The organism is Mycobacterium neumannii (assembly GCF_048452905.1).
GTDB lineage: Bacteria > Actinomycetota > Actinomycetes > Mycobacteriales > Mycobacteriaceae > Mycobacterium > Mycobacterium neumannii_B.
Genome location: NZ_JBCGVF010000001.1, coordinates 461,374 through 684,551 on the forward strand (window position 1 = coordinate 461,374; position 223,178 = coordinate 684,551).

At 67.4% G+C, this 223,178-nt stretch carries 219 protein-coding genes, 5 tRNA genes, 1 other RNA gene and 2 pseudogenes (2 of these 227 only partly in view); 105 read left to right on the top strand and 122 right to left on the bottom strand.

From position 1 onward, the window contains the following. Positions 1 to 559, bottom strand: the 5' portion of a protein-coding gene (locus AAHH99_RS02200) for a HemK2/MTQ2 family protein methyltransferase (RefSeq protein WP_418767197.1). Its footprint begins 137 nt before the window's first position; the window shows 559 of its 696 coding nt (coding positions 1–559); its start codon is at positions 557 to 559; the stop codon falls past the left edge of the window. 124 nt (positions 560 to 683) lie between these two features. On the opposite strand from AAHH99_RS02200, the gene AAHH99_RS02205 reads away from it, so the two are divergent. Beyond that, on the top strand, positions 684 to 1,355 hold the full coding sequence (locus AAHH99_RS02205; protein WP_418767198.1) for a phosphodiesterase: 672 nt from the start codon (positions 684 to 686) through the stop codon (positions 1,353 to 1,355). Here AAHH99_RS02205 and AAHH99_RS02210 read toward each other — a convergent pair whose 3' ends face one another. From AAHH99_RS02210 to AAHH99_RS02220, 3 genes are read right to left on the bottom strand one after another with little or no spacing between them, the layout of a single operon-like run. Then, positions 1,356 to 1,517: a hypothetical protein gene (locus AAHH99_RS02210; protein ID WP_418767199.1), complete on the bottom strand. Its 162-nt coding sequence runs from the start codon at positions 1,515 to 1,517 to the stop codon at positions 1,356 to 1,358. 13 nt (positions 1,518 to 1,530) lie between these two features. Then, positions 1,531 to 2,517 carry an LLM class F420-dependent oxidoreductase gene (locus AAHH99_RS02215; protein ID WP_418767200.1) on the bottom strand — a complete coding sequence of 329 codons (987 nt, stop codon included), beginning with the start codon at positions 2,515 to 2,517 and terminating at the stop codon, positions 1,531 to 1,533. Positions 2,518 to 2,566: 49 nt separating this feature from the next. After that, positions 2,567 to 3,031 carry a GatB/YqeY domain-containing protein gene (locus AAHH99_RS02220; RefSeq protein WP_418767201.1) on the bottom strand — a complete coding sequence of 155 codons (465 nt, stop codon included), beginning with the start codon at positions 3,029 to 3,031 and terminating at the stop codon, positions 2,567 to 2,569. An 82-nt stretch (positions 3,032 to 3,113) separates the two neighbouring features. Between AAHH99_RS02220 and AAHH99_RS02225 the strand changes: the two genes are divergently transcribed. The 5 genes from AAHH99_RS02225 to AAHH99_RS02245 are packed head-to-tail and all read left to right on the top strand — an operon-like array spanning position 3,114 to position 8,373. After that, positions 3,114 to 4,292, top strand: coding sequence for a hypothetical protein (locus tag AAHH99_RS02225; RefSeq protein WP_418767573.1), 1,179 nt, complete (start codon positions 3,114 to 3,116; stop codon positions 4,290 to 4,292). 1 nt (position 4,293) lies between these two features. Further along, positions 4,294 to 4,947: a DUF4129 domain-containing protein gene (locus tag AAHH99_RS02230; protein ID WP_418767202.1), complete on the top strand. Its 654-nt coding sequence runs from the start codon at positions 4,294 to 4,296 to the stop codon at positions 4,945 to 4,947. After that, on the top strand, positions 4,944 to 6,092 hold the full coding sequence (locus AAHH99_RS02235; RefSeq protein ID WP_418767203.1) for a DUF4350 domain-containing protein: 1,149 nt from the start codon (positions 4,944 to 4,946) through the stop codon (positions 6,090 to 6,092). Before AAHH99_RS02230 ends, AAHH99_RS02235 begins: the two co-directional genes overlap by 4 nt. Then, entirely contained in the window at positions 6,089 to 7,051 is a 963-nt protein-coding gene (locus AAHH99_RS02240; protein WP_418767204.1) for an AAA family ATPase, read from the top strand. Before AAHH99_RS02235 ends, AAHH99_RS02240 begins: the two co-directional genes overlap by 4 nt. Beyond that, positions 7,051 to 8,373, top strand: a complete 1,323-nt coding sequence (locus tag AAHH99_RS02245) for a DUF58 domain-containing protein (RefSeq protein ID WP_418767205.1) — start codon at positions 7,051 to 7,053, stop codon at positions 8,371 to 8,373. Before AAHH99_RS02240 ends, AAHH99_RS02245 begins: the two co-directional genes overlap by 1 nt. Here AAHH99_RS02245 and AAHH99_RS02250 read toward each other — a convergent pair. Continuing rightward, positions 8,370 to 9,362, bottom strand: a complete 993-nt coding sequence (locus AAHH99_RS02250; protein ID WP_418767206.1) for a stage II sporulation protein M — start codon at positions 9,360 to 9,362, stop codon at positions 8,370 to 8,372. The two genes, AAHH99_RS02245 and AAHH99_RS02250, sit on opposite strands and share 4 nt — an antisense overlap. 28 nt (positions 9,363 to 9,390) lie before the next feature. Between AAHH99_RS02250 and AAHH99_RS02255 the strand changes: the two genes are divergently transcribed. Next, on the top strand, positions 9,391 to 10,254 hold the full coding sequence (locus AAHH99_RS02255; protein ID WP_418767207.1) for an RDD family protein: 864 nt from the start codon (positions 9,391 to 9,393) through the stop codon (positions 10,252 to 10,254). A gap of 15 nt (positions 10,255 to 10,269) precedes the next feature. Here the strand turns inward: AAHH99_RS02255 and AAHH99_RS02260 are convergent, their stop codons facing one another. Further along, the gene (locus AAHH99_RS02260) at positions 10,270 to 11,607 is read right to left on the bottom strand and encodes a carotenoid oxygenase family protein (protein WP_418767208.1); all 1,338 of its coding nucleotides are present in this window, start codon (positions 11,605 to 11,607) and stop codon (positions 10,270 to 10,272) included. Positions 11,608 to 11,686: 79 nt separating this feature from the next. Between AAHH99_RS02260 and AAHH99_RS02265 the strand changes: the two genes are divergently transcribed. Continuing rightward, positions 11,687 to 12,211: a PadR family transcriptional regulator gene (locus AAHH99_RS02265; protein ID WP_418767209.1), complete on the top strand. Its 525-nt coding sequence runs from the start codon at positions 11,687 to 11,689 to the stop codon at positions 12,209 to 12,211. Between the two features lie 64 nt (positions 12,212 to 12,275). After that, on the top strand, positions 12,276 to 13,154 hold the full coding sequence (locus tag AAHH99_RS02270) for an oxidoreductase (RefSeq protein WP_418767210.1): 879 nt from the start codon (positions 12,276 to 12,278) through the stop codon (positions 13,152 to 13,154). Here AAHH99_RS02270 and glpK read toward each other — a convergent pair. After that, entirely contained in the window at positions 13,151 to 14,677 is a 1,527-nt protein-coding gene (gene glpK, locus AAHH99_RS02275; protein WP_418767211.1) for a glycerol kinase GlpK, read from the bottom strand. The two genes, AAHH99_RS02270 and glpK, sit on opposite strands and share 4 nt — an antisense overlap. Positions 14,678 to 14,713: 36 nt before the next feature. On the opposite strand from glpK, the gene AAHH99_RS02280 reads away from it, so the two are divergent. Beyond that, positions 14,714 to 15,550 carry a class I SAM-dependent methyltransferase gene (locus AAHH99_RS02280; RefSeq protein WP_418767212.1) on the top strand — a complete coding sequence of 279 codons (837 nt, stop codon included), beginning with the start codon at positions 14,714 to 14,716 and terminating at the stop codon, positions 15,548 to 15,550. A gap of 124 nt (positions 15,551 to 15,674) precedes the next feature. Here the strand turns inward: AAHH99_RS02280 and AAHH99_RS02285 are convergent, their stop codons facing one another. Continuing rightward, positions 15,675 to 16,817, bottom strand: coding sequence for an acyltransferase family protein (locus AAHH99_RS02285; RefSeq protein WP_418767213.1), 1,143 nt, complete (start codon positions 16,815 to 16,817; stop codon positions 15,675 to 15,677). Between the two features lie 10 nt (positions 16,818 to 16,827). Further along, entirely contained in the window at positions 16,828 to 17,628 is an 801-nt protein-coding gene (locus AAHH99_RS02290) for an MBL fold metallo-hydrolase (protein WP_418767574.1), read from the bottom strand. Positions 17,629 to 17,676: 48 nt separating this feature from the next. Between AAHH99_RS02290 and AAHH99_RS02295 the strand changes: the two genes are divergently transcribed. Next, complete coding sequence (locus tag AAHH99_RS02295; protein ID WP_418767214.1) at positions 17,677 to 19,161, top strand: glutamate--cysteine ligase; 1,485 nt, start codon at positions 17,677 to 17,679, stop codon at positions 19,159 to 19,161. Positions 19,162 to 19,163: 2 nt separating this feature from the next. Continuing rightward, positions 19,164 to 19,520 (top strand): hypothetical protein, encoded by a 357-nt coding sequence (locus tag AAHH99_RS02300; RefSeq protein WP_418767215.1) that lies wholly within the window; start codon positions 19,164 to 19,166, stop codon positions 19,518 to 19,520. Here the strand turns inward: AAHH99_RS02300 and egtE are convergent. From egtE to AAHH99_RS02340, 8 genes are all read right to left on the bottom strand, one after another. After that, positions 19,452 to 20,567 (bottom strand): ergothioneine biosynthesis PLP-dependent enzyme EgtE, encoded by a 1,116-nt coding sequence (gene egtE / locus AAHH99_RS02305; protein WP_418767216.1) that lies wholly within the window; start codon positions 20,565 to 20,567, stop codon positions 19,452 to 19,454. The two genes, AAHH99_RS02300 and egtE, sit on opposite strands and share 69 nt — an antisense overlap. After that, positions 20,564 to 21,553: an L-histidine N(alpha)-methyltransferase gene (gene egtD / locus AAHH99_RS02310; RefSeq protein ID WP_418767217.1), complete on the bottom strand. Its 990-nt coding sequence runs from the start codon at positions 21,551 to 21,553 to the stop codon at positions 20,564 to 20,566. The genes egtE and egtD overlap by 4 nt, the downstream gene beginning before the upstream one ends. Then, the gene (egtC, locus tag AAHH99_RS02315) at positions 21,553 to 22,242 is read right to left on the bottom strand and encodes an ergothioneine biosynthesis protein EgtC (RefSeq protein ID WP_418767218.1); all 690 of its coding nucleotides are present in this window, start codon (positions 22,240 to 22,242) and stop codon (positions 21,553 to 21,555) included. Before egtC ends, egtD begins: the two co-directional genes overlap by 1 nt. After that, positions 22,242 to 23,549, bottom strand: a complete 1,308-nt coding sequence (gene egtB / locus AAHH99_RS02320; RefSeq protein WP_418767219.1) for an ergothioneine biosynthesis protein EgtB — start codon at positions 23,547 to 23,549, stop codon at positions 22,242 to 22,244. The genes egtC and egtB overlap by 1 nt, the downstream gene beginning before the upstream one ends. Then, entirely contained in the window at positions 23,546 to 24,838 is a 1,293-nt protein-coding gene (gene egtA / locus AAHH99_RS02325; protein ID WP_418767220.1) for an ergothioneine biosynthesis glutamate--cysteine ligase EgtA, read from the bottom strand. The genes egtB and egtA overlap by 4 nt, the downstream gene beginning before the upstream one ends. A 121-nt stretch (positions 24,839 to 24,959) precedes the next feature. Continuing rightward, the gene (locus AAHH99_RS02330; RefSeq protein ID WP_418767575.1) at positions 24,960 to 25,559 is read right to left on the bottom strand and encodes a sensor domain-containing protein; all 600 of its coding nucleotides are present in this window, start codon (positions 25,557 to 25,559) and stop codon (positions 24,960 to 24,962) included. Between the two features lie 54 nt (positions 25,560 to 25,613). Continuing rightward, positions 25,614 to 26,042, bottom strand: coding sequence for an organic hydroperoxide resistance protein (locus tag AAHH99_RS02335; protein ID WP_418767221.1), 429 nt, complete (start codon positions 26,040 to 26,042; stop codon positions 25,614 to 25,616). Between the two features lie 233 nt (positions 26,043 to 26,275). Next, entirely contained in the window at positions 26,276 to 26,674 is a 399-nt protein-coding gene (locus tag AAHH99_RS02340) for a hypothetical protein (RefSeq protein WP_418767222.1), read from the bottom strand. Between the two features lie 143 nt (positions 26,675 to 26,817). Between AAHH99_RS02340 and AAHH99_RS02345 the strand changes: the two genes are divergently transcribed. Then, entirely contained in the window at positions 26,818 to 28,035 is a 1,218-nt protein-coding gene (locus AAHH99_RS02345) for an oxygenase MpaB family protein (protein ID WP_418767223.1), read from the top strand. Positions 28,036 to 28,128: 93 nt separating this feature from the next. Here the strand turns inward: AAHH99_RS02345 and AAHH99_RS02350 are convergent, their stop codons facing one another. From AAHH99_RS02350 to AAHH99_RS02370, 5 genes are all read right to left on the bottom strand, one after another. After that, positions 28,129 to 29,226 carry a DUF4185 domain-containing protein gene (locus AAHH99_RS02350; protein ID WP_418767224.1) on the bottom strand — a complete coding sequence of 366 codons (1,098 nt, stop codon included), beginning with the start codon at positions 29,224 to 29,226 and terminating at the stop codon, positions 28,129 to 28,131. A gap of 50 nt (positions 29,227 to 29,276) precedes the next feature. After that, entirely contained in the window at positions 29,277 to 30,329 is a 1,053-nt protein-coding gene (locus AAHH99_RS02355; protein ID WP_418767225.1) for an aspartate-semialdehyde dehydrogenase, read from the bottom strand. Beyond that, a complete protein-coding gene (locus AAHH99_RS02360; RefSeq protein WP_418767226.1) occupies positions 30,330 to 31,595 on the bottom strand; it encodes an aspartate kinase in 1,266 nt (421 codons plus the stop codon). 102 nt (positions 31,596 to 31,697) lie between these two features. Continuing rightward, the gene (locus tag AAHH99_RS02365) at positions 31,698 to 32,681 is read right to left on the bottom strand and encodes a linear amide C-N hydrolase (protein ID WP_418767227.1); all 984 of its coding nucleotides are present in this window, start codon (positions 32,679 to 32,681) and stop codon (positions 31,698 to 31,700) included. Positions 32,682 to 32,702: 21 nt separating this feature from the next. Then, entirely contained in the window at positions 32,703 to 33,152 is a 450-nt protein-coding gene (locus AAHH99_RS02370) for a hypothetical protein (RefSeq protein ID WP_418767576.1), read from the bottom strand. 176 nt (positions 33,153 to 33,328) lie between these two features. Here AAHH99_RS02370 and leuA point away from each other — a divergent pair, with 176 nt between their 5' ends. Continuing rightward, positions 33,329 to 35,188 (top strand): 2-isopropylmalate synthase, encoded by a 1,860-nt coding sequence (gene leuA / locus AAHH99_RS02375; protein ID WP_418767228.1) that lies wholly within the window; start codon positions 33,329 to 33,331, stop codon positions 35,186 to 35,188. An 80-nt stretch (positions 35,189 to 35,268) separates the two neighbouring features. Here leuA and AAHH99_RS02380 read toward each other — a convergent pair whose 3' ends face one another. Further along, a complete protein-coding gene (locus AAHH99_RS02380) occupies positions 35,269 to 35,574 on the bottom strand; it encodes a hypothetical protein (protein WP_418767229.1) in 306 nt (101 codons plus the stop codon). Beyond that, on the bottom strand, positions 35,575 to 36,615 hold the full coding sequence (locus AAHH99_RS02385; RefSeq protein ID WP_418767230.1) for a DEDDh family exonuclease: 1,041 nt from the start codon (positions 36,613 to 36,615) through the stop codon (positions 35,575 to 35,577). A gap of 82 nt (positions 36,616 to 36,697) precedes the next feature. Between AAHH99_RS02385 and AAHH99_RS02390 the strand changes: the two genes are divergently transcribed. Both AAHH99_RS02390 and AAHH99_RS02395 read left to right on the top strand, forming a co-directional pair. Beyond that, entirely contained in the window at positions 36,698 to 37,969 is a 1,272-nt protein-coding gene (locus AAHH99_RS02390; protein ID WP_418767231.1) for a MurT ligase domain-containing protein, read from the top strand. After that, positions 37,962 to 38,678: a type 1 glutamine amidotransferase gene (locus tag AAHH99_RS02395; protein ID WP_418767232.1), complete on the top strand. Its 717-nt coding sequence runs from the start codon at positions 37,962 to 37,964 to the stop codon at positions 38,676 to 38,678. The genes AAHH99_RS02390 and AAHH99_RS02395 overlap by 8 nt, the downstream gene beginning before the upstream one ends. Before the next feature lie 100 nt (positions 38,679 to 38,778). Here the strand turns inward: AAHH99_RS02395 and AAHH99_RS02400 are convergent, their stop codons facing one another. From AAHH99_RS02400 to AAHH99_RS02410, 3 genes are read right to left on the bottom strand one after another with little or no spacing between them, the layout of a single operon-like run. Continuing rightward, complete coding sequence (locus AAHH99_RS02400; RefSeq protein ID WP_418767233.1) at positions 38,779 to 39,174, bottom strand: hypothetical protein; 396 nt, start codon at positions 39,172 to 39,174, stop codon at positions 38,779 to 38,781. A gap of 16 nt (positions 39,175 to 39,190) precedes the next feature. After that, the gene (gene recR / locus AAHH99_RS02405; RefSeq protein ID WP_064397861.1) at positions 39,191 to 39,802 is read right to left on the bottom strand and encodes a recombination mediator RecR; all 612 of its coding nucleotides are present in this window, start codon (positions 39,800 to 39,802) and stop codon (positions 39,191 to 39,193) included. After that, positions 39,803 to 40,135 carry a YbaB/EbfC family nucleoid-associated protein gene (locus AAHH99_RS02410; RefSeq protein WP_064419215.1) on the bottom strand — a complete coding sequence of 111 codons (333 nt, stop codon included), beginning with the start codon at positions 40,133 to 40,135 and terminating at the stop codon, positions 39,803 to 39,805. A 111-nt stretch (positions 40,136 to 40,246) separates the two neighbouring features. Here AAHH99_RS02410 and AAHH99_RS02415 point away from each other — a divergent pair, with 111 nt between their 5' ends. Beyond that, positions 40,247 to 41,020 (top strand): Rv3717 family N-acetylmuramoyl-L-alanine amidase, encoded by a 774-nt coding sequence (locus AAHH99_RS02415; protein WP_418767234.1) that lies wholly within the window; start codon positions 40,247 to 40,249, stop codon positions 41,018 to 41,020. A gap of 65 nt (positions 41,021 to 41,085) precedes the next feature. Here AAHH99_RS02415 and AAHH99_RS02420 read toward each other — a convergent pair whose 3' ends face one another. Then, entirely contained in the window at positions 41,086 to 41,523 is a 438-nt protein-coding gene (locus tag AAHH99_RS02420) for an SRPBCC family protein (RefSeq protein ID WP_418767235.1), read from the bottom strand. Positions 41,524 to 41,592: 69 nt separating this feature from the next. On the opposite strand from AAHH99_RS02420, the gene AAHH99_RS02425 reads away from it, so the two are divergent. After that, entirely contained in the window at positions 41,593 to 42,990 is a 1,398-nt protein-coding gene (locus AAHH99_RS02425) for an FAD-binding oxidoreductase (protein WP_418767236.1), read from the top strand. Then, a complete protein-coding gene (locus AAHH99_RS02430; protein WP_418767237.1) occupies positions 42,987 to 44,300 on the top strand; it encodes a class I SAM-dependent methyltransferase in 1,314 nt (437 codons plus the stop codon). The genes AAHH99_RS02425 and AAHH99_RS02430 overlap by 4 nt, the downstream gene beginning before the upstream one ends. 14 nt (positions 44,301 to 44,314) lie before the next feature. Here the strand turns inward: AAHH99_RS02430 and AAHH99_RS02435 are convergent, their stop codons facing one another. Next, entirely contained in the window at positions 44,315 to 46,186 is a 1,872-nt protein-coding gene (locus AAHH99_RS02435) for a DNA polymerase III subunits gamma/tau (protein ID WP_418767577.1), read from the bottom strand. Positions 46,187 to 46,365: 179 nt separating this feature from the next. Here AAHH99_RS02435 and AAHH99_RS02440 point away from each other — a divergent pair. Continuing rightward, a pseudogene (locus AAHH99_RS02440) lies at positions 46,366 to 47,234 on the top strand (hypothetical protein). Positions 47,235 to 47,295: 61 nt separating this feature from the next. Here AAHH99_RS02440 and AAHH99_RS02445 read toward each other — a convergent pair. Further along, entirely contained in the window at positions 47,296 to 48,576 is a 1,281-nt protein-coding gene (locus tag AAHH99_RS02445) for an aminotransferase class I/II-fold pyridoxal phosphate-dependent enzyme (RefSeq protein WP_418767238.1), read from the bottom strand. Positions 48,577 to 48,603: 27 nt separating this feature from the next. Further along, positions 48,604 to 48,698: signal recognition particle sRNA small type (gene ffs / locus AAHH99_RS02450), an RNA gene on the bottom strand. Positions 48,699 to 48,766: 68 nt separating this feature from the next. Between ffs and AAHH99_RS02455 the strand changes: the two genes are divergently transcribed. From AAHH99_RS02455 to AAHH99_RS02465, 3 genes are all read left to right on the top strand, one after another. Further along, positions 48,767 to 48,852, top strand: a tRNA-Ser gene (locus AAHH99_RS02455). Positions 48,853 to 48,937: 85 nt separating this feature from the next. Continuing rightward, the gene (locus tag AAHH99_RS02460) at positions 48,938 to 49,648 is read left to right on the top strand and encodes a hypothetical protein (protein WP_418767239.1); all 711 of its coding nucleotides are present in this window, start codon (positions 48,938 to 48,940) and stop codon (positions 49,646 to 49,648) included. A gap of 28 nt (positions 49,649 to 49,676) precedes the next feature. Then, positions 49,677 to 50,693, top strand: a complete 1,017-nt coding sequence (locus AAHH99_RS02465; RefSeq protein WP_418767240.1) for a S1C family serine protease — start codon at positions 49,677 to 49,679, stop codon at positions 50,691 to 50,693. Here the strand turns inward: AAHH99_RS02465 and AAHH99_RS02470 are convergent. Further along, on the bottom strand, positions 50,690 to 51,343 hold the full coding sequence (locus AAHH99_RS02470) for a TetR/AcrR family transcriptional regulator (protein ID WP_418767241.1): 654 nt from the start codon (positions 51,341 to 51,343) through the stop codon (positions 50,690 to 50,692). The genes AAHH99_RS02465 and AAHH99_RS02470 overlap by 4 nt on opposite strands. An 88-nt stretch (positions 51,344 to 51,431) precedes the next feature. Here AAHH99_RS02470 and AAHH99_RS02475 point away from each other — a divergent pair, with 88 nt between their 5' ends. After that, entirely contained in the window at positions 51,432 to 52,499 is a 1,068-nt protein-coding gene (locus AAHH99_RS02475) for a dihydrodipicolinate reductase (RefSeq protein WP_418767242.1), read from the top strand. Between the two features lie 4 nt (positions 52,500 to 52,503). Here AAHH99_RS02475 and AAHH99_RS02480 read toward each other — a convergent pair whose 3' ends face one another. The 5 genes from AAHH99_RS02480 to AAHH99_RS02500 form a co-directional block, all read right to left on the bottom strand. Next, complete coding sequence (locus AAHH99_RS02480; protein WP_418767243.1) at positions 52,504 to 52,959, bottom strand: hypothetical protein; 456 nt, start codon at positions 52,957 to 52,959, stop codon at positions 52,504 to 52,506. Positions 52,960 to 53,021: 62 nt separating this feature from the next. After that, positions 53,022 to 53,780, bottom strand: coding sequence for a superoxide dismutase family protein (locus tag AAHH99_RS02485; RefSeq protein WP_418767244.1), 759 nt, complete (start codon positions 53,778 to 53,780; stop codon positions 53,022 to 53,024). Between the two features lie 42 nt (positions 53,781 to 53,822). Continuing rightward, positions 53,823 to 54,872 (bottom strand): non-homologous end-joining DNA ligase, encoded by a 1,050-nt coding sequence (gene ligD / locus AAHH99_RS02490; RefSeq protein ID WP_418767245.1) that lies wholly within the window; start codon positions 54,870 to 54,872, stop codon positions 53,823 to 53,825. A 1-nt stretch (position 54,873) separates the two neighbouring features. After that, positions 54,874 to 55,926: an ATP-dependent DNA ligase gene (locus tag AAHH99_RS02495; protein WP_418767578.1), complete on the bottom strand. Its 1,053-nt coding sequence runs from the start codon at positions 55,924 to 55,926 to the stop codon at positions 54,874 to 54,876. 37 nt (positions 55,927 to 55,963) lie between these two features. Continuing rightward, on the bottom strand, positions 55,964 to 56,746 hold the full coding sequence (locus tag AAHH99_RS02500; protein WP_418767246.1) for a DUF899 domain-containing protein: 783 nt from the start codon (positions 56,744 to 56,746) through the stop codon (positions 55,964 to 55,966). Between the two features lie 43 nt (positions 56,747 to 56,789). Here AAHH99_RS02500 and AAHH99_RS02505 point away from each other — a divergent pair, with 43 nt between their 5' ends. Next, on the top strand, positions 56,790 to 57,854 hold the full coding sequence (locus tag AAHH99_RS02505; RefSeq protein WP_418767247.1) for an ATP-dependent DNA ligase: 1,065 nt from the start codon (positions 56,790 to 56,792) through the stop codon (positions 57,852 to 57,854). Between the two features lie 57 nt (positions 57,855 to 57,911). Beyond that, on the top strand, positions 57,912 to 58,337 hold the full coding sequence (locus AAHH99_RS02510) for a hypothetical protein (protein ID WP_418767248.1): 426 nt from the start codon (positions 57,912 to 57,914) through the stop codon (positions 58,335 to 58,337). Between the two features lie 12 nt (positions 58,338 to 58,349). Here the strand turns inward: AAHH99_RS02510 and AAHH99_RS02515 are convergent, their stop codons facing one another. The 3 genes from AAHH99_RS02515 to AAHH99_RS02525 are packed head-to-tail and all read right to left on the bottom strand — an operon-like array spanning position 58,350 to position 61,302. Then, positions 58,350 to 58,868, bottom strand: a complete 519-nt coding sequence (locus AAHH99_RS02515; RefSeq protein WP_418767249.1) for a DUF3830 family protein — start codon at positions 58,866 to 58,868, stop codon at positions 58,350 to 58,352. Further along, a complete protein-coding gene (locus tag AAHH99_RS02520; protein ID WP_418767250.1) occupies positions 58,865 to 60,268 on the bottom strand; it encodes an amidase in 1,404 nt (467 codons plus the stop codon). The genes AAHH99_RS02515 and AAHH99_RS02520 overlap by 4 nt, the downstream gene beginning before the upstream one ends. Next, positions 60,265 to 61,302: a D-2-hydroxyacid dehydrogenase gene (locus AAHH99_RS02525; RefSeq protein WP_418767579.1), complete on the bottom strand. Its 1,038-nt coding sequence runs from the start codon at positions 61,300 to 61,302 to the stop codon at positions 60,265 to 60,267. The genes AAHH99_RS02520 and AAHH99_RS02525 overlap by 4 nt, the downstream gene beginning before the upstream one ends. A 98-nt stretch (positions 61,303 to 61,400) precedes the next feature. On the opposite strand from AAHH99_RS02525, the gene AAHH99_RS02530 reads away from it, so the two are divergent. Genes AAHH99_RS02530 through AAHH99_RS02540 form a run of 3 tightly spaced genes read left to right on the top strand, consistent with a single transcriptional unit; the run spans position 61,401 to position 63,568 of the window. Further along, the gene (locus AAHH99_RS02530; protein ID WP_418767251.1) at positions 61,401 to 62,138 is read left to right on the top strand and encodes an Asp/Glu racemase; all 738 of its coding nucleotides are present in this window, start codon (positions 61,401 to 61,403) and stop codon (positions 62,136 to 62,138) included. A gap of 54 nt (positions 62,139 to 62,192) precedes the next feature. Continuing rightward, a complete protein-coding gene (locus tag AAHH99_RS02535; RefSeq protein ID WP_418767252.1) occupies positions 62,193 to 62,912 on the top strand; it encodes a maleate cis-trans isomerase in 720 nt (239 codons plus the stop codon). Beyond that, positions 62,909 to 63,568 (top strand): GntR family transcriptional regulator, encoded by a 660-nt coding sequence (locus AAHH99_RS02540; protein ID WP_418767253.1) that lies wholly within the window; start codon positions 62,909 to 62,911, stop codon positions 63,566 to 63,568. Before AAHH99_RS02535 ends, AAHH99_RS02540 begins: the two co-directional genes overlap by 4 nt. 3 nt (positions 63,569 to 63,571) lie before the next feature. Here the strand turns inward: AAHH99_RS02540 and AAHH99_RS02545 are convergent, their stop codons facing one another. After that, positions 63,572 to 65,032 carry an NAD-dependent succinate-semialdehyde dehydrogenase gene (locus AAHH99_RS02545; RefSeq protein WP_418767254.1) on the bottom strand — a complete coding sequence of 487 codons (1,461 nt, stop codon included), beginning with the start codon at positions 65,030 to 65,032 and terminating at the stop codon, positions 63,572 to 63,574. A gap of 57 nt (positions 65,033 to 65,089) precedes the next feature. On the opposite strand from AAHH99_RS02545, the gene AAHH99_RS02550 reads away from it, so the two are divergent. Next, the gene (locus AAHH99_RS02550; protein ID WP_418767255.1) at positions 65,090 to 66,370 is read left to right on the top strand and encodes an aspartate aminotransferase family protein; all 1,281 of its coding nucleotides are present in this window, start codon (positions 65,090 to 65,092) and stop codon (positions 66,368 to 66,370) included. Between the two features lies 1 nt (position 66,371). Here the strand turns inward: AAHH99_RS02550 and AAHH99_RS02555 are convergent, their stop codons facing one another. Then, a complete protein-coding gene (locus tag AAHH99_RS02555; RefSeq protein WP_418767256.1) occupies positions 66,372 to 67,769 on the bottom strand; it encodes an MFS transporter in 1,398 nt (465 codons plus the stop codon). 222 nt (positions 67,770 to 67,991) lie between these two features. Between AAHH99_RS02555 and AAHH99_RS02560 the strand changes: the two genes are divergently transcribed. Further along, positions 67,992 to 68,360, top strand: a complete 369-nt coding sequence (locus AAHH99_RS02560; protein WP_064416048.1) for a hypothetical protein — start codon at positions 67,992 to 67,994, stop codon at positions 68,358 to 68,360. A 24-nt stretch (positions 68,361 to 68,384) separates the two neighbouring features. Continuing rightward, the gene (gene gluQRS / locus AAHH99_RS02565; protein WP_418767257.1) at positions 68,385 to 69,254 is read left to right on the top strand and encodes a tRNA glutamyl-Q(34) synthetase GluQRS; all 870 of its coding nucleotides are present in this window, start codon (positions 68,385 to 68,387) and stop codon (positions 69,252 to 69,254) included. Positions 69,255 to 69,335: 81 nt separating this feature from the next. Here gluQRS and AAHH99_RS02570 read toward each other — a convergent pair whose 3' ends face one another. From AAHH99_RS02570 to tgt, 3 genes are all read right to left on the bottom strand, one after another. Beyond that, positions 69,336 to 70,652 carry an acetyl-CoA hydrolase/transferase family protein gene (locus AAHH99_RS02570; RefSeq protein ID WP_418767258.1) on the bottom strand — a complete coding sequence of 439 codons (1,317 nt, stop codon included), beginning with the start codon at positions 70,650 to 70,652 and terminating at the stop codon, positions 69,336 to 69,338. 78 nt (positions 70,653 to 70,730) lie between these two features. Beyond that, positions 70,731 to 71,936 (bottom strand): saccharopine dehydrogenase family protein, encoded by a 1,206-nt coding sequence (locus AAHH99_RS02575; protein ID WP_418767259.1) that lies wholly within the window; start codon positions 71,934 to 71,936, stop codon positions 70,731 to 70,733. An 88-nt stretch (positions 71,937 to 72,024) separates the two neighbouring features. After that, positions 72,025 to 73,302, bottom strand: coding sequence for a tRNA guanosine(34) transglycosylase Tgt (tgt, locus tag AAHH99_RS02580; RefSeq protein ID WP_418767260.1), 1,278 nt, complete (start codon positions 73,300 to 73,302; stop codon positions 72,025 to 72,027). Positions 73,303 to 73,319: 17 nt separating this feature from the next. Between tgt and AAHH99_RS02585 the strand changes: the two genes are divergently transcribed. Together AAHH99_RS02585 and AAHH99_RS02590 are read left to right on the top strand one after the other, a co-directional pair. Then, positions 73,320 to 73,781 carry a lipoprotein LpqH gene (locus tag AAHH99_RS02585; RefSeq protein WP_418767261.1) on the top strand — a complete coding sequence of 154 codons (462 nt, stop codon included), beginning with the start codon at positions 73,320 to 73,322 and terminating at the stop codon, positions 73,779 to 73,781. Between the two features lie 118 nt (positions 73,782 to 73,899). Beyond that, the gene (locus AAHH99_RS02590) at positions 73,900 to 74,364 is read left to right on the top strand and encodes a lipoprotein LpqH (RefSeq protein WP_418767262.1); all 465 of its coding nucleotides are present in this window, start codon (positions 73,900 to 73,902) and stop codon (positions 74,362 to 74,364) included. A 54-nt stretch (positions 74,365 to 74,418) separates the two neighbouring features. Here the strand turns inward: AAHH99_RS02590 and AAHH99_RS02595 are convergent, their stop codons facing one another. Continuing rightward, positions 74,419 to 74,757 (bottom strand): DUF732 domain-containing protein, encoded by a 339-nt coding sequence (locus AAHH99_RS02595; protein ID WP_064394833.1) that lies wholly within the window; start codon positions 74,755 to 74,757, stop codon positions 74,419 to 74,421. A 57-nt stretch (positions 74,758 to 74,814) separates the two neighbouring features. On the opposite strand from AAHH99_RS02595, the gene AAHH99_RS02600 reads away from it, so the two are divergent. Both AAHH99_RS02600 and AAHH99_RS02605 read left to right on the top strand, forming a co-directional pair. Then, complete coding sequence (locus AAHH99_RS02600; protein WP_418767263.1) at positions 74,815 to 75,186, top strand: hypothetical protein; 372 nt, start codon at positions 74,815 to 74,817, stop codon at positions 75,184 to 75,186. A gap of 132 nt (positions 75,187 to 75,318) precedes the next feature. Continuing rightward, on the top strand, positions 75,319 to 75,768 hold the full coding sequence (locus tag AAHH99_RS02605; RefSeq protein WP_418767264.1) for an ATP-binding protein: 450 nt from the start codon (positions 75,319 to 75,321) through the stop codon (positions 75,766 to 75,768). On the opposite strand, the gene AAHH99_RS02610 is transcribed toward AAHH99_RS02605, so the two are convergent. The 6 genes from AAHH99_RS02610 to AAHH99_RS02635 all read right to left on the bottom strand — a co-directional run bounded on the left by AAHH99_RS02610 (position 75,741) and on the right by AAHH99_RS02635 (position 80,151). After that, a complete protein-coding gene (locus AAHH99_RS02610) occupies positions 75,741 to 76,181 on the bottom strand; it encodes a response regulator (protein WP_064394836.1) in 441 nt (146 codons plus the stop codon). The genes AAHH99_RS02605 and AAHH99_RS02610 overlap by 28 nt on opposite strands. Next, entirely contained in the window at positions 76,178 to 77,749 is a 1,572-nt protein-coding gene (locus AAHH99_RS02615) for a sensor histidine kinase (protein ID WP_418767265.1), read from the bottom strand. Before AAHH99_RS02615 ends, AAHH99_RS02610 begins: the two co-directional genes overlap by 4 nt. Continuing rightward, positions 77,746 to 78,957, bottom strand: coding sequence for a PP2C family protein-serine/threonine phosphatase (locus tag AAHH99_RS02620; RefSeq protein WP_418767266.1), 1,212 nt, complete (start codon positions 78,955 to 78,957; stop codon positions 77,746 to 77,748). Before AAHH99_RS02620 ends, AAHH99_RS02615 begins: the two co-directional genes overlap by 4 nt. 84 nt (positions 78,958 to 79,041) lie before the next feature. Next, a tRNA-Ser gene (locus AAHH99_RS02625) sits at positions 79,042 to 79,132 on the bottom strand. A 29-nt stretch (positions 79,133 to 79,161) separates the two neighbouring features. After that, entirely contained in the window at positions 79,162 to 79,629 is a 468-nt protein-coding gene (locus AAHH99_RS02630; RefSeq protein WP_418767267.1) for a nucleoside deaminase, read from the bottom strand. After that, positions 79,630 to 80,151 carry a tRNA adenosine deaminase-associated protein gene (locus tag AAHH99_RS02635; protein WP_418767268.1) on the bottom strand — a complete coding sequence of 174 codons (522 nt, stop codon included), beginning with the start codon at positions 80,149 to 80,151 and terminating at the stop codon, positions 79,630 to 79,632. It lies immediately after the preceding gene. A gap of 124 nt (positions 80,152 to 80,275) precedes the next feature. Here AAHH99_RS02635 and AAHH99_RS02640 point away from each other — a divergent pair, with 124 nt between their 5' ends. Further along, positions 80,276 to 81,235: a prephenate dehydrogenase gene (locus AAHH99_RS02640; RefSeq protein WP_418767269.1), complete on the top strand. Its 960-nt coding sequence runs from the start codon at positions 80,276 to 80,278 to the stop codon at positions 81,233 to 81,235. Here AAHH99_RS02640 and AAHH99_RS02645 read toward each other — a convergent pair. Genes AAHH99_RS02645 through AAHH99_RS02665 form a run of 5 tightly spaced genes read right to left on the bottom strand, consistent with a single transcriptional unit; the run spans position 81,198 to position 85,337 of the window. Then, positions 81,198 to 81,788, bottom strand: coding sequence for a putative glycolipid-binding domain-containing protein (locus AAHH99_RS02645; RefSeq protein WP_418767270.1), 591 nt, complete (start codon positions 81,786 to 81,788; stop codon positions 81,198 to 81,200). The genes AAHH99_RS02640 and AAHH99_RS02645 overlap by 38 nt on opposite strands. Positions 81,789 to 81,790: 2 nt before the next feature. After that, complete coding sequence (locus AAHH99_RS02650; RefSeq protein ID WP_418767580.1) at positions 81,791 to 82,591, bottom strand: ABC transporter permease; 801 nt, start codon at positions 82,589 to 82,591, stop codon at positions 81,791 to 81,793. A gap of 8 nt (positions 82,592 to 82,599) precedes the next feature. Continuing rightward, positions 82,600 to 83,274: an ABC transporter permease gene (locus tag AAHH99_RS02655; RefSeq protein WP_418767271.1), complete on the bottom strand. Its 675-nt coding sequence runs from the start codon at positions 83,272 to 83,274 to the stop codon at positions 82,600 to 82,602. A 3-nt stretch (positions 83,275 to 83,277) separates the two neighbouring features. Continuing rightward, a complete protein-coding gene (locus AAHH99_RS02660) occupies positions 83,278 to 84,387 on the bottom strand; it encodes an ABC transporter ATP-binding protein (protein ID WP_418767272.1) in 1,110 nt (369 codons plus the stop codon). Further along, entirely contained in the window at positions 84,384 to 85,337 is a 954-nt protein-coding gene (locus AAHH99_RS02665) for an ABC transporter substrate-binding protein (protein ID WP_418767273.1), read from the bottom strand. Before AAHH99_RS02665 ends, AAHH99_RS02660 begins: the two co-directional genes overlap by 4 nt. 112 nt (positions 85,338 to 85,449) lie before the next feature. On the opposite strand from AAHH99_RS02665, the gene AAHH99_RS02670 reads away from it, so the two are divergent. Beyond that, positions 85,450 to 85,839 (top strand): LapA family protein, encoded by a 390-nt coding sequence (locus AAHH99_RS02670; RefSeq protein WP_418767274.1) that lies wholly within the window; start codon positions 85,450 to 85,452, stop codon positions 85,837 to 85,839. On the opposite strand, the gene AAHH99_RS02675 is transcribed toward AAHH99_RS02670, so the two are convergent. Beyond that, a complete protein-coding gene (locus tag AAHH99_RS02675; RefSeq protein WP_418767275.1) occupies positions 85,840 to 86,889 on the bottom strand; it encodes a phosphotransferase family protein in 1,050 nt (349 codons plus the stop codon). Positions 86,890 to 86,899: 10 nt separating this feature from the next. Further along, entirely contained in the window at positions 86,900 to 87,502 is a 603-nt protein-coding gene (locus tag AAHH99_RS02680) for a histidine phosphatase family protein (RefSeq protein ID WP_418767276.1), read from the bottom strand. Positions 87,503 to 87,519: 17 nt separating this feature from the next. Between AAHH99_RS02680 and AAHH99_RS02685 the strand changes: the two genes are divergently transcribed. Then, entirely contained in the window at positions 87,520 to 88,293 is a 774-nt protein-coding gene (locus AAHH99_RS02685; protein WP_418767277.1) for an SDR family NAD(P)-dependent oxidoreductase, read from the top strand. 81 nt (positions 88,294 to 88,374) lie between these two features. On the opposite strand, the gene AAHH99_RS02690 is transcribed toward AAHH99_RS02685, so the two are convergent. After that, positions 88,375 to 90,252: an alkyl/aryl-sulfatase gene (locus tag AAHH99_RS02690; RefSeq protein WP_418767278.1), complete on the bottom strand. Its 1,878-nt coding sequence runs from the start codon at positions 90,250 to 90,252 to the stop codon at positions 88,375 to 88,377. Between the two features lie 188 nt (positions 90,253 to 90,440). Between AAHH99_RS02690 and AAHH99_RS02695 the strand changes: the two genes are divergently transcribed. Then, on the top strand, positions 90,441 to 90,851 hold the full coding sequence (locus AAHH99_RS02695; RefSeq protein ID WP_418767279.1) for a cupin domain-containing protein: 411 nt from the start codon (positions 90,441 to 90,443) through the stop codon (positions 90,849 to 90,851). Positions 90,852 to 90,857: 6 nt separating this feature from the next. Here the strand turns inward: AAHH99_RS02695 and AAHH99_RS02700 are convergent, their stop codons facing one another. From AAHH99_RS02700 to AAHH99_RS02715, 4 genes are all read right to left on the bottom strand, one after another. Next, on the bottom strand, positions 90,858 to 91,271 hold the full coding sequence (locus AAHH99_RS02700; RefSeq protein WP_418767280.1) for an MmcQ/YjbR family DNA-binding protein: 414 nt from the start codon (positions 91,269 to 91,271) through the stop codon (positions 90,858 to 90,860). Further along, positions 91,264 to 91,767 (bottom strand): metallophosphoesterase family protein, encoded by a 504-nt coding sequence (locus tag AAHH99_RS02705; RefSeq protein WP_418767281.1) that lies wholly within the window; start codon positions 91,765 to 91,767, stop codon positions 91,264 to 91,266. The genes AAHH99_RS02700 and AAHH99_RS02705 overlap by 8 nt, the downstream gene beginning before the upstream one ends. A 105-nt stretch (positions 91,768 to 91,872) precedes the next feature. Continuing rightward, positions 91,873 to 91,945 (bottom strand) — tRNA-Arg (locus AAHH99_RS02710). A 38-nt stretch (positions 91,946 to 91,983) separates the two neighbouring features. Then, a tRNA-Ser gene (locus AAHH99_RS02715) sits at positions 91,984 to 92,075 on the bottom strand. Between the two features lie 83 nt (positions 92,076 to 92,158). Between AAHH99_RS02715 and AAHH99_RS02720 the strand changes: the two genes are divergently transcribed. After that, positions 92,159 to 93,214, top strand: coding sequence for a pyridoxal phosphate-dependent aminotransferase (locus AAHH99_RS02720; protein WP_418767282.1), 1,056 nt, complete (start codon positions 92,159 to 92,161; stop codon positions 93,212 to 93,214). Next, a complete protein-coding gene (locus tag AAHH99_RS02725) occupies positions 93,211 to 93,684 on the top strand; it encodes a DUF4334 domain-containing protein (protein WP_418767283.1) in 474 nt (157 codons plus the stop codon). The genes AAHH99_RS02720 and AAHH99_RS02725 overlap by 4 nt, the downstream gene beginning before the upstream one ends. Positions 93,685 to 93,756: 72 nt before the next feature. Here the strand turns inward: AAHH99_RS02725 and AAHH99_RS02730 are convergent, their stop codons facing one another. Further along, a complete protein-coding gene (locus tag AAHH99_RS02730; RefSeq protein WP_418767284.1) occupies positions 93,757 to 94,335 on the bottom strand; it encodes a TIGR03086 family metal-binding protein in 579 nt (192 codons plus the stop codon). 40 nt (positions 94,336 to 94,375) lie between these two features. Between AAHH99_RS02730 and AAHH99_RS02735 the strand changes: the two genes are divergently transcribed. The 4 genes from AAHH99_RS02735 (at position 94,376) to AAHH99_RS02750 (ending at position 97,424) form a co-directional block, all read left to right on the top strand. After that, positions 94,376 to 94,810, top strand: coding sequence for a hypothetical protein (locus AAHH99_RS02735; protein WP_064394903.1), 435 nt, complete (start codon positions 94,376 to 94,378; stop codon positions 94,808 to 94,810). 31 nt (positions 94,811 to 94,841) lie between these two features. After that, on the top strand, positions 94,842 to 95,657 hold the full coding sequence (locus AAHH99_RS02740; protein ID WP_418767285.1) for a crotonase/enoyl-CoA hydratase family protein: 816 nt from the start codon (positions 94,842 to 94,844) through the stop codon (positions 95,655 to 95,657). Between the two features lie 153 nt (positions 95,658 to 95,810). Beyond that, entirely contained in the window at positions 95,811 to 96,911 is a 1,101-nt protein-coding gene (locus tag AAHH99_RS02745; RefSeq protein ID WP_418767286.1) for a type III polyketide synthase, read from the top strand. Between the two features lie 9 nt (positions 96,912 to 96,920). Further along, complete coding sequence (locus tag AAHH99_RS02750) at positions 96,921 to 97,424, top strand: isoprenylcysteine carboxyl methyltransferase family protein (RefSeq protein WP_418767287.1); 504 nt, start codon at positions 96,921 to 96,923, stop codon at positions 97,422 to 97,424. Positions 97,425 to 97,439: 15 nt separating this feature from the next. On the opposite strand, the gene AAHH99_RS02755 is transcribed toward AAHH99_RS02750, so the two are convergent. Both AAHH99_RS02755 and AAHH99_RS02760 read right to left on the bottom strand, forming a co-directional pair. Continuing rightward, positions 97,440 to 98,351, bottom strand: a complete 912-nt coding sequence (locus tag AAHH99_RS02755; RefSeq protein WP_418767288.1) for an NAD-dependent epimerase/dehydratase family protein — start codon at positions 98,349 to 98,351, stop codon at positions 97,440 to 97,442. Then, positions 98,351 to 98,761, bottom strand: coding sequence for a hypothetical protein (locus AAHH99_RS02760; RefSeq protein WP_418767289.1), 411 nt, complete (start codon positions 98,759 to 98,761; stop codon positions 98,351 to 98,353). Before AAHH99_RS02760 ends, AAHH99_RS02755 begins: the two co-directional genes overlap by 1 nt. 43 nt (positions 98,762 to 98,804) lie before the next feature. Between AAHH99_RS02760 and AAHH99_RS02765 the strand changes: the two genes are divergently transcribed. Beyond that, positions 98,805 to 100,202, top strand: a complete 1,398-nt coding sequence (locus tag AAHH99_RS02765; protein ID WP_418767290.1) for a PLP-dependent aminotransferase family protein — start codon at positions 98,805 to 98,807, stop codon at positions 100,200 to 100,202. Position 100,203: 1 nt separating this feature from the next. On the opposite strand, the gene AAHH99_RS02770 is transcribed toward AAHH99_RS02765, so the two are convergent. Further along, a tRNA-Ser gene (locus tag AAHH99_RS02770) sits at positions 100,204 to 100,290 on the bottom strand. 48 nt (positions 100,291 to 100,338) lie between these two features. Then, on the bottom strand, positions 100,339 to 100,851 hold the full coding sequence (locus AAHH99_RS02775) for a MarR family winged helix-turn-helix transcriptional regulator (RefSeq protein ID WP_418767291.1): 513 nt from the start codon (positions 100,849 to 100,851) through the stop codon (positions 100,339 to 100,341). Between the two features lie 78 nt (positions 100,852 to 100,929). Here AAHH99_RS02775 and AAHH99_RS02780 point away from each other — a divergent pair, with 78 nt between their 5' ends. Next, positions 100,930 to 101,904 (top strand): NAD(P)H-quinone oxidoreductase, encoded by a 975-nt coding sequence (locus AAHH99_RS02780; RefSeq protein WP_418767292.1) that lies wholly within the window; start codon positions 100,930 to 100,932, stop codon positions 101,902 to 101,904. 8 nt (positions 101,905 to 101,912) lie between these two features. Here the strand turns inward: AAHH99_RS02780 and AAHH99_RS02785 are convergent, their stop codons facing one another. Beyond that, positions 101,913 to 103,109 (bottom strand): cysteine desulfurase-like protein, encoded by a 1,197-nt coding sequence (locus tag AAHH99_RS02785; RefSeq protein ID WP_418767293.1) that lies wholly within the window; start codon positions 103,107 to 103,109, stop codon positions 101,913 to 101,915. Positions 103,110 to 103,523: 414 nt separating this feature from the next. Here AAHH99_RS02785 and AAHH99_RS02790 point away from each other — a divergent pair, with 414 nt between their 5' ends. The 5 genes from AAHH99_RS02790 to AAHH99_RS02810 are packed head-to-tail and all read left to right on the top strand — an operon-like array spanning position 103,524 to position 106,979. Next, on the top strand, positions 103,524 to 104,030 hold the full coding sequence (locus AAHH99_RS02790) for a bacterial proteasome activator family protein (protein ID WP_418767294.1): 507 nt from the start codon (positions 103,524 to 103,526) through the stop codon (positions 104,028 to 104,030). A 6-nt stretch (positions 104,031 to 104,036) separates the two neighbouring features. Then, entirely contained in the window at positions 104,037 to 104,831 is a 795-nt protein-coding gene (locus tag AAHH99_RS02795; RefSeq protein ID WP_418767295.1) for an ABC transporter ATP-binding protein, read from the top strand. Continuing rightward, a complete protein-coding gene (locus AAHH99_RS02800) occupies positions 104,828 to 105,787 on the top strand; it encodes a glycosyltransferase (protein WP_418767296.1) in 960 nt (319 codons plus the stop codon). The genes AAHH99_RS02795 and AAHH99_RS02800 overlap by 4 nt, the downstream gene beginning before the upstream one ends. Next, positions 105,784 to 106,614 carry an ABC transporter permease gene (locus tag AAHH99_RS02805; protein ID WP_418767297.1) on the top strand — a complete coding sequence of 277 codons (831 nt, stop codon included), beginning with the start codon at positions 105,784 to 105,786 and terminating at the stop codon, positions 106,612 to 106,614. The genes AAHH99_RS02800 and AAHH99_RS02805 overlap by 4 nt, the downstream gene beginning before the upstream one ends. A 47-nt stretch (positions 106,615 to 106,661) precedes the next feature. Further along, the gene (locus AAHH99_RS02810) at positions 106,662 to 106,979 is read left to right on the top strand and encodes a zf-TFIIB domain-containing protein (RefSeq protein WP_064394864.1); all 318 of its coding nucleotides are present in this window, start codon (positions 106,662 to 106,664) and stop codon (positions 106,977 to 106,979) included. Here AAHH99_RS02810 and AAHH99_RS02815 read toward each other — a convergent pair. Continuing rightward, positions 106,976 to 107,722 (bottom strand): phosphotransferase family protein, encoded by a 747-nt coding sequence (locus tag AAHH99_RS02815; protein ID WP_418767298.1) that lies wholly within the window; start codon positions 107,720 to 107,722, stop codon positions 106,976 to 106,978. The two genes, AAHH99_RS02810 and AAHH99_RS02815, sit on opposite strands and share 4 nt — an antisense overlap. Before the next feature lie 65 nt (positions 107,723 to 107,787). Between AAHH99_RS02815 and AAHH99_RS02820 the strand changes: the two genes are divergently transcribed. From AAHH99_RS02820 to AAHH99_RS02840, 5 genes are all read left to right on the top strand, one after another. After that, complete coding sequence (locus tag AAHH99_RS02820; RefSeq protein ID WP_066847148.1) at positions 107,788 to 108,183, top strand: GtrA family protein; 396 nt, start codon at positions 107,788 to 107,790, stop codon at positions 108,181 to 108,183. 72 nt (positions 108,184 to 108,255) lie between these two features. Next, positions 108,256 to 109,656 carry an FAD-binding protein gene (locus AAHH99_RS02825; RefSeq protein WP_418767299.1) on the top strand — a complete coding sequence of 467 codons (1,401 nt, stop codon included), beginning with the start codon at positions 108,256 to 108,258 and terminating at the stop codon, positions 109,654 to 109,656. Further along, on the top strand, positions 109,657 to 110,439 hold the full coding sequence (locus AAHH99_RS02830; RefSeq protein WP_418767300.1) for a decaprenylphospho-beta-D-erythro-pentofuranosid-2-ulose 2-reductase: 783 nt from the start codon (positions 109,657 to 109,659) through the stop codon (positions 110,437 to 110,439). Then, on the top strand, positions 110,439 to 112,334 hold the full coding sequence (locus AAHH99_RS02835; RefSeq protein WP_418767301.1) for a galactan 5-O-arabinofuranosyltransferase: 1,896 nt from the start codon (positions 110,439 to 110,441) through the stop codon (positions 112,332 to 112,334). The genes AAHH99_RS02830 and AAHH99_RS02835 overlap by 1 nt, the downstream gene beginning before the upstream one ends. A gap of 11 nt (positions 112,335 to 112,345) precedes the next feature. Beyond that, on the top strand, positions 112,346 to 115,579 hold the full coding sequence (locus tag AAHH99_RS02840) for an arabinosyltransferase domain-containing protein (protein ID WP_418767302.1): 3,234 nt from the start codon (positions 112,346 to 112,348) through the stop codon (positions 115,577 to 115,579). Positions 115,580 to 115,625: 46 nt separating this feature from the next. On the opposite strand, the gene AAHH99_RS02845 is transcribed toward AAHH99_RS02840, so the two are convergent. The 3 genes from AAHH99_RS02845 to AAHH99_RS02855 form a co-directional block, all read right to left on the bottom strand. Next, a complete protein-coding gene (locus AAHH99_RS02845) occupies positions 115,626 to 116,588 on the bottom strand; it encodes a hypothetical protein (RefSeq protein WP_418767303.1) in 963 nt (320 codons plus the stop codon). A gap of 133 nt (positions 116,589 to 116,721) precedes the next feature. Continuing rightward, positions 116,722 to 118,083 carry a permease prefix domain 1-containing protein gene (locus AAHH99_RS02850; protein ID WP_418767304.1) on the bottom strand — a complete coding sequence of 454 codons (1,362 nt, stop codon included), beginning with the start codon at positions 118,081 to 118,083 and terminating at the stop codon, positions 116,722 to 116,724. Further along, positions 118,083 to 118,439: a PadR family transcriptional regulator gene (locus tag AAHH99_RS02855; protein WP_418767581.1), complete on the bottom strand. Its 357-nt coding sequence runs from the start codon at positions 118,437 to 118,439 to the stop codon at positions 118,083 to 118,085. Before AAHH99_RS02855 ends, AAHH99_RS02850 begins: the two co-directional genes overlap by 1 nt. A gap of 56 nt (positions 118,440 to 118,495) precedes the next feature. Here AAHH99_RS02855 and AAHH99_RS02860 point away from each other — a divergent pair, with 56 nt between their 5' ends. The 6 genes from AAHH99_RS02860 to AAHH99_RS02885 all read left to right on the top strand — a co-directional run bounded on the left by AAHH99_RS02860 (position 118,496) and on the right by AAHH99_RS02885 (position 129,543). Then, entirely contained in the window at positions 118,496 to 121,837 is a 3,342-nt protein-coding gene (locus tag AAHH99_RS02860) for an arabinosyltransferase domain-containing protein (RefSeq protein WP_418767305.1), read from the top strand. Continuing rightward, positions 121,834 to 125,043: an arabinosyltransferase domain-containing protein gene (locus AAHH99_RS02865; protein ID WP_418767306.1), complete on the top strand. Its 3,210-nt coding sequence runs from the start codon at positions 121,834 to 121,836 to the stop codon at positions 125,041 to 125,043. The genes AAHH99_RS02860 and AAHH99_RS02865 overlap by 4 nt, the downstream gene beginning before the upstream one ends. A 198-nt stretch (positions 125,044 to 125,241) precedes the next feature. Next, entirely contained in the window at positions 125,242 to 126,387 is a 1,146-nt protein-coding gene (locus AAHH99_RS02870) for a transporter substrate-binding domain-containing protein (RefSeq protein ID WP_418767307.1), read from the top strand. Positions 126,388 to 126,692: 305 nt separating this feature from the next. After that, on the top strand, positions 126,693 to 127,316 hold the full coding sequence (gene folE, locus AAHH99_RS02875) for a GTP cyclohydrolase I FolE (RefSeq protein ID WP_418767308.1): 624 nt from the start codon (positions 126,693 to 126,695) through the stop codon (positions 127,314 to 127,316). Positions 127,317 to 127,321: 5 nt separating this feature from the next. Beyond that, the gene (locus AAHH99_RS02880; protein ID WP_418767309.1) at positions 127,322 to 128,791 is read left to right on the top strand and encodes a DHA2 family efflux MFS transporter permease subunit; all 1,470 of its coding nucleotides are present in this window, start codon (positions 127,322 to 127,324) and stop codon (positions 128,789 to 128,791) included. Next, positions 128,788 to 129,543, top strand: a complete 756-nt coding sequence (locus AAHH99_RS02885; protein ID WP_418767310.1) for a dihydrofolate reductase family protein — start codon at positions 128,788 to 128,790, stop codon at positions 129,541 to 129,543. The genes AAHH99_RS02880 and AAHH99_RS02885 overlap by 4 nt, the downstream gene beginning before the upstream one ends. A 92-nt stretch (positions 129,544 to 129,635) precedes the next feature. Here AAHH99_RS02885 and AAHH99_RS02890 read toward each other — a convergent pair whose 3' ends face one another. The 13 genes from AAHH99_RS02890 to glf form a co-directional block, all read right to left on the bottom strand. Continuing rightward, positions 129,636 to 131,186, bottom strand: a complete 1,551-nt coding sequence (locus AAHH99_RS02890) for an acyl-CoA carboxylase subunit beta (RefSeq protein ID WP_094288866.1) — start codon at positions 131,184 to 131,186, stop codon at positions 129,636 to 129,638. A 20-nt stretch (positions 131,187 to 131,206) separates the two neighbouring features. Then, positions 131,207 to 136,675 (bottom strand): polyketide synthase Pks13, encoded by a 5,469-nt coding sequence (pks13, locus tag AAHH99_RS02895; RefSeq protein WP_418767582.1) that lies wholly within the window; start codon positions 136,673 to 136,675, stop codon positions 131,207 to 131,209. A 50-nt stretch (positions 136,676 to 136,725) separates the two neighbouring features. Beyond that, positions 136,726 to 138,615 (bottom strand): long-chain-fatty-acid--AMP ligase FadD32, encoded by a 1,890-nt coding sequence (fadD32, locus tag AAHH99_RS02900; protein ID WP_418767311.1) that lies wholly within the window; start codon positions 138,613 to 138,615, stop codon positions 136,726 to 136,728. Positions 138,616 to 138,794: 179 nt separating this feature from the next. Next, on the bottom strand, positions 138,795 to 139,799 hold the full coding sequence (locus AAHH99_RS02905) for a cutinase family protein (protein ID WP_418767312.1): 1,005 nt from the start codon (positions 139,797 to 139,799) through the stop codon (positions 138,795 to 138,797). Positions 139,800 to 139,817: 18 nt separating this feature from the next. Then, positions 139,818 to 140,273: a DUF732 domain-containing protein gene (locus tag AAHH99_RS02910; RefSeq protein WP_418767313.1), complete on the bottom strand. Its 456-nt coding sequence runs from the start codon at positions 140,271 to 140,273 to the stop codon at positions 139,818 to 139,820. 58 nt (positions 140,274 to 140,331) lie between these two features. After that, complete coding sequence (locus AAHH99_RS02915; RefSeq protein WP_418767583.1) at positions 140,332 to 141,219, bottom strand: alpha/beta hydrolase-fold protein; 888 nt, start codon at positions 141,217 to 141,219, stop codon at positions 140,332 to 140,334. A gap of 167 nt (positions 141,220 to 141,386) precedes the next feature. Beyond that, positions 141,387 to 142,436 carry an esterase family protein gene (locus tag AAHH99_RS02920; protein WP_066846682.1) on the bottom strand — a complete coding sequence of 350 codons (1,050 nt, stop codon included), beginning with the start codon at positions 142,434 to 142,436 and terminating at the stop codon, positions 141,387 to 141,389. Between the two features lie 120 nt (positions 142,437 to 142,556). Further along, positions 142,557 to 143,555 (bottom strand): alpha/beta hydrolase, encoded by a 999-nt coding sequence (locus tag AAHH99_RS02925; protein WP_418767314.1) that lies wholly within the window; start codon positions 143,553 to 143,555, stop codon positions 142,557 to 142,559. A 69-nt stretch (positions 143,556 to 143,624) separates the two neighbouring features. Next, a complete protein-coding gene (gene zomB, locus AAHH99_RS02930; RefSeq protein ID WP_418767315.1) occupies positions 143,625 to 145,700 on the bottom strand; it encodes a flagellar motor control protein ZomB in 2,076 nt (691 codons plus the stop codon). Continuing rightward, positions 145,678 to 146,592 carry a decaprenyl-phosphate phosphoribosyltransferase gene (locus AAHH99_RS02935; RefSeq protein ID WP_418767316.1) on the bottom strand — a complete coding sequence of 305 codons (915 nt, stop codon included), beginning with the start codon at positions 146,590 to 146,592 and terminating at the stop codon, positions 145,678 to 145,680. Before AAHH99_RS02935 ends, zomB begins: the two co-directional genes overlap by 23 nt. Before the next feature lie 38 nt (positions 146,593 to 146,630). Continuing rightward, positions 146,631 to 147,203: a phosphatase PAP2 family protein gene (locus tag AAHH99_RS02940; protein WP_418767317.1), complete on the bottom strand. Its 573-nt coding sequence runs from the start codon at positions 147,201 to 147,203 to the stop codon at positions 146,631 to 146,633. Further along, positions 147,196 to 149,133: a glycosyltransferase gene (locus tag AAHH99_RS02945; protein ID WP_418767318.1), complete on the bottom strand. Its 1,938-nt coding sequence runs from the start codon at positions 149,131 to 149,133 to the stop codon at positions 147,196 to 147,198. The genes AAHH99_RS02940 and AAHH99_RS02945 overlap by 8 nt, the downstream gene beginning before the upstream one ends. Beyond that, positions 149,130 to 150,368 (bottom strand): UDP-galactopyranose mutase, encoded by a 1,239-nt coding sequence (gene glf, locus AAHH99_RS02950; RefSeq protein WP_418767319.1) that lies wholly within the window; start codon positions 150,366 to 150,368, stop codon positions 149,130 to 149,132. Before glf ends, AAHH99_RS02945 begins: the two co-directional genes overlap by 4 nt. A gap of 233 nt (positions 150,369 to 150,601) precedes the next feature. On the opposite strand from glf, the gene AAHH99_RS02955 reads away from it, so the two are divergent. Further along, entirely contained in the window at positions 150,602 to 151,501 is a 900-nt protein-coding gene (locus AAHH99_RS02955; protein WP_064394884.1) for a hypothetical protein, read from the top strand. 132 nt (positions 151,502 to 151,633) lie between these two features. Next, complete coding sequence (locus AAHH99_RS02960; RefSeq protein WP_418767320.1) at positions 151,634 to 153,253, top strand: N-acetylmuramoyl-L-alanine amidase; 1,620 nt, start codon at positions 151,634 to 151,636, stop codon at positions 153,251 to 153,253. 3 nt (positions 153,254 to 153,256) lie between these two features. Here the strand turns inward: AAHH99_RS02960 and AAHH99_RS02965 are convergent, their stop codons facing one another. The 3 genes from AAHH99_RS02965 to AAHH99_RS02975 are packed head-to-tail and all read right to left on the bottom strand — an operon-like array spanning position 153,257 to position 155,659. After that, positions 153,257 to 154,072, bottom strand: a complete 816-nt coding sequence (locus AAHH99_RS02965) for an HAD family hydrolase (protein ID WP_418767321.1) — start codon at positions 154,070 to 154,072, stop codon at positions 153,257 to 153,259. A 43-nt stretch (positions 154,073 to 154,115) separates the two neighbouring features. Beyond that, positions 154,116 to 154,877: a lysophospholipid acyltransferase family protein gene (locus AAHH99_RS02970; RefSeq protein ID WP_418767322.1), complete on the bottom strand. Its 762-nt coding sequence runs from the start codon at positions 154,875 to 154,877 to the stop codon at positions 154,116 to 154,118. A 5-nt stretch (positions 154,878 to 154,882) separates the two neighbouring features. Beyond that, entirely contained in the window at positions 154,883 to 155,659 is a 777-nt protein-coding gene (locus AAHH99_RS02975) for a lysophospholipid acyltransferase family protein (RefSeq protein ID WP_418767323.1), read from the bottom strand. 170 nt (positions 155,660 to 155,829) lie between these two features. Between AAHH99_RS02975 and AAHH99_RS02980 the strand changes: the two genes are divergently transcribed. Both AAHH99_RS02980 and AAHH99_RS02985 read left to right on the top strand, forming a co-directional pair. Then, positions 155,830 to 157,380, top strand: coding sequence for a Rieske 2Fe-2S domain-containing protein (locus AAHH99_RS02980; RefSeq protein ID WP_418767324.1), 1,551 nt, complete (start codon positions 155,830 to 155,832; stop codon positions 157,378 to 157,380). Further along, positions 157,377 to 157,709 (top strand): hypothetical protein, encoded by a 333-nt coding sequence (locus AAHH99_RS02985; protein ID WP_418767325.1) that lies wholly within the window; start codon positions 157,377 to 157,379, stop codon positions 157,707 to 157,709. The genes AAHH99_RS02980 and AAHH99_RS02985 overlap by 4 nt, the downstream gene beginning before the upstream one ends. Here the strand turns inward: AAHH99_RS02985 and AAHH99_RS02990 are convergent. The 3 genes and pseudogenes from AAHH99_RS02990 to serS form a co-directional block, all read right to left on the bottom strand. Continuing rightward, positions 157,706 to 158,269 (bottom strand): hypothetical protein, encoded by a 564-nt coding sequence (locus AAHH99_RS02990; RefSeq protein ID WP_418767326.1) that lies wholly within the window; start codon positions 158,267 to 158,269, stop codon positions 157,706 to 157,708. The genes AAHH99_RS02985 and AAHH99_RS02990 overlap by 4 nt on opposite strands. Before the next feature lie 11 nt (positions 158,270 to 158,280). Then, a pseudogene (locus AAHH99_RS02995) lies at positions 158,281 to 159,436 on the bottom strand (zinc-dependent alcohol dehydrogenase). A gap of 86 nt (positions 159,437 to 159,522) precedes the next feature. Beyond that, complete coding sequence (gene serS / locus AAHH99_RS03000; RefSeq protein ID WP_418767327.1) at positions 159,523 to 160,782, bottom strand: serine--tRNA ligase; 1,260 nt, start codon at positions 160,780 to 160,782, stop codon at positions 159,523 to 159,525. A 93-nt stretch (positions 160,783 to 160,875) separates the two neighbouring features. Between serS and AAHH99_RS03005 the strand changes: the two genes are divergently transcribed. The 3 genes from AAHH99_RS03005 to AAHH99_RS03015 are packed head-to-tail and all read left to right on the top strand — an operon-like array spanning position 160,876 to position 162,936. Further along, positions 160,876 to 162,330, top strand: a complete 1,455-nt coding sequence (locus tag AAHH99_RS03005) for a septum formation family protein (RefSeq protein WP_418767328.1) — start codon at positions 160,876 to 160,878, stop codon at positions 162,328 to 162,330. A 16-nt stretch (positions 162,331 to 162,346) separates the two neighbouring features. Continuing rightward, on the top strand, positions 162,347 to 162,685 hold the full coding sequence (locus tag AAHH99_RS03010; RefSeq protein WP_418767329.1) for a metallopeptidase family protein: 339 nt from the start codon (positions 162,347 to 162,349) through the stop codon (positions 162,683 to 162,685). 59 nt (positions 162,686 to 162,744) lie between these two features. Then, on the top strand, positions 162,745 to 162,936 hold the full coding sequence (locus tag AAHH99_RS03015) for a hypothetical protein (protein ID WP_418767330.1): 192 nt from the start codon (positions 162,745 to 162,747) through the stop codon (positions 162,934 to 162,936). On the opposite strand, the gene AAHH99_RS03020 is transcribed toward AAHH99_RS03015, so the two are convergent. Beyond that, entirely contained in the window at positions 162,916 to 163,602 is a 687-nt protein-coding gene (locus AAHH99_RS03020) for a histidine phosphatase family protein (RefSeq protein WP_418767331.1), read from the bottom strand. The genes AAHH99_RS03015 and AAHH99_RS03020 overlap by 21 nt on opposite strands. Then, positions 163,599 to 164,525 carry a prephenate dehydratase gene (gene pheA, locus AAHH99_RS03025; protein WP_418767332.1) on the bottom strand — a complete coding sequence of 309 codons (927 nt, stop codon included), beginning with the start codon at positions 164,523 to 164,525 and terminating at the stop codon, positions 163,599 to 163,601. Before pheA ends, AAHH99_RS03020 begins: the two co-directional genes overlap by 4 nt. 111 nt (positions 164,526 to 164,636) lie before the next feature. Here pheA and AAHH99_RS03030 point away from each other — a divergent pair, with 111 nt between their 5' ends. The 4 genes from AAHH99_RS03030 to AAHH99_RS03045 all read left to right on the top strand — a co-directional run bounded on the left by AAHH99_RS03030 (position 164,637) and on the right by AAHH99_RS03045 (position 168,216). Next, positions 164,637 to 165,434, top strand: coding sequence for a DUF2470 domain-containing protein (locus AAHH99_RS03030; protein WP_418767333.1), 798 nt, complete (start codon positions 164,637 to 164,639; stop codon positions 165,432 to 165,434). Positions 165,435 to 165,453: 19 nt separating this feature from the next. Next, a complete protein-coding gene (locus AAHH99_RS03035; RefSeq protein ID WP_418767334.1) occupies positions 165,454 to 166,221 on the top strand; it encodes a CPBP family intramembrane glutamic endopeptidase in 768 nt (255 codons plus the stop codon). A gap of 31 nt (positions 166,222 to 166,252) precedes the next feature. Beyond that, a complete protein-coding gene (locus tag AAHH99_RS03040; RefSeq protein WP_418767335.1) occupies positions 166,253 to 167,539 on the top strand; it encodes an LCP family protein in 1,287 nt (428 codons plus the stop codon). 131 nt (positions 167,540 to 167,670) lie between these two features. Continuing rightward, the gene (locus AAHH99_RS03045; RefSeq protein WP_418767336.1) at positions 167,671 to 168,216 is read left to right on the top strand and encodes a ferritin; all 546 of its coding nucleotides are present in this window, start codon (positions 167,671 to 167,673) and stop codon (positions 168,214 to 168,216) included. Positions 168,217 to 168,239: 23 nt separating this feature from the next. On the opposite strand, the gene AAHH99_RS03050 is transcribed toward AAHH99_RS03045, so the two are convergent. The 3 genes from AAHH99_RS03050 to AAHH99_RS03060 all read right to left on the bottom strand — a co-directional run bounded on the left by AAHH99_RS03050 (position 168,240) and on the right by AAHH99_RS03060 (position 170,539). Continuing rightward, positions 168,240 to 169,094 (bottom strand): glycerophosphodiester phosphodiesterase, encoded by an 855-nt coding sequence (locus tag AAHH99_RS03050; protein WP_418767337.1) that lies wholly within the window; start codon positions 169,092 to 169,094, stop codon positions 168,240 to 168,242. Positions 169,095 to 169,099: 5 nt separating this feature from the next. After that, a complete protein-coding gene (locus tag AAHH99_RS03055; RefSeq protein ID WP_418767338.1) occupies positions 169,100 to 170,128 on the bottom strand; it encodes a DUF4328 domain-containing protein in 1,029 nt (342 codons plus the stop codon). A gap of 69 nt (positions 170,129 to 170,197) precedes the next feature. Beyond that, on the bottom strand, positions 170,198 to 170,539 hold the full coding sequence (locus tag AAHH99_RS03060; protein WP_418767339.1) for a rhodanese-like domain-containing protein: 342 nt from the start codon (positions 170,537 to 170,539) through the stop codon (positions 170,198 to 170,200). A 369-nt stretch (positions 170,540 to 170,908) separates the two neighbouring features. Between AAHH99_RS03060 and AAHH99_RS03065 the strand changes: the two genes are divergently transcribed. Then, positions 170,909 to 171,067, top strand: a complete 159-nt coding sequence (locus AAHH99_RS03065; RefSeq protein WP_418767340.1) for a hypothetical protein — start codon at positions 170,909 to 170,911, stop codon at positions 171,065 to 171,067. Positions 171,068 to 171,160: 93 nt separating this feature from the next. Here AAHH99_RS03065 and sodN read toward each other — a convergent pair whose 3' ends face one another. Continuing rightward, a complete protein-coding gene (gene sodN, locus AAHH99_RS03070; RefSeq protein WP_064395071.1) occupies positions 171,161 to 171,583 on the bottom strand; it encodes a superoxide dismutase, Ni in 423 nt (140 codons plus the stop codon). Between sodN and AAHH99_RS03075 the strand changes: the two genes are divergently transcribed. The 4 genes from AAHH99_RS03075 to AAHH99_RS03090 all read left to right on the top strand — a co-directional run bounded on the left by AAHH99_RS03075 (position 171,582) and on the right by AAHH99_RS03090 (position 174,327). Then, positions 171,582 to 171,947, top strand: coding sequence for a S26 family signal peptidase (locus tag AAHH99_RS03075; RefSeq protein ID WP_418767341.1), 366 nt, complete (start codon positions 171,582 to 171,584; stop codon positions 171,945 to 171,947). The genes sodN and AAHH99_RS03075 overlap by 2 nt on opposite strands. A gap of 122 nt (positions 171,948 to 172,069) precedes the next feature. Beyond that, the gene (locus AAHH99_RS03080; RefSeq protein ID WP_064395070.1) at positions 172,070 to 172,603 is read left to right on the top strand and encodes a hypothetical protein; all 534 of its coding nucleotides are present in this window, start codon (positions 172,070 to 172,072) and stop codon (positions 172,601 to 172,603) included. A 261-nt stretch (positions 172,604 to 172,864) separates the two neighbouring features. Beyond that, positions 172,865 to 173,551, top strand: coding sequence for a TMEM165/GDT1 family protein (locus AAHH99_RS03085; RefSeq protein WP_418767342.1), 687 nt, complete (start codon positions 172,865 to 172,867; stop codon positions 173,549 to 173,551). Positions 173,552 to 173,928: 377 nt separating this feature from the next. Further along, on the top strand, positions 173,929 to 174,327 hold the full coding sequence (locus AAHH99_RS03090; protein WP_064348517.1) for a helix-turn-helix domain-containing protein: 399 nt from the start codon (positions 173,929 to 173,931) through the stop codon (positions 174,325 to 174,327). A gap of 51 nt (positions 174,328 to 174,378) precedes the next feature. Here the strand turns inward: AAHH99_RS03090 and AAHH99_RS03095 are convergent, their stop codons facing one another. Further along, the gene (locus AAHH99_RS03095) at positions 174,379 to 175,542 is read right to left on the bottom strand and encodes a hypothetical protein (protein ID WP_418767343.1); all 1,164 of its coding nucleotides are present in this window, start codon (positions 175,540 to 175,542) and stop codon (positions 174,379 to 174,381) included. Beyond that, complete coding sequence (locus AAHH99_RS03100; protein WP_064418186.1) at positions 175,539 to 176,030, bottom strand: ImmA/IrrE family metallo-endopeptidase; 492 nt, start codon at positions 176,028 to 176,030, stop codon at positions 175,539 to 175,541. Before AAHH99_RS03100 ends, AAHH99_RS03095 begins: the two co-directional genes overlap by 4 nt. A 250-nt stretch (positions 176,031 to 176,280) precedes the next feature. On the opposite strand from AAHH99_RS03100, the gene AAHH99_RS03105 reads away from it, so the two are divergent. The 7 genes from AAHH99_RS03105 (at position 176,281) to rraA (ending at position 180,842) form a co-directional block, all read left to right on the top strand. Further along, positions 176,281 to 176,937 (top strand): DUF6474 family protein, encoded by a 657-nt coding sequence (locus AAHH99_RS03105; protein WP_094295033.1) that lies wholly within the window; start codon positions 176,281 to 176,283, stop codon positions 176,935 to 176,937. Positions 176,938 to 176,980: 43 nt separating this feature from the next. After that, the gene (locus AAHH99_RS03110; RefSeq protein WP_418767344.1) at positions 176,981 to 177,460 is read left to right on the top strand and encodes a hypothetical protein; all 480 of its coding nucleotides are present in this window, start codon (positions 176,981 to 176,983) and stop codon (positions 177,458 to 177,460) included. Positions 177,461 to 177,494: 34 nt separating this feature from the next. Then, positions 177,495 to 178,040 (top strand): copper resistance CopC family protein, encoded by a 546-nt coding sequence (locus tag AAHH99_RS03115; protein WP_418767345.1) that lies wholly within the window; start codon positions 177,495 to 177,497, stop codon positions 178,038 to 178,040. Beyond that, complete coding sequence (locus tag AAHH99_RS03120; RefSeq protein WP_418767346.1) at positions 178,037 to 178,960, top strand: CopD family protein; 924 nt, start codon at positions 178,037 to 178,039, stop codon at positions 178,958 to 178,960. The genes AAHH99_RS03115 and AAHH99_RS03120 overlap by 4 nt, the downstream gene beginning before the upstream one ends. 90 nt (positions 178,961 to 179,050) lie before the next feature. Further along, complete coding sequence (locus AAHH99_RS03125) at positions 179,051 to 179,569, top strand: hypothetical protein (RefSeq protein WP_418767347.1); 519 nt, start codon at positions 179,051 to 179,053, stop codon at positions 179,567 to 179,569. Between the two features lie 47 nt (positions 179,570 to 179,616). After that, positions 179,617 to 180,366 carry a MerR family transcriptional regulator gene (locus AAHH99_RS03130; RefSeq protein WP_418767348.1) on the top strand — a complete coding sequence of 250 codons (750 nt, stop codon included), beginning with the start codon at positions 179,617 to 179,619 and terminating at the stop codon, positions 180,364 to 180,366. Continuing rightward, positions 180,363 to 180,842 (top strand): ribonuclease E activity regulator RraA, encoded by a 480-nt coding sequence (gene rraA / locus AAHH99_RS03135; RefSeq protein WP_418767349.1) that lies wholly within the window; start codon positions 180,363 to 180,365, stop codon positions 180,840 to 180,842. Before AAHH99_RS03130 ends, rraA begins: the two co-directional genes overlap by 4 nt. Positions 180,843 to 180,854: 12 nt before the next feature. On the opposite strand, the gene AAHH99_RS03140 is transcribed toward rraA, so the two are convergent. Next, on the bottom strand, positions 180,855 to 182,330 hold the full coding sequence (locus tag AAHH99_RS03140) for a flavin-containing monooxygenase (protein WP_418767350.1): 1,476 nt from the start codon (positions 182,328 to 182,330) through the stop codon (positions 180,855 to 180,857). Positions 182,331 to 182,409: 79 nt separating this feature from the next. Between AAHH99_RS03140 and AAHH99_RS03145 the strand changes: the two genes are divergently transcribed. Together AAHH99_RS03145 and dinB are read left to right on the top strand one after the other, a co-directional pair. After that, the gene (locus AAHH99_RS03145) at positions 182,410 to 183,057 is read left to right on the top strand and encodes a TetR/AcrR family transcriptional regulator (protein WP_418767351.1); all 648 of its coding nucleotides are present in this window, start codon (positions 182,410 to 182,412) and stop codon (positions 183,055 to 183,057) included. A gap of 20 nt (positions 183,058 to 183,077) precedes the next feature. Then, complete coding sequence (dinB, locus tag AAHH99_RS03150; protein WP_418767352.1) at positions 183,078 to 184,319, top strand: DNA polymerase IV; 1,242 nt, start codon at positions 183,078 to 183,080, stop codon at positions 184,317 to 184,319. On the opposite strand, the gene AAHH99_RS03155 is transcribed toward dinB, so the two are convergent. Together AAHH99_RS03155 and AAHH99_RS03160 are read right to left on the bottom strand one after the other, a co-directional pair. After that, the gene (locus tag AAHH99_RS03155; RefSeq protein WP_418767353.1) at positions 184,308 to 184,820 is read right to left on the bottom strand and encodes a hypothetical protein; all 513 of its coding nucleotides are present in this window, start codon (positions 184,818 to 184,820) and stop codon (positions 184,308 to 184,310) included. The genes dinB and AAHH99_RS03155 overlap by 12 nt on opposite strands. A gap of 44 nt (positions 184,821 to 184,864) precedes the next feature. Continuing rightward, positions 184,865 to 185,869: a PHP domain-containing protein gene (locus tag AAHH99_RS03160; protein ID WP_418767354.1), complete on the bottom strand. Its 1,005-nt coding sequence runs from the start codon at positions 185,867 to 185,869 to the stop codon at positions 184,865 to 184,867. A gap of 87 nt (positions 185,870 to 185,956) precedes the next feature. Between AAHH99_RS03160 and AAHH99_RS03165 the strand changes: the two genes are divergently transcribed. After that, positions 185,957 to 186,334, top strand: a complete 378-nt coding sequence (locus tag AAHH99_RS03165) for an ArsR/SmtB family transcription factor (RefSeq protein ID WP_418767355.1) — start codon at positions 185,957 to 185,959, stop codon at positions 186,332 to 186,334. Beyond that, on the top strand, positions 186,331 to 187,959 hold the full coding sequence (locus AAHH99_RS03170) for a SulP family inorganic anion transporter (protein WP_418767356.1): 1,629 nt from the start codon (positions 186,331 to 186,333) through the stop codon (positions 187,957 to 187,959). Before AAHH99_RS03165 ends, AAHH99_RS03170 begins: the two co-directional genes overlap by 4 nt. On the opposite strand, the gene AAHH99_RS03175 is transcribed toward AAHH99_RS03170, so the two are convergent. Continuing rightward, on the bottom strand, positions 187,940 to 188,632 hold the full coding sequence (locus tag AAHH99_RS03175) for a potassium channel family protein (protein ID WP_418767584.1): 693 nt from the start codon (positions 188,630 to 188,632) through the stop codon (positions 187,940 to 187,942). The two genes, AAHH99_RS03170 and AAHH99_RS03175, sit on opposite strands and share 20 nt — an antisense overlap. A gap of 184 nt (positions 188,633 to 188,816) precedes the next feature. On the opposite strand from AAHH99_RS03175, the gene AAHH99_RS03180 reads away from it, so the two are divergent. Together AAHH99_RS03180 and AAHH99_RS03185 are read left to right on the top strand one after the other, a co-directional pair. Further along, a complete protein-coding gene (locus AAHH99_RS03180) occupies positions 188,817 to 190,313 on the top strand; it encodes a potassium/proton antiporter (RefSeq protein WP_418767357.1) in 1,497 nt (498 codons plus the stop codon). A gap of 59 nt (positions 190,314 to 190,372) precedes the next feature. Next, positions 190,373 to 191,221 carry an LLM class F420-dependent oxidoreductase gene (locus AAHH99_RS03185; RefSeq protein ID WP_418767358.1) on the top strand — a complete coding sequence of 283 codons (849 nt, stop codon included), beginning with the start codon at positions 190,373 to 190,375 and terminating at the stop codon, positions 191,219 to 191,221. Positions 191,222 to 191,645: 424 nt separating this feature from the next. Here the strand turns inward: AAHH99_RS03185 and AAHH99_RS03190 are convergent, their stop codons facing one another. From AAHH99_RS03190 to AAHH99_RS03205, 4 genes are all read right to left on the bottom strand, one after another. Further along, a complete protein-coding gene (locus AAHH99_RS03190) occupies positions 191,646 to 192,479 on the bottom strand; it encodes a polysaccharide deacetylase family protein (protein ID WP_418767359.1) in 834 nt (277 codons plus the stop codon). Between the two features lie 73 nt (positions 192,480 to 192,552). Next, positions 192,553 to 194,019: a glutamate synthase subunit beta gene (locus AAHH99_RS03195; protein WP_418767360.1), complete on the bottom strand. Its 1,467-nt coding sequence runs from the start codon at positions 194,017 to 194,019 to the stop codon at positions 192,553 to 192,555. Then, the gene (gene gltB / locus AAHH99_RS03200; protein ID WP_418767361.1) at positions 194,012 to 198,604 is read right to left on the bottom strand and encodes a glutamate synthase large subunit; all 4,593 of its coding nucleotides are present in this window, start codon (positions 198,602 to 198,604) and stop codon (positions 194,012 to 194,014) included. Before gltB ends, AAHH99_RS03195 begins: the two co-directional genes overlap by 8 nt. Before the next feature lie 413 nt (positions 198,605 to 199,017). Continuing rightward, positions 199,018 to 201,105, bottom strand: coding sequence for a heavy metal translocating P-type ATPase (locus AAHH99_RS03205; RefSeq protein ID WP_418767362.1), 2,088 nt, complete (start codon positions 201,103 to 201,105; stop codon positions 199,018 to 199,020). 54 nt (positions 201,106 to 201,159) lie between these two features. Here AAHH99_RS03205 and AAHH99_RS03210 point away from each other — a divergent pair, with 54 nt between their 5' ends. Continuing rightward, positions 201,160 to 201,975, top strand: coding sequence for a PaaI family thioesterase (locus AAHH99_RS03210; protein WP_418767363.1), 816 nt, complete (start codon positions 201,160 to 201,162; stop codon positions 201,973 to 201,975). Between the two features lie 12 nt (positions 201,976 to 201,987). After that, positions 201,988 to 203,412 (top strand): chloride channel protein, encoded by a 1,425-nt coding sequence (locus tag AAHH99_RS03215; RefSeq protein ID WP_418767364.1) that lies wholly within the window; start codon positions 201,988 to 201,990, stop codon positions 203,410 to 203,412. Here the strand turns inward: AAHH99_RS03215 and AAHH99_RS03220 are convergent. The 3 genes from AAHH99_RS03220 to AAHH99_RS03230 form a co-directional block, all read right to left on the bottom strand. Beyond that, on the bottom strand, positions 203,405 to 203,968 hold the full coding sequence (locus AAHH99_RS03220; RefSeq protein ID WP_064418170.1) for a Dps family protein: 564 nt from the start codon (positions 203,966 to 203,968) through the stop codon (positions 203,405 to 203,407). The two genes, AAHH99_RS03215 and AAHH99_RS03220, sit on opposite strands and share 8 nt — an antisense overlap. 81 nt (positions 203,969 to 204,049) lie before the next feature. After that, the gene (locus AAHH99_RS03225) at positions 204,050 to 204,961 is read right to left on the bottom strand and encodes a DNA-3-methyladenine glycosylase family protein (protein WP_418767365.1); all 912 of its coding nucleotides are present in this window, start codon (positions 204,959 to 204,961) and stop codon (positions 204,050 to 204,052) included. A 27-nt stretch (positions 204,962 to 204,988) separates the two neighbouring features. Continuing rightward, positions 204,989 to 205,369 carry a DUF427 domain-containing protein gene (locus AAHH99_RS03230; protein WP_067080193.1) on the bottom strand — a complete coding sequence of 127 codons (381 nt, stop codon included), beginning with the start codon at positions 205,367 to 205,369 and terminating at the stop codon, positions 204,989 to 204,991. Here AAHH99_RS03230 and AAHH99_RS03235 point away from each other — a divergent pair. Together AAHH99_RS03235 and AAHH99_RS03240 are read left to right on the top strand one after the other, a co-directional pair. Next, the gene (locus tag AAHH99_RS03235; RefSeq protein ID WP_231983289.1) at positions 205,368 to 206,867 is read left to right on the top strand and encodes an HNH endonuclease signature motif containing protein; all 1,500 of its coding nucleotides are present in this window, start codon (positions 205,368 to 205,370) and stop codon (positions 206,865 to 206,867) included. The two genes, AAHH99_RS03230 and AAHH99_RS03235, sit on opposite strands and share 2 nt — an antisense overlap. Before the next feature lie 124 nt (positions 206,868 to 206,991). Beyond that, on the top strand, positions 206,992 to 207,648 hold the full coding sequence (locus tag AAHH99_RS03240; RefSeq protein ID WP_067080196.1) for an enoyl-CoA hydratase-related protein: 657 nt from the start codon (positions 206,992 to 206,994) through the stop codon (positions 207,646 to 207,648). Positions 207,649 to 207,723: 75 nt separating this feature from the next. On the opposite strand, the gene AAHH99_RS03245 is transcribed toward AAHH99_RS03240, so the two are convergent. Genes AAHH99_RS03245 through AAHH99_RS03260 form a run of 4 tightly spaced genes read right to left on the bottom strand, consistent with a single transcriptional unit; the run spans position 207,724 to position 210,503 of the window. Next, positions 207,724 to 208,542 carry a class I SAM-dependent methyltransferase gene (locus AAHH99_RS03245; RefSeq protein ID WP_067080199.1) on the bottom strand — a complete coding sequence of 273 codons (819 nt, stop codon included), beginning with the start codon at positions 208,540 to 208,542 and terminating at the stop codon, positions 207,724 to 207,726. 13 nt (positions 208,543 to 208,555) lie between these two features. Further along, a complete protein-coding gene (locus AAHH99_RS03250) occupies positions 208,556 to 209,560 on the bottom strand; it encodes an NAD-dependent epimerase/dehydratase family protein (RefSeq protein ID WP_067080202.1) in 1,005 nt (334 codons plus the stop codon). After that, positions 209,557 to 210,066, bottom strand: a complete 510-nt coding sequence (locus AAHH99_RS03255; protein WP_067080205.1) for a nuclear transport factor 2 family protein — start codon at positions 210,064 to 210,066, stop codon at positions 209,557 to 209,559. Before AAHH99_RS03255 ends, AAHH99_RS03250 begins: the two co-directional genes overlap by 4 nt. Before the next feature lie 38 nt (positions 210,067 to 210,104). After that, a complete protein-coding gene (locus tag AAHH99_RS03260) occupies positions 210,105 to 210,503 on the bottom strand; it encodes a hypothetical protein (protein WP_067080208.1) in 399 nt (132 codons plus the stop codon). A gap of 59 nt (positions 210,504 to 210,562) precedes the next feature. Between AAHH99_RS03260 and msrB the strand changes: the two genes are divergently transcribed. Together msrB and msrA are read left to right on the top strand one after the other, a co-directional pair. Next, entirely contained in the window at positions 210,563 to 211,024 is a 462-nt protein-coding gene (gene msrB, locus AAHH99_RS03265) for a peptide-methionine (R)-S-oxide reductase MsrB (protein WP_067080211.1), read from the top strand. Further along, positions 211,021 to 211,536, top strand: a complete 516-nt coding sequence (msrA, locus tag AAHH99_RS03270) for a peptide-methionine (S)-S-oxide reductase MsrA (protein ID WP_067080214.1) — start codon at positions 211,021 to 211,023, stop codon at positions 211,534 to 211,536. Before msrB ends, msrA begins: the two co-directional genes overlap by 4 nt. Before the next feature lie 18 nt (positions 211,537 to 211,554). On the opposite strand, the gene AAHH99_RS03275 is transcribed toward msrA, so the two are convergent. Both AAHH99_RS03275 and AAHH99_RS03280 read right to left on the bottom strand, forming a co-directional pair. After that, a complete protein-coding gene (locus AAHH99_RS03275; protein ID WP_067080430.1) occupies positions 211,555 to 212,886 on the bottom strand; it encodes a cytochrome P450 in 1,332 nt (443 codons plus the stop codon). A gap of 8 nt (positions 212,887 to 212,894) precedes the next feature. Next, entirely contained in the window at positions 212,895 to 214,262 is a 1,368-nt protein-coding gene (locus tag AAHH99_RS03280; RefSeq protein WP_418767366.1) for a cytochrome P450, read from the bottom strand. A gap of 99 nt (positions 214,263 to 214,361) precedes the next feature. On the opposite strand from AAHH99_RS03280, the gene AAHH99_RS03285 reads away from it, so the two are divergent. Further along, positions 214,362 to 214,967 carry a TetR/AcrR family transcriptional regulator gene (locus AAHH99_RS03285; RefSeq protein ID WP_418767367.1) on the top strand — a complete coding sequence of 202 codons (606 nt, stop codon included), beginning with the start codon at positions 214,362 to 214,364 and terminating at the stop codon, positions 214,965 to 214,967. Positions 214,968 to 214,970: 3 nt separating this feature from the next. On the opposite strand, the gene AAHH99_RS03290 is transcribed toward AAHH99_RS03285, so the two are convergent. Beyond that, positions 214,971 to 215,540 carry a TetR family transcriptional regulator gene (locus AAHH99_RS03290; protein WP_418767368.1) on the bottom strand — a complete coding sequence of 190 codons (570 nt, stop codon included), beginning with the start codon at positions 215,538 to 215,540 and terminating at the stop codon, positions 214,971 to 214,973. Between the two features lie 66 nt (positions 215,541 to 215,606). Here AAHH99_RS03290 and AAHH99_RS03295 point away from each other — a divergent pair, with 66 nt between their 5' ends. Further along, positions 215,607 to 216,257, top strand: coding sequence for a class I SAM-dependent methyltransferase (locus AAHH99_RS03295; protein ID WP_418767369.1), 651 nt, complete (start codon positions 215,607 to 215,609; stop codon positions 216,255 to 216,257). On the opposite strand, the gene AAHH99_RS03300 is transcribed toward AAHH99_RS03295, so the two are convergent. Genes AAHH99_RS03300 through AAHH99_RS03310 form a run of 3 tightly spaced genes read right to left on the bottom strand, consistent with a single transcriptional unit; the run spans position 216,254 to position 219,280 of the window. Continuing rightward, the gene (locus AAHH99_RS03300; protein WP_418767370.1) at positions 216,254 to 217,333 is read right to left on the bottom strand and encodes a prenyltransferase; all 1,080 of its coding nucleotides are present in this window, start codon (positions 217,331 to 217,333) and stop codon (positions 216,254 to 216,256) included. The genes AAHH99_RS03295 and AAHH99_RS03300 overlap by 4 nt on opposite strands. Continuing rightward, positions 217,320 to 218,051 (bottom strand): class I SAM-dependent methyltransferase, encoded by a 732-nt coding sequence (locus AAHH99_RS03305; protein ID WP_067080230.1) that lies wholly within the window; start codon positions 218,049 to 218,051, stop codon positions 217,320 to 217,322. Before AAHH99_RS03305 ends, AAHH99_RS03300 begins: the two co-directional genes overlap by 14 nt. Then, the gene (locus AAHH99_RS03310; protein WP_418767585.1) at positions 218,045 to 219,280 is read right to left on the bottom strand and encodes a glycosyltransferase family 4 protein; all 1,236 of its coding nucleotides are present in this window, start codon (positions 219,278 to 219,280) and stop codon (positions 218,045 to 218,047) included. Before AAHH99_RS03310 ends, AAHH99_RS03305 begins: the two co-directional genes overlap by 7 nt. Before the next feature lie 222 nt (positions 219,281 to 219,502). Between AAHH99_RS03310 and AAHH99_RS03315 the strand changes: the two genes are divergently transcribed. The 4 genes from AAHH99_RS03315 to AAHH99_RS03330 all read left to right on the top strand — a co-directional run. Next, positions 219,503 to 219,904: a DUF3224 domain-containing protein gene (locus AAHH99_RS03315; RefSeq protein ID WP_418767371.1), complete on the top strand. Its 402-nt coding sequence runs from the start codon at positions 219,503 to 219,505 to the stop codon at positions 219,902 to 219,904. A 248-nt stretch (positions 219,905 to 220,152) separates the two neighbouring features. Next, positions 220,153 to 221,484: a type VII secretion-associated serine protease mycosin gene (gene mycP, locus AAHH99_RS03320; protein WP_418767586.1), complete on the top strand. Its 1,332-nt coding sequence runs from the start codon at positions 220,153 to 220,155 to the stop codon at positions 221,482 to 221,484. After that, positions 221,481 to 222,878, top strand: a complete 1,398-nt coding sequence (eccE, locus tag AAHH99_RS03325) for a type VII secretion protein EccE (protein ID WP_418767372.1) — start codon at positions 221,481 to 221,483, stop codon at positions 222,876 to 222,878. The genes mycP and eccE overlap by 4 nt, the downstream gene beginning before the upstream one ends. A gap of 26 nt (positions 222,879 to 222,904) precedes the next feature. Further along, positions 222,905 to 223,178, top strand: the 5' portion of a protein-coding gene (locus AAHH99_RS03330) for a PPE domain-containing protein (RefSeq protein WP_418767373.1). The gene runs 1,262 nt beyond the window's last position; 274 of the gene's 1,536 nt are visible here — the first part of the coding sequence; it begins with the start codon at positions 222,905 to 222,907; the stop codon falls past the right edge of the window.

Here is a 223,178-nt window from a genome sequence, read left to right on the forward strand (position 1 = left end):
CGTCGAGACCGGCGCAAGCGAGTGCGCCGAGCGTCTGTCGCGGATCAGCGAACTCCGACTGCACGAGCAGCAGGCTGCCTCCGTGGTCGAGAAGATCGGGCACCGTCGCGCACAACGGGTCGAGCACGAGCCGGCCGTCGCATCCGGCGTCCCACGCCCGAGGGGGGCCCACGTACGCCGGGAGGGGCTCGCATTCGGCGCTCGGATCATGCGGTACATACGGCGGATTGCAGACGACCAGGTCGAACGGTCCGAATTCGACTGCCCGCGCCCATGATCCGAGGTGCACATCGACGTCGACTCCGGAGGCGACCGCGTTTGCCCGCGCACATCGCACCGCGCGCTGGCAGATGTCGAAGGCGGTCACCGATGCGGCACCCTGTTCAGCGGCCCCGATTGCGACGACGCCGCTTCCGGTACACAAGTCGACCACGTGCCGGCCGCGTGCCAGCGCCATTTCGTCCATTACCTCGATGAGCAGCTGCGAATCTTCCTGCGGCGCGTAGACGCCCTCATCCGCGACCAGGGGCCCACGGACGTCGGTGTATGCGGTTGTCACAACGGCCTTTCGACAGGTTCCTCTGCTGCGCAATGCAGCATTGCCCGGAATTAATGCCCGATATCGGGGGTGTTAAAACGTGGGTGCTCGTTTCGCTGCGACGCCGCGGGGGCACACCTCTACCGTGCAAGCCTCCGATATCGCCTCGCTTCCCATCCGCTTCGGCGCCGCCTTTCGGGACCGGCGGCTGTTTCATCCCTCAGGGGTGATGGCCGAGGGGATCCTCGAACGCGTCGCACCCGATGACGAGGGGCTTCCGATGAACTCCTGCGACGTCATTGCACGCGTCTCCAAGGGTGTCGGCCTGCCCGGGGCCACTCCTGACGTCGCCGGTCTGGCATTCCGGATTCCGCCGCCGCCCGATCTGCGGGCTTGTGGCCCGTGGGACGTGCTGTTGGCGTCGACGCTCTCCGGGACGCGCGTCGGCCTAGCCCCCGTCCTGTCGTGGTCCGGGGCGACCTTCTCCAGCCTGATGCCGCTGCGGTATCACGACGCTCTGTGGTGGGTGCGCGCCCGGCTGGCCACCCGGGTCGACGCGCGGGGGCTCTCACTCGACGCCGTCGAAAAACAGATCGACGCGACCGGGCTGACGTTCAACATCGACCAGGCGCCGGTCAAAGGCGGGTTCCGCCCGCTGGCCCGGTTGACCCTTCGCCACGTCGACCCGAGCTGTGACGACATCGCGTTCGACCCGGCCCTGCACAGCGATCCCGAGGTCGAGTTGGCCCCGCGCTGGCTCGGCGACTTCCGACGTTTTGCGTACAAGCGCAGCAGGCAGGGCCGCGACGCCGAGTGATCAGGCCGTAGGCTCCCCGCCGGATTCCGCGACATCCGGGGCGTTCTCACGGGTCGCCATGCCGCCGTCGCCGCCCTCGTCCTTCGGCCCTGTGCGCTGCGCCTTGCGCTTGTCGCGCTCGTCGGCGGCGTCGTCGTCGTAGATGCCTTTCCCGGTCGGCATAATCGGTCCCTTCTTAATTCGCTGCGGTCCGCAGCTTGTCCAGCAGCGGCGCTGCCGCTTCCTTGAGGAACTGCTCTTGGCTCTCGTCGCCGATCTGCACGAGCGCGATGTCGGTGAAGCCGGCCGCCCAGTACTTGCTGACCGCTTCGACGATCGCATCGAGATCGGGCCCGCAGGGGATGGACTCGGCCACGTCCTCCGGGCGCACGTATTGCGTCGCACCGTCGAAGCCGGCGGTCGTCGGAAGGTCGGAGTTGACGGCCCACCCGCCGCTGAACCACCTGAATTGGTCGTGCGCCCGGCGCACCGCGGCGTCCTTGTCGGTGTCCCAGCAGACGGGGATCTGCCCGACGACGCGTACGTCACCGGGCAGGCCGGTGGCGCGCCTGGCATCGTGCCACGCATCGACGAGATCCTTGTTCGGTTCGACCGCGATCAAATGATCGGACAGTGGCGCGAACGTCTCGACCGACCGCTCACCCGAGACCGCCGTGGCGATCTGGACGGGTGTGTCAGGCAGGTCCCACAGGCGCGCGGAGTCGACCTCGAAGTACTCGCCCTTCCAGTCGACGAGGTCACCGGTGAACAGCTCGCGGATGATCTGGATCGCTTCGCGCAGCATCTCCTGGCGGCGCGCCACCGTCGGCCAGCGCTTGCCGACGACGTGCTCGTTGAGGTTCTCACCGCTGCCCAGCCCCAGCGTGAAACGGCCGTCGGCGAGGATCTGCAGCGTCGCGGCCTTCTGCGCGACGACCGCCGGGTGGTAGCGCATCGTGGGGCAGGTGACGTAGGTGAACAGCTCGACACGCTCGGTGGCGTGGGCGACCGCGCCCAGCACCGACCAGGCGTACGGCGCATGTCCCTGTGCTGACAGCCACGGGAAGTAGTGGTCGGAGGACACCTCAAAGTCGAAGCCCGCCTGTTCGGCCGAAACCGCGTAGCGGACAAGTTCTTTTGGCCCGCTCTGCTCTGTAAACAGGGTGTATCCGAACCGCGTCATGGGTCTGGGGTACCCGAGCCCCAGCCGGCGAAAACGAGTGCCTCGCTGGCTACAGCCTGGCCTTCACCGCCGCCGAGAGCCGCGCACCGTCGGCCTTATCGCCCGCGATGGCGGTCGCGGCCTTCATCACCAGCCCCATCTGCTTGATGCCGGGCCGCTCACCGATCTCCTCGGCGACCTGTGCGATCGCGGTGTCGGCGACGTCGGCCAGTTCGGCCTCGGTCAACGGCGTCGGCAGGTACTCGTCGATGACCTGCGCTTCGGCGTGTTCGTTGGCCGCGAGCTCACCGCGCCCGTTCTGCGTGTAGATCTGGGCCGACTCACCACGTTTCTTGGATTCCCTGGCAAGCACCTTGAGCACCTCGGCGTCGGACAGCTCGCGCGACTGTTTGCCTGCGACCTCTTCTGTGGTGATGGCTGCGAGCAGCATCCGCAGCGTCGCGGTGCGCAGCTTGTCCTGCGATTTCATCGCCGCCGTCAGGTCGTTTCGCAACCGTTCCTTGAGTTCGCCCATGAGCCAAAGCTACGCCGCGCTCGACCAGCACGACCGCACGACAGCGTTGTCAATTCGCACCGTCCTCGACAGGATGGTGGCCATGAGCACCGACGCCGGCGGGTCCGGTTTTGCAGGCCCACCGCCACCGGGCTATCCACCTGCGGGCTATCCGCCACCGGGCTATCCACCTCCGGGTTATCCGCCGCCCGGTTATGCGCCACCTCCGGGGTACGGCCCGCCGGGTTACGGCCCCGGCTATGGCCAACCGGGTTACGGGCCGCCCCCGGGTTACGGGCCGCCCGCACTCAAGCCGGGTGTCATCCCCCTTCGCCCACTGACCCTGTCGGACATCTTCAACGGTGCGGTCGCTTACATCCGGGCGAATCCGAAAGCGACGCTGGGCTTGACGACCATCGTGGTGGTCGCCACCCAGCTGATTGCGCTGATCCTGTCCGTCGGCCCGCTCGCCGTCGGCGGGCAACTGGTCCCCACGCTCAGCGGTGAGGAGGAGGTGTCGGCGGGCGTACTGGTGAGCACCATGCTGTCGAGCCTCGCCGGATCGGTCGCGACCGGGTTGGCCGCGATCCTGCTGAGTGGTCTGCTCACCGTCGTCGTGGGCAGGGCCGTCTTCGGCTCACCGATCACCATCGGGCAAGCGTGGCAACGGCTTCGGGGCCGGCTCTGGGCGCTGATCGGCTTCTCCGTTCTGGAGGTCCTCGGCGCGATGCTGTTGATCGCCGCAGTGGTCGGCATCGTCTTCGGAATCGGGGCCGCTGCGGGTGGCGCGGCCGCGGTGCTCATCGGAATCCCTTTGGTACTGGCGTTGATTGGGGCGTTGGTGTACCTGGGGACGATGCTCACGTTCACTCCGGTCATCATCGTTCTCGAGCGGCTCGGCATCGTCGAGGCGGTCAAGCGGTCGTTCGCCTTGATCAAACGAGACTTCTGGCGGGTGTTGGGGATTCGCCTGCTCGCCGTGATCGTCGCGCAACTCGTCGCCGGGGCTGTCGCGTTCCCGTTCAGCCTCGGCGGACAGATAATCCTGATGGCGGCCACGACCACGACGGCCGCGCTGTTCGCCTTGGTCCTGGTGTCCGTCGGAGGCGCGATCGGCCAGATCATCACCGCACCTTTCAGCGCGGGTGTGGTGGCGCTGCAGTACACCGATGGCCGCATCCGCAGAGAGGCCTTCGATCTGGTGTTGCAGACCGGCGCCGGGTACGGTCCCACCGCCCCGTCCGACTCCACCGACCACCTGTGGCTGACCCGCCAGAACTGACGTGCCGACGATAGACATCGACAGCGATGCCGCGCACGAGGCGGCGCAGCGCGAGCTGGCAAAACCGATCTACCCCAAGCCTTCCCTGACCGACCGGATCAGCGAATGGGTCGACGACCTGATCTACCGGCTGGCCGCGGAGGGCTCATCGATACCGGGCGGCTGGGTGACGATCACCGTCCTGCTGATCCTGGTGGCCGTCGGGGTGGTTCTGGCGATCCGGATCGGGCGACGGGCCATGCGAACGGGCCGCGGGCACGCCGAGGCGTTGTTCGGCGAGCACGATATGACGGCAGCACAGCATCGGGCGACCGCCGAACAGTGCGCAACGGCAGCGGACTGGGCCGCGGCGATCCGGCACCGGCTGCGGGCCGTCGCCCGACAATTGGAGGAGATCGGTGTGCTCGACCCGGTCCCCGGCCGCACCGCCACCGAGCTCGCTCGTGACGCGGGCCGCAGGCTTCCGCATCTGGGCGACGAACTATCCACCGCGGCATCGGTATTCAATGACGTCACCTATGGCGAGATGCCGGGCACCGAGAAGGCTTATCGGCTGGTCGCCGATCTCGACGACCATGTGAGGTCGCGGGCTTCGGTGGCAGCCTCGACCACTGTCACCCCCGCCGCGTCTGACGGGTGGGCCGAGATCCGATGACCACCGACACCGCCGTGGAGCCGACGCTGCGCACACGATGGCGCGGAGCGCGCTGGATCGTGCTGGGGTTGGCCGTCATCGTCGCATTCGCCGTTCTCAGCGCCTATCTGACCGCACCTCGTCCCGGGGGATGGATGGACCCGAACTCCACCGGGCCGGACGGGGCGCGGGCCGTGATGACGTTGCTGGCCGAAAACGGGGTCGACGTCGTCGAAGCGCCCGACGCGGCCGCGGTGGAGGCGGCTGCGCGGCCCGACACCCTGCTGGTCGTGGTACAGACCTATCACCTCGTCGACCAGGGAGTGCTCCAGCGTCTTGCGGCTCTACCGGGTGATCGCCTGCTGGTGCAGCCCAATTCACGCACTCGCGAGGCACTGGCGCCCGAGGTGAAGCTGAGCGGAGCCACCACGTTCGGCGGCGGCGAGCGCCCTGACTGCGACCTTCGTGAGGCCACCCGCGCCGGGGCCGTGCAGTTCAGCGTGAGCGACGCCTACGAGGCCGCCGGCGAGGGCATTGACCTGACGCGCTGTTACGAAGGCGCGCTGGTCCGCTACACCGCCGACGGCCGGGACATCACGCTGGTCGGCGATTCCGGGTTCATGACGAACCGCGGCCTGCCCAAGGCGGGCAACGCGGCACTCGCGATGAACCTCGCAGGCACAAATCCGCGGATGATCTGGTATGCGCCACAGTTCACCGAGGGCGAATCCGACGGCGCTGCAAGCCTGTTCGACCTCGCACCCGAACACGTGGGCTGGATCCTGTGGCAACTGGTCGCAGTGGTAGTGCTGCTCGCGCTCTGGAAGGGCCGCCGCATCGGTCCGCTGGTCGCCGAACGCCTGCCCGTGGTCGTGCGAGCCTCCGAGACCGTGGAGGGGCGCGGCCGCCTCTACCGCTCGCGTCGTGCCCGCGACAGTGCGGCAGACGCGTTGCGCACGGCCGCGCTGCAGCGCATGCAGCCCCGCCTCGGCCTTGGCATCAATCCCGATCCGGCCGCGGTGGTCCAAGCGGTGGCCGCACACAGCGGTGTCCATCCCCAGGCGGTCGCGCACACCTTGTTCGGCACGCCGCCCGGCGACGACGTCGAACTGGTCAACCTCGCACGCGAACTCGACAACATCGAAAGGCAGGCCGCACGCTCGTGACTCAGTCAGGCGGAAACGATTCCGCGCGAACCGCATTGCTGGCGCTGCGCGCCGAGATAGCCAAGGCGGTCGTCGGACAGGACGCCGTCGTCAGCGGACTGGTGATCGCGCTGCTGTGCCGCGGTCACGTTCTCCTCGAGGGGGTTCCCGGTGTGGCCAAGACGCTGCTGGTGCGCACACTGGCCTCGGCGCTGCAGCTGGACTTCAAACGCCTGCAGTTCACGCCCGATCTGATGCCCGGTGATGTCACCGGCTCACTGGTCTACGACGCGCGCACCGCGGAGTTCGAGTTCCGGTCCGGTCCCGTGTTCACCAACCTGCTGCTGGCCGACGAGATCAACCGGACACCACCCAAGACGCAGGCCGCGCTGCTGGAGGCCATGGAAGAACGCCAAGTCAGCGTGGAGGGCGAAGCCCGTCCCCTGCCGGATCCGTTCATCGTTGCCGCCACCCAGAACCCGATCGAGTACGAGGGCACCTACCAACTGCCCGAGGCACAGCTGGACCGCTTCCTGCTCAAGCTCAACGTGCCGCTGCCGACGCGCGAGCAGGAGGTCGCGATCCTGAATCGACACGCGCACGGCTTCGACCCTAGGGACCTGTCCCACGTTCGGCCCGTCGCCGGAGCGGTGGAGCTGGCGGCTGGGCGGGCCGCCGTGCGCGAAGTGCTGGTCGCCGACGAGGTGCTCGGCTACATCGTCGACATCTGCACCGCGACAAGGCATTCTCCGTCGCTGCAGTTGGGGGTGTCACCGCGCGGGGCGACCGCTCTGTTGGCGACGGCCAGGTCGTGGGCGTGGCTGTCGGGTCGCAACTACGTCACCCCCGACGACGTGAAGGCGATGGCCCGTTCCACCCTGCGTCACCGCATCCAACTGCGGCCGGAAGCGGAGTTGGAGGGCGTCACACCCGACGGCGTGCTCGACGGGACCCTCGCGGCAGTACCGGTGCCGCGCTAGTGATCCTCACCGGACGCTCCGCGCTGGTCGCACTGGTGTGCGTCCTGCCGATCGCGGTCTCTCCCCGGCCCGCGTCCACGTTCGCCATCCTGCTCGGTGCGCTCGTCGTACTGATCGCGTTCGACGCCGCGCTGGCGGGCGACACCCGCCGCGTGCGGTTCACCCGGTCCGGCGACACCACCGCCCGGCTTGGCCAAGACGTCACGGCCGTTCTGCACACCCATAACTCCGGCAGACGGCGCATCAAGGGCGTCGTGCGCGACGCGTGGCCGCCGAGCGCGCGGGCCCACCCCCGTCTCTATCCGGTGAACCTGGCTGCGGGTCAACAACTTCGATTCGAAACGACGCTGCGGCCGGTGCGCCGAGGCGACCAGGAATCGTCGTTGGTCACGGTCCGCGCGACCGGGCCGCTCGGGCTGGCCGGACGGCAGAGCTCGCACCGGGCGCTGTGGCGGATCCGGATTCTGCCGCCGTTCCTGTCGCGCAAGCACCTACCCTCACGGCTGGCCAAACTCCGTGAGCTGGAAGGCAATACACCGGTCCTGATTCGCGGGCAGGGCACCGAGTTCGACTCGCTGCGCGAATACGTGATCGGCGACGACGTCAGGTCGATCGACTGGCGCGCCTCCGCCCGCCGCGCCGACGTGGTGGTCAGAACGTGGCGCCCGGAACGGGACCAGCGCGTGGTGATCGTGCTCGACACCTCTCGCACGTCGGCGGGCCGCGTCGGCGTCGATCCCACCTCGAACGATCCGTCGGGGTGGCCGCGGCTGGACTGGTCGATGGACGCCGCGCTGCTGCTGGCCGCGCTGGCCTCGCGGGCAGGCGACCACGTCGACTTCCTGGCCCACGACCGGGTCACCAGGGCCGCGGTGTTCAACGCCTCGCGTACCGAGCTGCTCGCTCAGCTGGTCGCGGCGATGGCCCCGATCGAGCCGGCGCTGATCGAATCCGATGCGGGCGCGATGGTCGCCGCAGTGCTGCGCCGCGTCCGCAGGCACGCGCTGGTGGTGCTGCTGACCGACCTCAACGCGTCAGCGCTCGACGAGGGCCTGATGACCGTACTGCCGCAGCTGACGGCCAAGCACGCGGTGCTCGTCGCCGCGGTGGCCGACCCCCGGGTCGAGGCGCTTGCCGCAGGCCGCGCCGACGCCCCGCAGGTGTATGACGCCGCAGCGGCCGAACGGGCGCGCAACGAGCGGCGTGCCATCGCGTCTCGGCTGCGACGCCGTGGCGTCGATGTGGTCGACGCCGCACCCGAGGAGCTGGCGCCCGCCTTGGCCGACCATTACCTGGCTCTGAAGGCCACCGGCCGGCTCTAGCCCACCGGGACGACGTCGGGAGCGTCCTCGACGTCTCCGGTCTCACCGGCCCGCTCGGCCTTGCGCCCGAAGTAGAAGATGTAGGCCAGGAAAGCGATCTCGGCGGCCACGCCGATGGCGATGCGCGCGGCCGTGGGCAACGGCGACGGCGTTACGAGTGCCTCGATGAGGCCCGAGATCAGCAGGACCGCCACCAGCCCGCCTGCCACCGCGCCGATCGCACGCCCCTGCTCGGCGAGCACCTGTCCGCGCGGCCGGTTACCCGGTGAGATCACATTCCAGCCCAGCCGCATACCCGCCCCGGCAGCCAGGAACACCGCGGTCAGTTCGAGCAGTCCGTGCGGCGTGATCAGGCCGAGGAAGATGTCGCCTTTGCCCGCACCGAACATCAGTCCCGCCGCCACACCGAGGTTGGCGGCGTTCTGGAACACCACGTAGGGAATCGGAATGCCGAGCAGGATCGCAAAACCCAGGCATTGCAACGCAATCCACGCGTTGTTCACCCAAACCTGCAATGCGAACGAGCCTGCCGGGTGCTCGCTGTAATACGCCGCGAAGTCGTTGTTGACCATCTGGTCGATCTCGTCTGCCGTTCCGATCATGGCCCGCACTTCGGGACTGCCCGAAACCCACACCGCGATCAGGGCGGCCACCGCGAAGAACGCGAAGGCCGTGCTGAGCCACCACCACCGCGACCGATAGGCGACGACGGGAAACGACACGGTCCAGAACCGCAGGAACTCACGCCACAGCGGGGCGTGGGCGCCCGTCACCGCGGCCCGCGCCTGCGCGACTAGCCCCGAAAGCCGGCCGACGATCACCGGGTCCGCATTCGCGGTGCGCACGATCGACAGATGCGTCGACACGCGCTGGTAGAGATCGACCAGCTCGTCGACCTCGGGACCGGTGAGCTCTCGACGCCGCTTGATCAGGCGCTCGAGCCGGTCCCATGTCGGACGGTGCGCGAGCACGAACGCGTCGACATCCACGCGGTGAATCCTAGTAGCGTTGACGCTTATGGTCTGGCAGCAGGAACCCGTCGTAACCGGCGACGCGGTGGTCCTCGACGTCCAGATCGCCCAGCTCCCGGTGCGTGCCGTCGCCGCACTGATCGACATCACCGTGGTGTTCCTGCTCTACCTGATCGGCATCCTGCTCTTCAGCCTGACACTGACCCAGTTGGACCCCGCGCTGTCGGCGGCCGTGCTGATCATCTTCACCGTGCTCGCCCTGCTCGGATATCCGCTCGTGTTCGAGACCGCGACCCGGGGGCGTTCGCTGGGCAAGATGGCGATGGGCCTTCGAGTGGTGTCCGAAGACGGCGGTCCAGAACGGTTCCGCCAGGCGTTCTTCCGCGCGCTGTCCGGCGTGATCGAGATCTGGATGCTGGCCGGTGGTCCGGCGGTGATCAGCAGCCTGTTGTCGGCCAAAGGAAAGCGGCTCGGTGATATCTTCGCGGGCACCATCGTCATCAGTGAGCGCGCACCGCGGATGTCGCCTCCCCCGCCGATGCCGCCGCAGTTGGCGTGGTGGGCATCGTCGTTGCAGCTTTCCGGGTTGCAGTCGGAACAGGCCGAGCTGGCGCGCCAGTTCCTCGGCCGCGCAGCGCAATTGCATCCGACGGTGCGAGACCAGATGGCGTATCGCATCGCCGCAGGCGTCGTCGCACAGATCTCCCCGCCCCCGCCTCCGGGGACACCGCCGCACCTGGTGCTCGCCGCGGTACTGGCCGAACGTCACCGCCGCGAGCTGGCTCGCCTGCAGGTGATGCCTGCGCCGCCGCCATGGCCGGGACCCCCACCGTCGCCGGGCGGGTATTCATCACCGCCTCAGCGGTATTCGGCGCCATCCGACCCCGGCGGCTTCGCACCACCGGGCTGAGGGAGTCCGTGCGAGTCAGCCGGCGATCCAGTTACCGTGGAAGCCGTAGGGAACACGTTGCGGTAGCGCGATTCTCGCGACCGGCGGACCGGCGAAGTCGGCGGCGTCGATGATGACGAGATCGCTGCCGTCGCGCGCAGCATCGTATACATATCCGAGGTACCAGCCGCTGCTCTCGTCGGCGGCACCCGATGACGACGGAACGAACACCGCCTCACCCGGACCGCCGCGCGCACCGGCGGCCCCGAATGCGTGCTCGACTGCGTCGCCCGTGGTCAGGTCATAGCGCAGCAGACAACCGTCGCCGACGACCACCGTGTAGCGCGCGGGCAGTGTCGCCAGACGGTCGTCGATGCGCGGGAACTCGACCGCGCGGTCGTCGAGTTGGCGCTCGGTGACGGTGCCGGTCGACAGGTCGATCGTCCATGTCCACAACACAGCGTCAGCCTCGAAACCATCGGTGCCACGCCACAACTCGGGATATCGTGCCGCTTGCAGCACAATGGAGTTCCCATCGTCGTAGGCGTTGGCGACGTGGAAGACGTAGCACGGGTCGATGTCGAACCACCGCACCTCGCCGAAGGGGTCGTCGCGGCGCAGGACCCCGACGCGGGCGCCGTAGTCGTCGTTCCAGCGGTAGGGCATCTCGTCGTTGCCCTTCATCGCGATGTCGAAGTCGAACACGATCGGCAGATCCATGAACACCACGTGAGAAGCGGTCAGGGCGAAGTCGTGCATCATCGTCAGGGCCGGCACCTCGAGCGGCCGGTTGACGGTCAGTTCGCCGTCGGCATCGGCGCGGTGGTAGGTGACGTGCGGGGCAAAGATGTTGCCGTATCCGAAGAAGTGCAGTTCGCCGGTCCGCGGGCAGATCTTGGGGTGAGCGGTCATGGAGTCCAGCAGCTTGCCGCCGAAATCGTACGCTCCGACCGTCTCCAAATCGTTGGTGATCTCGTAGGGCAGCGACGATTCCACGAGCGCCAGCGTTCTGCCCGCGTGGTTGACGACGTGGGTGTTGGCCACGCTCGAGCGCAGATTGCGGGTGCCGTCGGCGTTGTAAAGTCCGAAGTCCTCGATGAAGCTGTCGGTGCGCACCCAGCGGTTGCGGTACCACTTGGCGCGGCCGTCCTCGATGCGGACGCCGTGGATCATGCCGTCGCCGGTGAACCAGTGCGCGGCGGCTTGGCGCGGGTTGGGCCCGTTGCGCAGATACCAGCCGTCGAGTTCGACCGGGATGGCGCCCTCCACGGGCAGGTCGTACTCGGTCAGTTCGTCCGCGATGGGCGCATAGTTGCCGCGCCTGAAGAATTCGCCCCCGCCGCCGAAGAGCGCGGATTCCGTCGTCTCGGTCATGGGATCTCCTTACGTGCTGCGATAGGGCCACACTGACATGTCGATAATGACATGTCAATAGTGGATGTACGATTGCGCGGTGAGTCTGCGAATCGCCGCGCTGGGACTGCTCGCCGAGAAGCCGGGCAGCGGATACGACCTGCTGAAGCTCTTCGAGGAATCGCTGGCCAATGTCTGGCCCGCCACCCAGAGCCAGCTCTACGGCGAGCTGAACAAGCTCGCCGATGCCGGGTTGATCGAGGTCTCCGCGATCGGCCCGCGGGGACGCAAGGAATACCAGATCACCGACGCGGGGCGAGCCGAACTGCTGCGGTGGATCAGCAACCCGCAGGACGATCCGCCGTTTCGCAGCACGAGCCTTTTGCGGGTGTTCCTGCTCGGCGAAGTCCCCCGCGAGCAGGCGCGTGCGCAACTGACGGAGATGGCCGAGCGTGCCGACGCCGAGGTCAAGCGGCTCGAAGCGTTGCGCGACTCGATCGACTGGAGCGTCGGTGAGGGGCCGGACTTCGGGCTGGCGGCCCTGGACTACGGGCTGCGATTGCACACGATGCACGCGGAGTGGGCCCGTTCGGTGATCGGGCAGATCGACGAACACACCCGCTAGAACGACTGGTCCGAAGAGTCGCCTTGCCGGAATAAGCCCGGCGGGGAGGGTGTACGGATGGTGTATGCAAACCTTCCCGTTGGGCTCAAGCCACGTCGGACGCGTCGGCTTCGGCGCGATGCAACTGCCGGGTCCGGGTGTCTTCGGTCCTCCGCACGATCGTGAGCAGGCCCTGGCCGTGCTGCGGCGGGTGGTCGAGCTCGGCATCAACCACATCGACACCGCGCAGATCTACGGTCCGAACGTCGCGAACGAACTGATCCGCGAGGCGCTGCACCCTTACCCCGCCGACCTGGCCCTGGTCAGCAAGGTCGGCGGCGTACGCGGGCCCAACGGCGAGTGGCTGCCGGCCCAGGACCCCGACGACCTCCGCAGGCAACTCGAGGAGAACCTCACCACGCTCGACACCGACCGCCTGGCCGCGGTGAACCTGCGCGTCTTCGCCGACGACGGCATCAGCACGCCGGTCCGTGTCGAAAACTCAGAACTGTTCGACCGTCAGCTCACCGCGATGATCAATGCCCGCGACGAGGGACTGATCGGCGGCATCGGGCTGAGCAGCATCAGTGCCGAGCATTTGCAGGTCGCGCTGGACCGCACCGAGATCGTCTGCGTGCAGAACGCCTACAACCTCATTGACCGCAGTTCGCAGCCGGTGCTCGACGCGTGTATCGAGCGCGGCATCGCGTTCGTGCCGTTTTTCCCGCTGGGCTCGGGCTTCGTCGCCGACAACCCGGTGCTCGGGCATCCCGCGGTCAAGCGGGAGGCCGAAAAGCTCGGGCGCACACCGGCGCAGATCGTTCTGGCGTGGACGCTGTCGGTGGCTCCGAACGTGCTGCTGATCCCCGGCACGTCGTCGGTGGCCCATCTCGAGGAGAACACGGCGGTCGCCGGCATCGAACTCCACGGCGAAACCAAACGCGACCTCGATGCGGCCGGCTAATCGACGTCGACCCAGTCCAGCGTGCGCTGAACCGCCTTCTGCCAACCGGCATAACCGGATTCGCGCTGCTCGTCGCTCCATGACGGCGTCCAGCGCTTGCCTTCCTGCCAGTTGGCGCGCAGGTCGTCCGCGTTCTCCCAGAACCCGACCGCCAGCCCGGCGGCATAGGCCGCGCCCAACGCTGTGGTCTCGGCGACGACGGGCTTGACCACGTCGACACCGAGCACGTCGGCCTGGATCTGCATGCACAGGTCGTTGGCCGTGATACCGCCGTCGACCTTGAGAAGCTCCATGTGCACACCGGAATCGGCTTCCATCGCGTCGACGACGTCACGGCTCTGGTAGCAGATCGCCTCCAGCGTCGCGCGCGCCAGGTGCGCGTTCGTGTTGTACCGCGACAGCCCGACGATCGCACCGCGGGCATCCGAACGCCAGTACGGCGCAAAGAGTCCGGAGAACGCCGGAACGAAGTAGACGCCCCCGTTGTCGTCGACCTGGCGCGCTAGAGACTCGCTCTGCGCCGCGCCGCTGATGATGCCGAGCTGATCACGCAGCCACTGCACAGCCGAACCGGTGACCGCGATCGAACCCTCCAGGGCGTAAACGGGTTTCGCGTCGCCGAACTGGTAGCACACCGTGGTCAACAGCCCGTTCTCCGACCGGAAGATCTTCTCGCCGGTGTTGAGAAGCAGGAAATTGCCTGTGCCGTAGGTGTTCTTGGCCTCCCCCGCACTCAGGCACACCTGCCCGACCATGGCCGCCTGCTGGTCACCGAGCGCTCCGGTCAGCGGCACCTGGCCGGCAAGGGGCCCGTCGTCGCGGGTGATGCCGTAGGACTCCGGGCAGGACGACGGCTTGATCTCGGGCAGCATCTGTCGCGGTATGTCGAAGAACGACAACAACTCGTCGTCCCAGTCGAGCGTTTCCAGGTTCATCAGCATGGTGCGGCTGGCGTTGGTGACGTCGGTGACGTGCACCCCGCCGCGGGTCCCTCCGGTCAGGTTCCACAACACCCACGAGTCCGGAGTCCCGAACAGCGCGTCGCCGTTCTCGGCGTCGCGCCGTACGCCATCGACGTTCTCCAGAATCCATTGGACCTTGCCGGCCGAGAAGTAGGTCGCGGGCGGCAGGCCGGCCTTGCGGCGGATCACGTCACCGCGACCGTCGCGGTCCAGTGCCGAGGCGATGCGGTCGGTGCGGGTGTCCTGCCACACGATCGCGTTGTAATACGGTCTGCCGGTCCGCTTGTTCCACACCAGCGCCGTCTCGCGCTGGTTGGTGATGCCGAGCGCGGCAAGGTCGGTCGCCGACAGTTTCGTCTTGTTGAGCGCGGACATGATGACGGCCGCGGTGCGCTCCCAGATCTCGACGGGATTGTGCTCGACCCACCCGGCTTTCGGCAGGATCTGATCGTGCTCGAGCTGATGGCGACCGATCTCGACGCCGCCGTGGTCGAAGATGATGCATCTGGTACTTGTGGTGCCCTGATCGATCGCGGCAATGAACTCGGCGTTTCCGGCCAACTCGCACTCCCCTCTTGCTGCGGTCCGTCGTCCATCATGGACTACATGGCCGAAAAGCCCGCCGGGATTGAAGCTGGAACGCTGAGCGCATCCAAGATCGACCGCATGCCGCGCGGTGGGCCCGACGCATCATGCCTGGACCGCCTGTTACAGACCGATCGGCTCGAGTATCTGGACCGCGACTCCGACGTGCCGGTCGATGCCGCGCGCAAGCGTAGCGTCATCCGCGCGCTCGAGTGGACCGGAGGATGGTTCGGCAGCACCGAGCGGTTCGCCGAGATCGCGCTCGCGGAGGTCGAGAACGTCGCGGACCCGAAGATCCTCGAACTCGGCGCGGGCCACGGCGCGCTGTCGCGCACGCTGCTCGACTGGCACCCCTCGGCCCGATTGACCGTCACCGACGTGGACGCGGCGAACGTGGCGGCGATGGCGGCCTGCGACCTCGGGGAGAACCCCCGCGTGACCGTTCATGAAATGGATGCCACGGCGATCGACGCCCCCGACGCCTCGTTCGACCTCGCGGTATTCGCGCTGTCGTTTCATCACCTGCCGCCTGCTGCGGCCGCGCGGGCGATCTCGGAAGGCACCCGGGTGGCAGGCAAGCTGGTCGTCATCGACCTGCCGCGACCGCCGTCGCCGCTGCATCTGGTCCGCCTGGCGACCATGCTGCCTTTCGTTCCATTGCTGCCGTTCGTACACGACGGCGTGATCAGCTCGCTGCGCTCCTACAGTCCGTCGGCCCTGCGGGCATTGGCCGCGTATGCCGACCCCGCGATCGCGGTCGAGCTACGCGGCGGATTGTTGAGCCCACAGGTTGTGGTGGCTCAACGCGGCGCCCCGGATCCGTTGCGACCGAACGGCCAACGCTGGTAGCCGAGCTCGATGAAGGCATCGAGCACGTCGTAAAGACCCGGATGGCGCGCCAGCAGCGACCCAATCATCCTCACGCCGAGGGTGATACCCGTCTTTTCACTTGTCAAACGTCGATCGTTGCAGGTCAGGTTCGCGGGCGGGTGAGCCGATGTAGAAGCCACGCAACCGGAATCGTCAGTATCAGCGTCACGACGAACAGCACCACTACCGAACCGGTGTACACCCGCCACTGCAGCACCGACACCATCGCGATCTCCATCACGATCACGTGCAGAAGGAAGATCTCGTAGGAGATTTCACCGAGCCACACCATCGGCCTGCTGCTGAGTAACCCTGCGTACCAGCCGGTGTCGCCGAGGGCTAGCGGCGCGACAACCAGCGTCGCGATCGCCGCGTAGAACATCACCTTGGCGATGTCCTGTCCGAGATCGAGCGCAGGAGCGTCGATACGACCGGCGATCGGCGTCGACACCACCAGGTACGCCACCACCGCCAGCGGCAGCGCGACCACGGCATAACACCGAAACCCCGTGCGGGCCAGCACGCTGAGGGTCATACCGCCCACAAACCAGACGAGGTAGTGCGGAAGCCACAGCCCCGCGCCGTTGGGCAGCCAGTCCGTCGTGTGGATGACCAAGAGCCACAGCGGACTCAGCGCACCCAGCACCGCCAGCGCGGCCAGCAGAACACCGGGGCGCCACTGTCGCCGGCACAACACCACCAGCAGAAGGTAGGCCAGCACCGGCAGTGTGGCGTAGAACGCCACTTCGACCGCGAGACTCCACATCTGGGTCAACCCCTGATGCATGTAGGCCGTGATGTATTCGCGGCTGTAGATCTGCGTGAGTGTGAGGTTTCGGACCAGGCCGTGCCAGGTGTGGCCGGGATTGGGCTCGATGGGCCGGAACTCGTACAGCGCGAACGCCAGCAACACCGTCACCACATAGGCCGGCATGATGCGCCGCACCCGGTTTCGGGCGTACCGGCGCGTCGGTGGCGGCGCGGCGCCGGTCGCCGTCGCGCGCACCCAACCGTTGAACAGTAGAAATCCCGACAACACGAAGAAGATCGCGACGCCGATCTCCATGCGCGCGAACATCAGCCCGACGTATCCGCGGTTGTAGGCGCCGGTGCCGTACGCGGCGTGGGTGGCCATCACGAGCAGTGCGGCGACCGCCCGGATTCCCGCCAGCGACGCGACCCGGTCGACTCTCGAGACCTGTTCGAGTCCGCCTTGGTCCAGCTCGCCCGGCCATTGTGCTGACACTGCGTAAGTATCAAACGGTGACCGAGGAGCCACGCTCCAATTCGATGATCCGGTCGGACAGGCCGCGGCGCTTCATCTCGTCGACGAAGTCGGACAGCGGAGATGCGAACACCCCGTAGTCGTCGAAATGCACCGGGATCATCTTGGGAAGGTTCAGCAGTTCGACGACGTCGGCGCCCTGTTGTCCATCCATCGTCACGGTCAGCCCGAACGGCAGGTGTCTGCCGAACGGCAGCCGAGTACCGCCCAGGTGCAGCACGCCGACGTCGATGGATTCGAATCGCACTGGTATCTCCCGTAATTCGTCGACGAACAGGGTGTCGCCGGAGACGTAGAGCCTGCGGCGTGCAGCGCCGTCGGAGAACTCGATCATGCTGCCCATCACCGGCGGCAGGAAGCGGTCGACCGGCGTGGGCGCGTGCCGACCCGGCAGCGAGGTGACGGTGGCGCTCACCGTCCCCTTGGTGATCGTGTGGTGCTGCCAGGTGTCGAGCGCCAGCGACCGACCGAACCCGCGGTGGGTCAGCCGTTTGGCGGCGTGCGGGGTGGTCAGGATTGGAAGATCGTGGTCGAGGCGGCTCTGCGTCACCCGGTCCCAGTGGTCGCCGTGCATATGCGACAGCACCACCGCGTCGAGGGCCGGCAACTGTTCGATGTCCAGCGCCGGTCCTTTGAGCCGCTTGGACAGCAGCCCGTATCCGAGGTACGCGTGCTGACCCTGGTGCAGGAAGTTCGGGTCGGTCAACAGGGTGATGCCACCGCCGGAGATCAGCGTGGTGGCGGTGCCGATGAAGGTGACGGTGACGTCCATCTGCCTCACCTACCCACCACGGCCGGGTTTATGCCGAACAATGGCGGTGTGGGCGAGGAAGTGAAGGGCACCGGCTACAGCGGCGCACACCGCCGGGAGTACCGCCGCAAGGTGCAGCAGTGCCTCGACGTCTTCGAGACCATGCTCGCCCAGTCGAGCTTCGACTTCGAGCGGCCGCTGACCGGGATGGAGATCGAGTGCAACCTCGTCGACTCGGCCTATCAGCCCGCGATGAGCAACGCCGAGGTCCTGCGCGCGATCGCCGATCCGGCGTATCAGACCGAATTGGGCGCCTACAACATCGAATTCAACGTGCCGCCGCGGCGGTTGCCCGGGCGTTCCGCGCTCGACCTGGAGACCGATGTCCGGGCGAGCCTCAATGCGGCCGAGACGAAGGCCAACCGGCACGACGCGCACATCGTGATGATCGGGATTTTGCCGACGTTGCTGCCCGAGCACCTGGCGGGCCGCTGGATGAGCGAGTCGACGCGGTACCAGGCGCTCAACGACTCGATCTTCACCGCCCGCGGCGAGGACATCCTGATCGACATCGTCGGGCCGGAGCGGCTGAGCCTGCAGACCGCCACCATCGCACCCGAGTCGGCGTGTACGAGCATGCAACTGCACCTTCAGGTGTCGCCCGCCGACTTCGCGCAGAACTGGAACGCCGCTCAGGTGCTGGCCAGTCCGCAGGTGGCGCTGGGCGCCAACTCCCCGTACTTCTTCGGCCACGAACTGTGGGCCGAGACCCGCATCGAGCTGTTCGCCCAGGCCACCGACACCCGGCCCGACGAGCTCAAGGCCCAAGGCGTCCGGCCGCGGGTGTGGTTCGGCGAACGCTGGATCACGTCGATCTTCGACCTGTTTGAGGAGAACGTGCGCTACTTCCCGTCGCTGCTGCCCGAGCTGTCCGATGAGGACCCGGTCCGTGAGCTCGCCGAGGGCCGCACTCCACGGCTGTCCGAGTTGCGGCTGCACAACGGCACCATCTACCGGTGGAACCGGCCGGTGTACGACGTCGTGAACGGGCGCCCGCATCTGCGCGTGGAAAACCGGGTGCTGCCCGCGGGCCCGACCGTCGTCGACATGATGGCCAACGCCGCTTTCTATTACGGCACGTTGCGTGCGCTGTCCGAGGAGGAGCGCCCGCTGTGGACGAAGATGAGTTTCGCTGCGGCACAACACAACTTCGTCGCCGCGGCCCAGCACGGTATGGATGCCCGGCTGTACTGGCCGGGCTACGGCGAGGTGACCGCCGACGAGTTGATACTGCGCGAACTGCTGCCCATGGCCGACGAGGGCTTGCGCCGCTGGGAGGTCGCGTCCGAGGTGCGCGACCGGTACCTCGGGGTCATCGAGGGACGCGCCAAGACCGGCCGCAACGGCGCCACCTGGCAGGTCGCGACGGTGCGCGCGCTGCAGGAGCGCGGTATGGCGCGCCCCGTCGCGCTCGCGGAGATGCTCCGCCGCTACTGCGAGCGGATGCACAGCAACGAACCCGTCCACACCTGGAACGAGCGATTCGACGAGTGAGAGTGGCCGTACGCGGTTTCTTGTTGCCGTTACTGGTGCTGGTGGCGCTGGCGGCCGGGTGCCACGGCGGTCAGCACGCGCGCGCGGACACCGTCGACGCCGGGCTGGATCGCCCCTTCGTGCTCGCCGGCGGACAGCAAGCCGAGATCGCCGGCGAGCCGCTGCGACTGCGGTTCACCGAGGTACCGGAGGATCCGCGGTGCCCGACCCGTATCCCCGCACCCCCGAGGACGTCCCGCCCCTCTCGGATTACCGGGCGACGCTGCTGGTGCGCCGGCCCGGTTGACGCCTCAGCCGGACGCGGCCAGTGCCGCGGCGAACCCGGCGAGTTCGTCGGCGGTGACGTCGACGTGCGGTGACACCCGCAGCACCGGCGCGGTCATCTCGAACGGAGCACGCTGCACATCGGCGAACGTGGTGACGATGCGGTGTTCGGCGATCAGCCAGTCGCGGACCTTCTGCGGATCGGCGCCGTCGGCGGGGACCAGCGTGGTGATCGCGGTCGGTTCATCGCGCGGCTCGACGACCCGCCATCGGTCGAGACCGGCCAGGGCGTCGCGGCTCATGCGGCCCACCTCTGCCAGCCGGGCCCGCACCGCGGCCGGTCCGTCGGCCAAATGCTCTCCGAGTGCCACCGAGAAACCCACGCGGGCAGAGACATTCGCCTCGCCGTGCTCCAACCGCTGCAGGAGGGACAGGGGCAGGTTCCACTCCGGCGGCGGTAGGCGTGGGCGCAGCCGCTCCGCGAGCTCGCGATGGACGCCAAGGAATCCGACACCGCGCGGCCCGGCGATCCACTTGCGCGACGAACCGTAGATCGCCGCAGGCGTGACCGCGCAGTCCAGATGCCCCAGCGCCTGGGCGGCATCGACGACCAGCGGCACTCCGAGTTCCCGGCACGTGGCGGCCAGCGCCGACAGCGGCTGCGCCAGCCCGCGGTGGCTGGCCAGCGCAGTCAGGTGCACCAGCGCGGGCGGGTCGGCGGCGAGTTGGCGCGCGGCTGCCTGGACGTCGAGTCGCCCGCCGCCGTCGGCGGGCAGCGCGCGGACGGCGAAACCGTTGGCGGCCATGATCGCCAGGTTCGGCCCGTACTCGCCGGGCAGACACGCCAGGGTCCGCTCTCCGGACCACGCGCCGAGCAGCAGGTCCAACGCGTTGTTCGCGCCGGTGGTGAACACGAAGTCGCTGCTCGCCAACCCGGTCAGCGCGGCGAGCGCGGCGCGCCCGGCGTCGAGCACCGGCGCGGCGGCCTCGGCCGCGACGTAACCGCCCACTTCGGCTTCGTGGCGGGCGTGCTGCACGGCCGCGTCGATCGCCGCGACGCTCTGACGCGAACAGGCGGCGCTGTCCAGGTGCACTCCGGCCACCGCCGGCCGGGCCGCGCGCCACCGATCCGCAAGGCTCATTTCGTCGACAGCGACAGGCCGAAGTCGCCGGCGGCGTCGGTCCACCAGTGGGTTATCCGAAGCCCGGCTGCGGCGAGTTCGGCTTCGACGCCCTCGCGCCGGAACTTGCAGGACACCTCGGTCAGCATCGCCTCACCGGCCGCGAACTCGACTGTCAGCTCGAGATCGCGCACGTGCACGCGCTGAGGTTCGGTGGCGCGCAGCCACATTTCGATACGCTCGTCACCGTCGTTCCACACCGCGACGTGTTCGAACTTCTCGAGGTCGAATTCGGCGTCCAACTCACGGTTGACGACGGCGAGCACGTTGCGGTTGAAGCGCGCGGTCACGCCCGCGCTGTCGTCGTATGCGCGTACCAGGCGGTCGGTGTCCTTCACCAGATCGGTGCCCAGCAGCAGGCTGTCACCGGGTTGCAGGGCGTCGGACAGGGCGGCGAGGAATTCGGCGCGCGGTCCTGCGGTGAGGTTGCCGATCGTCGAGCCGAGGAAGGCGACCAGGCGGCGCCCGACGCGGGGGATCTTGTCCAGGTGCTTCTCGAAATCCCCGCAGACGGCCTCGATTTCGAGCTCGGGATACTCGGCCGCAAGAGCCGCGCCCGCGACGGCGAGCACGCTGGCGTCGACGTCGAACGGGATGAACCGGCGCAACGAACCGCGGTCGCGTAGCGCGTCGAGCAGCATGCGGGTCTTCTCCGACGTGCCGCTGCCCAGTTCGACCAGTGTGTCCGCGCCGGAGGCCGCGGCGATGTCGGCCGATCGGCGCCTGAGGATCTCGGCCTCCGCGCGCGTCGGGTAATACTCGGGCAGCTTCGTGATCTGATCGAACAGGTCACTGCCGACCGAATCGTAGAACCATTTGGGCGGCAACGACTTCGGGTTCGACGTGAGGCCGTCGAGCACGTCCCGGCGTAGCGCGTTCGCTGCCGAGTCGGCCGACAGGTGGTTCGCCAACGACAGCGTGTCCGCGTGTTCCGCTCCCCGCGCCATCATGCTCCTTTCAGTGCGACCAGTTGCACGCGTGACGACGTGACCTCGACGAGGTGGCGGTCCGGGATCTCCTCCCAGGCGGGGTCGTCGTCGTAGGGTTCGCTGGCCAGGACGACGCCGTCGTGGCGTCGCAAGACGGACAGCGTGTCGCCCCATGTCGTGGCGACCAGTCGTGATCCGTTGCCCGCCAGAATGTTCAGCCGTGCGTTCGGGTCTGCCGCGGCGACGTCGACGATGGTCTCGCCCAGCGAGTCCAGCCCCCGGTCGAAGATGAGCGCGGCGAGCAGGGCGCTGTCGTTGGTCGACTCGGCGCCGGCCGACAGCGGGAGCACCCCGCGGTCGACCAGCCCGTTGTGGGAGAGCAACCAGTGCCCGTCGGTGAACGGCGCAACCGCCGTCGCCTCGATCGGCATGCCGATGCTCGCAGACCGCACCGCGGCGACGATACAACCGCTGCGCAGCGCGGGCGCGACCGAGGCGAGCGAGGCATCCCCCCACATCGGCGTGGCACTGCGCCAGCGCCGCGGTGTCTCGCCGTCGAAGAAGCCCACACCCCACCCGTCGGCGTTCATCAACCCGTGCTTCTGCCTGCGGGGTGAATACGATTGCACCAGAAGGCCGTTGGCGGGATCGAGGATCAATGACGCCACCGAGGCCGGTTCACCGAGCCACCCGAGATGCCTGCACATCAGGCATTCTCTCTTCGCGCAAGCGGCTCATCGCCGGCGTCCCAGGCCAGCCGGACGCCGGAGAAGATCTGGCGGCGAATCGGGTGGTCCCAATTGCGGAAACTGGGCCGCAGGATGCTGGATGCGACCGCCCAGGATCCCCCGCGCAGCACTCTGTAGTCACCGTCGAAGAAGGGCTGCGAATAGCGTTCGTAGATCATCGGCGTGAATCCCGGCCACGGGCGCAGCGGTGACGTCGTCCACTCCCACACGTCCCCCAACATCTGTTCGGCACCGTAGGCGGAGGCACCGGCCGGGTAGGCGCCGACGGGCGCGGGGCGCAGCGCGTCGCCGCCGAGGTTGGCCAGGGCGGCGGTGGGTTCGGTTGTGCCCCAGGGATAACGGCGACGTACGCCGACCGCCGGGTCCCACGCACAGGCCTTCTCCCATTCCACCTCGGTGGGCAGCCGGGCGCCCGCCCACGCTGCGTAGGCCTCGGCTTCGAAGAACGTGACGTGCTGGACCGGCTCGGCTTCGGGGATCTCCTCGACGTGGCCGAACCGGGTGCGGGTTCCGTCCGGATTCCAGAACTGCGGCGCCGTCAGACCGGCTTCGGTCCGGTGCTTCCAACCGCGCTCTGACCACCACCGGGGCTCTTCGTATCCGCCGTCGTCGATGAACCCGCGCCATTCGCCGTTGGTGACCGGGACGCGTCCGATGCGAAAGGCGGGTACGTCGACGATGTGTGCCGGACGTTCGTTGTCCAGTGAGTACGGTTCGGTGGTCGCGTCGACGCCGAGGACGAACTCGCCTCCGGGCACCGACACCGATGTGCCCGCGACGTCCTGGCGACCTTCGGGAAGCGCAGCTCCGGTGTCGAGCAACGGTGGCCCGCTTCGCAGGTTCAGCGCCTGCAGCATGGTTTCGTCGTGCTGGTTCTCGTGGCTGATCACCAGGCCGAAGGCGAAACCGGGCTCGTCGTCGGGAAGGGCGTCAAGCGTGTCGAGCACCTTGTCGCGCACCGTCGCGCAATACGCCCTGGCGTCCGACGGCGGGAGCAGCGGCAGGTTCACCCGGCTGGCGCGGGAGTTGACGAACGCGTCGTAGAGACGTTCGACGTCGGGGCGCAGCATGCCGGGCCGGTCCGGGTTTCCGTCGCGCAGCAGCCACAGCTCCTCCTGCTGCCCGATGTGCGCGAGGTCCCACACCAACGGGCTCATCAGCGGGTCGTACTGACGGCCCAGCTCCGCGTCGTCGAAGTCGACGAGCCGCAGCGTGCGCTGACGTGCCCTGGTGAGTTCGCGCGCGATGGTTTCGCGAGGTGTCACAGTTCCCCTCGTGCCATTTGCGTGACCGCGGGCGCGATCCCGTGTCGTGCGGCGCGGTCGCGGAAGTCGTCGGCCGGACAGCGTCCCTGTTCGACCGAACGCACCAACCGGTGCATCGATTCCGCGAGCTCGGCAGGCGCGCGTTCCGCGGCCGCCCACACGCACCGCTGCGCGGCCGCCTGCAACCGGGGCTCGGCCAGGCCGATGTGGGCCGCCTGGTCCCAGGCGGTGGCGACGGGTTCGGTGGCTTCGGCGGCGAGCTCGGCGGCCGTCGGGTCGTCGAGCAGGGTGACCAGCGTGAACGCGACCGCAGGCCAGACCGTGTCCGGCACGCCGTCGAGATAGCGGATCTCCAGCCACTGCCGCGGGCGGACCGGGGGGAACAACGTGGTCAGGTGATAGTCGAGGTCGGCGGCGGTGGGACGGCGGCCGCCGAGCGCGACCCGCCCGTCGGCCCAGTCGGCGAACGGCACCCAGTCTCGGACCGGTTCGGCGTCGGCGTCGGCGTGGTTGACGAGCATCACCGGAGCTTTCAGCGCGTACCTGGCCCAGTCGCTGGCCGGGTCTTCGCCGTTCTCGCCGAGGACCGGGCCGCAGCGGGCCGAATCCAGTTGGCTCCACACGCGCTGCCGCGTCGACTGCCAGCCAGGGTTTTCTCCGCTCAGCAGCGGTGAGTTCGCGGTGATCGCGATCATCGTGGGCCCGAGCGCATGCGCGAGCCGCACCCGGTCCGCCCAGCCGTCACGTGGGCCCGCATCAAGGTTGACCTGCACCGAAGCCGTCGAGGTCATCATCGCCGCACCCGCAGCGGGGGTGCCGCTGGCGGCGAAGAACGCTTCCATCGCCCGGTAGCGCGCGCCCGGGTTGACGCGCTGTGGTGGCCGCAGCGGATCGGCGCCCAGCGACACCAACCCGAACCCAGCGCCTGCGAACGCAGCGCATAGCACGGCGCGGTCGGCGACCATCGCGTCGATCGCGGCGAGCGGGCCCGCGAGCGGCGGACCAGACAATTCCACTGCGCCGCCGGGTTCGACGGTGACCCTGCTGCCGCCCGGCAGTGCTGGCAGGCCGGCGATCGTGGCGGTGAGCTCATCCCAGCGAGGTCTGCGCGTGGGATCGATCAGATCGAAGCAGTGCGCCTCGATCTCGAGTCCCACCCGGCCCACCGGGCCGTCACGCAGACAACCGCCGCCGACCTGGCGAACAGCGGCATCGGCGCTGGTCAACTCGGTACAGGTGCTCTGCTGCGGGTGCGCGTCTTCCACGTCGGACGTGATGGTGAAAGTCATTCCAACCATCCCCTTCCGGGAGTGGACCGCTCGCCTCTCCAACCATCTTCCAGATGGGACCGACAAATCCAGCGTTTTTCGGATGACGCCTTCGTTACGAGGACCTTTACCGGTCCCGGGGTTACTGGCCGAGGGTGTTCTGCATCGCCCCGGCCAGCGCATTGACCGCCGGCCCACCGTTGCCGGACTGGCAGACCTTCGCCTGCAGCAGGACGTTCTCGCGCTTGCGAGTGGTGGTGAAACAGCGCCGGTCCGTGCCCGCCTCCTGTTTGATCCAGTCGGCGTCCGTCGCCGTGGTCGGCCCGCCGGTGAAGGTCCACACCTGGGTCGTGAAGTTGTCCAGGTGCATCGCGGTGGTCTGCCCGTTGCAACCGACGCTGCGGTCGACCACGCGACGGAAGGCGCGGTCGGCGGCGTCGGTCGTCGCGAACACACCGACCGCCTGTTTGACCAGATGCGTGGCATCCGTCGGCGACTCCTGGGTCACCGCACCGTTGAACGACGCCAGATCCGGGTCGGCGTAGACGTCGGGCAGGCCGATGTCCGCCCAGTTGTTGCACGCGGGAAGGTCGACCGAGAAGGTCTGTACCGGCTCGGTGAACAACGACTCGAATCGCATTGTGGCGCCGACGATATTGCCCACCGAGCCCTTCGGGAGCACGGCGTAGTTGACCACGCCCGGATCCGAGGGGCGCGCTGCGGCGGGGCCGGCGGGCGCCATGACCGACAGCCCGATGGCCACGCCGATGCCCGCCGCGGCGACCGCCCGCACCGGTCAGACCTTCGCGGTCAACTTGACTTCGATGTTGCCGCGAGTGGCCTTCGAGTACGGGCAGAAGTCGTTTGCCTTCGCCATCAGGTCGTCGGCGACGCTCTGCTCGAGACCCGGCAGGTAACCGATCAGGTGAGCCGTGAGCCCGAAGCCACCCTCCGAGTCCGGTCCGAAGCCGATCTGCGCGGTGATCGAGGTGGCTTCGTCGATGTCGATCTTGTTGTTGCGGGCCTGCAGCCGCAGCGCGCCGAGGAAGCATGCCGCGTAACCCGACGAGAACAGCAGTTCAGGGTTGACGCCCTCGCCGCTGCCGCCGAGCTCCTTGGGCGGGCGGGTGTCGAGATCGATCTTGCCGTCGGAGGACCGGACGTGGCCGTCACGGCCGCCTCCGGACGCGGTGGACTCTGCGGTGTACTTGACCTCAATACTCATGGGCTCGATCATGCCAGTCTGCTCGTATTCGGCAAGACACCCGTCTCAGTTGCCGTCCCCGGCACGGCTCTAACACCGTTGGGGCGCATGCCCGATAGCGTTGTGGGCCAAGCAGTCCCGCTCGCCGTCAAATACTCGGCACTGGTGTGCACTCAGATCGGTAAGACGCCGCTTACCGGCCGGAACGGTGATCTGAGTGCGCACCAGACGCGGTATCCGTCGAGCGGCCGTCGCTACGGGCGCGACGGCGCCGTGGTGGTCGGAGCCTCAGGTGACTGCGGCGGTTCGGGTGGTGCGAAGCGTGGCCCCTGCGAGTTTCCTGGTCCGCCGAACGGCGGGCGGCCGAACGACCCGCCCGGACCCATCGGGGCGCCCGGCGGCGGTCCGCGATGGAAGATCGCGACGTCGCGGTCGTGGCCGCCGTGATGGCCGCCGCCGCGGTGATGGCCTCCCGAGTGCGAACCGAGGATGAAACCGGAGAAGAAGATCACCGCGACGATGAACACGACGCCGGCGGCGATGCCAACCCAGGCGGCGGCGGCGCCGAGCTTGGAGCGTCGCGGGGCGACGTGGTCATGGTGGGGTGTCGCGACCACTGGACTGGTGGCGGGTTCGGATGGTGTTTCGGTCATGGCTGCCATCATGCGAGCTGTTTCGATGAGCCCGTCATGTGGCACCTATGAGCGGGCTGTGAATGCGACGATTGACACCGGTCACCCCGCCGAATAGTTTCGACTACACGCGTTGTCAGCTTGGCTGGAAGGGACCCGAGACCATGCAGCGTCCGATCCCGACGCGACACCCGGAGCGGCCTGGCGCCGTGCCTGCCGGCATCCGCGTTATTGCCAAGGCGCTGGCCATCGGTGAACCCACACCAGCGCAGTGGCGCAGGCTCGGCGAGCGACTGACCGTCGGAGACGAACCGATGGACCGCCTCGTCGAGTGGATGTCAGGCGTCGGCGTGAAGCAGGCGCGGCCGTTGTTCGATCGGGTGCTCACCTACGGCATCGATGCGGTCCCCGACGCCCCGGAACCGTTGCGCGAGTTCTTCACAGCCGTGGAGAGTCTGCCCGACTGGGTGGACCCGGTAAGACTGCGCCGCGGTGCAGAAGCGCTGCGTCGCGGCGGTGCCGACGGCATGTACGTCGCGCGTGACGTATCGCTTCTCGGCGGCTACCAGTTCTCGGGTTTCAACAAGACACTGTTGCGCACCGGCGCCCTGGAGAAGGGTTCGAACAAGCGCTTCGCCGAGACGATGCAGTGGGCGATGGACGTCATCTCCGACGGTGGTCTCGAACAGCTGGGCGTCGGCTACCGGTCCACTCTCCGGGTTCGGCTGATTCACGGACTGGTGCGCAGGCATGTGTCCGCGATGCCCGACTGGCGCGCCGACGACTGGGGTGTCCCGATCAACCAGACCGATATGGCGGCGACGCTGATCGGTGCGCTCGTCGCACCTGCCGTCGGTGTCGTGGGGATGGGAATCGTGCTGCGGCCCAAAGACTACGATGCCGTCGCCCACCTGACCCGCTATGTCGGATGGTTGATGGGTGTGGAGGACGAGTGGCTGCCGCGCGGGTTCCGCGACAGCATCCGGGTGCTCTATCACACCCTGGGCGCGCTCGCCGAGCCCGACGAGTCGTCGAGGCAGCTTGCGGTTCCGATGGCCGACGACCCGATGATCTGGCATTACGACACCATGCCCGCGATCAGGCGTCGTGTCGCACGCGCGCAGCATCTTTCGGTCACCAGTGGCTTCCTGGGCCCCCGCACGATGCGCGCACTGGGCCTACGCCCCCATGTGCCGTGGTACCCGGTGCTGCGGCTACCCGTGAACCTGACGCGCAGCGCGGCTGCGGTCGCCCTGCCCGGCGGTATCGCCAGAGCGATCGCCCGCGGCGACCGCGAGCATCAGGCGTTGATGCGGACGATCGTCGGCGACGCCGGCGCCACCATCGGCGAGTCGGCCGAGCACGTCAGCACAGTCGCCTGAGCCACCTAGGACCCGCAGGCCGGCACATCCGCATGCCTACGTGTCGTACCGTGATGGAAGGCAGTAGCGGCGCTTGCCACGAAATCCCGTTACCTAGGCCTTGAACGGGTTGACCGCGAACTGGATCACCCGGTACGGCGCCCCGCCGCGCGGTCCGGTGTTCCACTGACTGACGAACACCCGCACCTCGTCGAGCGTCGAACCCGGTGAGATATAGCCACCGTATGGCTGGGCCAGCCGGTTGCTCTCCGGAGGGCCGAGATGGTCAGCGGGATCCGGCCATTCGGACGCCACGACGACGGTCGTCACCGGCGCGGCGCCCAGCCCGGTGGGGTCGTTGGCCACCCGCATCTCCATGTTTCCGGTGGTGGCGTTGAAGTACGACAGCACGGTTTTGCCGTCGATCTGGCGGATGCTCATCTCGCCGACCGCGTCTGGCCACAGCGGTGTCGGCGGGTTACCCCAACCGGAATCAGCCGACCAGCCTTGCCAACTCGACCGGTCCTCGAACTCCTGTGGCGTGGCCCGGTACAGCACCAGCGGCGCACTGCGGTCGAAGTTGTTGGCCACGATGTACACCCACCCGGTTTCGGAGTCGGTGCGCGGAATCGGGTCGTAGTAGCCGCTGATCTGCGACTGCCTGCCCTCGGCGTAGGACGCGGGGCGCTCGGAGTCCGGCAGCGTCGGCCAATTCCCCTGTGCCGGGTCGGCTTTCACCAGCCGTGACGTCTCCGGGTCCAGCTCCCGCACAGTGGTGACCATCAGATAGTTCTGCCGGTTGATCTGGACGACGCCCGCAGGCAGTTGGGACATGCCCGCAGGGGTCGGATCGGCCAGCAGCGGGCGGTCGGTTCCGGTCACGCCGTCGTAGCGCACACCGCCCGGGTCGTCGATCGACTCCGTCTCGACGTGCAACGCGATCGGCGAGAACCACCCTCCGTAGCCGACGCCCTGCCCGGCGAAACTGTCGCCGCACACCTGCAGGATGCCGCTGGGAAACTCCATGAACTCGCACAGGTCCGTCGCACCGATACCGTAATCGCGTGTCGGGGTGCCGGTTCCGGCCGTCGGACCGATCCTGATCACCTGGCCGGGCGCCAGCGGAGGCAGCACCGGATCGGGCACCGGGGCGGGCTGCGCGGCGGCCGGCGCTGCGGACAGGACGCCCAGCACCACCGAGATTGCACTCATGCAGACGGTTACTCGCACTTTGTCTGCGTGGTTGCAATCTCGCCGCGGAGTCAGAGTTCGGCGGCCAGCAGTTCGGCGATCTGAATCGTGTTGAGTGCCGCGCCCTTGCGGAGGTTGTCCCCGGACACGAACAGTGCCAGCCCACGCCCGTCGGGCACGCCGGGATCCTGGCGGATGCGGCCGACCAGCGAGTCGTCCGCCCCCGCCGCGGCCAGCGGCGTCGGGACGTCGACGAGCGTCACGCCAGGTGCCGCACCCAACAACTCGGTCGCCCGCTGCACCGAAAGCGGTTGCGAGAATTCGAGGTTCAGCGACAGCGAATGGCCCGTGTACACCGGGACCCGCACGCAGGTACCGCTGACCGCCAGGTCCGGGATGTCCAGGATCTTGCGGGTCTCGTTGCGCAGCTTCTGGTCCTCGTCGGTTTCACCGGAGTCATCGTCGACGTACGACCCGGCCAGCGGAACGACGTTGAACGCGATCGGTGCAACATACTTCGACGGCGCGGGGAAATCGACCGCGGACCCGTCGGCGACCAGGTCCCGGCTGCTGTTCACCACGGCGCTGGCTTGATCAAACAACTCCTCCACACCGGCCACGCCGCTGCCCGACACCGCCTGATACGTCGAGGCGATCATCCGCACCAGACCCGCCTCGTCGTGCAGCGGCTTGAGTACGGGCATCGCGGCCATCGTGGTGCAGTTCGGGTTCGCGATGATGCCCTTCTTGAGGGTGACGCCCCGCACATCGCGCGCGAAGTTCACCTCGCTGACCACCAGTGGGACGTCGAGGTCCTTGCGCCATGCCGAGGAGTTGTCGACCACGATCGCACCGGCTTCGGCGAACCGCGGCGCCTGCACACGCGACATCGTCGCCCCTGCGGAGAACAATGCGATGTCCAGGCCCGCGGGATCGGCGGTCGCGGCGTCCTCGACCTCGATCTCCTGCCCCCGGAAGGAGAGCTTCTTGCCCTGTGACCGCGCTGAGGCGAAGAACCGCACACTGGCGGCCGGAAACGCGCGTTCCTCCAGCAGCGTCCGCATGACCTGGCCGACCTGACCGGTCGCGCCCACAATGCCTATTTGCAAACCGACGCCTGCCATTTAACGACCCGTCCCTGCGTAGACGATGGCGTCCTTGTCGCCGCCGAGGCCGAACGCCTCATGCAGCGCGGCGACCGCCTTGTCCAGGTCGGTGTCCTTGACCAGGACCGAGATCCGGATCTCCGAAGTGGAGATCAAGTCGATGTTGACCCCGACCGAGGCCAACGTCTCACAGAACTTGGCGGTCACTCCGGGGTGGCTCTTCATACCGGCGCCCACCAGCGACACCTTGCCGATGTGGTCGTCGTACAGCACTCCGGTGAAACCGATCTCGCCCTGCAGCGAGGACAGCTTCTGCACCGCGGCCGGCCCGTTGTCTCGCGGGCAGGTGAACGTGATGTCGGTCTTGCCGTCCTCGACCTTGGAGATGTTCTGCAACACCATGTCGATGTTGATGTCGGCGTCGGCGACGGCACGGAACACCTTGGCGGCATAGCCCGGCACGTCCGGGATACCGACCACGGTGACCTTGGCCTCACTGCGGTCGTGTGCGACTCCGGTCAGAATGGCGTCTTCCACGGGAATGTCCTCCATTGATCCGATCACCAGGGTGCCGGGGTTGTCCGAGTATGACGAGCGCACGCGTATCGGCACGTTGTAGCGCCGGGCGTACTCCACACAGCGCAACATCAGCACCTTCGCGCCGCAGGCGGCCATCTCCAGCATCTCCTCGAAGCTGACCTGGTCGAGATGGTGGGCGTTGGGCACGATTCGCGGGTCCGCGGTGAAGATGCCGTCGACGTCGGTGTAGATCTCGCAGACGTCGGCCTTCAGCGCCGCGGCCAACGCCACGGCGGTGGTGTCCGAGCCACCGCGACCCAGTGTGGTGACGTCCTTGCTGTCCTGACTGACGCCCTGGAAGCCGGCGACCAGGACGATGACACCCTCGTCGAGTGCGTCACGCAGCCGGCCGGGGGTGACGTCGATGATCTTCGCGTTGCCGTGGATGCCGGTGGTGATCACGCCGGCCTGCGAACCGGTGAACGAGCGCGCCTGCGCGCCAAGCGAGTGGATGGCCATCGCGACCAGCGCGTTGGAGATGCGCTCACCGGCCGTCAGCAGCATGTCCATCTCGCGCGGCGGCGGCGCGGGGCACACCTGGTTGGCCAGGTCGAGCAGTTCGTCGGTGGTGTCGCCCATTGCGGAGACCACCACGACGACGTCGTTGCCCTGCTTTTTCGTCTCGACGATCCGCTCGGCCACGCGTCGGATCCGCTCGGCGTCGGCAACCGAGGATCCGCCGTACTTCTGCACGACGAGCGCCACTGATCAAGCCTTTCAAGTGCTGGGAAGGATCCCAACAAGGATAAGGGCTGTGCGCGCCGGATTTCTTCCGCCCGTAGTGGGCCGGCCAGGAACCGTCGGCGATCAGGCCACTCCGAGGAACGGGAACGGGTCGGCTTCCTCGAAGTTCGCGCTGGCATCACCGGCGTAGATCGTCGTCTCGCCTTCGCCGAGCGGCAGCCGCAGCGTCGGGGCGCCGGGTGAGAAATCAAGGTTGCCCAACTGGACCCAGAACGTGTTCGGCGAGAGCGCGGACTCGAAGAAGTACCGCAACGCCTTGTGGTCGACGACCGTGCGCCAGCGGGTGGTCGAGATGTTCGGCTCATCGGGCGTGGAGATTCCGTACGGCACCGACGCGTTGCGCACGACGCTGAGCACCGTCGCGGCGGCCAGCAGCGGGTCGTCGGTCTTGGGCACCGCGTCGATGTAGAACGACGCCCGCACGAACCGGTCCGCGGCGCGGTTGGTCCCCGGCAGCATCACAGTGCCGCCGATCTGCTTCCAGTACTCGCTGATCGCGAGTTGCTTGTCGAAGGTCGGCGAATTCGTCATCACCCGGTACTGGCTGCCGTGGTGGATGACCTGCTCACCGTCGATGTACTCGACGATCGCGCTGTCGCCGCCGGCATCCGACATCGCCAGATGCAGCGTCGCCATCCGTTCCTCACCGGGCACCGCAGCGGTCGCCACCCGCAGCGGGGTCGCGCTCAGCGCCTGCACGGCCTCGGCCACCGTCGCGAAGTTGTCGAGCACGTACTGGCCCCACAATGCCAACGAGACCGCGGGACCCGCGGCGGTCTGCGCGGGGTACACCGATTCGGCCAGCCACAGCAGGTTGACCACCAGTCCGGCCTCGTTCACTCCGTCGGTCGTGCTGATGTCGTAGCCCGTCGCGACCACGCTGCCGTACTTCGACGTCCACTCCGCGGAATCAGTGCCGGCCTGACCGGTTCTGTGGACCCCGCGCGGCAGCGCCCACAGATTCGTCTGGATCTCCGACTTCCAGTCCATGGAGCGACCGGTGATGTTGCGGTTGTCGGTTCCGAGGTAGACGACGCGAGTGCACATGCCCCGCATCGTAAGAGATGCTCAGTTGGTGCAGGCTTCGGACAGCTCGGCGAGCTTGCGCCGTAACTGGTTGTCGAGCGCCGACATTTCGTAGTAGATCTGCGGCGCAGGCGCACCGGGCGCCGGGGACTCCGTCTCCGCGCGCGCCTGGGGCATCTTCTGGACGAACAGCCCGGCGAGATCGGCGACTTCCACCGCGGTGAACCGCAGCTCAGGGGTGTCGATCTTGCGCGCGCGCTCGGAGAGCCCGTTGGCCCATTCCCGGTAGGCCAGCTCTTCGGCCGCCGTCGGCGGACCCTCGGCGCCCTCGCTCTTCGAACTGATCAGATCGTTCTGCTGCTTGTTGTATTCGAGGAAATCGAGCACCGGACGGCATTCTTCGGGCGGTTGCTGCAGTTGGCTGTAGACCAGGGCCACGATCGTGATCACCACGACGGCGATCGCCACCCACCATCGCCGATCAAGAGTCATCACCGCCGCAACTCTAGCCAGCGCCGGATTCGTAACACAGGTCCCGCAGGTCTAGCGGATGTGCATTTTGGTGCGCTCGCGGGTGCGGAGTACAGTGTGCGACGTGCAGCGGGTGCTCCTTCTCGGCAGCCGCGACGGGGTCTGATCAGACCGGCTTCCCGTCGCGGGTGTTCGCGATGCGCCGGTCGAGTCCCCCTTCAAACTCCCGGAGCAATACCGTGACCACGTTCTCGAAACCATCACCGGACTCCCCTGACGCGTTCTCGTCGGTCCGCCAGATCACCAAGCCATCCGGCCCGCCCAATCCCGGCCAGCCGCCGTGGAACACCCAGCGCGGTTCGGCGATGCCGGTCAACCGGTATCGCAGCTTCGCCGAAGAGGTCGAGGCGGTCACGCTGGCCGACCGCACCTGGCCGGACAAGGTCATCGACTCCGCGCCGATGTGGTGTGCGGTCGACCTGCGCGACGGCAACCAGGCGCTGATCGACCCGATGAGCCCGCAGCGCAAACGCCGCATGTTCGACCTGCTGGTGCGCATGGGCTACAAGGAGATCGAGGTCGGCTTCCCATCGGCCAGCCAGACCGACTTCGACTTCGTCCGCGAGATCATCACCGAAGGGGTCATCCCGGACGACGTCACCATCCAGGTGCTGACGCAGTGCCGCCCGGAACTGATCGAGCGGACATTCCAGGCCTGCGACGGCGCGCCCCGCGCGATCGTGCACTTCTACAACTCGACGTCGATCCTGCAGCGGCGCGTGGTGTTCCGCGCCGAGCGCGAGGCGGTCAAGGCGATCGCCACCGACGGCGCGCGGATGTGCGTCGAGGAGGCCAAGAAGTATCCGGGCACCCAGTGGCGGTTCGAGTACTCGCCGGAGTCCTACACGGGCACCGAACTGGAGTACGCGGTCGACGTGTCCAACGCCGTCGCCGAGATCATCGCACCGACGCCCGATGCGCCGCTGATCGTCAACCTGCCAGCGACGGTAGAGATGGCGACTCCGAACGTGTACGCCGACTCGATCGAGTGGATGCACCGGCACCTGACCCCCCGAGACAGCATCATCTTGAGCCTGCATCCCCACAACGATCGCGGAACCGCCGTCGCCGCAGCGGAATTGGGCTATCAGGCCGGCGCTGACCGGATCGAGGGGTGCCTGTTCGGCAACGGAGAACGCACCGGGAACGTATGCCTGGTGACACTGGGGCTGAACATGTTCTCGCGCGGCGTCGACCCGCAGATCGATTTCTCGAACATCGACGAGATCCGTCGCACCGTCGAGTACTGCAACCAGCTGCCGGTGCACGAACGCCACCCGTACGGCGGCGATCTGGTCTACACCGCGTTCTCGGGCAGCCACCAGGACGCCATCAACAAGGGCCTGGACCAGATGAAGGTCGACGCCGACGCCGCGGACAAGGACGTCGACGACATCCTCTGGCAGGTGCCGTATCTGCCGATCGACCCGAAGGATGTCGGTCGCACCTACGAAGCCGTCATCCGGGTGAACTCGCAGTCCGGCAAGGGCGGCGTCGCCTACATCATGAAGGCCGATCACGGTCTGGCACTTCCGCGGCGGCTGCAGATCGAGTTCAGCCAGGCGATCCAGAAGATCACCGACGGCGAGGGCGGCGAGGTGTCTCCGAAGGAGATGTGGGACGTCTTCGCCGAGGAGTACCTGGCGCCGATCCGTCCGCTCGAACGCATCCGCCAGAAGGTGACGGCGGCGGAGGTGGACGGTGGCACCGACACCATCGAGGCGGTGGTGATGGTCGACGGCGTCGAGCGTGAAATCATCGGCGCCGGCAACGGTCCGCTGGCCGCGTTCGTTGATGCGTTGGGCGCCATCGGGTTCGACGTGTCGGTGCTCGACTACTCTGAACACGCGCTGTCGGCGGGTGAAGAGGCCCAAGCCGCGGCCTACGTCGAGGCGTCGATCGGTGGAACCACCGTCTGGGGTGTCGGCATCGCGACTTCGATCACCACCGCATCGCTGCGGGCGGTGGTTTCGGCGGTCAACAGGGCCGCCCGCTGACCCCCAGCTGAGGAAGCAATCAGCCTCCTGTTCAACACCGGCACGCCTAACTGTTAACCGGCTTCACGGCGCCTTCTGGGTCACTCGCGTCGAGGTGACTCGACGAGCGACATCCAGAAGATGACCGCGAGAAGACCCAGGATCGCCAGCGCCGACACCAGGTCAAACCACTGGAACGGGATCAGCGAACCGTCGATCGAGAGCACGAGGACCGTCTCGACGACGGCGAAGACCACGAATATGCCGCCGAGCAGCATTCGGGGCTGGGTCCGGTGCAGCTGGGTCCGCCTCAGCTCGACGGTGAGCGTGAGCAGCAGCACGGGCAGCACCTGCGCGAGGGCCGAGGCGGTGGCGACGTCCACCAGGACGATGCGATGGTCTGCCATTCAGAACAGTGCGAACTGGTCGCCGGCGAGGGTGGTGTCGGTGAACTCCTCGATGCCGGTACCGCCGACGACGCTGTCGATCGCGCGCATGAATTCGGCGTCGGAGGCCAGCGGTACACCCAACTCCCTGGCGTGGTAGCCCTTGCCCTGAGCCGATTGGGCGTCGTTGCACAGCACCAGCGAGGTCTCGGTGTCGACGGTGTCGGTGTAGGCCAGCCCGGCGTGCAGGATCCGTTCGATGAGCTCTTCGTGGGTGCGTTGGACCTCGGCCGACAGCGCGATCCGCATGCCCTGCACCAGCGGTCGCCCGGCGATGTACCGGCCGGGGTTGAGATAGGGGCACGGAAGGCGGGACGCAACCGCCTTGAGCGGGCGCAGCTCGTCGTGGGTGACGACGCCGTTGGGCCAGCGTCTGCGGGATACCGGGTGCACCGGCAGCCAGACCTTGCGTTCCCGCGCCCGCACGAGCACCGGTTTGAGGATCTGGGCGAGCACCAGGGCGTCGTCGAGGGCGTCGTGCGGCCGGATCTGGCTGATCCCCCAGTGCGCGGCCAGCGTCTCGAGCCGCAGGTTCTCGGTGCCCAGGTCCAGCCTGCGCGCCAGCTCCACGGTGCACATCACGGTGTCGGTGGGCAACTCGCGGTTGACCAACTCGGCCTCGGCGGCCAGGAACGAGTAGTCGAAGCCGACGTTGTGCGCAACCAGCGTGCGGCCGTCGAGCAGCTCGACGAGGTGGTCGACGATGTCGCCGAAGGTCGGCTGGCCCTCCAACATGTCGGCCGTCAGACCGTGTACATGTGTCGGGCCCGGGTCGACACCCGGGTTGAGCAGGCTGTACAGGCTCTGTTCGACGTTGCCGTCGTCGCCGAGGGCGAGAGCGGCGATGCTGACGATGCGGGCCTGCCCCGGCCGGAACCCGGAGGTCTCCACGTCGACGACCGCCCAGCCTGGTCCGGCGTGTTCCGCCGGCCGGCCCCAGCCCGGCCGATTCTCGGCGTCAGAGCCGCTCGGCCGGTGACCTCCGGCGTCCGTTAGGCCCACGCCGTCAGGATCGCACGATGGTGTGACAAAGCCGGGACCTCGCCGAATCGCCTGCAGCGTGTCGGCTACCTAAACTGCCGGGGTGGTCACGACACGTGGACGGCTCGCCCTCGCGGCCGGCGCGAGCGCCCGCTGGGCGTCGCGAGTCACCGGGCGCGGTGCGGGCGCGATGATCGGCGGGCTGGTCGCGCTGGCGCTCGACAAGTCCCTGCTGCGCCAGCTCGGCCGGGGCCGTCGCACCGTGGTGGTCACCGGGACCAACGGCAAGTCGACGACGACCCGGATGATCGCCGCGGCGCTGCGCACCATCGGGCCCGCCGAGCCGGGGGGCCGGGGACAGTCGAACGTTGCCACCAACGACACCGGCGCGAACATGGACGCCGGCCTGGTGGCCGCGCTGGCCGCTGCTCGGGAAGCACCCCTTGCCGCCCTCGAGGTCGACGAGATGCACGTCCCGCATGTGGCCGAAGCGGTCGACCCGAAGGTGGTCGTCCTGCTGAACCTGTCCCGCGATCAACTGGACCGCGTCGGCGAGATCAACCACATCGAACGAACCCTGCGCGCCGGGCTGGCCCGTCACCCGTCGGCCGTCGTGGTCGCCAACTGTGACGACGTGCTGATGACCTCGGCCGCATACGACAGCCCCAACGTGGTGTGGGTCGCCGCCGGCGGGAGCTGGGCCAACGACTCGGTCAGCTGCCCGCGATCTGGCGAGATCATTCTGCGCGACGGCGGCAAGAGCCGCGACTGGCGTTCCACCGGAACCGATTTCAAACGCCCCAGCCCGCACTGGTGGTTCGACGACACCAACATCTATGGGCCGGACGGGTTTTCGCTGCCGATGACGCTGTCGTTGCCCGGCTCCGTCAATCGCGGCAACGCCACGCAGGCCGTGGCGGCGGCGGTCGCGATGGGCGCCGATCCGGCGGCTGCGGTGGCCGCGGTATCGGAGGTCGACGAGGTCGCCGGGCGCTACCGCACCGTGCGCCTCGGCGAGCACACCGCGCGGGTGCTGTTGGCGAAGAACCCGGCGGGCTGGCAGGAAGCGTTGTCGATGGTCGACAAACACGGTGCGGGCGTGGTGATCTCGGTCAACGGTCAGGTTCCCGACGGTGAGGACCTGTCATGGCTGTGGGACGTCCGCTTCGAGCACTTCGAAGATACCCACGTGGTGGCCGCGGGCGAGCGGGGCACCGACCTCGCTGTGCGATTGGGTTATGCGGGTGTTGAGCACACGCTGGTGCACGACACCCTCGCGGCAATCGCGTCGTGCCCTCCCGGGCACGTCGAGGTGATCGCCAACTACACCGCGTTCCTGCAGTTGAACCGGGCCCTGGAGCGTCGTGGTGGATGAGTCGGCGGTGCGCATCGGGCTGGTGCTGCCCGATGTGATGGGAACCTACGGTGACGGTGGTAATTCCGTCGTGCTGCGACAACGCTTGCGGCTGCGGGGGTTTGACGCAGAGATCGTCGAGATCACGCTGGACGACCCGGTGCCTTCGGAGCTGGACCTGTACACGCTTGGCGGAGCGGAGGACTACGCGCAGCGCCTGGCGACCAAGCACCTGCTGCGGTATCCCGGATTGCAACAGGCGGCCGCGCGGGGCGCGCCGGTGCTGGCGATCTGCGCGGCCATCCAGGTGCTCGGGCACTGGTATGAGACCTCGTCGGGTGAACGCGTCGACGGCGTCGGACTCCTCGATGTCACGACCTCACCGCAGGACACGCGCACGATCGGCGAGGTGGTGTCCGAACCGCTGCTGGCAGGTCTCTCACAGCGGCTGACCGGCTTCGAAAACCACCGCGGCGGAACCGTTCTCGGCGCCGAGGCACGACCGCTCGGCAAGGTCGTCAAGGGTGCGGGCAACCGCGACGGTGACGGTTACGACGGCGCGGTGCAGGGCAGCGTCGTCGCGACGTATATGCACGGTCCGTGCCTGGCCCGCAATCCGGAGCTGGCCGACCACATGCTGAGCAGGGTGGTGGGGGAGCTGGCGCCCCTGAAGATCGACGAAGTCGAACAGCTTCGATGCGAACGACTCTCCGCGCCCCGGCGAGTCTGAGCCGTCAGGCCGCGGCCACCGACAACTTTCCGCGAAATTGCGTTCCAGCAGCGAAATTGCGAGAAGAGGCCCGCAGGAATGCAATTTCGCGGCTCGGGAGTTACAGCCCGAGGTCGCGCAGGAACTCGGGCTTGTACGCCTCGAGGATCACGTAGCCCGGATCCGGGGGTGGCACCTCCGGAGCATCGTCGGGCACCTCCTGCCCGCTGACCGGGTCCACCCACTCCTGGCTCGCGGAGTCCCACCGACTCAGGGTGTACTGCGCGTCGACGCCGTCGTCGGCCACCAACACGCGCACCATGCGCTCGGCCTCCTGTGCGTCGGCCAAGGTCGTGGTGTACAGCTGGATGCGATCGCCGTCGCGGGTGACGGTGACCCGCGATCCGAGCCGCTCGCGCGCATTGTCGTCCAGATCCAGGGTTCTCAACTTGTCCCAGAACGAGAGCTGGTGCTCGGCGCCGAGTTCCACTTCGACCTTGAATTCGTCGTCCGGCATGAACTTCCTTCCTCGGCTATGCCATCGCGCGTCGGCCGGCCAGCGCGCGGCCGAGCGTCAGCTCATCGGCGAACTCCAGGTCACCGCCCATCGGCAGACCGGACGCGATACGCGTTACGGTGAGCCCCGGGATGTCGCGCAGCATGCGCACGAGATACGTCGCCGTCGCCTCACCCTCGGTGTTGGGGTCGGTCGCGATGATCACCTCGGTGACGTCCACCCCATCGACGCGCTCACCGATCCTGTTGAGCAGCTCGCGGATTCGCAGCTGTTCGGGCCCCACCCCGGAGAGCGGATCCAGGGCGCCGCCCAGCACGTGGTAGCGCCCGCGGAACTCCCGGGTGCGCTCGACGGCCTGCACGTCTTTCGGTTCCTCGACCACGCAGACCAGGGATGCGTCGCGCCGGGAATCGCTGCAGATGCGGCAGCGGTCGTCGTCGGAGACGTTGCCGCACACCGCGCAGAACTTCACCCCGTCGCGCACCTTGTTCAGCACGGCGGTCAACCGGTCGATGTCGGGCGGCTCCACCGACAGCAGGTGAAAGGCGATCCGCTGAGCGCTCTTCGGCCCGATGCCGGGCAGCTTCCCGAGCTCGTCGATCAGATCCTGGACGGGTCCCTCGAACAATTACATTCCCGGGATACCGAGGTTGCCCATCCCGCCCGCGAGCGGCCCGAGCCGGTCGTGCGCGAGGATGGTGACCTGCTTGGAGGCGTCGGAGATGGCGCCGACCACGAGATCCTGGAGGGTCTCGATGTCTTCGGGATCCACGACCTTCGGGTCGATCGACACGGCGATCACCTCGCCGCTGCCCCTCATCGTGACCTGCACCAGGCCGCCGCCGGCCTGACCGTGCACCTCGGCGTTGGCCAGCGCCTCCTGCGCCTCCATCAGCTGCTGCTGGACCTGCTGGGCCTGCGCGAGCAGCGCGGACATATCGGGTTGGCCTTGCGGTTGCATGAGTGGTCCCCTTGCGTCTTAGTTGCGGTCCGGTCTCGACTTGGTTTCTGTCCTCGGCTCGCGGCCGTTTGAGCTTTCAGCGTAGTCGTCGTTGCGGTTACGGTGGCGGCCGTGCCTGCCCGCCTGCGTGTCGGCGCCACCGGAGCATTGCGCGGCTGCGCCGCGGTGGCGACCGGACTACTCGTCGCCGCATCGACGCTCGTCAGCCCCGCCTTCGAGGCCGAGGCCGCGCCCGCCAACATCGCGGGCAAGATCGTGTTTCTCGACCCCGGTCACAACGGCGCCAACGACGCCTCGATCAGCAAGCAGGTGCCGACCGGCCGCGGGGGCACCAAGGACTGCCAGGCCAGCGGCACGTCCACCGAGGACGGCTACGCCGAGCACACGTTCGCCTGGGAGACCACGCTGCGGGTCCGGCAAGCCCTGCACGCGCTGGGTGTGCGCACCGCCATGTCGCGCGGCGACGACACCGGGCTGGGTCCGTGCGTCGACGAACGCGCCGCGCTCGCGAACTCGATCAAACCCAACGCGATCGTGAGCATCCACGCCGACGGCGGCCCGCCGACCGGGCGCGGATTCCACGTCTTGTACTCGTCCCCGCCGCTCAACGACGCGCAGGCGGGGCCGTCTCCCCGGTTCGCGGGCATCATGCGCGACCAGTTGCAGGCCTCCGGGTTCGTGCCGTCGACCTACATCGGCTCCAACGGCCTCAACCCGCGCTCGGACATCGCGGGGCTGAACCTGGCCCAGTACCCGTCGATCCTGGTCGAGCTGGGCAACATGAAGAACCCGGTCGACTCGGCGCTGATGAAGACCCCAGAAGGGCGGCAGAAGTACGCCGAAGCCGTCGTACGCGGCATCGCGGGGTTCCTGGGGTCGACCTAGGCCTCCAGAGGCCTCTAACGGGTTGATCGCACGCATCAGGTGCGTGGAATCAACCCGTCAAGGCGTCATCCCTCGAGGTGCTTCTTCAGGTTCTCCAACACCTCGGACTGGATCTTGCGCAGCCCCAGCGGCGCGAACGTCTTCTCGAAGAAGCCGCCGATCCCGCCCGCACCCTGCCAGGACGTCTTGACCGTCACCGAGGACCCCGGACCTGCGGGCGCGACGGTCCAGTTGGTGATCATCGAGGAGTTGGCGTCCTTCTCGATGACCGTGTGACCGGCCACGTCGACCTCGGCCTTGACGTCGCGCACCCGCGACTTGGTCGCCTGCAGCTTCCAGCTGGCCACCGTGCCCGCGCCCTGTCCACCCTCGAGCACCTTGTAGTCGCTGTACTGCGGCGACAGGATCTTCGGACGCACGTTCGCGTAGTCCGCGACGGCCGAGAGCACCGCCTCCGGCGCCGCGTCGATCAAGACGGTGCTCGATGCGCTGACCTGTCCCATCGGGTGCACGCTCCTCGGTAGAAGTTCGATGCGGTCGCATCGCCTGCGACCGCGGACTAGCGTATATCCGTGTCTGTTGCCCGAACCGACGCACGTGCTCATGCCGCGGGCGTGCAGCGGCTACTGAAGAGCTATCGTGCGATTCCGCCCGATGCCACCGTTCGCCTGGCCAAACCCACGTCGAACCTGTTCCGCGCGCGGGCCAAAACCACCTCCAAGGGTTTGGATGTCTCGGGGTTGACCGGCGTCATCGCAGTGGACCCCGATGCGCGCACCGCGGATGTGGCCGGGATGTGCACGTACGAAGATCTGGTCGCAGCGACGCTGCCATACGGCTTGTCGCCGTTGGTGGTACCGCAGCTGAAGACGATCACGCTCGGCGGAGCGGTCACCGGTCTCGGCATCGAGTCCACGTCGTTCCGCGACGGCCTGCCACACGAGTCGGTGCTGGAGATGGACATCCTCACCGGCACCGGCGAAGTCGTCACCGCGTCGCCGGAGCAGAACACCGACCTGTTCCGGGCGTTCCCGAATTCGTATGGCACGTTGGGCTATTCGGTTCGGTTGAAGATCGAGCTGGAATCCGTTCAGCCATTCGTCGCACTGCGCCACCTGCGGTTCAACACCATCGAGGACCTCGTCGCCGCGATGGACCGCATCGTCGAGACGCGCGGCTACGACGGAACTCCCGTCGACTACCTGGACGGCGTGGTGTTCTCCGCCGACGAGGCCTACCTGACACTCGGATTCAAGACCACCACACCCGGACCCGTCAGCGACTACACCGGCCAGCAGATCTACTACCGCTCGATACAACACCAGGGCGACGACGGCGCCGAGAAGCACGATCGTCTGACGGTCCACGATTACCTGTGGCGGTGGGACACCGATTGGTTCTGGTGCTCGCGGGCGTTCGGTGTCCAGGATCCGCGGATCCGCCGGTGGTGGCCCCGTCGGTACCGGCGCAGCAGCTTCTACTGGAAGCTGATAGCGCTCGACCAGCGGTTCGACATCGCCGACCGGATCGAGCAGCGCAACAGCCGCCCACCGCGCGAACGCGTCGTACAAGACGTCGAGGTGCCGATCGGACGGGTCGCGGAGTTCCTGCACTGGTTCCTCGGCAACGTTCCGATCGAACCGATCTGGCTGTGCCCGTTGCGACTTCGCGATGACGGCGGAGCAGACGGTGCGTGGCCGCTGTATCCGCTTCGGCCGAACCACACCTATGTCAACGTGGGATTCTGGTCGTCGGTGCCGGTCGGCCCCGGCGAAGGCCATACCAACAGGTTGATCGAACACAAGGTCAGCGAACTCGACGGTCACAAATCGTTGTACTCGGATTCGTATTACAGCCGCGAAGAGTTCGACGATCTGTACGGCGGTGAAACCTACAAGATCGTGAAGAAGGCATACGATCCAGATTCACGGCTGCTCGATCTTTATGCGAAGGCGGTGCAGAGACGATGACGACTTTCAAGGAACACGCGGCACAGGCGCCGGCTGGAAAGCTCACGCTGGCCGAGATTCTGGAAATCTTCGCGGGTGGAAACCTGCCGCTGCGCTTCAGAGCCTACGACGGAAGCACGGCCGGACCCGAGGACGCCCCGCTCGGCCTGGAGTTGCTGACGCCCCGCGGTACCACGTATCTGGCCACTGCGCCTGGGGATCTGGGGCTGGCCCGGGCTTACGTAGCCGGCGATCTGGCCACGCACGGTGTGCATCCCGGTGATCCCTACGAGTTGCTCAGGGCGCTGGCCGACAAGATGGACTTCAGACGTCCGCCGGCACGGGTCCTCGCCCAGATCGTGCGCGCCATCGGCATCGAGCATCTCAAGCCGATCGCGCCGCCGCCGCAGGAGGCGCTGCCGCGGTGGCGTCGGATCGCGGAAGGTCTGCGCCACAGCAAGACTCGTGATGCCGAGGCGATCCATCACCACTACGACGTCTCCAACACGTTCTACGAGTGGGTGCTCGGCCCGTCGATGACCTACACGTGCGCGTGCTATCCGCACAGCGGGTCGACGCTGGAAGAGGCGCAGGAGAACAAGTACCGGTTGGTGTTCGAGAAGCTGCGCCTCAAGCCGGGTGATCGCCTGCTCGACGTGGGCTGCGGGTGGGGCGGCATGGTGCGCTACGCGGCGCGGCACGGGGTCAAGGCGCTCGGGGTCACGCTGTCGAAGGAGCAGGCGTCCTGGGCACGAGAGGCGATCGCTCTCGACGGGCTCGAGGATCTGGCCGAGGTGCGCCACGGCGACTACCGCGATGTGCGTGAGTCCGATTTCGACGCGGTGTCCTCGATCGGGCTGACCGAGCACATCGGCGTGCACAACTATCCGGCCTATTTCGAGTTCCTCCAGTCGAAGATGCGTCACGGCGCGCTGCTGCTCAACCACTGCATCACCCGACCGGACAACCGAACCGGTTCCACCGCAGGCGGTTTCATCGACCGCTATGTCTTTCCCGACGGGGAGCTCACCGGTTCCGGACGCATCATCACCGAAGCGCAGGACGTCGGCCTGGAGGTGGTCCACGAGGAGAACCTGCGTCACCACTACGCGCTGACGCTTCGCGACTGGTGCCGCAACCTGGTGGAACACTGGGACGAGGCCGTGGCCGAGGTCGGGCTGGCGACGGCCAAGGTGTGGGGTCTGTACATGGCCGGCTCGCGCCTGGGCTTCGAGACGAATGTCGTTCAGCTGCACCAGGTCCTGGCGGTCAAGCTGGATCGCGACGGCTACGACGGCGGGCTGCCGCTGCGGCCGTGGTGGACGCCGTAGTCGAGGCCGTAGCTTCAGCCGTCGATACGCCGGGCGCCCAACTCGTTCTGCAGTAGCTCGAGCGCGGCTTCCTCCGGATCGCGACGCGGTGTGTCCGAGGTGTCGGCGCCGGCCTCGGCCAGCATGGCTTCCTCATCGTCGTCGTTGCGGGGCGGCGGGCCGGCCGGGACCGGTTCCGTCGGCGGTGGCGGGGCGGCCGAACCCGCCTCGCAACGGATCTTCCAGTTCACCCCGAGGGCGTCCTTCAACGCTTCGCGGATGACGTCGGCGTTGCGCTGTTCGGTCAGCCGCTTGGCCAGCGGCGCCGAGTCGTGGCTGAGCACCAGCGTGTCACCCTCGACCGCGCGGACGATCGCACCCGACAACATCACCTCGGTGGTGCGGCTGCGCTCACGCACCTTGTCCCGCACCGTCGACCACATGCTGCGCACGGCTGCGGCGTTCGGCTCCCCCGTCACCGCGGCTGGGGGCGGCGCCGCCACCACCGGATCGGACGGCGGACGCACCGGCGGCGGCGAGGGCGGTTTGCTCTCGGCAGCTTGCGCTGTCGGCGTGGGTTCAGGCTTCGGTTCTGCCTTGGGCTGGGGCTCGGGTTGCGGCTCGCTGCGAGACGGCGGCTCGCTGCGAGGCGGCGGCGGCTCGGCGGGCTGCGCTTCGGCCTTACTCCGGCGGGCGTACTGCCGCGGCGGCCCACCCGCCTGAGCCGACTGACCCTCCCCGGCCGGAATCGACATGTCCAACCGGGTCTCGATCCGCTCGATCCGTTGCAGCAGCGCCGATTCCGTGTCACTCGCGGACGGGAGCAGCAGCCGCGCGCACACCACCTCCAGCAGCAGCCGAGGCGCCGTGGCGCCACGCATCTCGCCGAGGCCGGCGTGCACCACCTCGGCGTAACGGGTCAGCGTCGCGGTGCCGATGCGGGTGGCCTGCTCACGCATCCGGTCGAGCACGTCCTCCGGCCCGTCGACGACTCCACGCGCCGCGGCGTCGGGCACCGACTGCAGGATGATCAGGTCACGGAACCGCTCCAACAGGTCGGTCGCGAACCGGCGCGGGTCGTGACCGGCGTCGATCACCGCCTCGACGACCCCGAAGAGTGCCGCGCCGTCGCCGGCGGCCAGCGCGTCGATCGCGTCGTCGATGAGCGCGACGTCCGTCGCACCCAGCAGTGCCAGCGCGCGCGTGTAGTTGACGTGGTTGCCCTCGGCGCCGGCGAGCAACTGGTCGAGCACCGACAGGGTGTCGCGGGGCGACCCGCCGCCTGCGCGGATCACCAGCGGGTACACCGCGTCGTCGACGGTGACGTTCTCCTGCTCGCAGATGCCTTCCAGCAGCGTGCGCATGGTGCGCGGGGCCAGCAGCCGGAACGGGTAGTGGTGTGTGCGCGAGCGGATGGTCGGCAGCACCTTCTCCGGCTCGGTGGTCGCGAACACGAAGATCAGATGTTCGGGCGGTTCCTCGACGATCTTCAGCAGCGCGTTGAAGCCCGCCGTGGTGACCATGTGCGCTTCGTCGACGATGAAGATCCGGTACCTCGACTGCGCGGGCGCGTAGAACGCGCGGTCACGCAACTCGCGGGTGTCGTCCACACCGCCGTGGCTGGCGGCGTCGAGTTCGACGACGTCGACGCTGCCTGGCCCGTTCGGTGCGAGGGCCACGCACGAATCGCACACTCCGCACGGGGTGGCCGTCGGACCCTGCTCACAGTTCAGCGACCGCGCCAGGATGCGCGCCGACGAGGTTTTGCCGCACCCGCGCGGACCGGAGAACAGGTACGCGTGGTTGATCCGGCCCGACGTCAGCGCTGTCGACAGGGGCTCGGTGACATGTTCCTGGCCGACGACTTCGGCGAAGGTCGCGGGCCGGTACTTGCGGTAGAGCGCCACGGTCAGCAGGCTACCGGCGTGGTGTGACGGCTCGACGGGCCACCACTGTGTCGCTGGATTGTGCATCTGACGACGGTTTGGACGCTCTAAGCGTCGTCAGGTTCACAAACGGTGGCGACCCTGTGGATGATTCGCGACCGCAGCCGTGATCCGTCGGTCCCCGCGTGCACCGTACGAGCATGACCGAGCTGCCGTGGCCCTTCGTCGGGAGCGAAGCGTTGGCGACCGGCGCCATCTCCGAGCGCGCGATGTGCCGCCTGTACGCCCCGATGTATCCGGGTGTCTACGTCCCACGCGACGCCACGGTATCGGCGCGCGATCGGGCGCAAGCAGCCTGGCTGTGGTCGAAGCGGCGCGGAATCGTCGCGGGCCTGTCGGCAGCGGCGGTACTGGGCACCAAGTACATCGACGGGTCGGAGCCCGCTGAACTCATCCACGACAACCGCAGGGCGCCAACCAAACTGGTCGTCAGGACAGAACGCGTACTGCCGAACGAACTGCTGACCATGTCTGCGATGCGTGTGACGACTCCGGCTCGCACGGCGTTCGACCTCGGTCGCCATCTCGAAGGCCGGACCGTCGCGGTGCAGCGTCTCGACGCTCTCGCCAACGCCACCGGCCTCAACACGTCGACGTGGAGGCGGTGATTGCCGCGCATGCAGGCGCCCGCGGCCTTCCTCGGCTGAGGCGCGTGCTCCCGCTGATGGACGCCGGTGTGGAATCCCCACAGGAGACTGTGGCCCTGCTGGCGCTGATCGACGCGGGGCTTCCGCCACCGCAGACGCAGGTTGGCGTATTCGACGAGTACAGGCAGTTCCTCGCCCGGCTCGACATGGCGTATGAGGACTTCAAGGTCGGTGTCGAATACGACGGCCCGCAACACTGGATCGATCCGAAGGTGAGGCAGCGCGACATCGACGAACAGTTCGCCTTGACCGAGCTCGGCTGGTCGGTCATCCGGGTCAGCCGAGACCTGCTGCGCTACCGGCGCACCACCTATGTGGCCAGAGTCGAAAGCGCGTTGTGCTCGCGTGGGTGTCGGTTGTGAATCTGACGACCCTTTTTGGCCAATTTCGTCGTCAGATGCGCAAACGGGCCCGGGAGGCCGACTAAGAGCCGTTCAGCAACGACTCGGTCGCCGAGAGCAGTGCGCAGGTCGCCAGACCGTCGATCGCCGCCCGCAGCTCGGGCTCGGGCGGCATGGTCGGCGCGATGCGGATGTTCTTGTCTTCCGGGTCTTTTCGATACGGGAACGTCGCACCCGCCTCCGTCACCGCGATGCCCGCATCCTTGGCGAGCGCGACGGTGCGCTTGGCCGTCCCCGGCAGGACGTCGAGGCTGATGAAGTATCCGCCCTTGGGTTCAGTCCACGACGCGATCTTCGAATCGCCGAACCGCTCGGACAGGATCTCCAACACCGCGGCGAACTTCGGGGCGAGCAGCTCCTGGTGGCGCTGCATCTGCAGACGCACCCCGTCGGCATCGCGGAAGAATCGCAGATGGCGAAGCTGGTTGACCTTGTCCGGCCCGATCGACTTCTTGGCTGCGTGCTGCAGGTACCAGGTGATGTTGCCCAGCGAGGCGCCCAGAAAGCTGACCCCGGCGCCTGCGAAGGTGATCTTCGACGTCGACGCGAACACCAGCGGGCGGTTCCCGTTGCCCGCGGCCTCGGCCAACCCGAGCACGTCGACGTTGCGGACGAAGTCGTGGGTCAAGGTGTGCACCGCGTAGGCGTTGTCCCACATCAACCGGAAATCGTTTGCCGCCGTTCGCATCTGAACCAGCCGACGCGCCGTCTCCCAGGAGAAGGTCACCCCGGTGGGGTTCGAGTACACCGGCACGCACCACATTCCCTTGATGGCGGGATCGGCTGCGACGAGTTCCTCGATGAGGTCGACGTCGGGTCCGTCCTCGAGCATCGGCACGGTGATCATCTCGATGCCGAGGCTCTCGGTGATCGCGAAGTGCCGGTCGTAGCCGGGCGCCGGGCACAGAAACTTCAGGACTGGTTCCTGGGACCACGGCCGCGCCGAGTCCGGGCCGCCGTGCAGCATCGAGAACACGACGACGTCATGCATCAGCTCGAGGCTGGCGTTGTTACCGGCGATCAGGTTCTGCACCGGGATGCCGAGCAGCTCGCCGAAGATCGCGCGCAGTTCGGGCAGCCCGTGCAGACCGCCGTAGTTGCGAACGTCGGTGCCGTCGCCGTCGCGGAAGTCGTCGGAACCAGGCAGCTCGAGCAGCTTGTTGGACAGGTCCAGCTGTGCCGCGGATGGCTTACCCCGGGTCAGGTCGAGTTTAAGCCCCTTGGCCTGCAGTTCAGCGTAGTTGCGCTTCTGCTGCTCGTGTTCTGCGGCGAGTTCGTCCCGGCCGAGCGACAGAAATGACACCGAACGCCTTTCGACTGAATGCGGGAAAGAAGGGGACCCCGCGCACCCGCCAGAGCCCATTGACCCTTGCTGCCTTCCGGCCCTGGGGGAGTTCACAGGATGGACGCCGCGCGGGGTCCACGGCGAGTCTAATACCCGAGCCGGTCGCATCCGGATCGGCTCTGGTCTGAGGTCGGCTACCATGGCCCGCGGAGGATTCGCCTAGTGGCCTATGGCGCTCGCCTGGAACGCGGGTTGGGTTAATAGCCCTCGCGGGTTCAAATCCCGCATCCTCCGCACTCGGCCCGGGGTGCGGCGTGTCGGCAGTTTCGACGGTCATGCCCGGTCGCACCTCGGGACCAAACAATCGTCTAGGAGGAGTATGAGCCGCACTGTCGCGGTGACCTGGCACGCGTTGTTCAGCGTCGTAGCCGGTGTTCTGTACTTCTTCTTCGTCCTGCCCCGGTGGTATGAGCTCTCCGGTGAGATTCCGCACACTTTCGGCACCGTGATGCGCATCGTGTGCGGCGCACTGATCGGGCTCGCCGCGTTGCCGGTGGTGTTCACCCTGCTGCGGACTCGGCGGCCGGAATTCGGCACGCCCAAGATGGCGCTGAGGCTGCGGACCGTGTCGATCGCGCTTCATGTGCTGGCCGGCGTGTTGATCATCGGCGCGGCCGTCAGCGAGATCTGGCTGTCACTCGACAGCGCAGGTAGGTGGCTGTTCGGCATCTACGGCGCCGCCGCAGCAATCGGCCTGCTCGGCGTTTTCGCGTTCTACCTCGCATCGGTCGCCGAGATGCCGCCGCCGCCACCGAAACCGCTGAAGGTCAAGGAGCCGAAGCAGCGCCGCTCTCGCCGCAAGGGCGCGAAAGGCGAAACAGAGGACCAGGCCGAAGACCAGGTCGAGGCTGTCGACGACGCGGAAGACAACGCCGAGGTGGCCGACGAGTCGACCGAGCAGGACGACGCGGACGACGCCGAGACCACCGAAGAAGCCGAATCCGACGACGGCAAACTGCGCAATCGCAGACCCGAATCCGCACGTCGGCGGCGTCGGCGCCTGCGCGGGGGCGTCGCGCTAGACGATTAGTCGTCTCGGCATCGGGCAATATGGGCCTATGGGCAAAATCCCCCTCCGGCGTCCGTTCACGACGCTGCTGATCGCATTGGCCATGGCGTTGGCCGTGGTGGCGCCGGTGTTTCCGGCGGCGGCCGCCCCCGGCGACCCCGTCGCGGCCGCCGCTCAGGTCGAACCGTCCGTGGTCCGGATCGACACCGAGATCGACTATCAGGGCGCATACGGAAACGGCGCCGGATTCGTGATCGATCCCAACGGCCTGGTTCTGACCAACTTCCACGTCGTGTCCGGCGCGGACCGGATCACCGCGAGCGTCGGAGGCCGGTCCTACCCGGCTGAGCTGCTCGGCTACAACCGCAAGCGGGACATCGCGGTGCTGCAGCTGATCGGCGGGATCGGCTTGCCAGTCGCCCCGATCGGTGATTCCGCGCTCCTGGCGGCCGGTGAGCCCGTCGTCGCGCTCGGCAATGCCAACGGGACGAACGGACCGCTGACCCGAGAGGTCGGCACGGTCACCGCATTCGGCCGGACCGTGAACGCCGAGGACTCGCTGACCGGCAGCAAGGACGAACTCGCGGGCCTCTTCGAGTTCGCGGCACCGGTCGTCGCGGGCGACTCGGGCGGTCCCGTGGTCAACGGCGCCGGACAGGTCGTCGGCATCACCACCGCGGCTTCGGTGAACTTCCGGTTCGGCCCGGGCGGCGAGGGCTTCGCGATTCCGATCAACGACGCGTTGCCGATCGCCAACCAGATCCGGTCTCGCGCACCATCTGCCGACGTGCACATCGGCCCGCCGGTGCTGCTCGGGGTCGGGGTGCGTTCGGCGCAACGCGGTCCGGGCGTGCAGATCGCCGATGTGCTGCGCGGTGGGCCCGCCGACCGGGCGGGACTGGCCCCCGGCGACGTGCTCGTCGTGCTCGACGGCGTCCCGTTGGATTCGGCGACGACGCTGACCTACGTGCTGGACCGCCACTATCCCGGCGACGTGGTCGACCTGACGTGGGTCGATCGCGGCGGGCTGGAACGGACCGCCAAGGCCACCCTGACGCCCCTCTAATCGAGGAGTCGTTCCAGGCCGGCGATGAGGACTTCGAGCTCGAAGTCGAACTGGTGCTCGGCGTCGTGGCGCTGGGATTCGGCCGAGGCGAGCACGGCGCGCAGCGCCGGATACGTGTCTTCCGGTTCCCACTCCAGGGCCGCCGACGTCTCGGCACGGTGCCGGTGCATCCCCGACGGCGTCTGCGCGGCGCTGCTGTGGGCCGCCGACTGCGCGATGTTCGACGCCGCGGTCAACCCGTACCGGGCGGTGTCGGGTGCAAAGCCGGCGGTGAGCAAGGCGTCGAGCACTCGGTCGGCGAGCGCCAACGCCGCGGCCGCGCCGATGCCCCGTAATCGGGTGAAGTCCGTGGCGGCGCCAACCTGGGTCAGCCCGTTGCGAAACGCGACGGTGTAGGCGCGCAGAACCGCCCGCCAGTCGTCGCCGTCGGGCAACTCGACGCTGGTGAGCTCGCGTTCGAACAGATCGGTCACCACCAGCGTCAGCAGGCCCTCCCGGTCGCCGACGTAGTAGTGCAGGGCCTTGCGGCTGACATTGAGCGCATCGGCGACCGCCTGCATCGTCAGGTCCCCGCTCGCCACGTCCCGGGCCGCAGCGACGATCTGGTCGCGGCTGATCCGGGGCGGGCGACCCCTTGTCCGGCCGCTCATCACGATCAGACTAGGGCCTTGCGAGGCAATTTTTCACCGCCCGGTAAAAACACCCGCGCGAAGCGCCGGGCTTTCCTATGCTGTGCGGGTGCCAAACACTCCCTATCGCGTCGTGCAGTGGACCACCGGCAATGTCGGTAAGAGCTCGGTCCAGGCGATCGCCACGAACCCGAACTACGAACTCGTCGGCGTCTACGCGTGGTCGCAGGACAAGACCGGCCGCGACGCCGGAGAGCTCGCCGACATCGCGCCCCTCGGCGTGAAGGCCACCGACGACGTCGACGCCCTGCTCGCCCTGAAGCCCGACGTCGTGGTCTACAACCCGATGTGGATCGACGTCGACGAACTGGTGCGCATTCTCGAGGCAGGCGTCAACGTGGTGTCGTCGGCGTCCTTCATCACCGGGCATAACCTCGGTGAGGGCCGGGACAGGCTCGAAGAGGCGTGCAAGCGCGGCGGTTCGACACTCTTCGGGTCCGGGATCAGCCCCGGCTTCGCGGAACTGCTCGCCATCGTGGCCGCAACGGGCTGCGACCGGGTCGACAAGATCACCATCGCCGAGTCCGCAGACACCACGCTCTACGACTCCCCCGACACCGAGCGGCCCGTCGGGTTCGGCACCGCGATCGACGATCCGCACCTGCAGCCGATGGCCTCGAAAGGCACAGCGGTGTTCGCCGAGGCGGTCCGCCTGGTCGCCGACTCGATCGGTGTGGAGCTCGACGAGATCAAGTGTGTCCCCGAATATGCTCAGACCACAGAGGATCTGGTGATGGCGTCATGGACCATCCCAGCCGGGCATGTGGCGGGCGTGTACGCCAGCTGGCAGGGGATCGTCGACGGCAAGACGGTGGTCGACATCAACGTCCGGTGGAAGAAGGGCACCACGCTCGACCCGGACTGGCAGATGGACGCCGAGGGCTGGAAGATCACGATCGACGGCCGGCCGACGGTCACCATGCAGGTCGGTTTCCTGCCCCCGCAGGACATGATCGAGAACGCCAAGTCCATCGAGGACTTCTTCGTGCTCGGCCACATCATGACCGCCATGCCCCCGATCCATGCGATCCCGGCGGTGGTGGCGGCGCCTCCCGGCATCGCCACCTACAACGACCTACCGCTGCCGCAGGCGCGCGGCGTCGGGCCCCGGCGATAACGGCTCAGCCGTCCACCTGAAGAACGTTGGCCCTGAGTTGGGCCGACGGCGGACCTTCCAGGACGACGTCCTGCAGAATCTGGGCCTGGCCGTTCTCCACGGTGAACTCACCCTTATGCGGTGCGTCGCCGCCGACCACCTCATAGAAGACGGTGAACGGGGTCTTCGGGAGAGGATGCATGCCAATGTATTTCGGCTCGATCGAATACTTGTAGAAGCATCCGGGAGCGCCGGGTGCGCAGTGCTGGTCGGTGACGACGACGTTGATCGTGAACTCGAACGGCGTCGGGACCTTAGGCGGTGGAGCCTGTGTCGCACGCTGCGCTGAGGCAGCTTGTGTCTGCTTGGCCTCCTTGACCGACCCGAGGACCATCACGGCTGCCACTCCGACACCACTGCCCACGAGGGCGAACAGAGCCAGACCCGCCAGCCATCTACGAACGGTCGTCGAAACGCGCATGCGAACAGCAGACCCGGTTCAGAGTCCGATCGGCGGTATTTCGGCGTGCCGAGCGAGTCGTGTCAGCCCCCGGGCGGTGGAGCCACCGTGGTGGTTGTCGGTGAGGGGGTCTCGGTCACGGTGTTCGTCTCGGTCGGCGGGGTCGTGGTGGCCGGAGACTCGGCCGGTGGAGTGGTCGTGGCCGGTGCTTCCGTGGTGGTCGTCGCCGGCGGTGGAGGCGCAACCGCGGTCGTGGTGACGACGGTCGTCTGCGTCTCGACGGAAGTGGTTTCGGCGGTTCCCGGGCTGAGAACACCGCACGCGATACGCCGATCGGCAGCGGCCGGGTCCTCCATGATTGCGCTCTCGTGCAGCACGATCGAGGACCCTTGCGGGGTCGTGAGCTGCTCCTCGGTGAACGCGTCGCTGGTCGCGACCAGCTTGCCCGCGCCGTTGGACCGCACCAGCAGGGGCGGCAGATCGCCACTGGCGGGCATGCCCGTGTGGCCGGGCGCCTGGAAGTGCTCGCCCGCGGATGCGAAGCCGTCGCCGGCCTCGCAGACGCCGATCTGATGGATGTGCATGCTGTGGAAGCCCGGCGACAGGATGCCGTCCTCGACGGTTTCGACGGTCACCGTGGCGTACCCGTCCGAGAAGTCGATGTTGGCATCGGCGACGTGCCTGCCGTCAACCGTGTTGATCTGGGTGGTCAACCCCTGGGCGCTGGCCGAGTCCGTCGTCGTGGTGGTGGTCGTGGTGGTGGCTGAATCGTCGGACGCTTGATTGGAACAGCCGACCGCAACCGCGAGGACACCCAAAGCAACACTGACTTGTTTGATCATGAACACCCCGTACCCGTGTGACGCGCCACACAAACCGCGCACTCAACTATTGACCGGATTGCCGTCTTCGTCCCAGTTGGCCGCGACCATCTTGCTCGGCTGCACCCGCGGCGGTTCCCCGGGCATCTTCGGGTAGCTCGGTGGGTACGGCAGGTCGCCCAGCCCGCGCTCCTCGTCGGCCTTGACCATGTCCAGCAGCTTCTTGACCGACTGCGGCTTGCGATCGATGTCAGCCCACGGATCCGGCCGTCCCGCAACGAACTCGGGCACGGATGAGATCGTGTAGTCGTCGGGGTCGGCGGTGCGAAGCTCGTCCCAGGTCAACGGAGTGGACACGGTGGCGATGGGGGTCTTGCGCGCCGAGTACGGCGAAGCGAAGGTTCGGTCCCTCGCATTCTGGTTGTAGTCGATGAAAATGCGCTTACCTCGCTCTTCCTTCCACCACGAGGTGGTCACCGCGTCGGGCGCCCGGCGTTCGACCTCGCGGGCCAGCGCGATTCCCGCACGACGCACGTCGATGAAGTCCCAATCGGTCTTGATCCGAAGAAAGACATGCACACCGCGCCCGCCCGATGTCTTCGGATAACCGATCAAACCCAACTCGTCGAGCAACGGTTTGAGCACATCGACCGCGACGGAGCTGGCGTCGGCGAACCCCGTTCCCGGCTGCGGGTCCAGGTCGATGCGCAGCTCGTCGGGATGCTCGGTGTCGGGGCACCTCACCTGCCACGGGTGCAGGGTGATCGAGCCCATCTGGGCCGCCCATGCGATCGCCGACGCGTGGGTGACCTTCAGCGCGTCGGCGGTGCGACCGGATGGAAAGGTGACGGTGCAGGTTTCGACGTAGTCGGGATGCTTCTGCGGTACCCGCTTCTGGTAGATCTCCTCGCCGTCGATGCCGTCGGGAAACCGTTGCAGGTGCACCGGCCGGTCGCGCAGCAGCGCCACCATCGGTTCGGCGACCGACAGGTAGTAATCGAAGAGCTTGCCCTTGGTGCCATCCTTGCCCAGCTTCGGGAAGTACACCTTGTCGCGGTTGGTCAGCCGCACCTTCGTGCCGTCGACGTCGACTTCCTCTGCGGCTTTTCCCATCTCAGGACTCCAGTACGTCGTACAGATCGTAGGTGAGCGGAACGTCGAGCTGGTCGAAGGTGCAGCTCTTCGGTTCGCGGTCGGGCCGCCAGCGCCGGAACTTCACCGCGTGCCGGAAGCGTTGGGCGGTACCGCCGTTACCCTCCATCTGGTCGTAGGCGACCTCGCAGACCTTCTCCGGCCGGATGGGGACCCAGCGCTTGTCCGCGGCCGCGTTCCAGCGGCTTGGGTCGCCTTCGCGCATCTCGTCACCCTCACGAAGTGGCTTCAGCTCGGCCAACAGCTTGATCCGGTCCTTGGCCGTGAAAGCCGCTGCGCCACCGACCATCTGCAGTTCTCCGTCGTCGCGGTACAGGCCGAGCAGGATGGAGCCGATACCCTCGCCGCTTTTGTGGATGCGATAACCCATCGCCACACAATCGGCGTCACGGGCGTGTTTGACCTTCACCATCTCCCGCTTGCCCGGTAAATACGGCCCGTCGAGACGTTTGGCGATCACGCCGTCGAGGCCGGCCCCCTCGAACTCCTCGAGCCACTGCACGCCGAGTTCGGGGTCTTCGGTGGTGCGGGTGACGTGACACCACTGCTTCTCGTTCACCGCGTCGCGCAGTGCTTCGCGGCGAACCCGGAAGGGTTGCTTCATCAGCGAGTCACCACCGGCGGCCAGCGCGTCGAAGCCGATGAAGTGGGCGGGCGTCTGCTCCGACAGCATTTTGATGCGGCTGGCGGCGGGGTGGATGCGCTGGCTCAGCGACTCCCAATCGAGGCGGGTGCGGCCACCGAACTCGCGGGGGACGACGATCTCGCCGTCCAGCACACACCGCGGTGCCAGCTCGTCACGGACGGCCTCGACGACGTCGGGGAAATACCGGCCGAGGTCCTTACCGCTACGGGAGAGCAATACGACCTTGTCACCGTCGCGGAAGACCAGGGCACGGAAACCGTCCCACTTCGGCTCGTACGACCACACGCCTGCCTCAGGCGGGACCTTCGCCTGGGCCTTGGCCAGCATCGGCTCCAGCGGCGGCAGCACGGGGAGGTCCACCCGGCCCATTATTGCGTCCACGCCGAGCTCCAAGGGTGTTGGCGGACTAATTGGCGGGCCGCCCCGCTGCTATCCGACCGTAGGCATCGTGGAGGCGCCACCAGTCATACGGGGGACCCTGCGGTCGCCCGGACGGGACATCCTGCCAGTGTTCTTGTCGTCCAAGAGGCGTGATGTCCAGGAACGACCAGACCGGCCCTATCTCCTCGATGCCGCGTCCGTTGACGAAGTACGTGCGGTAAGCACGGTCGCCGTCGCGGATGAAGACGTTGAGGCCGAACATCTCCTCGCCGCCGAAGTCCCGAGAGAATTCGTCTCCGACGAGAGTGAAGAACGAGAGCCGTTGCCAGCCCATCCGCGCTTTGAGCTCGGCGATGCGCTCCGGCGATGCGGCCGTGACAAACACCAGGCTGGTGTCACGCGCGGCGAGGTGCGCCGGGTGCACCACGGTGTCGGCGAACAGTGAGCAGCCCGAGCATGCGCCATCGGGCCAGTTCTCGACATCGGGGGCGTAGAAGAAGCGGTATACGACCAGCTGCCGCCGTCCGGCGAACAAGCCCAAGAGGTCGACTTCGCCGTCGGTTCCCGCGAAGCGGTAGTCCGTGCGCACTTCCGTCATGGGCATCCGCCGGCGCTGCGCGGCGAGCCGGTCCCGCTCCTTCATCAACGCCTTCTCTTCGGCCAGCAGCCCTTGACGGGCCGCCTGCCATTCGTCGTGCGAGACGATGTCGGGCAGCGCGATATCCGACTGCTCCGTCGATGGTGCCGGGATAGCCGGGCCTTCCTGCTTCGCCGTATCGCGGTCCATACCCATGTAGACCGCCCGCATTCGGCAATGTCATCGCCAGGTCACGGCCTGCGACAATGGCCTCATGCAGCTGCCCGTGATGCCGCCGGTGTCGCCGATGCTGGCGAAATCGGTGGTGTCGATCCCGCAGGACGCGTCGTACGAACCGAAGTGGGACGGCTTCCGGTCGATCTGCTTCCGCGACGGCGACGAGGTCGAACTCGGCAGCCGCAACGAGCGGCCGATGACCCGCTACTTTCCCGAACTGGTGAAGGCCGCCACAGCTGAGCTACCCGAACGGTGCGTCGTCGACGGCGAGATCATCGTCGCCTCCGACGGTGGGCTCGACTTCGAAGCGCTGCAGCAGCGCATCCACCCCGCCGACTCACGGGTCCGGATGCTGGCCGAAAAGACGCCTGCGTCCTTCATCGCATTCGACCTGCTCGCACTCGACGACATCGATTACACGCAAAGGCCTTTCAGCGAACGCCGCGCCGCGCTCGTGGGCGCTCTCGCCAATGCCGGTCCGAAATTCCACGTCACGCCGGTGACGACGGATCTCGCGACCGCGCAACGCTGGTTCGACGAGTTCGAGGGTGCCGGCCTCGACGGCGTCATCGCCAAGCCGTTGTCGCTGACCTATCAACCGGACAAGCGCGTGATGTTCAAGATCAAGCATCAACGCACCGCAGACTGCGTCGTCGCCGGGTACCGCCTCCACAAGTCCGGTGACGATGCGATCGGGTCCCTGCTTCTCGGGCTGTACAAGGACGACGGCACGTTGGCGTCCGTCGGTGTGATCGGCGCCTTCCCGATGGCCCGGCGTCGCGAACTCTTCACCGAATTGCAGCCGCTGGTCACCACGTTCGACAACCATCCGTGGAACTGGGCGGCGCACATGATCGGTGAGCGGACCCCGCGCCGCAACGAGGGATCGCGCTGGAACGCCGGCAAGGACCTCTCGTTCGTACCGTTGCGTCCCGAGCGGGTGGTCGAGGTGCGCTACGACCACATGGAGGGGGAGCGCTTTCGCCACACCGCGCAGTTCAACCGGTGGCGCCCCGACCGCGATCCCCGTTCGTGCACGTTCGACCAACTCGAGCAGCCGGTCACCTTCAAGCTGGGCGACATCGTTCCCGGCCTCGGCTGATCGGGAACTTTCGCCAACTCGGCGGTGCCCGTACGCCTGACGTGTGATGCTGCCTAAATGGCGATCACACGCGCGACGGCGGCGGCGGTGATGCTCATCGGAGCCGCAATCGGATCGGCGGGACCGGCATGGGCGGACGGGCGGCTCGAAGGCGAGTACCGGCTCGTCAACGGGGCCACCTCGAACACGTGGTCGATCACCACGCAGTGCAACTCCGAAGGATACTGCGGTGGAACGATTTCGAGCTCAACCGGGCTGATCGCGCAGATCAGTAGGCAGGGCGACGGCCCGTGGACCGTCGAACGCCACGACGTCTACAACGCACGCCCGTGCGCCGACGGCAGCACCGGCCCGGCCGACGTGACCTACGAGTTCGATCCGGCGACCTTGGCGGGCAACCTTCGCTACAGCTGGAAACCCGGGACGTGCAACGACCCCAATCCCGGCCAGAGCGAACACCCGATCAGCCTTCAGCCGCTGTAGCCAGTCGGCGCGTCAATCCTGCGTCGCACGTTGGAAACTCAGCGTTTCACCGCGCACGCCACCCATCCACAGGTCCTGACAGGCCTCGGCCATCTCGTCGAGCCCATCGATGATCGCCCCGAACACATTGCCCGGGACCCAGCCCTGGTCGCCGTTGATCAGCAGGTTGTTGCGGCCGTAGAACAGCGCCAGGTCGACAATCGCGCCGGTGGTGCCGGTGCCGGTGGTGTTCTCGTAGCCGTAGGCGGGGTTGCCCAGTTGATCGGAGTCGAACGAGAACCAGCACAGGTCACCGGGGATCGGCGTCACCGTGGTGTTCTCCCTACCCGGGTCCTCGGCCGCGAATTCCGGTAGCAGCGTGTATATCTCGTTGCGGGCGTACTTGCCGTGGAACACCTGTGACGACAGCACGCGCCCGTCAGATAAGGCGTCCCACACCGCCGCGCAGGTGCGTGGCGCCGCGTCGTCGAGCATGCGGGCAACGCAGCTGACGCCGCGCTTGTCGAGGGACACGGTGATCAGCCTGCTCATCGAACTCCTTGTGTCGTCAACGCCGGCGTGCGCCGGTTCCAGTCGGTGGCCATCTCGTGGGCGCGGCCCACCCGCAACACCAACGCATCCGCGTGCCGGGGGCCGACGATCTGCAACCCGATCGGCAGGCCCGCCGCGGTGAATCCGCACGGAACGCTCAACGCCGGCTGCTGAGTCATGTTGAACGGGTAGGTGTATGGCGTCCAACTCGCCCAGTAGTGAGACCGCCAGCCATCGGGCACGTCGCGACCGACGCTGAACGCAGGCAGCGGAAGCGTCGGCGTGACCAGCACGTCGTAGGTTTCATGGAACCGGCCCATCGTCTGTCCCAGTTGCATGCGCACGGCCGTCGCGTCGAGGTAGTCCGACGCCGAGAACGACGCACCCACCGCAGCTATCCGGCGCAACCCCGCATCCACCCGGTCGTCGACCGCTTCGCCGTACGCCTCCAACACCTTTGCCGCGCCGGCGAACCACAGGACGTGGAAGGCCTCGATCGGGTCACCGAACCCGGGGTCGACCTCCTCGACCCGGGCACCCGCATCGGCCAGCACCGCCACCGCGGCCCGAACGGCGGCTTCGACCTCCGGATCGTTGCGCACGTAGCCGAGCCGCGGTGAGAACGCCACCCGCAGGCCCGCGATGCCGTCGTCGAGCCCGGTCAGGAACGACTCACGTGGCGTCGGCATCGCCGACCAGTCCCGGGCATCGAATCCGGTGATCACGTCCATCAGCGCGGCGGTGTCGACGACCGTCCGCGTCATCGGGCCCGGGTGCGCCAGCGTGCCGAACGGGCTCGGCGGATAGTGGGGTATCAGGCCGTAGGTCGGCTTGAGCGCGACGGTTCCGGTGAACGCCGCCGGAATCCGCACCGATCCCCCCGCGTCAGTGCCGACCGACCACACCCCCATGCCGAGGCCGACCGCCGCAGCGCTGCCGCCGCTCGAACCGCCCGCCGTCTTGGTGGGGTCCCACGGATTGCCGGTCGGACCGAAGCGCGGTGAGTCGGTGACGCCTTTCCACGAATACTCCGGTGTCGTGGTCTTGCCGAGCAGTACGGCTCCGGTCTCCCGAAGCCGCGCCGTGCAGGGCGCGTCCTCGTTCCACGGTCCCGGCTCGTCGATGAGCCAGCTACCCCGAAGCGTCGGCCATCCCCTCGTCCATAGCGCATCCTTGATCGACGTCGGCACGCCGTCCCCGGGCCCGAGCGGCTGCCCGGCGTGCCAGCGCGCCTCCGACGCGCGCGCCGCGGCCAACGCCCCCTCGGGGTCGACGAGCACGAAGGCGTTGACCGCACCGTCGTACGCGTCGATCGCGGCCAGCGCCTCCTGCGTGGCCTCGACCGGAGAGAGGGTCTTGGCGCGGTAGCCCTGGACCAGTTCGGCGGCGGTCGGGATCATCGCGAGCCCCGCCCGGACGTCGCGGGCTCCCCGCCTCCGCCCGGTACGTAGCCGAGTTTCTTGTCCACCACGTTCACCAATGGCCCGCCGGCCAGCCAGCGACCAGCGTTGTCCGCGAATTGCTCGGCAAGGGCTTCGCGCCAGCCCACCACGTCGCCGGCCATGTGTGCGGTGATCGTCACGTTGGGAGCGTCCCACAGCGGATGGTCGGGCGGCAGCGGTTCGGTGTCGAACACGTCCAGCGTCGCACCGCCAATCCGGTTGTCGCGCAATGCAGATAGCAACGCCGACTCGTCCACCAGCGGACCGCGGCCGATGTTGACCAGATGCGCGTCGGGCTTCATCGCCGCCAGCACCGAGGCTTCCACCAGCCCGCGCGTCGAGTTCGTCAGCGGCGCGGCGAGCACCAGGTGGTCGCACCAGCCGACCTCATCGGCCAAGTCCGCGCTGGCCACCACGTCGCCGAAGTCGGGGTCGTCCGTCCTTGCGACACGGCCCGCCCCGCGTACCTGCATGCCCACGGCCCGCAGCAGTCGCGCGATCTCCCGGCCGATGCCGCCCGTGCCGACGACGAGCGCACGGGCCCGGGCGATGGCACGGGTCTCGCGGTGCTGCCACCGGTGCTCACGTTGCAGCACCAAGCTGGTGCGGCTGTCCTTGGCGTGGGCGAGGACCGCGCCCAGCACGTACTCGGCGATCGGGCGGTCGAACACGCCGCGGGCGTTGGTCACCACCACGTCGGAGACGCGCAGTTCGTCGAACAGCAGCGTGTCGACGCCCGCCGCGGTGACGTGGATCCACTCCAACTCGCCGGCGTCCTGCCACACGTCGCGCACCGCGGTCGAGAAGAAGTCCCAGAGCAGCAGCGCGCGGGCGCCGCGAACCGCGTCGGCGAGGTCGTCGGCGGTGCAGTAGCGCAAGTCGACGTCGAGTCCGTCGAGGCCCGGCGGGCGGTCAGTGGGCTTCTTGCACAGGACAGCGACGACTGATCGCGCGGAATCACCTCTGACCTGCGACGACGGCACGTTTTGCACGCTCTCGCGGGGGCCTGGCACGACCCGAGGCTAGGGACACGCCGTAGGATTGTCAACAATCTGTTGCTGGTTTGGTCATCGGGCCTCACACTGTGCAAATGAGGATCGGGGAATTGGTGCCGCCCCCACCATTGCAGCAGGTAGGCATAGGCGTCGTAACACCATATGACTTCGCGCTCGACCGGGAACTCTGGCGTTGGGTACCCGACGACGTCAGCCTGTACGTGACCCGGCTCAGATACGCCCCCCTGCCGGTGACCGTCGACATGGCGGTGCACATATCCGACCCCGAACACGTGATCGCGGGCGCGGCGAACGTGCTGGCGGTCTCCCCGCTCGTCACCGCGTACGCGTGTACCGCTGGCAGCTTCGTCAAGGGGATGGCCGGAGAGGCCGCCCTGGTGGCGGCGATGCGGGCGGCCGGCGCCCCAGCTGCGGTGACCACCAGCGGCTCGATGCTCGAAGCGCTGCGACACCTCGGCGTCGGGCGTGTCGCAACCGTCACCCCGTACACCTCGGACCTGACGATCGGGTTGACGAGCTATCTCATGGAGGCCGGTATCGAGGTCGTGGCCACCTCCGGACTGGGTCTGACCTCGCAGATCTGGTCGGTGCCGTATGCGCGAACCGCCGACTTGGTCCGCACCACCGACGTCGCGGATGCCGAGGCCATCGTCATCAGTTGCACGAACCTGCCCACCTACGATCTGATCGCCGATCTCGAGGCCGAGTTGCAGAAACCGGTGGTCACGGCCAACCAGGTGACCATGTGGGCGGCGCTGCGCGTGGCCGGGCGCAAAGGCGTGGGAGCGGGACAGCGCCTGTTCGAGGCGTAGTCGCCGACGCGCCGGTTGTTAACATTGTCGACAATCTGCCATCGAAAGGGCGTCATGGCGACCGTAGGACTGCTCTATCCGGGGCACAGCGCCGAGGACGACTTCCCCGCGCTCGAGGGCCGGGTCGACGGGGAACTGCACCTGCCCGTGGTCATCACCTCGGTCGGTGAGGATGCGCACCGGGTTGACGCGCTGCTGGACCTCGGGGGTGACGAACGACTGGCCGACGGTGTGCGCCAGCTCGCCGAGGCCCGCCCGCAGGCGGTGATGTGGGCGTGCACGTCGGGCAGCTTCGTATTCGGTCCCCAGGGTGCGCGTAAACAAGCCGCGAAAGTTGCTGCAGCTGCGGGTGTTCCGGCATCGTCCACCTCGATCGCGTTCGTCGACGCGCTGCGCCATCTCGGCATCCGGCGTGTCGCGGTGGCCGCGTCGTACCCGCACGACGTCGCCGAACACTTCGTGCGGTTCCTTGCCGCCGACGGCATCGAGGTGGTGGCGATGGGCAGCCACGGCATCATCACCGCTGCCGAAGTCGGCACCCTGGAGCCGCAGCGGGTGGAGCAGATGGTCACCGCTGCCGATCACCCGGACGCGCAAGCGGTGTTGGTCCCCGACACCGCGATGCACACGCTGGCGATCATCGACCGCCTCGAAGCCGCGGTCGGCAAACCGGTGCTGACCGCCAATCAGGTGACGGTGTGGAAGGGCCTGCAACTCGCCGGAGCGGTGCCCGCGATCGCGGGCCTGGGCAGACTGTTCGAGGAGCGGCTGTGACCGAGTTCCTCGCGCCGGTGGAACAGGAGTCCACGCCGAGCATCGTCGCCGACAAGCTACGACAGGCGATCGCGCACGGCGAGCTGGCCCCGGGCACCCAGCTGATCGAGGCCGACCTGGCCCGCAAGCTCGGCGTCAGCCGCGGACCACTGCGCGAGGGGATGCAGCGGCTGACCCAGGAGGGTCTGCTGATCGCCATCCGCAACCGCGGGGTGTTCGTGATCGACATGACGCCCGAGGTGGCCTCCGACATGTACCTTGCGCGCGAAGCGATCGAGCGCGCCGCAACCCGCCGAATTCTGCAGGGCGACTACGCGTCTGCCGGCGACGAACTGCTGGCGATCGTCGAGGAGATGGCCGCGGCCGCCGACGTCGAGGAGGGCAGCGAGGCCGACATACGGTTCCACGAGCGCCTTGTCGAACTCGCGGGCAGCGAGCGGCTGTCGCGGATGCACCAGACCTATCTCGTGGAGACACGGATGTGCGTGCACGCGCTGGCGGACACCTACGACAACCCCAGCGACCGGATTGCCGAGCACCATGCGTTGGCCAGCGCGATCAGGGCCGGTGACGTGCCGCTGTCCGACAAGCTGCTGATCGCTCACATGGAGGATGCGGTCGACCGGCTGGTCGTGCGGGTCTCGCGCGGCGCCTGAACCTCACGCCAGAGCGATGCCGACGTACTTGGTTTCCAGGAACTCGTCGATGCCCACCGAACCGCCTTCGCGGCCGAGCCCGGACTGCTTGACGCCGCCGAACGGCGCGGCGGGGTTGGACACCACGCCCTGATTCAGGCCGACCATCCCGGTCTCCAACGCCTCGGCGACCCGCAACGCCCGCCGCAGATCATTGGTGAAAACGTAAGCCACCAAGCCGTATTCGGTGTCGTTGGCGGCGGCGACGACGTCGTCCTCGGTCTCGAACGGCGTCAGCGGCGCGACCGGGCCGAAGATCTCCTCACCCGACATCCTCGCGTCGCGGGGGACACCGGTCAGCACGGTCGGTGAGTAGAAGTAGCCGTCACCCGAAACCGCCGCGCCGCCCGTCAACACGCGCGCGCCGCGACCCACCGCGTCGTCGACCAGAGCCTGCACCTTGTGCAGTGCGGCGTCGTCGACCAGCGGCCCGACCTTGACCCCGTCCTCGGTGCCCCGGCCCACGCTCAACGCCGCCATCCGCCCGGCCAACCGGCGCCCGAACTCGTCGATCACCGAGGCGTGCACGAAGATTCGGTTCGCCGCCGTGCACGCCTCTCCCATGTTGCGCATCTTGGCCGCCATCGCCCCGTCGACCGCCTCGTCGAGATCGGCGTCGGCGAACACGATGAACGGTGCGTTGCCACCGAGTTCCATCGAAGTCCGCAACACCTTCTCTGCGCACTGCTCGAGCAGAATCCGGCCCACCCTGGTCGACCCCGTGAACGACAGCTTGCGCGCCAGCCCCGAGCGGATCAGCGGTTCCATCACCGCGTTCGCGTCCACCGCAGTGATGCAATTGACGGCACCGGCAGGCACACCCGCTTCGTCGAGGATGCCCATCAGGGCCAACATCGTGAGCGGGGTCTGGTGTGCCGGCTTGATCACGCTGGTGCAACCGGCGGCGATCGCCGGTCCCAGCTTGCGGGTGCCCATCGCCATCGGGAAGTTCCACGGGGTGATCAGCAGGCAGGGCCCGACGGGCTGACGGGCGATGAGGAAACGGGCACCACCTGCGGGTGCGGTCTGATAACCGCCGTCGATCCGGGTGGCCTCTTCAGCGAAATGCCGGAAAAACTCAGCAGCGTAAGCGATTTCACCTCGGGCCTCGGCGAGGGGTTTGCCCATCTCCAGCGTCATCAACAGCGCCAGGTCGTCGACGCGGGCGTGCAGTAACTGGAATGCGGCCATCAACATGTCGGCGCGGGCCCGCGGCGGTGTCGCCGCGAACTCGCGCTGGGCCGCGACCGCCGCATCGAGTGCCGCGCGGGCGTCGGCGGGCTTGGCATCAGCGACCGCGCACAGCGCCTGCCCCGTGGCCGGGTCCACGACGTCGAAGGTGCGCCCTCCGCTCGCATCGATCCACTTGCCGTCGACGAACAGTCGCTTGTCCACCGCCTCGATCACGTGCCGTTCGCGATCCACCACGCCTCCCTGCGTCGGATTGTTGACAATCTACAGTGCACCGCTGACGATCATGGCATGAACTCGGTCTCCGAAGCCCCGCAACTCTCGTCGATCCTCAAGCAGGCGACCGGCGTCGTCGCCAGCCGCGGCGAAGGGGTGCTGCTCTACGACGAACGGGACCGCCCCTACCTCGACTTCACCGCCGGCATCGGGGTGACCAGTACCGGACACTGTCATCCGCGGGTGGTGGAGGCCGCCCAGCGCCAGGTCGCCACGCTGATCCACGGTCAGTACACGACGGTCATGCACCGGCCGCTGCTCACCCTGGTGGAACGGCTGGGAGAGGTGTTGCCGCCCGGGCTCGACCGGTTGTTCTTCGCCAACTCCGGAAGCGAGGCGGTGGAAGCTGCGCTGCGACTGTCCCGTCAGGCCACCGGCCGGCCGAACGTCATCGTCTTCCATGGTGGGTTTCACGGTCGCACCGTCGCGGCGGCCTCGATGACCACCTCCGGCACCAAGTTCCGCTCCGGCTTCGCGCCGTTGATGGCCGGAGTTCATGTCGCGCCGTTTCCGGACCCCGCCCACTTCGGCTGGCCGGTCGAGCAGGCCACCGATTTCGCTCTGGCACAACTGGACTACCTGCTGCAGACGATCAGCGCACCCGCCGACACCGCGGCGTTCTTCGTCGAACCCGTGCTCGGCGAGGGCGGCTACGTGCCCGCCAATGAGCGCTTCTTCGCCGGGTTGCGCGAGCGCGCCGACGCTCACGGCATCCTGCTGGTCGTCGACGAGGTGCAGACCGGCTTCGGGCGCACCGGCCGGTTCTGGGGCAGTCAACACTTCTTCAGTGATTCTGGCGTTCGCGCGGACATCCTGATCACCGCCAAGGGCCTCGCGTCGGGCTTTCCGCTGTCGGGCATCGCGGCGCCGGCGGCGTTGATGGAGCGGGCATGGCCGGGTTCCCAAGGCGGTACCTACGGCGCCAACGCGGTGGCGTGCGCAGCGGCCGTGGCCACGCTCGACGTGATCGCCGACGAGCGACTGGTCGACAACGCCGCCGAACGCGGGGCGCAGTTGCGCGAGGCGTTGCAGACCGTTGGCGACAAGTTCGACGCGATCACCGACGTGCGCGGTCTCGGGCTGATGCTCGGCACCGAATTCCGTGACGCCGCAGGAAGACCCGACGGGGCGACGGCCCTGGCAGTCCAGCAGGAGGCCGCCCGGCGCGGCCTGCTGCTGTTGACCTGCGGCGCCTGGGGACAGGTCGTCAGGTTCATCCCCGCGCTCGTCGTGACCGCCGGGCAGATCGACGAGGCGGCGGACGTCTGGTCGGACGCGGTTAACGCCGTCCTGTGACTCAGCGACTGGGCTCGAGCTCGTAGTCCAGCTGCGGCGGCGCTTCCTCCGTCCCGGGTATCTCGGTGCCGTTGATTGGACAGCGCGCGGTCTCGGGCACCTTGATCAGTGCGATCGCGCCGATGACGCATGCGGCCATCATGTAGAAGGCGGGCATCAGGTTGTTGCCGGTCTCGACCACCATCCAGTCGTTGAGCGCCGGGGCGGTGCCCCCGAAGAGCGCCGTCGAGACGTTGTAGGCGATCGCGAACCCCGCGTACCGCACCTGAGTGGGGAACATCGCGGGGAAGGTCGCCGAGATGGTGGCCAGCTGCGGGACGTAGAGCAGGCCCAGCACGGCGTAACCGATGACGGCGCCGAGCACGCTCGTCGACATCAACATGAACATCGGCACGACGCCGACGAACAACCCAATCAGCGAGATCCACCACAACGGCTTACGCCCGAACCTGTCGGAGGCCAGGCCGGCGAACGGCAGGAACACCATCATCGAGAGCATGCCGATGATCGGGACGATCAGCGCCGTGTCGGTGGACAGCCCGATCGCGGTCTCCAGATATGTCGGCATGTAACTCAGCAGCGTGTAGTTCACGACGTTGAGCGCGACGACCAGACCGCCCAGCCGCAGGATCGGTCCCCAGTACCGGACGATCAGGTCCTTGAACTCCGCCCAGACGGTCTTCTCCCGCTCGCCCTCCTGCTCGAGGTCCTTGAAGACCGGTGTCTCGTCGAGCCGGGTGCGCAGGTAGAGGCCGATCAGCCCGAGGGGCGCGGCGATGAGGAACGGCAACCGCCAGCCCCAGGTGTTCATCTGGTCGTCGCCCAGCACCAACGAGAACCCCAGCATCATCAGCGCACCGGCAGAGAATCCTGCCAGCGTGCCGAACTCGAGAAAACTGCCCAGCAGTCCGCGTCGGCGCGCCGGCGCGTACTCCGCCATGAACGTGGCCGCACCGCCGTACTCGCCGCCGGTGGAGAAGCCCTGGATCATGCGCAGCACCACCATCAGCACCGGCGCCCACACTCCGATGGTGTCGTAGGAGGGCACCAGCCCGACGCAGAAGGTGGCGCCGGCCATCAGCAGGATCGTGACCGCCAGCACCTGCCGCCGGCCCAGCCGGTCGCCCAGCGGCCCCCACACGAAGCCGCCCAGGGGCCGGACCAGGAACGACACCGCGAACGTCATCAGCGCCAGTAGCGTCGCCGTGGCGCCGTCACCGGGGAAGATCGCCGCCGAGATGTAGGAGACGCCGTAGGCGTACAGACCATAGTCGAACCATTCGGTGGCATTGCCGATGGCCGACGCCGCGATGGCCTTCTTCACCACGCCCGGCGGTTGGTCCTGCTCGACGGAAGAATGATGCTGATCAGCGGAGTGAGCGGGATCTTCGGCGTCCATGGTTCCCTCGTGTCCGTCGACGCGGCTCCCGGTGCAGTTTCATGCGGCAAGCTCAGTGTGTATCGACACCGCAGGGCCTAGCCGTTGTCTTGTTGATGGTCCAATGCTGAACCCTTCCGTTGATACCCGATGTTCGCTCACTTCGCGTCGGAAGTCACCGAACCGTAACGCTGGCATCTGTGCAACAGTTTCACGAGACCGACGGGTGGGCACTTCTCTGCCATGTCCGTAACCGCATTTCAGGATCTACCGCTGGCTGAGCGGGACCGAGACTGGGACGGCGACGCCGCCGAGAAACGGGTCCGCAAGTGGGCCGACGCGCAGGACGAACCGAACGAGAAGTACCGCAATGCGCACGTCTGGTACGACAGCGACAAGAAGGACAACTTCACCGCCTACAAACTGCTGATCGCCGACGTGATCGGCGACAGTCTGAAGGTCGTGCCCCGCGGGGTGATGGCGGCGGGCGCGATCATGGACGGCGCCCGTGGCGGTATCGATCTGCCGAAGGACGACATCGACCGGGTGAAAAGCCACCTCGCCAAGTACTACAGGAAGATGGGCGACGACCCGCCGTGGGAGCGCCAGTAGCTACCCAGTAGCTACATTGCACGGGTGACCGCCGGCAGGTTCGCCCCGAGCCCCTCGGCGGACCTGCACATCGGAAACCTGCGCACCGCAATCCTCGCCTGGTTGTTCGCCCGCTCCACCGGCCGTCGGTTTGTCATGCGCGTCGACGACCTCGACGACCGCACGTTCGCCGATGTCGGGCGGCGCCAACTTTCCGATTTGGCGACGATCGGGGTGACGTGGGACGTCGTGGAGTGGCAGTCCGAACACCGCTCGCGTTACGACGCCGCGATCGCAGGATTGAAAGGCCGTGACCTGCTCTACGAATGTTATTGCAGCCGAAGGGATATCGCGCAGGCTCCGCGCGCACCGCATGCACCGCAGGGGGCCTACCCGGGCACGTGCCGCGACCTCACCGACGACGAGCGCGCCACGCGGCGGGCCAAAACAGGGCGCCCGCCCGCGCTGCGGTTGCGCACCGACGCGATCGTGCACACCGTTCACGATGTGCTGCACGGCGACTACACCGGCATCGTCGACGACTTCGTAGTGCGCCGCGGAGACGGGGTGCCTGCTTACAACCTCGCGGTCGTTGTCGACGACGCGGCACAGGGCGTCGACCAGGTGGTGCGGGGAGACGATCTGCTGCCCTCGTCGCCGCGGCAGGCGTATCTGGCGCGGATGCTCGGATACGCCGAGCCGGTGTACGCCCACGTTGCGCTGGTGCTCAACGCGGACGGCGCCCGGTTGGCCAAACGCGACGGGGCGGTGACGCTGGCCGAGATCGGCGTGCCGCGGGCGCTCGCCCAGATCAGCGAATCGTTGGGCTGGCGGGCTCGGGACGTCGAGGGCATGCTCGCCGAGTTCGATCCGGCCGCGCTTCCGCGGACACCGTGGATCTATCGGCCCGACTAGATCCTGTGCGAGGGACCGCTTATGTACGGCGCTGCGCGGCGTGTCGCGGGCAGACGCGGTCGCTCGCGGGAAGGAAGGACATCAGGCGACGGGCGAGCGTCCCTTCGACACACGTTCGGCCGCCGCGAGAAGGTCGTCGCGGAACTGCGGATGCGCGATCGCGGCGAGCGCCTCACCGCGTTCGCGGACGGTCGCGCCCTCTAGCTCCGCGGCGCCGTACTCGGTGACGATCACGTCGACATGGTGTCGCGGCGTGGTGATCACCGCGCCAGGCCCGAACCACGGCACGATCCGCGAATGCAGTTGTCCGTTCTTCTCATACGTCGACGGCAGACAGATCAGCGAGCGGTCCGACAATTCGAGACCGGTGCCGGCGACGAAATCCTCTGCACCGCCGACACCGCTGAACTGGTTGCCGTCGATGGTGTCGGCGACGACCTGACCGCCGATGTCGATCGCGAGCGCGCCGTTGATGGACACCATCTCGTGGTTGGCGGCGATCACCTCGGGTGCGTTGACGATCTCCACCGGCAGGAACGCGACGTCGTGGTTGCCGTCGAGCCAGGTGTACAGATCCGCCGAGCCGAACGCGAACGTCGTCACGCTCACGCCGTCGTAGATGCCCTTGCCGGTGTTGGTGACCTTGCCCGCACGATGCAGTTGCATACAGCCGTCGGTGAACATCTCGCTGTGCAAACCGTATTCGCCGCCGTCGCCCTCGGCCAGCAACGCCGCGATCTGGCTGGGGATCGAACCGATTCCCGTCTGCAACGTCGCGCCGGGCCGGATGAAGGCGACGGCGTGCCGCGCGATCGCGACATCGGCCTGGGTGGGGGCCGCGCCCGGAAGTGAGAGCGGCGCGTCGGCCGAGTGCACGAGGATGTCGATCTCGTCGACGTGCAACGCGTGCCGGTGCTCGTCGCCGAGCCCGAACGTGCGCGGGTAGGCCGAGGATGTCTCGACGATCAGCATGCGATCGGGATCGGCTCCGGCGCGGTGCAATTCGTTGACCGTGCCACCGGCGTGCAGGGCCAGCGAGCACCAGCCGTCGGCGTCCGGCGGTGTGGCGACGGTCGTCATCACCCGCGGAGACTGGCGTTCGAGCAGCGGGCCGAAGCGGCGAAAGTCCGCCGGCGCGAACTCGACATCGGCGTCTGAGTCCCGCAGGGCCCGTTCGAGCGGACCGTAGAAACCCGACAGATAGCGCACGCCGGGGCGGGCGAACAGTTCGGTGCCGACCGCCAGCAGCGCCCCGTAGACGCGAAGGTTCGTCCAGTCGTCGCGTTCGCCCAGCGCGCGCAGGAACGCCGGCGGTTGGCCCGGACCCAGCGGTATGCCCAATGTGTCGTCGGTCGCGAGTCGCGCGGCGGCCTGCACGGCGGTGAGCTCGATCGGCATGGCGAGAACCTACCGCGCCGAGTGTGGGATCGACACACACTCACCGGCCTCGACGCGTGCGGGTAACCCACGTTCGCGCTACAACTCTTTATGGCCCCACGGCGAGCCGTAGGCCCTCAACAGGTCCAGGAACGGCACCGCATCGAAGGCCTCCGGGCCCAGCACACCGCTGCCGCTCCAGGTGCCGTTGGCCAGAAGCTCAAGTGCGACAACCGGATTGATCGCCGTCTGCCAGACCACGCACTGATGCCCGTATTCGGCCATCGACCATTCGTTGTCGACGACGTGGTACAGGTAGGTCGAGCGGGGGTTGCCGTCCTTGCCGGTTCCCGTCACCCACAGCCCAGCGCAGGTCTTTCCACGCATCTTCGGCCCGAGCGTGGCGGGATTGGGCAGGCATGCCGCCACCACGTCGCGGGGGCTCACCTCGACTCCCCCGACCGTCACCTTCTCGGTGCGGTCGAGCCCGAGCTTGTGCAGGGTCTTGAGCACGTCGATGAATTCGTTTCCGAGCCCGTACTTGAATGTCGCGCGTTTGCATTTGACCCAGCGCGGCATCAGCAGCACCTCTTCGTGCTCGACGTTCACGCACTCGACCGGGCCGATACCGTCGGGAAAGTCGAAAACCTCTGGCTCGCTGAAGGGTTCGGTGGTGAACCAACCCCGGTCGGCCTCCCAGATCACCGGAGGGTTGAGACACTCCTCGATGGTGGTCCAGATCGAGAACGACGGCGCGAAGTCGTAACCGTCGACGGTCAGGTTCGACCCGTCGCGGGTACCGAGCTCATCGATCTCGGCGAACAGGTGGTCGGCGGCGTAGCGCGCGAACACGTCCGACAGCCCAGGCTCGACACCGATGCCCACCAACGCCAGCCGGCCGGCGTCGCGCCAGCGCTCCTCTGCGGCGAACTGCTCGTCGCCCAGCTTGACCCCGGTGAGCGCGTACGGCTGCTCCGGGTGGCGCCGCGACAGGCTCATCGCCAAGTCGAGGTAATCGGCGCCGCCGGCCAGCGCGCCGTCGAAGATCGGCATCACGAATCGCGGATCGACCGCGTTCATCACATGGGTGATCCGGTGGGTGCGAACCAGGTCGGCGACGGCGTCGGCGGAGGTGGCGTCGACCCGCGCGGAGACGAACCGCGCATCGCCCACCGCGTCGGCGGCCTGCCGGGCCCGGTCCTCGTCGTAGTCGGCGACGACGAGCGTGTCGAAGAAGTCGCGTCGCGTCGCGATCGAGCAGAAGGCCGCGCCCACTCCGCCGGCGCCGATCAGCAGAATCCGCATGCGCTAGACGCTATCCCGCCGAGAGTGGCCTTGATGCACGCTCCGACACCCGACAGCGTGCGGGTAACCCACGTTCGCGCCATGAGTGTCAGGGCGTTCGTGTCGCGTAGTACCGGCCCAGCACGTCGGCGCGCAACTCGTCGAACTCACCCGTTTCGATGGCCGCGCGGATGCGGTCGACCAGCCGCACCACGAACCGCTCATTGTGGATGGTGCACAGCGTCGCCGACAGGATCTCCTTGGCCTTGAACAGGTGGTGAATGTAGGCCTTGGTGTAGTGGGCGCAGGTGTAGCAGTCGCAGTCGGCGTCGATCGGGGTGAAGTCCCGACGAAACCGAGCGTTGGTGATGTTGGAGCGACCGGTCGTCGAGTACACCGCGGCGTTGCGGGCGACCCGCGACGGAGACACGCAGTCGAACGTGTCGGCGCCCGCGGCGATCGCGTCGAACAGATCGTCGGGCTCGCTGATGCCCAGCAGGTGGCGGGGCTTGTCGGCGGGCAGTTCGTCGACCACCCATCCGACGATCGTGGCGAGGTTCTGTTTCTCCAGGGCGCCGCCGATGCCGTAACCGTCGAATTCGAGGCCCTCGGCGGGCCCCGCCTGTGCGCCGATCTTGACCAGACCGCGGGCGGCCTGTCTGCGCAGATCCTCGTACTGGGCGCCCTGCACGACACCGAACAACGCCTGCTCGGGCTTGTCCGGCCGCGCCTCTCGCTGCCGCCGGTGCTCGGTCAGACAGCGCACCGCCCAGTCGTGCGTCCGCTGCACCGACCGCTCCTGGTATCCGCGGGTGTTGACCAGAGTGGTCAGCTCGTCGAAAGCGAAGATGATGTCCGCGCCGAGCTGATGTTGGATCCGGATCGACACCTCGGGAGTGAACCGGTGCGTGGACCCGTCCAGATGCGATCGGAACGTCACCCCGTCGTCGTCGACGTTGGCCAGTCGCTCCTTGCCTTCGGCGATGATGTCGTCGGCCTGGACGCGCTCGGCGTCCATCGCCAGCACTTTGCGAAAGCCCGCGCCCAGCGACAACACCTGGAAGCCGCCGCTGTCGGTGAACGTCGGACCCGGCCAGTTCATGAACGCCGACAATCCCCCGGCCTCGTCGACGATGTCCGGGCCGGGTTGCAGGTACAGGTGATAGGCGTTCGCCAGAAGAGCCTGCGCACCAAGTTCTTTCATGGTTTCCGGCAGCACCGCCTTGACGGTCGCCTGCGTGCCGACGGGAATGAACGCCGGGGTTCTGATCTCACCGTGCGGGGTGCGGATGACGCCGGCGCGGCCGGCCCGGCCGGGCAGTTGGGCCGTCACGCTGAAAAACGGGGCCGACGACTCTTTCGGAGCGGGAGATTTCGGCACGGCCACGCCGTAGATTCTGCACTGTGAGAAATCGGTGGGTGCCGACGTGTTGTGCCGCCGCGATCGTGCTGGCGCCGGCCGCATGTTCGAGCAGTCCCGCGGATTACACACCGCCGAAGGGCGAACTGGTCGCGGGCACGGCGCAGGTCACGGTCAACGGCAACGACGAGGGCACGACCGACGCGGTGCAGTGCGACACGACGGGATACCTCACCACCATCACCACGGGCGACGAGAGGTCCGGAGTCACCGCGATGGTCTCGAACCAGGAAGCCCTGACCGTCGAGTCGGTCAGGATCAACAACATCGGCGGATTCACCGGCAGCTACACGGCCGGGGTGGGCGCCACGTCCGATCCGGCGGACATTGCCCAGGTTTCCATGACGGGCCGGACCTACGACATCTCAGGTGAAGCCGACGGCTTCAACACCGATAACCCCAGCTTCCGGGCCAACGGTACTTTCAGCATCCAGGTGTCCTGCTGAGCAGTCACTGGGGCGGATGATCAATTTTTGCCAGAAACGCTGTTGGCCGGTTGCCGCGAACCCATACTGCTTTCGGATGATCCGATCTTGACGGGTCACACACACAAAGGAGAACAGGGTGAAGCGTGGTTTCGTGGTCGCCATCGGCGGCGCGGCGATTGTCATCGCCGGTCTATCCGGCTGTTCCTCGGGTGAGAAGAAGTCCGAAACTTCGGGTGAGACATCGACCGCCGCAGCGGCCGAGGGCAAGACCACCGTCACGATCGACGGTCAAGATCAAGCCGTCCAGGGCACCGTTGTGTGCAGTGACATGGGCGGGAACACGAACATCGCGATCGGCGACGCCACCACCGGCATCGGAGCGGTCGTCAGCTCCGGCGACGAGCCGACCGTGCAGTCGGTCGGACTGGGCAACGTCAACGGCGTGACGCTCGGCTACCAGAGCGGTGCGGGTCAGGGCGAGGCCAAGGCCGAGAAGGACGGTAAGACGTACAAGATCAGCGGTACCGCCACGGGCGTCGACATGGCCAACCCGCTGCAACCGGTCAACAAGCCTTTCGAGATCGAGGTCACCTGCCCGTAGGCAGACCATCGAGCGTGAGAGAAGGCGGCGTCCCGACAGGGACGCCGCCGTTTTTCATCCGGTGTAGCCAGCGGCCGACTGGCGCAACTGCCAGATCTGTGCCGGGCACAGCTCGTTGACCGCCTGGTTGATCAGGTAGGCGCCCTGATACTTGTCGGTCGTGTGGAAGTCGGCGGTCACCTGGTCCACCAGCTGGCCGTAGCTCATCTTGCCCGCCACCCGGTCGCAGATCGTCCTGCCGTAGCCGAGGGCGGCGTCGGCGTTGGGGAAGTTGTATCCCGGACGTACATGCACGTTGACCAGATACGCGACCGCATCGGCATTGGCCGTCGGAGCGGAGATCAACGCAGCCGCGCCCGCGGCGGCGACCAGGGTAACCATCACCGGCTTCATGGCTTAAGAGCCTATTCCGTGTCCATCGTCGATGCGGGGCACTTAGGCTAGCCACCTATGAGGCTCATGGCTGCAGCTGCGCTCGCGTGCGGATTCGTCGCCGCACCGCTGATGACCGCCGCGAATGCGCCGGCGTCCCCCGGCTACTGCGACGGCGCCGACTGTGTTCCGTACGTCGACCGGAGCGCGGTGGAGGGCACGCACTGCGTGCAGAACACCCGCTACAACTTCGGGATCGACGCCTCGGGCAACACGCTGGCGTGCAACTCGCGCAGCACCTGGGTCTCGTCGCCACCGCTGGTCGGCATCCGCACCAACCGTCTGCCGTGCGGGGATGCGACCGGAGTGGCCCAGACCCCCGACGGCATCCCGCTGAGCTGCAAACAGGGTGCGTGGACACCCGACTATCAGGTGATCTTCTACGACTGACGGCCATCGGTACGCGCACCGGGTCGCATTTCGTCGTCCGCGTGTGTGATCTGCGCCTCGCTATTGTTTTGAGACCCAAGCGGATGCGTGCCATACGTGAGGAATCGGGGCAAGCGGGGTACAACCACGGGCGTGGTGATCGATGTGCGTCTGCGGCCGGCAGACCCCCTGAGGATCGAGGTCCCGGCCACCGCGGATCGACTGGCACAGATTCGCCGCAGTTTGGCCGGGTGGATGGAACCGATCGGCGTGCCCGACGACGTGAGCGCCGACATCGTGCTCGCGGTCAACGAGGCCGCTACCAACTGCGTCGAACATGCTTACCAGGACTCCCCCGAAGGGGAGATGGTGGTCGAAGCGGCCGTCGAGGACGGGCGGATAGTGGTCTGTGTCTCCGATCACGGACAGTGGCGAACGCCCAGCACGGAGCCGACGACCCGCGGGCGCGGCCTTCCGATCATCCGCGCGGTCGGCAACGGTGTGGAGGTCAGGAAATCGACCTCGGGCACCACCGTGCGCATCGACTTCGACGTGACCGACGACCAACGCGGCGGTCAGGAGTTGGGCAGCCGAACCACCTGAACGAAGAACTCGTCGATCTGACGGACGGCGTTCATGAACTGATCGAGATCGACAGGCTTGGTGACATACGCGTTGGCGTGCAGTTTGTAGCTGCGCAGGATGTCTTCCTCCGCCGATGAAGTGGTGAGCACCACCACGGGAATGTGGCTGAGTTCGGCGTCGGACTTGATCTGCTCGAGCAACTGCCTGCCGTCGTACTTCGGCAGGTTCAGGTCGAGCAGAATCAGGTCGGGCCGCGGCGCGTCGGCGTACTTGCCTCGGCGGTAAAGGAAGTCGAGCCCCTCCTCGCCGTCGTGCGCGACGTGCAGAGTGTTCTTGATCTTGTTGTGCTCGAATGCTTCTCGGGTGATCAGCTCGTCACCCGGGTCGTCCTCGACGAGCAGCACGTCGATCGCCCGGCCGTCCAGTGTCATGCAGTTGATCCTTCCATTTCGGCCGCTACGGGCTCGTCGACGACGCAGGGAATGGTGAAGCGGAACCTGGTGCCCTCGGTGTGGCCGGTGTCGATCCAGATGTTACCGCCGTGGTGCTCGACGATCTTCTTGCACAGCGCCAGGCCGATACCCGTCCCGGTGTAGATCTCACGGCCGTGCAGGCGCTGGAAGATCACGAATACCTTCTCGGCGAACTCCTCGGGAATGCCGATCCCGTTGTCGGTGACCGTGAAGAGCCACGCGCCCTCGCGGGTCCCCTCGCCGACCGCGCAGTCGATGACGATCCGCGGCGCGGCGTCGGGCCGACGGAACTTCACCGCGTTGCCGATCAGGTTCTGCCACAGCATCGTCAGCAGCGTCGGGTCGCCCTTGACGGTGGGCAGCGGCTCTCCGGTGCGGACCACCTCGGCGCCGGATTCCTCGATCGAGGCGGCCAAGTTGTCGATCGCGTCGGCCAGCACGGCATCGAGGTCGACGTCGGCTTCGGTCGAGCTGAGCCTGCCGACGCGGGAGAAGGTGAGCAGGTCGTTGATCAGCACCTGCATGCGCTTGGCGCCGTCGACCGCGAAGCGGATGTATTCGGCGCCGCGCTCGTCGAGCTTGTCGCCGTAGCGCTTTTCGATCAGCTGGCAGAACGAGGCCACCTTGCGCAGCGGCTCCTGCAGGTCGTGCGAGGCCACGTAGGCGAACTGTTCGAGTTCGGCGTTCGACCGTTGCAGCTCCAGCGCCTGCTCGCCCAGTTGCTCCCTTGCCGACCGCGACGCCGCCAGCTCGTCGACGATGCGCTGCCGCATGTCCTCCACATCCGAGGCGATCATTTGAATGTCTCGTGGGCCGCGCACCGAAATCTTCTCGTCGAAGTTGCCCTCGGTGATCCTGCGGCACGAGGCGGCGAGCCGCTCGAGCGGCCGCGTGACGGCCTTGCGCACCAATACCGCCAGCACGATACCGGCGACGAAGAACGCCACGATGATCGTGATCAGCAGGGTGTCTCGCCAGGTCTGCACCGCGGCGAGCTCGTCGACCGCATCCTGGCGCGCCTTTGACAGGTCGCGGTTCTGGGTGTCGAACAGCGCGCGCAACGCGTCGAACCCCTGTTTGCCCCGTTCGGCGGTGGCGGCGTCCAGAACTTTCGGCGCGCCGGGCGTCACCGAGTCGATCAGCGGCTCGGCGTACGTCGAGCGCCACTCGGCCGCGGCCTTTTCGATCGCTTCCAGGTCGCTGATGAGCTTCTCCCGGTGGCCGATTCCCTCGCGGATCTGCCGCACCGCCTCATTTTCGACCTGCTGGCCCTCGAAGTAGGGATCGAGGAATTGGAGATCGGCGGCGATCGCGTAACCGCGGACTGCCGTCTCCTGATCGCGAAGGGCCGCCTGCAGCTGATACGCCGCCACGCGCGCGGGCTGGATACCGAAGTTCAGCTCGCGCGAGACCTCGTCGGTCCGGTTCAACAGCAGCGCACCCACGATCGCGCCGCCGATGACCACCACGCCCATCAAGGACAGCACGAGGTTCTGCCACCCCTGGACGGTGAGGCGACCTCTCATCCGGTGATCGTCCGCTCCACCCGCACCACCGCGATGTCGTCGCTGATACCGCCGACCGATTGCGCGCGGCGCTCGACGTCGTCGATCAGGGCGGTGACGAACTCGCGGCCAGGCAGGTGCGCATAGCCCCTGGCCACTTCGAGCAGGCCTGCCTCGCCGAGGCGTTCGGTTCCTTGCCCGGAGCGCCCCTCGAACAATCCGTCGGTGAGAAGCACCAGGCCGTGATCGGGCGGCAGATCGAATCTGTTCAGCGGCCACTCACGTCCGTAGAGCCCCAAAGCCGGACCCACCTTCGGCTCCAGCCACTCCACCGTGTTGGGCCCATGGACCAGCATGCCGGGATGGCCGGCCGACACGACATCGAATCCCAAACCGTCTGGGGACATCGCCACGCTGATGACCGTCGCGAAAATGCTCGATCCCGGGCGCTCGGTGCTCAGGATCCGCTCCAGCTGGGTCATCCGGTTGTTTCCGCGCAAACCGGCGAAGGTCAACGCGCGCCAACCGATTCGCAACGCTACGCCGAGCGCGGCCTCGTCGGGTCCATGACCAGCCACGTCGCCGACCATGACGTGCACGGTGCCGTCCTGCGTCTGGATGAAATCGTAGAAGTCACCGCCGAGCAGAGTGTGCTGACGGCTGGGACGATACTCCGCGATGATGTCGACCGTCGGCGGGTCGAGTAGCAACGGCGACGGCAGCAATCCACGCTCCAGGCGGGCGTTCTCCATGGCGCGCATCTCGCTGGCGTGCAGTTCCACCGACGTCAGCTCGGCGCGTTTGCGTTCCACGGCGTAGAGCAGCGCGCGGCGCAGCGTCTCCGGTTCGACGCGGCCCTTGACGAGATAGTCCTGAGCGCCCGCCGCAACGGCGGAAATGCCGAAGTGCTCGTCGTTGAGACCGGTCAACACGACGACCGGCATCGTGATGTCACGTCGGGCGATCCGATCGAGGGCCTTCATGCCGTCGGCGTCCGGAAGGTTCAGGTCGAGCAGCACGCAGTCGGGGCGGGAGACCTCCAGATGCTTTTCGGCATCGTCCATCGACGACGCCCACACGACCCGAATGGTGGAGTCGGCGTCGGCGATCAACTCCTCGACAAGAATCGCGTCGCCGCGGTCGTCCTCGACGAGGAGGACGAAGAACGGGCGCAACGCCGTACCACCACCGGCCGAGGCCCACGGATCCTGGTCATGAAGCGCGCGCATATACCAATTCTCTCGGGTTGGTCACCGCGGTCGCCTCGACCTCTGCTTCAGTGACAGATCCTGACAATAACGCCTGAATCGTTGTGGCGGTGGCGGAGGGATTTGAACCCTCGGACGGGGGTTACCCGTCACACGCTTTCGAGGCGTGCTCCTTAGGCCGCTCGGACACGCCACCGTGTGGCAGCTTACCGGGCGCACACCGGTCTACTCCAATCGCTGCCGGGAGAAGAACGCCTCCAGCGGCGCCGCGCATTCGTCGCCCAGCACGCCGCCGCGCACCTGGGGGCGGTGTGTCAGCCGCCGGTCGCGCACCACATCCCACAGCGATCCGACAGCCCCCGTCTTGGGTTCCCAGACGCCGAACACCACCCGCGCCACCCGCGCCATCACCAGCGCGCCCGCGCACATGGTGCAGGGTTCGACGGTGACCGCCAACGTGGTCCCCTCCAACCGCCAACCGTCGCCGAGCACCGCCGCGGCGGCCCGGATCGCGAGGATCTCGGCGTGCGCGGTCGGGTCGCCGAGCGCTTCGCGCTTATTGGCGGCGCGCGCCAGTTCGGTGCCGTCGGCGGAGACGACGACCGCCCCGATGGGCACGTCGCGCGGACCGGCGGTGCGGGCAGCCGCGAGGGCGGCGCGGATCAGCGCCTCGTCATCGGGCGTCGTGCGCAATCACCGACCCATCCGGTCGAGTACGGCCGACAACTCGTCGGCGAAGCCCATCTCGCGCGCGATCCGGCCGAGCTGTTCGTCGGCGTAGAGGTCGGACTCGTCGAGAATGACGCCGAGCACGGCCTCGGGCAGCCCGATGTCGGAGAGCAGACCCAGGTCGCCCTCCTCGAACGGTTCGGCCTCCTCGAGTTCCTCGGGCTCGATGTCGGCGTCGAGCATCTCCAAGGCTTCGGCGGCGATGTCGTAGTCCAGCGCGGCGGTGGCATCCGACAGGAACAGCCGCGCGCCAGAGGGGGCGGGGCGCACGATGACGAAGAACTCGTCGTCGATGTCCAGCAGCCCGAACACCGCTCCCGCGCTGCGGATTTCGCGTAACTCCCGCTCGGCGTCGGTAAGGCTGGTCAGGGCAGCCCTGCGCATCGGCGCGCATCGCCACTTGCCGTCCTCACGGACGACAGCGACGCCGAAGCCGTCGGGAGTGTCCGTGGACTGCTCCCGCGCTTGTGCACGCTGTGCTCCCATGTCGGCCTACGGTAGTCGCCGACCATGCCCTTTTCCATGTCCTTAACGCGCCCGCACCCCCCTTTTCCAGTATCGACGCCGATCCTGACGTGGTCGACCGCGATCGGTATGCCAACCTTGACGGGTGACCAACACCCCGGTTTGCGTGCTCGGCCTCGGCCTGATCGGTGGGTCGGTCATGCGCGCAGCGACGGCCGCCGGGCGCGAGGTGTTCGGTTACAACCGGTCACTGGAAGGCGTCCAAGCGGCGACCGCCGACGGGTTCGACGCCACCGAGGACCTCGACGCCGCGCTGAAGCGGGCGGCGGCCGATAACGCGCTGATCGTGTTGGCGGTGCCGGTACCCGCCCTGGGCCAGATGCTGGGCCACATTCGCGACACCGCCCCGGACTGTCCGCTGACCGATGTGATAAGCGTGAAAGCCACTGTGCTGCAAGAGGTCCAGACATACGGTCTGCTCGAGCGATTCGTCGGCGGTCACCCGATGGCGGGCACCGCGCACTCGGGTTGGGCGGCGGGCGACGCCCGGTTGTTCGTCGACGCGCCGTGGGTCGTCTGCGTCGACGATCATGTCGACCCGCAGGTGTGGACGCTGGTCATGAACCTGGCGCTGGACTGCGGCGCGGTCGTCGTCCCTGCCCGCTCAGATGAACACGACGCGGCCGCCGCGACGATCTCTCATCTGCCCCACCTGCTGGCCGAGGCGCTCGCAGCCACCGCCGGGGAGGTACCGCTGGCGTTCGCGCTGGCGGCCGGCTCGTTCCGCGACGGCACCCGCGTGGCCGCCACCGCGCCGGACCTGGTGCGGGCGATGTGCGAGGCCAATGCCGACGAACTGCTGCCGGTGTTGGACCGCACGCTGGAACTGCTCACCGACGCCCGCGATGCGCTCGCCGCGCGCAGACCCCTGACCGAGCTCATCGACTCCGGGCACGCCGCCAGGATTCGCTACGACAGCTTCGACAGGCCGGGGATCGTCACGATCGTCGTCGGTGAAGAACAGTGGCGCGAGGAACTGGCCGCGGCGGGCCGCGCCGGCGGGGTGATCAGATCCGCTCTGCCAACCCTGGATAGTCGAGGATGAACCCGTCCGAGTCGACGCTGATTGTGGTGTCGGCGACGGGCGTATGCAGCTTGATGCCGTCTTCGGCGCTGCTGTAGCTGATCACCGCCGTCTCCACCGACAGTTCCGGCAGTCGCACATACACCACCGGGCAGCTGATCGAATCCGACCGCTGGTAGAGGCCCGTACGCCGAATCGGCAGGGCGTTGAAAAACGGGCTGAAGATCACGTCGACGTCCAGCGCGCCGTCGTAGGCGGCGCGGCGCGTCTCCCCGGTGTGCTGCTGAACCAGCCACATGTTCTCTTCGTCGCGGGCGATCGACAGCTGCCGCTCGCGCTCGGCGAGTGTGACGGTCATGGACAGCCGTTTGGTACCGCCGGCCTCATCGGTCACCAAGTCGTAGGAAGCGGAGAACGCCGGGTGAAAGGGCGTCGCGGCGGCGACGATCCTGCCGTAGGCCTTGATGCGGTTGCCCGAGACATGCACCCGGACCGATTCCATTCGCGGGACGTCGTGCGCCCGCCAAGTCAGGATCGCCGGCCATGTCTTCTCGGAGCCGCCTGCTTCACTCACCCCTATACCGTATGCGAAGGGTCCCCTCGTTGGTAACGTGCTGGGCCGTTGCTTTTTCGGCCGCGCTGTGATGTTGCGCGGGGACGGGATTCGAGAACGACTTCGTCGCCGAGAAACGGCTGGGGCATGCGCCGACGGCTTCGCAGTCGCCCGGTTCCCGGCACCGAGGCCCACACCGCGAACGCGAGCGCGGCGTCGAGCAGCAACGCCAGCGCCGTCACCATTAGCGCGCCGACCAAGGCCAGATGGAACTCGCGCACCTTGATGCCGTCGATCAGGTAGCGGCCCAGCCCGCCGAGACTGGCGTATGCGGCGACGGTTGCGGTGGCCACGATCTGCAGCGTGGCGGTCCGCAGTCCGCCCAGGAGCAACGGCATCGCGATCGGCGTCTCCACCCGCAGCAGGATGCGTCGTTCGGTCATGCCCATCGAGCGGGCGGCGTCGACGACCGTGCGGTCCACGTTGGCGATGCCTGCATAGGTGCCCGCCAGCAGCGGTGGAATGCCCAGCAGCATGAGCGCGACGGTCGGGGGTACCAGCCCGAGCCCCCACAGCAACACACCGAGCAGCAGCACACCCAGCGTGGGCAGCGCGCGCAGCGCATTGACACCGGTGACCACGATGAAGGTTCCGCGGCCGGTGTGTCCGATCAACATGCCGACCGGAATGGCGATGAGCGCCGAGAAGAACAGCGCGAGCACCGTGTACTCGAGGTGTTCTACGGTGCGGGCGAGCAACCCGGCGGGCCCACTCCAGTTGGCCGTGGTGAACAGATAGGACATCGCCTCCTGCAGAAACGCCATCGGACCCGTCACGACGCTGCCTTGAGCCTGCGCCACACCGGCACACCGCGGGTCGCGCGCGTCCACGGTGTGAGTGCCTTACCGACCAGCATGATCAGGGTGTCGATGACGATCGCGAGCACGAAGATCGCGATGATGCCCGCGATGATCTGATCGCTCTTGTTCGCCTGGTAGCCCTCGGTGAACCAGGTGCCCAGCCCGCCGATGCCGATAACCGATCCGACCGCGACCATCGAGATGTTGGTGACCGCGACCACGCGCAAGCTGGCGATCAGGACCGGAACCGCCAGGGGCAGTTCGACTTTAACCATCCTCGTCAGGGGTCGGTATCCGACCGCCGTCGCGGCGTCGCGCACCGTCGGCGACACCGCGTCAAGCGCCTCCGGCACCGCCCGCACCAGCAGGGCGACGGTGTAGAGCGTCAGCGCCACGATCACGTTCGCCTCGTCGAGGATGCGTGTGGGGATGATCAGCGGCAGGACGACGAACAGCGCCAGCGACGGGATGGTGAAGACAATGCTGGCGGTGATCGTGGTCAGGCGCCGCACCGTGGTGGTGCGCTGGACCGCGGCGCCAACCGGTACTGCGATGATCAGGCCGAGCACGATGGGGATCAGCGACAGGCGCAGATGGATCACCGTCAGCGCCCAGAGGTCGTCGAGGTGCGTGAGCAGATAGCGCATCCGCTAGCCCAACTCCGGGACCCGGCGTTGCTTGTCGAGTTCGACCAGCACGTCGTCGGCCCTCACCCCGCCGATCAGCCGGCCGTCGTCGTCGACGGCGACCCCCATCCCGCTAGGCGAGGACAGCGCGGCGTCGAGCGCGTTGCGCAGCGTCCCGTCGGGCCGGAACAGTGAACCACCGGCGATCGTGCTGTCGTAGAGCGACTTTCCGGCGCGGCGCAGGGCCACACCGTCAACGTTGATCCAGGCGAACGGTTTCCGGTCGTCCTTGGTGACCAGCCTCCAATCACCGGGCCCCAACTCCAGCGCTTCGACATCGCCTTCGTCGACGTGGCCGATGTCGTGCAGCGGCAGCCCCGACGTGTGGAAGAACTGCAGGCTGCGGTATCCACGGTCGGCGCCGACGAACGCGGCCACCTCCTCGTTGGCCGGATTGGACAGGACGAACGACGGTTCGCCGTACTGCTGCAGCACCCCGCCGCGGCCGAACACCGCGACGCGATCGCCGAGCTTGACCGCCTCGTCGATGTCGTGGGTGACGAAGACGATGGTCTTGCGCAGTTCGCTTTGCAGACGGGCGATCTCGGCCTGCAGCTCCTCCCGCACGACGGGGTCGACTGCGCTGAACGGTTCGTCCATCAGCATGATCGGCGGGTCGGCGGCGAGCGCCCGCGCCACCCCGACACGCTGTTGTTGACCACCGGACAGTTGCGCCGGGTAGCGGTCGGCGAGCTTGACGTCCAGGCCGACCCGTTCCATCACCTCGAGTGCGGATCGCCGTGCGCTGCGCCGTGATTCACCCTGCAACACCGGGACGGTGGCGACGTTGTCGACCACCCGCAGGTGCGGCATGAGGCCCGCGCTCTGGATCACATAGCCGATGCCGAGCCTCAGCTTGACCGGGTCAACCTTGGTGACGTCGCGTCCGTCGACGGTCAGGGTGCCCGAGGTGGGCTCGATCATCCGGTTGATCATCCGCATGGACGTGGTCTTGCCGCAGCCCGACGGGCCGACGAAGACCGTCAACGTTCCCTCGGGCACCTCGAGGGTGAGATCGTCGACCGCGACGGTGCCGTCCGGGTAACGCTTGGTGACGTTTGAGAACTCGATCACTTCTGCACCGGTTTGTCGAATCCGTTCTCCGCGATCCACTTCTGCGCCGCTTCGTCCGGGTCGATGCCGCGGTTTCCCTCGACCGAGGTGTTGAGCTCGATCAAAGCCTCGGTGGTCAGCTTCGCACTGACCGCGTCGAGCACCGTCTTGAGTTCGGTGGACATCTTCTGCGACGCAACCAGCGGCACGACATTGGCCGCGAGGAACACGTTCTCGGGATCTTCGAGCACGACGAGATTGTTCTGCTCGATCGCCGGTGACGTGCTGAAGATGTTGGCGGCGGTGATCGCCCCGCTGGTGAGCGCCTGCACGGTCGCCGGCCCGCCACCGTCGCTGATGGCGACGAAGTTCGCCGGTGCGATGTCGAGCCCATACCGTTCCTCGAGCCCCACCAGGCCGGTGACCCGCGTCTGAAACTCCGATGGCCCACCGACTTTCACTTCCGGCGAGTGCTCGGCGAGGTCGCCGATGGTCTTGAGGTTCCACCGCTGCGCGGTCGCCTCGGTCACCGCCAGGGTGTCCTTGTCCTCGGCCGGAGACGGATACAGGATCGACAGATCACCGGGCAGCACCTTGAGCAGTGCGAGCAGGACGGCGTCGGGGGTGGTGGCGGTGGTGTCCTCGTCGAAGTACTGCAGCAGGTTGCCCGTGTATTCACCGATCAGGTCGATCGAGTGGTCTTGCACGGCGGGGATGTAGGTCTCACGGCTGCCGATCCCGAACTGTCGACGCACCGTGAAGCCGTTGGCCTCCAGCGTCTGGGCGTAGATCTCGGCGATGATCTTGGACTCCGTGAAGTCTGCCGACCCCACCGCGATCGTCTTGAGGTCACCGGAGATCTCGCCGCCGCCGAGCGGGTTCGAGCTGCCGCAGGCCGTGCTCATCAGGAGCGCGAGAACCATCACCGCCACGGCGAACGGCACGCGCCGGCGTCGCGGCATCGAGGTCATGATTTCGACAGTATCGGCATCGCCGCAGCTACGCGCGGTTTGTCCGGCGCGCGATTCGACCGTCCACGTCAAATGCCGTTTGTCGGGGCCGGGAAGGGGCAAACTTGGACCCATGAGCACCGATCCGTATGGTCCGTCAGCGCAGAACGAACCTGAGCCCTACGGTCCACCCAATCCCGGGCCGCCGGTCCCGCCGACGGACAGCGAGATCGCTGATCACACGTCGCCGTCGGTCAACAAAGTTCACTTCACCCGTGCAGCGGCGCTGTGGTCCGCGGTCATCGGCGGCTTCCTCATTCTGATCGTCCTGCTGATCTTCATCGCGCAGAACACCGAGTCGGCTGAGTTCGCCTTCTTCGGTTGGCAGTGGCAGCTGCCGTTGGGGGTGGCGATCCTGCTCGCCGCGGTGTGCGGTGGTCTCATCGCCGCGCTGGCGGGCATGGCGCGCATGGTCCAACTGCGTCGCGCCGCCAAGAAGAACTACAAAGCCGCGCTCCGCTAGTTAGCCCAGCGATTCGAGTCCGGCGTCGATCAACGGAGCGACCGCGTCGTCGACCATCGTGACGAAGTCGGGCGGCGCACCGCCCACGCGACCGCGGTAGGCGATGCCCGCCGCGATGATCGCGAGCTTGAAGTACGCAAGGCCCATGTAGAACTCCCAATGGTCCAGCGGCTGACCCGATGCTACCGAATACCGTTGCGCGAGTTGATCTGCCGGTGGGATAAGCGGTGACGCCCACGCCGCGTCGGCGTGCACCAGATTGAACATGGGGTGGCGGTACACGCACATCAGCGCGGCATCGCTGATGGGATCGCCCAGGGTCGACATCTCCCAGTCCAGCACCGCGAGCACCTTGCTGCCGTCGGTGGCGTCGAGCATCGTGTTGTCGATGCGGTAGTCACCATGCACGATCGCGCTGCGGCTCTGCGCAGGGATCGCCTCCCCGAGCGCGGTGTGCAGCCGTTTGACGTCGTCATCGCGTTCGTCGCCATCTCGGCGCACCAACTCCCACTGCCCACCCCAGCGCTTCACCTGACGCTCGAGGTATCCGGTGGGCTTGCCGAAGTCGCCGAGGCCGACCTCCTCGGGGTCCAGGGCGTGCAGGTCGGCGAGCACCTTGATCAACGCGTCGACACAGGCCTCGATGTCGGACTTGTCGCCGAGAGCCTCGAGTTCGGATGTGTGCCGGATGACCCGCCCTTCGACGTAGTCGACCATCTGGAACGGTGCGCCGAGCACCGAGTCGTCGTTGCGCATGGTCACCGCGCGAGGGACGGGCACGGCGGTGTTCTGCAGCGCTGAGATCACCTTGTACTCGCGGCCCATATCGTGCGCCGACGGCGTCAAACCGTGCAGCGGAGGCCTGCGCAGCACCCACTTCGACTGGTCGTCGAACACCAAAAAGGTCAGGTTGGAGCGGCCGCCCGAGATCAACTCAGCGCGCAGGTCACCGGAGCGGGCGATGCCCTCCGAACGCAGATGACGGTCCAGGGCGTGGAGGTCGAGCCCTTCGAGTCGGGCGGGCTTGGAGGGGCGCGGCTCAGCGGTCATTGGAAAATGTCTACCACTGCTGATTTCTGGGCAGCAGGTCCCATACGTGCTCGGTGGAGTTGATTCCCGCGACGAAGAATGTCTCGCGCGACGACGACCACAACAACCGAGTGATGCCGGCGTAGTCGACCTGCACGCACAGCAGGCGCTCGGTGCCCATGACGTCGTGAACCAGCGCGTTTATGACGCCGCCGTGGCTGAACAGCGCGACGGTGTCCTCCCGGTCTGCGGCCTTGACGATGTCGTCGACCCCGGCCTTGACCCGGGCGATGAACGCCGACTGGTCGACGCCGCTGGGCAGCTCACCGTTGGCCAGGCGACGCATGTCCTCCTCGGAGATCTCCTCGACCGGCGTGTAGTGCGAGAGGTCGCGGTCGTACTCGGCGAGCCGGTCGTCGATGTCGATCGACAGGCCGAGCGCCTCGGCGACCGGCTCCGCGGTCTGGATCGCGCGCTTCTGCGGACTGCTGACCAACCGTGAGATGGGGAAGCGCGCCAACGCGTCGGGCAGGCGTTTGGCCTGTTCGATGCCTTCCTCGGACAGGTCGGGGTCAGAGCCCTGCCCCGGCTCGCTGCGAAGAGGCAACGCATGTCGAATGATGAGCAACTGCACCGTGCCACCATATGGCCATGGGCGCCGACAAGGATTTCGCGACCGAGCTCTTCGACCTCTCCGGCCGCGTCGTGCTGGTCACCGGCGGAAGCCGGGGACTTGGCAAGGAGATGGCTTTCGCCGCTGCGCGGTGCGGCGCGGATGTGGTGATCGCCAGCCGCAAGTACGACTCGTGTGTGGCGACGGCCGACGAGATCGCCTCGGCGACCGGCCGCGCCGCGATGCCCTACCAGGTGCACGTCGGACGCTGGGATGAGCTCGACGGGTTGGTCGACGCGGCCTACGAACGGTTCGGCAAGGTGGATGTGCTCGTCAACAACGCGGGGATGTCGCCGCTGTACGAGTCGCTTCCCTCGGTCACGGAGAAGCTGTTCGACTCGGTGATCAACCTGAACCTGAAGGGCCCGTTCCGGTTGTCGACGCTGGTCGGTGAGCGCATGGTCGCCGATGGCGGCGGCTCGATCATCAACGTGAGCTCGAGCGGTTCGCGCCGGCCCCGCCCCGAGCAGCTCCCGTACTCGGCGGCCAAGGCGGGGCTCAACGCGCTGACCGAGGGGCTGGCGCTGGCGTACGGCCCGACGGTGCGGGTCAACACGTTGATGCCGGGCCCGTTCCTCACCGACATCAGCAAGGCCTGGGACATCCCGGCGACGCAGAAGGGCGCGCAACACTTCGCGTTGCAGCGGCTGGGTGAGCCACCCGAGATCGTCGGTGCCGCACTGTATCTGATGTCGGACGCGTCGAGCTACACGTCGGGTTCGATCATCCGCGTCGACGGCGGCATGCCTTAACCCACTTCCGCCGAACGTGGGTTACCCACACGCCCTGACGCTGGCAAGCGTGCATCGACCCCACACCCGGCGGGGCTGCGGTTACGGCGTGACGATGTTGAACGCCGGGTCGGGGCGGTCCAGCACGCCGATCAGCGACTGCAGGGCGCCGGTGTCGCCGGAGATGTCCAAGCCTGGTGAGCTGTCGTCGCCGGCCGCGAGCGCCAGCAGCCGCAGCTTGGTGGCCACTTTGACGGTCGCCTGGGCCGACGCCTGGTCGGCGGCAACCTTGCGGTGCACCAGCACGCCGTTGCGCAACGTCAGCCGGTAATTGGTCGCGGTGTCGCCGAAGGTGACGTCGATGGCAATGTCGAGATCCCACGCCCGCGGACCGTTCACAGAGATTGCTAGCGCGTCGAAGATCTGCTCGGGGGTCAGTTGCGCGACCATCGACGTCGACGTGGTTTGGGTGGGAGTGCCGAAATTGCCCTCGCGCAGTTCGGTCGCTCCGGAAAGAAAGAAGTTACGCCACACCGCGTTCTCGGCGCCGTAGGCGAGTTGTTCGAGGGTGTCGGCGTACAGTTCGCGGGCGGCGGAATGTTGGTCGTCGGTGAACATCGCATGGTCTAAGAGCGTTGCTGCCCAACGGTAGTCACCTTGCTCGAAGGCCTTGCGCGCGATGTCGACCACGTTGTCCAGGCCGCCCATAGCCTCGACGTAGCGAGGGCCTGCGGCTTCCGGCGGATGCGCCCACAGCCGCCCCGGATTGCCGTCGAACCAGCCCATGTAGCGCTGATAGACGGCCTTGACGTTGTGACTGACCGAGCCGTAGTAGCCGTGCGCGTGCCACGCGTTCTGCAACGCAGGGGGAAGCACGAAGTCCTCGGCGATCTCGATACCGGTGAACCCCTGGTTCAGTTGGCGCAGCGTCTGGTCGTGTAAGTAGGCGTACAGATCCCGTTGCAGCGAAAGGTATTCGACGATGCGGTCGCGTCCCCACGTCGGCCAGTGGTGGGACGCGAACACGACGTCGGTGCGGTCGGCGAACGCGTCGATGGCCTCGGTGAGGTAGCCGGCCCATCCGTGCGGGTCACGCACCAGCGCGCCGCGCAGCGTCAGCAGGTTGTGCAGGTTGTGGGTGGCGTTCTCGGCCATGCACAGCGCGCGGAACTTCGGAAAGTAGAAATGCATCTCGGCGGGTGCCTCGGTACCCGGCGCCATCTGGAACTCGATCTCGACGCCGTCGACCGTGTGCGTCTCGCCGGTCTGCCGAACGTCGACCGTCGGAACGATCAGCGCCACTTCACCCGTCGACGTCACCTGTCCCAGCCCGCATCCCACCTGGGCCTGCGGTCCACGCGCCAGCAGTGCGCCGTACATGTAGCTGGCTCTACGGCCCATCGCGGTGCCCGCGTATACGTTCTCCTGCACGGCGTGTTCGGTGAAGTGCTCGGGCGCGATGATCGCGACGCGGCCCGCGTCCACGTCGGCCTGTGAGGTGACGCCAAGGACGCCGCCGAAATGGTCGACGTGGCTGTGGGTATAGATAACCGCTGTGACGGCTCGATCCCCGCGGTGTTCGCGGTAGAGCGCCAGCGCCGCCGCGGCGGTCTCCGTGGAGATCAACGGGTCGATGACGATCACGCCGGTGTCGCCCTCGACGAAGGTGATGTTGGACAGGTCGAATCCGCGCACCTGGTAGATGCCCTCGACCACTTCGTAGAGGCCCTGTTTGGCGCATAACCGGCTCTGTCGCCACAAGCTGGGATGCACCGACGGCGGCGCGTCCCCATCAAGGAACGAGTACGTGTCGTTGTCCCAGACCACCCGGCCGTCGGCCGCCTTGATCACACAGGGGTCCAAAGCCGCGATGAACCCACGGTCGGCGTTGTCGAAGTCCGCGGTGTCGTCGAACGGCAGGGCCGTCAGCTGCTCGCGGTGCGCGGACTCGATGACGGCGGTGGGGGGTTTCTGCTGCATGGCGACACGATATTCATCCCCACGTCGGCGCGGGGCTGGTTCACTGACCCCATGCAAGTACGTCGAGTGGTGACCGGTCACGATTCGTCCGGAAAGTCCGTCTTCGTCAGCGACGACAGCGTCGCACCGATGGAAACCATGTTGATGCCGGGCTTCGAGAACCATCTGCTGTGGGGCAGCGACCAGACGTGCCGCTTCCCGATGACGGTTCCATGCCCCAGTGGCACAACTACTTTCCGCCCATCGGTGGCTTCCGGTTCGCGATCCTGACGCTGCCGCCGTCACACGGCGCCCAAGCCCCGGAGGCCCTCGACATCGACGAGGCGATGGCCGAGATGGAGGAGAAGCTGCCGGGGATGCTCGGCTACATGGACTACACCGACCCGGGCATGCACACCACGGACACCGTCGACTTCGAGGTGGTGCTCGAGGGCACGGTCGTGCTCGAACTCGACGACGGCGCCGAAGTGACCCTGCAACCGGGCGACACCGTGGTGCAGAACGGGGCGCGGCACCGCTGGAAGAACCCCGGCGACACACCGGCCCGGATGGCCGTGTTCATCTGCGGCGCCGAGCACGCGAACGTCCCGCCGAAGTAGCCTTCGTCAGCCCTGGTGCTCGGTCAGCCACCGATCGGCCCGGCGTTTCGAAGCGCGCGAGAGCCACGCATCCTGGACGAGTTCGGTCAGCTCGACCTTCCCGATCTCCCGTAAGCGGCTGGCGCGCACCAGAACCGAGGGATGGCCCTCGAAGCGGTCGGTGGTGAAGAACGGCGAGTCGGGATCCTGGACGAGCGCCAGCTTGTCCATCTCCGATTCCACCCAGATCATGATCACGTCGGCATAGCGTTCGCCGGTCTCCGGATCCTCGGCGTCGGGCTGAGGAGTGCGGAAGAACACGAATGACTTGCCGCCAACCTGGTAGATCGGGTTGCCCTTGGGGCCCTCGATGCGCTTGGCATGCGGCATCGATGCGGCGATCGCGTGGACGTCGGCGACCCGCGCCGGCCGGTCACGCACGGCGTTCCAAGGCGTGCAGGATGACGTTGGAGAGCGAGCCGTTTCGCACGGTGGCCGTCATGTACGTGCAATGGGGCTGGCGCCGGCGGTCGGTCGGCGAACCCGGGTTCAGAAGTCGCAGACCGGTTTTCGTCGTCGTATCCCACGGGATGTGACTGTGGCCGAATATCAGCACGTCGGTGTCCGGGTAGGCCTTGGCCATGCGTGCCTCGCGGCCGGTCGCCGCGCCGGTCTCGTGGACGACGGTGAAGCGCAGGCCGCCGAGTGTGACATCGGCTCGTTCGGGCAGTCGGCGGCGCAGTTCGGCGCCGTCGTTGTTGCCCCAGCACGCGACGAGCCGCTTGGCCCGAGCCTCGAGCGCATCGAGCAGTGACGGCTCCACCCAATCGCCTGCATGCACGACGACGTCTGCCTTCGTCACTTCGTCCCACACCCGCGTGGGCAGGTCCTTGGCGCGCTTGGGAACGTGAGTATCGGCGATCAACAACAGCCGCATGGCTGCCAATCTAGTGGCGCCCGACATCGCCGCCGAAACTGAGGCTGTTCGCGATATCCGGCCTGAAGGTCGAACACAGCTTCAGAGTCGGCGGCAGAGAAAAAGCGCGCCCGAAGGGATTCGAACCCCTAACCTTCTGATCCGTAGTCAGATGCTCTATCCGTTGAGCTACGGGCGCTGGTCTTTCTTCAGTTGTCCGGCTGACGCTGCCAGCCTTGGCGGAGGCGAGAGGATTTGAACCTCCGGTCGCCTTTGAGGGCGACAACTCATTAGCAGTGAGCCCCATTCGGCCGCTCTGGCACGCCTCCCGACGATTACCGCCGATCCGACAGCGTACACATGGGCTACCGCACGAGGCAAAGCGCATTCGGCCGACCCATAAACTGGTGCAGTGACCGTCCGGCTGCGCCCCGAACTGGCTGATCTGCCCGCCTACACCCCCGGCAGGACCGTTCCCGGCGCAATCAAGATCGCCAGCAACGAGACCGTGGATCCGCCGCTTCCGAGCGTGCGGGCCGCGATCGAGGACGCCGTCGGCAACATCAACCGCTACCCGGACAACGGCTACGTCGATCTCCGCGAGCGAATCGCCAAACACGTCAGCTTCGCCCCCGAGCACATATCGGTCGGCTGCGGGTCGGTCAGCCTGTGTCAGCAGTTGATCCAGATCACCTCGACCGTCGGCGACGAGGTGCTGTTCGGTTGGCGCAGCTTCGAGATCTACCCGCTGCAGGTGCGAACGGCGGGGGCCACACCCGTGCCGGTGCCGCTGACCGACCACACGCACGACCTCGACGCGATGTTGGCCGCGATCACCGACCGCACCCGGCTGATCTTCGTGTGCAATCCGAACAACCCGACGGGCACCGTCGTGGCGCCCGATGCGCTCGCCCGCTTCGTCGCCGCGGTGCCGGCGCACATCGCGATCGCACTGGACGAGGCCTACGTTGAGTACATCCGCGAGCCGATGGTGCCCGACAGCCTGGGTCTGGTTCGTGCCCATCCCAACCTCGTTGTGTTACGGACATTTTCGAAGGCCTACGGCCTGGCGGGTCTGCGGGTCGGCTACGCCGTGGGCGACCCGGACCTCATCACCGCGATCGGCAAGGTGTACGTGCCGTTCACCGCGACCAGCGTCTCCCAGGCCGCCGCGATCGCGTCCCTCGACGCCGCCGACGAACTGCTCGAGCGCACCGACACCGTCGTCGCCGAACGCGCACGGGTCACCGCGGAGCTGCGCGCAGCCGGCTACAGCGTGCCCGACTCACAGGCGAACTTCGTCTGGCTCCCCCTGCAGGGGCGGGCCCAGCAGTTCGCCGAGGCGTCGGCGGACAACCGCATCATCGTGCGGCCCTACGGCGACGACGGAGTACGCGTCACCGTCGCCGCGACGCACGAGAACGACGCGTTCCTCGATTTCGCCCGCCGATGGATAGGACAGACATGAGCGACGCCCGCGAGGCCTTCGCCGAGCTCAAAGAGCGCACCGGCACCATCTCCGACGCCGAACTCGACGAGCTCTGGGCGACGCTTACGCCCGCCACCATCGACTTCATGATCGGCGAGTGGCAGGGCGGCGAATTCCAGACCGGCCATAAGGCCAACGGGTTCATGGAGCGGCTCAACTGGTTCGGCAAGACCTTTCACTCCGCGACCGACGCCAAGCCTCTGGTATGCCTGGACGCCGACGGCAACAAGTTCTCCAACACCGAGGCGATGAAGGGTGAGGCCAGCCTGTGGATGGAGGAGTTCCGCGGCGAGGTGACGGCCTCCATGGTCTACGACGGCGCACCCGTGCACGACCACTTCAAGGTCGTCGACGAGAACGCCGTCGTCGGCATCATGAACGGCAAGGGCGCGCTCGACACCAGCTCCGGTACACCCCGGCACCTGTACTTCTACCTCAAGCGGGTATAGCTCGCGAGTGCTAGCGCCGAGATTGCACTGACGGTTGTGCGGGAAACTACAGCCCTGAAGGCAGTCTCGGCGCTAGGGCTGCCGACCGGTATAGGCAAGCAACCGGGTCAGCGCCCCGGCGTCGGCGGGGACGTCGATCGGGTCGTCGAAACCGGCGTTGACGCGACCCTCCGGCGTGATGATCTTGCGCGCCAGCCCCAGCACGTAATCGGACAACGACTCAGGCGGGCTGACGTCGCGTCCGACCGCTGCCGCGTAATCCCACGCGTGCACCAGAAACTCGATCGACAGCACCCCGACCATCATGCGGGCCGGCACGTTGTTCCCGCCGAAGTCCACGGTGCCGTCCAGCCCCCGACGTCGCCAGGCGTCTAACGCTGAGCGCGCCGCGAACACCACCTGCTGCTCGATCGGCGCGTCGCGGGCGCGTTCGGTGAACTCCGCACCCGCCATGGCGCCGAGCATGGTGATGGAATTCAGCAGGTGGTCGGTCAGTGCCGCGACGTCGAACTCCCGGCACGGCGTCTGCTTGTGCAGATCGTCGTCGGCGATGCCGTGCAGCACGTGCTGCAACACGGCGAACGACTTCTCCGCGCTGCGCAGTTCGTCGGTCGGCGGCGATTCGGGTCCGGCACGCAAGTCGTCGGGCATGACGCCACGCTACGTCGCCGATGGGCATATCGTTGCCGTGATGAAAACGCACGTACGAGTGGCGGCAGTGGCGCTGGTTCTCGTTGGGGTCGCGACGGGATGCCAGCGCACCACGGAGGGCTCCGTCGCGATGACCACCGAGCCGGGGCCGCCGTTGACCTCTCCGGCGCGGCCGACGTCGCCGTCGATTCCGGGGCTGCCCGACATCGGGCTTCCCGACATTCCGCTGCCCACGCGCAACACCGACGTCCCGGTCGTTCCCGCGCCGCCGAACGCCTTGTCCATGCAGTGCTCGGAGTACAACGGGCTCGACGAGGCGACCCAGGTCGCGGTGATACGCGAGATCCTCAACCAGGAGGGCAACCCGCTCGGTCCCGACGGGGAGGGCATCGGCCAGATGCTGGTCGACGCCGCCTGCCAGTTCCTGCCCAGCGCCACCGTGAACGAGGTACTCCTGGGCAAGCCGCCGCCCTGACCGGTGCCGTAGCCAACTAGCGTGTTCCCCCATGGGCGAGACCTACGAATCCGTCGCTGTTGACATCTCCGATCACGTCGCGCGGGTGACGCTGATCGGGCCCGGGAAGGGCAACGCCATGGGCCCGGCGTTCTGGGCCGAGCTGCCCGAGGTGTTCGGCACGCTCGACGCCGATCCGGAGGTGCGCGCGATCGTGCTGACCGGCTCGGGCCGCAACTTCAGCTACGGGCTCGACCTGGCCGCGATGGGCGCCACCATGCCAGGCCGCGATGCCGGCGCCAAGAGCCGCCTCGGATTCCACACCACGCTGACGAAGATGCAGGGCGCGATCAACGCGGTCGCCGACTGCCGCACCCCCACCATCGCCTCGGTGCACGGCTGGTGCATCGGCGGCGGCGTGGACCTGATCAGCGCCGTGGATATCCGCTACGCCAGCGCCGACGCGAAGTTCTCCGTGCGCGAGGTGAAGCTGGCGATCGTCGCCGACGTGGGCTCGCTGGCCCGCCTGCCGCTGATCCTGTCCGACGGGCACCTGCGCGAACTGACCCTGACCGGTAAGGACATCGACGCCGCCCGGGCCGAGAAGATCGGTCTGGTCAACGACGTGTATAACGACGCCGACGCCTCGCTTGCGGCGGCGCACGCCACCGCGGCCGAGATCGCCGCCAATCCACCGCTGACGGTGCACGGCATCAAGGATGTGCTCGATCAGCAGCGCATCGCCCGGGTGTCGGAGAGCTTACGCTATGTGGCAGCGTGGAATTCAGCGTTCCTGCCGTCGAAGGATCTCGGCGAAGCGGTGACCGCGATGTTCGAGAAGCGGCCGCCGAAGTTCACCGGCGAATAGCGTTGACTCCCAGCAAATTCCCATCGACTTCCCGGCTCTTCGTCAGGAAGTAGGCGTACAGAATCCCTTCGGCTGCAAGGGATTTCAGCACAGCTTGCTGTGCGATGCGTCACCTCGGGCAACGACCCTGCCCGCAGCAGCGTTCAGCACTACATGACTGATACAACTCACTTCGCGTCGCTTGACAGCGACGCGGTTCAACAAATCGGTGCACCCCGTATCGGGGGCACAGCGGTGGCATTCACCTCGAATCGCTACGAACAGGCCGACGTCGCTTCGATGCTCACCAGTGTTGGCGGCCCGGAGTTCCTCCGGTTCGCCCAGAGCAGTGGTGTGCAGAGTCGCAGTCTCTCGCTTCCGTTGTCTCGCTATCCGAAGTTGTCGGGCTTCACCGAGGCGAACAACGCTTACATCGAGGTGGCCGTCGACCTTGGCGGGCGGGCCGTGCGGTCCGCGCTCGAGGCGGCACACGTCGCACCGGACGAAGTCGACGCCATCGTGTTCGTGTCGAGCACCGGCGTCGCCGTGCCCACGATCGACGCGCGGGTGGCATCGCGGATCGGGCTGCGACCAGATGCCAAACGGATACCGCTGTTCGGATTGGGTTGTGTCGCAGGCGCAGCAGGCATGTCACGCGTGCACGACTACCTGAGGGGCTTCCCCTCCGACGTGGCGGTCCTGCTGTCCGTCGAACTGTGCTCACTCACGTTGCAACGCAACGACACGTCGATCCCCGCCCTGATCGGTGCCTGCCTGTTCGGCGACGGCGCCGCGGCGGTCGTGGTCTCGGGCGCCGACCGCATTCCTCCGACGATCGCGCACGCGCCCGTGCTGCTCGCGACCAGGAGCCGGCTGTTTCCGGACACGGTCGACGTCATGGGGTGGAACGTCACCTCGGACGGCTTCGGGCTGGTGATGTCTCGCGAGGTCCCCCACATGGCCGCGAATTACCTCGAGGAAGAGGTCACCGCGTTCCTCGGCGACCACGGGCTCACGGTGGCGGACATCTCCACGTGGATCTGTCACCCTGGCGGGCCTAAGGTGCTCGACGCGATCGACACCGCGCTCGGCCTGGCGCCGGAAGCCAACTTCCACAGCCGAAACTCGATGCGGGAGAACGGGAACTTCTCGTCCGCGTCGGTGCTCGATGTACTGCACCGCACGCTCACGTCGCCACCTGCCCCAGGATCGTTCGGCGTACTGCTGGCGATGGGGCCGGGCTTCAGCTTCGAGCTGCTCCTGCTGAAGTGGTGATGACCCGACATGGCGTACTACCTGTTCATCCTCGCAGTCGGACTTGAACGACTCGTCGAGTTGGTGGTGTCACGGCGTAACACGCGGTGGTCTCTTGCCAACGGCGGCAAAGAATTCGGGCAGGGCCACTACCCCGTGATGGTCGGTATGCACACGCTGCTGCTGGCGTCGTGTATCGCCGAGGTGGCGGTCCTGCACAGACCGTTCATCCCCCTTCTCGGCTGGCCGATGGTGGCCGTCGTGTGCGCGAGCACCGTGCTGCGGTGGTGGTGCGTGGCGACTTTGGGCAAGCGGTGGAACCCGCGGCTCATCGTGATCCCGGGAGCGCCGCTCGTGCACCGCGGCCCGTATCGGTGGCTGCACCACCCGAACTACACCGCGGTGGTGGTCGAGGTCGCGGCGCTGCCGCTGGTCCACTCGGCGTGGCTGACCGCGGTCATTTTCACCGCCGCCAACGCCCTGGTGCTCAACGTCCGCATCCGGGCCGAGAACGCCGCGCTCGGGTACGGGTGAGTAAGAGCCGAGAAGTCAGCGGCGGGGAACCGGCGTCCAACCGAGTTCGGTCTTGGCCTTGGCGTTGGACAGCGGAAGCCAGGTGTCTCCGAACGCGGTGACGCCGTAGGGCGCGGCGAGTTTGACCGCCGCACGCGGGATCCGCAGCTGTCGAGGCCGCCCGAGCTTCTCGCCCAGCTCCCGGATGTAGCCGTTGAACGACTGCGGCCGGTCGTCGACGATGTTGTAGATCTCGCCGCCCCGTCCGCGGTCGAGCGCGGCCGCAGTGGCCCTCGCGACGTCGTCGATGTGGATCCAGGACACGATGCCGTTACCACCCATGTCCAGCGCCAGTCGCCATCTAGCCATCCGGGCGAACAACTCGTCGTGTGGCACACCCGGCCCGTAAAAAGCGCCATAGCGCAGCACGATTCCCTCGGTGTCACTGTGTTCGCCGGAGGCCAGGACCTTCTGCTCCATCCCGCGCAGCGCGGCCAGCATCGCCTCTCCGCCCCGCGGAGCCGGGCCGGGGTAGGGCTCGCTCTCGTCCATCAGCACCGGACCGGTGGTCGCATAGCCGTAGGCGAACATCACGGATTCGGCGACGACGCGTCGGACACCGGCCCGCTGCGCCGCGGCCAGCAGGTTCGGCGCACCGGTCCCCCACAGTTTTCTCGCGGGCTCAAAGTCGCTGACCCGCATCGGTCCCCGCTTCGGCAGCGTGGTCAACAGCGAAACCACCACCTCCGGACCGATATCGGTGACCGCCTTGTCGATATCGTCGACGTCGAACACATCGGCGACCACGGGTTTGGCGCCCGCAGCCGTGATCGCGCCCGTCTTGTTCGGTGATCGCGTCAGCCCGACGACCTCGTGGCCTCGGGCGCCGAGTTCACGCAGCAGCGGGACGCCGGGCACGCTCGTCGCGCCGGCAACCAGTACTCGCATCATGGCCTCCTATCGGCAAAAACGCTGGCACGCAATGCGATCGCCAGGATCACGGTGGTGAACACCAAACCGCCCGCCTCCAGCCACCCGATCCAGTCACCCGCACCGTGGTGCGGGTCGATGATGTGGCTGAGTGAGTGCAGCGCCCAGTGCAGCGTCGCGAATGCCAGTGCCGGAGTGCGCCACCGCGTCCACCGCACCGCGGCGAGAAGCATGAGCCCCTGCGGCACTTCGAACGTGGCGACGTCGAAGATGAAGTGGTCATTGCGCGTGCCGAAGTTGCCTAGCGTCTCGAAGAACGCGCCGGGGGCGAACATCATGAACAGCCCCACGGACAACGCGTAGAGCCCGAACACGATGAGCGTCACCTCGACGAATCCGGCCCTTGTGCGCGTCGGTGTCGATGTCATACGGTCACGCTAGTTCGCCACTGGCCTCAAGATAGGCACCACTTTGACAGCGAAATCGGGTACCACTTCGGGTCCGGAGCTGCTGCTGGAACTCGACCGCGACGTCACCGATCCGCTGCACCGCCAACTGGCTGACGGGCTGCGAACAGCCATCCGGACGGGGCGCCTCGCACCGGGCACCCGCCTGCCGTCCAGTCGCCTGCTCGCCGCCGACCTGGGAGTGTCCCGCCGGCTCGTGGTCGATGCCTACAGTCAACTCGTCGCCGAAGGGTTCCTGCACAGCAGGCACGGGTCGGGCACCGTGGTCGCCACGGTCGACACCATCGACCGGCCCTCCCGCGGTGAGGCCGGGCCGACGGCTCGCTACGACGTCGACTTCCTGCCGGGGTCGCCGGATCTGCACAGCTTCCCTCGCGACGCCTGGCTGCGGGCACTGAAGCAGGGCCTGGCCGAGATCGGCCCGGATGCGTTCGGTTACGTGGCGCCTCAGGGGCTGTTCACGACGCGCGTCGCGGTGGCCGACTATCTGCGACGCGTCCGCGGTGTGCTCGCCGAACCGCAACGCATCGTGCTGTGCTCCGGAGCGACACAGGCCATCGCGTTGCTCGCCCGGTCACTGCCGACATCCTCACTGGCCATGGAGGACCCGGGATTCTGGCTGCATCGAATGGTGCTGCACGACAATGGAATCGAACCGGTACCTGTTCCGGTCGACGAAGACGGGCTCGATGTCGGCGCGCTGGCGGCCAGCGGTGCCGACGCAGTGCTGGCCACCCCCGCGCACCAGTCTCCGACCGGGGTCGTGCTGTCGGCCGCGCGGCGAACCGAGCTGATGGACTGGGTTCGAGCCGGCCATCTGGTGATCGAGGACGACTACGACGCCGAATACCGCTACGACCGTGCACCCGTCGGCGCGTTGCAGGGAATCGCACCCGACCGCGTCGTCTACGTCGGCTCGACCAGCAAGACCCTGGCGCCCGGGCTTCGCATCGGCTGGATGGTGCTGCCCGCACATCTCGTAGGCGCGGTCAAAGTGGCCAAAGGTCTTGCCGACACCGGGAGTTCGGTGATGGATCAGTTGGCGTTCGCTCAGTTGCTGAGATCGGGCGGATACGACAGGCATCTGCGCCAGATGCGCCGCCGATACCTGACCCGCCGCAATGCCCTGCTGGGGGCACTGGGCCGGCACCTGCCGCAAGCGACCGTCCTCGGCGCCGCGGCCGGTGTCCACCTGACGGTGCGCTTCCCCGACGGATTCCCGACCGACGACCTCGTACGGCTGGCCGCCGAACAACGCGTGCGGGTCGAGCCGCTTGCACCGTGCTACGCCGACCCCGCATCGGCGCCACCGGGACTGCTGCTCGGCTATGCCAACCTCACTGAGTCCCAGATCGATTCGGGCGTGCGGGTGTTGGCGCGCATCGCGCACCGCATGTCGTGAGCGGTGGCGGAGGGATTTGAACCCCCGGACGGTGTTAGCCGTCTCTCGCTTTCAAGGCGAGTGCATTAGGCCGCTCTGCCACGCCACCGCCGACAAGAGTACGGGGCGGCTCACACCGTCGCGACGGGGAATCCCCTCAGACGCGGCCGAGCTTGGCGTTCATCGACCCGCTCTTGAGACCGACGCTGATCCGCCTGCAGTTCTCACCGATCGCCGCGACCTGGGGCCGCGACAGCCGGTCGAGAAAGTGCGCCCGCACGCTCTCGCCGTAGGTGACCATCGCGTCGCGTACCGCGGTCCGCCCGTCGTCGGTGATGCTGGCGAGCACGCCACGGCCGTCGTCGGGACTGGCCCCGCGACGCACCAGGCCCTGCATCTCCAGGCGACGGATCTGCCGGGTGACCCGGCTCGGCAACGACATCAAGCCCTCGGCGAGATCGCCCATGCGGGCCGATCCCGTCGGTGACTTGTCCAGGATGTCGAGCAACCTGACGTCGTTGAGCGTCAGATGATGCTTATCCACCAGCGACCGATTCAAGGTCGCATACAGCCGGAGCGCGGCATCCAAAAAGTTTTGCCAGGACCGCTGCTCCGCGATGTCCAGCCCCGGCATATCCCCCGCGGTACGACCCGCAATAATCCCCTCCATGCGGCCATAGTAAACGGCCATTACATTGCTGGCGACCAATTCGTGAGACTGTCGGCGCAGGCTAGTAGCGTTATCCGGATGCATGCAATCCTGGCCGGCCCGGAAGGCCGATTGACCTGGCAAGAGGTTCCCGACATCGCGCCGAACGAGGGCGAAATTCTGATCAAGGTCGCCTCTGCAGGCATCAATCGGGCCGACCTTTTGCAGGCCGTGGGCAAATACCCGCCGCCGCCGGGCGCCAGCGAAATTCTCGGCCTCGAAGTCTCCGGAACGGTCGAGGCGGTCGGCGACCAGGCCTCCGATTGGGCGGTCGGTCAACAGGTCTGCGCGTTGCTGGCGGGCGGGGGCTATGCCGAGTATGTGGCCGTGCCGGCCGGGCAGGTGATGGCGGTTCCGGCCTCCGTGTCACTGCACGAGGCCGCCGGTTTACCCGAGGTGGCCTGCACTGTGTGGTCGAACCTGGTGATGACCGCGGGCATGACGGCGGGCCAGCTCGTCCTCATCCACGGGGGAGCCAGCGGCATCGGCACCCACGCGGTCCAGGTCGGCCGCGCGCTCGGATGCCGCGTGGCGGTGACCGCCGGGTCGGCCCACAAGCTGGACCTGTGCGCCGAACTCGGGGCCGAAGTGACGATCAACTACCGCGACGAGGACTTCGTCCAACGCGTCAGGGCCGAGGGGGGCGCCGACGTAATCCTCGACATCATGGGCGCGGCCTACCTCGACCGCAACATCGATGCGCTCGCCAACGACGGGCGGCTGGTGATCATCGGAATGCAGGGTGGCGTGAAAGCCGAACTCAACATCGGCAAGCTGCTCGGCAAGCGCGCGGGCGTCATCGCCACCGCTCTTCGCGCGCGCCCGGTCAGCGGCAAGGGAAGCAAGAGCGACGTCGTCGCCGAGGTGGTGGCCAACGTGTGGCCGATGATCGAGCGCGGTGAGGTGGGTCCGATCATCGGCGCCGAATATCCGGTGCAGGCGGCCGGGGCGGCGCACGAGCTGCTGCAGTCGGGTGAGGTGTCGGGGAAAGTGCTTCTGCGCGTTGCGGATTAGCGCGGCCGTCAGCCCAGCGAGGCGAGCGCGCGCACCAGCTGATCGACCTCGGCGGTGGTGGTGTAGTGCGCCAGTCCCACCGTCACCGCGCCGCCGATGTCGTTGACGCCGATCAGGTCCAGCACGCGCGAACTCGCATTCGATATCGCCAGGATGCCGTTGTCGGCCAAGCGCTGAACCACCCGCTCTGCGGGCACGCCGTTGACAGCGAAACTAAGCACGGGGATGCGCGATTCGGGCGCACCGATGACCATCACCGTCGACAGCGATCGCAGCGAGATCAGCAGATAGTCGAAAAGCCGGCTCATATAGGCGTTCGCGGAGTGCATCGAGATCGCGAGGCGTTCGCGGCGCGTACCGCGCGCGTTCTCGTCCAGGGAGGCAAGGTACTCGATGCTGGCCACCACTCCGGCCAGCAGACCGAACTGGTGCGCGCCGACTTCGAGCCGCGCCGCTCCGCTTGCGTTCGGGTCCAGCGATACCGAACCGAAGGAGTCGATGAGCGAGGGATCGCGAAAGATCAGGGCTCCGATGGGCGGACCACCCCACGCCAGCGCGTTGACCGCCACCACGTCGGCGTCGATCTCGTCAACGTCGATCAACTGGTAGGGCGCGGCCGCGGAGTGGTCGACGACCACCAGTGCACCCTGATCGTGTGCCAGTTTCGTCACCGCGCGCAGGTCGGTCACGGTGCCCAAAGTCGATGAGGCAGAGGTGATTGCGACCAAGCGGGTCGGCTTGGTGACCAGGCTCTCCCACTGCCAGCTGGGCAGTTCGCCCGTCTCGATGTCGACCTCGGCCCACTTCACCTTGGCGCCATAGCGATTCGCGGCGCGCAGCCATGGCGCGATGTTCGCCTCGTCATCCAGACGGGTGACCACCACTTCGTAGCCGAGGCCGACACGCGACGACGACGCGTCCGCCAGCGAGGTCAGCAGGATTGCCCGGTCGGCGCCCAGGACCACACCACGGGGATCGGCGTTGACCAGATCGGCCACGGCCAGCCGGGCGGCCTCCAGCACTGCGGCGCTGCGCTGCGCCGACGGGTGCGGACCGACCGGGGTGGCCATCGACCCGCGGAATGCCGTGGAGACCGCCCGGCCGACGGTGTCGGGCAACAACATGCCGTGCTGGGCGTCGAACCGCACCCACCCGTCGCCCAGAGAGGGGTGCAAACCGCGCACCCGGGCGACGTCGTATGCCATGCCAGCCCACCTTCGAGCGTCCGTGAGTTCGCGAACCCACACGATTCTGGCCGATACTCGGCCCGACCCGCCATGTCGGACTGGGTCTGCTGGGCAGCCATACTAGTCCAGTGACCTTGGCGTTCGGAGTGCTAAACCCGTTGTCGTTGCTGGTCACGTCCGCGACCCCGCCAGAAGGCGGTGTCAAGTTAACTTCCATGAGTATTCACTCTGGTGGCCGCTGATGAAGTGGTTTGCTCGACCGCCGAAGGCAATCGAGCGACCGGTTTGCGGTCACCGACCGGAGTTCGCATGTGCGCAGCGTGAGGACCGTCCCGCCCACGACCCGACTAATGTCGCTAGATGGTTCGCGGTCGAGGGCATCGCGAGGCTTGCGCGACGAATGCCGTGGAGATTAGAGGGAACGCAGGGAGTATGACCGACGACGACAACATCGAAATCATCAGCGGAGCCGACAGCGGAGCCGAGACCGACGAGGAAAAGGACGGCAGGTCGCTGACCGACCTCGTCGAGCAACCGGCGAAGGTGATGCGGATCGGCACCATGATCAAGCAGCTCCTCGAGGAGGTGCGCGCAGCTCCGCTCGACGAGGCCAGCCGCAACCGGCTCCGGGAGATCCACCGCACGAGCATCACCGAACTCGAAGACGGCCTGGCCCCCGAGCTGCGGGACGAGCTCGAGCGCCTGACGCTGCCGTTCACCGAAGAGGCCGTGCCCTCGGACGCCGAGCTGCGCATCGCGCAGGCCCAGCTGGTGGGCTGGCTGGAAGGCCTGTTCCACGGCATCCAGACCGCGCTGTTCGCCCAGCAGATGGCCGCGCGCCAGCAGCTGGAGCAGATGCGGGGCCAAGGTGCGCTGCCACCCGGAATGGCGGTGCGCGGGGGCGGTCCGTCGCATCCGGGGACCGGGCAGTACCTGTAGGGGTATGTGTTGGTCCCACATATCGAGACCCGCAACGCGTGGGTGGAGTTCCCGATCTTCGATGCGAAGTCGCGCTCGCTGAAGAAGGCGTTCCTCGGTAAGGCCGGCGGCGCGATCGGCCGCAACGACTCCAACGTCGTGGTCATCGAGGCACTACGCGACATCACCATGTCGCTGGAACTCGGCGACCGGGTGGGTCTGGTGGGGCACAACGGCGCGGGCAAGTCGACGCTGCTGCGCCTGCTGTCGGGTATCTACGAGCCCACCCGGGGGGTGGCGACCGTGAGCGGCCGGGTGGCGCCGGTGTTCGACCTCGGCGTCGGGATGGACCCGGAGATCTCCGGCTTCGAGAACATCATCATCCGCGGCCTGTTTTTGGGGCAGACGCGCAAGCAGATGATGGCCAAGATCGACGAGATCGCCGAGTTCACCGAGCTCGGGGACTACCTGTCGATGCCGTTGCGCACTTATTCCACCGGTATGCGCGTGCGCCTGGCGATGGGCGTGGTGACCAGCATCGACCCCGAGATCCTGCTGCTCGATGAGGGCATCGGCGCGGTGGACGCCGAGTTTCTGAAGAAGGCGCAGACCCGGTTGGCCGAACTTGTCGCGCGCTCCGGAATTCTGGTGTTCGCCAGCCACTCCAACGAGTTTCTGGCCCGGCTGTGCAACACCGCGATGTGGATCGATCACGGGACGATCAAGATGACGGGCGGCATCGAGGACGTCGTGCGTGCCTATGAGGGCGAGGACGCCGCCCGGCATGTCCGGGAAGTGCTCGAAGAGACGCGCCAGGGATGACGGCTGACGAGGGCTTGCCCGAGGAGCCAACCAGCCCCGTCATCTGCGCGGTGGTGGTCACCCACCGTCGTCCCGACGAGCTGGCGACGTCACTGGAGTCGGTGTCGGCCCAGACCCGCGCGCCCGACCACCTGATCGTCATCGACAACGACGACGATCCGCGGGTCGCCGAACTGGTTGCCGGACAACCCATCCCCACCACCTACCTCGGATCACGCCGAAACCTGGGCGGCGCAGGCGGTTTCGCGTTGGGCATGCTGCATGCTCTGGCGCTCGGCGCGGACTGGGTGTGGCTGGCCGACGACGACGGCCACGCAGCCGACTCGGAGGTGCTGGGCAGGCTGATCGAATGCGCCGTCCGCCACGGACTTGCCGAGGTGTCGCCGATGGTCTGCGATATGGACGATCCCGGGCGGCTGGCCTTTCCCCTGCGTCGCGGACTGGTGTGGCGTCGCCGCGTCGACGAGTTGCGCACCGAATCCGGTGAAGTGGGGGCACCTCCCGCTTGCGGGGGACTGTTGCCCGGCATCGCATCACTGTTCAACGGCGCGCTGTTCGCCGCAACGACACTCGAGGCGACCGGCGTGCCCGACCTGCGCCTGTTCGTGCGCGGCGACGAGACCGAAATACACCGCAGGCTGGTGCGCTCCGGGCTACCGTTCGGCACCTGCCTCGACGCGGTGTACCTGCATCCGCAGGGCGGTGACGAGTTCAAACCGATCCTCGGCGGCAGGATGCACACGCAGTTTCCTGAAAGCGCTACCAAGCGCTTCTACACCTACCGCAACCGCGGATATCTGTTGTCTCAGCCCGGGCTGCGTCGACTTCAGTTGCAGGAGTGGGCGCGCTTCGGTTGGTTCTTCCTGGTGTCGCGCCGCGACCCCGCCGGACTGATGGAGTGGATCCGGTTGCGGCGCATGGGCCGCAAGGAGAGGTTCGGGAGGCTTCAGCCGTGACGTTCACCGACGCCGCTGCACAGTCGAAGACCATGCGCCGGGCCTGGGGCGACCTGGTCGCCGGCTTCGGCAAGCACGAACTGTGGTTGCACCTCGGCTGGCAGGACATCAAACAGCGCTACCGCCGCTCGGTCCTCGGCCCGTTCTGGATCACGATCGCCACCGGCGCCACCGCGGTCGCGATGGGCCTGCTCTACTCGAAGCTGTTCAAACTCGAGCTGTCCGAACATCTTCCGTACGTCACCCTCGGCCTGATCGTGTGGAACCTGATCAACGCGTCGATCCTGGAGGGCGCCGACGTGTTCGTGGCCAACGAGGGTCTGATCAAACAGTTGCCGACACCGCTGTCGGTGCACGTCTACCGGCTGGTGTGGCGACAGATGATCCTGTTCGCCCACAACATGATCATCTTCGTGATCATCGCGATGATCTATCCCAAGCCGTGGAAGTGGACGGACCTGGCGGTCATCCCGGCGCTGGGCCTGATCGTGCTCAACTGCATCTGGGTGGCGTTGTGCTTCGGCATCCTGGCCACCCGCTACCGCGACATCAGCCCGCTGCTGGTCAGCCTGGTGCAGCTGTTGTTCTTCATGACCCCGATCATCTGGAACGAGTCCACCCTGCGACAGCAGGGCGCCGAGCAATACACCAAGATCGTCGAGCTCAATCCGCTGCTGCACTATCTCGACATCGTGCGGGCCCCGCTGCTCGGCGCCGACCAGGAACTGCGCCACTGGGTGGTGGTGATCGTGCTGACCGTGCTCGGCTGGACCTTCGCGGCGTTCGCGATGCGGCAGTACCGCGGCCGTGTCGCCTACTGGGTGTAGCTTCCTCGCGGCGGAACTCAGGCGCCGCTTGCGGCCGTTATGCGGATATGAGCATCCCGCCATATCAGCCGCCGTCGTCCACGCCGTCCGCACCGACGGGCACGCTGACCTGCCCGAAGTGCGCAGGCTCGATGCGGACCTACGAACGCAACGGCATCCACTTGGAGCAGTGCGACACCTGTCGCGGCATCTTCCTCGACTTCGGCGAGCTCGAGTCGCTGACTCAGATGGAGAACCGGTTCGTGCAGGCCGCGCCGCCTCCGCCGCCTGCCCAGCCGGGATACGGATACGGTCCGGGTTGGGGCCATCGCGGCAACAAGTACTACCGCAAGCAGGGGTTCGGCCGGCTGTTCTTCTCTAGCTAACCCATCCGCGCGCAGGCCGCCACCAACAGTTCGTCGTCGGGGTTGTGCGCCGCCGCCTGAACGACTGCCGCGCGCGCGAACGGGTCGAGCACCGGCCACGGGTCTCCGTCGGGCAGGGCGGGACCGCCGGCGTCGCGGTAGGCGTCGACGAAGCTCCGCCAGTCGGCGTCCGGGATCAGCCCGGCCGCCCAGAATCCGGCCGGTCGAGCCAGATCCCACGCCGGATCTCCGATACCCAGGTCGTCGACATCGAGCAGGACCCACGGCGAGGCTGCGTGCGAGCGTCCGAGTTGGCCGAGATGCCAGTCGCCGTGCACCAACGCGTGCGGACGGTCCGGTGAGCCGGGTCGCCACACCGCGTCAGGTAGGTCGGCCGCCGCCCGTCGCACTCTCGGATCGCCGTCGCAGCGCAGCACGTCGACCGCCCGCCGCAGCCGTTGCGGCCAGCCATGCGCAGGTAGTCGGGGCGGCCGTGGTTCCCGGTGCAACCGGGCCAGCAGCTGTCCGGCTTCCGACCACGGCACCGACTCTGGCTGCGGTGCAACGGTTTCCACGCGCGGCCACCGGGTGCACCACCGCGTTGCGACCGGCTCGGGAACCGTCGACAGCGGCGAGAGCAGGCAATCCGAGCTCGCAGCGATGCCCAGCCGGATCGTCAACACTCGCGGGTTGGTACCCGGCCGGTGCAGCTTGTAGACGACGTCACCGTCGACGACGATCTCCGCACCGGACCGGGTCTGCACACCTGAAACCTAGCGACCTGACGGCTACACATCCCGCGTAAGCTGCCCGGGTGGCCGAGCCCCCGATGCAGCCGACCCTGAGCCTAGGCACCCAGATCTGGCGGTTCATCGTCACCGGTGGTTTCTCGGCGATCGTCGACTTCGGCCTGTACGTCGCCCTGCTTGCCGCCGGTCTGCACGTCAACGTGGCCAAGACGCTCAGCTTCATCGCGGGCACCACCACGGCGTATCTGATCAACCGCCGGTGGACCTTTCAGGCGCCGCCGAGCACCGCGCGGTTCATCGCGGTGTGTGCGCTCTACGCGGTGACCTACGCCGCGCAGGTCGGCATCAACTACGTGCTGTACGTGGCGTGGGACGACAAACCGTGGCGGGTGCCGGTCGCGTTCGTCATCGCCCAGGGCACGGCGACGGTGATCAATTTCGTCGTCCAGCGTGCGGTCATCTTCCGGCTGCGCTGACGCTACACCACTGCCGGCCGCGCGATATCCAGCGGTCATGGCGCCGGCTGCCCGCACGGTACCCTCGTCACGATGTCCGAGAACTTGCCGACGACCTCGCGTGCCCTGACCGGCTTCGGCCGCACGGCACCATCGGTCGCTCACGTGCTGAGCACGCCGGACGTCGACGTGATCGCCGCTGCGGTCCGCGAGGCTGCCGACCGCAGCGCATCCAGCCCGTCGTTCCTGCACCGGGGCGTCCTCGCCCGCGGACTGGGCCGCTCCTACGGCGATCAGGCATGCAACGGCGGTGGCCTGGTCGTGGACATGACCGCGCTGCACAAGATCCATTCGATCAGCGCCGACACGGCCGTGGCCGACGTCGATGCGGGCGTCAGCCTCGACCGGCTGATGAAGGCCGCGCTGCCGTTCGGGCTGTGGGTACCGGTGCTGCCGGGCACCCGACAGGTCACCGTCGGCGGGGCGATCGCCTCCGACATCCACGGCAAGAACCACCACAGCGCAGGCAGCTTCGGCAATCACGTGCTCTCGATGGACCTGCTGATGGCCGACGGCGAGGTTCGTACCCTCACCCCCGACGGGCCGGACGCCGAACTGTTCTGGGCGACGGTCGGCGGTAACGGCCTCACCGGGATCGTGGTGCGCGCCCGAATCGCGATGACGCGCACGGAAACCGCGTACTTCATCGCCGACGGTGTGTCCACCAGCGATTTGGATGAGACCGTTGCCGTGCACCTCGACGGCAGCGAGGACCGCTACACCTACTCCAGCGCATGGTTCGACCTGATCAGCCCGCCGCCGAAACTCGGGAGGGCCGCGATCAGCCGCGGCAGCCTCGCGACGCTCGATCAGCTACCCCCGAAGCTGGCCAGGGATCCGCTGAAGTTCGATGCGCCGCAACTGCTTTCGGTTCCTGACATTTTTCCCGTCAGCGCCATGAACAAACTCTCGTTCATGGCGATCGGCGAGGTGTACTACCGGCTCGGCGGCACCTACACCGGCAAGATCATGAACTTGTCGCAGTTCTACCACATGCTGGATCTGGTCAGCGGATGGAACAACGCCTACGGCCCAGCGGGTTTCGCGCAGCACCAGTTCTTGGTTCCGCCCGATGCGCTCGAGGAGTTCAAGGCCATCATCCGCTGGATCCAGACTCGCGGACATTACTCGGCGCTGAACGTATTCAAACTGTTCGGACCCGGTAACCGCGCGCCACTGAGCTTCCCGATGGCGGGATGGAACGTGGCGATGGACTTCCCGAACAAGCCCGGTATCAACGAATTCCTCAACGAGCTCGACGAGCGGGTCATGGAGTTCGGCGGCCGGGTCTACACCGCGAAGGACTCCCGGGTCAGCGCGGAGCGTTTCCACAAGATGTATCCGAGGATCGACGAGTGGATCGCCGTGCGCCGCAAGGCCGACCCCAACGGCGTCTTCGCATCCGACATGGCACGACGCTTGGAGCTCCTGTAAATGGTTCTCGACGCTGTAGGTAACCCCCAGACCATCCTGCTGCTCGGCGGGACATCGGAGATCGGGCTGGCGATCTGCGAACGCTACCTGCGCAACGCGCATGCCCGCATCATCCTTGCGGACTTGCCGAATCATCCGCGCAAGGACGAGGCGATCGCCGCGATGACGGCCGCGGGGGCCAAGTCCGTCGAATGGATCGACTTCGACGGCACCGACACCGCCGGTCACGGCGCCGTGATCGATAGGGCGTGGAGCGACGGTGATGTAGATGTCGCTATCGTCGCCTTCGGGCTGCTCGGAGACGCCGAGGAGCTGTGGCAGAACCAGCCCAAAGCCGTGCAGGTCGCCCAGATCAACTACACCGCAGCGGTTTCGGTCGGGGTGCTGATCGGCGAGAAGATGCGCGCCCAGGGCTTCGGGCAGATCATCGCGATGAGCTCGGCGGCCGGTGAGCGGGTGCGGCGGTCCAACTTCGTGTACGGGTCGACCAAGGCCGGCCTGGACGGCTTCTACCTCGGCCTCGGAGAGGCGTTGCGGGAGCACGGAGTTCGGGTGCTGGTGATTCGGCCCGGTCAGGTGCGCACCACGACCACCATCGAGCATTGGAAGACCACCGGCGCGAAGGAAGCGCCGTTCACCGTCGACAAGGAAGACGTCGCCGAACTGGCCGTCACGGCGGCAGCCAAAGGCAAGGAACTGGTATGGGCGCCGGGAGCGTTCCGGTACGTGATGATGGTGTTGCGCCACATCCCGCGGCCGATCTTCCGCAAGCTACCCATCTGATGCGCGGCGGCGCGCGGGCCCTGCCGATCAAGGTCGCCGGCCAGATGGTGGCGGCCGCCGCGGTGGCGATCGTCGTCGCGGTGGTCTCGCTGGCCGCGATCGCGCGGGTGGAGTGGCCCGCCTACAACTCGTCCAATCAGCTGCACGCGCTGACCACGGTGGGCCAGTTCGCCTGTCTGGCCGGGCTGTTGGCGAGCGGGTGGGCCTGGCGGCGCGGCCGACGACTGCTCGCGAAGGCCGCGGCAACGCTGTTCCTGTCAGCGTTCTCGGTGGTGACGCTCGCGATGCCGCTCGGTGCGACGAGGCTCTACCTGTACGGCATCTCGGTCGATCAGCAGTTCCGCACCGAGTACCTCACCCGTCTCGCGGACAGCGCCGCACTGCGCGATATGACCTACATGGGTCTGCCGCCGTTCTATCCACCGGGCTGGTTCTGGATCGGCGGCCGCCTTGCCGCGCTGACCGGAACTCCGGCGTGGGAGATGTTCAAGCCCTGGGCGATCATGTCGATCACCGCCGCGATCGCGGTCGCGTTCGTGTTGTGGGCGGCGATGATTCGCTTCGAGTATGCGCTCATCGTGACCACCGCCACCGCCGCGGCCACGCTCGCATACTCTCCGGCCGAGCCGTACGCCGCCATCATCTGCGTGCTGCTGCCGCCGGTGTTCGTGCTCGCGTGGTCGGGTCTGCGCGGGGCCGACTCGCATGGAGTGGCGGGCGGGAGGACGCGAGCCGGCTGGCCCGCCGTCATCGGCACCGGCCTCTTCCTCGGCGGCGCCGCGCTGTTCTACACGCTGCTGTTCGCCTACGCCGCATTCACGTTGGCGATCATGGGAGTGCTGCTGGCCGTCGCGCGCAGACGCATCGAACCGCTGCTGCGGCTGGTGGTCATCGCGGTCATCTCGGGCGCCATCGCGCTGATCGGCTGGGCGCCGTACCTGCTCGCGGCAATCTCCGGCGAGCCCGCCGACTCCGGAACCGCGCAGCACTATCTGCCGACCGACGGCGCGCAGCTGGAGTTCCCGATGCTGCACTTCACCCTGCTGGGAGCGCTGTGCATGCTCGGCACGCTGTGGCTGGTCTGGCGTGCGCGTTCCTCGACCCGGGCCGGCGCTCTGGCGATCGCGGTGCTCGCCGTCTACGCCTGGTCGCTGCTGTCGATGCTGACCACGCTGGTGGGCACCACGCTGTTGTCGTTCCGTCTGAATCCGACGCTGACCGTGCTGCTGACCGCGGCAGGGGCCTTCGGCTTCATCGAGGTCACCCGTGCGGTCGCGGCGCGGGCGCGGCCCGAGAACGCGCGGCGCGTCGTCGCGGCGGCGGCAACGCTGGGCGCCATCGGCGCCGTCACCTACAGCCAGGACATCCCCGACGTGCTGCGGTCCGACATCATCGTCGCCTATACCGACACCGACGGCTACGGTCAGCGGGCCGACCGGCGTCCGCCCGGCGCGGAGCGCTACTACCGCGAGATCGACGACAGGATCACCGAGGTGACCGGTCGTCCCCGTGACGAGACCGTCGTGCTGACCGCCGACTACAGCTTCCTGTCCTACTACCCCTACTACGGCTTCCAGGGATTGACCTCGCATTACGCCAATCCACTGGCGCAGTTCGAGAAGCGCGCCGAAGCCGTCGAGAGCTGGGCCACGCTGACCGACGCCGACCAGTTCATCGAGGCGCTCGACAGCCTGCCGTGGGAGCCGCCGACGGTGTTCCTGATGCGCCGCGGCGCCGACGACACCTACACGTTGCGGTTGGCCTCCGACGTCTATCCGAACCAGCCCAACGTGCGCCGCTATCACGTCGCCCTGGACGAGGCGTTGTTCGACGACCCCCGCTTCGAGGTCTCCAGCATCGGACCGTTCGTGTTGGCGATCCGCAAGCCCAATTAAGATCGAACCCCGTGGTCGGTGAAGCCGGTGTCGGGTCGAACCATCGGACGGTGCGGCTCATCGCCATCGTCGCGGGGTTGCTCGGCGCATTGTTGGCTGTCGCGACGCCGTTGATGCCGGTCACGCAGACCACCGCCGAACTGAACTGGCCGCAGAACGGTGTGCTGCGTAGCGTGGACGCCCCACTCATCGGCTACGTCGCGACCGACCTTGAGATCTCCGTGCCGTGTCGCGCGGCGGCCGGGCTGGCGGGTCCCGATGATCAGGGCCGCACGGTGCTGTTGTCGACCGTGCCAAAACAGGCGCCCAAGGCCATCGACCGCGGCCTTCTCATCGAGCGGGTCAACGACGACCTGCTGGTGATCGTGCGCAACACCCCGGTGGTCAGTGCGCCGCTGGATCAGGTGCTCAGCCCGCAGTGCCAACGGCTGACCTTCACCGCGCACGCCGACAAGGTGACCGGCGAGTTCGTCGGCCTTGTCCAGGGTCCCGGACGGATCCCGAGCGAAAACCCCGGCGAACCGCTGCGCGGTGAACGCGGCGGCTACGACTTCCGCCCCCAGATCGTCGGTGTCTTCACCGACCTCAGCGGTCCGGCGCCACCGGGTCTGGAGTTATCCGCGACGCTCGACACCCGCTACAGCACGTCGCCGACGCTGCTCAAGACGCTGGCGATGATCATCGGGGTGGCGATGACCGTCATCGCGTTGGTCGCGCTACATCTTCTCGATATCGCCGACGGCCGCGGCGTCAGACGGTTCCTGCCCCCGCGGTGGTGGACGCTGCGACCGCTCGATGGCGTCGTCACCGCGGTGCTGGTGTGGTGGCACTTCGTCGGCGCCAACACCGCCGACGACGGCTACATCCTGACGATGGCGCGGGTCTCCGAGCACGCCGGCTACATGGCGAACTACTACCGGTGGTTCGGCACGCCGGAGGCGCCGTTCGGCTGGTACTACGACCTGCTGGCGTTGTGGGCGCACGTCAGCACGCACAGCGTGTGGATGCGCCTGCCGACGCTGGTGATGGCGCTGGCGTGCTGGTGGGTCATCAGCCGCGAGGTGATCCCGCGGCTCGGCCACGCCGTGAAGAAGACACCTGCGGCGGCGTGGACGGCGGCGGGCCTGTTCCTGGCGTTCTGGCTGCCGCTGAACAACGGGCTGCGCCCCGAACCGATCATCGCGCTCGGCATCCTTCTCACCTGGTGCTCGGTCGAGCGGGGTGTGGCCACCAGCAGGCTGCTGCCCGTGGCGATCGCGATCATCATCGGTGCGCTCACGCTGTTCTCCGGCCCGACGGGCATCGCCGCCGTGGGTGCGCTGCTGGTCGCCGTCGGACCACTGAAAACCATTGTTGCCGCGCATGTCTCACGCTTCGGCTACCTGGCGCTGCTGGCGCCGATCCTGGCCGCGGCCACCGTCACGATCATCCTGATCTTCCGGGACCAGACGCTGGCCTCCGAGATGCAGGCCAGCACCTTCAAGTCGGCGATCGGGCCGAGTTTGAGCTGGTTCGACGAGCACATCCGCTACGAGCGGTTGTTCACGCTGAGCCCCGACGGTTCGGTGGCGCGCCGGTTCGCGGTGCTCACACTGTTGCTGGCGCTGGCCGTTGCCGTCGCGATGTCGTTGCGCAAGTTCAGGATTCCCGGCACGGCGTTGGGTCCCAGCCGTCGCATCATCGGCATCACGGTCATCTCGTTTTTTGCCATGATGTTCACGCCGACCAAGTGGACCCATCACTTCGGGGTGTTCGCCGGGCTGGCCGGCTCGTTGGGCGCACTGGCCGCCGTCGCCGTCACCGCCACGGCGATGCGCTCGCGCCGCAACCGCTCGGTGTTCGGCGCCGCGGTCCTGTTCGCGATGGCGCTCTCGTTCGCCACCGTCAACGGCTGGTGGTACGTGTCGAACTTCGGTGTGCCGTGGTCGAACGCCATGCCGGAGTGGAAGTTCGGTTTCTCGACGATCCTGCTGGGGCTGGCCGTGCTGACCCTGATCGCCGCGGCGTGGTTCCACTTCTCCGGGCGCGACTCGTCCCCACCGGGCCCGCAGCGGCGCTGGCAACGAATGCTGCAGGCGCCGTTGGCCATCGCCACATGGCTGCTGGTGGTGTTCGAGGTGCTCTCGCTGACGCTGGCCATGATCGACCAGTACCCGGCGTGGAGCGTCGGCCGGTCCAACCTCGAAGCCCTGGCCGGCAAGACGTGCGGGATGGCCGAGGACGTGCTCGTCGAGGAGGACCCCAACGTCGGCATGCTGACGCCGATCGGCACGCCCGTCGGTGAGGCGCTCAGCGCAGGCACCGCACAGGGGTTCAACCCCAACGGAATTCCCAGCGACGTCTCCGCCGACGAGACGATGAGCGGTCAGGGCACCTCGAGTAACTTCGCCGATACCGACAGCGAAGACGACCAAGCCGGAAACGGCGGGACCGAGGGCGGCACGACGGTCGCCGCCGGTGTCAATGGTTCAAGGGCCCGGCTGCCCTACAAACTCGATCCGGCCACCACCCCGGTGATGGGCAGCTGGCGCTCCGGTACGCAGCAGCCTGCGCAGTTGCGCTCGGCGTGGTACCGCCTCCCGGACCGCGACGACGCCGGCCCGCTGCTCGTCATCTCGGCGGCCGGCCGGTTCGACGCGGGCGAGGTCACGGTGCAGTGGGCGACCGACGCGCAGGCCGCCGCCGACGAGCCCGGCGGTGGGATCGGGTTCGCCGACGTCGGCGCCTCCCCCGCGTGGCGCAACCTGCGGGCGCCGCTGACCGCGATACCGCCCGAAGCCACTCAGATCCGACTGGTGGCCTCCGACGAAGACCTCGACCCGCAGCACTGGATCGCGGTGACGCCGCCGCGGATCCCGGAATTGCGCACGCTTCAGGATGTCGTCGGGTCGTCGGATCCGGTGCTACTGGACTGGCTGGTCGGGTTGGCGTTCCCCTGCCAGCGGCCGTTCGGCCACCAGAATGGCGTCGTCGAGGTGCCCAAGTGGCGGATCCTGCCCGACCGGTTCGGGGCCGAGGCGAACTCGCCGGTGATGGACTACCTCGGCGGTGGGCCGCTCGGCATCACCGAACTGCTGGTGCGGGCCACGACGGTGCCGACGTATCTGGACGACGACTGGTTCCGGGACTGGGGCTCGTTGCAGCAGCTCACGCCGTGGTACCCGAACGCCGCGGAGGCGCGCCTGGACCTGGGCACGGCGACGCGCAGCGGGTTGTGGAGCCCGGCGCCGCTGCGCCTGTCCTGAGCTTGCGGGCCTTAACGGGTTGATCGCACGCACGTGGTGCGTGGAATCAACCCGTTAGAGCGATCGCGGGACGACATGCCGAGCAGCTTCGGGGCCGACCGGTCCAGCCGCGGCGGCGGAGCAGGCCGCCGATCAGTAGAGCCGTGCGGCACGCGCCGCCGAAGACGAGTCCGTAGGTGACCCTGATCGTGACGAGGTCCGACCGGCTCAGCTCTGCGAGGTCACGCAGCGCGTCCCGATCGCGATCGCGCGGCGACTGGTGAAACGCGCGACCGTCCAGCTCGACGACGACTCCCTGGCGCTTGTAGCGCACATCTTGGAATGTCGAGCGGCCGGTCGCGGTGCTGCGGATCTGGCGCTCCCCTCGCGGCAGCCCGTGCGCCCGCTCGACTCGATGCAGGTAGCCACGCTCCAGCACCGAACATGCGCCGTCGCGAAGGTCGGTGAGCATGGCCTCCAACGTCCGCCGACCCGCGACACGGCGGCGTGTAGAGAGGGTCTGCAGGATCCGCTGGGGGGTGGTGCGCCGCGTGGCACACACCCGCGCCAATACGGCGAAGGCCGCGGCGACATCTTCGTCGCGAAGTTCACTGCTGATCACGTCGATCAGTGCGTGTTCCAGGCGGATCGCCGGCGGGCTGCGGTCGAGATCGGCGCGCTGAGCGAAATCCGGCATCCGGTGCAACACCACCCGTGGCAGTGGCCGCAGATTGCGCGCCGGGTCGATGGCGACGTGCACGACGGTCATCGGCGGGTCGGGCAGCGCCGACGCGTGGGCCAGCGCGGCAGGCCAGAATGCCAGCACCGTGGCCCAGTGGCGCTGCGTCTGCGTGAGGCGGCCGCTGTGATTCACGTAGACGCCGCGCTCGAGCGGTATCAATTCACGACGGCGTACCAGTCTGGCGACATCGAAGTCGGTACCACCGGCGGCCAGTACCTGGCGGCGAGCGACGACACCGTCCTGCGCCAAGGTGATGGCCTCGAGCTGCCCGAGGTGCCATCGCGTCACACCGCCAAGCCTGAAGGCGCCGCGCCATGACGGCCAGGGTGATGCTGGCGCCGCTGGGGATAACCCCTTAACAGGTGGATCGCACGCACGTGGTGCGGGGAATCAACCCGTTAGAGCGCACAAGGCTCCCGGGTCAGACGAAGCCGAACAGCGGCGGCAGTGCCAGCACCACGAACGCGGCCCACACCCCGTAAATCGGGATGTAGCGGGTCTGCCAGCGCTCGACGTCGCCGAACGGTCGCCGTTGCCGGACAAAGCCGAGCACCAACCACGCCGACCAGACGAGGTTGACCAGCAGCACGAGGTTCATCCCGAGCGCGGCGACCTTGTTCGGGCTGTAGCCGAACTCGGCGATGCGCATGAGCATCGCGATGAGCATCAGCGCGTCGACGGCCAGCGCGCTGAACACGAGAACCAGTTGGAGCCAGTCGAACGCAGCGGGCGGGGCCAGCGGATCGCGTGCGGAGATCGCATACAGCAGCAACCCGAGTACCAGGATCAGGATGAGATCCATCATGATCAGCAAGTTGCGGTCCACGCCGATGACGCTGCCGGCCGCCGAGAATGCCACCAGCAGCGCGAGCAGCATGATGATCGTCAGCGGCGTGAATACCCGCGTGAGCACCGGTGCGATGTTCTCGATGACGTTTTGCTTGGCTTCGACCAGCCACGCCGCTACGAGCACCGCCAGCGGTACGAGGATGGGCAGCGCCCACATGCTGACGAAATCCTCCAGATCCACGCCGATGGCATCGAAGGCGCCGGCGGTCAACATCATCAGCGCACCGCCGCCGAGCATGAGCAGCGTGAGGTAGACGACGAATTCACCGGTGAACCGGATGAAATCCATTCGGCGCGAATGGGATCGCCACCGACCGCCGACGTAGGCCACCCCGACCAGCAGCCAGAGCACGATCGGCGTGTGGAGAGCGGCCAGCACCTCGGTGTCAGGGTTCGTCGAGAAGTCTTCGCCGAACGGATAGGTGTTGACAGCGACGGCCAGCACCGCGGCGGGCACCATGAGTAACGCCCAGTGCCACCAGCGCAGCCGGCGCTTCCAGGCGAAATAGGCTGCCGGAAACGGGAAGACCAGGAACGCGGCGTTGCGCCCGAAGCTGAGCTCGTCGCCGAGCAATGCGAATCCGACCCTGACCGCGATGCCCGCACTTAGCCCGAGCGCGAGGACGACGAGCAGTTCCCGACTGGGTTGGGCCGGACCGTCGGCGGTGTTCTCAGACGCGAGCACCAGTTGCTTCCACAGTCGGTCGGAATGCTCGCGGGCGAACTCACGCGAGATCGCGTCCACATTGCCCATCCGCTTGACCGCGACGAGGAAGGCCTCGTCGTCGGCGAGCCCGGAGCGCGATAGGTCGGCGATCTGCTCGCGAAGGTGGTCTTCCATCTCGTCGACGTCCGCTGCGGCGATCGCGCGGTGCCGCTGGATGTAGCCGCGCCAATGGGCGATCTGCGACTCGAGTTCGGTATCCGCCCGCATCACGCCCACCCCGGGGACATGCCGGGGGACATGCCGCTCCACACGCGGTCCAACGCCTCGGCGACGACCGTCCACTGCCGGTGTCGCTCGGCGAGCACTTCCCGACCGGCGGCGGTGATCGCGTAATGCTTGCGGCGACGCCCGCCGTCGGACACCCGCCAGTCCGCCGAGACGTAGCCCTGTCGTTCCAGGCGGTGCAACAGCGGATACAGCATGCCGTCCGTCCATTGCATTCGGCCGCCCGACAGCTCGTTGACCCGCTTGATGAGCGCGTATCCGTACGACTCGCCGTCGGCGAGGATGCCGAGCACCAGTGGTGTGGCGGAGGCGGCCACAAGATCTTTGTCGATGTGCACGCGAGCGGCTCCCATACCTAGATCTGCTAGGTCAGACCCTAGCAGATCTAGGCATAATGGCCCGGCGTCGCCGACTCCCTTCGTTTCGTCGCCTACCATCGACGCTCGTGCCTGCCCATCGGATCGCGCGACTGATCGCCGTGGTCGCAGGCATCGCCGGTGTACTGTTGTGCGGGCTGGTCCCGCTGCTGCCGGTCAAACAGACCACCGCGACCATCCTGTGGCCGCAGGGCACCGGACCCGACGGGTTCGTCAGCGACATCACCGCCCCGCTGGTCTCCGGCGCTCCGCAGGCCCTTGACATCTCCATCCCCTGCCGGGCCGTCGCCACCCTGCCCGCCGACGGCGGCCTGGTGCTGTCCACCGTCCCGCCGGGCGGCATCGATGCGAGCCGTAACGGGCTGTTCGTGCGCGCCACCGAAGACGTCGTGGTGGTCGCGTTCCGCGACTCCGTCGCCGCGGTCGCGCCGCGGCCCGCTGTCGAGGACGGCGCCTGCAGCACCCTGCACATCTGGGCCAACCCCGGCGAGGCCGGCGCCGACTTCATCGGGCTGCCCGGGGCCGTGGGAACGCTGCCCGCCGAGGAGAAGCCGCAGGTCGCGGGCGTCTTCACGGATCTGGAGGTCGCGCCACAGGAGGGGCTCGAGGCGCGCGTCGACGTCGACACCCGCTTCATTACCTCCCCCACTGCACTCAAGCTCGCCGTGATGGTGCTGGGGGTCTTGTGCGTGATCGCGTCGATCGTCGCGATGGCGGTGTTGGACCGCCGGAGCCGCTCCGGCGGCGACATTGGGCTCCGCAGCGGTCGCCGCGTGCTGCGCGCCTGGCGGCGGTTCTGGCGGGTGGGCTTCTGGCACTGGGTGGCCGACCTGGCCGTCGTGGGCACCTTGCTGCTGTGGCACGTCATCGGCGCCCTGTCGTCAGACGACGGCTACAACCTCACCATCGCCCGCGTCTCCGCCGACGCCGGCTACACCGCGAACTACTACCGCTTCTTCGGTGCCACGGAGGCCCCGTTCGACTGGTACCAATCGGTGCTCGCGGCGTTCGCCTCGGTCAGCACCGCCAGCGTGTGGATGCGGGTGCCCGCGACGCTGGCGGCCATCTGCGCCTGGTTGATCGTCAGCCGCTGCATCCTGCCGCGCCTCGGCCGTCGGCTTGCGGCCAACCGGGTGACGGTGTGGACGGCGGGGGCGGTGTTCCTGGCGGCGTGGTTGCCGTTCAACAACGGCCTGCGGCCTGAACCGCTGATCGCGTTCGGCACCGTCGCCGTGTGGGTGCTGGTGGAGAACGCCGTGGCCACACGGCGGACGTGGCCTGCCGCGCTGGCGATCGTCGTCGCGGTGTTCAGCGTGACGTTGGCGCCGCAGGGACTGATCGCGATGGCGCCCCTGCTTGTCGGGGCCCGCGCGATCGTCCGCACCATACGCGCGCGTCGTCCGGTCGACGGTGTGCTGGCGCCGTTGGCCGCGCTGCTGTCCGCGCTCGCGCTGATCTTCGTGGTGGTGTTCCGCGACCAGACTCTGGCCACTGTCGCCGAGTCGGCCCGCATCAAGTACGTCGTCGGCCCGACGATCGCCTGGTACCAGGAGTTCCTGCGCTACTACTTCCTCACCGTCGAGGACAGCATCGACTCGTCGCTGACCCGACGCTTCGCGGTGCTGGTGCTGTTGCTCTGCCTGTTCGGGATGCTCGCGGTGCTGCTGCGGCGCGGCGGTGTGCCCGGCATGGCGCGCGGGCCGGTGTGGCGGCTGATCGGGTCGACGGCGATCGGCCTTCTGCTGCTGACGTTCACGCCCACCAAGTGGGCAGTGCAGTTCGGCGCGTTCGCCGGTCTGGCGGGTGCGCTCGGTGCGGTGACGGCGTTCGCGTTCAGCCGCGTCGGGCTGCACAGCCGCCGCAACCTCGCGCTCTATGTCACCGCGCTGCTGTTCGTATTGGCCTGGGCGACATCGGGTATCAACGGCTGGTTCTATGTCGGCAACTACGGTGTGCCGTGGTTCGACAAGCAGCCGGTGATCGCCGGTATCCCGGTCACCGGGATCTTCCTCGCGCTGGCGATCATCTCCGGCCTGCTCGCGGGATGGCTGCACTTCCGGATGGACTACGCGGGGCACACGGAGGTCGCCAACACCAAGCGCAACCGCGTACTCGCCTCCACACCGCTGCTGGTGGTGGCGACGATCATGGTGGTGCTCGAGGTCGGCTCCATGGCCAAGGGCGCCGTGCAGCGCTACCCCGTCTACACCACCGCCAAGGCGAACTTCTCGGCACTGAAGTCCGGGCTCTCGGACACCAGCTGCGCCATGGCCGACGATGTGCTCGTCGAGCCTGACACGAACGCCGGTATGCTGCAACCGGTTCCGGGTCAACGCTTCGGCGAGTACGGACCGCTCGGCGGGGAGGACCCCGTGGGCTTCAACCCCAACGGCGTCAGCGACACCCTCGAACCGCCCGAGCCGATCACCGCCAACCCGGGCACCGTCAACTCCGACGGCTCACCGAACGAACCCAACATCGGGATCGGCTTCGCCGCAGGCACCGGCGGCGGCTACGGACCCGTCGGCGTGAACGGTTCGAATGTGTTCCTGCCGTTCGGACTCGACCCCGACCGCACGCCGGTGATGGGCAGCTACGACGAGAACACTGTCGCGGCCAAGGTGACCTCGGCGTGGTATCAGCTGCCGCCACGCACCCCGGACCGGCCGCTGGTCACCGTCGCGGCCGCGGGCGCGATCTGGTTCTACGAAGAGGACGGCTCGTTCAACTACGGGCAGTCGCTGAAGCTGCAGTGGGGTGTGCACCGCCCCGACGGCAGCTATCAGCCGCTGGCCGAGGTGCAGCCGATCGACGTCGGCCCCGGTCCTCAAAAGGCTTGGCGCAACCTGCGTTTCCCGCTCGCATCGGCGCCGCCGGAAGCGAATGTCGCGCGCATCGTCGCCGATGACCCGAACCTGTCCACCGACCAGTGGTTCGCGTTCACCCCGCCGCGGGTGCCGATGCTCGTCACGGCGCAGCAGTTCCTCGGCTCGCAGACGCCCGTGCTGATGGACATCGCGACGGCCGCGAACTTCCCTTGCCAGCGCCCGTTCTCCGAACATCTCGGCATCGCCGAGTTGCCGGAATACCGCATCCTCCCGAACCTCAAGCAGGTGGTCGTGTCCTCGAACCAGTGGCAGTCCGCCGAGGACGGTGGTCCGTTCCTGTTCATCCAGGCGCTGTTGCGCACCTCGACCGTGCCCACCTATCTGCGCGACGACTGGTACCGGGACTGGGGTTCGATCGAGCGGTACCTGCGGGTGGTGCCCGAATCCGAGGCGCCGGACGCGGTCGTCGAGCAGGGGGCTGTGCGCGTGTTCGGTTGGAGCCGTAACGGACCCATCAGGGCGCTGCCATGAGCCAGACATCGAGTTCCGACGTGCGGATCGCCCGCTGGGTCGCGGCAATCGCCGGGTTGATCGGCTTCGTGCTGTCGGTGGCGACTCCCCTGCTTCCGGTGGAACAGACCACCGCATCGCTGAACTGGCCGCAGCAGGGCGAGTTGAACAGCGTCACCGCGCCGTTGATCACGCAGACTCCGGTGCGGATGTCGGTGACCGTGCCGTGCGAGGTGATCCGCACGATGCCGCCGCGCGGCGGAGTTGTGTTGAGCACCGCACCTAAGGACGGTAAGCAGGCCGCGCTGCAGAGTCTGTTCATCACGGTCAACCCGCAGCGTGTCGACATCACCGACCGAAACGTGGTGGTGGCCAGCGTCCCCCGGGCCCGGGTGGTCGGCACCGGGGACACCCCGGGATGCTCACGCATCGAGATCACCTCCTCGGAGGAGGGCACCTTCGCGGACTTCGTCGGGCTGACGAAGGCGGACGGTTCGCCGCAGTACACCGGTTTCCCGGACCCGAACCTGCGCCCCGCGATCGTCGGCGTGTTCACCGACCTGACCGGCCCTGCGCCGCCGGGGCTGAGCCTGTCGGCAGAGATCGACACCCGCTTCACCACAAAGCCGACACCGTTGAAGCTGACGGCGATGGTGCTGGCCATCGTGTCGACGGCGATCGCACTGCTCGCGCTGTGGCGTTTAGACCGCCTGGACGGCCGGCGAATGCGGCGGTTGATCCCGCAGCGGTGGCGGACGTTCACCCCCACTGATGTGGTGGTGGTCGGCGGCTTCGCGGTCTGGCACGTGATCGGGGCCAACTCCTCTGACGACGGCTACATCCTGGGGATGGCCCGGGTGGCCGGTCACGCGGGGTACATGTCGAACTACTTCCGATGGTTCGGCAGCCCCGAGGACCCGTTCGGCTGGTACTACAACCTGCTCGCGATGATGACCAGCGTCAGCGACGCGAGCATCTGGATGCGACTACCGGACCTGGTGTGCGGAGTCGTGTGCTGGCTGTTGCTCTCTCGTGAGGTGCTGCCGCGACTCGGTCCTGCTGTTGCCGCGAGCAAGCCTGCGCTGTGGGCGGCGGGGCTGGTGCTGCTGGCGGCCTGGATGCCGTTCAACAACGGCCTGCGCCCCGAAGGCCAGATCGCCACCGGCGCGTTGATCACCTACGTGCTGATCGAGCGAGCCATCACCTCCGGACGACTCACTCCAGCGGCGTTCGCGATCATCACGGCGGCATTCACGCTAGGGATCCAGCCGACGGGTCTGATCGCGGTGGCCGCGCTGCTGGCAGGCGGTCGACCGCTCTTGCGCATCCTGGTGCGTCGCCGCCAGGTGGTGGGCGTCTGGCCGCTGGTGTTGCCACTGCTGGCCGCGGGAACGGTGATCCTGACGGTCGTCTTCTTCGACCAGACCATCGCAACGGTGTTGGAGGCGACCAGGATTCGCACCGCCGTCGGCCCGAACCAGGAGTGGTACACCGAGAACCTGCGCTACTACTACCTGATCCTGCCGACGGTGGACGGATCACTGTCGCGTCGATTCGGCTTCCTGATCACCGCGCTGTCGCTGTTCGCCTCGATGTTCATCATGTTGCGGCGCGGACGCGTGCCCGGTGTGGCACGGGGTCCGGCGTGGCGGTTGATCGGGATCATCCTGGGCACGGTGTTCTTCCTGATGTTCACCCCCACCAAGTGGGTGCATCACTTCGGACTGTTCGCCGCGGTCGGGGCGGCGATGGCGGCGCTGGCCACCGTGCTGGTGTCGCCAGCGGTGCTGAAGTGGTCGCGCAACCGGATGGCTTTCCTGGCCGCCGTGTTGTTCGTTCTCGCACTGTGTTTCGCGACCACCAACGGCTGGTGGTACGTGTCCAGTTACGGCGTCCCGTTCAACAACGACGAACCGGCCATCGGCGGCGTCACCGTCAGCACGATCTTCTTCGCACTCTTCGCGATCGCGGCGATATGGGCTGCCTGGCTACACTTCTCGTCGCGAACGCGCGGAGAAGGGCGCATCGCAAGGGCGCTGACCGCGGCGCCGATCCCGGTCGTCGCGGGTTTCATGGTGGTGGTGTTCGTCGGTTCGATGGTCGTCGGCGCGGTTCGCCAATACCCCACCTATTCGAACGCGTGGGCCAACCTGCGCGCGTTCGCGGGCGGCTGCGGCTTGGCCGACGACGTGCGCGTCGAACCCGATGCCAACGAGGGCTTCCTGACCCCTTTGCCCGGGCAGTACGGGCCGTTAAGTCCGTTGGGCGGTGTCGGACCCGTCGGGTTCACCGCCAACGGTGTTCCGGAAAAGATTGTCGCCGAGGCGATTCGGATGAACCTGCCGATGCCGGGCACCGACTACGACTGGGACCAGCCCACCGAGCTGAAGGAGCCTGGTGTCAACGGGTCGACGGTTCCGTTGCCGTATGGGCTCGACTCGAACCGGGTTCCGATGGCGGGCACCTATGTCGAGGGGCCCCAGCAGCAGAGCAGGTTGACGTCGGCCTGGTACGAACTGCCCGCCCCCGACGACGCGCATCCGCTGGTCGTCGTCACCGCCGCCGGGACCATCACGGGCGACAGCGTCTTCAACGGGCGCACAGAGGGCGAGACGGTCGAGTTGGAATACGCGCGGCGGGGCCCGGACGGCGCGTTGATGCCCGCCGGCCGGATGGTGCCCTACGACCTCGGCCCGATCCCGTCGTGGCGCAACCTGCGGTTCCCCCGATCTCAGATACCCTCCGACGCCGTCGCGGTTCGCGTTGTCGCCGAGGACCTTTCGCTGACGCCGGGTGACTGGCTCGCGGTGACCCCGCCCAGGGTTCCCGAACTGCGATCGGTGCAGGAGTACGTGGGCTCCGAGCAGCCGGTGCTGATGGACTGGGCGGTCGGCTTGGCGTTCCCGTGCCAACAGCCGATGCTGCACGCCAACGGCGTCACCGAGATTCCGAAGTTCCGCATCACTCCGGACTACAATGCCAAGCGCAAGGACACCGACACGTGGCAGGACGGCCTGAACGGCGGGCTGCTGGGGATCACGGATCTGCTGTTGCGCGCGCACGTGATGGCGACGTACCTGTCGGAGGACTGGGGTCGGGACTGGGGCTCGCTGCGCCGGTTCGAGATGACCCCTGAGGCGCAAGGGGCGACGCCGGCGACCCTGGACTTCGGGACGGCCACGCGCAGCGGTCTGTACAGCCCGGGCCACATCCGCATCAAGCCGTAATCGTCGACATGAGCGCACCGGCACCACCGGGAGCTCCGATGGGCCCTTGGGGGAGGCGAGCATCGTGCCGAGCGTGTCACTGTGGCTACACCTGGATTTTCCGCGCGTTTGGAGCACGGGGACGCCGCCGCGGCCCATGTCCATGCGGCGGCTTGTATGGTTCACACACCGATCTAGTTGAAAGAGGTTGACCGTTCTATGAGTGCGCGGTGGCGGACGCTGACCGCGACCGCGTTGTGGGTGGTCCTGCTGGGTGCGCTGGCCGGCGCAGTTCCGCGGGCCTTGGCCGAGCCTGAGCCGGGCCCCGATCCCGGGCCGGTGAGTGTCGCGGTCCACTCCTTGGAGCCGTTCGTGATGCCGACTGGCGGCGGGGAGTTGACCGGTTTCAGCGTGGACCTGTGGGAGGAGGTTGCCAAGCGCCTGGACTGGTCTACGGAATACCTCGACAGCCGCGATGTGAGCGGTCAGCTGACCGACGTCGCCGAGGGGCGGGCAGAGGTAGCGATCGGCGGGATTTCGCTGACGGCCGAGCGCGAGCAGTCTTTCGACTTCTCTCACCCGACTCTCGATGGTGGCCTGCAGATCATCGTGCCGGTGAGCGACACCCGCCCAACGGTTCCCGGCCTGGGCGGGTATCTCGACCTACTGCTCTCACGGACGATGCTGATCTGGTTGAGCGCCGCGATCGTTGTAAGTGTGGTTCCCGCACATGTCTTCTGGCTCATTGAACGCGGTAGTCCTAAGCCGGTCGTTTCACGCGCCTACTTTCCCGGAATCCTCCAGTCGTTCGGGTGGGGCATCGGTTCACTGGTGGGCAAGAACAGCGCGTCGGCAACGAAAACGCTCACCAAGGCGCTGGCGATCCTATGGGGCTTCGCCGGCATCGTCTTCATCGCGTACTACTCGGCCAACCTCAGCGCGACGTTGACCGTAGCGAAACTGGACGCGAAGATCACCGGTCCGGCTGATCTGTATGACAAGCGGGTCGCCACCGTGGCGGGGACCACCGCCGCGTCCTTTCTACAGGGCATGGGCATCGACTCCACTGAAACGTCCACCATCGAGGACAGCTACCACCTACTGCGCGAAGACGGCTACGACGCAGTGGTTTTCGATGCCCCGGTGCTGCGCTACTACGTCGCGCACCGCGGTGAGGGCGTGGCGGTGATGGCCGGACCGGTGTTCCGCGAAGAGGACCAGGGATTCGTCACCAAGCTTGACAGTCCCCTGCGTAAACCCATCAACCAAACCCTTTTCCGCATTCGTGAAGACGGTACCTACAACCTCATCAAGGAGAAATGGTTCGGTGACGATGTCGCGACCACGGCCGGAGACCTGAACTGATCGGCGCACCCGCCCTAGGCTGATCGCCGGGAATTCGACCCGCCGATGTGCGGCGTAGCTCGACGCAGGGCGGCCCGCGGTGTTCGTCGACGATCTGACACTCTGCCCCATCCAGGTCCCTCGGCCGGACGACCCGTGCGGATGGGACGAGGACTTGGTGGCGGTGGCGACGTTTCCGCGATCTGAATTTCCTAAATCAACTGACGACGACGTTAGTGCTCTGCTAGTAATTGATATCGGCTGTCGAAAGGCTTTCGGCAGCAAACTACTTCGTGGCGCTTTTCGCATGTGGCGAGGAGGCATTCATGTTGCAGACTCCCGAAGCGCCATACACCGGTAACGGCCAACTCCGACAGCGGCGCGATTTCGATCAGGCGGGCGTCGAAGCCGCCATTTACGATCTGCTCGTCGCGATTGGTGAAGACCCTCACCGCGATGGTCTGCGCGACACTCCCGCGCGGGTCGCGCGGGCTTACCGGGAGACGTTTGCGGGCCTGTACAGCGATCCCGATGACGTGCTTACCACGATGTTCGACGAACACCACGGCGAGCTCGTTCTGATCAAGCAAATTCCGATGTACTCCACATGTGAACATCACCTGGTTTCATTCCACGGAGTGGCCCATGTCGGCTATCTTCCCGGCGAGGACGGCCGAGTCACCGGTCTGTCGAAAATAGCGCGTCTGGTCGATCTGTATGCCAGGCGCCCACAGGTGCAGGAACGACTGACCGGGCAAATAGCCGAAGCGGTTATGAACAAATTGCACCCTCGCGGCGTGATTGTCGTCATCGAGGCTGAACACTTGTGTATGGCAATGCGCGGTGTGCGCAAGCCGGGCGCTGTCACGACCACGTCCGCGGTGCGCGGGCAGTTTCAAACCGATCCGGCGTCGCGGGCCGAGGCGCTGCATCTCCTCTTACGGAGGTGAGCCCGGTGCCCACGCCGAACGCGCCGACCGGGAGGCCGTCGCTGCGTGCGGTGTGGGCGATGATGATCGGCTTCTTCCTGATCGTGGTCGACGCGACCATCGTCGCGGTCGCCAACCCCGTCATCAAGCAGGATTTCGATGTCTCCTACGAGGCCGTCATCTGGGTGACCAGCGCCTACCTGGTGGTGTTTGCCGCTTTTCAACTGGTGGGCGGTCGCCTCGGCGACCGGTTCGGCCCGAAGGACGTCTATCTGGCCGGCCTGGCCTTGTTCGCGCTGGCGTCTCTATGGTGCGGCGTGGCCGAATCGATCGGGATTCTGATCGGCGGGCGGGTGGCTCAGGGGATCGGCGCGGCGCTGATGACACCGCAGACACTGTCCGCGGTCACCCGCATCTTCCCGCCCCAGCAGCGTGGCGTTCCGATGAGTCTCTGGGGCGCAACGGCGGCGGTCGCCCTGCTGGTCGGTCCGGTGGCTGGCGGGCTGGTGGTGGACACGTTGGGTTGGCGGTGGATCTTCCTCGTCAACGTCCCGATCGGTGTGGTGGGACTCGTCCTGGCGGCGCGGCTGATCCCCACACTGCCCGCCCGACCGCACCGCCTCGACATGCTGGGGGTGCTGCTGTCGGGAGCCGGCATCTGCCTGATCGTGTTCGCACTGCAGGAGGGACGCAATCACGACTGGGGGCCGACGACGTGGGCCGCGATCGCCTGCGGTCTCGCCCTGATCGCGGGATTCGTGGTGTGGCAATCGGTTCAGCGGGCCGAGCCGCTGGTACCCCATGCACTGTTTCGGCACCGAGACTTCGGACTGTCCAACGCCGGCATCGCGCTGATCAGCTTCACCGTCGTCGGGTTCACTGTCTCGCTGATGTTCTACCTCCAGGAAGTGCGCGGGATGCCTGCGACGCATGCGGGTCTGGTCGTCGCACCGATGGCGGTCGCGACCGGTGTCCTCGCTCCGCTTGTCGGCAGGATGGTCGACCGCGTCGCGCCGCGAGCCATCGTGTGTCCCGGCTTCACGATGACGGCGATCGCGCTGATCTGGCTCTCGCTGGAGATGGGCGAATCCACACCGGTCTGGCGGTTGACCGTACCACTCACCTTCATCGGCATCGCGGGCGCGCTCACCTGGGAACCGTTGGCGGTCACGGCGTCTCGGACCCTGCCCGACGATCTGGCCGGTGCGGGCTCGGCCGTGTTCAACACGATCAGACAGGTCGGGGCGGCGCTCGGCAGCGCGAGTGTGGCCGCCTTGTTGGCCGTCATGATCGGCTCCGAGTCCGTCGAGGCTTCAAACCTCCGGCCGGGGTCGCCGAAACCGCAATTCGCCGACGCGATGTCGCAGTCGATGCTGTTGCCGGCAGCGGCCGCGGCGGTCGGTGCGATAGCGGCGTTCTTCTTCACCGGCCTGTCGCCTCGTCACGACCGTGTCTTGAGCCCCCGACCCGAGAGAAATGTGAGTACCGCCCCATGACCGCTGTTGCCGCAAGGCCGCCGTCAACGCTGCACGACGTGGAAGCGCTCACCGACGACGCGCTGCGCGACCTGCTCGCCTATCCCGAAACCCCGTCCACCCCAAGGCTTCGAGCGAATTTCATCGCGAGCATCGACGGCGCCGTGACGCTCGACGGTGCCGGCCGCAAGCTGGGGACGCCGACTGACCGGCGAGTCTTCACCCGATTGCGTGAAGTCGCCGACGTGATCCTGGTCGGCGCGACCACTGCGGCGTCCAAACCCTATGCCGATCTTCGTGTCGATGCGGAGGCGCAAGGTTGGCGGCTCTCGCACGGCTTGTCGCCCGTGTTGCGGTTGGTGGTCGTATCGAGTCGCGGCGTGATCCCGCCCCATCTGCTTTCGGCGGCGACGGGTCCGCCGATCGTGTTGGTCTCTGCGAGTGCCGCGAGTTCGGCGCGGCGTGCGCTCGAAGCGTCGGGCGCGGTGGTGTGCGAGATGGCCGACGGTCAGATCGCTTCTGCCGCAATACGCCAGGCACTCGGCGATCTAGGTCTGAACCGCGTACTGGTGGAGGGCGGTCCGACGTTGTTCTCCCACCTGGTCGCCGGCGACGAGATCGACGAGTTGTGTCTCACCACCAGCCCGATGATGGTCTCGGGTCCCGCCCGGCGGATCGCCGCCGCACCCGCGCATGTCGAGATCCGTATGCGGCGCAAAGATGTACTGCTCGGCGACGACGGCACCGTCATCGTCCGATGGGTTCGGCGCTGACTGCACGCTCGCGCCGCGACGACGGTGCGCAAAGCGTCGAGATTTCGCGGCGGGTCGTGTGCAGACACGCACGCTCGCGGAGGGGTCGGGTATTAGATGGGGGTTAGGCCGTGCTTGCGCTGTACGCGGGTGATCTGCTTGTCCCGCAGCAGGTTCAGCGACTTGCGCAGTAGCAGCCGGGTCTCGTGCGGCTGGATCACCGCGTCGATGAAGCCGCGCTCGGCGGCGATCCACGGCGTGGCCATGTTGAGGTTGTAACCCTCGATGAAGTCGGCGCGGATCTTCTGCACCTCCGGCGCCGTCGGATCCGGGAACCGCTTCACCAGTAGCTGGGCCGCGCCCTCGGCGCCGATCACCGCGATGCGCGCGGTCGGCCAAGCGAAGTTCAGGTCCGCCGACAGCTGCTTGGAACCCATCACCGCATACGCGCCGCCGTAGGACTTGCGGATGGTTATGGTCACCTTCGGCACGTCGGCCTCGACGACCGCGTTGAGGAAGCGGCCGCCGCGCTTGATGATGCCGCCCTTCTCCTGCTGCACACCCGGCATGAAGCCGGGCGTATCGACGACGAAAACCAAAGGCAGGTTGTAGGAGTCGCAGAACCGGATGAACCGCGCGGCCTTGTCGGAGGCCTCGTTGTCGATCGACCCGGACAAGTGCATCGGCTGGTTGGCGACCACCCCGACCGGGCGGCCGTCGACCCGCGCGAACGCGGTGATGATCGCCGGACCCTGCTGCTCGGCCACATCGAAGACGTCACCGTCGTCGAAGATCCGCAGCAGAATCTCGTGCATGTCGTAGGCCATGTTGTCGCTGTCCGGCACGATCGAGTCGAGCTCGTAGTCGTGCGGCGTGAGCTCGGGCTCCAGGCCCGGGTTGACGATCGGCGGGTCGTCGAACGTGTTGGCGGGCAGGAACTCCAGGTAGTCGCGGACGTACTGGAACGCCGCGGCCTCGCTCTCCACGACCTGGTGGATGTTGCCGTAGCGGGCCTGGGCATCGGCACCGCCGAGTTCGTCGAGCGAGACGTCTTCGCCGGTGACGTCCTTGATGACGTCGGGTCCAGTGACGAACATGTAGCCCTGATCCCGAACGGCCACCACCAGATCGGTCTGGATCGGCGAGTACACCGCTCCCCCAGCGCATTTGCCGAGGATGATCGAGATCTCGGGAACCAGCCCGCGGAGCAGCTCGTGGCGGCGACCCAGCTCGGCGTACCAGGCCAGCGACGTCACCGCGTCCTGGATCCGCGCGCCCGCCGAGTCGTTGATACCGATGATCGGGCAGCCGACCATCGCCACCCACTCCATCAGCTTGGCCACCTTGCGACCGAAGATCTCACCGACCGAGCCCTGGAACACCGTCTGGTCGTGGCTGAACACGCCGACCGGCCTGCCGTTGATCCTGGCGTGACCCGTCACCACGCCGTCGCCGAACAACGCGTTCGGATCGCCGGGGGTCTTCGCCAACGCGCCGATCTCCAGGAAGCTGCCCGGATCGACCAAGGCGTGGATCCGCGCGCGGGCACTCGGAATGCCCTTTCTCTCCCGCTTGGCGACCGCCTTCTCCCCACCGGGCTCCTTGGCTTGTTCCAGCTTCTCGCGGAGTTCGGCGAGCAGTTCTGCGGTGGTCCTGGTGCGGATGGGCGGGAGAGATTCCGTCGTCACTTGCCCTGCGTCTCCTGATCGGTGTTGTCGGCCTCGATCTGGCTGATCGACTCGCTCATGTGAGCCCCGACCTTCGCAATGTACGGCTCGTCGATCGCCTGGATGTGCTCGCCCCCGATCGGGACGACCTCCAGATCAGAGACGAACTCACCCCAGCCGCCGTCGGGCTTGCGGGTGGCGTAGCGCGGTTCGAAGTAGATCGCGTCGTCGTGGTAGCGGTCGGCCATGTACAGCGTGACTTTCCCGTCGTACGGCTTGATCTCGGCGGTGTCGATGGCGCGCTGATCCAGATACGAGGTGCGCTGGTGCTCGATGATGCCGCCGGGGATCTGCACCCCGCTCTGGCTCACCACGTCGAGGACGTAGCGCACCTGGCCCTCGTCGTCGAGCGCCTCGAGTTCCTCGTAGGGGATCTCGGGAATCTCGACGTTGAACGTGCGCTCAGCGAAGCGTGCGTAGCGATCCCAGCGGGCGCGGGTCTCCTCCTTCGTCTGGGGGATCTCCTCACTCGGACGTACCGCGTCGATCAGACCGACGAACCGCACGTCGGCGCCCGCCTGCTTGAGTCCGATCGCGCACGCGTAGGCGAGCACACCGCCCAGCGACCAACCGGCCAGGATGAACGGACGACCCTGCTTGTCTCCCGTCCAACCGTTGAGCTCCAACAGTTTCGGCACGTACTCGCGGGCGCGCTCCTCGATGGAGCCCTCGACGCGCTCGATGCCGTACATCGGCGTGTCCGCGGGCAACCGCTTGAGCAGCGGCTCGTAGACCACCGTCGAACCGCCTGCGGCGTGGAAGACGAACACCGGGATCCGGTCCGAGTCTTGTGACGGCGCGCGCAGAGTCCGCACGAAGCCGTCGACCTTTCCGCCCTCGAGGTAGTCGCGGACGGTGGTGGACAGCTCCTCGATGGTCTTCGCGGAGCGGACGTCGTCGGCGGTGATGGTTCCCTCGTCGACCCGCTCGGTCAGCCGCTCGGCGATCTTGGTCGCTGTCGCGTCATCGACATCGGGCAGGTCGTTGAAGATGCCGCCCGGCGACTTACCGGTGACGATCGCCCACGTCGCGAACGTGACGCGTTCCGCGGCGTCACGTGGCGGTACGTCGGAGCCGAGCGCCTCGGTGACCGCCTCCTGGGTCAGCACCTTGCTGGCCGCCGCGACCGTCGACTTCGACGGGCCGCCCGACGCCGCTTGGGGCTGGGGGCCGCTCGGGTCGGTCGGCGGCGGCGGGATGTCCGGGCCGCTCGGGTCGGTCGGCGGCGGCGGGATGTCGGATTCCGTCGCCGTGCCCGCGCTGGTCACTTCCGAGGCGACGCCGGTCTTCTCGGCCAACACCTGCTCGAGTTCGGCGACGGTGGTCGCACCGCCCATCAACTCGGCCTGTTCGGCCGCGATCTCCTCGGCGGTCTTGGTCTTCTGATGCTCGGCGAGTTGGTCGACCTCGTCGCGGTGCTCTATCGCGTACTGGATCAGCTTCTCGACCGCATACAGGTTGGCGTCGCGCACCGCGGTCAGCTGGATCGGCGGCAGGTCGAAGTCGTACTCGACGCGGTTCTTGATCCGCACGGCCATCAGCGAGTCCAAGCCGAGCTCGATCAGCGGCACCTCCCACGGCAGGTCCTCGGGTTCGTAACCCATCGCCCCGCCGACGATCGCGCCGAGGCGGTCGCGGATCGACTCACCGGAGTCCGGTGACCACTTCGCGAAGCCGGCGGCAAGGCCCGCACCCGCAGTCAGGTTGTCCTGCAGGATCTCCGGAGCATCTTCCTCGGGCTCGTCCGCGGGTGCCGCCGAAACCTGGTCAGCCACAGCCGCTCCCGTCGCCACCGCGACGGGCAGCGCTGCGGCGGCGCCGGTGCGGCTCACCACGGCGTCGTACACCAGGGTGAACGACTCGTCGATGCGCGCGTGCACCTGCACGCTGGCCCCTCCGGGATGGCGGGTCAGTGTCGTCACCAGCCGCGCTCCCTCGCCGGGCACCGCACGCTGTTCGGAGGCGACCAGCTTGGCATCGGGGATGACCTGTGCGGCAGCGGCTTTGACCAACCCGGCCAGATCCGGCTCGCCCTTGGGGGCGTACTCCCAGACGTGCCTGCCGTCCGGGGTGGCGACGTGGTTGCCAGGCATCATCACCGAGCTGTCGCCGGTGAACCGCGCGTCGAGCCAGTGCGGTTTGCGCTTGAAGCGGGTCGGCGGGATATTCGCGAAATCCAGCGCGCCGGCCAAACCCTTGGACCGCCGGGGGAACAACGTGCGGAGGTCCAGATCGTGGCCGTGTACGAACAGCTGAGCCATCGCCACGGTCATCGAGTCGACCTCGTCCTGCTTGCGCGCCAGCGTCGCGATCAGCTGGGCGTCGTGCAGACCGGCCGCCGCCGTCGTCAGGCCGACCTGCATGAGCGCCACCGGGTTCGGCGCCAACTCCAGGAAGGTCGTATGGCCGTTGTCGACGGCGTTGCGAATGCCGTGCGTGAAGTAGACGCTGTGACGCAGCCCCTTCTTCCAGTAGTCGACATCGTGGATGGTCTCACCGGGCCGCAGGTAACGACCCTCGTGCACCGTCGAGAAGTAACCGATCTTGATCGGATGCGGTTCGATGCCGACGAGTTCGGCGGCCAACTCGCCCAGCAGCGGGTCCATCTGGGAGGTGTGGCTGGCGCCCTTCGTCTGCATCTTGCGGGCGAACTTGCCCTCTTGCTCGCAGCGCTCGATGATCGCGTCGACCTGGTCGGGCGGCCCGCCGATGACAGTCTGCGTCGGCGCGGCGTAGACACACACCTCGAGATCCTTGAAATCGGCGAACACAGTGTCGATCTCGTCGGCCGAGTACTCGACCAGCGCCATCAACCGGATCCATTCGCCGAACAGCATGGCCTCGCCCTCGCCCATGAGGTGAGCACGCGAACAGATGGCCCGAGTGGCGTCCTCCAGAGACAGGCCGCCCGCGAAGTACGCGGCGGCGGCCTCGCCGAGCGACTGGCCCACCACCGCAGCGGGTTTGGCGCCGTGGTGCTTGAGCAGCTCACCGAGCGCGATCTGCAGGGCGAAGATCACCGTCTGGACGACTTCGATGGGGTACTCGCAGGTCTCATTGGTGTAGTCGACCGCGTCATCGAGGATCAGCTCGAGGATCGAATAGCCCCGTTCATCCTGGATGAGGGCGTCGACCTTGTTGATCCACTCTGCGAACACCTCGTTGCGCAGATACAGGTTCTTGCCCATCTTGCGGTGTTGGGCACCGAAGCCCGCGAGCACCCACACGGGCCCGTTCGTCACCGGGCCGTCGGCGCTGAACACGCTCGGATGCTGCTTGCCCTCGGCCACCGCGCGCAGGCCCTTGATGGCCTCGTCGTGATCGTGGGCCAGCACCACCGCGCGCGAACGCCCGTGGTTGCGCCGCGACAGCGCGCGGCCGATCGACTCGAGCGACGACGCGCGCCCCTCGGGGCTGTCGATCCAGTCGGCGAGCTCGGCGGCCGTGGCCTTCTTCCGTGACGTCAGGAAACCCGAAACCGCCAGCGGCACAACTGGAGCCGCCTGTTCTTCGGCCTCCATCTCCTCGCGTGCGACCTCGAGCAGGCGCTTGGCCTCGTCGGTCAGGCCGGGCAGTTCGGGCTCGTCCTGCAGCGCGTACGCGGGGCGGTCCAGGGCGTCGTCGTCATCGTCGTCATCGAGGCCTGATTCTCTTCGCGCAAGCGGCTCATCGACGAATTCGCCGTACTCGTCCATCCGCACCCCGCCGATGTAGACGGCGTTCGCGTCGGACGACTTGTCCTGCTCGGCTTCGGGTTCGGGCTCCGGTTCAGGTTCGACGAGGTCCGATGGCAGCACCTCGCGCAGCACGAGGTGGGCGTTGGCGCCGCCGAAACCGAAGCCCGAGACGCCGGTGATCGCATAGCCGCTGTAGCGCGGCCAGTCGGTGACGGTGTCGGCGACCTTGAGGTGCACACCGTCGAAGTCGATGTAGGGGTTGGGGCCGGTGTAGTTGATCGACGGCGGGATTTTGTCGTTGCGCAGGGCCAGCGTCATCTTCGCCAGGCTCGCCGCGCCCGCTGCCGACTCCAGGTGTCCCACATTGGATTTGATCGCGCCCAGCAGCGCGGGCTTGTCGGCCGCCCGACCCCTTCCGACGACTCGGCCGAGTGCGTCGGCCTCGATCGGGTCACCGAGGATGGTGCCGGTGCCGTGCGCCTCGATGTAGTCGACGAGGCGCGGGTTGATGCCGGCGTCCTTGTACGCCTTGCGCAGCACCTCGGCCTGTGCGTCCGGGTTCGGCGCGAGCAGACCGTTGGACCGGCCGTCATGGTTGACCGCGCTGCCCGCGATCACGGCCAGGATTTCGTCACCGTCGCGGCGGGCATCCGAAACCCGCTTGAGCACAAGCATTCCGCCGCCCTCTGAACGGGCGTAACCGTCGGCGTCCTGCGAGAACGACTTGATGCGGCCGTCCGGCGCGAGCACCCCGCCGACCTCGTCGAAACCGACCGTCACCAGCGGGGTGATCAACGCGTTGACCCCACCCACGACGGCGACGTCGGCCTCGCCCGAGCGCAGCGCCTGCACTCCCTGGTGCGCGGCGACCAGCGAACTCGAGCAGGCGGTGTCGACGGCCACCGACGGGCCGCGGAAGTCGTAGAAGTACGAAACCCGGTTGGCGATGATCGAACTCGCCGTGCCGGTGATCGCGTACGGGTGCGCGATCGACGGATCCGACATCGCCAGGAAGCTGTAGTCGTTCAACGAACTGCCGATGTAGACACCGACGTTGCCGCCGCGCAGGCTCGATGCGGGGATGCGGGCGTTTTCCAGTGCCTCCCAGGTCAATTCGAGCGCCATCCGCTGCTGCGGGTCGATGTTGTCGGCCTCCATCTTCGACAGCGCGAAGAACTCGGCGTCAAACCCCTTGATGTCGGTGAGGTAGCCGCCGCGGGTGCGGGCCTTGGCCACGCGCTCGGCGATGCGGGGCTCGCCGAGGAACTCCTCCCAGCGACCCTCCGGCAGATCGGTGATCGCGTCGCGGCCCTCCATCAGCGCCTGCCACGTCTGGTCGGGGGTGTTCATGTCCCCGGGGAAGCGGGTGGCCAGGCCGACGATCGCGATGTCCTCGACGTCGCGCGTGCGCGTCCAGTCCTCGTCGTCATCGCCGGCGTCCTCGGGCTCCGGCTCGCCCTCGACGATCACCGTGGCCAGCGATTCGATGGTGGGGTGGCGGAACGCCACGGTGGCGGTCAACGTGACGCCGGTCAGGTCCTCGATGTCGCTGGCCATCGCGACGGCGTCGCGCGAGGACAACCCGAGTTCGACCATCGGCGCGCTCTCGCTGATCGAGTCGGGTGATTGCCCGGTGGCGTTGCCGATCCAGTTGCGCAGCCACTCGCGCATCTCGTTGACCGTCATGTCGGTCCTGGGGGCGGCCAGCGGCTTTTCGGGGGCCAGTTGGATGTCGTCGCCGGACGGCATCTCGGGTTGCTGCGAATCGTCTTGTGTATCAGCCATATTCGGGGAAGGTCTCAGTCTGTCTCGTCGGGGAACGCGTTGGCGATCTTCCCGCTGCGCAGACTGCCGTCCAGGTAGGCCGAGCGGCACGCGCGACGGCCGATCTTGCCGCTCGAGGTGCGTGGGATCGCGCCGGCGGGGGTCAGCAGCACATCGCGCACGGTGACGCCGTGGCGCACGGCGATAGCCGCGCGGATGTCGTCGGCGATGGGACCCATGTCGAGCTTGTGGGCGCCCGGAGCGCGCTCACCGACGATGACCAGCTGTTCGGAGGTGTCGTCGGGATCCCGCTTGAGGCCGGCGTGGGCGTTCTCGAACACCTCGTCGGGCAACTGGTTGGCGGGCACCGAGAACGCCGCGACGAACCCGGTGCGCAGTGCCTTGGTGGCCTCCTGCGCGGAGTACTCCAGGTCCTGCGGATAGTGGTTGCGCCCGTCGATGATCACCAGATCCTTGACGCGGCCGGTGATGTAGAGCTCGCCGTCGTAATAGGCGCCGAGGTCGCCGGTGCGCACCCAGGTCGCGTCGTCGGTGTTCCCTTCGGCGTGTGACGGGTTGGTCCGCGACTTGAGGATGTTCTGGAACGTCGCGATCGTCTCCTCGGGCTTGCCCCAGTACCCGGTGCCCATGTTCTGGCCGCTGATCCAGACCTCGCCGATCTGCCCGTCGGGCAGCTCGGTGGCGGTGTCGTTGTCGACGATGACCGCCCACTCGGCGATGCCGATCTTGCCGGCGCCGGCCTGCGGAACGGCCTTGGGCGAATCCTCGGACACCGGAACGAAGCGGCCGACGTTGAGCTCGTCACGGTCCACCGGGGTGATCGTCGGTTCAGCGTCCATCGGCGTCGTCGACACGAACAGCGTGGCCTCGGCCAGGCCGTAGGAGGGCTTGATCGCCTTGGGCTGGAAGCCGAACGGGCCGAAGGCCTCGTTGAACCGCCGCACGGTTGCCGCCGAGATCGGCTCGCTGCCGTTGAGGATGCACTTGACGTTGGACAGGTCCAGCGGCGGTTCGCCGTCCTTAGGCACACCACGGGCGGCGGCGTGGTCGAACGCGAAGTTCGGGGCCACCGAGATGGTCCCGCCGGTGTCGCCTTCCTTACGGGCCATTTCGCGGATCCAACGGCCAGGGCGGCGCACGAACGCGGCCGGGGTCATGAACGTGATGTAGTGGCCGAGCATCGGCGAGAGCAGCACGGTGATCAGGCCCATGTCGTGGAAGAACGGCAGCCAGGACACGCCCCGGTCGCCTTCCTGCCCGTCGAGTGCCTCGATCACCTGCACCACGTTGGTGGCGAGGTTCAGGTGGGTGATCTGCACCCCGGTCGGGATCCGCGTGGAGCCCGAGGTGTACTGCAGGTAGGCGATGGTGTGCTCGTCGACTGGGACCTGCTCCCAGGTGGCGCCGACCTCGTTGGGCACCGCGTCGACGGCGATGACGCGCGGACGCTGGTTGGCGGGCCGGGTGCGGAAGAACTTGCGCACACCCTCGGCCGCATCGGTGGTGGTCAGGATCGCCGACGGATGGCAGTCGTCGAGCACGGCGTGCAGGCGGCCGACGTGGCCGGGTTCGTTCGGGTCGAACAGCGGCACCGCGATGCGGCCCGAGTACAGGGTGCCGAAGAACGCGACGAGGTAGTCGAGGTTCTGCGGGCACAGAATCGCGACGCGGTCACCGGGCTGGGTGACCTGTTGCAGACGCGCACCGACCGCGCGGTTGCGGGCGCCGAAGTCGGCCCAGTGCAGATCGCGGGCGACTCCGTCGCGCTCGGTGGAGAAGTCCAGGAAGCGGTAGGCGAGCTTGTCTCCACGCACCTTCGCCCATCGTTCGACGTGTTTGACCAGGCTCCCGTTGTCGGGAAACTTGATCAGTCCGTCCTTGATGAACGGGTTATGGAACCCCATCGCACTCTCCTGTCAGCGGCACACGCTTCTCGATGCCGATTGCACATGATTTCGGGGCCGCCCTGCGAGCCCCGTACCCAGAAAAGAAGCGTACCGGTCGGCTATTCGCTTACTGCTCTTAGTTTTTTCTTAATGTTAGGTGACGCGGTGTCGCCGACCAAATCAGGTGTGGTCACAGGTCAGCCATGTTTCGGCTGCGGAGCGTTATCGATGATTTCCTGTGCCCACCGCTGCGTCCACTGGGTGGCCGACAGCCCGTCGAGACTCCAGAACTGCGTGGTGGCGTACATCGCGTGAATCGGTTGTCCCGCACCGCCGAGCAGGATGTCGATGGTCTTGGGCAGGTTCATGATGTTGAACGCTTCCGGCGGCGCCGAGCAGATCAGGTCACCGGGAGCGCAGATCTCGTTGACGCGGTCGTTGAGTGCGCCGAACCCGCCGGGCCGCGGACCCGTCATGGCCAGGCCCATCCCGTCGAGCATGGGCACGTCGCGCAACGTGATCTCCGCACCCTGACCCGGCGGGTTGGGTCCGACGTCCAGGCCGACGCCGGTTTGCCGTCGCCCGTCGGCGATCAACGTCACACCCAGCACCAGATCCTCGTCGACGGGGCCGCGCCCGTTGCCGATATCGCTTGCGATGTCACCGGCGATGACGGCGCCCTGGGAGAAGCCGGCGATCACGTAACTGGTCAGCGGGCAGCGCTCGTTCATCTCCGTCATGGCCTTGACCGTCGCGTGGAAGCCCTCGGCGCGGCTGTCGTTGTAGGTCATTTGGCCGTCCTGCGAGAACGGATTGTGGAACTGCGCCGTGTACGGGACGGTGAACACTTCGAGCCGGTCGTTTCCGAACTGACCGCGGATCGGGTTGGTGACGTTGAGCAGCAGCGCGATCGGGAACTGAGTCGGGTTGAACGGGTCGAGTACCGGGGAGGACTCCCACGTGCCCGGAACCGAGATCATCTGCACGTCGGGGCAGCTCGCGTCCTGGAACTCCGGCCGCGGCTTCTTGGTCGGGCTGATCCCGGTAGGAGGCACGGCGGTCGGCGGAACGCCGGTCGGGCCCTCGGGCTTCCGCAGGATCACGACGACGATGATGATGAGCAGAACCACCACCAGCGCCATCGCGCCGGCCGCGACGAGCGCGAGGATACGGTGGCGTTTCCGCCGGTTGGTAGTGGCCATGTGTCGGTTGGGCTCCTGCTAGCAGAGTCGTTCGGTTGCGATGCGAATGTAATCGGCGGTTGCCGCGTCGACGTTGACGGTCGGCGCCCTACCGGAGATATGGTCCATCGCATCGCCGCGCACCAGCGGATAGATCGAATCCCAGACCTTCTGGTCGTCGTGCCTGGCGGCACGGGCCTGGCATACGTACGACCCGACACGCAGCGCCAGCAGCTCGCTGGACGGCTTGACCCCGGCCGCGGTGAGCGCGTCGAGATAGCCACGCTGGCGATCGGTCAGCACGAGCGTGTTGGAGTGCCCGGTCGCCGATGGCGGGGTCGCTGTCTCGCTGGGCCGGCTGGGCGCAGGCGCGGCCTCCGACGTCGGCAAACCCATGGCCGCCATGACGTCGGGTCCCGAACACCCGGTCAGCAGCGCCGTCGCCGAAGCGATCAGCAGCGACCCTGCCGCAGTCGTCCGTACCGAGCGTTGCACTCCTCCAAGGTACCGGCTGCCGACATGCGGACCCGGTGCGAAAAGAGCGGGTCGTCGGCTAAGCGATCGTCGTCGCCAATTCGCCGCTCATGGCCGCGAGCTGACCACTCCAGGAACCCCAGTCGTGGCTCCCGCTCGGCGGGAAGTCGAAGTGTCCGTTCTTTCCGCCCACGGAACGATAGTGCTGGTAGAACTCGCGATTGGTGCCCGCGGCGATGTCGCAATAGCCGATCATCGCTGGCGGATCGGTGCACCCGCCGACCGGACCGCTCCACACCCACAACCGGGTGTTGTTGTCGGCCAGCAACTGGACATGGACGTTGGGCGAATGCCACTTCCACCGGCCCAGCTGTGGCAGTCCCCACATGTTGCGGGTCTCCACACCGCCGAATTGCGCGAGCCCGGCGGTGATGGCGCCGTCGACGCCGGTGCGCTCGGGGGTCAGGAAGCCCGACAGCGAGCCGGCGAATCGGTAGCGGTCCGGATGGAAGGTGGCCATCGCCATCGCGCCGTAGCCGCCCTGCGCAGCGCCGACGATGCCGTGCCCCGACGGTGCCAGGCCCTTGTTGGCGGCCAGCCAGTTCGGCAGCTCGTCGGCGAGGAACGTCTCCCACTGCTTGCTGCCGTCGAGCTCCCAGTTGGTGTACATGCTCCACGCGCCGCCCGCGGGCGCGGCCACCGAGATGCCCTTACCCGCCAGAGTGTTCATCGCGTTGCCCGCGGTGACCCAGTTGCTGACGTCGGGTGCGGCGTTGAACGCGTCGAGCAGGACGACCGCATGCGGGCCACCGCCCTGGAAGGCAACCGGGATGTCGCGCCCCATCGCCGCCGACGGCACCATCAGCATCTCGACTTGCGCCTCGGCCTTCGGCGCGACGGCCGTACCCGCGGTCCACAGACCGGCGGCCAGCGCCACGGTCAAGATCGCCCGGAAGATCCCCTGCATCGGCTCGCCCACCTCACATTGGTCTGCTGTCCCCGCGCGAGGTAGTCAATCACACACCGGCGCGGACGTGGTCGGAAAAGGCGGCCGCGCACGCGAGGAGCAAGAAAGCCGACGGCGGCGACCCCGAAGGATCGCCGCCGCCAACTATGAACCTATTGCCGTACCAGTCAGTTACCGGCGTCCGTGGTCGTGACCGAGGCCTCGGTCGCGATCGGGGTCGACGGCTGCGGCGTGGCGCCGAGCACGCGCTGGATGTCCGGCTTCATCTGCTGGAGCTGCTGGCCCCAGTACGGCCAGTCGTGCGTGCCGCCCTGCGGGAAGTTGAACACGCCGTTCTTACCGCCCGCGGCCAGGTACTGCTCCTGGAACGTCTCGTTGGTGCGCAGCGTGAAGCTCTCCAGGAACTTCGCGTTGAAGTTGTCACCGGCAACACGGCCGTTGATCTCGGCCGGCTTGCCGTTACCGCAGAACACCCAGACGCGGGTGCCGTTGGCGACCAGCTTGTCGATGTTGACCATCGGATCGTTGCGCTTCCACGCGGGATCGCTCGACGGGCCCCACATGTCCTCGGACTCGTAGCCGCCGGCGTCACCCATCGACAGCCCGACCAGCATCGGCCACCAGCCCTCGGACAGGTTCAGGAACCCGGACAGCGAGGCGGCGTACTGGAACTGCTGCGGGTAGTAGATCGCCAGCGTCATCGCGGCCGATCCGGCCATGGACAGCCCGACTGCGGCATTGCGGTTCGGGTTCACGCCCTTGTTGGCCGCGAGGTATGCGGGCAGTTCCTGGGTCAGGAACGTCTCCCACTTGTAGGTCGAGCAGCCTGCCTTGCCGCAGGCTGGCTTGTACCAGTCGCTGTAGAAGCTGGACTGGCCACCCACCGGCATGATCACCGCGAGGCCGGAGTCCAGATACCACTCGAACGCCGCGGTTTCGATGTCCCAGCCGTTGAAGTCATCGCGGGCACGAAGACCGTCGAGCAGATACACGCCCGGCGCGTTCGGCCCGCCGTTCTGGAACTGAACCTTTATGTCACGGCCCATCCCTGCGGACGGAACCATGAGGTACTCGACCGGCAGACCCGGACGAGAGAAGGCCTCCGCGGTGGCCGAGCCTCCGATGGCGCTCACCAAGCCCGGCAGCACGGCGGCCGCTAGGGCGGCTCCCGCCAGCCGGCGGACCCAGGCACCCCGGATCTTGCCAACGAACTTCATGCGTCATCTATCCCATCTGTTGTATGCCGCACGCGGAACCGCCCCTCAGGCAAGCCGCGTAACCCGTGCAGTCAACCACACGTCGGCGTGATCTACCCATTCGAGAGATGTCCACCCTGGTCACGCCGCTCCACCACGGAGTGTTGTGACCAGGTCGGGTTTCAGGGTTTGCAGCTGCGCACCCCAGTCCGGCCACGCGTGATTTCCCCGGGGAGGGAATTCGAACGTAGCGTTGTTTCCTCCGGCCGTCAGGTAGGCCGTCTGGAAGTCTTTGTTGCTCTTCAGAGCCATCGATTCCAGGCTGCGGGCGTCGAAGGCCTGGTTCGGGTCGGTGTCGGCTTCCCACGACGCGGATCCGCTTGGGGCACAGTGAATCCACAGGCGAGTGTTGTTGGCCGCCAACCTGGCCGCCTGGTGGACCGGGTCGTGACGCTTCCATGCCCCGTCCCACGGCGCGCCCCACATGTTGTCGACGCTGTAACCGCCGGCGTCGAGCATGGCCACCCGGATCGCCTGCTGCATCGAAGGCGCCGACGTGTTCAGGGGCCCCGAAAGCGACGCAGCATAAGCGAACTGATGCGGGTGATGGGCCGACAGGATCAGCGCCGCGCTGCCCGACATCGACACTCCAACGACAGCATTGCCGGTGGTGGAGACGTCTTTGTTGGCGGCCAGCCAGGCGGGCAGCTCGTCGGTCAGGAAGGTTTCCCATTTGTAGGTGTAGGGCTGGCTGTTGAAACTCGAAGGCGTGTACCAGTCGGCGTAGAAGCTGGCCTCCCCGCCCACCGGCATCACGGTGGCCACCCCGGACTCGAAAAACCACTCGAATGCGGCGGTTTCGATGTCCCAGCCGTTGTAGTCGTCGCGGGCCCGCATGCCGTCCAGGAGATACACCGCCTTCTGGTCTCCCGATTCCGTTCCGGCAGGCTGGAATTGGACGCGCACGATGCGGCTCATCGCCGGGGAATAAACGTCGAGGTACTCGACGGGAAGTCCCTCGCGGGAAAACGCGCCCGCCGGCGGCGCCGCACCGACCGCGGCGGCCGCACTCGGCAGCGCCACGGCCGCGGCTGTCGCCGCCAGTACGCGGCGAAGCCAAGTTCGCACAGGTCGGTCCATCCGTTCGCATCTCGGGGCGCCGCGAAAGAGCAGTTCGCGTCTGTCTATCGGCCCGGAGGGGTCGCGGCGTTACGGACCCGTGGCGGGCATGCCCGTGTACGGCTCGGATGCCGGTTCCGGAACGGGCAGCCCACAGCGCTCGAGCTCATAGAGGGGCACACGGTCGATTCGGTACTGGGTGAACTGGTAAGCGTGCACGAGATTGGACAGGAACCGACGCGGGCTCATCGGGCCGCGCACCGAGTTCAGCATCGCGTCTGTCTCCGGACACTTTAGTGCCGCCTCGGCCTGTCTGACCCAGTCTTCGTCGATGTAACCCGGAATGAACGGCGGCTCTTTGAGGAACGGCCCCTCCGCGATCGCCCAGTCGGCGAAAAGGTTCTTGTCGTGGCCGATTCGGCCATCCTTGAGGCGCTCGGTGTGTGCGGCCAATGTATTGGCGAGCCCGATCTGGTCGATGACCCGAACGTCGAGTCCGACGTTCATGCCCAGCATGCCGAGGTTGGTGAAGAAGACCGTGTGCGGGCCCTGGTAGTCCTCCGGCGCGTCCGGTGGCGGCGGCAGCGCGGGTACCACGTCCCACTGGTCGTAATTGCCCGACGGCAGCAGCAGGGCACCGTCGGGTGTGTTCTCCAACGCCTCGAGCACCGCGCGCATCCGCGGATAATCGAGGTAGTCAGCGGCGGTCAGCGGGTGCGCATGGCCCGTGGCCTGGGAGTAGAACCGCCGCTCGTCGACGATGCCGGAGTACGTGACGCGGGTGGCGTCCCGGCCCATTCCCGGCGAATTGGCCGCCCACAGCGCCCATCCGGCGACCGCCAGCCACAGCACGGTGGTGGCGCCGACGAACAGATAGCCCGCGCCGCGCGCCATCCTGGTTTCGTCGGGGAGTACGACGGGGATCACCGCGACCGGCGCCAGCATGACGAACAGCGGGGTCAGAAGCACCCTGCCGTGCATGAAGTCCCCACCCTGACGGATCCAGTAGATCGCCTGCAGCAGACCGCTGACGAGGAAGAAGATCACCACGGCGGCGGGGCTCTGCACCATCCGCGCCAGGCGTCCGGAGCCCGAGGCCATCGCGGCGCGGTTCGGCCGGGGACGTCCGCGGATCAACCACACGACCCCCGCGAGCCCGGCGAGCAGGATCGCCGGCGCCCACAGCAGGTAGGGCTGGTTGAAGTTCGCCAGATAGACGAAGCCCTGCGACCATTTCGCTCCGCTGGCGTCCTTCGCCACCGCGGTATTGGGGACCACCAGGCCGTAGTAGCCCATCCGGAAGATCTGATAGGCCACCGGAAGCAGGCCTCCCGCGAGGATGATCACCGCGCGGCGGCGCCAGTCGCGCGCCGCGATCAGCATCATGACGAGAGCCAACCCGCCGATCAGGGCGAGCTCGGGCCGAACCAGCACGCTCAGGCCAGCAACGAAGGCCAGTGCGATGTCGAAGGTTCCGCCTGCCGGGGGTGGCGCCTGGGCTCCGAGGGGTTGTCTGCGGATTGTCGGTGCGCCTCCGCGGAGGACAGGGGCACCAGTCGTCCGGTGGCCGCGCAGCTGCTGGGACCAGCACACCATCATCCACCACAGCAGGCCCAGATACGCCAGCACCAAACCGTTTTCGAGACCCGAGGTGGCGAAGTCGCGCGCGGGCGGAAGCGCGACGTAGACCAGCACGCCCGCAGGCAGCATCAGCGCACGCCGGCCTTGCAGGCTCGGCGCATACAACCGGCCGGTGCCCAGCATCACGAGCGCCACACCCAACAGGCTGAGCACCAGCGCCAGCACGAGCACCACGTACTCCAGCCGAACGGAGCCACCCACCAGCGCGCCGAGGTAGACCAGGTAGGTCCACACGGTCGAGGTGTTGGCCTCGACGCGCTCACCGGCGTTGAACACCGGCCCGTTGCCTGCCAACAGGTTTCGCACGGTGCGCAGCACGATCAGACCGTCGTCGGCTATCCAGCGCCGCTGCCATGCGCCCCAGCCGAACAGCACCACGACCACCAGCACGCTGATCCACAGGCTGATCCGGACCGTGTTGTCGTAGCGGAACGCGGGCCAGCGGGCGAGGCTGCGTTCGATCTCACCGACCCACCCGCCCGGCACCGGTCGGCGGAGGGTCTCAGCTGAGGAAGACGGCGGCACCGATGGTCCCGATCCACGCCAGCAACAACAGCTGCAGTACCCGGTCTTTAAGCGCGATCTCCTCGGGCTCCCCGGCCAATCCGCCGTCGACGTCGACCGCGTACCGAAGGATTGCGATGGTGATCGGAATGATCGTGACCGCATACCACGACGCGGTGGTGCCGTCACGTTCGAAGGCCCACAGGCCGTAGCAGAGCACCATCGCCGTGGCCGACAACGTCCACACGAAGCGCAGATACGACGCCGTGTAGCTCTCCAATGACTTGCGGATCTTGGCGCCCGTGCGTTCGGCGAGCTGTAGTTCGGCATACCGCTTGCCGGCCACCATGAACAGCGAACCGAACGTCATCACGAGCAGGAACCATTGCGACAGCGGGATGCCCGCCGCGGCGCCGCCGGCGATGGCGCGGATCAGGTACGCCGACGACACGATGCAGATGTCGAGCACCGCTTGGTGTTTGAGGCCGAAGCAGTACGCCAACTGCATCCCGATGTAGACCGCGATGACCACCGTCAGGTTGGTCGAGGCGAGCACCGAGACTCCTAGCGCAGCGACCGCCAACACCACAGCTGCGGTGTAGGCCAACCATTCCGGGACCACACCGGCAGCGATCGGCCGGAACCGCTTCGTGGGATGCTGACGATCGGCTTCCACGTCGCGGGCGTCGTTGACCAGATAGATCGACGAGGCGGCCAACGAGAACGTCACGAACGCGATCAGGATGTTGATCGCGACGCTGCCGTAGTCGTATTGGACGTCGCCTCCGAGGGAGGCGATCGGAGCGGCCAGCACGAGCAGGTTCTTCACCCACTGTCGCGGCCGGATCGCTTTGATCAGACCCGTCGCGGCGTTGCGCGGCGGGCCCTTCTGCGGTGCCGGTTGTCCACTCATTGGCCGTACGCTCTCTGCGCTGCTGTCACTGGAGATGCTCATGCGTTCCCTTCGGCGCGGTCGGCCACCGTGCCGACGGCCTTCGCGACGACAGCCCCGACCGCGACGCCGGTGAGGACGTCGCTGGGGTAATGCACGCCGAGCACCAACCGCGACAACGCCATCGGCGGCACCAGCAGCGCAGGCAGCGGCAACCCGGTGACCCTGGCCATCAGCACCGACGCCGCCGTGGTCGACGTCGCGTGCGCGGACGGGAAGCTCAGCCGGCTCGGCGTGCCGACATTGACCGAGATCGCGGGATGGTGCGGCCGTTCCCGGCGGACCACCCTCTTGATCAGCACCGCTGCGGCGTGTGCGGCGAACGCACCTGCGCCCACGGCCAGCCAGTCCCGCCGACGGTCGGCCTGAAAGAGCGCCCCCAGCAGGGCGATTGCCAACCAGCCGAGGCTGTGCTCGCCGAAATGTGACAACGCGCGCGCTGCCGGAAGGACCGCGGGGCGGTCACCGAGCGCCGCCTGCACCGCGACCAGAGCGGCCTCCTCGCCGCGCTGGCCCCGCGGGCGAAGAGCTGCGTCCCCGACCGCAGGGCTCAGGAGGGAGCTCTCATCCATGCGCAGACGACTCCAAAAGGACCGTCTCCCACTTCTGCTTGCTCGTCAGAGTCGGCAACGCCTCGCGGTAGACCTTGCGCATCCGGTTGAACTTGCGTGCGAGGCGCGCCTGGCGCTTGAGCGATTCGCGCAGCAGCTCGAACATCTTCTCGCGGTCGCGCTGCCGGTACACGACACCGCGGCCGTCGGCGGTCGTCACGGTGACGCCGTCCACCCGGCACAGCGAGAACCACCGGGCGTCCTGGGTGGCGACGTTGATCTGGGGCCGCCGATGGTGTTCGGGGTCGTGCGGCCGCAGCTGGTGAATCACGCCGCGCGACAACCGCGTCGAGATGGCCACCGCGTTGGTGGGGATCCGCACCTTCCTGCGCCAGCGCTTGTCCGACGGCGTCGGCAGCTCGGCCGCGCTCGGCAGCACCACTGCGTCCGGGTACTGCTGGCGCATCTTGCGCACCTCGGGCAGCGCCGACTCCAGGATCGAGAACAGGTGCTCGGGCCCGGCCAGGAAATCGTCCATCGCCTTGTTCTGAATCGCGACGGTCGAATACTCAAGGCACAGAAGGTGTTTGAGTGTCGCCTTCAGATGGCTGGCGATCAGGCCGCTGACGTTGCCGTCCCAGTGCAGCGCGGCGACGACCAACCGGTTGCGCAAGTGGAAGTACGCCTGCCAGTCGATCGCGTCGTCTTTGTCGCTCCACGCCATGTGCCAGATCGCGGCACCGGGAAGCGTGACGGTCGGATAGCCGTGCTCACCGGCGCGCAGGCCGTAGTCGGCGTCGTCCCACTTGATGAACAGCGGCAACGGCTGGCCGAGATCCTCGGCGACCTGACGCGGGATCATGCACATCCACCAGCCGTTGTAGTCGACGTCGATGCGGCGGTGCAACAACCTGCTACGTGCTGAATCCTCGTCCGCCAGAGCGTGCTTGGCGAAGTTGTGGTCGTACTCGGTGTTGACGGCGTTGGTCCACATGAAGTTCTCGGAGTCGACCATCTCCCCCATGACGTGCAAGTGCGAGGGCTCCTGCAGGTTGAGCATCTGGCCGCCGACCAGTGTCGGCGTCTTCGCGAACCGGTTCATCGCCAACGCCCGCAGGATCGAGTCGGGCTCGACGCGGATATCGTCGTCCATGAACAGGATCTGTTCGCAGTCGGTGTTCTTCAGCGCCTCGTACATCACCCGGCTGTAGCCGCCGGAGCCCCCGAGGTTCGGCTGATTGTGAATGGTCAACCGGTTCCCGAGGGCGGCCGCCGCCTCGCCGAAGTTCGGATGGTCCTTGGCTTTGTTGTTTCCCTGATCGGAGACGATGACGGCGCCGATCACCTCGTCCACCAACGGATCCGACGTCAGCGCCGCCAACGCGTTGACGCAGTCCGCGGGACGGTTGAAGGTCGGGATGCCGACGGCGATGTTGGCCCGGCTCGGTGCAGGCACCGGCGCGTACCAACCGGCGTGGTGGAGAGTCGAGGCTGCATCGGTGGCGATGTCGAACCAGATCCAGCCACCGTCCTCGAACGGGCCCAGCTCGACCTCGAACTCGATATGGGCGGGTTCACCGTCGCGCTCGCTGACGATCGGGGCGCCACCGACGGTGATCCGCGCGCCGGTGGCCTTCGACCGGTAGACGTCGACGCGCGCGCTGCCGGTCAACTCGACCCGCAACACCACCGACTGCAGGATCGACCAACGGCGCCAGTAGCTGGCCGGGAACGCGTTGAAGTAGGTCGCGAACGACACCTGCGATTCGGTGCCGATCTCGAGTTCGGTGCGCGCCGGCGCGTGCGCGCGCTTGGCGTTGGTTTCCGCTTCCTCGATGTAGAGCTTTCGGACGTCATGGGGTTCGCCTGGACGCGGCAGAATCACGCGGGCCAGGAGGCTGACCGCCTTCGATTCCGCGGATTCCAGTGCGCCGGAGGGAATCTCGCTCATGCGCTACTGCTTTCTGGGCCTGGTTCGGTCAGTGGCGCACCGTCACCTAGGTGCGGTGCGAGTGTGTTGTCGTACATGCTCAACGCGCTGGCGATGGCCATGTGCATGTCCAGGTACTGGTAGGTCCCCAGCCTGCCCCCGAACAACACCTTGGCAGAGGCGGTTTCGGCCTTCGCTCGGGCCCGGTAAGCGGCCAGCAACGCGCGGTCGGCTTCGGTGTTGATCGGATAGTAGGGCTCGTCGTCGTTGTCGGCGAACCGGGAGAACTCGCGCATGATGACCGTCTTGTCGGTCGGATACGTGCGCTCGGGGTGGAAGTGCCGGAACTCGTGGATCCGGGTGTAGGGCACATCGAGGTCGTTGTAGTTCATCACCGGTGTGCCCTGGAAGTCCCCGGTGTCGAGCACCTCCATCTCGAAGTCGAGGGTGCGCCACCCCAGCCGTCCCTCGACATAGTCGAAGTACCGGTCGAGCGGACCGGTGTATACGACCGGCGCACCGGGGTTCTCGGCGCGCAGTTGGTCGCGGACGTCGAACCAGTCCGTGTCCAGCCGGACTTCGATGCGGTCGTCGGCGGCCATGTTCTCCAACCACTTGGTGTAGCCGTCGGCCGGCAGCCCCTCGTAGGTGTCGTTGAAGTAGCGGTTGTCGAACGTGTAGCGCACCGGAAGCCGGGTGATGTTGGCCGCAGGCAGATCCTTGGGATCGGTCTGCCACTGCTTGGCCGTATAGCCCTTGACGAACGCCTCGTAGAGCGGGCGCCCGATCAGCGAGATGGCCTTCTCCTCGAGGTTCTGCGCGTCCTCGGTCTTGATCTCGGCAGCCTGCTCCCTGATCAGTTGTCGCGCCTCATCGGGGGTGAAGTACTTGCCGAAGAACTGCGACACCAGCCCCAGCCCCATCGGGAACTGATAGGCCTGCCCGCCGTGCATGGCGTACACCCGGTGCTGGTATCCGGTGAACTCGGTGAACTGCCGCACGTAGTCCCAGACTCGCTTATTGGAGGTGTGGAACAGGTGCGCGCCGTACTTGTGCACCTCGATACCGGTCTGCGGCTCGGCCTCGGAGTAGGCGTTACCGCCGATGTGCGGGCGGCGCTCGATGACCAGCACCCGCTTGTCCAGTTGGGTTGCCACACGCTCGGCAATCGTCAGGCCGAAGAATCCGGAGCCGACGACAAAGAGGTCAAAACGGGCTCCGGAGAGCGGAGCGACCGGAGAAACAGGCGTGGTCATCGGCAGCAAGGGTATCCGAACGCGAGCGCACTGCCCGAATCCGACAGGAGCCGAATATTGCGATCGGCTCACGATTACATATCGTCACTTTCGCCTCAGAAGTCACACCAGTACCGTCGATCACGTCGGTTCCGACTACCGACAGTGCACGACCTGGGCTGTTCACCTGAATCGCCTAGCCGAACCACAAAGCGACCACTAATTGTCGTAGCCCATGTATTGAGGAGACTTCCGTGCCGAACCGACGTCGACGCAGGCTGTCGACAGCCACGAGCGCAGTCCTGGCCCTGGCAGTCGCGAGTCCCGCTGCAGTAGTCGCCGTGACCGAGCTGACGGAGGCCACCAAGCCGGCCCCCCAGCACCGCGAATTCGTCCAGGCGGCGACGATCACGGATCTTCCGAACGAGTTGATGTCCGCCCTGACCCAGGGCCTCTCGCAGTTCGGCATCAACCTTCCGCCGATGCCGACCGGCATCCTGACCGGAACGGGCTCGAGCTCGCCCACCACGCTGACGTCTCCGGGCCTGACCACGCCGGCGCTCACCACGCCCGAGCTGACGTCGCCCAGTCTGACCGCGCCCGGGCTCAGCACACCCGGCCTGACGGCTCCGAGCCTGACGGCCCCGAGCGCGACGGTTCCCGGCGTGACCGCGACCGCGCCCTCACTGACCGATCCGGCCTTGACCAACCCCGCGCTGACCAGCCCGGCGCTGACCAGTCCGACCGGTGACGCCGGCCTGACCACGCCGGGGCTGACCACGCCGGGACTCTCGACGCCGCCGGCGCTGACCGACCCTGCCCTGGGCGCCACGCCGATCTCGTCGGCCACCGGGCTGCCCGCCCCGAGCGAGGTGCCGATCGCGGCACCGATCGGGCTGGACCCGGCCGCAGGCACCTATCCGATCCTCGGTGACCCCTCGCTGGCGACGATGCCCGCGGCGACCGGCACCTCGGGGAGCGGCGGCATCATCGGCGAGTTGTCCAGCATGGCCGATCAACTCGGTGCGGGGCAGGCGATCGACCTGCTCAAGGGCATGGTGATGCCGGCGATCATGTCGGCGGCCAAGCCGCCCGGCGCGCCGGCGGTGCCCCCGGTCCCGGCTCCCGTGCCGGCACCCGCACCCGGCGCCTGAGACCTGTCACCAGACGGCACCGCAGAAGCCGCTTCGGCTCTGCGGTGCCGGTGCCGGTTTGGCGTTCGATTAGTTCTGCTTCGAACCGTGTCGCACCACTAGCATCACCTGGCACATACGTAACATCAGTCCGTGCTGACTCGCCGTCCCACGCCGTCACTGCTGTTCACCGCGCTTGCGGCGACGGTTGTGATGTTGCCGATGGCGTTGTTCGGACTGCCCGGTGACGGTGACGACGACGCGATCGCCGAGGCCCCGCAGCTGGCGCAGCGACCGCTGACGGGGCTGGGCGGCGGGGAGACGATCCGCGAGATCCACCAGGACACGCCGTTCTCATTGGTGGCGTTGACCGCTCAGGACTTCACCGGCACCACCGCACGGGTGCGCGCCAGGAAGGCCGACGGCACCTGGGGGCCCTGGTACGACGCCGAACCCCTCGAAGGTGTCGGCCCGGACACTCCGTCGGCGGGACCGGCAGGCACCGAACCCGTATTCGTGGGCCGCACCACCACGGTGCAGATAGCGGTCACCCGTCCGCCCGACTCAGCTGAGATCCCGGAAGCGGCGCCCGCGTCGGCCCCGGAACTGGGCTACATCCCGGCGAACACGCAACATTCCTTCGGGCAGAACCTCAACGCGGTGCTGATCAGCCCGCCGGAGGCGCCGCCGGTCGACACGCTGCCTCCGCCGTCGGCGGTGAACGCGCCCGGAGTGCCGCCCAACATCATCAACCGCGCGCAGTGGGGCGCCGACGAATCCATGCGATGCGGAGACCCCCGGTTGGACTCCGGAGTTCGGGCGGGGGTGGTGCACCACACCGCAGGCAGCAACGAGTACACCCCGCAGGACTCGGCAGGCATCATCCGATCGATTTACGAATACCACACCCGCACACTGGGCTGGTGCGACATCGCCTACAACGCACTGGTCGACAAGTTCGGACAGGTCTTCGAGGGGCGCGCGGGCGGCATCACCAGACCCGTCGAGGGGGCGCACACCGGAGGCTTCAACCACGACACCTGGGGTGTCGCGATGATGGGCAACTTCGAAGTGGTTCCGCCGACGCCGATTCAGCTGCGCACCACGGCCCGGCTGCTGGGATGGCGGCTCGGCCTCGACCACGTCGATCCCCGCGGCGCCGTGGTGCTGGCGTCAGGCGGGGGGTCGTTCTCGAAGTTCCCGACTGGGGCGACACCGCGGCTGCCCGCGATCTTCACCCACCGCGACGTCGGCGCAACGGAGTGCCCCGGTAACGCGGCGTACGCGCTGATGGACCACATCCGCGACATCGCCGCGCGCTTCAACCAACCGCCGGGGCCCGACGACCTGGCCGAATCACTGCGCGGGGGCGCGATATTCGCGAAATGGGAAGCCATGGGCGCGATGAAGAGCCCCCTGGGCAGGCCGACGTCATTGGAGGCCTCGGGTCAGGATGGCGCCCGCTATGTCACGTTCGAACGCGGCGCGATCTACTGGTCACCGGTGAGCGGCGCCGAACCGATCACCGGTGAGATCTACAAAGCTTGGGGGACACTGGGTTTTGAACGCGGTGCGCTCGGACTGCCCACCAGCGGCGAGATCCAGGAGCCGCTTTGGATCGTGCAGAACTTCCAGCACGGCACACTGAACTTCGACCGCGAGAAGGGCACGGTGACACGCGTTTTCGACGGTATCCCGGTGGAACTGCCGAAGCCGGACTTCGACACCCCGCCCGTGCAACTCGAGCGATTCACCCCGCCGATCAGCACCTGAGGCCTACGCCCACCACCGCTCCAGCACACGCGCGACGCCGTCGTCGTTGTTGGTCGAGGTGACCTCGTCGGCCGCCGCCAGGGCGGCCGGATGGGCGTGGCCCATGGCGACCCCCAGACCGGCCCATTGCAGCATCGGCACGTCGTTGGGCATGTCGCCGAATGTGACGATCTCATCGGCGGTGATGCCCAGCGGTTCGGCCACCTCGGCGACGCCGGTGGCCTTGCTGATGCCGACCGGCATGATCTCGATCAGGCCGTTGTTGGTCGAGTATGTGATATCGGCAACGTGCCCAACGTGATCGGAGAGCGTGGCGGCCATGTCCGAGCTGCGCGCGCCCGCCTTTCGGACGAGCAGTTTGACCGCAGGCGCGCTGAGCAGGTCCTCGAACGACACCTCGGTGTTGTCCGGATTGAGCCATGCGTGTTCGTACCCGGGCGAGCTGACGAATTGCGGGGTCGCGGCGTCGTGGGCGCTGTTGCCGACCCGCTCGACGGCCAGGCCCGCCCCCGGGATCACTCGGGTGGCGATGTCGGCGAGCTCACCGAGCTCGTCGGTGGTCAACGTGCGCGCGGACACGATGCGGTCGGTGGCCGGGTCGTAGAGCACAGCACCGTTGGCGCACACCGCCATCGGGGCGAAACCCAACGCGTCGACGACCGGTTGCACCCACCGCGGCGGCCGCCCCGTGGCGATCAGGAACTCGGTGCCCGACTCCACCGCCGCGGTGACCGCGGCCCTAGTGCGCGCCGAGACCTTCTCGTCGTCGTCGAGCAGCGTCCCGTCGACGTCGGAGGCGATCAGCAAGGGCCGGGTCATAGCGGGGACCGCCGCGGGAATCCGCGTTCGCCGGTGTCCGGGCTCACCGGTGACTCTTGGCTTCGCGCAGGGCACGCTTGCGGGCACGCTCGGCCAGTTCGGCCTCGTCGAGAGCCTTCGCCTCGTCCAGGGTGGGTGCAGAGCCGCCGAGTCGGCGCGGCACCCAGTACGCCCCTTCCGGATGCGGATAGTCGCGCTGCGCCTCGTGCAACATTTCGGTCATCGCCGAACGCAATTCCTGCAACGTCTGCTCCATCGTCTCGCTGGCCCGAAGGGGGTTACCCACCTGCACCGTGATCGGAATCCTGTTGCGGCGCAGACGGCGGGGATGGTCCTTGGTCCATAGCCGCTGCGCACCCCAGACGATGAGCGGAACGAGCGGCACATCGGCGTCGCGGGCCATCCGGGCCGCGCCGGTCTTGAAGTCCTTGAGCTCGAAGCTTCGGCTGATGGTGGCCTCCGGATAGACGCCGACGAGCTCACCGGCGCGCAGGCGTTCCACCGCGATGGCGTAGGCGCCCGCACCGGCGCGGCGATCCACCGGAATCGTGCCGGTGCGGCGGATCAGAAAGTTCACCACCTTCACGTCCTGCATCTCTTCTTTGATCATGAACCGCAGGCGCCGCTTGCGGTAGTGCACCGCCAGTGCGGCGGGCAACCAGTCGACGTAGCTCGTGTGGTTGATCGCGATCACCGCACCGCCGCTGGCGGGGATGTTCTCCAAACCCCGGTAGCTGATCTTGTAGCCATTGATCCTGACCGCCGCCTTGACCAGAACCTCGAGCGTGTAGAAGACCGGCTCCATGTCGGCTACCCGGTTGCTCCGCTGGGGTCCGGACGCTGGGCACGCCTGGCGGCCTTCTCGGCGGCCTCCTCCGCGTCCATCAGGTCGGCCTCGGCGAGCGTCGGCGCGGCCCCACCCAACCGGTGCGGCACCCAGAACTCGCCGGCGGGGTGCGGGCCGTAGCCGTCTTGGACCTGTTCGAGCAGGTGCTGCATCCGGGAGTGCAGCAGGGCCGTGAGGTCCGCCGCGGGCAACGTCGGCTCGATCGGTTCGCCGACGGCCACGGTGATCGGCACCTTGGGGCGCCACATCTTCTTCGGATGACCCTTGGTCCAGATCCGCTGCGCACCCCACACGATGTGCGGAACGATCGGCACGCCAGCCGCGATCGCCATGCGCGCGGCGCCGGACTTGAACTGCTTGATCTCGAAGCTGCGGCTGATCGTGGCCTCCGGATAGACGCCGACGAACTCGCCTTCCTTGAGCCTCTGACAGGCCTGCTCGAACGAGACGGCCCCGCTCTCGCGGTCCACCTCGATGTGGCGCAGACTGCGCATGACCGGGCCCGAGATCTTGTGGTCGAAGACCTCTTTCTTCGCCATGAACCGCACCTTGCGCCCCATGCCCTGCCGGTAGGCGGGCAGCCCCGCGAAGGTGAAGTCGAAGTAGCTCGTGTGGTTGATGGCGATCACCGCGCCGCCGGTTCTCGGCAGGTTCTCCACACCGGTGACGGTGAATTTGAGTCCCTGCACGCGCCAGATCAGCCGCGCCAGCTGAATGACGGTGCCGTATACGGGTTCCACATCAGGCAGCCTAGTCGCGTGACCACACGACCTTCGAGGTCGGCGGTGCCGAGTTCGTCGAGGTTCGCCGATGCCTGCGCCACCCGGGGGCTCCACCGCGCGTGGGATGGGGACGAGCCTGCGGCGGGCTAGACTCGCGGCAGGCATCCACATTCGCAGGAAGGGTATTTGTGCAGGTCACCAGCATCGGCCACGCGGGTTTCCGCATCGACACAGCGGCCGGGAGCATCCTGTGTGACCCCTGGGTGAACCCGGCCTACTTCGCGTCGTGGTTCCCGTTCCCCGACAACAGCGCCCTGGACTGGGACGCGCTCGGCGATTGCGACTACCTGTACGTCTCGCATCTGCACCGCGACCACTTCGACCCCAAACTGCTGCGGGAGCACGTCAACAAGGACGCCGTCGTGCTGCTGCCGGACTACCCGGTGCCCGATCTGCGGCGCGAACTCGAGAAGCTCGGCTTTCACCGGTTCTTCGAGACCATCGACTCGGCGCGCCACACCGTGTCCGGCCCCAAGGGCGACCTCGGTGTGATGATCATCGCGCTGCGAGCCCCCGCCGACGGCCCAATCGGAGACTCGGGACTCGTCGTCGACGACGGTCAGACCGTGGCGTTCAACATGAACGACGCACGCCCGGTCGACCTCGACGTCGTGCATGCCGATTTCGGCCACGTCGACGTGCACATGCTGCAGTACTCGGGCGCCATCTGGTACCCGATGGTCTACGACATGCCAGCGCGCGCCAAGGAGGCGTTCGGCATTCAGAAGCGCCAGCGCCAGATGGACCGCTGCCGCCAGTACATCGCCCAGGTCGGTGCCACCTGGGTCGTCCCGTCTGCCGGTCCGCCGTGCTTCCTCGACCCGGAGCTGCGCGACCTCAACGACGACCACGACGACCCGGCCAACATCTTCCCCGACCAGATGGTCTTCCTGGAGCAGATGCGCACACACGGCCACGACCGCGGGCTGCTGCTGATTCCGGGCTCGACAGCCACTTTCACCGGTTCGCAACTGGATTCACTGAACCACCCGATGCCCGACGACGAGGTGGAGTCGATCTTCACCACCGGCAAGGCCGACTACATCGCCGACTACGCCGAACGGATGGCGCCGGTGCTGGCCGCGGAGAAGGCGAGCTGGGCCGACGCGGCGGGCGAGTCGCTACTGGAGCCGCTGCGCACCGCGTTCGAGCCGATCATGATCCAGAGCGATCAGATCTGCGACGGCATCGGCTACCCGGTCGAGTTGCGGCTCGGTCCCGAGACAGTGGTCATCGACTTTCCCAAACGCGTTGTCCGCGAACCGATCTCCGCCGAGAAATTCCGCTACGGCTTCGCAATCCCGCCGGAGTTGGTGCGCACCGTGCTGCGCGACAACGAACCGGACTGGGTCAACACCATCTTCCTGTCCACCCGGTTTCGGGCATGGCGAGTGGGCGGATACAACGAGTACCTGTACACGTTCTTCAAGTGCCTGACCGACGAGCGGATCGCGTACGCCGATGGCTGGTTCGCCGAGGCGCATGACGACTCCGCTTCGATCACCCTGGACGGCTGGGAGATTCAGCGGCGGTGCCCGCACCTGAAGGCCGACCTGTCGAAGTTCGGCGTGGTGGAGGGTTCAACGCTGACCTGCAATCTGCACGGATGGCAGTGGAATCTGCAGAACGGCCGCTGCCTGACCACCAAGGGCCACGAGTTGCGGAGCGAGCGAAAGTGACTGTCCCACAACAGCTTTACGACGACGGCATGATCCAGGTCGACCGGGAGGCGGTCACGCTGCGCCGGTACCACTTCCCCTCGGGCACCTCGAAAGTCATTCCGCTGCCGGCGATCCGCGGGTACACCGCCTCGCCGCTGGACTGGATGCACCGCTACCGGTTCTGGGGCAGCTCGGATCTGCGCCGCTGGCTGCCGCTGGACGTGCGAAGGCCGCTGAAGAACATGCTGGTCACCCTGGACGTCGACGGCGCCCGGTGGCGACCGGCGTTCACGCCCGAACACCCCGATCAGCTCATCGAGGTCCTCGACGAGCTGCTGCAGCCTTAGCGCCGGTTGCGGCGTAACCGGCGCGCCGCCAGCAGCCCGGCCCCGGCCGTCGCCACCCACGGGCCACCCACGATCAGCGGGTCCAGCCACATGTGATTGGCGTCCGCCCGTCTACTTTTCGCGCGCGCAGCCAGCCCGTTGTGGGTCAACTCGGTCTTGACGCCGGTCTGGGTGATGGGGTTGTCCGGGCGAAGGCTGAGCAGCGACTGCAGGTGGTGTTCTACGGCGTCCACGCGGTCGGCGAGGATCAGCAGCAGCCAGTGCGCGGCACGGCCCTCGCTGTACGTGCGATACGAGTAGCGCCGGATCGCACCCGAGAGCCCCCTCGGCGGCGTCGACGTACCGAAAACCGGTGTGAGGAACTTGTGTTCGATGGACCGCTGCCGAGGCCACTTCTCGGGTTGGCGTTCAGGGAAGTCCCAATGCGCACCGGTGTCGACCGCCTTCAGCTTGGGCACCGAGGGCCGGTCGGCCGGATCGAGGTCGGCGCCCCACCCCGGGATGCGAGCACGCAGGTCTTCAGACGTCGGAACGGGTGGACGGTCGGCGGTGTAGGTCATGACGATTCCCCTCAGGCGGCGTTGGCCACGATGACCGGTTTGATGCAGTCGTCGAGCTTGGCGGAGAAGATGTGATACCCCTCGGCGATGTGCTCAAGCGGAATGCGATGGGTGACAATGTCATTGGGCTTGAGATAGCCGTTCTGGATATGCGAGAACAGCCTGGGCCACTGACGCTTGACGGGGCACTGGTTCATCCGCAGCGTCAGTCCTTCGTTCAACGCGTCGCCGAACTTGACCGCGGAGAAGATCGGTCCGTAGGCGCCCATCACCGAGATCGTGCCGCCTTTGCGCACCGCGTCGATCGCCCAGTTCAGCGCGACGGGCGAACCGCCCTGCATCTTGAGCTTGGCGCCGGTGAGGTGTTGCAGCAGATTGCCGTCGGCCTCGGCGCCCACGGCATCGATGGCCACGTCGGCGCCGAGATAACCGGTGGTCTTCTTCATCTCCACGACGATGTCGTCGTATTCGGCGAAGTTGAGGGTTTCGGCATGCGCGAACGTGCGAGCCTTCTCCAACCGGTACTCGAGGTGGTCGATGACGATCACCCGACCCGCGCCCATCAGCCATGCCGACTTCGCGGCGTACAGACCGACCGGGCCTGCGCCGAAGACCGCGACGACGTCGCCCTCGACGATGTCTGCGAGTTGCGCGCCGAAGTAGCCGGTGGCCAGCGCGTCGGTGCACATCAGCGCGTCCTCGTCGGCCATCCAGTCGGGAGTCGGGGATGAGCGCCGGACCCACGTCGGCGAACGGCACCCGGACGAACTCCGCCTGCCCGCCGTCATATCCACCGCACGTGTGCGAGTAGCCGTAGATCCCGCCGACGGCGGTCGCGTTCGGGTTGACGTTGTGGCAGTTGGAGTACAGCCCGCGGGCGCAGAAGTAACACGAGCCGCAGAAGATGTTGAACGGCACCATGACCCGGTCGCCGACCTTGAGATTGCGCACCGAGGGCCCGACCTGTTCGACCACACCGATGAACTCGTGGCCGAAGGTCATGCCGACCCGGGTGTCGGGCATCATGCCGTGGTAGAGGTGCAGGTCCGAACCGCACATCGCCGCGAGGGTCACCCGCACGATCGCGTCGTTCGGATGCTCGATCGGCGGAATGTCTTTGTCTTCGACCCGTATCTTGTACGGGCCGCGGTAAACCATCGCCTTCACGGCGCCTCCTAGAGTCGGGATGCGATCGCTTTTACCCGAGTCCGGGTGCGCGAAACCAGTCCTCTCCTCCCCGCGAGGCGCCTGCCCTACTTGGCCGGCGTCAGGACGTCGGCTCCGACGTACGGCCTGAGGGCTTGCGGCACCCGGACGCTGCCGTCGGGCTGCTGATGATTCTCCAGGATCGCCACCATCCACCGCGTCGTCGCGAAGGTTCCGTTGAGCGTTGCCGCGGTCTGCGGGCGCCCGTTCTCGTCGCGGTAGCGCACCGCCAGCCGGCGCGCCTGAAACGTCGTGCAGTTAGACGTCGAGGTCAGCTCCCGGTAGGTCTGCTGCGTGGGTACCCAAGCCTCACAGTCGAATTTGCGCGCCGCAGAGGATCCAAGATCACCGGCGGCGATGTCGATGACCCGGTACGGCACCTCGATATCGGCCAGCATCTGGCGCTGCCATCCCAGCAGGCGCTCGTGTTCGGCCTCGGCGTCTGAGGGCTTGCAGTAGACGAAGCCCTCGACCTTGTCGAACTGGTGCACGCGGATGATGCCGCGGGTGTCCTTGCCGTGGCTGCCCGCTTCGCGCCGGAAACACGACGACCAACCCGCATAGCGCAGCGGTCCGTCGGACAGGTCGAGGATCTCGTCGGAGTGGTATCCGGCCAGCGGCACCTCGGAGGTGCCGACCAGGTACAGGTCATCGGACTCGATCCGGTAGACCTCCTCGCTGTGCGCGCCGAGGAAACCGGTGCCCGCCATGACCTCCGGGCGCACGAGCACCGGCGGGATCATCAGCGTGAACCCGTTCGCGGTGGCGAGTTTGACGGCCAACTGGAGCAGGCCCAGCTGCAGCAGCGCGCCGGCCCCGGTGAGGAAGTAGAAGCGCGAACCGGACACCTTCGCGCCGCGTTCGAGGTCGATGAGACCCAACGACTCACCGAGTTCGACGTGATCTTTGGGGTCGTCGATGCGCGCCGGCTCACCTACCGTGTCGAGCACGACGAAGTCGTCCTCGCCGCCAGCGGGCACCCCGTCGATGATCACGTTGGAGAGCGCCATGTGCGCTTCGGTGAATGTCCGCGCGGCGTCGGCCTGGGCGGTCTCGGCGGCCTTGACCTTCTCGGCTAGCTCCTTGGCCTGCTCCAGGAGTGCGGGCCGCTCCTCCGGCGACGCTTTGCCCACCTTCTTGCTCGCGGCCTTTTGCTCGGCTCGCAGATTGTCGGCCGCCGACACCGCGGCCCGGCGCGCGGCGTCGGACTCGAGCAACGCGTCGACGAGGCTCGGATCTTCGCCGCGGGCGCGTTGCGAGGCACGGACCACATCCGGGTTTTCGCGCAGCAACTTGAGGTCGATCACGGGCGCAACCCTACTGGTCGAGCACCCAGGCCAGCACAACCGCATAACTTTACAACTGCATCACTTGTCACAGCACCTGACACGCCTGTCACAATGGAGCAGATGTTGGAGGCACCCGGTCGCCCGTTCGGCGAGCACGAACCCGCCGATCTGCAGCAAGGCGACGCACAGGCGCAGGAGCGGGTGGCGTGGTGGACCAGTCTGCACGCCACGCCGACGCGCCGAGCGCTCGTGTTGACGGCGCTGGGCGGGTTGCTGATCGCGGGCCTCATCACCGCCCTGCCGCAAACCGATGGCGCCAGCGGGCTGACCGCGAGCACGATCTCCCTCGGACCCCGGGGCAATGCGACGTTCGAACACGCCAAGGCGGGCGACTGCCTCAACTGGCCCGACCGGACACCCGACGCCGCGGAGATCGTCGACTGCAGCCAGGAGCACCGGTTCGAGGTCGCCGAGTCGGTGGACATGCGAACCTTCCCGGGCAGTGAATACGGTCCGGACGCCGCGCCGCCGTCGACCGCGCGTATCCAGCAGATCAGCCAGGAGCAGTGCTCGACGGCCGTGAAGAACTACCTGGGTCCGCGCTTCGACCCGAACAGCCGGTTCACCGTGAGCATGCTGTGGTCCGGGGACAAGGCCTGGCGCCAGTCCGGCGAGCGCCGCATGCTGTGCGGGTTGCAGCTGCCCGGCCCGAACAACCAGCAGCTGCCGTTCTCCGGCAAGGTCGCCGAGGTCGACCAGTCCAAGGTGTGGCCTGCGGGCACCTGCCTGGGCATCGACCCCACCACCAACCAGCCCACCGACATCCCGGTCGACTGCGCGGCGCCGCACGCGATGGAGGTCACCGGCGCGGTGAATCTCGCCGAGAGGTTCCCCGGCGGGCTGCCGCCCGAGCCCGAGCAGGACAGCTTCATCAAGGACGCGTGCACCCGGATGACGGACGCCTACCTGGCTCCCATCGAACTTCGCAGCACCACGCTGACGCTGATCTACAGCACGATCTCGCTGCCTAGTTGGGCGGCGGGCAGTCGTCAGGTGTCCTGCAGTATCGGGGCGACGCTGGGCAATGGTGGCTGGTCGACGCTGCTAAACAGCGCCAAGGGCCCCCTGCTGATCAACGGTCAGCCACCGGTGCCTCCCCCGGACATCCCCGAAGAGCGGCTGAACTTCCCGCCGATCCCGATCACCGACAACGAGCCGGTCAACACCTCTCAGTCCACCAGCGGTCAGTCCTCAAGCAGCAGCAGCGGCAGCAGCAGTGGCAGCTCCAGCGACGACAGCGACCAACAGCCCTCGACGCACGGTCCTGCGTCCTCGGACGTGCACCAGGGCGATGCACCGCCCAATCCCGAACCCGCCCCCGGCAACACCTTCCTGGGCGGCGCGCCCCCGCCGGCTCCCGGCGCGCCACCACCGCCGGGTGCCCCGCTGCCTCCGCCGCCCGGTGCGCCGCTTCCCCCGCCGCCACCAGCGCCCGCGCCGCTTCCGCCGCCCCCAGCGCCTGCGCCGCCCCCACCGGCACCGGCACCCGCGCCGCCCGGGCCGTAACCGAGTGGCCGTACAGATGAGCCGGGAGCGGTTCGAAGAACTGGTCTCCGAGGCGCTCGATCTGATACCGCCGAAGCTCGCCGACGCGCTGGACAACGTCGTCGTCCTTGTCGAGGGCCGCAACGACGAGGAGCCCGACCTGCTGGGCCTGTATCAGGGCGTCGCACTGACCGAACGCGATTCGTGGTACGCCGGTTCGCTGCCCGACACCATCACGATCTACCGCGATGCGCTGCTGGAGCACTGCGACAGCGAGCAGAACGTCGTCGACGAGGTGGCGATCACCGTGATCCACGAGGTCGCGCACCACTTCGGCATCGACGACGAGCGCCTCCACGAACTCGGCTGGGGATAGCGGGCAAACACACCGCGCGGCAACTGCGCTTTGTCGCCCGCGAGTGCTATCAAGGGGCCATGACCGAGTGCCGAGAATGCGTAGCGGGCCTCGAGCACTGCCATGGCACCGTCATCCACCACATCGCATGTCGAGCGGAATGCACCGAACCGGACTGCGTCACCCCGGAAGTGGCGCACGCGTTCGTGATCGACTGTGAGGCGATCAGCTGCGCGTGCACCGTCTCGGTGTCAGCCCATCGGGTCGGCTGAGCGCAGAGCGTCTTCGACCGGCCGTACGTCGGGCTCGGGGTAGAACGGCGGCGTCAGCGACCCCCACTGCAGACAACTCCACCTACCGTCGGTGACCGGTGCCAGCACGACGGCCTCCGTGTTCCCCAAGTGGTGGTCGAGAGCGAAACTGCGCTCGACACCGGCCAGCACCGACGACACCAGCCGGATCGCCGCGCCGTGGCTGACCAGCACGATGTCGCCGTGCCAGGCGTCGTCGTCGAGATGGCGCATCCGCAGCTGGGTGATGGTGGGCACGTACCGGTCCAGCACGTCGTGTCCCGTCTCACCGTTGGGCATCGCCACGTCGAGATCGCCGTCGTGCCACTTCTGGTAGATCGACTCGAACGTCGCGATCGCCTCGTCGTCGTTGCGGTCCTCCAGATCGCCGACCTGGACCTCGTGGACCCCGTCGAGCTCCACGGGCGGCAACCGCAGCGAACCGGCGATCTCCTCGGCGGTCTGACGGGCCCGGTGGGCCACCGAATGCGCCAGGATCGCGGGCGCAGCAGGCATGCCTCTGGCGAAGGAGCGCGCCTGATCGCGGCCGAGGTCGGTAAGTTCGGCGCCGGGCGGGCGGGTGTCGAGGCGACGGTGGACGTTCGCCAGTGACTGCCCGTGACGCACCAGCAGGAGACGCCCGCTCACCGCAGTCCCTCCCTGAGTCGCTCCAGCCAGCTGGAGGCTTCGTCAAGGCCGGGAGGGGCCGCGCCTGCGGCTGCTCCGGTCGGCCAGGATCCGAGGAATCGCATATCCGAACAACGACGGTGCAGCGCCTTGAGTGCCTCGGCCACCGCATCGTCGTCGATGTGGCCGACACAGTCGAGGAAGAAGATGTAGGTGCCCAACCCCGTTCGGGTGGGCCGTGATTCGATCCGGGTCAAATCGATGTCGCGGACGGCCAACTCGGTCAACGCCGATACCAGCGCGCCGGGGACGTTGTCGAGTCGCAGCACCACCGACGTCCGGTCGGCGCCCGTGCGCCCTGGCGGCGGGGCGGGCACACCGACGAGCACGAACCGGGTGCGCGCGTTGGGTTCGTCCACGATGTCGGACGCCAGCGCCGCCAGACCGTAGCGCTTGGTGGCCAGCGCGGTGCTCACCCCCGCGTCGGCGCGGCCCTCGGCGACGTCGGCGGCCGCGGCGGCGTTGGAATTGGCGGGTATCACCTGCGCCGACGGCAGCTGCTCGGCCAGCCAGTGCCGCACCTGAGCGGCCGCTACGGGGAAGGCGGCGACGGTCGTCACGTCGTCGGCCGCGGTGCCGTCGCGGACCGCGATCGTGAACGAGACGTCGAGCGTGAGCTCGGCGAAGATCTGCAGCGGCGTGCCGCCGGCCAGGCCGTCGAGGGTGGGTAGCACCGAACCCTCGATCGAGTTCTCGATCGGGACGCAGGCGTAGTCGGCGTCGCCGTCGCGCACGGCGGCGAGCGCGCCGGTGGTGCTGTCGCACGGGACCGGTGTCACCGCATCGGCGCCCGGCCCCCCGGGCAGCATGCGGCCGCCCGACATTTTGAGCAGCGCCGCCTCGGTGAAGGTCCCCTCGGGGCCGAGATAAGCGATGCGCGGCACGGGAACAACACTATCGGGTCACCGCGGTAATGCCGTTCCGCTGCACGAAAGGCTTGCGGGATCCGCCACGGCTTAGTTAAGTTAGGCTCACCTTATCTCAGAGGAGGCTGCATGGCGACAACGGTCACGGCACCGACGACGGCCGAGCGGATCCGCACCGCGTGCGCCAAAGCAGGCGGCGCGATTCTCGCGGTCGAGGGCGGCGAGAACGGGGCTCCCAGCGAAACTCCGGTCCACCACCTGCTCGACGACGGCTCGTTCGCGATCACGGTCCCCGCGGACAGCGCGGTGGCGACCAAGGCCGTCAGCGCGGGTGCCGGCGGGGTGCAGGCGGTGTTGGAGATGACGGACTACGCGCCGCTACCGCTACGCGAGCCGGTGCGCTCGCTGGTGTGGATACAGGGCCGCCTGCACGACGTGCCCGCAGGCGAGGTCTCGGCCCTGCTCGACCTGATCGCCTCGGAAGACCCCAATCCCGCACTACTTCAGGTGAACTCGGCGACCGCCGACGGCGACAAGGGCCACACGCTTCTGCGACTGGAGATCGACTCCGTGGTGGTCGCCGATTCCACTGGCGCCGAATCGGTCAGCGTGAGCACCCTGCTCGACGCGCGGCCGGACCCGTTCTGCGCGATGGAGTCATGCTGGCTGCAGCACATGGAGTCGGCCCACCGCGACGTCGTCGAGCGGCTGGCCAGCCGGCTTCCGATGTCGCTGCGCCGCGGCCGGGTCCGGCCCCTGGGCTTGGACCGCTACGGCGTCCAGCTGCGGGTGGAGACCGACGACGGCGACCACGATGTGCGGCTGCCGTTCACCCGCCCGGTCGACGACGTCACCGGGTTGAGCCAGGCGATCCGGGTGCTGATGGGCTGCCCGTTCCTCAACGGGCTGCGCGCACGGAAGTTGTGACGGCGCTACCGTAGCTCCGGTGACCGGCGCCCCCGACGAGCTCACCGACCCTGCGCGCCGGGCCCTGCGCATCGAGATCGTCGTCGTACTGGCGGTGACGTTCGGCCTCTCGGCTTACAGCGCGCTGCTGAACCTGATCGAGTCGGTGCTCCTCGGCCTCTCCGGTCAGGTCGTCGCACTCAATCCGCGCCGCTCCCCTTTCGACCTCATCGACCTCGGACTCAACCTCGTCTGGGTGTTCCAGCTGTCGGCATGGGGCGCGCTCGCCGTATACCTGTTGTGGCGCAGCGGAATCACCCTCAAGTCGATCGGGCTGGGTCGGCCCCGGTGGCGCGCCGACCTGCTCGGCGGGCTGGGCCTCGCCGCGCTCATCGGGCTGCCCGGCCTCGCGCTGTATCAGGTCGCCCGGCTCCTCGGTGTGAACGCCGACGTTGAGCCGGCCGAGCTGTACGACACATGGTGGCGGATACCGGTGCTGCTGCTGACGGCGCTGGCCAACGGCTGGGCCGAAGAGGTGATCGTCGTCGGCTACCTGATGACCAGGCTGCGCCAGCTACGCGTGAGCCCGGTGACCGCAGTGGTCGTCACCAGCGTCCTGCGCGGGCTCTACCACCTCTACCAGGGCTTCGGTGCGGGCCTGGGGAACCTGGCGATGGGCCTGGTGTTCGGCTATGTCTACCTACGGACCGGCCGGCTGTGGCCGCTGATAATCGCGCATGCCCTGGTCGACGCCGTGGCCTTCGTCGGCTATGCCCTGCTCGCCGGCCACCTCGGCTGGTTGCGATGAAGATGCGGCCCGGCGACGTAGATTTCTTCAGGTGACCGATAACCGGCAACCGCGCCGCGGCTTCGAGCCCCCGCCGCGGCCGCGCCGGGAGCCGTCACAGGTGATCCGCCGCGATCCCAACTACCGGTCGCCTCCACCGAACCCACCGATGCCTCCCAGTGGCCGGCCGCCCGCCCCTCCGCCCCGCATGCCACCTCCGCGGATGCCTCCGTCGCGCATGCCGCCACCCGCCCCGCCCCGACGCACACCGCCTCCGCCGCCACCTCGGGCAGGTGCCCGCCCCACGACCGCCCGCGGACCGACACCACGACCCCAACCGCCCCCGCCGCCTGCGGCCCCGACGAAGCCGAAACGCGCTCGGCGCAAACGGCATTGGGGCCGACTGCTGTTGGTGCTGCTGTTGCTGACCGCGACGGCGATCGTGGCCGGCGGCATCTGGATGGACTCGTCACTGCAGCGCATCCCCGCGCTGGCCGACTACGCCGGCCGGCCCGCCGCGGGTGCGGGCACCACGTGGCTGCTCGTCGGATCGGACAGCCGCCAGAATCTGACCCCCGATCAACAGGCGCAGCTGACCACCGGTGGGGACATGGGCAACGGCCGCACCGACACGATCCTGCTGGTGCACATCCCCGGCATCGCCTCGAGCACCGACACGACGATGGTGTCGATACCTCGCGACTCCTACGTGTCGATTCCGGGCTACGGCAGCGACAAGATCAACGCCGCGTACTCGGTGGGCGGCCCGCAGTTGCTCGCCCAGACGGTCGAGGAGGCGACGGGCCTGCGGATCGACCGCTACGCCGAGATCGGCTTCGACGGGTTCGCCACCATGGTCGACGCGGTCGGCGGCGTGAGGATGTGTCCCGCCGAGCCCATCAGCGATCCCCTTGCCGGCATCGACCTGCCGGCCGGATGCCAGAAGCTCGACGGCCGCAGCGCGCTGGGGTTCGTCCGCACCAGGGCCACTCCGCGCGCCGACCTCGACCGCATGGTTCACCAGCAGGAGTTCATGTCCGCGCTGCTGCACCGCGCTACCAGCCCGTCGGTGCTGCTCAACCCGCTGCGCTGGTATCCGATGGCGAAGGCCGCCGGCCGCACCTTCACCGTCAACGAGGACGATCACGTATGGAACCTGGCCCGGCTCGCCTGGGCGATGCACGGAGACGTCCTCACCACCACCGTCCCCATCGGGGAATACTCCAGCGGCGACGTCGGCTCGGTCGTGGTCTGGGACGATGCCCTGGCAACCCAACTGTTCGACGCGCTGCGCACCGACTCCCCGGTACCGCAGGACGTTCTCGACGCGCAGCCCTAACGTGCCTCCAGCAAACATTTACCTGAGCGTGTAATCGCCGTCACAAAGGGTCGACTCATTGAGGTAAACCTGACCTCTGTTAGGTTGACCTTCGCTGACAAAGGGCTCTGAGCTGGGCTATCGTGGCGTCCATGACCACTGCCGAAGCTTCCGACACCAAATTCCACGCCCTGCTGCAAGAGCAGATGCGCAACGAGTTCGGCGCCGCGCAGCAATACCTCGCCATCGCTGTCTACTTCGACGGAGCCGACCTTCCGCAGCTGGCCAAGCACTTCTACCGGCAGTCGGTCGAAGAGCGCAATCACGCCATGATGCTGGTTCAGTACCTCCTCGACCGCGACGTCGAATTCGAGATCCCGGGGGTCGACGCGGTGCGCAACACCTTCGACGCTCCGCGCGACGCGCTCGTCCTGGCCCTCGATCTGGAGCGCACCGTCACCGAGCAGATCGGCCGGCTGGCCGGCGTGGCCCGCGACGAGGGCGACTACCTCGGCGAGCAGTTCATGCAGTGGTTCCTCGGTGAGCAGGTCGAGGAAGTCGCGCAGATGACCACGTTGGTTCGCATCGCCGACCGAGCCGGCGACGACCTCTTCCGCCTGGAGGACTTCGTAGCGCGCGAGCTGGGCTCCACGTCGAAGGACGTCGGCGCACCGAAGATCGCGGGCGGCAGCCTCTGAGCATCGTGCGGGTCTGATCGCGGCTAGTCGCGACCGGCGGCGCCGGCCAAACCGTTCTGCAGCCAATCCTTGGTGCGGCCGGGGTGGTTGGTCGCGACCCACGCCACACCGAGGTCGCGACAGTACTGCACGTCCTCGAAATGGTCGACGGTCCAGCAGTACAGCGCGCGGCCTTGCGCGGCCGCACGGTCCACCAACTCCGGATGCTCTCTCAATGTGGCGATCGACGGCCCGACCGCGGTGGCGCCCACGGTGGTGGCGGCGCTGCCACCGAGGTAGCGCGACGTCTCGCCGAGCAACACCGTCGGCAACATCGGCGCCGCCCGGCGGATTCGCCACACGGCGGCGGCGGAGAACGACATCACCACCGCGCGCGACAGGTCCGCCGATGCAGGGGAGGCGATTCCGAACCGGTGCAGGAGCGCCAACACCTTGCTCTCCACCAATCCACCGAATCGGACGGGATGCTTGGTCTCGATGAACACCTTGACAGGCCGGTTCCAGTCGAGCACCAGTGAAATCAGCGCTTCGAGGGTGAGCAAGGCCGTATCACCCTGCGCCTCAACGGCATTGCGGCTTGGATGCCAACCGCCGTAGTCGAGCTCGCCCAGTTGGGCGAGCGTCATGTCGCTGACGAACCCCGTTCCGTTCGACGTCCGGTCGACCCTGCGGTCGTGCACACACACCAGGTGGCCGTCGCGGGTCAGCCGCACATCGCATTCCACGCCGTCGGCGCCCTGCTGCAGCGCAAGCTCGTACGCCGCGAGCGTGTGCTCGGGACGGTCGGCCGACGCGCCGCGGTGCGCCACGACGAAGGGATGCCCCCCGAGCGTCGGTCCGGAAGTCGCCTTCTCGGCGGCTTCGGAGTCGCCAGTCATGGCGCCTATGCTGCCGGGTCTTGCCCGTGCGACTCAACCGCAACCTCGGGCTCGGGTCTTTTCTCCGCCGGCGTGCCGTCTTCAGGGACGATCACCCAGCGCTTGCTCGGGCGCTCGACCGGCTGCCGTTCGAAGCCGGAAACGACCTTCATGGCGAGCAGCAGGGTGGCCAGCGCCAGCAGATAGGCGATCATCGTGGTCATCGTGTTGTCGGCGATTCCCTGCGCATCGCGGGTGAAGCTGGTCGCGATCGACCAGATCGACACTGCGTAGCTGGCCACCCACACTAGCCACCACACCGCGATCGGCCTGCGCAGATAGCTGAGCCGCTCCTCGACGGCCGCCAGTTCGAGAACAAATACCGGTGCCCAGAACAGGTTGACGAACGGGAGCAGGCAGCCCGCCTGGAGTCGCCAGGACGGTCGAGGGTCCGTCGTTCCCCGGTAGGTGTAGGCGGCGGAGCGCCTGGCGATGAGCCAGTTGGTCAGCACGATGAGGCTGGCCACCACCATGAACGCGGCGACGACGCTGAGCACGACACCGAACCATGTCGCGATCGCGGCAATCCACGGGGGCAGCAACACCGACCGGTTGATGATGAGCAGCACGTAGCGCGCGAGGTGGATCAGCGCCGCGGCGCCCAGTACCGCCATCGTCAGCAGCAGCGTGCCCGTCACCATCCCCGGCGACGGACCGCGGCGCGGGGCCTTCTGCTGTTGGTCGACAGGCGCGGGCTGGTCGACAAGTCCCCAGCGTGGGATGGTCGCGTAGCGCGGCGTCGGACCGAGCGCACGCTTTGGGCGCCGCGGATGCGGCGGTGCGCCCGGTCGCACGGCGATCCAGCGGTACCCCGGCGGCAGCTGCGGCCGCGCACCGGGCGCTCCGGCCGCAGACCGCGCGCTCCACTGGGCGTTCGCGGTGTCCGGCGCGGACGCCGATGGCGGCATCAGCGATCCGTTGCACCGCGGACACCACGTCCGGCGCCGGTCGCGCACGTTCCACCGGGTTCCGCACGCCGAACACACCTGAATCATTTCGCTCCTCGCGCGCGCGGAATCACTTCACTCCTCGCCCGACCATTCGACCAGCGTAGCGACGACGCGTCAGACGACACCCGGCCCGCCGTCGTCGGTCACCACCGGTCGGCCGGCACCGGCCCAGGCGAACATGCCGCCGCAGACATTGGCCGGTGAATAGCCGTTCCTGGCCAGGTACTGCGCCACGCTCTGCGAACGCCCACCGGCTGCGCAGATCACGAACACCTGCGCGTCACCGTCGATCTCCGCCAGCCGCGCCGGGATCTGTCCCATCGGGATGTGCCGCGCATCCGGGGCATGCCCGCGTGCCCACTCGTCGTCTTCGCGTACGTCGAGCAGGATCACGCGGGCGTCGAAGGTCGTCGGCACGTCCGCGACGTCGACCTGCGCGATTTCAGCCTCGTTCATGCCTCAATGCTGACATGCCGCCGGCCGGCTCGCGGCGACAGCAATGACCACCTATCCACAATTTCCACAGGTTCATCCACAGGCCGCGACATCGGAGAACCCGCCTTGAGCCGCTGAATCTGTGTTTTTCCTGAGGATCGCTGTGGATAAGCGGTCGGCGTTTGGGCGCTCTCATCAACAGGCTGTCGGGCGCCGAGCGAAATCCCTAGTCCCGCTAACCGCGACGTGAGCCGGCCGCACCCGCAATCCATGGTGCACGCGAGCCGATTTTTCCGGTTCGACGCAAGGGGCTATGATCGGCGTCACAACCAGCGGTTGTGATAGATCTCACCCGGGGGGAACATAAAATATGCAGGTCAGGAGGGGTTCATGACATCTTCGATGGGATCGGGTTCGGCTATGCCCCCCACGAAATGGCAATCCTCGACGGCCGGCGCCTACAACCGCAGCCAGCTGATGGCGTTACTGCGTGCCGGTGTGATCGCGCTGGTGCTCCTGGTCGTGCTGGCCTTGATCGTCCTGTTCTGACGATGAGCCGCTGACTTCCTCGCGAATACGACAAGCGAATACGACAAAGCCGCCGAGTCGATGCTCGGCGGCTTCTTGGTGTCGAAAGGTTTCTCAGGCGGGCGGATAGACACCCATCTGCTTGCCCTTGTCGGTCTGCCAGAAGATATCGGCGATCTCGTCGATCGTCTTGAGCAGCTTCTCGGCGACGGCGACGTCGAGCGACTTCTTGACGTCGCCCGCGCCGTGCACGCCGTCCCAGAACAGCTGGTGCAGGTTGGGGAACTGCTCGAAGTGATCTTTGGCGAAGAAGTCGGCCCACAGCACCATCAGGTGATGTTTGACCTCCTCGGCTTGCCGCTCCTTGATGATTATGCAGCGCGCGCGGAAGTGCTCATCGTCTGAGTCGTGATACTTCTGGATCGTCTTGAGGCACGAGAGCGCCTCGATTTTGGCCTGCGCGGGGTCATAGACGCCGCAGTAGAGATCGCAGTGGGCATGGGCGGGGGTCGCGTGGTTCAACAATCGATGCAGCATGTCCCTAACCTACCCTTTGGAGGTGCGCCGCAACCAGACACCGCGACGCTGGCCTCTGCGGTTGTTCCGAGTGGTCGACGACTCGATGCGCCCGACGGTCGGCCCCGGGGATGGCCTATTGGCCATGCGGGGCGGGAGCATTCGGCGCGGGCAGCTACGCGTGTTCCAGGATCCGCGGCGTTCGACGCGGTGGCTCGTCAAACGGGTGGGTGATGTCTACGCCGACGGTCGCGACGTGATCTTTGAAGCGCGATCGGACAATCCGGGCGCCCCCGGTGCGGTCGACTCCCACGAATTCGGTTGGGTCCCGGCGGCCGGTTCGTATCGCGTGCTGTGGACTGCCCGAGCCAATTCCGGCGGTTAGCAGTCGTGTCCACTTGCGTGCCAGCCGAGTTCTGCCGCATGCTGAGCAAATCGACCCACTGGCGTGTCGGGCCATCAGTCGGCTAGAGGCCGGCGTCCGAACACCGATGGCGCGGAGGCGATATGGAGAGGGAGTCGGGCAAGGCGATCGAGATCGCCCCCTTTCATTCACGCGGTTCACTCAAGGGATTCGTCATCTCGGGCCGCTGGCCGGATTCGACCAAAGAGTGGGCACAGTTGCTGATGGTCGCCGTACGTGTGGCATCGCTTCCCGGGTTGTTGTCCACGACAACGATTTTCGGTGCCCGCGAAGAGTTGCCCGACGAGCCCGAACCCAATACGGTCGGCCTCGTCCTTGCCGAGGGCACCGTGGTCGGTGAATCAGCGGTACCGCCAGGTTATTTCGCCGAGCACCAGCCACCGGCCCTGTTGATGTTGCATCCCCCGTCGGAAACCACACCGTCGCTGCCCGAGTGCAGCGGGGCGGCCTCCGGTTGCGTGTTGCTACCCGGCCTCCCCCATCTGGGCCTCGAGCACCGCGCAGCATGGGTGGAAGCCGAATCCGATGGAACAGTGACCTCCATGGTGAGCCGCGTCGGCGTCGACCCGATCAGCCATCCGGACACTGCGATCCTCGCGATGCTGCTTGCGGCATAAGGGCTTTCGAAGCATTTGATTCGGGTGCCTGAACGCTGGATTCGGCTGTCCGAAACCATACGCGGCACTGGCGCACCCGGGATACCGAAGCTATGGTCGGTTCAGTAAGCGAAGGGGAGTAGCCCCCAATCGTCGTGTCGACACACTGGCGCAAGCCCGGCCGGCGAACCACATCCGAAGGTGTGGTGGGCGAGACCTTCGACCGAAGCCGGCGGGGCATCAACACCGCTACGTCGGCGACGCGTCGAAAGGGTCCTCTCAATGCTCGCCGCCATCGTGGTCAGTCTGGCCGTTGTCTTTGTCGCCGAACTCGGCGACAAGTCGCAGCTGATCACCATGACCTACTCATTGCGGCACCGATGGTGGGTCGTGCTCTCCGGGGTCGGGATCGCAGCGATGCTGGTTCACGGCCTCTCCGTCGCGGTCGGACACTTTCTCGGGGCGACGTTGCCCGAACGCCCGATCGCGTTCGTCGCCGCCATCGCGTTCCTGCTGTTCGCGGTGTGGACGTGGCGCGAGAACGGGCACGACGACGAGATTCGGATCGCCGAGCCGCGGTTCGTCGTCCCCGCGATCGTGTCGTCGTTCGTGCTGGCCGAACTCGGCGACAAGACGATGCTGGCCACTGTCGCCCTGGCCAGCGAACACAGCTGGGCGGGGGTGTGGATCGGTGCGACTGCGGGCATGGTTCTGGCCGATGGCGCCGCGATCGCTGCGGGCAGGCTGATGCACCGCAGGCTTCCGGAACGGTTCCTGCACGGCCTGGCCAGCGTCCTGTTCCTCCTTTTCGGCCTGTGGCTGCTGTTCGACAGCGCGCTGGGTTGGCGGTGGGTCGCCGTGGCGGTCACCGCTTCCGTCACCGTCTCGGTGCTCGTGGTCTGGCTCATCCGCCAACGCAGGGCACCCGTGCCTGCCGGGGCAGCCCAGCCGTCGCCCCAGGGGTCCTGACCTCGACCTGCGCGTTCGACGACCGACACTGGGCGCTCCGCGACCATCGGTGCAGTATTTGGCAAACCCCGCGTTGCGACGGAATGCATGCAACTGATGTTGCCGGCGGTGGTCGTCGGGTCTGGGGTGGACGCGCTGTCCGATCGCTGAGCAAAACTAGCTCGACAAAGCTGCTGTAGTTTGCTTCGTCGCACCGTATGGTAGAGGCGCCGGCGCATGCGGAATGCGTCGCAGCCGGCACAGTAGCGGGCGTCGAGCGCGGGGGCGGATCAACTTTTCCCGGGTTTGCACTTGGTTGTGGCCACAACACTCGCTACGATGATCAGCAAATACGCCGCTTGTACACCGCTCGTCCAATCCATGTGGAGGTCATATCGATGAGCACGACGTTCGCCGCTCGCCTGAACCGGCTGTTTGACACGGTCTACCCGCCGGGACGCGGCCCGCACACCTCCGCCGAGGTGATCGCGGCACTGAAGGCCGAGGGCGTCACCATGTCCGCTCCGTACCTCTCGCAGCTGCGCTCGGGCAACCGCACCAACCCCTCTGCCACCACCATGGCCGCTCTTGCCAACTTCTTCCGGATCAAGCCGGCCTACTTCACCGACGACGAGTACTACGAGAAGCTCGACAAGGAGCTGACCTGGCTCGCCAGCATGCGCGACGAGGGCGTCCGCCGTATTGCCGCACGCACCGTCGGCTTGTCGCCGGAGGCCCAGCAGGACATCGTCCAAAAGGTCGATGAGCTGCGTCGCCGGGAGCATCTCGACGATTAGCCCGGTGCGGCCCACCGTCCCATAGCTGGCGAAGTGGGGTCGCGCTACCAGCTACGCTGCTTGATCCGTCGCGCCATTGCGACGGGTCAGTGCTCTGTACTGCTCGGCGATCTCCAGAATCCATTCGCGGTCTGAATACTCGCTGGGTTGGTTCAGCCATCCCAGTCCGGGAAAATCGACGCGCTTGTCCTCCGAAGCGCTCTCGGTCCCGGAGTAGATCCACTCGGCGATCGCCCGGGCCTGTTCCTGCGGCGGAACCGGCGGGGATTCCAGGGCTGTCTCGTCTGGGTCGGCGTCATCACCGGACACCGCGCCGCGCGGGTCGACCCGGAGTTTGCGCCGGTGTTCGGCGGCCGTGGCCTCCAGGTAGAGCGCGTCGGAGATCAGCGACATCCGTTCTGCGACCCGGAAGACGAGCGGTCCGCGCGGCCGCACACCGATACCGATATCAGGGTGCCTGCGGCCCAGCTCGGTGAGGATCGGCTGGATCGCCCGCAGTTCGCGCTTGGCGCCGAACCAGTCCTCGATGCTGGGCAGTAGCGATCCCGCGGCGACAACCAGCATCGCGCAGCCCAGCAGCGTCGCCGCGGCGCCGACGCCGACTGGTCCGTCGCTGTCGAGGGCACGTAGGAAGAAGAAGGCCGACGCCACCACGATCAGCACGATGCCGATCGTGAACACGAACAGCGCGCGCCCCCGGCGGCTGCGGTTGGAATAACGCAGCCCCGCCCACGAGACCAGCGACAACGCCAGCAACACATAGAGCAGCGGCAGCAACCACGGCAGCGTGTTCCCACCGCCGCTGAGGTTGCGCTGCAGATACTCCTGGGGCGACATCTCGGGCTGACGGCCCGCTGAGAAGAAGGCCACCGCGGTCACCACGGCGATCACCGCCGCGACGCCGTACTGCGCGAAGGCGATCTTGCGGATGGTTGCCGGTTTGCGCACCGACGACACGGTCGTGATCATCACGCAACTGCCCGCGGCACACGCGACGAGCGCCACCTGCGACAGTCCCAGCGAGATGTTGGGCCAGCGCAACACCCGGTCGATGAGCAGCGTCAGGGGCTGCCAGTTCAATGCGGCGATCAACGCCAGGCTCGCCAGCGCGACGATCATCGCGGTGCTCACCAGGCTCTGCTTATTGACCAGCGCCCATCCGATGCGTAGTCCGGTGGCCAGCCCGAGCAGACCGGCGATCACCCAGACGATCAACCAAACGCCTCTCCGAGCCGCACCTGGACGATCGACGAACGGTCCGACGGAAGCCTGCCCAGCCGGTACAGCAGCAGGGCCGCGAAATCCTCCGCCTCCTGCTCGGCCTCCTCACCGGCCGGACCCATACAACCGGTCCGCTGGTTGAGCATGTAGCTGATCAGATCGGAGCTGGCGAACTCCGTGCTCTCTTCGGCGGCCTGCGCGACGGGAATACCGTCGTGGCCCAAGACCAGGTGTCCCAGCTCGTGGGCCAGGGTGCGGTCCCACGCGGGCAGGCCCTTCTGGATCAGGAACACGTCGTGGTCGTTGTACTGGCGCCACTGCCCGCAGACACCGGGCGGCAGCTCGGCCATCTTGAGCTCGATGGGTCGTTTGCGGTCTTCGCTGACGGCCTCGACGAGCCGTGTCAGTGACACCTCCCCCTGCCGCGGCGCCAGTTCGAGCACGGCCCCAACCGCGCGGGTGACACGGCGGTTAGCTGGCATGGATCCCCCTTCCGACCAGTTCACTATGCGCTGTCCGCCCTCTTGACGGGCGGCTTCAGTCAGTTCGCGAACGTTGCGGTCCGTATAAGCATGCCCTCAATAGGCCATGTAGCCAAGACGGATCCGGCGCCCTCTCGCAGGCGCCGAGCCGCCCGCAGACCGAACGCTGTGAACGATAGGGTTGTGCTGCACCGACAACCTGCACAGCCATGACGTCAGCAATCGAGAAAACCACCGGGAGGCAGCCGGGATGAGCCCGTTCAAGCGACGCAAAACCCGTGCCACCCGCAGGGCCGAGGCCCGCGCGATCAAGGCGAAGGCGAAATTGGAGGCCAAGCTGGCCGCCAAGAACGAAGCCCGTCGGATCAAGTCCGCCCACCGGGCCGAGGCCAGGGCGCTCAAGGCGCAGCTCAAGGCCCAGCGCGACAGTGACCGCGCAGCCCTGAAAGTGGCCGAGACGCAGCTGAAGGCCGCCCGCGAAGGCAAGCTGTTCGCCCCCGGCCGGATCCGTCGCGTGCTGACCGTCATTCGCCTGCTCGCGCCGATCGTGGTCCCCGTCGGCTACCGCGCCGCCATCGCCGCGCGTGGCTATGCCGACCAACGCCGGGCGGACCGGCTTGGTGTTCCGCTCAGCCAGGTCGGCCAGTTCAACGGCCACGGCGCCCAGTTGTCGGCCCGCATCTCCGGTGCCGAGCAGTCGTTGCGGCTCGTCTCCGAGAAGAAGCCGAAGGACGCCGAGACCAAACAGTTCGTGGGGGCGATCACCGAGCGGCTCGGGGACCTGTCCGCCGCGATCGCCGCCGCCGAGCACATGCCGCCGTCGCGGCGCCGGTCTGCGCACGCCGCCATCGAACGGCAACTCGACGGAATCGACGCCGACCTGATGGCTCGGCTCGGCGTGAGTTGAGCTGACAGTGTCGCCGTCCGGCTTGGCAGCCCGCCTTCGCGGCGTGGCTTCGGGGCTGCTGACGGCGACGCTTGCCGTGGCCGCGCACGGTTACGGCGGTGCCGAGCCGCCCAACGGTGCCGCGATCGTGGCGCTGCTCATCGTCGCCGCGACCGTCGGCACGTTGACCACCACCCTTTCCGCCGCTTCGACAACATCTGTCCTGCTGGCGATTCTGGCTTGCGGTCAGATCGCCGGCCATATCGTGCTGGGCGCATCCGGGCATATCCACGCGCCGCTGACCGCGACGATGGCCGCCGCCCATGCGGTGGCGGTTGGCGTGGGGACGGTGCTGATCGCGGCGGGTGGTCGGTTGTGCCGCGCCGTGACGCGCGTGGTGCGCGTCGCAGTGCGCGTGGTGCGCTCGCCGCTCGCACCGCAGGGTCGTCCCATCGTCCGGCGAGCCGAACAACCGCTTCGTGCTGCGCTGCTTCTCGCCGCCTCGATGTCTCATCGCGGGCCGCCGGTCAGTCCCGCGCGCTGATCGACATACCCACGGCTCGAGAAAGACACATTTGATGAGAACCATCACCAGGGCGCCCCGTCGCGCCCTCACCACCGTCGCCGCCGGTGCGGCCCTGCTCCTCTGGCTGACGATCGGGACGCTGGCCACCGCAGGCACCGCGTCCGCGCATGCGACCCGCATCGCGTCGGACCCTGCGGAGAACGGCCGGCTCACCGACGCGCCTGAGACGGTGTCCGCCACGTTCAGCGAGGCACTGCAGCCGCAGTTCGCGGCAATGACCGTCGTCGGCCCCGACGGCAACCTGTGGTCGACCGGCGAACCCCAGGTCCAGGGCGCCGTCCTCAGCGTCGGTGTGCGTCCACTCGGACCGTCCGGGCGTTACACCGTCAACTACCGGGCGACGTCGGCGGACGGGCACGTGGTCAACGGGTCCTGGTCGTTCGAGCTGAGCGTGCCGGGAACCGGGACACCGGGCCCGTCGGCGGCCGCACCGGCCCAGGCCCCGGCCGATGACGGCATCCCGGTGTGGCCGTTCTTCGCGGGAGCGGTCGTCATCATCGCCGCGGGCGCGGTGTGGGCGGTGCGGCGCCGCGCGTGACCCGTCGACGCACTGTGGTCGTCGGGCTGGTGTTCGCGGCCGCCGCGACAGGCTTGACATGGGGGCTGGCCTACCCGCAGGGGTCGCTCGGTGCGACCGCAGTGCGGGTGGCGGCCGACTGCGCAGGTGTCCTCACGCTGGGCTTGGCGGTGGTGCCGGTCCTCGACGGTGAGCGGCACCGCGGCGAGTTGTTGGCCCGCTCGACGCGACCGCTGGCAGTCGCCTCGGTGCTCTGGCTGCTCGCCGAGTTGACCCGGATGATCGTCGCAGCCGCACAGACCGCCTCGCTACCGGTGTTCCGCCTCGGCATGCAGACCACAGCCGACTTCGCCACGACCACCGCGGCGGGTCGGGCGGGCATGCTGGCGGTCGCCGCCGCGGCCGCCATAGCCGTTGCGGCGCTCGTCGCACCGCGGACGGCGTCGTGGAATGTCGCCGTGCTCGGCGCCGCCGCGGTCGGAGTCGTCGCCCGCCAACTGACCGGGCACTTCGCAAACAGCCCGCTGGGTGGTGTGGCGGTGGCCGCGCACAGCCTTGCCGCCGCGTTGTGGGTCGGGGCGCTGGCGGCGCTGGTGCTGACCGTCGACCACCGCGGTCAGTGGGCCCGGATGCTGCCGCGCTTCTCTGCACTGTCGCTGGTCTGCGTGGTGGTGCTGCTGGTCGGCGGTGTCGCCGGGGCCGCGCTCCGGTTGGGCGCACCGGCCGAGTTGTACGCGACCGGTTACGGGCGGCTGGTGTCGGCCAAGATCGCGGTGACGGTCGTGCTCGTCGTCCTCGGCTGGCGAAACCGCACGATGTGGTTGCCCGCCGCGCGGTCGCATCGCGCCACGGCGGAGGTGTCCCGAACCCGGGCGCATGCCGAAACCGCGCTGATGCTCGTCGCGCTGGTCCTGGCCGCGGGTCTGGCCGTCACGGGTTAGTGCCATAGCCGACCTGGCATGATGGACCGATCGACTTCCGGCCGCTCGCTCGGCCGGCCTGGCGACGAGACACTGCAAAGGAGCAGCCCGATGGCAGACCAGCAGGGCCGACCCGACGAACAGCCGCACACCACGCCACCGGCGGAACAGTCGACCCCGCAGCCCGCTGCCGCGGAGTCAGCGAGCGTCTCGCCCGACCCGCTCATCCCCCCCGCCCCGGCGAAGAAGACGCCCGCCAAGAAAACTCCCGCCAAGAAGGCCGCCAAAAAGACTCCCGCGAAGAAGGCGGTGAAGAAGGCCGCACCGGCGAAGAAGTCGCCCGCCAAGAAAGCCCCCGCCAAGAAGGGTCCGGCGAAACAGGTGCCTGCGAAGAAAGTACCCGCGACTGAACCGGACGTCACCGGTAGTGACGTCGAGTCTGCAGCGAAAGTGACTGCTGCGCAGGCGAAGTCGACGGTCGCCGCCGCCAGCAATCCGGTGGCCGGGCCGCCACCGACGCCGTTGATCGGGCCCGAACCGTCGCGGCTGCCGGTTGCGGCGGCGATCGCTGCGGGCGTGCTGGCGATCATCGTCGTGCTGCTGATCCGCCGGGGAAACGACGAGGACTGACGAAAAACGCTTGACCCTCACGCTGCGTCAGGGTCGATAGTGGCGCTATGGACGCCATGACCGTCGGCGCGGTGGCCACCCTGACGGGTGTCTCGGTACGCACCCTGCACCATTACGACCACATCGGTCTGGTGGTGCCGAGTGTGCGCACCGAGGCCGGATACCGCGGCTACACCGACGCCGACATCGAACGGCTGCATGTGGTGCTGGTGTACCGGTCTGTCGACATGCCCCTCGAGGAGATCCGCGCCCTGCTGGAAGGGGACGGGGATGTGCTCGACCACCTCGAGCGCCAGCACCGGCTGCTGCTGGACCGTGGGGACCGGCTACAGCACACGATCAAGGCAGTGGAGGAACTGATGAGCTCACATCGCAGTGGCATACAACTGACCGCCGACGAGCAGGTCGAGATCTTCGGCAGCGCGGTGTTCGACGAGTACGCCGCCGAATCCGAGGAGCGGTGGAGTGGTACCGACGCGTGGAAGCAGTCACAGCAGCGCACCGCGCGAATGACCAAGCAGGACTGGATCGAGCTCAAGGCCGACAACGATGCGCTGTTGGCGGCGCTGGCCGATGCCCACCGCGACGGTGTCGTACCCGGCACACAGGGTGCGAACGAGCTGGCCGCGTGGCATCGCGCGAACATCGAGCGCTTCTACGACTGCGATCACGACATGCACGTGTCCCTGGCCGAGATGTATCTGGCCGACGAGCGGTTCACGCGCTACTACGACGACGTCGAGCCGGGGCTGGCGCAATTTGTGCACGACATCATCGTGGCTAACATCGACCGGTGAGCATCGAGCCCCGCCCCACCGCTGACCTCGTCGACGACATCGGCCCGGACGTACGCAGCTGCGATCTGCAGCTGCGCCATTTCGGCGGGCGCACGGAGTTCGCCGGGCCGATCGTCACGGTGAAGTGCTTCCAGGACAACGCGTTGCTGAAGTCCGTACTGTCCGAGCCGGGTGACGGCGCAGTGCTCGTGATCGACGGCGACGGGTCGCTGCACTCGGCGCTTGTCGGCGACGTCATCGCCGGGCTCGGTGTCGAAAACGGCTGGGCCGGTTTGATCATCAACGGCGCGGTGCGTGACTCCGCGATGTTGCGCACCCTCGACATCGGCATCAAGGCACTGGGGACCAACCCGCGCAAGAGCACGAAAACCGGTGCCGGAGAACGTGATGTCGCGGTCGAGTTCGGCGGTGTCGTGTTCCAGCCGGGCCACATCGCTTACAGCGACGACGACGGCATCGTCGTGGTCGCACGCTGACGCGAGCAGGACTTAGGCCGAAGCTTTCACCGAGGCACGGTGTTTGGTGAACTCCAGGGCCTCGTCGTCGACTTTGCCGCGACGAATCAGCCGCAGGTCGAGCAGATAGTTCTGCTTGAGCCGCCACGGCGGGACATGCCCGGCCTTCGGCAGGTAGTCGAGCGCGCGCAGGACGTAACCGGGGGTGAAATCCATCAGCGGGCGTTCGTCGACGCTGTTGCCGGGATGCATCGGTTCGAAGCGGTCGAATCCCTCGGCGTCCATGTAGTTCAGCACCCGGCAGAAGAACTCGGAGACCAGGTCGGCCTTGAGCGTCCATGACGCGTTCGTGTAGCCGATGGTGAACGCCATGTTCGGCATGTGGGTCAGCATCATGCCCTTGTAGGCCATGGTCTCGTTCAGCTCGATCGGCTCGCCGTTGCGCATGATCGCCGCGCCGCCGAACAGCTGCAGGTTCAAGCCGGTTGCGGTAATGATGATGTCGGCCTCGAGCTCCTCGCCGGAGGCGAGCTTGATGCCCGTCTTGGTGAACCGCTCGATGGTGTCGGTGACGACGTCGGCCTTGCCGTGGCGGATCGTCCGGAACAGATCGCCGTTGGGCGCCAGGCACAGCCGCTCGTCCCACGGGTTGTAGTGGGGCCCGAAGTGCTTCTGCACGTCGTAGCCCTCGGGCAGCCTGCGCTGCGCCATGGTCATCAGCTGCTTGCGCATGAAGTTCGGGAAGCGCCTGCTGATCTGGTACTGCGCGGACTGGAACAGGATGCTCTTCCAGCGGTTGAGCACATACGCGGGCTTCTCCGGCAGCGTCTTTTTCGTCCTAACCGCGAACGGATCGACGTCGGGCAGCGAACCGACATAGGTCGGTGAGCGCTGCAGCATCGTGACATGCCCGGCACCCGAGTTGGCCAGCGCCGGGATCAGGGTGACCGCGGTCGCGCCGCTGCCGATAACGACGACCTTCTTGCCCTGGTAGTCGAGGTCTTCGGGCCAGTGCTGCGGATGGATGACGGTGCCCTCGAAGTCGTCACGGCCGACGAACTCCGGCGTGTAACCCTCGTCGTAGTTGTAGTAGCCGCTCGCGGCGAACAGGAACGACGCAGTGATCTCGGCTTCCTCGCCGTCGCGCTCGACGCGCACGGTCCAGCGGTTGTTCTCGTCCGACCAGTCCGCGGACAGCACGCGATGCTGATAGCGGATGTGCTTGTCGATGCCGTACTCGGCCACGGTCTCCTGGAGGTAGGCCATGATCGACGGCCCATCGGCGATCGCCTTCTCAGACGTCCACGGCTTGAACCGGAAGCCGAGCGTGAACATGTCCGAGTCCGAGCGGATGCCGGGATATTTGAAAAGGTCCCAGGTACCGCCGAGGTTCTCCCGGCGCTCCAGGATCGCGTAGCTCTTATCGGGGCAGCGGTCCTGCAGATGCCAGGCGGCGCTGATGCCGGAGATACCGGCGCCCACGATGACGACGTCGAGGTGTTCGCTCATGGTACCGAAGCGTATCAACGCTATGTCGAGTTAGTCAACGGGATGTCGAGATACTCAACACCGTGTAAAGTCGATCGACGTGACCACCGTCAGCCAGTCCCGCGGACCACGGGGACGCCGTTCCGGCCGCCCCTCCGGCGACGACCGCGAACACGCGATTCTCTCGACACTCGAGACGCTGCTCGAGGGCCGCTCGCTGGCCGACATCTCGGTGGACGACCTGGCCAAAGGCGCAGGCATCTCCCGTCCCACGTTCTACTTCTATTTCCCGTCGAAGGACGCGGTGCTTCGTGCGCTCGTCGAGCAGGTCATCGTTGAGGCCGACGGCAATGCCGACGACGCGATGGGTGGTATGGATCCCGCGGTGGATCCCGCCGGAGTCTGGAAGGCCATCAACGCGCTGTTCAAAACGTTCGGTTCACACCGCGCCGTGACACTCGCGGGCGCCGCAGCCCGGCCCACCAACCCCGACGTCCGCGCGCTGTGGTCACGCTTCATGCAGAAGTGGATAGACCACACCACCGCGTCAATCGAGAGTGAACGCGCCCGGGGTGAGGCACCCGAGACGATCCCGGCGCAGGACCTCGCGACATCGCTCAACCTGATGAACGAGCGCACGATGCTCGCGGCCTTCGCATCCGAGCAGCCCGCGGTCAGCCCGGACCAACTCGTCGACACCCTCGCCCACATCTGGGTCAGCAGCATCTACGGCACCACTCGCCACTAGTCGGACATCGATGCGAACATATGTTCGTGTCCACTGGTCCCGGGGCCATCGCGGCGAGCATTCTGCACGCCGACCTCGATTCGTTCTATGCCTCGGTCGAACAGCGTGACGAGCCGTCGCTGCGTGGCCGGCCGGTCATCGTCGGGGCAGGTGTGGTGCTCGCCGCCAGCTACGAGGCCAAGGCGTACGGTGTGCGAACCGCGATGGGCGGACGCGAAGCCCGCCGCCTCTGTCCGCACGCGATCGTCGTGCCTCCGCGCATGCCGGCGTATTCGCAGGCCAGCCGCGACGTCTTCGAGGTGTTCCACGACACGACGCCGGTGGTCGAACCGCTGTCGGTCGATGAGGCGTTCCTCGATGTGTCAGGGCTGCGGCGGGTGTCGGGCACCCCGGTCGAGATCGCCGCCAGGCTGCGGGCACGGATCCGCGAAGAGGTCGGGCTACCCATCACCGTGGGGATCGCGCGCACCAAGTTCCTGGCCAAGGTCGCCAGCCAGGAGGCCAAACCCGACGGGCTGCTCCTCGTCCCGCCCGATTGTGAGCTGGCGTTTCTGCACCCGTTGCCGGTGCGCCGACTGTGGGGTGTCGGCGCCAAGACCGCCGAGAGGTTGCACACCTATGGAATCGAGACCGTGGCCGACGTCGCCGAGCTCAGCGAGTCCACTCTCGGATCCCTGGTCGGAGCGGCGATGGGCAGCCGGTTGTTCGCTCTGTCGCACAACATCGATCGCCGTCGAGTGGTCACCGGCGTGCGCCGACGCTCGGTCGGCGCGCAGCGCGCGTTGGGCCGGCGTGGCAACACGATGTCGGCGCAGGAGATCGACGCCGTCGTCGTCAACCTGATCGACCGCATCACCCGGCGGATGCGCAAGGCCGGCCGGACCGGTCGCACCGTGGTCCTGCGGCTGCGCTTCGACGACTTCGGCCGCGCCACCCGGTCGCACACGATGCCACGGGCGACCGCGTCGACCGAGGTGATCCTGTACGCCGCCCGAGGGCTCGTCGCCGCGGCGGCGCCGCTGATCGCCGAGCGCGGTCTGACCCTCGTCGGATTCGCCGTGTCCAACATCGATCGCGACGGCGCACAACAGCTCGAGCTGCCGTTCGAGGAGAGCCCCGACACGACCGCGGTCGACGAAGCCGTCGACCAAGTGCGTCAGCGGTACGGAAATTCGGCGGTGACCCGCGGTGTATCCCCTACTGACGTGTGGGCCCAGCTGGGCCGCGATCCCGGTCTCGAAATGCCCCAGCTACCCGACTGACCCGGGCTTGCCCTTGCGCGGCTGGGCCTTCTTGGCCGTCGTCTTCCTGGCCGCCCTGCCGGGCTTCGTCGGGGGGTTGGCGGCTTCGGTCTTCGCCGACTTCATCGGCGGGACAGCCTTTTTCGCCGGCGTCTTCTTGGCGGGAGTCTTGGTGGCGGCCTTCTTGGCGGCCGTCTTCTTTGCCGGAACCTTCTTCACCGGCGCCTTGGTCGCCGCCTTCTTGGCGGGCACCTTGGTCACCTTCTTGGCAGGCGCCTTGGCGAACTTCTTCGCGGGCGCCTTCTTGGCTGGCGCCTTTTTCACCGGCGCCTTCTTGGCCGGTGCCTTCTTCGGTGCAGCCGATGACGGTGGCGCCGACGGCGGTTGGATCTGCTCGGCCTGGTCCTCGGGCTCGCCGCTGACACGTCGCACGAAGCGCCCGGCCGTCTCGCCCGCAGCGGTCGCGAGCTCTGCGGCACGCGCGCCGAGCGCCGCGGCCGTCTCACCGATAATTTTTCTCACAGTGACCCTGTACCCCGTTCGGGGCAGTTAACCGCGGGCGATTCTCATGATCCCGCCCACGCCAGCAATTCCTCGGCGGGCCAGGTGTTGACGATGCGGTCGACCGGCACCTCGGCATCGAGCGCACGTTGCGCTCCGTAACCGAGGAACTCCAGCTGCCCGGGGGCATGCGAGTCGGTGTCGATCGAGAACAGGCACCCGATCTCCAGTGCGAGCTTGAGCAGCCGGGTCGGCGGGTCACGCCGCTCGGGTCGGGAGTTGATCTCGACGGCCGTTCCGTGGTCCCGACATGCCGTGAACACCTTCTCGGCGTCGAATTTCGATTCCGGCCGCATCCCACGTCCTCCGGTGACCAGGCGCCCGGTGCAGTGGCCCAGCACATCGGTGTGCGGGTTGGTGACCGCCTTGAGCATCCGGCGCGTCATCGACGGGGCGTCCATCGCCAGCTTCGAATGCACGCTGGCCACCACGATGTCGAGCCGTTCGAGCAGTTCGTCCTCCTGGTCGAGGGAGCCGTCCTCGAGGATGTCGACCTCGATACCGGTCAGAATCCGCAGCGGGGCGACCTTGTCGCGCAACTCGTCGATGACGTCGAGTTGTTGGCGCAACCGCTCGGGCGACAGGCCATTGGCGATCCGAAGCCGCGGCGAATGGTCGGTCAGCGCACAGTACTCATGGCCCAGATCCCTTGCCGCCGCCATCATTTCCTCGATAGGGGCCGACCCGTCCGACCAGTTCGAATGCACGTGCAGATCGCCGCGCAGCGCCGCGCGGATGTCACCGCCTCCGAGATCCTTTGCGTTTGACCGCAATTCGGACAGCAGCTCGGGTTCGCGACCGGCCCATGCCTGCGCGATGACCTTCGCGGTCTTGGGGCCGATGCCGGGCAGCGACTGCCAGCTGTTGGCGGTGCCGTGGCGGTCGCGTTCGGCCTCGGAGAGGGCTTCGACGACGTCGGCGGCGTTACGGTAGGCCATCACCCGGCGCGGGTCCTCGCGCGCACGGTCCTTGTAATAGGCGATCTGCCGCAGGGCGATGACGGGGTCCATCACCCCAGTGTGCCCGTTTTGCTACTTCGAACCGAAGCTCGATATAGTGGATTGCGAATATGTTCAATCCATCAAGTCCTGGGATCTATGCCACACCGCTTCCCCGGTAGCCCCGAGCTACCGCTCTACGAGATCAAGGCGAACCTGTTCAAGGCGTTGGCCCACCCTGCGCGTATCCGTGTCCTCGAGATTTTGTCGGCGAACGACGGGCCGACGTCGGTCAGCGAGATACTCGCCGAGACCGACCTCGAACCCACGCTGCTCTCTCAGCATCTGGCCGTGCTCAAGCGTCATCACGTGGTCTCGGCGCAACGCATCGGCAATTCGGTCATCTACGATCTCGCTCACCCCAAGATCTCCGAACTGCTGGTCATCGCGAGGGCTTTTCTCGCTGACGTCCTCGGTGTCCACCGGGATCACTTGGCGGCATTCGAGGCCCTGCCGCCGCTGGGACACGGCAAGTGAACCTCGCCCGCCTGCTCCCGAGCCGCCGCGACTATGCCGAGCTGCCCCGGTCGTGGCGGCGCGACATCCTCGCCGGAATCACAGTCGGCGTGGTTGCCTTACCACTGGCCTTGGCATTCGGCATCAGCTCCGGCGTCGGCGCGGCGGCCGGCTTGATCACCGCCGTCGTTGCCGGCTTGGTAGCCGCCGTCTTCGGCGGGTCGCACGTGCAGGTGTCCGGACCCACCGGCGCGATGGCCGTCGTGCTCGCGCCGATCGTGGCCCAGTATGGCCTGGGCAGCATCGCCCTCGTGACCGTGCTGGCCGGGCTGCTCGTGCTCGCCGCCGGAATCACCGGTCTGGGCCGGGCAGTCACATTCATCCCCTGGCCCGTTATCGAGGGGTTCACCCTGGGCATCGCCGCCATCATCTTCCTTCAGCAGGTGCCCGCCGCGTTCAGCCAAGGGAGCCCGGCCGGCGGCCGCACATTGTCGGTCGCGTGGAGCGTTGTCCGACAAGCGGATTGGCCCTCAGCGGCGCGGACGTTGGCGGTGGTGGCCGTTGTCGCAGCCCTCATGGTGACGCTGCCGCGTCTGCACCGCAGCATTCCGGAGTCGCTGACGGCCGTGATCGTCGTGACGATAGCCGTTGTAGCCCTTGATATTCCGGCTGCCAGCATCGGCGGGCTCCCATCGCATCTTCCCGCACCAGTCCTACCGCAGGTGGACCTCGCTGCAATGCGGACCCTCGTCGGTGCCGCTTTGGCGATCGCCGCGCTGGCCGCCATCGAGTCCCTGCTGTCGGCGCGCGTGGCCGCCACCATGGCGCCGACGGGTCCGTACGATCCGGACCGCGAACTGGTGGGCCAGGGCCTGGCGTCGGTGGCGTCGGGCGCTTTCGGTGGCATGCCCGCGACCGGAGCCATCGCCCGTACCGCGGTCAACGTGCGCTCCGGCGCGCGAACCCGGGTCGCTGCCATCGTGCATTCGCTGGTCCTGCTCGCGGTCGTCTACCTTGCCACCGGGCCGGTGTCCGCAATACCGCTGTCTGCCTTGGCCGGCGTGCTGATGGTGACGTCCTTCCGGATGATCTCGGTGTCAACCGTGCGCAAGATCCTGCGGTCCACCCGCTCGGACGCGGTGACATTCGCGCTCACGGCCGCAATCACGGTGTGCTTCGACCTCATCGAGGCCGTGCAGATCGGGGTCGTGGTTGCAGCGTTTTTCGCGCTGCGCGGCGTCGCTCGTCGGAGCAGCGTCACCCGGGAGGAGCTTTCTGGCCCCCACCGCCCCGGCGACGAGCAGATCGCACTTCTGCGCCTCGATGGAGCGATGTTCTTCGGAGTGGCCGAGCGCATCTCGAACGAGATCACCGATACCGGCGAGGCGCGCACCTCGGTGGTGATCATTCGGCTCAGCCAGCTGGGCATGCTCGACGCCACCGGCGCGAACACGTTGGCGCAGATCGCAACCGAGTTGGAGTCGCGCGGCATCACGGTGATCATCAAGGGTGTCCGGCCCGAACACATGAGCCTGCTCGCCAACGTCGGCGTTTTCGGCTCACTCCGCCACGAGAACCACTTGATGGACTCGCTCGACGAGGCGATCGATCACGCTCGAAGGCACGTCAGCGCTCGGGTGCTTTGACGGCGGTTTGGTGGATCGCGCCGTGCACCAGCGCGGCGACCTCGCCGTGCGTGGAGCCGCCGGCCAGGAACAGCATCTCGTCACCGGCCTCCAGCACGTCGTCGGGCCGGGGCAAGACGATCCCGCTGTCGCGGATGATGATCGCGAGCGCGGTGTTCTCCAGCAACGGCAGGTCGCGCATCCGCTGACCGACCAGCGGATCACCTTCGGGAAGCGTCAGTTTCGCCAGGCTCACCTGCCCGTGCCGCAGCTGCATCAGCCGCACCACATGGCCGATGTCGATGGCGCCCTCGATCGCCGCCACCAGCGCGCTCGGCGCGGAGACCGCGACGTCGACACCCCACGCCTCGGTGAACAACCATTCGTTGCGCAGGTCGTTGACCCGAGCCACCACCCGGGCGACGCCGAACTCCGTCTTGGCCAACAACGCGGCCGCAAGGTTCACTTTGTCGTCTCCGGTCGCGGCGATCACCACGTCGCACATCTGCAGCCCGGACTCTTCGAGCGAGGACAACTCGCACGCATCGGCGAGCAGCCATTCGGCCTCGGGGACCGTCCGGGGTTCGTAGTGCCGCACGTCGTGTTCGATCAACAACACCTTGTGGCCGTAGTCGATCAGTTCCTGCGCCACCGACCGGCCGACTGCACCGGCACCGGCGATGCCGACCCGCATCATCGTCCGCTCCTCGACGCGCTGCGATGCGTCGAGGTGCCGCCAGCGGAGCCGTATCACGCACTCATACTTACCCATTGCGGCGGCTTTGGGCGCAGCTACCGGATCGGACTGCCCCGCCACCACCCGTGGTAGGTGTTTTACTGCCTCTCACACCGCCCATCCGGTCCCGAACGGGGATGCAATGACCCTCGAGCAGCTCTATCTTGTGCTGCTGATCGCTGGGTTGGTGCTGCTGGCGAGCATCGTCGCCACCAGGGCCGCCAGCCGTGTCGGGCTGCCCAGCCTGCTGCTCTTCCTCTTCGTCGGCGTCGTCGTCGGCGAAGACGGGCTCGGCCTGGACTTCGACAACTACCTGCTCGCCGACCACCTGGGCACGGTGGCGCTGGCCGTCATCCTCGTCGAAGGCGGTCTGACGACCCGGTTCTCCGACATCCGGCGGGTGCTCGCGCCTGCGGGTGTGCTTGCGACAGTCGGTGTCGCTGTCAGCATGCTCATCACCGCCGCAGGGGCGCACCTGCTGCTGGGTATCAACTGGCAGCTGTCGCTGCTGCTCGGCGCGGTCGTCTCCGTCACCGACGCCGCCGCGGTGTTCTCGGTGCTGCGCGTGGTACCCCTGCCCCGCCGGGTGGCGGGCTTGCTGGAAGCCGAGTCTGGTTTCAACGACGCCCCGGCCGTGATCCTCGTGCTGATGTTCAGCGTTGCCCCGCTCGAGCTGTCGCCCGTGCACGCGCTCACTGAAGTGGTCTACGAGCTGGTGGTGGGCGCCGCGATCGGCATCGGCGTCGGGTACCTCGGCTCGATGTCGCTGCGCCGCATCGCGCTTCCGGCGTCGGGCCTGTACCCGCTGGCCACGTTCGGGCTCGGCATGGTCGCGTTTGCGGCGGGCGGCACCGCACACGCCAGTGGATTCCTCGCCGCCTATGTGGCCGCGGTCGTGCTCGCCAACACCGGCCTGCCTCACCGGTCGGCGACGCGCTCGTTCGCCGAGGGTCTCGGCTGGCTCGCTCAGATCGGCCTGTTCGTCTTGCTCGGACTCCTCGTCGACCCCAGCGACCTGGCCGTGGAGGTGATCCCCGGCATCGTGACGGGTCTGGTGTTGCTGCTCGTCGCCAGGCCGCTGTCGGTGTTCGTCTCCCTGGTGTGGTTCCGAATCCCCTGGCGTGAGCAGGTTTTCGTCTCCTGGGCAGGTCTGCGCGGCGCCGTCCCGATCGTGCTGGCGACCTTCCCCATCGTGGGCGGTGTGCCCGACAGCGTCCGCCTTCTCAACATCGTGTTCATCCTGGTGGTGGTTTTCACGCTGGTGCAGGGCCCCAGCCTGCGTTTCGTCGCGCATCGGCTGGGGCTGATCTCGAAGGAGGCGACACGGGAGATCCAGGTGGAGTCGGCGCCCCTCGACGTGCTGGATGCGGAGCTTCTGACGATGACGGTGCAGGCGCCGTCGCGATTGCACAACGTCACGGTGCTGGAACTGCGGCTACCCGATCCGAGCGTGATCACGTTGATCATCCGCGACGGCCGCACCTTCGTCCCGCAGCCGGACACTCGCATCGCGATCGGTGACGAGCTGCTGATCGTCACCACCACCAAGACGCGCGCCGTGGCCGAACGCCGCCTGCGCGCGGTGAGCCGGCGCGGCAAGCTCGCGTACTGGTTCGACGAATTCGGCAAAACCGACTAGCCGCGCAGCGGACTCGGCGCACAGCTCGCTGCCAGCCACTCGGGACTAACCTCGGTTCAGTGAGGTTCGCTTTCAAGACATCGCCGCAAGACACCACGTGGGCCGACCTGCTCGCGGTGTGGAGGGCCGCCGACCAGATCGACGTATTCGAATCCGGCTGGACGTTCGACCACTTCTACCCCATCTTCTCCGACTCCGCGGGCCCGTGCCTGGAGGGCTGGGTGACGCTCACCGCGCTCGCGCAGGCGACCGAGCGGTTGCGCGTCGGTGTGCTCGTCACCGGCATCCACTACCGCCACCCCGCGGTGCTGGCCAACATGGCCTCTGCGTTGGACATCGTGTCCGACGGTCGGCTCGAGCTCGGTATCGGCGCGGGCTGGAACGAGGAGGAGTCCGAGGCGTACGGGATCGAGTTGGGTTCCATCCGTGAGCGGTTCGACCGCTTCGAGGAGGCGTGCGAGGTGCTCACCAACCTGCTCAGCCAGGAGACTACGTCGTTCGACGGGAAGTTCTATCAACTGAAGGACGCTCGTAACGAGCCGAAGGGCCCGCAACGGCCGCATCCCCCGATCTGCATCGGCGGCAACGGCGAGAAGCGCACGCTGCGGATCACCGCCCGATACGCCCAGCACTGGAACTTCGTCGGCGGAACGCCGGAGGAATTCTCCCGCAAGCGCGACGTGCTGGCCGGCCACTGCGCCGACGTCGGACGGGATCCGGCCGAGATCATGTTGTCGGCCCACGTGCGGCTGGACCCCGACCTCAACTACGACAAGGCGCTGTCGGAGGCCGCGGCACTGGGACAGGAGGGTCTGGATCTGGCGATCATCTATCTGCCGCCGCCGCACGATCCGGCGGTGCTCGAACCGCTGGCCGACGCGATCGCCGCATCGGGCCTACGGGGTTAGCCGCCGTTTCTGACGGTCACGAAAATATAACGATTTGGCAAACGCGCGACGAAAGGACTTCAGCGCGAAGGAGTTCGCGCTTTTCAGTTCGCTAGACGCCGTAGAGGCGAAGCTCGTCGGCAGTGATGAGGCGCTCGGCCTTGGCCGGGAACTCGCGGCTCTTGAGCGGATGACGGAGGAGTGACCAGGCGATTCGGCTGACCCGAGACCGGGATAGCGGGTTGACATACACGGAACTGACTCCTGTGTCGAAACCGATAGCTGACCGGGGCCCAACCTTACCGCAGTGCCCCCATGAAGTCATTAGAACCCGACTGTCGGCAAACTGTGGTAGGCGCGCCGTCAAATCGTCTGATGTTTTTAGAGTTGCTGAAGTGACATGTGTGACTCGATTCCGGATCGCTTGGGCGCCCGCCTCGTGCCGTCACGGTCGCAGGAACACGTCGTCCAACGTCACCGTGCGCAGTCCGCGTGCCCGGGCGATGTCGACCAATTGCCCGAAGATCTCGGTGACGGGCGAATGGTTGAGGTGGCCGATCACGATCGTCTGAGCGGTGAAGTGCTTGTCGGCCATCGCGACGACCTCGGCGGCCGGAATCCACACGTGGTCCTCCAGCGTGCCCGACCACAACGTGTCGATGGTGTAGCCGAGATCGGCCGACACCTTGTCGACGTGGGGGTTGGTCGCGCCGTAGGGCGGCCGGAAGTACGGGCGTGCGTCGACGCCGTACGTCTTCCACAGGAAGTCGTGGTTGCGCCGGAACTGCTCGGCCACGTCGACCAGTGACAGCTTGGTGAGGTCGGGGTGCGACCACGTGTGGTTGGCCAGTTGGATCTGACCGTCGTCGACCAGCGGCCGCAAGAGGTCGGCGTGATCGGTCCACGACCGATAGATCCCGTTGACGAAGTACGTCAGGCGTATCCCGGTGTCCTTGGCGAATTGCGTGTAGGCGCGCACGACGTCACTGTTCACTCCATCGTCGACGGTCAACGCCAACAGATCTCCCTCGCCGGGCAGGCTGCTCAGCACGCCGGCGCCGGGTAGCGCGATGCGCGCCGATTTCGGAGGCGGCGGCAACAGCCCGGCCGAGGGTGCGGGCGGGACCTGCGACGCGGCCACACCCGCGACTCGCGGCTGCTCCCCGGTCGCGCACCGGCTCAGCCCCACTGCGCCGAGGGTGGCGACGGACAGGGCCGCGATGAAGTTGCGCCGGTTGAGTCTCAGCCCGGCGCCGGCGGTTGGGTAGCGGCCGATCACCGCCCTTACTGTCGCGCGCTCATGCGCAAAAGGCGCCCATTGCGCGGCGTGTCGCGCCGGAACCTACCGGAACCTACCGCTGCGGCACGGCGGTCGGCTTGATCGGCACCGGAAGCGCCGACCGGCCCATCAGGTAGCGGTCCACTCCCGCAGCAGCCGCGCGGCCCTCCGCGATCGCCCACACGATCAGCGACTGCCCGCGCCCCATGTCGCCTGCGACGAAGACGCCGGGCACCGAGGACGCGAAGTCGGCGTCGCGGCTGACATTGCCCCGCTCGTTGATTTCGACGCCGAGGTCGGTCAGCAGGCCTTTGCGCTCGGGGCCGGTGAAGCCCATCGCGAGCAGCACGAGATCGGCTTCCATCTCGAACTCGGTGCCCTCGACCTTCTCGAACTTGCCCGCGTTCATCTTGACCTCGTGGCCACGCAGCCCGGTGACATGCCCGTCGCGGCCGATGAACTCTTCGGTGTTGACCGAGTAGACCCGCTCGCCGCCTTCCTCGTGCGCCGAGGACACCCGGAACATCAATGGATAGACCGGCCACGGCGTCGAGTCGGCCCGCGTCTCCGGCGGCCGCGGCATGATCTCGAACTGGTGCACACTGGCCGCGCCCTGGCGGTGAGCGGTGCCCAAGCAGTCGGCGCCGGTGTCACCACCGCCGATGATGATGACCTTCTTGTCCTTCGCATGGATCGGCGGCAGGCCGTTTTCGTCGGTGACCGGATCGCCGAACTGCACGCGGTTGGCCCACGGCAGATACTCCATCGCCTGGTGGATGCCGTCGAGCTCCCGGCCCGGGATCGGCAGGTCACGCCGCTCCGTCGCGCCGCCGGCGAGCACCACCGCGTCGAACTCCTTACGAAGCTGCTGCGCGGTGATGTCAACGCCGACGTTGACCCCGGTGCAGAACTCGGTGCCCTCGGCCGCCATCTGCTCCAGACGACGGTCGATGTGGCGCTTTTCCATCTTGAACTCGGGGATGCCGTAACGCAGCAGCCCGCCGATGCGGTCGTCGCGCTCGAACAGCGTGACGCTGTGCCCGGCGCGGGTCAGCTGTTGGGCGGCGGCCAGCCCGGCCGGGCCCGAGCCGACGACGGCGACCTTCTTGCCGGTCTTGACATCCGGCGGCAGCGGCGTCACCCAACCCTCGTCGAAGGCCTTGTCGATGATCTCGACCTCGACCTGTTTGATCGTGACCGGATCCTGGTTGATGCCCAGAACGCACGAGCCCTCGCACGGGGCGGGGCACAGCCGGCCGGTGAACTCCGGGAAGTTGTTCGTCGCGTGCAGCCGCTCGATGGCGTCGCGCCAGCGGTCGTTGCGCACCAGGTCGTTCCACTCGGGGATCAGGTTTCCCAGCGGGCAACCGTTGTGGCAGAACGGGATCCCGCAGTCCATACAGCGGGCCGCCTGCTCGCGCAGGGTGTCGTGGGAGAAGTCCTCGTAGACCTCTTTCCAGTCGCGCAGGCGAATCGGCACGGGCCGCCGTTGGGGCGTCTCGCGGTGGGTGTACTTGAGGAAACCGCGGGGATCAGCCACTGGCGGCCGCCATGATCGCCTCGGCAATCCCGTTCTCGTCGGCGCCGCGCTGTTCGGCCTCGGCGATCGCCTCGAGCACCCGCTTGAAATCGCGGGGCATCACCTTGGTGAAGTGCTTCACGTTGTTGTCCCAGTCGTTGAGGATCCGTGCTCCGGCAGCGGAATCGGTGGCATCGACGTGGGCCTGAATCATGCCCGCGAGCCAGTCGAGGTCCTCCTCGTCGAGGCCCTCCAGTTCCACCATCTCGGCGTTGAGGTTGTCCGGCAGTGACCCGTCTGGGTCGTATACATAGGCGATGCCACCGGACATGCCCGCGGCGAAGTTGCGCCCCGTCGGACCGAGGATCGCGATCTTGCCGCCGGTCATGTACTCACAACCGTGGTCGCCCACGCCTTCGACCACCGCGTGCGCACCGGAGTTGCGCACCGCGAACCGCTCGCCGACCTGGCCGCGGATGAACGCCTGGCCGCTGGTCGCACCGAACAGGATCACGTTGCCCGCGATGATGTTGTCCTCGGCGACGTAGTCGTCGGGAGCGCTGTCTGATGGCCGCACCACGATCCGTCCACCCGAGAGGCCCTTGCCGACATAGTCGTTGGCGTCGCCGTAGACCCGCAGCGTGACACCCTTCGGCACGAACGCCCCGAAGCTGTTGCCCGCCGAACCGTCGAAGGTGATGTCGATGGTGCTGTCCGGAAGACCCTGTCCGCCATATGCTTTGGTCACCTCGTGGCCGAGCATCGTGCCGACGGTCCGGTTGACGTTGGCGATCGTCGTCGAGAAGCGCACCGGCGTCTGTGAATCCAGCGCTTCGCGGCACATCACGATCAACTGCTGGTCGAGCGCCTTGTCGAGGCCGTGGTCCTGACGCGAACTGCAGTACAGGTCCTGGTTCATGAACGCCGACTCGGGCTCGTGCAGCACCGGCGTCAAATCGAGCTTGTAGGCCTTCCAGTGCTCGGCGGCCTTCGTGGTGTCCAGCGCGCCGACCTGCCCCACCATCTCGTTGACCGTGCGGAAGCCCAACTGGGCCATCATCTCGCGCACTTCTTCGGCGATGAACATGAAGAAGTTCTCGACGAATTCGGGCTTTCCGGTGAACCGCTCGCGCAGCACCGGATTCTGGGTGGCCACGCCCACCGGGCAGGTGTCGAGGTGGCACACGCGCATCATGATGCAGCCCGAGACCACCAGCGGCGCGGTGGCGAAGCCGAACTCCTCGGCGCCAAGCAGCGCGGCGACCACGACGTCGCGGCCCGTCTTGAGCTGACCGTCGACCTGGACGACGATACGGTCGCGAAGACCGTTGAGCAGCAACGTCTGCTGGGTCTCGGCCAGACCGAGTTCCCACGGCGCGCCGGCGTGCTTCATCGATGTCAGCGGAGTTGCGCCCGTACCACCGTCGTGGCCGGAGATGAGCACGACGTCCGCGTGCGCCTTGGACACACCGGCGGCCACCGTTCCGACACCGTTCTCGGAGACCAGCTTGACGTGCACACGGGCCTGCGGGTTGGCGTTCTTCAGGTCGTGGATCAGCTGCGCCAGATCCTCGATCGAGTAGATGTCGTGGTGCGGCGGCGGCGAGATCAAGCCGACGCCGGGCGTCGAGTGCCGCACCTCGGCGACCCACGGGTAGACCTTGCCGCCCGGAAGCTGGCCGCCTTCACCGGGTTTCGCGCCCTGAGCCATCTTGATCTGGATGTCGGTGCAGTTGCTCAGGTAGTGGCTCGTCACGCCGAACCGCCCCGAGGCCACCTGCTTGATCGCGCTGCGGCGCCAGTCGCCGTTCTCATCGCGGTCGAAGCGCGACACCGCCTCGCCGCCCTCACCCGAATTCGATCGTCCGCCAAGGCGGTTCATCGCGATGGCCAACGTCTCGTGCGCCTCGGCGGAGATCGAGCCGTAGCTCATCGCGCCGGTCGAGAACCGCTTGACGATCTCGCTGGCCGGCTCCACCTCCTCGAGCGGCACCGGCGGGCGCAACCCGTCGCGGAACTTGAGCAGCCCGCGCAGCGAGGCCATCCGCTCGCTCTGATCGTCGATCAGCTCGGTGTATTCCTTGAAGATCTCGTACTGGCCGGTGCGAGTTGAATGTTGCAGCTTGAACACCGTGTCCGGGTTGAACAGGTGGTACTCACCCTCCCGGCGCCACTGGTACTCGCCGCCGACCTCGAGTTCGCGGTGCGCCCACTCGTCGGGCCGGTCGAGATAAGCCAGCGAGTGGCGGGCCGCGACGTCGTCGGCGATGTCGTTGAGGTCGATTCCGCCGACGGGGCAGGTCAATCCGGTGAAGTACTCGTCGAGCACCTGCTGGTTGATGCCGATGGCCTGGAACAGCTGGGCGCCGGTGTAGGAGGCCAGCGTGGAGATGCCCATCTTCGACATCACCTTCAGCACACCCTTGCCCGCGGCTTTGACGTAGTTGGCCTTGGCCTGGTCGCTGGAGATGCCGGTGATGACCCCACGTTCGACCATGTCCTCGATCGACTCGAACGACATGTACGGGTTGATCGCCGCCGCACCGAAGCCGCACAGCATGGCCATGTGGTGCACCTCGCGGGCGTCACCGGCCTCGACGACCAGCCCAACCTTGGTGCGCGTGCGTTCCCGGACGAGGTGGTGGTGCACGGCCGATACCGACAGCAGAGACGGGATCGGCGCCATCTGCTCGTTGGATTCGCGGTCGGAGAGCACGATGATGCGCGCGCCTTCGCGGATCGCCGTCGACACCTTCGCGCGTACGTTGTCCAGCGCTTCCTTGAGGCCCTGCCCACCGCGGTTGACCGGGTACAGGCAGCGGATCACCGCCGCGCGCATACCGTGCTTGTGCCCGCGGATCTCGTGGTCGGGGTCGACGCAGATCAGCTTCGACAGTTCGGCGTTACGCAGGATCGGCTGCGGCAGCACGATCTGGCGGCACGACTCGGCGTTCGGGTTGAGCAGGTCGCCCTCGGGGCCGAGGGCGCCCTGCAGGCTGGTCACCACCTCTTCGCGGATGGCATCCAGCGGCGGATTGGTCACCTGGGCGAACAACTGCTGGAAGTAGTCGTAGAGCATCCGCGGGCGTTGCGAGAGCACCGCGACCGGAGTATCGGTGCCCATCGAGCCGAGCGGCTCGGCACCGGTGCGCGCCATCGGCGCGACCAGCAGGTTGAGCTCCTCATAGGTGAAACCGAAGATCTGCTGGCGCAACACGACCCGGTGGTGGGGCATGCGCACGTAATCGCCGGGTGGCAGTTCGTCGAGGTGGAACAGGCCGGCGTCGAGCCACTCCCGATAGGGACGCTCGGCGGCGAGTTCGGCCTTGATCTCCTCGTCCTCGACGATGCGGCCCTTGGAGGTGTCGACCAGGAACATGCGGCCGGGCTGCAGGCGCATCCTCTTGACGACGGTGGACGGATCGAGGTCGAGCACGCCGGCCTCCGAAGCCATCACCACCAGACCGTCCCTGGTCACCCAGATCCGCGATGGCCGCAGCCCGTTGCGGTCGAGCACCGCCCCGATCACCGTGCCGTCGGTGAAGGTCATCGACGCCGGGCCGTCCCACGGCTCCATCAGCGACGCGTGGTACTCGTAGAACGCTCGGCGCGCCGGGTCCATCGACTCGTTGCGCTCCCAGGCCTCCGGGATCATCATCAGCACCGCGTGGGGCAGGCTTCGCCCGCCGAGGTGCAGGAGTTCGAGCACCTCGTCGAACCTGGCGGTGTCCGACGCCCCTGGGGTGCAGACCGGGGTGATCTTGTCGAGATCCTGGTTCGGGCCGAACACATCGGTCCTGATGAGCGCCTCTCGTGCGCGCATCCAGTTCTCGTTGCCAGTGACGGTGTTGATCTCGCCGTTGTGGGCGATGCGCCGGAACGGGTGGGCCAGCGGCCACGACGGGAACGTATTGGTCGAGAAGCGTGAGTGCACGATGCCCAGCGCACTGGTGAGCCGGTCGTCCTGCAGGTCGAGGTAGAAGGCCTTGAGCTGCGGGGTGGTCAGCATGCCCTTGTAGACGAAGGTCTGCCCGGAAAGGCTTGGGAAGTAGACGGTTTCACGCCCGGGCCCGTCCTGGCCCGGTCCCTTGGTGCCGAGCTCGTGCTCGGCGCGCTTGCGCACCACGTACGCGCGACGCTCCAGTTCCATGCCCGACGCACCGCCCATGAACACCTGCCGGAATGTCGGCATCGCGTCGCGGGCCAGCGCGCCCAGCGGCGAGTCGTCGATCGGTACCTCGCGCCAGCCCAGAACCTCGAGTCCTTCGGCCTCGGCGATCTTCTCGACGGCCTCACACGCGGTCGCCGCATCCTTAGACGACTGCGGCAGGAACGCGATGCCGGTCGCGTAGCTACCCGGCTCCGGCAGCTCGAAGTCGACCACCTCGCGCAGGAACGTGTCGGGAACCTGCAACATGATGCCCGCACCATCGCCGGTGTTCGGCTCGGCACCCTGCGCGCCGCGGTGCTCCAGGTTCACCAGGGCGGTGATCGCCTTGTCGACGATGTCGCGACTGCGGCGGCCGTGCATATCGGCCACCATCGCGACGCCGCACGCGTCGTGCTCGAACGCGGGGTTGTACAGCCCTTGCATCCTGGGCGCCATTCGCACCTACCCTTTTCCTGCACGTCTTATGAAGCTTCTGCCTGACAGCCGTAGACAGCGGCGGTTAGCCGGTCCGGCCATGGAGTGCCTTCGTGCAGCATCGAACGCCGGCCTGTATCCACTTGCCCCGAGTGGAGAAAACGATATGACAAACACCGGGTGACATGCCAACTTAGTAGACCCTAACTACGTCGGCGGGACGGTGTGGCCGTCTCGCTCGCCACCACTCGGTTTTGCGCCCAATATCGTTGCCGCCCTAGGATTTTCAAAGCGTTCAGCGATTCTCCAGCGGGGTGCGGTACACATCACACTTCCCTCCCGACGCCGCCCGGCGTTTGCTGAAGTGCGCTATTTCGGCGCTTTTTCCAGCTTAGACCGCTGCGCAGAAGTTTGCGAAAAGCCTAGCCAGATTCTTAAGAAACCGCTTTCAGGCTGGCTTCGGGGGTGAGGTCCAGCCGTCGCAGCAGTTGGGCGTTGAGCGCCACCACGACCGTCGACGCCGACATCAAGATCGCGCCGACGGACATCGGCAGGATGAAGCCGACGGGCGCCAGCACCCCCGCGGCAAGCGGCACCGACACCAAGTTGTATCCCGCTGCCCACCAGAGGTTTTGCTTCATCTTGCGATATGCGGCCCGAGAAAGCTGCAGCACCGACAGCACCGAGCGCGGATCCGAGCCGGCCAGGATCACCCCGGCCGAGGCGATCGCCACGTCGGTTCCCGCGCCGATCGCGATCCCGACATCGGCCTGGGCAAGCGCGGGGGCGTCGTTGACGCCGTCCCCGACCATCGCCACTTTGCGGCCCTCACGCTGCAACTCGGCCACCTTTGCCGCCTTGTCCTCCGGTCGTATCCCGGCGAACACCCGCTCGATCCCCAGGTCGGCGGCCACCGACCGCGCGACGGCCTCCGCGTCGCCGGTGATCATCACCACTTCGATGCCCAGCCTGTTCAGCGCCTCGACCACCTGGCGGGACTCCGGTCGCACCTCGTCGGCCAGCTTGATCGCACCGGCGGCCCCACCGTCGACCACGACGTGCAGGATGATCGCCCCCTCGTCGCGCCACCGCCCCGTTTCGGGCAGGTCGGCCAGCCCCGCTTCGGCCAGCATCCGCGGCCCGCCGACCTGGACGCTGCGGCCCTCGACTGTGGCCTTGACGCCAACCGCCGGAGACGAGCTGAAGTCGGTGGTCGGCGGCAGGTTCAGCGAGCGGTCGCGCGCGGCCGCGACGATCGCCCTGGCCAGCGGGTGCTCGGAGTACGCTTCGGCCGCCCCCGCCCACGTCAGCACGTCCTCGGCGGAGTGGCCGGGTGCGGTCGCGACCGCGGTGACCGTCGGCTCCCCCTTGGTCAGCGTGCCGGTCTTGTCGAACAGCACGGCCTCGACGGTCCGCATGCTCTCCAGCGCAAGCCGGTCCTTGACCAGAACGCCCCCGCGCGCGGCGCGTTCGGTGGCGATCGAGACCACCAGCGGTATCGCCAGCCCCAGCGCGTGCGGGCAGGCGATCACCAGGACGGTGATGGTTCTGACGACGGCCGCGGCGGGCAATCCCACGAACGACCACACCACCGCGGTGACGATCGCCGACGACAGCGCGAACCAGAACAGCCAACCCGCCGCCTTGTCCGCCAGTCGCTGCGCCCGCGACGACGAGTTCTGCGCCTCGGTCACCAATCGCTGGATACCGGCCAGCGTCGTTTCGTCGCCGACCGCGCTCACCTGCACCCGCAGCCCTGAGTCGGTGGCCACCGTGCCGGCCACGACGTGGTCGCCCGCCTCGCGGCGGACAGGCCGCGATTCGCCGGTGACCATCGACTCGTCGACGTCCGCCGAGCCGGCGATGATCTCGCCGTCGGCCGGGATATTGCCTCCGGGGCGCACCAGCACGACGTCGCCCACACGCAACTCGGCAGGCGCGACGGTCTCCGTGCCGCCGTCGACGACCCGCTCGGCCTCGTCGGGCAGCAGCGCCGCCAGGGAGTCGAGCGCGGATGTGGTCTGCGCGAGCGAGCGCATCTCGATCCAGTGGCCGAGCAGCATGATCACGATCAGCAGTGCCAGTTCCCACCAGAAGTCCAGCTCGTGGTGCAGCACACCGAGGCTCGCACCCCAGGACGACAGGAATGCCACCGTGATCGCCAGCCCAATCAGCAGCATCATTCCCGGTGCGCGGGAACGGATTTCGCTGACCGCGCCCGACAGGAAGGGTCGCCCGCCCCAGACGTACATCACGGTGCCGAGCACCGGCGGAACCCATCGGATCCCGGGGATGTCGGGCAGCGAGTAGCCCAGGATCATCGAGAACATCCCCGACAGCGCGACGGTGGGGACGGCGAGCACGAGCATGGTCCAGAACAGGCGCCGGAACTCGGCGACGTGGCCAGAATGGTCATGGCCGCCCGAATGGTCGTGGCCCTGCGGATGGTCGTGCCCCGAATGACCGACCGCGGCCGTGTCCGGGCGCTGGGCGCCGTGGCCGGTGTGCGTCATAGCGGCCATCATATACCCCCTAGGGGTATATGGCCAGGACTTGTTCGGTCACGCTGTACCTCGATGTCGCATCCACTGAACACTCCGCTGGGCCGGTTCGGCATCGTGACGTCCACGGACGCGCCCGGCGAGTGCGTGGCCTCGATCCCGGTGGGCGGCATGGTGAACCCGCTGACCGGCGCCCCGACGATCGCGCCCATGGCGATGCTCGTCGACCACGCGTGCGGCCTCGTCAACCACCGGCGTCGCGCCGACGACGAGTGGACGGTGTCCAGCGAGCTGTCCCTGGAAGCCGATCCCGACGCCGCCGAGATCATCGCGGGCGCCCCCGATGTACCGGTGGTCGCAACCGCCCGACCGTTCGGCGCCAAGAGTGACGTCGCGTTGGCGTTGTGCGAACTCACCCACCGCGACGCCGTGCTCGCCACGGCCACCGTGCGTTCGTTCTACATCCACTCACCCACCGACATCGCACCGTTCCCCGACGGCCCGTCGGGCCCGCTGCCGCCGGGCACGCTCGCCGACCGGATGGCGGTCCGCGTCGCCGAGAGCGGCGGCGCGGGGCGGGTTCTGCTGCAGGACGAGGACCCCGTGCTGAACAACGCGATCGGCATCGTGCACGGTGGGGTGACGGCCATGGCGCTGGAACTGGTGGCATCGGCGGCACTCGACACCGATGGTTCAGACCGCCCGCTGCGGACTGCGTCGCTGAGGGTCAACTTCATGAAGCCCTTCCACAGTGGACCCGAATCTCGTTACGCCGGAACCGCTTTGCGTGTCGGGCGCCGGACGGGCGTCGCCGAGGGGCAAGCCGTCGGCCCCGGTGGAGGTGTGGCGATCCTCGCCAGACTGACCGCATACCGCGCAGATTCGCACTAGCATCTGGAGACCATGGCCGAGACCCGTGAAACCGGCGGCGGCCTCGGGGGATTCGTTCGACGCTCCGGCTACATCCGAAAGTGGCTAATTCTCGGGATCGCGATCGGCGTCATCGCCGGCCTCGGCGCGGTGGTGTTCTATCTGGCGCTCGACTATGCAGGCGACTTCCTGCTCGGTGACCTGGCCGGCTACCGGATCCCCAAACCGGTCGGCGACGGCGGCGATCCCGGCTCGGCGGGCTTCGACCGGCCGTGGGCCATCCCGCTGGTGGTCTGCGGCGGCGCGCTCGTATCGGCGTGGCTGGTCGCGAAGTTCGCACCGGAGGCCGAAGGACACGGCACCGACAGCGCGATCGAAGCCGTGCACACCGACCCCCGCGCCATCCGGGGACGAGCCATCGTGATCAAGACCATCGCCAGCGCCCTGACCATCGGGTCGGGCGGTTCCGGCGGTCGCGAAGGCCCCGCCGCCCAGATCTCCGCAGGCTTCGGATCCATGCTGACCCGTTGGCTGAACCTGTCCGACGAGGACGGCCGGATCGCGGTGTCGCTGGGCATCGGGTCTGGTATCGGAGCGATCTTCGGCGCCCCGCTCGGCGGCGCGGTGCTGGCGGCCTCGATCGTGTACCGCCGGGACTTCGACTACCGGGCGTTGATACCGGGATTCATCACCTCGGCGACCGCCTACTCGGTACTCGGTTCGATCCTCGGCTTCGACCCGCTGTTCGGATTCGTCGCCGCCGACTACCGCTTCGACAGCCCGCTCGATCTGGGCTGGTTCGTCGTGCTCGGCATCGTCGCGGCCGGCGTCGGCTACCTCTACGCGCGCATCTTCTACGGAACCGTCGCACTGACCGCTCGGATGCCGGGCCACAAGGTGCTCAAACCCGCGGTCGGCGGGCTCGCGGTGGGACTGCTGGGCCTGGCGATCCCGCAGGTTCTGGCCAGCGGATACGGATGGGCGCAGAAGGCCACGGCCACCGACACCCTGATGGCGATACCGCTGTGGATCGTGCTGCTCCTACCGCTCGCCAAGATCTTGGCGACGTCGTTGTCGATCGGCACCGGCGGTTCGGGCGGCATCTTCGGGCCCGGTGTCGTGGTAGGCGCGTTCGTCGGCGCCGCGCTGTGGCGACTCGGCGATCTGGTCGACGCCCCCGGGATCCCCGACAGCCCCGCCACGTTCGTCGTCGTCGGCATGATGGCGTGCTTCGGCAGCGTCGCGCACGCGCCGCTTGCCGTGATGATCATGGTGGCGGAGATGACCGGCTCGTTCTCGGTGATCCCGTGCGCGATGGTCGCCGTCGGTATCGCCTACATGTTGATGTCGCGCACCGACGTCTCGATCTACCGCGCGCAGCGCCTCGACCGGGAAGCCGCCGACGCCGCGCGTGGCGACGACGGACGCCGGCCACCTCCACCCGAAGCGACTACTTAACCGGCGCCTTCTTCTTGGCCTGGCTGGCGGCGTCCTTCTCCGTCGACGCGCCCTTGTTGGCCAACTGGCCGCCCGAGTTCTCCAGGTGCGCACGCACGAACCACTGGAACTTCTCCAACTCGGCGGCGTGGCCGATCAGCATGTCCTCGGTGACCGGATCGGAATCCTCGGCGTCCTCGATGTTCTTTCGGGTGTCCTCGATGACACCGTCGTAGACCAGATCGAGTGCGGCCAGGTGCGCCTGCACGGTGTCGCGGTCCAGCGAGTAGTCATCCCAGGAGCGGTCGCCGATGATCGCGCCCGGCGTGCCCTTCGGCGAGTAGCCCAGCGTCGCAATGCGCTCGGCGACCTCGTCGGCGTAGCCGCGCACCAACTCGACCTGCGGGTCGATCATCTCGTGAACTCCGATGAAGTTCGGGCCCACCACATTCCAGTGAATGTGCTTGAGTGTCAGGTGCAGATCGTTGTACCGGCTCAGCTGCTTCTGTAACAGTTCGGCCATCTTGGCCGCGTCTTTGTCGGTCATACCCGGAACGGTGTACTGAGACTTAGGCATGGAAAAGCTCCTTTGCACGCATACGGTGTCGAGGCTTCGACTACCCGCTGCGTCGGCGGGATAATCACCACGTCACAGACGTCACATCTCGATCAGATTCGGGATCGCCATGCGCGGGCCGAACCGCGGAAGCACCGCAAGACCGCTCACTTCCAACAAGCGCACAGCGCGGTGACGGTGCGGGCGAAGCGGTTCGAGCAACTCGACCATCGCGGGATCGTCGATCGGATGGCCCAGCAAGCTCCACCCGACCATCTTCGCCAGGTGGTAGTCGCCGACCGAGAGCGCATCCGCGTCACCGAACGCGCGTTGACTCGTCTCGGCCGCGGTCCACTCACCGACCCCCGGAAGCGACGCCATCGCGGCACGCGCCCTGGCCGGTGACCGGGCGCCCAGCCGTTCCAGGGAGTCGGCGCGCTGAGCACATACGACGACGGTGCGAGCGCGGCGCGGATCGACGTTGGCGCGGTGGAACTCCCACGACGGGATGCGGCGCCAGATGTCACCGGGCGGCGGCACCCGCATGTGCGCGGGCGCCGGACCGGGTGCGGGGGCGCCGAACTTAGTGACCAGCAGCCGCCACGCGCGGCGCGCGTCCTTGCCGTAGACCCGCTGTTCGAGCACCGCCGGAATCAGCGCTTCGAGCACGCGGTCGGTGCGGCCCAGCCGGAGATGCCGCACGCGTCGATGCGCCGCGGCGATTGTCGGTTCCGTGGGCGCGAAGCCGACACTGTCGTCGTAAGCGCCGAGTTGGGCGGGCAGAGTCTCGGCGAATTCCCTGGCACCCTCGCCCCATGCTTCGCAGTCGACGGTGTCGGGTGCCGATTTGGTGAGGCGCGCGGTGACCGGGCCGCTGCGCATCAGGCTGGTGCGCCAGATCGCGCCGTCGGGGTCGTCGAAGTAGCAGGGGTCCTTCCGGCCACGCCGCAGCGGCGCCAGGGTCAACGCGGGGCTGACCGGGCCGTCGAAGACGACGCTGACCGAGGTGTGCACCGGCCAAGGTTATGCCGGGTCGACGGTTTATGCCTGAACGACGGTGACCTCCGCCTTGTCCGGGTAGAACGCCACGTGACCGGCGATGGGGGCGACGGCCGGGTAGGGCTTCTGGTAGGTCCAGATGGCGTCCTCGACGACGGTGCCGTTGTCGGTCACCAGGTCGTAGTAGCTGGCGTCGCCCTTGAACGGGCAGTACGTCTGGGTGTCGCTGGGCCTGAGTTTGTCTTGGACGACGTCGTTGTGCGGGATGTACTGCACCGCCGGATAGGTCGACTCCTGAAGCGTCAACGCACGTTCTGTGTCGGCGACGATCTCGCCGTTCACCCGGACGGTGACGTGTCTGCCGGTCGGCTCGACGGTGATCGGATGCTCCGCGGTGGGCTCGAGTACGGGTCGATCGCTCATGACATGGCCAACGCCCAAGGTGGCGGTCGGCATTCCGGACGTGTCGGTGGACGATGGCATAGTCGAACACATGTTCGGATCGGACTTCGCAGAGGCCGACGACGCCGCTGTGGTCGCCGCCATCGCCGAGGGTGCACGTGCGGAGGCACAAGCCGCCGCACGCCGGCTCGCGGCCATTGCAGAGTTGGTCCGGCGCAAGGTGTGCGATGACGACGAGCGGCAGCGGTCCGCGTTCGATCCGTGGGATGCCGTCGCCGCCGAGGTGGCTGCGGCGATGACGGTCGGTCATCGCCGCGCTTCGGGGCAGATGCGCATCGCGCAGGCGCTGCGCGAGCGGCTGCCTCAGGTGGCCGCGTTGTTCGAGCAGGGCGGTATCAGTGCGCGGATCGTCTCGACGATCACATGGCGCACCACGCTGATCGAGGATCCTGAGGCGTTGGCACTCATCGACACCGCACTCGCCCAACGGGCGTCTCGATTGAGTCCGCTGTCGGAGCGACGACTCGACGATGCGGTCGACGCGCTCGTCCACCGGTTCGACCCGCTCGCGGTGCGGAAATCAAAAGCTACGGCCCGCACCCGGGACTTCCACTTCGGTGACGAAGACGACCCGGCCGGCACCACTTCGGTGTGGGGCCGGTTGTTGGCCACGGATGCGGCCGCCCTCAAACGGCGCGTCGCCGAGATGATGAAGGGGCTGTGCGACGACGATCCGCGCAGTATCGGCGAGCGGCGCGCCGACGCTGTCGGCGCCTTAGCGGCCGGCCATAACCAATTGGCTTGTGCGTGCGGATCGCCGACATGCGCCGCTGCCGGTGTGCATGCGTCGAATGTCCTCATACACGTGATCGCCGACCAAGCCGCGCTCGACAATGCCACTCGCGCAACCGAAGGCGAGGCCGCTCCCACAACCGAGAAGCGTGGCACTGCAGTACTGCTGGGCCAAGGGGCTTTGCCCACGTTCCTACTGCCCTGGCTGATCAGCCGCGGGGCGAAGGTGCGCCCGATCAAGATGCCGAGGTCGGAAGCCGAGTCGCGGTATCAGCCGTCAGCGGCGCTGGCCGAATTCGTGCGCATGCGTGATATGTACTGTCGCGCACCGGGATGCGATGTGCCTGCCGACCTCTGCGACATCGATCACACGACCCCGTGGCCCCTGGGGCCCACGCATCCGTCGAACCTCAAATGCCTGTGCCGTAAGAACCACATGATGAAGACATTCTGCGGCGGCCCTGACGGCTGGCGCGACGTCCAGCTTCCGGATGGAACTGTCATCTGGACCGCACCGAGCGGCCACACCTATACCACCCACCCCGGTAGCAAGCTGTTCTTCGAATGGGACACGACCACCGCCAACTTGCCACCGCCACCGGATATTCCACCGCCCACACCTGATCGCGCAGCGAAGATGCCGAAGCGAAGACGCACTCGCGCAGCCGAATTCGCCGCACGGATCAGAGCTGAGCGGGCGCGTAATGCCGACCCGGCACCGTTCTAAGAGCCGACGCCGGCTGGTGCGGTCGGTCGCCGAACCACGCCGCTACCGCGATGATGTGCCACGACGGGTAGGCCTTATTCGGGTAGTACGCCGTCTGTTCCTAAGTAGGTGGTGTAATCGGCTGATGGCAGAACTTGAACGGCACGGCGCGGTGTACGTGTTGACCCTCGGCGAGGACGAGAACCGCTTCCACCCCGACCGGCTGACCGCGATGAACTCGGCACTCGACGAGGTGGAGGCCGCCGACGGGCCGAGGGCCGTCGTCACCACGGGCAGCGGCAAGTTCTACTCCAACGGGCTCGACCTCGACTTCATGGCCGCGAATCCCGATGCGGCCGAGGCCAATCTGGCCGACGTGCACGCGCTGTTGGTACGCGTGCTGGCGTTCCCGGCGCCGATCATCGCCGCGGTGCAAGGGCACGCGTTCGCCGCCGGTGCGATGCTGGCGCTGGCCCACGACCAGATCGTCATGCGCGCCGATCGCGGCTTCTTCTGCCTGCCGGAGGTCGACCTCGGCATCCCGTTCACCGCTGGGATGAACGCCCTCATCCGGTCCCGCCTTCCGATCGCGACCGCGCACGACGCGATGACCACGGCGCGACGCTACGGCGGCGAGGACGCCCGCGCGGCGGGGATCGCCGCGGCCACCGCCGGGGAGGGTGAAGTCCTCGACACCGCGGTCACGCGCGCCGGTGCGCTGGCCGCCAAAGCCGGCACGGTGTTCGGTGCCATCAAGGCGCGCCTGTACGCGGAAGTGATCGCCGAACTCAAGGTCCGGTAGCTAGCCTCCCGAAACTGAGCTTCTGCACGAACCACCGCTCATTTGCATGCATATCTTCAGCTTCGAGTGCAACGGTCAGAACGCCCAGCGATGATACTGCGCGATGTACCGCAGCGACGGCAGCACAGCCATCGCACGCCCCATCGCCCGGTAATACCAGGCGACGTCACGAAATGTCGGCGAATCGAACGGTGACACCCACGCCAGCAACCGCACACCGGGCACCGCCTCGGCAATGTCGTCCGGACCGTCAATCCCCCACTGCAGCGTCGCCCCCGAGCGCCGCACCACCGCGTTCAGGACCTGCGACCGGATGCCGAGCCGGCTGAACGCGTCGAATTGCAGTTCACCGGAGGGAAACCCGTCGACCACCCGCCGCAGCAGCGCCGCACCGTCGGATTCCGTCAGATACATGGTGAGGCCCTCGGCGATCATCAAAGTCGGCCGATCCGAGGGGATTCCGGACAGCCAAGATGCATCTGCGACCGAGGCGCCGATCACCCGGTAACGGTCGCGGTGCGGATAGAGCTGCGTGCGCAGACTCGCGACCTCCGGATAGTCGATGTCGAACCAGTCGACCCCGGGCCCGGTGTCCACTCGAAACGCCCGCGCGTCCAGCCCGCAGCCCAGATGCAACACGACCGCCCGCGGGTGCGCGGCCAGGAACTGGCGCGTCCACCTGTCGAAGTGCGCGCTGCGGGTGGTCACCGATGCCGAATTGGCCGGCGTGATCGTTGTTTTCGACCAGTCGTAGTCGATGCGCTCGACGATGTCCTTGGCAAACCGGTCACCCAGGATCGCGTTGGGCAAGTCGGCGTCGAGCGCCTTGGCGTAGAACGTCGCAAGCATGGTCTGCGGCGCACCGGACAAATCGACGGGGAGCTTGTCGGGCATCTCTACTCGCGGGCTAACCGGCCTTGCTCGTACGCCGCGCGTCCCGCAGCCCCGCCCAGAACCTGGCGGCCGCCTGGATCGACTCCTCGACAGGCCTTGGACTCCAACGCAATTCGTGTCGCGCCTTGCTGCAATCCACCGGCGCTTCCGCGCGCATCAGCCGGAGCGAGCCGAGCGAGAACTTCTCGTCCTTGCCCGTCACCCGCGCCTTGGCGGTGCCCAGGGCGGCCATCGCGTAGGAGACCGGCAGCGGGAGCGACTTCGTCGGCACAGGCATCCCCGCGGCTTCGGCCGCGATGCGCACCACCTCCGCATTGCTGATCATCTTCTCCGAGATCAGGTACCGCTCGCCGACTCGGCCGTGCTCGGCGGCGAGGAGCATGGCGCGCGCGGCGTCGTCGACACCGACGGCCTCCAACTCGATACCGCGCATCACGAACGGCAGCTTGCCGAACGCCGCCCCGGCGATGATCGCGCCGTGCGGGGTGCGGCCCCAGTCGCCGCCGCCGTAGGTGGTCGACACGCACATCGCGACTGCGGGCACGCCGTGCTCGCGCGCATATTGCAGCACCAGCGTCTCGGCCTGCACCCGCGACCGCACATACGGCGTCAAACCCTTGTCGACGATCACGTCGTCCTCGGTCGCCACGTGCCCGCGCCTGCGGCCGACCGTCACATAGCTGCTGGTGTAGACGAACCGCCGCAAACGCATGTCCTTGGCGACCTCGAGCACGTTTCGGGTGCCCTCGACGTTCGTATAGAACAGCGGCGTGGGGTCCTTGAGCCAGCCGCGCGTGTCCACGACGCAGTAGTACACGTCGTCGACTCCGGTCATGGCCGCGCGCAGCGTGTCGTTGTACCAGATGTCGCCGAGGAAACGCTGTACCGGCAGATCGTCGATGCTCTTGGTGTTCGCGTTCGGGCGGACCATGACGCGGACGTCGTGGCCTGCGGCCACCAGTTGCCGGGTGACATGCGATCCGAGGAAACCGTTGGCTCCGATGACCAGCTTGCTCACTTGGCTCCTCCGTACTGCTTCATCCACTCCTCGGCCTCGGGCGGCAAGGTGCCGAGTTCGGCGGCCTTGCGGCACCATTTGACCGTCGCCTTGACGAACCGCAGCGGGTTGTAGATGTCTTCTTGCCGACGCCACAGTCCGTCGCCGGCGTAGGTGAGGATCGAGACGTTGGTGGCGCTGATGGCTGTGCCGTCGCCGGGGTCGCGCATCGGGTTGTCCAGCTCGCAGATGATGCGGCCGGTCGCCTCGTCGATCACGGTCCACCGCGACGGGAACGACGTCATGTAGCTACCGGGAAACGACTCCATCGTCTTCCAAATCCAGGGGCGCACCTGTTCGCGGCCGCGCATGGTGCCCGCCGCGTGCTCGACGTAGACGACGTCTTCGGTGTACTGGTCGACCCAGGGATCCCAGTCGCGGGTCTGTGCGGCGCGGTCGACTGTCGCCTCGAACTGTTGGAACGCCGCGGCCAATTCGTCGCGGCTGAAGGTGCTGCTGCCCGTCACACCAGAACTAGAACACGTTCTACCGAGCTTGTCGAGGGTCAGAACGCGGTCAGCACCTGGCGGCTGCCCAGCGGATTCTGCAGCGGGACCTCGAGGATCCCCGACACCGCGATCATGATGCACGGCCGGCCCGCGGCTTCGGGAAGCGCGCCGCCGAAGAGTTCGACGGTGACGGTCTCGGGTGTCTCCAGCACGGACGCGTGCACGCCGTAACACTGCGGGGTGCCGGTGGTGAAGTGCACGCCGACGGCGCGGTCGCCCGCGACGCGGTTGTAGGACTCGGCGCGCATCGGCTGCGGGTCGACGATCGCGGGATTGTCGATGAACAGCAGGCCCGGATGGCCGGGCCGCTCGGACAGTACGGCCGTCTCGGCCGCTGCCGCCGGGGCCGCCCACACGGCCAGCACAGCGGCCATCACGGCGAGGAATGTGCGCATCACACAACCGTAATCGCCGACTGGAACATGGCGGTCGATTCGGTGGTTATACAGGCACTATGGCAAAGCAATACAACAAGAATCCGGCCGCAGTGAACGCGTTGTCGCCGGAGCAGTACCAGGTCACACAGAAAAACGGCACGGAGCGGCCCTTCACCGGCGAGTACTGGGACAACCACGAGCCGGGCATCTACGTCGACGTGGTCTCGGGCGAGCCGTTGTTCGCCTCTGTCGACAAGTTCGACAGCGGGACCGGGTGGCCCAGCTTCACCCGTCCGATCGAAGCGACCAACGTCGTCGAGAAGCGCGACTTCTCGCACCTGATGGTCCGCACCGAGGTGCGCTCGGCGCACGGCGACAGCCACCTCGGCCATGTCTTCACCGACGGCCCCCGCGCAGAGGGTGGGTTGCGCTACTGCATCAACTCCGCTTCGCTGAGATTCATCCACCTCGACGACCTCGAGGCCGAGGGGTATGGCGATTACAAGAAGCTGTTCGTGAATGAGGAGGCGCAAGCATGAGCGACCACAAGAGAGCCATCCTGGCGGGCGGTTGCTTCTGGGGCATGCAGGATCTGATCCGTAGGCAACCGGGCGTGGTGTCGACGCGTGTCGGCTACACCGGCGGCGAGAACGCCAATCCCACGTACCGCAATCACCCCGGCCACGCCGAGGCGATTGAGATCGTCTACGACCCGGCGCGGACCGACTACCGCGCATTGCTGGAGTTCTTCTTCCAGATCCACGATCCGACCACGAAGAACCGTCAGGGCAACGACATCGGCACAAGCTACCGGTCGGCGATCTTCTACCTCGACGACGAGCAGAAGCGCGTCGCGCTGGACACCATCGCCGATGTGGATGCGTCAGGACTGTGGCCCGGCAAGGTCGTCACCGAGGTGACCCCGGCCGCCGACTTCTGGGAGGCCGAGCCCGAGCACCAGGATTACTTGGAGCGCTACCCGAGCGGTTACACCTGCCACTTCCCGCGCCCGGGCTGGAAGCTGCCCAAGCGCGAAACGGCCAACCAGTAGGAACACCGACGCGCTCGGTTACCGGCGGTGGCGCACCACGACGCGGCCGCCGTCCTTCGGGGTGAACGCGATCCCGCGGAAGTGCACCTTCTCGTCGGGTGCAGTGTCGGTCTCGATCACGAAGTGGCGCAGGATCGTTCGCAGTACGACGTCCATCTCGACGTTGGCGAACGCGGCGCCGATGCATCGGCGGGTCCCGCCACCGAACGGCACCCACGCCGTCGGCGGGCGCTTGCCCATGAACCGGTCGGGATCGAAGCGTTCGGGGTCGGGGAACACGTCCGGGTTGGCGTGCATGTTCGCCAGCGCCACCATCACGGTGTAGCCGTGGGGAATCCGCCACTTGCCGGCGTCGAAATGCGGTGCCAGCACGTGGCGTCCGGAGAAGTCGATGACGGTCCGGTTGCGCTGCAACTCGTTGATGAAGGCCTGGCGGTACTCGTTGCCGCCGGCGTCGTTCTCCTCGACCAGCTTGGCCAGCACCGCGGGATGGCGGCGCAACCGTTCGAACGCCCAGCCGAGCGTCGACGCCGTCGTCTCGTGGCCGGCGCCGAGAAGGGTGAGCAGCTCGTCGGAGATGTCCTGGTGCGACATCGGGGTGCCGTCCTCATAGGTGCTGCCCAGTAGCAGCGCCAGGATGTCCGTGCGCTCCTCGCGAGCGGGGTCGGCCTCGGCTTTGTCGATCAACGCGAAAACGGTCCGGTCGAAGTTGCGGCGGAACGTCTCCAGGCGGCCCCACGGGCTGTATCGACCGGTCTTGAAAGATGGCTCGGGCAATGTCGCCATGCGCGAACCGAGCTTGGCCCACGGCGGGATGATCTCGCGCAGATAGTCCAGTTCGGCCCCGTCAGCCCCGAACACGGTGCGCAGGATGACATTCAGCGTGATCCGGTTCATCGGTTCGAGCGTCGCGAACTCGACGCCCTCGGGCCAGGTCGCGGTCTCGCGGAGCGTCTCCTCCTCGATGATCTTCTCGTAGTTCTTGATGCTCTGGCCGTGGAACGGCGGCGCGAGCAGCTTGCGGCGCTTGCGGTGCTCGACGCCGTCGAGCGCGAAAACCGAACCGGGGCCGAAAATTCGGCTGAGGTTCGGCTGGACGTTGATCAGGTCGTCGGTGCTCGCGAGATACACGGTGCGGATCAGCGCTGGATCGGCGATCACCACGCTGCGGCCGAAAAATGGCACGTTGATCGCGAACACCGGGCCGTATCGCTGAAGCGCCTTGCCCAGGAACCAGCGGCGAAATCCCGCCATCAGCACCATCTGGACGGGTTTGGGCAGCGGTACCGCCGGCGGCAACTTGCCGGGTGTGACCGGGGCTTGCTGGTCGGCGGCGGTAGCGTTCGTCATCGGTTCCTTCACTCCTCCTGCGCGAGCGGTGTGTTGCGGCGGTGCACCACGATGCGGCCGCCGTCCTTCGGGGTGTAAGCCACGCCGCGCGAGTGCGTCTTCTCCGCGGGCGCCGCGGTGGTGTCGATCACGAAGTGGCGCAATACAGTCCGCAGCACCACGTCCATCTCGACGTTGGCGAACACGGCGCCGACACAGCGGCGGGTCCCCCCGCCGAACGGGATGAAGGCGAACGTCGGCGGTCGCTCGTCGACGAAGCGCTGCGGGTCGAAGCGCTCGGGATCGGGAAACTCAGCGGCCCTGTCGTGCATCAGCGAGATGCTCGCTAGCATCGTATAGCCCTGCGGGACAACCCATTCGCCTAGCTCAAAGGTCGACGCGTAGACGTGCCTGCCCGCGAAGTCGATCACCGTGCGCGACCGCTGCACCTCCCCAAGGACGGCCTGGCGGTAGTCGTTGCCGTCGGTCTCCGCCTCGGTCACCAGCTTGGCAAGGACGTCGGGATGGCGGGTGATCCGCTCGAACGCCCAGGCCAGGGTCGAGGCCGTGGTCTCGTGTCCGGCCGCAAGGAGGGTCAGCAGTTCGTCGCCGATGTCCTTGCGGGACATGGCGCTACCGTCCTCATAGGTGCTGGCGAGCAACAGCGCAAGAACGTCGGTCCGCTCCTCGAATCCGGGGTCGGCCGTGACCCGGTCGATCAGCTTGTCGATGACCTCGTCGTATTGCCTGCGGTACTCGGCCAGCCGCCCCCACGGACTGAACCTTCCGTATGTGCGTGACGGTGCGGGCAACGACGCCAGGCGCGAACCGAGCGTCACCCATGGCGGGATGATGCGCCGCAGGTCGTCCAACTGCGCGCCGTCGGCGCCGAACACCGCACGCAGGATCGCGTTGAGGGTGATCCGCATCATCGGTTCCAGGGTCGGAAATGCCTGACCCTCGGGCCAGTTCGCCGATTCGCGCAGGGTCTCCTCTTCGAAGATCGCCTCGTAGTTCTTGACGCTCCTGCCGTGGAACGGCGGTGTCAGCAGCCGGCGCCGCCGCCGGTGTTCGGACCCGTCGAGCGCGAACACCGAACCGGGGCCCAGCACGCGCGACAGGTTGGGTTGGATGTTGCCGACGTCGTCGGTATTGGCCATGAACATCTGTTTGGCCAGCTGCGGGTCGCCGACGACGATTGTGCGTCCGAAGACCGGGACGTTCATGGTGAAGACCGGGCCGTGGAGGCGGGCGAACTGGGCGACGGTCCAGCGCCGCGAAACCGCGAACGCGAGACCCAGCAGCGGCTTGGGAATCCGCGCCTTCGGTGGCAGGTTGACCGCGGCAGGCGACGCCGCTGCAGGTGTGGGCTTCTCGACGACCAAAGCTTCGCTCATGACGCTCCCAGCCAGTTCCCCGGTACTACGATGTACCGTAGGTTCGTGTAGTACGGTACCGCTTGGTACCAGCAGACGCAAGGCTGTCGAGGAGGCGGTATGACCACTGCGCTGGACAACGGCGTGCATACCGCGGCCGACGGCGCGTTCCGCGACCGCCTGCTCGACGGTATGGCCGCCTCGATCACCGAACGCGGCTATCGCGACACCACCGTGGCCGACATCGTTCGGCAGGCGAGAACCTCGAAGCGTACGTTCTACGAACAGTTCGCGAGCAAAGAGGAATGCCTGATCGAGCTGCTGCGGCGCAACAACGAGACGATGATCGCCGGCGTGCGCGCAGCGGCGGATCCCGATGCCGATTGGCGGGCCCAGATCCGCTCAGCGGTGACCGCCTACGTCGACCACATCGCGGCGCGACCGGCCATCACGCTGGCGTGGATCCGTGAGGCGCCCGCACTGGGCGCCGTCGCACATCCGCTGCATCGCGAGGCCATGGAGCATTTCACCGACATGCTGGTCGACATCAGCAGCACGCCGGGATTCGAACGCGCTTCGCTGGCTCCGCTGTCGCGTCCCCTGGCGCTCATCATCCTTGGCGGCCTGCGCGAGCTGACCGCGCTCTTCGTCGAGGACGGCCACGATCTGGGCGGCATCGTCGAGCCGGCGATCACCGCTTCGGTGGCGATCCTCGGCTCGCGCTGAGGATCAGTTCAGGATCAGCCGCGCCGATTTCTCCAGTCGCTCCGCGATTTCGGCGTACGACGCGTATCCCATGCCGGCGCGCACCAGCGCGCCGGAGTACAGCATCTCCAGCGTGTCGATGACGTCGGGATCCGTGTCGGCGCCCAACGCCACGGCCAGCCGGTCGCGGATCGCGCGGCCGATGCGCAGCCGCAGCACCTCGACGTCGGGGTCGCGACCAAGCAGCGCCGTCGTCACCGCACCGGCGAACGCGGGCTCGTCGGCGACCAGCAAGGCGATGTGGCGCAGCACCTCGATGACCCGGGCAGCGGGGTCCTCGGACTCGTGCGCCGCCGGTGGCGATGCCGCGAGCCTGCGCCAGAACACCTCGGCGACAAGGTGTTCCTTGGAGGAGAAGTAGGTGTAGGCGGTGGCCGCCCCGACGCCGGCATCGGCGGCCACTCGGCGCACCGTGAGACCGGCGAAGCCATCGCGGTTGAGCAGTTCGACCGCGGCGCGACCGAGGCGGTCGACAGTGTCGGCTTGTTTGGCGGTCAGACGGCGCCGAGTCGACTCCATGGCCGTGTCGGACACATGTCCGGACGCTACTACAATACCCCTGCACCAGCAACGATCCGCTGCGACTAGATTGAGTCACCGATGCGCACCACAGACGAACTCTTCGCCCTTGCCGAGCAGGTCATCGGATTCATGCCCCACGACGAGGGCCGGGCCCTGTTCGACGCTGCTGTGAAGTACCTCGGCGACGGCATCGGCGTCGAGATCGGCACATACTGCGGCAAGTCCACCGTGCTGCTCGGCGCCGCCGCACAGCAGACCGGCGGCGTGATCTACACCGTCGACCACCACCACGGCTCAGAAGAACACCAGCCGGGGTGGGAGTACCACGACGAGTCGATGGTCGATCCCGTCACCGGCCTGTTCGACACGTTGCCGACGGCGCGGCACACGCTCGACGCCGCCGGCCTCGACGACCACGTCGTCGCGATCGTCGGCCGGTCACCGGTGGTGGCGCGGGGATGGCGAACTTCGTTGCGCTTTCTGTTCATCGACGGCGGCCACACCGAGGAAGCCGCACAGCGCGACTTCGACGGCTGGGCCAAATGGGTGGAGGTGGGCGCGGCGCTCGTCATCCATGACGTGTTCCCCAACCCCGACGAGGGCGGGCAGGCGCCGTTCCACATCTACCAACGGGCGTTGAACACCAACCATTTTCGCGAGGTTTCGGCAACCGGATCCATGCGCGTGCTCGAGCGCACGGACGGCGTCGTCGGCGAGCCGCTGGACTAGCGGTCGCTGGTCGCACACTCGCAGTCGTACTCGCCTTCGAGGCCGCGCGGAAGGTCCGCGCTCCGGAAGATGCCGCTGGCGGCCGACGTCGACGACAGCGCGTCGGCGGCCAGAATCATCGCCGCGCCGGTCCACGTGGTGCGTTCCTCCGGCCAGCGCTTGCCGTCGGCGAACACCAGACCCGTCCAGTAGGAGCCGTCGTCCTCACGTAGATGGTGCATCGCGGCGAACTGCTCCCTGGCGCGCACCGCGTCACCCATCGCGTCCAAAGCCAGTACCAGTTCACAGGTTTCGGCCCCGGTCACCCACGGCCGGTCGTCTACGCAGCGGATACCCAGGCCGGGAACCACGAAGTCGTGCCACCGCTCGTCGATCCGCATCCGCGCAGCGGGACCGCGCACCGCGCCGGTCAGCACCGGGTAGTACCACTCCATCGACCAGCGGTCCTTCACCGTGAACGCCTCGGGATGGTGGGCGATCGCGTGGCCGAGCCTGCCGACCGCGACCTCCCATTCCGGCTGCGGGTCGTCGAAGTAGTCCGCGAGCGCCAGCGCACACCGGATGCTGTGGTAGATGCTTGCGCACCCCGTCAGCAGGGCTTCGGGTTCGATGGCCGAAGGACTTCTCGCCCAGGCGATCTCACCGCCACTGAGCTGCATGCCGAGCACGAAGTCGATCGCCTTGGTGACCACCGGCCACATCGTCTCCGCGAAACGGCGGTCGCCGGTGACCAGCACGTGGTGCCACACGCCGGTGGCGATGTAGGCGCAGAAGTTGCTGTCGCTGTTGGCGTCCTCGATGACGCCGTTGCGCAACTGGATGGGCCACGATCCGTCGCGGCGCTGGTGCGTGCGCGACCATTCGAACGCCGCGCGTGCCGGCTCCAGCAACCCGGCGACCGTCAGTGCCATCGCGTTCTCGATGTGATCCCACGGATCAGTGTGGCCTCCGTCGAACCACGGCAGCGCACCCGAGGATTCCTGGGTAGCGGCAATCGATTTCGCGGTCTGACGGCACTGTTCGGGTGTCAGCACCCCGGGAACGCCCGGGACGCCGTCGAGTTTAGGCGTCAGCACCTGCACCCACCGGTTTCGTGAAGTACAACGCGACGCTCTTGCCGATCAGCGGGTTGAGCAGCGACTCGGCCGTCTTGGTCAGCCACGGGCGGCTCATCATGTCCCACACCAACATCCGGTGGTACGCCTTCACCGCGACGTGATCCGAATTCTCGGTTCCCACCGCGCATTTGAGCCACCAGTACGGGGAGTGCAAGGCGTGCGCATGATGGGTGTGCTCGAGTCGAAGGCCATGGGCGAGCACTTTGTCGCGCAGCCGGTCGGCGTGATAGATCCGCACGTGCCCGCCCTCGTTGGCGTGGTACTCGTCGGACAGCACCCAGCAGAGCTTCTCGGGGAGCCACCGCGGCACCGTGACGGCGAGCGTTCCGCCGGGCTTGAGCACCCGGACCAGCTCGGCGATCGCCTTTTCGTCCTGGGGCACGTGTTCGAGAATTTCCGAAGCGATCACGCAATCGAAAGTGCCGTCGGCATAAGGCAGATCGAGCGCGTCACCCTTGACCGCCTCGGCCTTGGCCGTCGGCGGCGCCTCACCCTGCTCGCGCATGGCTGTCAGGATCTCGTCGACGTCGTTGAGATCGGCGGCGCTCTGGTCGAACGCGACGACGTCCGCTCCGCGCCGGAAGGCCTCGAAGCTGTGCCGGCCCGCGCCGCAACCCACGTCGATCACCTTCGTGCCCTCGCCGACGCCGAGCCGGTCGAAGTCGACCGTCAGCATGCGCCGACCCGTTCGCGCGCCATCTCGTAGACCGCAACCGTCTGCGCGGCAACCGATTGCCAGCTGAACACCTCTACCGCGCGCTTGCGTCCGTTCGCGCCGAGGCGGGCCAGCTCACGCGGTGAGTCGAGCAGTTCGCCGAGCACCGCCGTCAATTCGTCGACGTCGGCGGGCTTGACCAGCCGGGCGCAAACGCCGTCGGCGCCCACCACCTCGGGCAGCGCACCGGCGCGGCTGGCCACGATGGGCGTGCCGCTGGCCATGGCCTCCACCGCCGGCAACGAGAACCCTTCGTAAAGCGATGGGATGCAAGCGACTTCGGCCGAGGCCAGCAGGTCGGCCAGCTCGCTGTCGGACAACCCGCTGGAGCTGTGCACGATGTCGGAGATGCCGAGCTCGGCGATCAGCTTTTCGGTCGGACCGTTCGGTTCCAGCTTGGCGACGAGCTGCAGTTCGAGATCGCGTTCGACGCGCAGGCGGGCCACTGCGTGCAGCAGGTGCCTGACGCCTTTGAGGGGAACATCGGCGCTGGCGATCGCGATGATGCGGTTGCGTACCCGTCGCTCGGCGGGCTTGAACATCGCCGTGTCCACGCCCAGCGGCACGACGTGCAACTGGCTGGGCGCGACGCCGAAGTCCTCGGCGATGTCAGCCGCCGACGTCGACGACACGGTCAGCAGTTCGGGGATCTCGCATGCCACCTGCTTCTGCATTTCGGCGAAGCCGTACCACCGTCGCACCAGCGGTTTGCGCCACCACTTGGCGGCGGCGACGTCGACCACCTTGTCGCGGGTGATCGGGTGATGCACGGTGGCGACCACCGGAAGGCCGAGCCCGGCGATCTTGCGCAGCCCGGTGCCCAGGCACTGGTTGTCATGCACGACGTCGAACTCGTGGCGACGTTCGGCCAGCACCCGCGCGGCGCGCAGGCTGAAGGTGCGGGGTTCGGGGAAGCCCGCCGTCCACGTGGTCAGCAGCTCGAGCAGGTCGATCGACGTCTTGATCTCGTTGGGCCACGGGATCCGGAACGGATCGGGTTCCCGGTAGAGGTCCAGGCTGGGCACCTCGGTCAGCCGAACGCGGGGATCGAGTTCCTCCGGATAGGGCTGGCCCGAGAACACCTCGACCTCGTGGCCCAGGTCCGCGAGGCCGCGGGACAGGTAGCGGACATAGACGCCCTGCCCACCACAGTGGGTCTTGCTCCGGTACGACAGAAGTGCGATGCGCATGTTCAACTCAAGACGATGCGCAGAAGCGGCTGAATCCAGGGCCGGTGAGCTGGACAAATCGTGTCACGCAACAACTCCGAACCTTCTGGACATGTGTCCAGACTATAGTTTGACGTGCTAGCGGACGCAACGCGGCCGTGATGCCTTGACTATCACAGTGACCGGGGGTGCTGCCCGTCGGCCTCTCGGTTCCGCGCTCCGGTGACCGGGTATCCGCCGGTCATGAGCAGACACATCGAGGCGACCTTCCAGATCGCCAGCTGGGATGAGACGCCGTTCGAGGACGGCGACGAGGCCACCAAGCTCACCGAGGCCCTGGTCTCGAAACGCTACGAGGGCGACATCCAGGGCACGTCGACGACCAAGTGGCTGTTGGCCTACGGACCGGACAACAGCGCGTTGTTCGTCGGCATCGAGCACGTCACCGGCACCATCGCGGGCGCGACCGGCGGCTTGGTATTGCTGCACGACGGCGCCTACCGAGACGGCGTGGCCAGTGGAGAGGTGCGGATCGCATCGGGCACCGGCGGGCTGGCCGAGGCGGCCGGCAACGGGAAGTTCCGCGCCGACCCCGCGGGGGCACTTACCCTCGACGTCGACGGTCTGGACATCGCGGTCACCTAGGTCGCAGGCGCTGCGGTAACCGACGGGGCAGCCCCTGGTGGCGGGCGTATGCCACCAGATAGTGGAATGACTCCCCCGAGCGGCCCCTTAAGATTGGCTGCGTGCAATCGGCCCATCGGCGTGACGTGAGCGTTTGCCCTGCGCAGCGGGCAGATTTGAGTTTGCTGCCGGTGTCGTGGCACCCCGCCGACCAGTCCGGCCGCCGGGGAGGTGCGTAGCGCGTGCGGCGCTTCTTCGAACGCGTCGGCGTGCTGACGGCTGCGCTGTTGCTGACATTGATCGCCGCCCCTCCGGCGACGGCGATCGAGCCACCGACGATCGATCCCGCGGCCGTGCCCCCGGACGAGACCGGGCCGGATCAGCCGATGGAGCAGCGCCGGGTCTGCTCGGCGCCGACGGTGTTTCCGAACGCGAACTTCGCCGACCGGCCGTGGGCGAACGACTACCTGCGGTTGTCCGAGGCGCAGAAGTTCGCAACGGGCGCGGGCGTGACGGTCGCAGTGATCGACACCGGTGTCGTCGGCTCACCGCGGGTGCCCGCCGAACCGGGTGGAGACTTCGTCGACCAGGCCGGAAACGGCATGTCGGACTGCGATGCGCACGGCACGTTGACCGCGTCGATCATCGCGGGGCGGCCCGCGCCGAACGACGGCTTCGTCGGCGTCGCGCCCGACGCCCGCATCCTGTCGCTGCGACAGACCTCCGAGGCGTTCCAGACGGTGGGTACGCGCCAGGACCCCAACGACCCGAACGCCACCCAGACCGCCGGATCGCTGCGCAGCCTCGCGCGGGCGGTGGTGCACGCAGCCAATCTCGGCGCGCAGGTCATCAACATCAGCGAGGCGGCCTGCTACAAGGTCACCCGCCCGATCAACGAGACCAGCCTGGGCGCCGCGATCAACTACGCGGTCAACGTCAAGGGCGCGGTCATCGTCGTCGCCGCGGGCAACACCGGCCAGGATTGCGCGCAGAACCCGCCCGCCGATCCCGCGGTTCCGACCGATCCGCGCGGCTGGAAACAGGTACAGACGATCGTCAGCCCGGCGTGGTACTCACCGCTCGTGCTGACGGTCGGCGGAATCGCGCCGAACGGACAACCGAGCACGTTCTCGATGTCGGGCCCGTGGCTCGGCGCCGCGGCGCCTGCCGAGAACCTCGTCGCGCTCGGCTACGACGGCAATCCGGTCAACGCGTTGCAGGGCCAGGACGGCCCGATTCCGATCAGCGGCACGTCGTTCGCCGCGGCCTATGTCTCCGGGCTGGCTGCGCTGCTCAAGCAGCGCTTCCCCGCGCTCACGCCGGCCCAGATCATGAACCGGATCACCGCGACGGCGCGTCACCCGGGTGGTGGCGTCGACAACTATGTGGGCGCCGGGGCCGTCGACCCCGTCGCCGCGTTGACGTGGGATGTGCCCCCGGGTCCGGAGCAGGTGCAGTACCGGGTCAAGGAGCTTCCGCCGCCGGTGTTCACCCCACCGCCGGATCGCGGGCCGATCACCGCGGTGGTCGTCGTCGGAGCCGGGCTGGCGGCCGCGCTCGGGCTCGGCGCGCTGGCCCGTCGCGCATTGAGGCGCCGATGAACAGAATTGTCGGCATGTTCGGCCTGCGCTTCACGACGGGCCACGCGATCTGGGCGGCGGCGCTGATCCCCGCGACGGTCCTGGTGTTCGCCGAGCTGAACCTGTTGTGGCTCGGGATCACGCTCGCCGTGCTGATCGGGCTGGGCTCGGTGGTGACGATTCGTGGGCTGCGGATCACCGGTTGGGTGGCGGCTGTGTTCGCGTGGCGGCGCAGGCACCGCGACATTCCGCAGCGTCCGTCCGAACCCGCGGTGGGCGCGACCGTGATGCCGGGTGATCACGTCGCCGTGCGATGGCAGGACGAGCACCTGACGGCGGCCATCGAACTGGTGCCGCGTCCGTTCACCCCGACGGTGATCGTCAACGGCGCGGCGTTCACTGACGACGTCGTCGACACCCGGTTCGTCGAACAACTCGTGGCCGCGCACTGCCCGGACCTTGAGGCCGACGTGGTGTCGTCGGGGTATCGCGTCGGCGAAACCGCTCCAGCCACGCTGATTTCGCTGTACGAACAGGTTGTCGGCCCGTATCCGGCTCCGGCGAGCCGGCGCACCTGGATCGTGCTGCGCGCCGATCCCGAGTCAACGCGCAAGTCGTCGCAGCGCCGCGAGTCCGGGGTCGCCGGGCTGGCGCGGTACCTGGTGGCCTCGGCCACCCGGATCGCGGATCAGTTGGCCGGCAATGGAATCGATGCCCGCCCCGCGCGCAGTTTCGACGATCTCGATCGGGCCACCGAGATCAGTTTCGAGCGTGAGACGTGGTCGGCGATCAAGGGCCGCAGCACGTTCACCGCGGCCTACACCGCGCCGGGTGGACCGGACGTGTGGTGGTCGGCGCGCGCCGACCATACGATCACCCGGGTCCGCATCCGGCCCGGTGAGGCCCCACGCTCGACGGTGCTGCTGACCACTCTGGCCAATCCCGCGACACCGCGCGGCTTTTCGTGTCTGTTCGGCGGGCAGCGGGCGGCTCTGCACGGCATCAGCCCGGTCGGCGACCGCCACTACGAGCTGCCGATCGGGTCGGCGGGGGTGCTGGTCGGTGAGACCGCCGACCGCTACCCCGTCTACATACCGTTCGACGACGTCGACGTGAGCATCAACCTCGGCGACTCCCGACTGTTCACCCAGTTCATCGTGCGGTCGGCGGCGGCAGGCGCCGTGGTCACTCTGACGCCGCAGTTCAACGAGTTCGCCGGATACGTCAACGCCAGGATCGGAGACGAGGCGAAGGTGGCGTGGCCGCATGCGACGACGTACCTGAGCCCGCACCCGGGCCTCGGCCGGGTGACGTTGCGCAACAACCACATCGAGACGCCCCGTCATCGCCAACTGCCGATAAGGCTGATCAACCCGCGCGAGGAAAGCCGCTACCAGATGGTCCTCGAGGGCTGAGCCGACATGCGGGCGCAGGGGTAACGATGGGCGAGATCCAGCGGGTCGAACCGGCGGAGCTCACCAAGCAGTCCGCAGAGATGCACGGGACGCAGTGGCACAACCCCGTCGCCGAAGCGGTGGTGCCGCCGGATGCGCTGCCGTCCTCGGCGGCCGCGGTCGCCAACCTGAACGCGAACGCGCAGTCGCTGCTGGAGTTTCAGCGGTGGGCCGAGACGGAGAACCAACGCATCGCCGAGATGCTGCAGATCGCCGCCGACGCTTACACCGAGGTCGACGAAACCTGCGGGCGAGCCATCG

What these genes read in the sequence shown, in the direction of transcription:
- AAHH99_RS02210 (WP_418767199.1), bottom strand. Translation starts at nt 1,517, where the DNA reads ATGCCGACCGGGAAAGGCATCTACGACGACGACGCCGCCGACGAGCGC.
- AAHH99_RS02215 (WP_418767200.1), bottom strand. Translation starts at nt 2,517, where the DNA reads ATGACGCGGTTCGGATACACCCTGTTTACAGAGCAGAGCGGGCCAAAA.
- AAHH99_RS02220 (WP_418767201.1), bottom strand. Translation starts at nt 3,031, where the DNA reads ATGGGCGAACTCAAGGAACGGTTGCGAAACGACCTGACGGCGGCGATG.
- AAHH99_RS02225 (WP_418767573.1), top strand. Translation starts at nt 3,114, where the DNA reads ATGAGCACCGACGCCGGCGGGTCCGGTTTTGCAGGCCCACCGCCACCG.
- AAHH99_RS02235 (WP_418767203.1), top strand. Translation starts at nt 4,944, where the DNA reads ATGACCACCGACACCGCCGTGGAGCCGACGCTGCGCACACGATGGCGC.
- AAHH99_RS02255 (WP_418767207.1), top strand. Translation starts at nt 9,391, where the DNA reads ATGGTCTGGCAGCAGGAACCCGTCGTAACCGGCGACGCGGTGGTCCTC.
- AAHH99_RS02260 (WP_418767208.1), bottom strand. Translation starts at nt 11,607, where the DNA reads ATGACCGAGACGACGGAATCCGCGCTCTTCGGCGGCGGGGGCGAATTC.
- AAHH99_RS02270 (WP_418767210.1), top strand. Translation starts at nt 12,276, where the DNA reads ATGCAAACCTTCCCGTTGGGCTCAAGCCACGTCGGACGCGTCGGCTTC.
- AAHH99_RS02280 (WP_418767212.1), top strand. Translation starts at nt 14,714, where the DNA reads ATGGACTACATGGCCGAAAAGCCCGCCGGGATTGAAGCTGGAACGCTG.
- AAHH99_RS02290 (WP_418767574.1), bottom strand. Translation starts at nt 17,628, where the DNA reads ATGGACGTCACCGTCACCTTCATCGGCACCGCCACCACGCTGATCTCC.
- egtE (WP_418767216.1), bottom strand. Translation starts at nt 20,567, where the DNA reads ATGAGCCTTGCGGATCGGTGGCGCGCGGCCCGGCCGGCGGTGGCCGGA.
- egtD (WP_418767217.1), bottom strand. Translation starts at nt 21,553, where the DNA reads ATGGCGCGGGGAGCGGAACACGCGGACACGCTGTCGTTGGCGAACCAC.
- egtC (WP_418767218.1), bottom strand. Translation starts at nt 22,242, where the DNA reads ATGTGCAGGCATCTCGGGTGGCTCGGTGAACCGGCCTCGGTGGCGTCA.
- egtA (WP_418767220.1), bottom strand. Translation starts at nt 24,838, where the DNA reads ATGACTTTCACCATCACGTCCGACGTGGAAGACGCGCACCCGCAGCAG.
- AAHH99_RS02330 (WP_418767575.1), bottom strand. Translation starts at nt 25,559, where the DNA reads ATGGCGCCCGCCGGCCCCGCCGCAGCGCGCCCCTCGGATCCGGGCGTG.
- AAHH99_RS02335 (WP_418767221.1), bottom strand. Translation starts at nt 26,042, where the DNA reads ATGAGTATTGAGGTCAAGTACACCGCAGAGTCCACCGCGTCCGGAGGC.
- AAHH99_RS02340 (WP_418767222.1), bottom strand. Translation starts at nt 26,674, where the DNA reads ATGACCGAAACACCATCCGAACCCGCCACCAGTCCAGTGGTCGCGACA.
- AAHH99_RS02345 (WP_418767223.1), top strand. Translation starts at nt 26,818, where the DNA reads ATGCAGCGTCCGATCCCGACGCGACACCCGGAGCGGCCTGGCGCCGTG.
- AAHH99_RS02350 (WP_418767224.1), bottom strand. Translation starts at nt 29,226, where the DNA reads ATGAGTGCAATCTCGGTGGTGCTGGGCGTCCTGTCCGCAGCGCCGGCC.
- AAHH99_RS02355 (WP_418767225.1), bottom strand. Translation starts at nt 30,329, where the DNA reads ATGGCAGGCGTCGGTTTGCAAATAGGCATTGTGGGCGCGACCGGTCAG.
- AAHH99_RS02365 (WP_418767227.1), bottom strand. Translation starts at nt 32,681, where the DNA reads ATGTGCACTCGCGTCGTCTACCTCGGAACCGACAACCGCAACATCACC.
- AAHH99_RS02370 (WP_418767576.1), bottom strand. Translation starts at nt 33,152, where the DNA reads ATGACTCTTGATCGGCGATGGTGGGTGGCGATCGCCGTCGTGGTGATC.
- leuA (WP_418767228.1), top strand. Translation starts at nt 33,329, where the DNA reads ATGCGCCGGTCGAGTCCCCCTTCAAACTCCCGGAGCAATACCGTGACC.
- AAHH99_RS02380 (WP_418767229.1), bottom strand. Translation starts at nt 35,574, where the DNA reads ATGGCAGACCATCGCATCGTCCTGGTGGACGTCGCCACCGCCTCGGCC.
- AAHH99_RS02400 (WP_418767233.1), bottom strand. Translation starts at nt 39,174, where the DNA reads ATGCCGGACGACGAATTCAAGGTCGAAGTGGAACTCGGCGCCGAGCAC.
- AAHH99_RS02410 (WP_064419215.1), bottom strand. Translation starts at nt 40,135, where the DNA reads ATGCAACCGCAAGGCCAACCCGATATGTCCGCGCTGCTCGCGCAGGCC.
- AAHH99_RS02420 (WP_418767235.1), bottom strand. Translation starts at nt 41,523, where the DNA reads ATGGGACAGGTCAGCGCATCGAGCACCGTCTTGATCGACGCGGCGCCG.
- AAHH99_RS02430 (WP_418767237.1), top strand. Translation starts at nt 42,987, where the DNA reads ATGACGACTTTCAAGGAACACGCGGCACAGGCGCCGGCTGGAAAGCTC.
- AAHH99_RS02460 (WP_418767239.1), top strand. Translation starts at nt 48,938, where the DNA reads ATGAGCCGCACTGTCGCGGTGACCTGGCACGCGTTGTTCAGCGTCGTA.
- AAHH99_RS02465 (WP_418767240.1), top strand. Translation starts at nt 49,677, where the DNA reads ATGGGCAAAATCCCCCTCCGGCGTCCGTTCACGACGCTGCTGATCGCA.
- AAHH99_RS02470 (WP_418767241.1), bottom strand. Translation starts at nt 51,343, where the DNA reads ATGAGCGGCCGGACAAGGGGTCGCCCGCCCCGGATCAGCCGCGACCAG.
- AAHH99_RS02480 (WP_418767243.1), bottom strand. Translation starts at nt 52,959, where the DNA reads ATGCGCGTTTCGACGACCGTTCGTAGATGGCTGGCGGGTCTGGCTCTG.
- AAHH99_RS02485 (WP_418767244.1), bottom strand. Translation starts at nt 53,780, where the DNA reads ATGATCAAACAAGTCAGTGTTGCTTTGGGTGTCCTCGCGGTTGCGGTC.
- ligD (WP_418767245.1), bottom strand. Translation starts at nt 54,872, where the DNA reads ATGGGAAAAGCCGCAGAGGAAGTCGACGTCGACGGCACGAAGGTGCGG.
- AAHH99_RS02495 (WP_418767578.1), bottom strand. Translation starts at nt 55,926, where the DNA reads ATGGGCCGGGTGGACCTCCCCGTGCTGCCGCCGCTGGAGCCGATGCTG.
- AAHH99_RS02500 (WP_418767246.1), bottom strand. Translation starts at nt 56,746, where the DNA reads ATGCGGGCGGTCTACATGGGTATGGACCGCGATACGGCGAAGCAGGAA.
- AAHH99_RS02505 (WP_418767247.1), top strand. Translation starts at nt 56,790, where the DNA reads ATGCAGCTGCCCGTGATGCCGCCGGTGTCGCCGATGCTGGCGAAATCG.
- AAHH99_RS02510 (WP_418767248.1), top strand. Translation starts at nt 57,912, where the DNA reads ATGGCGATCACACGCGCGACGGCGGCGGCGGTGATGCTCATCGGAGCC.
- AAHH99_RS02515 (WP_418767249.1), bottom strand. Translation starts at nt 58,868, where the DNA reads ATGAGCAGGCTGATCACCGTGTCCCTCGACAAGCGCGGCGTCAGCTGC.
- AAHH99_RS02520 (WP_418767250.1), bottom strand. Translation starts at nt 60,268, where the DNA reads ATGATCCCGACCGCCGCCGAACTGGTCCAGGGCTACCGCGCCAAGACC.
- AAHH99_RS02530 (WP_418767251.1), top strand. Translation starts at nt 61,401, where the DNA reads ATGAGGATCGGGGAATTGGTGCCGCCCCCACCATTGCAGCAGGTAGGC.
- AAHH99_RS02535 (WP_418767252.1), top strand. Translation starts at nt 62,193, where the DNA reads ATGGCGACCGTAGGACTGCTCTATCCGGGGCACAGCGCCGAGGACGAC.
- AAHH99_RS02550 (WP_418767255.1), top strand. Translation starts at nt 65,090, where the DNA reads ATGAACTCGGTCTCCGAAGCCCCGCAACTCTCGTCGATCCTCAAGCAG.
- AAHH99_RS02555 (WP_418767256.1), bottom strand. Translation starts at nt 67,769, where the DNA reads ATGGACGCCGAAGATCCCGCTCACTCCGCTGATCAGCATCATTCTTCC.
- AAHH99_RS02560 (WP_064416048.1), top strand. Translation starts at nt 67,992, where the DNA reads ATGTCCGTAACCGCATTTCAGGATCTACCGCTGGCTGAGCGGGACCGA.
- AAHH99_RS02570 (WP_418767258.1), bottom strand. Translation starts at nt 70,652, where the DNA reads ATGCCGATCGAGCTCACCGCCGTGCAGGCCGCCGCGCGACTCGCGACC.
- AAHH99_RS02575 (WP_418767259.1), bottom strand. Translation starts at nt 71,936, where the DNA reads ATGCGGATTCTGCTGATCGGCGCCGGCGGAGTGGGCGCGGCCTTCTGC.
- AAHH99_RS02595 (WP_064394833.1), bottom strand. Translation starts at nt 74,757, where the DNA reads ATGAAGCCGGTGATGGTTACCCTGGTCGCCGCCGCGGGCGCGGCTGCG.
- AAHH99_RS02600 (WP_418767263.1), top strand. Translation starts at nt 74,815, where the DNA reads ATGAGGCTCATGGCTGCAGCTGCGCTCGCGTGCGGATTCGTCGCCGCA.
- AAHH99_RS02610 (WP_064394836.1), bottom strand. Translation starts at nt 76,181, where the DNA reads ATGACACTGGACGGCCGGGCGATCGACGTGCTGCTCGTCGAGGACGAC.
- AAHH99_RS02615 (WP_418767265.1), bottom strand. Translation starts at nt 77,749, where the DNA reads ATGAGAGGTCGCCTCACCGTCCAGGGGTGGCAGAACCTCGTGCTGTCC.
- AAHH99_RS02620 (WP_418767266.1), bottom strand. Translation starts at nt 78,957, where the DNA reads ATGCGCGCGCTTCATGACCAGGATCCGTGGGCCTCGGCCGGTGGTGGT.
- AAHH99_RS02635 (WP_418767268.1), bottom strand. Translation starts at nt 80,151, where the DNA reads ATGGGAGCACAGCGTGCACAAGCGCGGGAGCAGTCCACGGACACTCCC.
- AAHH99_RS02650 (WP_418767580.1), bottom strand. Translation starts at nt 82,591, where the DNA reads ATGGCGTTTCTGCAGGAGGCGATGTCCTATCTGTTCACCACGGCCAAC.
- AAHH99_RS02655 (WP_418767271.1), bottom strand. Translation starts at nt 83,274, where the DNA reads ATGCGCTATCTGCTCACGCACCTCGACGACCTCTGGGCGCTGACGGTG.
- AAHH99_RS02665 (WP_418767273.1), bottom strand. Translation starts at nt 85,337, where the DNA reads ATGACCTCGATGCCGCGACGCCGGCGCGTGCCGTTCGCCGTGGCGGTG.
- AAHH99_RS02670 (WP_418767274.1), top strand. Translation starts at nt 85,450, where the DNA reads ATGAGCACCGATCCGTATGGTCCGTCAGCGCAGAACGAACCTGAGCCC.
- AAHH99_RS02675 (WP_418767275.1), bottom strand. Translation starts at nt 86,889, where the DNA reads ATGACCGCTGAGCCGCGCCCCTCCAAGCCCGCCCGACTCGAAGGGCTC.
- AAHH99_RS02685 (WP_418767277.1), top strand. Translation starts at nt 87,520, where the DNA reads ATGGGCGCCGACAAGGATTTCGCGACCGAGCTCTTCGACCTCTCCGGC.
- AAHH99_RS02690 (WP_418767278.1), bottom strand. Translation starts at nt 90,252, where the DNA reads ATGCAGCAGAAACCCCCCACCGCCGTCATCGAGTCCGCGCACCGCGAG.
- AAHH99_RS02705 (WP_418767281.1), bottom strand. Translation starts at nt 91,767, where the DNA reads ATGCGGCTGTTGTTGATCGCCGATACTCACGTTCCCAAGCGCGCCAAG.
- AAHH99_RS02725 (WP_418767283.1), top strand. Translation starts at nt 93,211, where the DNA reads ATGAGCGACGCCCGCGAGGCCTTCGCCGAGCTCAAAGAGCGCACCGGC.
- AAHH99_RS02730 (WP_418767284.1), bottom strand. Translation starts at nt 94,335, where the DNA reads ATGCCCGACGACTTGCGTGCCGGACCCGAATCGCCGCCGACCGACGAA.
- AAHH99_RS02735 (WP_064394903.1), top strand. Translation starts at nt 94,376, where the DNA reads ATGAAAACGCACGTACGAGTGGCGGCAGTGGCGCTGGTTCTCGTTGGG.
- AAHH99_RS02740 (WP_418767285.1), top strand. Translation starts at nt 94,842, where the DNA reads ATGGGCGAGACCTACGAATCCGTCGCTGTTGACATCTCCGATCACGTC.
- AAHH99_RS02745 (WP_418767286.1), top strand. Translation starts at nt 95,811, where the DNA reads ATGACTGATACAACTCACTTCGCGTCGCTTGACAGCGACGCGGTTCAA.
- AAHH99_RS02750 (WP_418767287.1), top strand. Translation starts at nt 96,921, where the DNA reads ATGGCGTACTACCTGTTCATCCTCGCAGTCGGACTTGAACGACTCGTC.
- AAHH99_RS02755 (WP_418767288.1), bottom strand. Translation starts at nt 98,351, where the DNA reads ATGCGAGTACTGGTTGCCGGCGCGACGAGCGTGCCCGGCGTCCCGCTG.
- AAHH99_RS02760 (WP_418767289.1), bottom strand. Translation starts at nt 98,761, where the DNA reads ATGACATCGACACCGACGCGCACAAGGGCCGGATTCGTCGAGGTGACG.
- AAHH99_RS02775 (WP_418767291.1), bottom strand. Translation starts at nt 100,851, where the DNA reads ATGGAGGGGATTATTGCGGGTCGTACCGCGGGGGATATGCCGGGGCTG.
- AAHH99_RS02780 (WP_418767292.1), top strand. Translation starts at nt 100,930, where the DNA reads ATGCATGCAATCCTGGCCGGCCCGGAAGGCCGATTGACCTGGCAAGAG.
- AAHH99_RS02785 (WP_418767293.1), bottom strand. Translation starts at nt 103,109, where the DNA reads ATGGCATACGACGTCGCCCGGGTGCGCGGTTTGCACCCCTCTCTGGGC.
- AAHH99_RS02790 (WP_418767294.1), top strand. Translation starts at nt 103,524, where the DNA reads ATGACCGACGACGACAACATCGAAATCATCAGCGGAGCCGACAGCGGA.
- AAHH99_RS02800 (WP_418767296.1), top strand. Translation starts at nt 104,828, where the DNA reads ATGACGGCTGACGAGGGCTTGCCCGAGGAGCCAACCAGCCCCGTCATC.
- AAHH99_RS02810 (WP_064394864.1), top strand. Translation starts at nt 106,662, where the DNA reads ATGAGCATCCCGCCATATCAGCCGCCGTCGTCCACGCCGTCCGCACCG.
- AAHH99_RS02820 (WP_066847148.1), top strand. Translation starts at nt 107,788, where the DNA reads ATGCAGCCGACCCTGAGCCTAGGCACCCAGATCTGGCGGTTCATCGTC.
- AAHH99_RS02825 (WP_418767299.1), top strand. Translation starts at nt 108,256, where the DNA reads ATGTCCGAGAACTTGCCGACGACCTCGCGTGCCCTGACCGGCTTCGGC.
- AAHH99_RS02830 (WP_418767300.1), top strand. Translation starts at nt 109,657, where the DNA reads ATGGTTCTCGACGCTGTAGGTAACCCCCAGACCATCCTGCTGCTCGGC.
- AAHH99_RS02835 (WP_418767301.1), top strand. Translation starts at nt 110,439, where the DNA reads ATGCGCGGCGGCGCGCGGGCCCTGCCGATCAAGGTCGCCGGCCAGATG.
- AAHH99_RS02850 (WP_418767304.1), bottom strand. Translation starts at nt 118,083, where the DNA reads ATGCGGGCGGATACCGAACTCGAGTCGCAGATCGCCCATTGGCGCGGC.
- AAHH99_RS02860 (WP_418767305.1), top strand. Translation starts at nt 118,496, where the DNA reads ATGGCCCGGCGTCGCCGACTCCCTTCGTTTCGTCGCCTACCATCGACG.
- AAHH99_RS02865 (WP_418767306.1), top strand. Translation starts at nt 121,834, where the DNA reads ATGAGCCAGACATCGAGTTCCGACGTGCGGATCGCCCGCTGGGTCGCG.
- AAHH99_RS02870 (WP_418767307.1), top strand. Translation starts at nt 125,242, where the DNA reads ATGAGTGCGCGGTGGCGGACGCTGACCGCGACCGCGTTGTGGGTGGTC.
- folE (WP_418767308.1), top strand. Translation starts at nt 126,693, where the DNA reads ATGTTGCAGACTCCCGAAGCGCCATACACCGGTAACGGCCAACTCCGA.
- AAHH99_RS02885 (WP_418767310.1), top strand. Translation starts at nt 128,788, where the DNA reads ATGACCGCTGTTGCCGCAAGGCCGCCGTCAACGCTGCACGACGTGGAA.
- pks13 (WP_418767582.1), bottom strand. Translation starts at nt 136,675, where the DNA reads ATGCCGTCCGGCGACGACATCCAACTGGCCCCCGAAAAGCCGCTGGCC.
- fadD32 (WP_418767311.1), bottom strand. Translation starts at nt 138,615, where the DNA reads ATGGGGTTCCATAACCCGTTCATCAAGGACGGACTGATCAAGTTTCCC.
- AAHH99_RS02905 (WP_418767312.1), bottom strand. Translation starts at nt 139,799, where the DNA reads ATGGCCACTACCAACCGGCGGAAACGCCACCGTATCCTCGCGCTCGTC.
- AAHH99_RS02915 (WP_418767583.1), bottom strand. Translation starts at nt 141,219, where the DNA reads ATGCAGGGGATCTTCCGGGCGATCTTGACCGTGGCGCTGGCCGCCGGT.
- AAHH99_RS02920 (WP_066846682.1), bottom strand. Translation starts at nt 142,436, where the DNA reads ATGAAGTTCGTTGGCAAGATCCGGGGTGCCTGGGTCCGCCGGCTGGCG.
- AAHH99_RS02925 (WP_418767314.1), bottom strand. Translation starts at nt 143,555, where the DNA reads ATGGACCGACCTGTGCGAACTTGGCTTCGCCGCGTACTGGCGGCGACA.
- AAHH99_RS02935 (WP_418767316.1), bottom strand. Translation starts at nt 146,592, where the DNA reads ATGAGTGGACAACCGGCACCGCAGAAGGGCCCGCCGCGCAACGCCGCG.
- AAHH99_RS02940 (WP_418767317.1), bottom strand. Translation starts at nt 147,203, where the DNA reads ATGGATGAGAGCTCCCTCCTGAGCCCTGCGGTCGGGGACGCAGCTCTT.
- AAHH99_RS02945 (WP_418767318.1), bottom strand. Translation starts at nt 149,133, where the DNA reads ATGAGCGAGATTCCCTCCGGCGCACTGGAATCCGCGGAATCGAAGGCG.
- glf (WP_418767319.1), bottom strand. Translation starts at nt 150,368, where the DNA reads ATGACCACGCCTGTTTCTCCGGTCGCTCCGCTCTCCGGAGCCCGTTTT.
- AAHH99_RS02965 (WP_418767321.1), bottom strand. Translation starts at nt 154,072, where the DNA reads ATGACCCGGCCCTTGCTGATCGCCTCCGACGTCGACGGGACGCTGCTC.
- AAHH99_RS02970 (WP_418767322.1), bottom strand. Translation starts at nt 154,877, where the DNA reads ATGGAGCCGGTCTTCTACACGCTCGAGGTTCTGGTCAAGGCGGCGGTC.
- AAHH99_RS02990 (WP_418767326.1), bottom strand. Translation starts at nt 158,269, where the DNA reads ATGACCTACACCGCCGACCGTCCACCCGTTCCGACGTCTGAAGACCTG.
- AAHH99_RS03005 (WP_418767328.1), top strand. Translation starts at nt 160,876, where the DNA reads ATGGAGCAGATGTTGGAGGCACCCGGTCGCCCGTTCGGCGAGCACGAA.
- AAHH99_RS03010 (WP_418767329.1), top strand. Translation starts at nt 162,347, where the DNA reads ATGAGCCGGGAGCGGTTCGAAGAACTGGTCTCCGAGGCGCTCGATCTG.
- AAHH99_RS03015 (WP_418767330.1), top strand. Translation starts at nt 162,745, where the DNA reads ATGACCGAGTGCCGAGAATGCGTAGCGGGCCTCGAGCACTGCCATGGC.
- AAHH99_RS03030 (WP_418767333.1), top strand. Translation starts at nt 164,637, where the DNA reads ATGGCGACAACGGTCACGGCACCGACGACGGCCGAGCGGATCCGCACC.
- AAHH99_RS03045 (WP_418767336.1), top strand. Translation starts at nt 167,671, where the DNA reads ATGACCACTGCCGAAGCTTCCGACACCAAATTCCACGCCCTGCTGCAA.
- AAHH99_RS03050 (WP_418767337.1), bottom strand. Translation starts at nt 169,094, where the DNA reads ATGACTGGCGACTCCGAAGCCGCCGAGAAGGCGACTTCCGGACCGACG.
- AAHH99_RS03055 (WP_418767338.1), bottom strand. Translation starts at nt 170,128, where the DNA reads ATGATTCAGGTGTGTTCGGCGTGCGGAACCCGGTGGAACGTGCGCGAC.
- AAHH99_RS03060 (WP_418767339.1), bottom strand. Translation starts at nt 170,539, where the DNA reads ATGAACGAGGCTGAAATCGCGCAGGTCGACGTCGCGGACGTGCCGACG.
- AAHH99_RS03065 (WP_418767340.1), top strand. Translation starts at nt 170,909, where the DNA reads ATGACATCTTCGATGGGATCGGGTTCGGCTATGCCCCCCACGAAATGG.
- AAHH99_RS03075 (WP_418767341.1), top strand. Translation starts at nt 171,582, where the DNA reads ATGTCCCTAACCTACCCTTTGGAGGTGCGCCGCAACCAGACACCGCGA.
- sodN (WP_064395071.1), bottom strand. Translation starts at nt 171,583, where the DNA reads ATGCTGCATCGATTGTTGAACCACGCGACCCCCGCCCATGCCCACTGC.
- AAHH99_RS03080 (WP_064395070.1), top strand. Translation starts at nt 172,070, where the DNA reads ATGGAGAGGGAGTCGGGCAAGGCGATCGAGATCGCCCCCTTTCATTCA.
- AAHH99_RS03085 (WP_418767342.1), top strand. Translation starts at nt 172,865, where the DNA reads ATGCTCGCCGCCATCGTGGTCAGTCTGGCCGTTGTCTTTGTCGCCGAA.
- AAHH99_RS03090 (WP_064348517.1), top strand. Translation starts at nt 173,929, where the DNA reads ATGAGCACGACGTTCGCCGCTCGCCTGAACCGGCTGTTTGACACGGTC.
- AAHH99_RS03100 (WP_064418186.1), bottom strand. Translation starts at nt 176,030, where the DNA reads ATGCCAGCTAACCGCCGTGTCACCCGCGCGGTTGGGGCCGTGCTCGAA.
- AAHH99_RS03105 (WP_094295033.1), top strand. Translation starts at nt 176,281, where the DNA reads ATGAGCCCGTTCAAGCGACGCAAAACCCGTGCCACCCGCAGGGCCGAG.
- AAHH99_RS03115 (WP_418767345.1), top strand. Translation starts at nt 177,495, where the DNA reads ATGAGAACCATCACCAGGGCGCCCCGTCGCGCCCTCACCACCGTCGCC.
- AAHH99_RS03125 (WP_418767347.1), top strand. Translation starts at nt 179,051, where the DNA reads ATGGCAGACCAGCAGGGCCGACCCGACGAACAGCCGCACACCACGCCA.
- AAHH99_RS03130 (WP_418767348.1), top strand. Translation starts at nt 179,617, where the DNA reads ATGGACGCCATGACCGTCGGCGCGGTGGCCACCCTGACGGGTGTCTCG.
- AAHH99_RS03140 (WP_418767350.1), bottom strand. Translation starts at nt 182,330, where the DNA reads ATGAGCGAACACCTCGACGTCGTCATCGTGGGCGCCGGTATCTCCGGC.
- dinB (WP_418767352.1), top strand. Translation starts at nt 183,078, where the DNA reads ATGTTCGTGTCCACTGGTCCCGGGGCCATCGCGGCGAGCATTCTGCAC.
- AAHH99_RS03160 (WP_418767354.1), bottom strand. Translation starts at nt 185,869, where the DNA reads ATGGACCCCGTCATCGCCCTGCGGCAGATCGCCTATTACAAGGACCGT.
- AAHH99_RS03165 (WP_418767355.1), top strand. Translation starts at nt 185,957, where the DNA reads ATGCCACACCGCTTCCCCGGTAGCCCCGAGCTACCGCTCTACGAGATC.
- AAHH99_RS03175 (WP_418767584.1), bottom strand. Translation starts at nt 188,632, where the DNA reads ATGCGGGTCGGCATCGCCGGTGCCGGTGCAGTCGGCCGGTCGGTGGCG.
- AAHH99_RS03180 (WP_418767357.1), top strand. Translation starts at nt 188,817, where the DNA reads ATGACCCTCGAGCAGCTCTATCTTGTGCTGCTGATCGCTGGGTTGGTG.
- gltB (WP_418767361.1), bottom strand. Translation starts at nt 198,604, where the DNA reads ATGGCGCCCAGGATGCAAGGGCTGTACAACCCCGCGTTCGAGCACGAC.
- AAHH99_RS03205 (WP_418767362.1), bottom strand. Translation starts at nt 201,105, where the DNA reads ATGGCCGCTATGACGCACACCGGCCACGGCGCCCAGCGCCCGGACACG.
- AAHH99_RS03210 (WP_418767363.1), top strand. Translation starts at nt 201,160, where the DNA reads ATGTCGCATCCACTGAACACTCCGCTGGGCCGGTTCGGCATCGTGACG.
- AAHH99_RS03215 (WP_418767364.1), top strand. Translation starts at nt 201,988, where the DNA reads ATGGCCGAGACCCGTGAAACCGGCGGCGGCCTCGGGGGATTCGTTCGA.
- AAHH99_RS03220 (WP_064418170.1), bottom strand. Translation starts at nt 203,968, where the DNA reads ATGCCTAAGTCTCAGTACACCGTTCCGGGTATGACCGACAAAGACGCG.
- AAHH99_RS03235 (WP_231983289.1), top strand. Translation starts at nt 205,368, where the DNA reads ATGACATGGCCAACGCCCAAGGTGGCGGTCGGCATTCCGGACGTGTCG.
- AAHH99_RS03230 (WP_067080193.1), bottom strand. Translation starts at nt 205,369, where the DNA reads ATGAGCGATCGACCCGTACTCGAGCCCACCGCGGAGCATCCGATCACC.
- AAHH99_RS03240 (WP_067080196.1), top strand. Translation starts at nt 206,992, where the DNA reads ATGGCAGAACTTGAACGGCACGGCGCGGTGTACGTGTTGACCCTCGGC.
- AAHH99_RS03245 (WP_067080199.1), bottom strand. Translation starts at nt 208,542, where the DNA reads ATGCCCGACAAGCTCCCCGTCGATTTGTCCGGTGCGCCGCAGACCATG.
- AAHH99_RS03260 (WP_067080208.1), bottom strand. Translation starts at nt 210,503, where the DNA reads ATGCGCACATTCCTCGCCGTGATGGCCGCTGTGCTGGCCGTGTGGGCG.
- msrB (WP_067080211.1), top strand. Translation starts at nt 210,563, where the DNA reads ATGGCAAAGCAATACAACAAGAATCCGGCCGCAGTGAACGCGTTGTCG.
- msrA (WP_067080214.1), top strand. Translation starts at nt 211,021, where the DNA reads ATGAGCGACCACAAGAGAGCCATCCTGGCGGGCGGTTGCTTCTGGGGC.
- AAHH99_RS03275 (WP_067080430.1), bottom strand. Translation starts at nt 212,886, where the DNA reads ATGACGAACGCTACCGCCGCCGACCAGCAAGCCCCGGTCACACCCGGC.
- AAHH99_RS03280 (WP_418767366.1), bottom strand. Translation starts at nt 214,262, where the DNA reads ATGAGCGAAGCTTTGGTCGTCGAGAAGCCCACACCTGCAGCGGCGTCG.
- AAHH99_RS03285 (WP_418767367.1), top strand. Translation starts at nt 214,362, where the DNA reads ATGACCACTGCGCTGGACAACGGCGTGCATACCGCGGCCGACGGCGCG.
- AAHH99_RS03295 (WP_418767369.1), top strand. Translation starts at nt 215,607, where the DNA reads ATGCGCACCACAGACGAACTCTTCGCCCTTGCCGAGCAGGTCATCGGA.
- AAHH99_RS03305 (WP_067080230.1), bottom strand. Translation starts at nt 218,051, where the DNA reads ATGCTGACGGTCGACTTCGACCGGCTCGGCGTCGGCGAGGGCACGAAG.
- AAHH99_RS03310 (WP_418767585.1), bottom strand. Translation starts at nt 219,280, where the DNA reads ATGCGCATCGCACTTCTGTCGTACCGGAGCAAGACCCACTGTGGTGGG.
- AAHH99_RS03315 (WP_418767371.1), top strand. Translation starts at nt 219,503, where the DNA reads ATGAGCAGACACATCGAGGCGACCTTCCAGATCGCCAGCTGGGATGAG.
- eccE (WP_418767372.1), top strand. Translation starts at nt 221,481, where the DNA reads ATGAACAGAATTGTCGGCATGTTCGGCCTGCGCTTCACGACGGGCCAC.